The sequence below is a fragment of the Arthrobacter sp. 01T419 genome (assembly GCF_056398865.1).
In genome coordinates this window covers 1-228,738 of sequence record NZ_JBFTQF010000004.1, presented here as the reverse complement: position 1 = coordinate 228,738, position 228,738 = coordinate 1, and the positions used below count along the sequence as shown (strand labels likewise).

212 protein-coding genes, 3 tRNA genes, 1 pseudogene and 1 riboswitch (1 of these 217 only partly in view) are annotated in these 228,738 nt (G+C 64.1%); of the genes and pseudogenes, 159 read left to right on the top strand and 57 right to left on the bottom strand.

Translation table 11 applies throughout. The features are described from left to right. From AC1DLO_RS08850 to AC1DLO_RS08820, 7 genes are all read left to right on the top strand, one after another. Positions 1–108: the 3' portion of an FHA domain-containing protein gene (locus AC1DLO_RS08850; protein WP_476889250.1), read on the top strand. Its footprint begins 1,635 nt before the window's first position; 108 of the gene's 1,743 nt are visible here — the last part of the coding sequence; its start codon lies beyond the left edge, outside the window; it ends in the stop codon at positions 106–108. Then, positions 105–1,781 (top strand): serine/threonine-protein kinase, encoded by a 1,677-nt coding sequence (locus AC1DLO_RS08845; protein ID WP_184736152.1) that lies wholly within the window; start codon positions 105–107, stop codon positions 1,779–1,781. The genes AC1DLO_RS08850 and AC1DLO_RS08845 overlap by 4 nt, the downstream gene beginning before the upstream one ends. 42 nt (positions 1,782–1,823) lie before the next feature. Then, on the top strand, positions 1,824–2,528 hold the full coding sequence (locus tag AC1DLO_RS08840; protein ID WP_184736150.1) for an FHA domain-containing protein: 705 nt from the start codon (positions 1,824–1,826) through the stop codon (positions 2,526–2,528). Beyond that, positions 2,525–6,970, top strand: coding sequence for an FtsK/SpoIIIE domain-containing protein (locus AC1DLO_RS08835; protein WP_476889249.1), 4,446 nt, complete (start codon positions 2,525–2,527; stop codon positions 6,968–6,970). The genes AC1DLO_RS08840 and AC1DLO_RS08835 overlap by 4 nt, the downstream gene beginning before the upstream one ends. Before the next feature lie 140 nt (positions 6,971–7,110). Continuing rightward, on the top strand, positions 7,111–7,713 hold the full coding sequence (locus AC1DLO_RS08830) for a hypothetical protein (RefSeq protein WP_476889248.1): 603 nt from the start codon (positions 7,111–7,113) through the stop codon (positions 7,711–7,713). A gap of 57 nt (positions 7,714–7,770) precedes the next feature. Next, positions 7,771–10,011 carry an NAD-dependent DNA ligase LigA gene (gene ligA, locus AC1DLO_RS08825; RefSeq protein ID WP_476889247.1) on the top strand — a complete coding sequence of 747 codons (2,241 nt, stop codon included), beginning with the start codon at positions 7,771–7,773 and terminating at the stop codon, positions 10,009–10,011. After that, positions 10,008–10,835 carry an inositol monophosphatase family protein gene (locus AC1DLO_RS08820; RefSeq protein WP_476889246.1) on the top strand — a complete coding sequence of 276 codons (828 nt, stop codon included), beginning with the start codon at positions 10,008–10,010 and terminating at the stop codon, positions 10,833–10,835. The genes ligA and AC1DLO_RS08820 overlap by 4 nt, the downstream gene beginning before the upstream one ends. 226 nt (positions 10,836–11,061) lie before the next feature. On the opposite strand, the gene AC1DLO_RS08815 is transcribed toward AC1DLO_RS08820, so the two are convergent. After that, positions 11,062–12,417, bottom strand: a complete 1,356-nt coding sequence (locus AC1DLO_RS08815; RefSeq protein ID WP_476889245.1) for an LLM class flavin-dependent oxidoreductase — start codon at positions 12,415–12,417, stop codon at positions 11,062–11,064. Positions 12,418–12,805: 388 nt separating this feature from the next. Here AC1DLO_RS08815 and AC1DLO_RS08810 point away from each other — a divergent pair, with 388 nt between their 5' ends. Both AC1DLO_RS08810 and AC1DLO_RS08805 read left to right on the top strand, forming a co-directional pair. After that, entirely contained in the window at positions 12,806–13,318 is a 513-nt protein-coding gene (locus tag AC1DLO_RS08810) for a GNAT family N-acetyltransferase (protein ID WP_184736140.1), read from the top strand. A 59-nt stretch (positions 13,319–13,377) separates the two neighbouring features. Beyond that, positions 13,378–13,758 (top strand): RidA family protein, encoded by a 381-nt coding sequence (locus AC1DLO_RS08805; protein WP_184736138.1) that lies wholly within the window; start codon positions 13,378–13,380, stop codon positions 13,756–13,758. A gap of 58 nt (positions 13,759–13,816) precedes the next feature. Here AC1DLO_RS08805 and AC1DLO_RS08800 read toward each other — a convergent pair whose 3' ends face one another. After that, positions 13,817–14,491, bottom strand: a complete 675-nt coding sequence (locus AC1DLO_RS08800; protein ID WP_476889244.1) for a response regulator — start codon at positions 14,489–14,491, stop codon at positions 13,817–13,819. Further along, positions 14,488–16,290 (bottom strand): sensor histidine kinase, encoded by a 1,803-nt coding sequence (locus AC1DLO_RS08795; RefSeq protein ID WP_476889243.1) that lies wholly within the window; start codon positions 16,288–16,290, stop codon positions 14,488–14,490. The genes AC1DLO_RS08800 and AC1DLO_RS08795 overlap by 4 nt, the downstream gene beginning before the upstream one ends. 226 nt (positions 16,291–16,516) lie before the next feature. Between AC1DLO_RS08795 and AC1DLO_RS08790 the strand changes: the two genes are divergently transcribed. The 5 genes from AC1DLO_RS08790 (at position 16,517) to AC1DLO_RS08770 (ending at position 22,285) form a co-directional block, all read left to right on the top strand. Next, a complete protein-coding gene (locus AC1DLO_RS08790; protein WP_476889242.1) occupies positions 16,517–17,986 on the top strand; it encodes a CitMHS family transporter in 1,470 nt (489 codons plus the stop codon). A 146-nt stretch (positions 17,987–18,132) separates the two neighbouring features. Then, positions 18,133–18,429, top strand: a complete 297-nt coding sequence (gatC, locus tag AC1DLO_RS08785; RefSeq protein WP_184736130.1) for an Asp-tRNA(Asn)/Glu-tRNA(Gln) amidotransferase subunit GatC — start codon at positions 18,133–18,135, stop codon at positions 18,427–18,429. 4 nt (positions 18,430–18,433) lie between these two features. Then, on the top strand, positions 18,434–19,990 hold the full coding sequence (gene gatA / locus AC1DLO_RS08780; protein WP_476889241.1) for an Asp-tRNA(Asn)/Glu-tRNA(Gln) amidotransferase subunit GatA: 1,557 nt from the start codon (positions 18,434–18,436) through the stop codon (positions 19,988–19,990). Beyond that, positions 19,990–21,498 carry an Asp-tRNA(Asn)/Glu-tRNA(Gln) amidotransferase subunit GatB gene (gatB, locus tag AC1DLO_RS08775; protein ID WP_476889240.1) on the top strand — a complete coding sequence of 503 codons (1,509 nt, stop codon included), beginning with the start codon at positions 19,990–19,992 and terminating at the stop codon, positions 21,496–21,498. Before gatA ends, gatB begins: the two co-directional genes overlap by 1 nt. A gap of 190 nt (positions 21,499–21,688) precedes the next feature. Continuing rightward, the gene (locus AC1DLO_RS08770) at positions 21,689–22,285 is read left to right on the top strand and encodes a DUF5666 domain-containing protein (RefSeq protein WP_476889239.1); all 597 of its coding nucleotides are present in this window, start codon (positions 21,689–21,691) and stop codon (positions 22,283–22,285) included. On the opposite strand, the gene AC1DLO_RS08765 is transcribed toward AC1DLO_RS08770, so the two are convergent. Next, complete coding sequence (locus AC1DLO_RS08765) at positions 22,282–23,781, bottom strand: arylsulfatase (protein ID WP_476889288.1); 1,500 nt, start codon at positions 23,779–23,781, stop codon at positions 22,282–22,284. The genes AC1DLO_RS08770 and AC1DLO_RS08765 overlap by 4 nt on opposite strands. A gap of 354 nt (positions 23,782–24,135) precedes the next feature. Between AC1DLO_RS08765 and AC1DLO_RS08760 the strand changes: the two genes are divergently transcribed. The 5 genes from AC1DLO_RS08760 to AC1DLO_RS08740 all read left to right on the top strand — a co-directional run bounded on the left by AC1DLO_RS08760 (position 24,136) and on the right by AC1DLO_RS08740 (position 30,307). Further along, the gene (locus tag AC1DLO_RS08760) at positions 24,136–25,173 is read left to right on the top strand and encodes an ABC transporter permease (protein ID WP_476889238.1); all 1,038 of its coding nucleotides are present in this window, start codon (positions 24,136–24,138) and stop codon (positions 25,171–25,173) included. Between the two features lie 80 nt (positions 25,174–25,253). After that, on the top strand, positions 25,254–26,219 hold the full coding sequence (locus AC1DLO_RS08755; RefSeq protein WP_476889237.1) for a carbohydrate ABC transporter permease: 966 nt from the start codon (positions 25,254–25,256) through the stop codon (positions 26,217–26,219). A 78-nt stretch (positions 26,220–26,297) separates the two neighbouring features. Beyond that, positions 26,298–27,962 carry a type 2 periplasmic-binding domain-containing protein gene (locus tag AC1DLO_RS08750; protein ID WP_476889236.1) on the top strand — a complete coding sequence of 555 codons (1,665 nt, stop codon included), beginning with the start codon at positions 26,298–26,300 and terminating at the stop codon, positions 27,960–27,962. 72 nt (positions 27,963–28,034) lie between these two features. Continuing rightward, positions 28,035–29,093 carry a LacI family DNA-binding transcriptional regulator gene (locus AC1DLO_RS08745; RefSeq protein ID WP_476889235.1) on the top strand — a complete coding sequence of 353 codons (1,059 nt, stop codon included), beginning with the start codon at positions 28,035–28,037 and terminating at the stop codon, positions 29,091–29,093. A 26-nt stretch (positions 29,094–29,119) separates the two neighbouring features. Then, on the top strand, positions 29,120–30,307 hold the full coding sequence (locus AC1DLO_RS08740) for a Gfo/Idh/MocA family protein (protein WP_184736116.1): 1,188 nt from the start codon (positions 29,120–29,122) through the stop codon (positions 30,305–30,307). A gap of 28 nt (positions 30,308–30,335) precedes the next feature. Here the strand turns inward: AC1DLO_RS08740 and AC1DLO_RS08735 are convergent, their stop codons facing one another. After that, the gene (locus tag AC1DLO_RS08735) at positions 30,336–31,271 is read right to left on the bottom strand and encodes a LysR family transcriptional regulator (protein WP_476889234.1); all 936 of its coding nucleotides are present in this window, start codon (positions 31,269–31,271) and stop codon (positions 30,336–30,338) included. Between the two features lie 114 nt (positions 31,272–31,385). On the opposite strand from AC1DLO_RS08735, the gene tdh reads away from it, so the two are divergent. From tdh to AC1DLO_RS08680, 11 genes are all read left to right on the top strand, one after another. Continuing rightward, on the top strand, positions 31,386–32,432 hold the full coding sequence (tdh, locus tag AC1DLO_RS08730; protein ID WP_476889233.1) for an L-threonine 3-dehydrogenase: 1,047 nt from the start codon (positions 31,386–31,388) through the stop codon (positions 32,430–32,432). Positions 32,433–32,485: 53 nt separating this feature from the next. Next, positions 32,486–33,682 carry a glycine C-acetyltransferase gene (locus tag AC1DLO_RS08725; RefSeq protein ID WP_476889232.1) on the top strand — a complete coding sequence of 399 codons (1,197 nt, stop codon included), beginning with the start codon at positions 32,486–32,488 and terminating at the stop codon, positions 33,680–33,682. A gap of 6 nt (positions 33,683–33,688) precedes the next feature. Then, positions 33,689–35,089 (top strand): 6-phospho-beta-glucosidase, encoded by a 1,401-nt coding sequence (locus tag AC1DLO_RS08720; RefSeq protein ID WP_476889231.1) that lies wholly within the window; start codon positions 33,689–33,691, stop codon positions 35,087–35,089. 54 nt (positions 35,090–35,143) lie between these two features. After that, entirely contained in the window at positions 35,144–35,614 is a 471-nt protein-coding gene (locus AC1DLO_RS08715) for a pyridoxamine 5'-phosphate oxidase family protein (RefSeq protein WP_476889230.1), read from the top strand. Positions 35,615–35,707: 93 nt separating this feature from the next. Continuing rightward, entirely contained in the window at positions 35,708–36,805 is a 1,098-nt protein-coding gene (locus AC1DLO_RS08710) for an NAD(P)/FAD-dependent oxidoreductase (protein WP_476889229.1), read from the top strand. 11 nt (positions 36,806–36,816) lie between these two features. Continuing rightward, positions 36,817–38,040 carry an imidazolonepropionase gene (hutI, locus tag AC1DLO_RS08705; protein WP_476889228.1) on the top strand — a complete coding sequence of 408 codons (1,224 nt, stop codon included), beginning with the start codon at positions 36,817–36,819 and terminating at the stop codon, positions 38,038–38,040. A gap of 205 nt (positions 38,041–38,245) precedes the next feature. Next, entirely contained in the window at positions 38,246–39,163 is a 918-nt protein-coding gene (locus tag AC1DLO_RS08700) for an SIS domain-containing protein (RefSeq protein WP_476889227.1), read from the top strand. A gap of 8 nt (positions 39,164–39,171) precedes the next feature. Continuing rightward, complete coding sequence (locus AC1DLO_RS08695) at positions 39,172–40,122, top strand: ROK family protein (RefSeq protein WP_476889226.1); 951 nt, start codon at positions 39,172–39,174, stop codon at positions 40,120–40,122. Next, complete coding sequence (locus AC1DLO_RS08690) at positions 40,119–41,063, top strand: 1-phosphofructokinase family hexose kinase (RefSeq protein ID WP_476889225.1); 945 nt, start codon at positions 40,119–40,121, stop codon at positions 41,061–41,063. The genes AC1DLO_RS08695 and AC1DLO_RS08690 overlap by 4 nt, the downstream gene beginning before the upstream one ends. Next, a complete protein-coding gene (locus AC1DLO_RS08685; RefSeq protein ID WP_476889224.1) occupies positions 41,060–41,899 on the top strand; it encodes a class II fructose-bisphosphate aldolase in 840 nt (279 codons plus the stop codon). The genes AC1DLO_RS08690 and AC1DLO_RS08685 overlap by 4 nt, the downstream gene beginning before the upstream one ends. 23 nt (positions 41,900–41,922) lie before the next feature. Beyond that, complete coding sequence (locus tag AC1DLO_RS08680) at positions 41,923–42,714, top strand: DeoR/GlpR family DNA-binding transcription regulator (protein ID WP_184736068.1); 792 nt, start codon at positions 41,923–41,925, stop codon at positions 42,712–42,714. Between the two features lie 15 nt (positions 42,715–42,729). Here AC1DLO_RS08680 and AC1DLO_RS08675 read toward each other — a convergent pair whose 3' ends face one another. Continuing rightward, the gene (locus AC1DLO_RS08675) at positions 42,730–43,410 is read right to left on the bottom strand and encodes a histidine phosphatase family protein (RefSeq protein ID WP_476889223.1); all 681 of its coding nucleotides are present in this window, start codon (positions 43,408–43,410) and stop codon (positions 42,730–42,732) included. 100 nt (positions 43,411–43,510) lie between these two features. Between AC1DLO_RS08675 and AC1DLO_RS08670 the strand changes: the two genes are divergently transcribed. Beyond that, entirely contained in the window at positions 43,511–44,275 is a 765-nt protein-coding gene (locus tag AC1DLO_RS08670; protein ID WP_184736066.1) for a CPBP family intramembrane glutamic endopeptidase, read from the top strand. A 255-nt stretch (positions 44,276–44,530) separates the two neighbouring features. Here AC1DLO_RS08670 and AC1DLO_RS08665 read toward each other — a convergent pair whose 3' ends face one another. Further along, a complete protein-coding gene (locus AC1DLO_RS08665; RefSeq protein WP_476889222.1) occupies positions 44,531–45,169 on the bottom strand; it encodes a VOC family protein in 639 nt (212 codons plus the stop codon). A gap of 238 nt (positions 45,170–45,407) precedes the next feature. Between AC1DLO_RS08665 and AC1DLO_RS08660 the strand changes: the two genes are divergently transcribed. Next, complete coding sequence (locus AC1DLO_RS08660; RefSeq protein ID WP_476889221.1) at positions 45,408–46,724, top strand: bifunctional o-acetylhomoserine/o-acetylserine sulfhydrylase; 1,317 nt, start codon at positions 45,408–45,410, stop codon at positions 46,722–46,724. Between the two features lie 160 nt (positions 46,725–46,884). Next, positions 46,885–47,000: riboswitch (SAM riboswitch) on the top strand. 13 nt (positions 47,001–47,013) lie between these two features. Beyond that, positions 47,014–48,135 (top strand): homoserine O-acetyltransferase MetX, encoded by a 1,122-nt coding sequence (metX, locus tag AC1DLO_RS08655; RefSeq protein ID WP_476914458.1) that lies wholly within the window; start codon positions 47,014–47,016, stop codon positions 48,133–48,135. Between the two features lie 22 nt (positions 48,136–48,157). Here metX and AC1DLO_RS08650 read toward each other — a convergent pair whose 3' ends face one another. Then, positions 48,158–48,502, bottom strand: a complete 345-nt coding sequence (locus AC1DLO_RS08650; protein WP_476889219.1) for a hypothetical protein — start codon at positions 48,500–48,502, stop codon at positions 48,158–48,160. Between the two features lie 66 nt (positions 48,503–48,568). After that, the gene (locus AC1DLO_RS08645) at positions 48,569–49,411 is read right to left on the bottom strand and encodes an SGNH/GDSL hydrolase family protein (RefSeq protein WP_476889218.1); all 843 of its coding nucleotides are present in this window, start codon (positions 49,409–49,411) and stop codon (positions 48,569–48,571) included. Positions 49,412–49,480: 69 nt separating this feature from the next. On the opposite strand from AC1DLO_RS08645, the gene AC1DLO_RS08640 reads away from it, so the two are divergent. Then, positions 49,481–50,149 carry an alpha/beta hydrolase gene (locus AC1DLO_RS08640; RefSeq protein WP_476889217.1) on the top strand — a complete coding sequence of 223 codons (669 nt, stop codon included), beginning with the start codon at positions 49,481–49,483 and terminating at the stop codon, positions 50,147–50,149. 65 nt (positions 50,150–50,214) lie between these two features. Here AC1DLO_RS08640 and AC1DLO_RS08635 read toward each other — a convergent pair whose 3' ends face one another. After that, positions 50,215–50,445, bottom strand: coding sequence for an RNA-binding S4 domain-containing protein (locus AC1DLO_RS08635; RefSeq protein ID WP_184736051.1), 231 nt, complete (start codon positions 50,443–50,445; stop codon positions 50,215–50,217). 54 nt (positions 50,446–50,499) lie between these two features. Between AC1DLO_RS08635 and AC1DLO_RS08630 the strand changes: the two genes are divergently transcribed. The 13 genes from AC1DLO_RS08630 to AC1DLO_RS08570 all read left to right on the top strand — a co-directional run bounded on the left by AC1DLO_RS08630 (position 50,500) and on the right by AC1DLO_RS08570 (position 65,495). Next, positions 50,500–51,510 carry a DMT family transporter gene (locus AC1DLO_RS08630; RefSeq protein ID WP_476914457.1) on the top strand — a complete coding sequence of 337 codons (1,011 nt, stop codon included), beginning with the start codon at positions 50,500–50,502 and terminating at the stop codon, positions 51,508–51,510. A 121-nt stretch (positions 51,511–51,631) separates the two neighbouring features. Continuing rightward, complete coding sequence (locus AC1DLO_RS08625) at positions 51,632–53,017, top strand: glycine--tRNA ligase (RefSeq protein ID WP_476889215.1); 1,386 nt, start codon at positions 51,632–51,634, stop codon at positions 53,015–53,017. A gap of 2 nt (positions 53,018–53,019) precedes the next feature. After that, on the top strand, positions 53,020–53,994 hold the full coding sequence (locus AC1DLO_RS08620; RefSeq protein ID WP_476889214.1) for a GNAT family N-acetyltransferase: 975 nt from the start codon (positions 53,020–53,022) through the stop codon (positions 53,992–53,994). Between the two features lie 209 nt (positions 53,995–54,203). Continuing rightward, positions 54,204–55,577, top strand: a complete 1,374-nt coding sequence (locus tag AC1DLO_RS08615; protein WP_476889213.1) for an FAD-binding oxidoreductase — start codon at positions 54,204–54,206, stop codon at positions 55,575–55,577. Between the two features lie 108 nt (positions 55,578–55,685). Further along, entirely contained in the window at positions 55,686–57,107 is a 1,422-nt protein-coding gene (locus AC1DLO_RS08610) for a YibE/F family protein (RefSeq protein WP_476889212.1), read from the top strand. Positions 57,108–57,213: 106 nt separating this feature from the next. After that, a complete protein-coding gene (locus tag AC1DLO_RS08605) occupies positions 57,214–58,152 on the top strand; it encodes an ABC transporter ATP-binding protein (RefSeq protein ID WP_476889211.1) in 939 nt (312 codons plus the stop codon). Further along, positions 58,149–58,925: an ABC transporter permease gene (locus AC1DLO_RS08600; protein WP_476889210.1), complete on the top strand. Its 777-nt coding sequence runs from the start codon at positions 58,149–58,151 to the stop codon at positions 58,923–58,925. Before AC1DLO_RS08605 ends, AC1DLO_RS08600 begins: the two co-directional genes overlap by 4 nt. Before the next feature lie 22 nt (positions 58,926–58,947). Beyond that, positions 58,948–60,105 carry a sensor histidine kinase gene (locus AC1DLO_RS08595; protein ID WP_476889209.1) on the top strand — a complete coding sequence of 386 codons (1,158 nt, stop codon included), beginning with the start codon at positions 58,948–58,950 and terminating at the stop codon, positions 60,103–60,105. Beyond that, entirely contained in the window at positions 60,102–60,713 is a 612-nt protein-coding gene (locus tag AC1DLO_RS08590) for a response regulator transcription factor (protein ID WP_476889208.1), read from the top strand. Before AC1DLO_RS08595 ends, AC1DLO_RS08590 begins: the two co-directional genes overlap by 4 nt. Before the next feature lie 46 nt (positions 60,714–60,759). Then, on the top strand, positions 60,760–61,941 hold the full coding sequence (gene dusB / locus AC1DLO_RS08585) for a tRNA dihydrouridine synthase DusB (RefSeq protein ID WP_476914456.1): 1,182 nt from the start codon (positions 60,760–60,762) through the stop codon (positions 61,939–61,941). Positions 61,942–62,054: 113 nt separating this feature from the next. Continuing rightward, entirely contained in the window at positions 62,055–63,365 is a 1,311-nt protein-coding gene (locus AC1DLO_RS08580) for a deoxyguanosinetriphosphate triphosphohydrolase (RefSeq protein WP_184736028.1), read from the top strand. Positions 63,366–63,419: 54 nt separating this feature from the next. After that, entirely contained in the window at positions 63,420–65,360 is a 1,941-nt protein-coding gene (gene dnaG, locus AC1DLO_RS08575; RefSeq protein ID WP_476889206.1) for a DNA primase, read from the top strand. 62 nt (positions 65,361–65,422) lie between these two features. After that, positions 65,423–65,495 (top strand) — tRNA-Asn (locus AC1DLO_RS08570). Between the two features lie 47 nt (positions 65,496–65,542). Here AC1DLO_RS08570 and mhpA read toward each other — a convergent pair. From mhpA to AC1DLO_RS08550, 4 genes are read right to left on the bottom strand one after another with little or no spacing between them, the layout of a single operon-like run. Continuing rightward, positions 65,543–67,090: a bifunctional 3-(3-hydroxy-phenyl)propionate/3-hydroxycinnamic acid hydroxylase MhpA gene (gene mhpA, locus AC1DLO_RS08565; RefSeq protein ID WP_476889205.1), complete on the bottom strand. Its 1,548-nt coding sequence runs from the start codon at positions 67,088–67,090 to the stop codon at positions 65,543–65,545. Continuing rightward, positions 67,087–69,000, bottom strand: coding sequence for an acyl-CoA synthetase (locus AC1DLO_RS08560; RefSeq protein WP_476889204.1), 1,914 nt, complete (start codon positions 68,998–69,000; stop codon positions 67,087–67,089). Before AC1DLO_RS08560 ends, mhpA begins: the two co-directional genes overlap by 4 nt. Then, on the bottom strand, positions 68,997–69,935 hold the full coding sequence (locus tag AC1DLO_RS08555; protein ID WP_476889203.1) for a fumarylacetoacetate hydrolase family protein: 939 nt from the start codon (positions 69,933–69,935) through the stop codon (positions 68,997–68,999). The genes AC1DLO_RS08560 and AC1DLO_RS08555 overlap by 4 nt, the downstream gene beginning before the upstream one ends. Beyond that, on the bottom strand, positions 69,932–71,074 hold the full coding sequence (locus tag AC1DLO_RS08550; protein ID WP_476889202.1) for a VOC family protein: 1,143 nt from the start codon (positions 71,072–71,074) through the stop codon (positions 69,932–69,934). Before AC1DLO_RS08550 ends, AC1DLO_RS08555 begins: the two co-directional genes overlap by 4 nt. Positions 71,075–71,203: 129 nt before the next feature. Here AC1DLO_RS08550 and AC1DLO_RS08545 point away from each other — a divergent pair, with 129 nt between their 5' ends. From AC1DLO_RS08545 to AC1DLO_RS08525, 5 genes are all read left to right on the top strand, one after another. Next, positions 71,204–71,899 carry a TetR/AcrR family transcriptional regulator gene (locus AC1DLO_RS08545; RefSeq protein ID WP_476889201.1) on the top strand — a complete coding sequence of 232 codons (696 nt, stop codon included), beginning with the start codon at positions 71,204–71,206 and terminating at the stop codon, positions 71,897–71,899. Between the two features lie 54 nt (positions 71,900–71,953). Continuing rightward, on the top strand, positions 71,954–72,142 hold the full coding sequence (locus tag AC1DLO_RS08540) for a hypothetical protein (protein WP_476889200.1): 189 nt from the start codon (positions 71,954–71,956) through the stop codon (positions 72,140–72,142). Between the two features lie 463 nt (positions 72,143–72,605). Then, entirely contained in the window at positions 72,606–73,184 is a 579-nt protein-coding gene (locus tag AC1DLO_RS08535) for a WxL domain-containing protein (RefSeq protein ID WP_476889199.1), read from the top strand. 156 nt (positions 73,185–73,340) lie between these two features. Beyond that, a complete protein-coding gene (locus AC1DLO_RS08530) occupies positions 73,341–74,351 on the top strand; it encodes a DUF916 domain-containing protein (RefSeq protein ID WP_476914455.1) in 1,011 nt (336 codons plus the stop codon). Between the two features lie 88 nt (positions 74,352–74,439). Beyond that, positions 74,440–74,745, top strand: coding sequence for a PAS domain-containing protein (locus AC1DLO_RS08525; protein ID WP_476914463.1), 306 nt, complete (start codon positions 74,440–74,442; stop codon positions 74,743–74,745). On the opposite strand, the gene AC1DLO_RS08520 is transcribed toward AC1DLO_RS08525, so the two are convergent. From AC1DLO_RS08520 to AC1DLO_RS08505, 4 genes are all read right to left on the bottom strand, one after another. Next, positions 74,742–74,870 carry a hypothetical protein gene (locus AC1DLO_RS08520; RefSeq protein ID WP_476914454.1) on the bottom strand — a complete coding sequence of 43 codons (129 nt, stop codon included), beginning with the start codon at positions 74,868–74,870 and terminating at the stop codon, positions 74,742–74,744. The genes AC1DLO_RS08525 and AC1DLO_RS08520 overlap by 4 nt on opposite strands. 411 nt (positions 74,871–75,281) lie before the next feature. Next, a complete protein-coding gene (locus tag AC1DLO_RS08515) occupies positions 75,282–76,136 on the bottom strand; it encodes a lipase family alpha/beta hydrolase (RefSeq protein WP_476889195.1) in 855 nt (284 codons plus the stop codon). A gap of 255 nt (positions 76,137–76,391) precedes the next feature. Then, positions 76,392–79,682: a fibronectin type III domain-containing protein gene (locus AC1DLO_RS08510; protein ID WP_476889194.1), complete on the bottom strand. Its 3,291-nt coding sequence runs from the start codon at positions 79,680–79,682 to the stop codon at positions 76,392–76,394. Positions 79,683–79,838: 156 nt separating this feature from the next. After that, the gene (locus AC1DLO_RS08505; RefSeq protein WP_476889193.1) at positions 79,839–80,609 is read right to left on the bottom strand and encodes an MBL fold metallo-hydrolase; all 771 of its coding nucleotides are present in this window, start codon (positions 80,607–80,609) and stop codon (positions 79,839–79,841) included. Between the two features lie 161 nt (positions 80,610–80,770). On the opposite strand from AC1DLO_RS08505, the gene AC1DLO_RS08500 reads away from it, so the two are divergent. Beyond that, positions 80,771–80,843: transfer RNA gene (locus AC1DLO_RS08500), tRNA-Asn, on the top strand. Positions 80,844–80,918: 75 nt separating this feature from the next. On the opposite strand, the gene AC1DLO_RS08495 is transcribed toward AC1DLO_RS08500, so the two are convergent. The 3 genes from AC1DLO_RS08495 to AC1DLO_RS08485 form a co-directional block, all read right to left on the bottom strand. Further along, complete coding sequence (locus AC1DLO_RS08495) at positions 80,919–81,326, bottom strand: hypothetical protein (RefSeq protein WP_184736017.1); 408 nt, start codon at positions 81,324–81,326, stop codon at positions 80,919–80,921. Positions 81,327–81,386: 60 nt separating this feature from the next. Further along, complete coding sequence (locus AC1DLO_RS08490) at positions 81,387–81,566, bottom strand: YMGG-like glycine zipper-containing protein (RefSeq protein ID WP_476889192.1); 180 nt, start codon at positions 81,564–81,566, stop codon at positions 81,387–81,389. Positions 81,567–81,630: 64 nt separating this feature from the next. Continuing rightward, positions 81,631–82,884 (bottom strand): multidrug effflux MFS transporter, encoded by a 1,254-nt coding sequence (locus AC1DLO_RS08485; RefSeq protein ID WP_476889191.1) that lies wholly within the window; start codon positions 82,882–82,884, stop codon positions 81,631–81,633. A gap of 154 nt (positions 82,885–83,038) precedes the next feature. Here AC1DLO_RS08485 and AC1DLO_RS08480 point away from each other — a divergent pair, with 154 nt between their 5' ends. From AC1DLO_RS08480 to AC1DLO_RS08460, 5 genes are all read left to right on the top strand, one after another. Then, entirely contained in the window at positions 83,039–83,887 is an 849-nt protein-coding gene (locus tag AC1DLO_RS08480) for a phage holin family protein (RefSeq protein WP_476889190.1), read from the top strand. Positions 83,888–83,937: 50 nt separating this feature from the next. Then, positions 83,938–84,561, top strand: a complete 624-nt coding sequence (locus AC1DLO_RS08475; protein WP_184736011.1) for a CDP-alcohol phosphatidyltransferase family protein — start codon at positions 83,938–83,940, stop codon at positions 84,559–84,561. Then, positions 84,561–85,466, top strand: a complete 906-nt coding sequence (locus AC1DLO_RS08470) for a DMT family transporter (protein ID WP_476889189.1) — start codon at positions 84,561–84,563, stop codon at positions 85,464–85,466. Before AC1DLO_RS08475 ends, AC1DLO_RS08470 begins: the two co-directional genes overlap by 1 nt. Before the next feature lie 111 nt (positions 85,467–85,577). Then, complete coding sequence (locus AC1DLO_RS08465) at positions 85,578–86,774, top strand: glycosyltransferase (protein WP_476889188.1); 1,197 nt, start codon at positions 85,578–85,580, stop codon at positions 86,772–86,774. 262 nt (positions 86,775–87,036) lie between these two features. Next, positions 87,037–87,110 (top strand) — tRNA-Ile (locus tag AC1DLO_RS08460). Positions 87,111–87,231: 121 nt separating this feature from the next. Here AC1DLO_RS08460 and AC1DLO_RS08455 read toward each other — a convergent pair. After that, entirely contained in the window at positions 87,232–87,789 is a 558-nt protein-coding gene (locus AC1DLO_RS08455; RefSeq protein WP_476889187.1) for a TetR/AcrR family transcriptional regulator, read from the bottom strand. 109 nt (positions 87,790–87,898) lie between these two features. Here AC1DLO_RS08455 and AC1DLO_RS08450 point away from each other — a divergent pair, with 109 nt between their 5' ends. The 3 genes from AC1DLO_RS08450 (at position 87,899) to AC1DLO_RS08440 (ending at position 91,109) form a co-directional block, all read left to right on the top strand. After that, positions 87,899–88,921, top strand: coding sequence for an SLAC1 family transporter (locus tag AC1DLO_RS08450; RefSeq protein ID WP_476889186.1), 1,023 nt, complete (start codon positions 87,899–87,901; stop codon positions 88,919–88,921). A 421-nt stretch (positions 88,922–89,342) separates the two neighbouring features. Continuing rightward, entirely contained in the window at positions 89,343–89,771 is a 429-nt protein-coding gene (locus AC1DLO_RS08445) for a hypothetical protein (protein ID WP_476889185.1), read from the top strand. A 147-nt stretch (positions 89,772–89,918) separates the two neighbouring features. Further along, complete coding sequence (locus AC1DLO_RS08440; protein ID WP_476889184.1) at positions 89,919–91,109, top strand: acyl-CoA dehydrogenase family protein; 1,191 nt, start codon at positions 89,919–89,921, stop codon at positions 91,107–91,109. 150 nt (positions 91,110–91,259) lie between these two features. On the opposite strand, the pseudogene AC1DLO_RS08435 reads toward AC1DLO_RS08440, so the two are convergent. Then, a pseudogene (locus tag AC1DLO_RS08435) lies at positions 91,260–91,709 on the bottom strand (M23 family metallopeptidase); the annotation flags it as partial. 432 nt (positions 91,710–92,141) lie between these two features. Here AC1DLO_RS08435 and rpsB point away from each other — a divergent pair. From rpsB to AC1DLO_RS08405, 6 genes are all read left to right on the top strand, one after another. Then, entirely contained in the window at positions 92,142–92,996 is an 855-nt protein-coding gene (gene rpsB / locus AC1DLO_RS08430; RefSeq protein ID WP_184735954.1) for a 30S ribosomal protein S2, read from the top strand. Positions 92,997–93,117: 121 nt separating this feature from the next. Next, on the top strand, positions 93,118–93,954 hold the full coding sequence (tsf, locus tag AC1DLO_RS08425) for a translation elongation factor Ts (RefSeq protein WP_184735951.1): 837 nt from the start codon (positions 93,118–93,120) through the stop codon (positions 93,952–93,954). A 145-nt stretch (positions 93,955–94,099) separates the two neighbouring features. Further along, on the top strand, positions 94,100–94,837 hold the full coding sequence (gene pyrH / locus AC1DLO_RS08420; RefSeq protein WP_184735949.1) for a UMP kinase: 738 nt from the start codon (positions 94,100–94,102) through the stop codon (positions 94,835–94,837). A gap of 102 nt (positions 94,838–94,939) precedes the next feature. Beyond that, positions 94,940–95,497, top strand: a complete 558-nt coding sequence (gene frr / locus AC1DLO_RS08415; RefSeq protein ID WP_184735947.1) for a ribosome recycling factor — start codon at positions 94,940–94,942, stop codon at positions 95,495–95,497. Continuing rightward, positions 95,497–96,420 (top strand): phosphatidate cytidylyltransferase, encoded by a 924-nt coding sequence (locus AC1DLO_RS08410; protein WP_184735945.1) that lies wholly within the window; start codon positions 95,497–95,499, stop codon positions 96,418–96,420. The genes frr and AC1DLO_RS08410 overlap by 1 nt, the downstream gene beginning before the upstream one ends. A gap of 21 nt (positions 96,421–96,441) precedes the next feature. Then, on the top strand, positions 96,442–97,026 hold the full coding sequence (locus AC1DLO_RS08405; protein WP_476889183.1) for a DivIVA domain-containing protein: 585 nt from the start codon (positions 96,442–96,444) through the stop codon (positions 97,024–97,026). A gap of 89 nt (positions 97,027–97,115) precedes the next feature. Here AC1DLO_RS08405 and AC1DLO_RS08400 read toward each other — a convergent pair whose 3' ends face one another. The 4 genes from AC1DLO_RS08400 to AC1DLO_RS08385 are packed head-to-tail and all read right to left on the bottom strand — an operon-like array spanning position 97,116 to position 100,848. Continuing rightward, complete coding sequence (locus tag AC1DLO_RS08400) at positions 97,116–98,591, bottom strand: sodium/solute symporter (RefSeq protein ID WP_476889182.1); 1,476 nt, start codon at positions 98,589–98,591, stop codon at positions 97,116–97,118. Further along, positions 98,588–98,950: a DUF485 domain-containing protein gene (locus AC1DLO_RS08395; RefSeq protein WP_184735938.1), complete on the bottom strand. Its 363-nt coding sequence runs from the start codon at positions 98,948–98,950 to the stop codon at positions 98,588–98,590. Before AC1DLO_RS08395 ends, AC1DLO_RS08400 begins: the two co-directional genes overlap by 4 nt. Then, positions 98,947–99,666 (bottom strand): LytR/AlgR family response regulator transcription factor, encoded by a 720-nt coding sequence (locus tag AC1DLO_RS08390; protein ID WP_184735936.1) that lies wholly within the window; start codon positions 99,664–99,666, stop codon positions 98,947–98,949. Before AC1DLO_RS08390 ends, AC1DLO_RS08395 begins: the two co-directional genes overlap by 4 nt. Before the next feature lie 15 nt (positions 99,667–99,681). After that, positions 99,682–100,848, bottom strand: coding sequence for a sensor histidine kinase (locus AC1DLO_RS08385; protein ID WP_476889181.1), 1,167 nt, complete (start codon positions 100,846–100,848; stop codon positions 99,682–99,684). A gap of 235 nt (positions 100,849–101,083) precedes the next feature. Between AC1DLO_RS08385 and AC1DLO_RS08380 the strand changes: the two genes are divergently transcribed. Continuing rightward, entirely contained in the window at positions 101,084–101,461 is a 378-nt protein-coding gene (locus tag AC1DLO_RS08380) for a DUF485 domain-containing protein (protein WP_476889287.1), read from the top strand. Continuing rightward, the gene (locus tag AC1DLO_RS08375; RefSeq protein ID WP_184735929.1) at positions 101,458–103,074 is read left to right on the top strand and encodes a solute symporter family protein; all 1,617 of its coding nucleotides are present in this window, start codon (positions 101,458–101,460) and stop codon (positions 103,072–103,074) included. The genes AC1DLO_RS08380 and AC1DLO_RS08375 overlap by 4 nt, the downstream gene beginning before the upstream one ends. 162 nt (positions 103,075–103,236) lie before the next feature. Here the strand turns inward: AC1DLO_RS08375 and AC1DLO_RS08370 are convergent, their stop codons facing one another. The 4 genes from AC1DLO_RS08370 to AC1DLO_RS08355 all read right to left on the bottom strand — a co-directional run bounded on the left by AC1DLO_RS08370 (position 103,237) and on the right by AC1DLO_RS08355 (position 105,689). Further along, a complete protein-coding gene (locus tag AC1DLO_RS08370; RefSeq protein ID WP_476889180.1) occupies positions 103,237–103,800 on the bottom strand; it encodes a hypothetical protein in 564 nt (187 codons plus the stop codon). Positions 103,801–103,828: 28 nt separating this feature from the next. Next, a complete protein-coding gene (locus AC1DLO_RS08365) occupies positions 103,829–104,242 on the bottom strand; it encodes a DUF4383 domain-containing protein (protein WP_476889179.1) in 414 nt (137 codons plus the stop codon). Between the two features lie 127 nt (positions 104,243–104,369). Then, positions 104,370–105,056: a hypothetical protein gene (locus AC1DLO_RS08360; protein ID WP_476889178.1), complete on the bottom strand. Its 687-nt coding sequence runs from the start codon at positions 105,054–105,056 to the stop codon at positions 104,370–104,372. A gap of 147 nt (positions 105,057–105,203) precedes the next feature. Continuing rightward, positions 105,204–105,689, bottom strand: coding sequence for an Lrp/AsnC family transcriptional regulator (locus AC1DLO_RS08355; protein WP_476889177.1), 486 nt, complete (start codon positions 105,687–105,689; stop codon positions 105,204–105,206). A gap of 194 nt (positions 105,690–105,883) precedes the next feature. On the opposite strand from AC1DLO_RS08355, the gene pdhA reads away from it, so the two are divergent. The 3 genes from pdhA to AC1DLO_RS08340 are packed head-to-tail and all read left to right on the top strand — an operon-like array spanning position 105,884 to position 109,511. Beyond that, a complete protein-coding gene (gene pdhA, locus AC1DLO_RS08350; RefSeq protein WP_476889176.1) occupies positions 105,884–107,050 on the top strand; it encodes a pyruvate dehydrogenase (acetyl-transferring) E1 component subunit alpha in 1,167 nt (388 codons plus the stop codon). Then, entirely contained in the window at positions 107,050–108,060 is a 1,011-nt protein-coding gene (locus tag AC1DLO_RS08345) for an alpha-ketoacid dehydrogenase subunit beta (RefSeq protein WP_476889175.1), read from the top strand. The genes pdhA and AC1DLO_RS08345 overlap by 1 nt, the downstream gene beginning before the upstream one ends. After that, entirely contained in the window at positions 108,057–109,511 is a 1,455-nt protein-coding gene (locus tag AC1DLO_RS08340) for a dihydrolipoamide acetyltransferase family protein (protein ID WP_476889174.1), read from the top strand. The genes AC1DLO_RS08345 and AC1DLO_RS08340 overlap by 4 nt, the downstream gene beginning before the upstream one ends. A 219-nt stretch (positions 109,512–109,730) precedes the next feature. Here AC1DLO_RS08340 and AC1DLO_RS08335 read toward each other — a convergent pair whose 3' ends face one another. Next, on the bottom strand, positions 109,731–110,360 hold the full coding sequence (locus AC1DLO_RS08335; RefSeq protein WP_476889173.1) for an SACE_7040 family transcriptional regulator: 630 nt from the start codon (positions 110,358–110,360) through the stop codon (positions 109,731–109,733). Positions 110,361–110,512: 152 nt separating this feature from the next. On the opposite strand from AC1DLO_RS08335, the gene AC1DLO_RS08330 reads away from it, so the two are divergent. The 7 genes from AC1DLO_RS08330 to AC1DLO_RS08300 are packed head-to-tail and all read left to right on the top strand — an operon-like array spanning position 110,513 to position 118,355. Then, positions 110,513–112,120: a carboxyl transferase domain-containing protein gene (locus tag AC1DLO_RS08330; protein ID WP_476889172.1), complete on the top strand. Its 1,608-nt coding sequence runs from the start codon at positions 110,513–110,515 to the stop codon at positions 112,118–112,120. A 4-nt stretch (positions 112,121–112,124) separates the two neighbouring features. Beyond that, positions 112,125–114,242: an acetyl/propionyl/methylcrotonyl-CoA carboxylase subunit alpha gene (locus AC1DLO_RS08325; protein WP_476889171.1), complete on the top strand. Its 2,118-nt coding sequence runs from the start codon at positions 112,125–112,127 to the stop codon at positions 114,240–114,242. 2 nt (positions 114,243–114,244) lie between these two features. Then, positions 114,245–115,408 (top strand): acyl-CoA dehydrogenase family protein, encoded by a 1,164-nt coding sequence (locus AC1DLO_RS08320; protein ID WP_476889170.1) that lies wholly within the window; start codon positions 114,245–114,247, stop codon positions 115,406–115,408. Positions 115,409–115,427: 19 nt separating this feature from the next. Continuing rightward, positions 115,428–116,237 carry a CoA transferase subunit A gene (locus AC1DLO_RS08315; protein ID WP_476889169.1) on the top strand — a complete coding sequence of 270 codons (810 nt, stop codon included), beginning with the start codon at positions 115,428–115,430 and terminating at the stop codon, positions 116,235–116,237. A gap of 2 nt (positions 116,238–116,239) precedes the next feature. Then, positions 116,240–116,992 (top strand): CoA transferase subunit B, encoded by a 753-nt coding sequence (locus AC1DLO_RS08310; RefSeq protein WP_476889168.1) that lies wholly within the window; start codon positions 116,240–116,242, stop codon positions 116,990–116,992. Continuing rightward, entirely contained in the window at positions 116,989–117,522 is a 534-nt protein-coding gene (locus AC1DLO_RS08305; protein WP_476889167.1) for a MaoC family dehydratase, read from the top strand. Before AC1DLO_RS08310 ends, AC1DLO_RS08305 begins: the two co-directional genes overlap by 4 nt. After that, positions 117,519–118,355 (top strand): HpcH/HpaI aldolase/citrate lyase family protein, encoded by an 837-nt coding sequence (locus tag AC1DLO_RS08300; RefSeq protein WP_476889166.1) that lies wholly within the window; start codon positions 117,519–117,521, stop codon positions 118,353–118,355. The genes AC1DLO_RS08305 and AC1DLO_RS08300 overlap by 4 nt, the downstream gene beginning before the upstream one ends. 19 nt (positions 118,356–118,374) lie before the next feature. Here the strand turns inward: AC1DLO_RS08300 and AC1DLO_RS08295 are convergent, their stop codons facing one another. Beyond that, a complete protein-coding gene (locus AC1DLO_RS08295) occupies positions 118,375–119,841 on the bottom strand; it encodes a lipase maturation factor family protein (RefSeq protein ID WP_476889165.1) in 1,467 nt (488 codons plus the stop codon). A 38-nt stretch (positions 119,842–119,879) separates the two neighbouring features. Between AC1DLO_RS08295 and dxr the strand changes: the two genes are divergently transcribed. From dxr to AC1DLO_RS08270, 5 genes are all read left to right on the top strand, one after another. Next, positions 119,880–121,064 carry a 1-deoxy-D-xylulose-5-phosphate reductoisomerase gene (gene dxr, locus AC1DLO_RS08290; RefSeq protein WP_476889164.1) on the top strand — a complete coding sequence of 395 codons (1,185 nt, stop codon included), beginning with the start codon at positions 119,880–119,882 and terminating at the stop codon, positions 121,062–121,064. A 17-nt stretch (positions 121,065–121,081) separates the two neighbouring features. Then, the gene (locus AC1DLO_RS08285) at positions 121,082–122,413 is read left to right on the top strand and encodes a M50 family metallopeptidase (protein WP_476889163.1); all 1,332 of its coding nucleotides are present in this window, start codon (positions 121,082–121,084) and stop codon (positions 122,411–122,413) included. Between the two features lie 83 nt (positions 122,414–122,496). Beyond that, complete coding sequence (locus tag AC1DLO_RS08280) at positions 122,497–122,790, top strand: YciI family protein (RefSeq protein WP_268023172.1); 294 nt, start codon at positions 122,497–122,499, stop codon at positions 122,788–122,790. Between the two features lie 66 nt (positions 122,791–122,856). Then, on the top strand, positions 122,857–124,023 hold the full coding sequence (gene ispG, locus AC1DLO_RS08275; RefSeq protein WP_184735892.1) for a flavodoxin-dependent (E)-4-hydroxy-3-methylbut-2-enyl-diphosphate synthase: 1,167 nt from the start codon (positions 122,857–122,859) through the stop codon (positions 124,021–124,023). After that, positions 123,977–124,876, top strand: coding sequence for a GNAT family N-acetyltransferase (locus AC1DLO_RS08270; protein WP_476889162.1), 900 nt, complete (start codon positions 123,977–123,979; stop codon positions 124,874–124,876). The genes ispG and AC1DLO_RS08270 overlap by 47 nt, the downstream gene beginning before the upstream one ends. Before the next feature lie 76 nt (positions 124,877–124,952). On the opposite strand, the gene AC1DLO_RS08265 is transcribed toward AC1DLO_RS08270, so the two are convergent. The 3 genes from AC1DLO_RS08265 to AC1DLO_RS08255 are packed head-to-tail and all read right to left on the bottom strand — an operon-like array spanning position 124,953 to position 127,110. Then, a complete protein-coding gene (locus tag AC1DLO_RS08265) occupies positions 124,953–125,570 on the bottom strand; it encodes a TetR/AcrR family transcriptional regulator (protein ID WP_476889161.1) in 618 nt (205 codons plus the stop codon). Beyond that, the gene (locus tag AC1DLO_RS08260; RefSeq protein WP_476889286.1) at positions 125,567–126,310 is read right to left on the bottom strand and encodes an ABC transporter permease; all 744 of its coding nucleotides are present in this window, start codon (positions 126,308–126,310) and stop codon (positions 125,567–125,569) included. Before AC1DLO_RS08260 ends, AC1DLO_RS08265 begins: the two co-directional genes overlap by 4 nt. 8 nt (positions 126,311–126,318) lie before the next feature. Next, positions 126,319–127,110 (bottom strand): ABC transporter ATP-binding protein, encoded by a 792-nt coding sequence (locus AC1DLO_RS08255; RefSeq protein WP_476889285.1) that lies wholly within the window; start codon positions 127,108–127,110, stop codon positions 126,319–126,321. A 178-nt stretch (positions 127,111–127,288) separates the two neighbouring features. Between AC1DLO_RS08255 and AC1DLO_RS08250 the strand changes: the two genes are divergently transcribed. The 4 genes from AC1DLO_RS08250 to AC1DLO_RS08235 all read left to right on the top strand — a co-directional run bounded on the left by AC1DLO_RS08250 (position 127,289) and on the right by AC1DLO_RS08235 (position 131,811). Beyond that, positions 127,289–127,513, top strand: coding sequence for a hypothetical protein (locus AC1DLO_RS08250; protein WP_184735882.1), 225 nt, complete (start codon positions 127,289–127,291; stop codon positions 127,511–127,513). 243 nt (positions 127,514–127,756) lie between these two features. Beyond that, the gene (locus tag AC1DLO_RS08245) at positions 127,757–129,568 is read left to right on the top strand and encodes a proline--tRNA ligase (protein ID WP_476889160.1); all 1,812 of its coding nucleotides are present in this window, start codon (positions 127,757–127,759) and stop codon (positions 129,566–129,568) included. Continuing rightward, positions 129,565–130,362, top strand: coding sequence for a sulfite exporter TauE/SafE family protein (locus tag AC1DLO_RS08240; RefSeq protein WP_476914453.1), 798 nt, complete (start codon positions 129,565–129,567; stop codon positions 130,360–130,362). The genes AC1DLO_RS08245 and AC1DLO_RS08240 overlap by 4 nt, the downstream gene beginning before the upstream one ends. Before the next feature lie 57 nt (positions 130,363–130,419). Beyond that, positions 130,420–131,811 carry a pyridoxal phosphate-dependent decarboxylase family protein gene (locus tag AC1DLO_RS08235; protein WP_476889158.1) on the top strand — a complete coding sequence of 464 codons (1,392 nt, stop codon included), beginning with the start codon at positions 130,420–130,422 and terminating at the stop codon, positions 131,809–131,811. 24 nt (positions 131,812–131,835) lie between these two features. Here AC1DLO_RS08235 and AC1DLO_RS08230 read toward each other — a convergent pair whose 3' ends face one another. The 3 genes from AC1DLO_RS08230 to AC1DLO_RS08220 are packed head-to-tail and all read right to left on the bottom strand — an operon-like array spanning position 131,836 to position 134,900. Continuing rightward, on the bottom strand, positions 131,836–132,858 hold the full coding sequence (locus tag AC1DLO_RS08230) for an aminoglycoside phosphotransferase family protein (protein ID WP_476889157.1): 1,023 nt from the start codon (positions 132,856–132,858) through the stop codon (positions 131,836–131,838). Positions 132,859–132,893: 35 nt separating this feature from the next. Further along, complete coding sequence (locus tag AC1DLO_RS08225; RefSeq protein WP_476889156.1) at positions 132,894–133,622, bottom strand: VIT1/CCC1 transporter family protein; 729 nt, start codon at positions 133,620–133,622, stop codon at positions 132,894–132,896. 51 nt (positions 133,623–133,673) lie between these two features. Next, positions 133,674–134,900, bottom strand: coding sequence for a DUF4439 domain-containing protein (locus AC1DLO_RS08220; protein ID WP_476889155.1), 1,227 nt, complete (start codon positions 134,898–134,900; stop codon positions 133,674–133,676). A 73-nt stretch (positions 134,901–134,973) separates the two neighbouring features. Between AC1DLO_RS08220 and rimP the strand changes: the two genes are divergently transcribed. From rimP to AC1DLO_RS08190, 6 genes are all read left to right on the top strand, one after another. After that, positions 134,974–135,597, top strand: coding sequence for a ribosome maturation factor RimP (rimP, locus tag AC1DLO_RS08215; protein WP_476889154.1), 624 nt, complete (start codon positions 134,974–134,976; stop codon positions 135,595–135,597). After that, positions 135,597–136,577 carry a transcription termination factor NusA gene (gene nusA, locus AC1DLO_RS08210; RefSeq protein ID WP_476889153.1) on the top strand — a complete coding sequence of 327 codons (981 nt, stop codon included), beginning with the start codon at positions 135,597–135,599 and terminating at the stop codon, positions 136,575–136,577. Before rimP ends, nusA begins: the two co-directional genes overlap by 1 nt. A 218-nt stretch (positions 136,578–136,795) precedes the next feature. Continuing rightward, the gene (locus AC1DLO_RS08205) at positions 136,796–137,137 is read left to right on the top strand and encodes a YlxR family protein (protein WP_476889152.1); all 342 of its coding nucleotides are present in this window, start codon (positions 136,796–136,798) and stop codon (positions 137,135–137,137) included. A 152-nt stretch (positions 137,138–137,289) separates the two neighbouring features. Further along, positions 137,290–140,124 carry a translation initiation factor IF-2 gene (gene infB, locus AC1DLO_RS08200; RefSeq protein WP_476889151.1) on the top strand — a complete coding sequence of 945 codons (2,835 nt, stop codon included), beginning with the start codon at positions 137,290–137,292 and terminating at the stop codon, positions 140,122–140,124. A 277-nt stretch (positions 140,125–140,401) separates the two neighbouring features. Further along, positions 140,402–140,911: a 30S ribosome-binding factor RbfA gene (gene rbfA / locus AC1DLO_RS08195; protein ID WP_476889150.1), complete on the top strand. Its 510-nt coding sequence runs from the start codon at positions 140,402–140,404 to the stop codon at positions 140,909–140,911. A gap of 117 nt (positions 140,912–141,028) precedes the next feature. After that, on the top strand, positions 141,029–141,514 hold the full coding sequence (locus tag AC1DLO_RS08190; protein ID WP_476889149.1) for a nucleoside deaminase: 486 nt from the start codon (positions 141,029–141,031) through the stop codon (positions 141,512–141,514). Between the two features lie 32 nt (positions 141,515–141,546). Here the strand turns inward: AC1DLO_RS08190 and AC1DLO_RS08185 are convergent, their stop codons facing one another. After that, positions 141,547–142,701, bottom strand: coding sequence for a pyridoxal phosphate-dependent aminotransferase (locus tag AC1DLO_RS08185; protein WP_476889148.1), 1,155 nt, complete (start codon positions 142,699–142,701; stop codon positions 141,547–141,549). An 84-nt stretch (positions 142,702–142,785) separates the two neighbouring features. On the opposite strand from AC1DLO_RS08185, the gene truB reads away from it, so the two are divergent. The 9 genes from truB to AC1DLO_RS08140 all read left to right on the top strand — a co-directional run bounded on the left by truB (position 142,786) and on the right by AC1DLO_RS08140 (position 151,711). Further along, positions 142,786–143,721, top strand: a complete 936-nt coding sequence (gene truB, locus AC1DLO_RS08180) for a tRNA pseudouridine(55) synthase TruB (protein WP_476889147.1) — start codon at positions 142,786–142,788, stop codon at positions 143,719–143,721. Positions 143,722–143,723: 2 nt separating this feature from the next. Continuing rightward, on the top strand, positions 143,724–144,077 hold the full coding sequence (locus AC1DLO_RS08175) for a hypothetical protein (protein WP_476889146.1): 354 nt from the start codon (positions 143,724–143,726) through the stop codon (positions 144,075–144,077). Between the two features lie 2 nt (positions 144,078–144,079). Next, on the top strand, positions 144,080–144,529 hold the full coding sequence (locus tag AC1DLO_RS08170) for a hypothetical protein (RefSeq protein ID WP_476889145.1): 450 nt from the start codon (positions 144,080–144,082) through the stop codon (positions 144,527–144,529). 120 nt (positions 144,530–144,649) lie between these two features. Next, the gene (locus tag AC1DLO_RS08165) at positions 144,650–145,633 is read left to right on the top strand and encodes a bifunctional riboflavin kinase/FAD synthetase (RefSeq protein ID WP_476889144.1); all 984 of its coding nucleotides are present in this window, start codon (positions 144,650–144,652) and stop codon (positions 145,631–145,633) included. A gap of 9 nt (positions 145,634–145,642) precedes the next feature. Then, entirely contained in the window at positions 145,643–146,497 is an 855-nt protein-coding gene (gene kynA / locus AC1DLO_RS08160) for a tryptophan 2,3-dioxygenase (RefSeq protein WP_476889143.1), read from the top strand. Positions 146,498–146,697: 200 nt separating this feature from the next. Beyond that, positions 146,698–146,967 carry a 30S ribosomal protein S15 gene (gene rpsO / locus AC1DLO_RS08155; RefSeq protein WP_028266602.1) on the top strand — a complete coding sequence of 90 codons (270 nt, stop codon included), beginning with the start codon at positions 146,698–146,700 and terminating at the stop codon, positions 146,965–146,967. Between the two features lie 254 nt (positions 146,968–147,221). After that, complete coding sequence (locus tag AC1DLO_RS08150) at positions 147,222–149,474, top strand: polyribonucleotide nucleotidyltransferase (protein ID WP_476889142.1); 2,253 nt, start codon at positions 147,222–147,224, stop codon at positions 149,472–149,474. Between the two features lie 154 nt (positions 149,475–149,628). After that, positions 149,629–150,972 (top strand): M16 family metallopeptidase, encoded by a 1,344-nt coding sequence (locus AC1DLO_RS08145; protein ID WP_476889141.1) that lies wholly within the window; start codon positions 149,629–149,631, stop codon positions 150,970–150,972. Between the two features lie 277 nt (positions 150,973–151,249). Further along, positions 151,250–151,711, top strand: coding sequence for a DUF1579 family protein (locus AC1DLO_RS08140; RefSeq protein ID WP_476889140.1), 462 nt, complete (start codon positions 151,250–151,252; stop codon positions 151,709–151,711). A gap of 25 nt (positions 151,712–151,736) precedes the next feature. Here AC1DLO_RS08140 and AC1DLO_RS08135 read toward each other — a convergent pair whose 3' ends face one another. The 3 genes from AC1DLO_RS08135 to moaA form a co-directional block, all read right to left on the bottom strand. Continuing rightward, positions 151,737–152,030, bottom strand: coding sequence for a hypothetical protein (locus AC1DLO_RS08135; RefSeq protein WP_476889139.1), 294 nt, complete (start codon positions 152,028–152,030; stop codon positions 151,737–151,739). A gap of 80 nt (positions 152,031–152,110) precedes the next feature. After that, the gene (locus AC1DLO_RS08130; RefSeq protein WP_184735822.1) at positions 152,111–152,377 is read right to left on the bottom strand and encodes a MoaD/ThiS family protein; all 267 of its coding nucleotides are present in this window, start codon (positions 152,375–152,377) and stop codon (positions 152,111–152,113) included. Between the two features lie 4 nt (positions 152,378–152,381). After that, the gene (gene moaA / locus AC1DLO_RS08125) at positions 152,382–153,512 is read right to left on the bottom strand and encodes a GTP 3',8-cyclase MoaA (protein WP_476889138.1); all 1,131 of its coding nucleotides are present in this window, start codon (positions 153,510–153,512) and stop codon (positions 152,382–152,384) included. Positions 153,513–153,675: 163 nt separating this feature from the next. On the opposite strand from moaA, the gene AC1DLO_RS08120 reads away from it, so the two are divergent. From AC1DLO_RS08120 to AC1DLO_RS08040, 17 genes are all read left to right on the top strand, one after another. Next, positions 153,676–154,407 (top strand): response regulator transcription factor, encoded by a 732-nt coding sequence (locus AC1DLO_RS08120; RefSeq protein ID WP_476889284.1) that lies wholly within the window; start codon positions 153,676–153,678, stop codon positions 154,405–154,407. Further along, positions 154,394–155,653, top strand: a complete 1,260-nt coding sequence (locus AC1DLO_RS08115; RefSeq protein ID WP_476889137.1) for a sensor histidine kinase — start codon at positions 154,394–154,396, stop codon at positions 155,651–155,653. Before AC1DLO_RS08120 ends, AC1DLO_RS08115 begins: the two co-directional genes overlap by 14 nt. Further along, on the top strand, positions 155,650–157,215 hold the full coding sequence (locus AC1DLO_RS08110; RefSeq protein WP_476889136.1) for a molybdopterin-dependent oxidoreductase: 1,566 nt from the start codon (positions 155,650–155,652) through the stop codon (positions 157,213–157,215). The genes AC1DLO_RS08115 and AC1DLO_RS08110 overlap by 4 nt, the downstream gene beginning before the upstream one ends. A 44-nt stretch (positions 157,216–157,259) precedes the next feature. Then, the gene (locus AC1DLO_RS08105) at positions 157,260–158,480 is read left to right on the top strand and encodes a molybdopterin molybdotransferase MoeA (RefSeq protein WP_476889135.1); all 1,221 of its coding nucleotides are present in this window, start codon (positions 157,260–157,262) and stop codon (positions 158,478–158,480) included. Next, on the top strand, positions 158,468–159,046 hold the full coding sequence (gene moaC / locus AC1DLO_RS08100) for a cyclic pyranopterin monophosphate synthase MoaC (protein ID WP_476889134.1): 579 nt from the start codon (positions 158,468–158,470) through the stop codon (positions 159,044–159,046). Before AC1DLO_RS08105 ends, moaC begins: the two co-directional genes overlap by 13 nt. Next, on the top strand, positions 159,043–159,543 hold the full coding sequence (locus AC1DLO_RS08095) for a MogA/MoaB family molybdenum cofactor biosynthesis protein (RefSeq protein WP_184735810.1): 501 nt from the start codon (positions 159,043–159,045) through the stop codon (positions 159,541–159,543). Before moaC ends, AC1DLO_RS08095 begins: the two co-directional genes overlap by 4 nt. Beyond that, positions 159,533–159,988: a molybdenum cofactor biosynthesis protein MoaE gene (locus tag AC1DLO_RS08090; RefSeq protein WP_184735808.1), complete on the top strand. Its 456-nt coding sequence runs from the start codon at positions 159,533–159,535 to the stop codon at positions 159,986–159,988. The genes AC1DLO_RS08095 and AC1DLO_RS08090 overlap by 11 nt, the downstream gene beginning before the upstream one ends. Positions 159,989–160,103: 115 nt before the next feature. Then, positions 160,104–160,862, top strand: a complete 759-nt coding sequence (dapB, locus tag AC1DLO_RS08085) for a 4-hydroxy-tetrahydrodipicolinate reductase (protein WP_476889133.1) — start codon at positions 160,104–160,106, stop codon at positions 160,860–160,862. Between the two features lie 4 nt (positions 160,863–160,866). Continuing rightward, on the top strand, positions 160,867–161,358 hold the full coding sequence (locus tag AC1DLO_RS08080; protein WP_184735804.1) for a hypothetical protein: 492 nt from the start codon (positions 160,867–160,869) through the stop codon (positions 161,356–161,358). Positions 161,359–161,417: 59 nt separating this feature from the next. After that, positions 161,418–161,828, top strand: a complete 411-nt coding sequence (locus AC1DLO_RS08075) for a hypothetical protein (protein WP_476889132.1) — start codon at positions 161,418–161,420, stop codon at positions 161,826–161,828. Positions 161,829–161,851: 23 nt separating this feature from the next. Next, the gene (locus AC1DLO_RS08070; protein WP_476889131.1) at positions 161,852–162,598 is read left to right on the top strand and encodes a carbon-nitrogen hydrolase family protein; all 747 of its coding nucleotides are present in this window, start codon (positions 161,852–161,854) and stop codon (positions 162,596–162,598) included. Between the two features lie 64 nt (positions 162,599–162,662). Then, the gene (gene dapA, locus AC1DLO_RS08065) at positions 162,663–163,574 is read left to right on the top strand and encodes a 4-hydroxy-tetrahydrodipicolinate synthase (RefSeq protein ID WP_184735800.1); all 912 of its coding nucleotides are present in this window, start codon (positions 162,663–162,665) and stop codon (positions 163,572–163,574) included. A gap of 27 nt (positions 163,575–163,601) precedes the next feature. After that, positions 163,602–165,293, top strand: coding sequence for a ribonuclease J (locus AC1DLO_RS08060; RefSeq protein ID WP_476889130.1), 1,692 nt, complete (start codon positions 163,602–163,604; stop codon positions 165,291–165,293). A 196-nt stretch (positions 165,294–165,489) separates the two neighbouring features. Further along, positions 165,490–168,342 carry an FtsK/SpoIIIE family DNA translocase gene (locus tag AC1DLO_RS08055; protein WP_476889129.1) on the top strand — a complete coding sequence of 951 codons (2,853 nt, stop codon included), beginning with the start codon at positions 165,490–165,492 and terminating at the stop codon, positions 168,340–168,342. Positions 168,343–168,351: 9 nt separating this feature from the next. Then, positions 168,352–168,957 (top strand): CDP-diacylglycerol--glycerol-3-phosphate 3-phosphatidyltransferase, encoded by a 606-nt coding sequence (gene pgsA, locus AC1DLO_RS08050; protein ID WP_476889128.1) that lies wholly within the window; start codon positions 168,352–168,354, stop codon positions 168,955–168,957. Then, positions 168,954–169,457 carry a CinA family protein gene (locus AC1DLO_RS08045; protein WP_476889127.1) on the top strand — a complete coding sequence of 168 codons (504 nt, stop codon included), beginning with the start codon at positions 168,954–168,956 and terminating at the stop codon, positions 169,455–169,457. The genes pgsA and AC1DLO_RS08045 overlap by 4 nt, the downstream gene beginning before the upstream one ends. 131 nt (positions 169,458–169,588) lie before the next feature. Next, positions 169,589–170,041 (top strand): helix-turn-helix domain-containing protein, encoded by a 453-nt coding sequence (locus AC1DLO_RS08040; RefSeq protein WP_078105673.1) that lies wholly within the window; start codon positions 169,589–169,591, stop codon positions 170,039–170,041. Between the two features lie 177 nt (positions 170,042–170,218). Here AC1DLO_RS08040 and AC1DLO_RS08035 read toward each other — a convergent pair whose 3' ends face one another. Next, positions 170,219–170,716: a MarR family winged helix-turn-helix transcriptional regulator gene (locus tag AC1DLO_RS08035; protein WP_184735788.1), complete on the bottom strand. Its 498-nt coding sequence runs from the start codon at positions 170,714–170,716 to the stop codon at positions 170,219–170,221. Positions 170,717–170,757: 41 nt separating this feature from the next. Between AC1DLO_RS08035 and AC1DLO_RS08030 the strand changes: the two genes are divergently transcribed. The 7 genes from AC1DLO_RS08030 to dapF all read left to right on the top strand — a co-directional run bounded on the left by AC1DLO_RS08030 (position 170,758) and on the right by dapF (position 177,823). Continuing rightward, a complete protein-coding gene (locus AC1DLO_RS08030) occupies positions 170,758–170,997 on the top strand; it encodes a DUF3046 domain-containing protein (RefSeq protein WP_184735786.1) in 240 nt (79 codons plus the stop codon). Positions 170,998–171,236: 239 nt separating this feature from the next. Next, positions 171,237–172,286: a recombinase RecA gene (recA, locus tag AC1DLO_RS08025; RefSeq protein ID WP_184735784.1), complete on the top strand. Its 1,050-nt coding sequence runs from the start codon at positions 171,237–171,239 to the stop codon at positions 172,284–172,286. Positions 172,287–172,419: 133 nt separating this feature from the next. Further along, positions 172,420–172,947 (top strand): regulatory protein RecX, encoded by a 528-nt coding sequence (locus tag AC1DLO_RS08020; RefSeq protein WP_476889283.1) that lies wholly within the window; start codon positions 172,420–172,422, stop codon positions 172,945–172,947. A gap of 128 nt (positions 172,948–173,075) precedes the next feature. Then, positions 173,076–174,278, top strand: coding sequence for an aggregation-promoting factor C-terminal-like domain-containing protein (locus AC1DLO_RS08015; RefSeq protein WP_476889125.1), 1,203 nt, complete (start codon positions 173,076–173,078; stop codon positions 174,276–174,278). Between the two features lie 22 nt (positions 174,279–174,300). Beyond that, the gene (gene miaB, locus AC1DLO_RS08010) at positions 174,301–175,875 is read left to right on the top strand and encodes a tRNA (N6-isopentenyl adenosine(37)-C2)-methylthiotransferase MiaB (protein ID WP_476914452.1); all 1,575 of its coding nucleotides are present in this window, start codon (positions 174,301–174,303) and stop codon (positions 175,873–175,875) included. Positions 175,876–175,881: 6 nt separating this feature from the next. After that, positions 175,882–176,823: a tRNA (adenosine(37)-N6)-dimethylallyltransferase MiaA gene (gene miaA / locus AC1DLO_RS08005; protein ID WP_476914451.1), complete on the top strand. Its 942-nt coding sequence runs from the start codon at positions 175,882–175,884 to the stop codon at positions 176,821–176,823. Positions 176,824–176,854: 31 nt separating this feature from the next. Next, on the top strand, positions 176,855–177,823 hold the full coding sequence (gene dapF / locus AC1DLO_RS08000) for a diaminopimelate epimerase (RefSeq protein ID WP_476889122.1): 969 nt from the start codon (positions 176,855–176,857) through the stop codon (positions 177,821–177,823). Here the strand turns inward: dapF and AC1DLO_RS07995 are convergent. After that, on the bottom strand, positions 177,804–178,418 hold the full coding sequence (locus AC1DLO_RS07995) for a class I SAM-dependent methyltransferase (RefSeq protein WP_476889121.1): 615 nt from the start codon (positions 178,416–178,418) through the stop codon (positions 177,804–177,806). The two genes, dapF and AC1DLO_RS07995, sit on opposite strands and share 20 nt — an antisense overlap. Positions 178,419–178,806: 388 nt before the next feature. On the opposite strand from AC1DLO_RS07995, the gene hflX reads away from it, so the two are divergent. Together hflX and AC1DLO_RS07985 are read left to right on the top strand one after the other, a co-directional pair. Then, positions 178,807–180,369 (top strand): GTPase HflX, encoded by a 1,563-nt coding sequence (hflX, locus tag AC1DLO_RS07990; protein WP_476889120.1) that lies wholly within the window; start codon positions 178,807–178,809, stop codon positions 180,367–180,369. Then, complete coding sequence (locus AC1DLO_RS07985; protein WP_476889119.1) at positions 180,362–182,425, top strand: ATP-dependent DNA helicase; 2,064 nt, start codon at positions 180,362–180,364, stop codon at positions 182,423–182,425. The genes hflX and AC1DLO_RS07985 overlap by 8 nt, the downstream gene beginning before the upstream one ends. 86 nt (positions 182,426–182,511) lie before the next feature. Here AC1DLO_RS07985 and lexA read toward each other — a convergent pair whose 3' ends face one another. Further along, positions 182,512–183,261 (bottom strand): transcriptional repressor LexA, encoded by a 750-nt coding sequence (gene lexA / locus AC1DLO_RS07980; protein ID WP_476889118.1) that lies wholly within the window; start codon positions 183,259–183,261, stop codon positions 182,512–182,514. Between the two features lie 369 nt (positions 183,262–183,630). Between lexA and AC1DLO_RS07975 the strand changes: the two genes are divergently transcribed. The 8 genes from AC1DLO_RS07975 (at position 183,631) to AC1DLO_RS07940 (ending at position 189,883) form a co-directional block, all read left to right on the top strand. Continuing rightward, positions 183,631–183,990: a LysM peptidoglycan-binding domain-containing protein gene (locus AC1DLO_RS07975; RefSeq protein ID WP_476889117.1), complete on the top strand. Its 360-nt coding sequence runs from the start codon at positions 183,631–183,633 to the stop codon at positions 183,988–183,990. Between the two features lie 90 nt (positions 183,991–184,080). Continuing rightward, positions 184,081–185,199, top strand: coding sequence for a histidinol-phosphate transaminase (locus tag AC1DLO_RS07970; RefSeq protein ID WP_476889116.1), 1,119 nt, complete (start codon positions 184,081–184,083; stop codon positions 185,197–185,199). A 42-nt stretch (positions 185,200–185,241) separates the two neighbouring features. Then, positions 185,242–185,868 (top strand): imidazoleglycerol-phosphate dehydratase HisB, encoded by a 627-nt coding sequence (gene hisB, locus AC1DLO_RS07965; protein WP_234753135.1) that lies wholly within the window; start codon positions 185,242–185,244, stop codon positions 185,866–185,868. Beyond that, positions 185,865–186,620 carry an imidazole glycerol phosphate synthase subunit HisH gene (hisH, locus tag AC1DLO_RS07960; RefSeq protein ID WP_184735763.1) on the top strand — a complete coding sequence of 252 codons (756 nt, stop codon included), beginning with the start codon at positions 185,865–185,867 and terminating at the stop codon, positions 186,618–186,620. The genes hisB and hisH overlap by 4 nt, the downstream gene beginning before the upstream one ends. After that, positions 186,613–186,780, top strand: coding sequence for a hypothetical protein (locus AC1DLO_RS07955; protein WP_184736768.1), 168 nt, complete (start codon positions 186,613–186,615; stop codon positions 186,778–186,780). The genes hisH and AC1DLO_RS07955 overlap by 8 nt, the downstream gene beginning before the upstream one ends. 61 nt (positions 186,781–186,841) lie before the next feature. After that, positions 186,842–187,588, top strand: a complete 747-nt coding sequence (gene priA / locus AC1DLO_RS07950; RefSeq protein ID WP_476889115.1) for a bifunctional 1-(5-phosphoribosyl)-5-((5-phosphoribosylamino)methylideneamino)imidazole-4-carboxamide isomerase/phosphoribosylanthranilate isomerase PriA — start codon at positions 186,842–186,844, stop codon at positions 187,586–187,588. Then, the gene (locus tag AC1DLO_RS07945) at positions 187,588–188,490 is read left to right on the top strand and encodes an SseB family protein (RefSeq protein WP_476889114.1); all 903 of its coding nucleotides are present in this window, start codon (positions 187,588–187,590) and stop codon (positions 188,488–188,490) included. The genes priA and AC1DLO_RS07945 overlap by 1 nt, the downstream gene beginning before the upstream one ends. 58 nt (positions 188,491–188,548) lie before the next feature. Further along, positions 188,549–189,883: an MFS transporter gene (locus AC1DLO_RS07940; RefSeq protein WP_476889113.1), complete on the top strand. Its 1,335-nt coding sequence runs from the start codon at positions 188,549–188,551 to the stop codon at positions 189,881–189,883. A 73-nt stretch (positions 189,884–189,956) separates the two neighbouring features. Here the strand turns inward: AC1DLO_RS07940 and AC1DLO_RS07935 are convergent, their stop codons facing one another. Further along, positions 189,957–190,343: a DUF1844 domain-containing protein gene (locus AC1DLO_RS07935; protein ID WP_078105657.1), complete on the bottom strand. Its 387-nt coding sequence runs from the start codon at positions 190,341–190,343 to the stop codon at positions 189,957–189,959. Between the two features lie 380 nt (positions 190,344–190,723). On the opposite strand from AC1DLO_RS07935, the gene infC reads away from it, so the two are divergent. The 5 genes from infC to AC1DLO_RS07910 all read left to right on the top strand — a co-directional run bounded on the left by infC (position 190,724) and on the right by AC1DLO_RS07910 (position 194,692). After that, positions 190,724–191,761 carry a translation initiation factor IF-3 gene (gene infC, locus AC1DLO_RS07930; RefSeq protein ID WP_476889112.1) on the top strand — a complete coding sequence of 346 codons (1,038 nt, stop codon included), beginning with the start codon at positions 190,724–190,726 and terminating at the stop codon, positions 191,759–191,761. A 117-nt stretch (positions 191,762–191,878) separates the two neighbouring features. Beyond that, entirely contained in the window at positions 191,879–192,073 is a 195-nt protein-coding gene (rpmI, locus tag AC1DLO_RS07925) for a 50S ribosomal protein L35 (RefSeq protein WP_059387794.1), read from the top strand. Between the two features lie 117 nt (positions 192,074–192,190). Then, complete coding sequence (gene rplT / locus AC1DLO_RS07920; protein ID WP_476914450.1) at positions 192,191–192,721, top strand: 50S ribosomal protein L20; 531 nt, start codon at positions 192,191–192,193, stop codon at positions 192,719–192,721. A gap of 53 nt (positions 192,722–192,774) precedes the next feature. Further along, positions 192,775–193,671, top strand: coding sequence for a TrmH family RNA methyltransferase (locus AC1DLO_RS07915; protein WP_476889110.1), 897 nt, complete (start codon positions 192,775–192,777; stop codon positions 193,669–193,671). Positions 193,672–193,774: 103 nt separating this feature from the next. Next, the gene (locus AC1DLO_RS07910) at positions 193,775–194,692 is read left to right on the top strand and encodes a cation diffusion facilitator family transporter (RefSeq protein ID WP_476889109.1); all 918 of its coding nucleotides are present in this window, start codon (positions 193,775–193,777) and stop codon (positions 194,690–194,692) included. A gap of 110 nt (positions 194,693–194,802) precedes the next feature. Here the strand turns inward: AC1DLO_RS07910 and AC1DLO_RS07905 are convergent, their stop codons facing one another. Further along, complete coding sequence (locus AC1DLO_RS07905; protein WP_476889108.1) at positions 194,803–196,011, bottom strand: MFS transporter; 1,209 nt, start codon at positions 196,009–196,011, stop codon at positions 194,803–194,805. A gap of 147 nt (positions 196,012–196,158) precedes the next feature. Between AC1DLO_RS07905 and AC1DLO_RS07900 the strand changes: the two genes are divergently transcribed. Further along, positions 196,159–196,599 carry a (deoxy)nucleoside triphosphate pyrophosphohydrolase gene (locus AC1DLO_RS07900; RefSeq protein WP_476889107.1) on the top strand — a complete coding sequence of 147 codons (441 nt, stop codon included), beginning with the start codon at positions 196,159–196,161 and terminating at the stop codon, positions 196,597–196,599. Here AC1DLO_RS07900 and AC1DLO_RS07895 read toward each other — a convergent pair. Further along, complete coding sequence (locus tag AC1DLO_RS07895; RefSeq protein WP_476889106.1) at positions 196,596–197,690, bottom strand: Rv2578c family radical SAM protein; 1,095 nt, start codon at positions 197,688–197,690, stop codon at positions 196,596–196,598. The two genes, AC1DLO_RS07900 and AC1DLO_RS07895, sit on opposite strands and share 4 nt — an antisense overlap. A 98-nt stretch (positions 197,691–197,788) precedes the next feature. On the opposite strand from AC1DLO_RS07895, the gene pcp reads away from it, so the two are divergent. Beyond that, a complete protein-coding gene (gene pcp / locus AC1DLO_RS07890; protein WP_476889105.1) occupies positions 197,789–198,454 on the top strand; it encodes a pyroglutamyl-peptidase I in 666 nt (221 codons plus the stop codon). A 28-nt stretch (positions 198,455–198,482) separates the two neighbouring features. On the opposite strand, the gene AC1DLO_RS07885 is transcribed toward pcp, so the two are convergent. Further along, on the bottom strand, positions 198,483–199,133 hold the full coding sequence (locus AC1DLO_RS07885; RefSeq protein WP_476889104.1) for an SIMPL domain-containing protein: 651 nt from the start codon (positions 199,131–199,133) through the stop codon (positions 198,483–198,485). Next, complete coding sequence (locus AC1DLO_RS07880) at positions 199,130–199,576, bottom strand: hypothetical protein (RefSeq protein ID WP_476889103.1); 447 nt, start codon at positions 199,574–199,576, stop codon at positions 199,130–199,132. Before AC1DLO_RS07880 ends, AC1DLO_RS07885 begins: the two co-directional genes overlap by 4 nt. 184 nt (positions 199,577–199,760) lie before the next feature. Between AC1DLO_RS07880 and pheS the strand changes: the two genes are divergently transcribed. From pheS to AC1DLO_RS07865, 3 genes are all read left to right on the top strand, one after another. After that, positions 199,761–200,822, top strand: a complete 1,062-nt coding sequence (gene pheS, locus AC1DLO_RS07875) for a phenylalanine--tRNA ligase subunit alpha (RefSeq protein WP_184735736.1) — start codon at positions 199,761–199,763, stop codon at positions 200,820–200,822. A 2-nt stretch (positions 200,823–200,824) separates the two neighbouring features. Then, entirely contained in the window at positions 200,825–203,374 is a 2,550-nt protein-coding gene (pheT, locus tag AC1DLO_RS07870; protein ID WP_476889102.1) for a phenylalanine--tRNA ligase subunit beta, read from the top strand. An 80-nt stretch (positions 203,375–203,454) separates the two neighbouring features. Beyond that, complete coding sequence (locus tag AC1DLO_RS07865; RefSeq protein ID WP_476889101.1) at positions 203,455–204,066, top strand: 4'-phosphopantetheinyl transferase family protein; 612 nt, start codon at positions 203,455–203,457, stop codon at positions 204,064–204,066. Here the strand turns inward: AC1DLO_RS07865 and AC1DLO_RS07860 are convergent. The 4 genes from AC1DLO_RS07860 to AC1DLO_RS07845 form a co-directional block, all read right to left on the bottom strand. Further along, the gene (locus AC1DLO_RS07860) at positions 204,063–205,460 is read right to left on the bottom strand and encodes a M1 family metallopeptidase (protein WP_476889100.1); all 1,398 of its coding nucleotides are present in this window, start codon (positions 205,458–205,460) and stop codon (positions 204,063–204,065) included. The genes AC1DLO_RS07865 and AC1DLO_RS07860 overlap by 4 nt on opposite strands. Before the next feature lie 81 nt (positions 205,461–205,541). Beyond that, positions 205,542–209,474: a Pls/PosA family non-ribosomal peptide synthetase gene (locus AC1DLO_RS07855; RefSeq protein WP_476889099.1), complete on the bottom strand. Its 3,933-nt coding sequence runs from the start codon at positions 209,472–209,474 to the stop codon at positions 205,542–205,544. A 107-nt stretch (positions 209,475–209,581) separates the two neighbouring features. Beyond that, positions 209,582–210,547 (bottom strand): quinone oxidoreductase family protein, encoded by a 966-nt coding sequence (locus tag AC1DLO_RS07850; protein ID WP_476889098.1) that lies wholly within the window; start codon positions 210,545–210,547, stop codon positions 209,582–209,584. A gap of 137 nt (positions 210,548–210,684) precedes the next feature. Further along, positions 210,685–211,773 (bottom strand): fatty acid desaturase family protein, encoded by a 1,089-nt coding sequence (locus AC1DLO_RS07845; RefSeq protein WP_476889097.1) that lies wholly within the window; start codon positions 211,771–211,773, stop codon positions 210,685–210,687. Between the two features lie 174 nt (positions 211,774–211,947). Here AC1DLO_RS07845 and argC point away from each other — a divergent pair, with 174 nt between their 5' ends. The 9 genes from argC to AC1DLO_RS07800 all read left to right on the top strand — a co-directional run bounded on the left by argC (position 211,948) and on the right by AC1DLO_RS07800 (position 221,593). Then, the gene (argC, locus tag AC1DLO_RS07840) at positions 211,948–212,979 is read left to right on the top strand and encodes an N-acetyl-gamma-glutamyl-phosphate reductase (RefSeq protein ID WP_476889096.1); all 1,032 of its coding nucleotides are present in this window, start codon (positions 211,948–211,950) and stop codon (positions 212,977–212,979) included. Next, positions 212,976–214,142, top strand: coding sequence for a bifunctional glutamate N-acetyltransferase/amino-acid acetyltransferase ArgJ (argJ, locus tag AC1DLO_RS07835; protein ID WP_476889095.1), 1,167 nt, complete (start codon positions 212,976–212,978; stop codon positions 214,140–214,142). The genes argC and argJ overlap by 4 nt, the downstream gene beginning before the upstream one ends. 12 nt (positions 214,143–214,154) lie before the next feature. Next, positions 214,155–215,114, top strand: a complete 960-nt coding sequence (gene argB, locus AC1DLO_RS07830; protein ID WP_476889094.1) for an acetylglutamate kinase — start codon at positions 214,155–214,157, stop codon at positions 215,112–215,114. Continuing rightward, complete coding sequence (locus tag AC1DLO_RS07825; RefSeq protein WP_476889093.1) at positions 215,111–216,427, top strand: acetylornithine transaminase; 1,317 nt, start codon at positions 215,111–215,113, stop codon at positions 216,425–216,427. Before argB ends, AC1DLO_RS07825 begins: the two co-directional genes overlap by 4 nt. Next, positions 216,424–217,434 carry an ornithine carbamoyltransferase gene (argF, locus tag AC1DLO_RS07820; RefSeq protein ID WP_476889092.1) on the top strand — a complete coding sequence of 337 codons (1,011 nt, stop codon included), beginning with the start codon at positions 216,424–216,426 and terminating at the stop codon, positions 217,432–217,434. The genes AC1DLO_RS07825 and argF overlap by 4 nt, the downstream gene beginning before the upstream one ends. Further along, positions 217,434–217,970 (top strand): arginine repressor, encoded by a 537-nt coding sequence (locus AC1DLO_RS07815; RefSeq protein ID WP_476889091.1) that lies wholly within the window; start codon positions 217,434–217,436, stop codon positions 217,968–217,970. Before argF ends, AC1DLO_RS07815 begins: the two co-directional genes overlap by 1 nt. 119 nt (positions 217,971–218,089) lie before the next feature. Continuing rightward, entirely contained in the window at positions 218,090–219,295 is a 1,206-nt protein-coding gene (locus AC1DLO_RS07810) for an argininosuccinate synthase (protein ID WP_476914449.1), read from the top strand. Then, positions 219,292–220,707, top strand: a complete 1,416-nt coding sequence (gene argH / locus AC1DLO_RS07805) for an argininosuccinate lyase (protein ID WP_476889089.1) — start codon at positions 219,292–219,294, stop codon at positions 220,705–220,707. Before AC1DLO_RS07810 ends, argH begins: the two co-directional genes overlap by 4 nt. Before the next feature lie 148 nt (positions 220,708–220,855). Then, the gene (locus AC1DLO_RS07800; protein ID WP_476889088.1) at positions 220,856–221,593 is read left to right on the top strand and encodes a maleylpyruvate isomerase family mycothiol-dependent enzyme; all 738 of its coding nucleotides are present in this window, start codon (positions 220,856–220,858) and stop codon (positions 221,591–221,593) included. Here the strand turns inward: AC1DLO_RS07800 and AC1DLO_RS07795 are convergent. Beyond that, complete coding sequence (locus AC1DLO_RS07795; RefSeq protein ID WP_476889087.1) at positions 221,499–223,064, bottom strand: AlkA N-terminal domain-containing protein; 1,566 nt, start codon at positions 223,062–223,064, stop codon at positions 221,499–221,501. The genes AC1DLO_RS07800 and AC1DLO_RS07795 overlap by 95 nt on opposite strands. Before the next feature lie 95 nt (positions 223,065–223,159). On the opposite strand from AC1DLO_RS07795, the gene AC1DLO_RS07790 reads away from it, so the two are divergent. Continuing rightward, the gene (locus AC1DLO_RS07790) at positions 223,160–223,810 is read left to right on the top strand and encodes a DNA-3-methyladenine glycosylase (protein ID WP_476889086.1); all 651 of its coding nucleotides are present in this window, start codon (positions 223,160–223,162) and stop codon (positions 223,808–223,810) included. 31 nt (positions 223,811–223,841) lie between these two features. Here the strand turns inward: AC1DLO_RS07790 and AC1DLO_RS07785 are convergent, their stop codons facing one another. Further along, a complete protein-coding gene (locus AC1DLO_RS07785; RefSeq protein ID WP_476889085.1) occupies positions 223,842–224,477 on the bottom strand; it encodes a GNAT family N-acetyltransferase in 636 nt (211 codons plus the stop codon). Between the two features lie 158 nt (positions 224,478–224,635). Here AC1DLO_RS07785 and AC1DLO_RS07780 point away from each other — a divergent pair, with 158 nt between their 5' ends. After that, the gene (locus tag AC1DLO_RS07780; protein ID WP_476914448.1) at positions 224,636–226,864 is read left to right on the top strand and encodes a HelD family protein; all 2,229 of its coding nucleotides are present in this window, start codon (positions 224,636–224,638) and stop codon (positions 226,862–226,864) included. A 44-nt stretch (positions 226,865–226,908) separates the two neighbouring features. Then, positions 226,909–228,219 (top strand): tyrosine--tRNA ligase, encoded by a 1,311-nt coding sequence (gene tyrS, locus AC1DLO_RS07775; protein ID WP_476889083.1) that lies wholly within the window; start codon positions 226,909–226,911, stop codon positions 228,217–228,219. The last annotated feature ends 519 nt before the right edge of the window (positions 228,220–228,738 follow it).

The following is a 228,738-nucleotide window of genomic DNA, read 5'->3' as shown; positions in this document are numbered from 1 at the left end:
GGCCAGGCCCCGCGACGCCTGGCCCAGAACGAGATGGCCATCCTCCTGGACGGCGACATCGCTGAGCTGGGAGACAACATTTCATTGCGTTTCGAGGAGATCCTGTGAGTTCCAAGCGGCCTGCCGCACCGCCGCCGTCCCTTCCGGGGTACAAATACATCAGCCTGCTTGGTTCCGGCGGTTTCTCCGATGTCTACCTTTACGAGCAGGACCGGCCCCGCCGCAGAGTGGCCGTGAAGGTACTGTTGTCCGATCTCAAGACCGAGGGCGCCCGCCGACGCTTCGAGTCCGAGGCCAACCTTATGGCGCAGCTGTCCTCGCACCCGTACATCGTGACGATCTTCGAGGCGCAGAGCACCGAGACCGGTCATTCCTACCTGGCGATGGAGTACTGCTCCCGGCCCAGCCTCGACGTCCGTTACCGCCGCCAGCGATTCAGCGTTGACGAGGTCCTGGCGGTGGGAATCCAGGTGGCGTCCGCTGTCGAAACCGCACACCGCGCTGGAATCGTGCACCGGGACATCAAGCCAGCCAATATCCTGGTGACTGACTACAACCGTCCCGCGCTGACGGACTTCGGCATCTCCGGCACCATTGGCGCGGACGCGGATGATGACGCCGGCATGTCCATTCCGTGGTCCCCGCCCGAACAATTCCGCGGCGGTCCTGTCGCTGGCGTGCCCGTCGACGTGTGGGCGCTGGGTGCGACCCTGTACACGCTGCTTGCCGGACGCTCTCCCTACGTCATGCCGGGACAGGACAATTCCCAGCGGGAACTCATTGCCCGCATCACCAACACGCCCGTTCCACGGCTTGGCCGCGCCGATGTCCCGGAATCGCTGGAGCTCGTCCTCTCCACGGCCATGGCCAAGTCTCCGGGGTCACGCTATTCGTCGGCGCACGCTTTCGCCCTTGCGCTGCAACGCATCCAGGCTGAGCTGAACCTCTCGGTGACGCCGTTCGAGGTCCTCGAGGAACCGGGCCACGGCGAGGAAACGCACCCCGATGACACTGTTGAGGAGACTCGGGTCCGCAGCATCGCCTCGATCGACCCCGACGGCGGGGGGACCGCGTCGACGGCGACCGCGCCGACTTTTCCGGCACGAACTTTCCCCACCGTCGGGAAGGGAGCAGAGGGCGCCGCGCCGGCCCAGCCGGCCGCGGCTCCGCGGGTTCCGGAGGAGCAATCCGAGGCCACGGTTTTGCGTGGTTGGGCGCCCGCGGCACCGGGTTTTACCGACCCTGGGCAGCGTGCGGTGCCCCGCGAAACAGTTGACGACGGCGACGTCGCGGCCACCGTCAACCGGCCCGCCTACGCGGAGGACATCCCGGACGAAGAACCGCCCGCCGACCACCGAAAACGCAATCTCTGGCTTGCCGCCGCCGGTGCAGCGGTGCTGGTGGTCGCCGCCGTCGTCGGGATCGCGCTGGGCAGCACTGCGCAGCCAAAGGCCCTTGAGACGGGGCCGTCACACAAGCCAGCCGACGCCGTGGACACCGCGGAAGTCCCGGGTGTGACGGGGTTGAAAGGCCAGCGCACGGCGGCGGGCAAGGTTGCTTTCACGTGGACCAATCCACAGCCGAAGGCCGGCGACACCTACAAAGTCCAGCTTCTCACGGACAGCCCCAAGAGCGAGTTCCAGTCCGTGAAGGCTCCATCGGTGGAGATCACGCCCGATCCCGATCCTGCCAAGCCCACGTGCGTGCGTGTCGTCATAGTGCGCGCGGACGGTGCCACATCGTCGCAAGAGGATCCTCCCAAGTGCGTCTCTTCGCAGTAGTCCGGACACGCACAACATTTTGAAAGCAGGGAGGCAGGAACCATGGGAGATCTCGCAATAGATTTCTGCGGGGAGTGGCACGAGCCATCAGACGAGGACGTCTTCAGCATCGGGCGCGAAGGTGACCTTGAAGTCGACGACAACCCGTATTTGCACCGCCGATTCCTGCAGATAGCGCGCTACGACGGCATGTGGTGGCTGAGCAACGTGGGAAGCATGTTGTCAGCTACCGTCGCCGACGGCTCGGGCGGCATGCAGGCCTGGCTGGCGCCGGGGGCGCGCATTCCGCTGGTCTTCAGCCACACGAACGTGATCTTTACGGCAGGCCCGACGACGTACGAGTTCGCCGTGCATTTGAGGACGCCCTCCTTCCGCCAGGAAGTGCGCGACGACGACTCCGCCGGGGATACGACCATCGGGCCCGTGGTCTTCACGGATTCGCAAAAGGCACTCATTGTCGCTCTCGCAGAGCCGATGCTGCGCCGCGACGGTACCGGATTCAGCGCCATCCCGTCGTCCTCTGAGGCCGCCAAGAGGCTCGGCTGGGCGCTGACCCGCTTCAACCGCAAGCTGGACAACGTCTGCGACAAACTGGACCGCGTGGGCGTCGTGGGGTTACGCGGTGGCGGCGGAAAGCTGGCCACCAATCGCCGGGCCAGGCTCGTTGAACACGCCGTCACATCGCACCTGGTGACGGCAGAGGACTTGTACTTGCTCGAAAAAATGAGGGGAGACGACGAAGGGTGAAAATCCGACTGACACTGCGGCGTGATCCAGCCGAAGCCAAGGATCTCGCCGTCACCGTCGATGGCCGGGCCACCGTGGCCGACATCGCCAGCGAACTGTGGATCGCCGACCCTGAACGCAAGGGGACGGAACCGCCTCCGAACCTCTCCTTGAGGATCGACGAAGCTTTTGTTGGCGGCGGGATGAGCGGCAAGGTGCTCGACCCTACCGGGAACCTCCTGGAGTCCGGCCTCCGGCCCGGTTCCAAAGTCTCCCTGACGCAGGTGAGCGAGGAGTTTGCGACGCCGGGAGCCAGCCGCGGCCCCGCTGCGGCGACCTTGCGTGTGCTCTCAGGGCCCGACGTCGGGAGCGAGTTTTCGCTGCCGTTCGGCACCAGCTACATTGGCCGGGACCGCGACGTCGATATTCGTTTGTCGGACCCCATGACATCGAAGCGGCATGCCCGCGTCACGGTGGCGGAGACCGTGGAGATCGTGGATACCAACTCCGCCAACGGCCTCTTGATGGAGGGATTGCCGGTGGCGCGGGCCACCCTGAATTCTTCGGACACCATCACTTTGGGCGACACCACAGTGGGAGTCGTGGCGCTGTCCCGCAACCACGGCGGCGCCCCCACCTCGCCCTTGGTCGATTTCAATCGCTCGCCGCGCGTTGTGCCCCGTTTCGAGCCGTCCAAGCGGGTAGTGCCTGCTGGCCCCAAGCGCCCTGACCATCAACCGTTCCCGTATATTATGCTCGTCGCGCCCATGCTCATGGGCGGCATCATGTTCGCCCTCACCCAGAACATCCTGTCCGTGGTGTTCATGATGATGATGCCGTTGTTCATCGTCGGACACTATGTGGACCACAAGATGCAGTCCAAACGGCAGATGAAGGAAGGCCACAAGCATTTCCGCGCTTCCATGCTGGCCTTCCGCGAGGACATTGCCGAGCTGCAGAACATCGAGCGGTCCGTCCGGCTGCAGGAATCGCCGTCGGTGAGCGACACCGTGGATGCCATCTACAAGCTTGGCCCGCTCCTGTGGACCCACCGCCCGGAACACGCGGGCTTCCTGGGGGTCCGGTTCGGACTTGGCACGGCGCCGTCGCGTATTCCCTTCGAAGAGCCGGGCAGCAATGACACCGAGCCGGAATACATGAAGGAAATCCAGGAGTGCCTGCAGCAGGTGCGGGTGGTGGACGCGGTACCGATCGTGTCGCAACTGCGCACCTCCGGCTCGTTCGGCGTCGCGGGGGAGCGGGGCCTCGCGGACGATGTTGCACGCGGCATGATGCTCCAGCTCGTTGGCCTGCATTCGCCAGCCGAATTGGTGGTCACTGCAATGACGTCGGCCCGTTCCCGCGATCACTGGGACTGGTTGCAGTGGCTTCCACACGTTGGTTCCGGCCACAGCCCCTTGGGCGGCGATCACTTGGCCGCGGGACCTGCGGCTGGATCGTCCTTGCTTTCCCGGTTGGAAGACCTGGTGGAGCAACGCGAAGCAGCGGCACGGGAACGCCGTCCCGCACTGCGGCCTGCCTTGAAGGGCGATAACAATGAGGTACCGGGACCAATCCTCCCGGCCATTCTTTTGGTCGTGGAAGATGACGCCCCGGTGGATCGCGGGCGCCTAACCCGGCTCGTTGAGCGGGGCCCGGATTCCGGGATCCACATCATGTGGGTCGCCGCCAATGTGCAGTCCTTGCCCGCGGCGTGCCGCGATTTCATGGCGGTCGACGGCGACCACGGCACCACCACTGCCCAGGTCCGGCTCGGACGGCATAACTACCCTGTGAGTTGTGAAAGCCTCGACGCAGGACTCGCCGCCCAGCTGGCCCGAATGATGTCGCCACTGGTGGATGTGGGAAAGCCCGTCGACGACGATTCCGACCTCCCGCGCGCCGTCTCCTATGCGACGCTCATCGGCAAGGATTTCCTCGACAACCCCCTTGCCGTGGCCGATCGTTGGCGGGAGAACAACTCCGTGCACGCCTCGGCCGTGCCTAACCGCAAGGACAACGGCAGCCTGCGGGCGCTAGTGGGTTCCAAAGGCGTGGAACCGTTCTACCTGGACCTCAAGAACGAAGGTCCGCACGCCCTCGTTGGTGGCACTACCGGCGCCGGCAAGTCCGAATTCCTGCAGTCCTGGGTCATGGGCATGGCCGCCGCCTACAGCCCGGACAGGGTCAATTTCCTGTTTGTGGACTACAAAGGCGGAGCCGCTTTCGCCGATTGCCTCCAGTTGCCACACACCGTTGGCTTGGTGACTGACCTTTCGCAGCACCTGGTACGGCGGGCCCTGACGTCCTTGCGTGCCGAGCTCCACTACCGCGAGCACCTGCTGAACCGAAAGAAGGCAAAGGACCTCCTGGCCCTTCAGCGCGAGGCCGATCCCGAAGCCCCGCCCTACTTGATCATCATTGTGGACGAGTTCGCTGCCCTGGCCACCGAAGTCCCCGAGTTCGTGGACGGAGTGGTGGACGTTGCCGCGCGTGGCCGGTCCCTCGGCCTGCACCTGATCCTGGCCACGCAGCGGCCCGCGGGTGTCATCAAGGACAGCCTGCGCGCCAACACCAACCTTCGGGTGGCATTGCGAATGGCTGACGAGGACGACGCTACGGATATCCTCGGCGTCCCCACGGCCGCGTACTTCGACCCCTCCATTCCCGGCCGTGGCGCTGCGAAGACAGGTCCCGGCCGGATCCAGGGCTTCCAGACCGGTTACGCAGGCGGCTGGACCACCGAGAAGCCCCAACGTCCACGCATCGACATCGTCGAAATGGCCTTCGGTTCCGGCCCGAGCTGGGAGGCTCCTGCGCCGCTGGGCGGCACCAAAGAGGAACCGGCGGGGCCCAACGACATCTCGCGAATGACCACCAACATCATCCGCGCGGCCGATACCCTCGGCATCCGGCCCCCGCGCAAGCCGTGGCTCAACGAGCTGGCAACAACCTACGATTTCTCCAAGCTGCCCAACCCGCGTTCGGACGCCCGGCTGTTGCTCGGCGTCGCCGACGACCCCGCGCACCAAGACCAGCCCACCGTGTTCTACGAGCCGGACAAGGACGGCAACATGGCCGTTTACGGAACCGGCGGCTCCGGCAAGTCGGCCGCACTGCGCGGCATCGCGATTGCCGCCGCGGTGACACCGCGAGGTGGCCCCGTTCACGTCTACGGCATCGATTGCGGTTCCTCGGGACTGAAGATGCTCGACGGTTTGCCGCATGTCGGTGAGATCATCAACGGCGACGACGTCGAACGCGTCGGGCGGCTTCTGCGCTGGTTGCGGGACCTGGCCGAGGATCGGGCGGCCCGCTTCGCGGAGGTCCGTGCATCCACGATCGTGGAGTACCGCGAGCTGGCGAAGCGTCCGGAAGAGAAGCGCGTCTTCATCCTGGTCGATGGCATGTCGGCGTTCCGGGAAGCTTACGAATACAGCCGTTTGTCTGCGCTGTGGGATATCTTCCTGCAACTGGCCACCGACGGCCGTCCCCTCGGAATCCACTTGGTTGTCAGCGGTGACAGGCCCAACTCGGTACCGGCGTCCCTCCTCGCCTCCATTCAGCGGCGACTGGTCCTCCGCCTGACATCCGAAGACGACTACCTCTCGCTGGACGCTCCCAGGGACGTGCTGAATCCGGCGTCGCCCCCTGGCCGCGGAATTCTGGGAAACCTTGAAGTGCAGCTTGCCGTGCTCGGCGGAAACTCCAACCTCGCCCTGCAAGCCCGCGAAGTCAGCAAATTGGCCCAGGCAATGCAGCGTCAGGGAGTGGAACCCGCACCCCGGATCCAAACGCTGCCCGAGCTTGTGGATCTGGACATCCTCCCTTCCGGCACGGTGGATCTGCCCGTTGTCGGAATCGACGACGAAACCCTGGATCCGGCCACGATTTCAGCCAAGGGCCCGCTTCTCCTGGCCGGACCTCCCGGTTCCGGGCGCACAGTGGCGCTCGTCAGCATGGCCTACGCCTTGCGCCGCTCCAATCCCGGGACGGAACTCGTGTACATCGGCGCGCGGCGCTCCGCGGTGGCTTCGCTGAAGATCTGGAACCGCTCCTTGGTGGGGCTGGATGCCGTCGAGGAAGCCGCGATGGATTTGGTGGAGCATTCCACCAGGAACCCGGGGACCATGGCCATCTTCATCGAAGGCCTGACCGATTTCACGGATTCGCTAGCGGAGCCGTCCATCAACAATGTGGTGACCGCTTCCATCAAGGCCGATCAGTGGGTCGTCGGTGAGTCGGAGACCTCCACCTGGTCGCAGGCGTGGTCCCTTGCCCAGCCGTTCAAGTCCGGGCGCCGGGGCCTTCTGCTCAACCCGGGCGACGTCGAAGGCGATAGCCTGCTCAACACATCGCTAGGCAGGGTCAGTCCTGAATTCATCCCGGGACGGGGCTACGTTGTTGGCCGCGGAAAGGTCAGGAAAGTGCAGATTGCCATGCCTCCTGAGAACAGGGGGTAACCGCCCGGCAACCGTGAGCCGCGGGCGGGCCGGCAAGGGTTTTAGGGAACGGGATTTGCGACACGCCCGGACTTTGTAGGAAGATTCCGGTCAATACCACCCCAACTCCGGGCGGCCTGTGCCGTCCTGCAGAGGTAAACATGACCCAACGCTCCTCCGCGCGCTCTGGCGGCGCGACCCGCGCCGCCGTGCGACGCCCGTTCTCCGTGGCCCTCGCGGGCATTGCCATGGCCATGGTGATGTGCGCTTTCCCTTTGCTTTCGGCCCACGCCGAGACCGTTTGCCTGCCCACGCAGGAAACGTGCGGACAACAGCCCGTAGCCCCACCGAGCGCAACTCCTGCGCCCGCCAAGTCGACGCCAGCGCCTAGCAAGCCGGCCCCACCGGCACCCGTCGTCCCGGTTCAACCCGCCCCCGCGGCTCCCGCCCCGGCGCCGGTCCCCACGGTCGAGGTCACCGTGGCACCGGAACCCAGCGTGACGCCGTCGGACGCTCCTGCAGCCTCAAGCTCCGCAACCGCCTCGGCAAGCCCGACGGCGAGCAGCGCCTCGCCGTCGGCGTCGTCCAATTGGGATACTCCTATCCAGGACGGGCTCAAGGCCACCCAGGCGGCTGCGGTGAGCGGCGCCAAAGGGCCGGGGTCGGACATGTTCGGCGTGATTGCCATCATGGGCGGTGTGCTTTTGGTGGCGGCGGGCGGCATAGCCTTCGCTTTGTGGAGCCGGAACCGGTTCTCGCACTGACAGTTCCTTGTCTTGGAACGGCCCTAAATTGTCGGTGATTTACGGCAAGATAGGTACGTGAGCACAGCAGAGAGCGAAACCGCAGTTCCGGCCGAATCCGTGCGGGAAGAGTACGAAAACCTGGCAGACCTGGTCCGCAAGTACCGTTATGCGTACTACCAGGAAGATGCGCCAACGGTCTCGGATGCCGAGTTCGACTCCCTGTACCGCCGCCTTGAGGAACTCGAGGCCCTGCATCCCGAGCTCGTCTCCAACGATTCCCCCACGCAGGAAGTGGGCGGCGAAGTGTCGGCCGCGTTCGCGGCCGTCGAGCATCTTCAGCGGATGTACAGCTTGGAGGATGTGTTCTCGCTGGACGAGCTCGAAGCGTGGGTCCGCAAGGCCGAGGCTTCGGTCGAGAAGCTGGGCACGGCGGCTACCCGCATTGCATGGCTGACTGAGCTGAAGATCGACGGCTTGGCAGTGAACCTGCTCTACCGCGATGGCAAACTGGTTCGGGCCGCCACGCGCGGGGACGGCACCACGGGCGAGGACATCACCCACAACGTGCTCACCATCAAGGAGATCCCGCGCCAGCTCAGCGGAAGTGGCTTTCCGTCCGAGGTGGAAATCCGGGGCGAAGTCTTTATTCCGTCCAAAGCTTTTGCTGAATTCAACGAGGCCCTGATCGAGGCCGGCAAGGCGCCGCTGGCCAACCCCCGCAATGCCGCGGCCGGCTCCTTGCGGCAGAAGGACCCGGCGGAAACGGCCAAACGTCCGTTGCGGATGTTCGTTCACGGCATCGGCGCCCGCGAAGGCCTCGATTCCAGCAGCCAGTCCGAAACGTACAAGCTGCTGGAGGAATGGGGCCTGCCGGTCAGCCCGTACCTGAAGGTCTTGGACTCCTTCGAAGAAGTCTTGGACTTCATCAAGCACTTCGGCGAACACCGGCACGACCTCCTCCACGAGATCGACGGCATCGTGGTCAAGATTGACGACTTCGCCACCCAGCGTGCCCTCGGGTACACCTCGCGCGTGCCTCGTTGGGCCGTCGCCTATAAATACCCGCCGGAGGAAGTCCACACCAAGCTGCTGGACATCCAGGTCAACGTTGGCCGCACCGGCCGCGTGACGCCGTATGGGGTGATGGTACCGGTCAAGGTCGCCGGCTCCACCGTCGAAATGGCCACGCTGCACAACCAGGATGTGGTCAAGGCCAAGGGCGTCATGATCGGCGACATCGTGGTGCTGCGCAAGGCGGGCGATGTTATTCCTGAGATCGTCGGGCCGGTCCTTGCGCTGCGCGATCAGCAGGATCCTCCGGTGCGCGAGTTCGTGATGCCGACGGAATGCCCGTCCTGCCACACGCCGCTGGCTCCGGCGAAGGAAGGCGACGTCGATATCCGCTGTCCCAACGCGAAGTCCTGTCCATCCCAGTTGCGTGAGCGTGTCTTCCATGTCGCGAGCCGCGGCGCCTTCGACATCGAGGCTTTGGGCTGGGAAGCTGCCATCGCTCTCACCCAGCCCGCGGAGCCGGAAACACCGCCCCTGCGCAATGAGGCAGCTTTGTTCAGCCTCAAGCCTGAGGACCTCGCCGAGGTCCGGATCCGCCGCGAGAAGCGCTCCAAGGGGGTAGGCACGGGAACGTTCGATCTGGTGCCGTATTTCTATTCCAAGGCCACCGCGAAGACCCCTTCAAGACCTACGGCCACCACGGAGAAACTGTTCAAGGAACTCGAGAAAGCCAAGACACAACCCCTCTGGCGCGTTTTGGTTGCCTTGTCCATCCGGCACGTTGGCCCCACCGCGTCGCGGGCGCTGGCCACGGCCTTTGGGAGCATGGAAGCCATCCGGGCCGCCTCTGAAGAGGAGTTGGCCAACGTTGACGGAGTGGGGCCGACCATTGCGGTAGCACTCAAGGAATGGTTTGCCGTGGACTGGCACCAGGAAATCGTGGATAGCTGGGCGGCAGCCGGTGTCCGCATGGTTGACGACCGTGACGCCGGCATACAGCGAAACCTGGAAGGCCTCACCATTGTGGTGACGGGATCCTTGCCCACCCTGAGCCGCGACGAGGCCAAGGAAGCCATCATCATCAGGGGCGGTAAGGCCGCCGGTTCGGTTTCCAAGAACACCAGCTACGTGGTTGCGGGTGAAAACGCCGGGTCAAAGCTGGACAAAGCTGAACAGCTCGGCATCCGCGTGCTGGACGAGGATGGTTTCAGAGCGTTGCTCGATGGCGTGCTTGAACCGGCCGACGGTGCTGCACAAGATGAAGACGCAGCCGTCGCTGTGGCCGAATTGGAAGCTTCCGAATGACGGCTGATGTCTTGGATCTTCTCGCCGTTGCCCGCGCAGCCGCTGAGGCCGGAGCTGGGGTTCTTGCCCGCCGGCCGGCAAGCGGCAACGCGGCGGGAGATCTCGGCGTCGTGAACAAAGGCGACGCCGGCGACTGGGTGACTGCCTTCGACGTCGCCGCGGAGAACGCAGTGCGGGAAGCCATTACCGCGGCCCGCCCGCACGACACCATCACGGGCGAAGAGCATGGCACCACCCGGCCGGAGCAGCCCAGCGGCTATCGGTGGTCCATCGACCCGCTGGACGGCACCACGAACTTCATCCGGAACATTGTCTACTACGCCACGTCCGTGGCCGTTGCAGATGCCGACGGCGTGTGGCTGGCCGGGGTAGTCAATGCCCCCGCCTTGGGACGCGTCTACTCGGCCGCTCGTGGGCACGGGGCTTGGCTTGAAGAAAAAGGCCAGCGTACCCAGTTGAGCGGGCCGTTGTTGGGCCGGACCGGGCTGATCGTGGCCTCCGGGTTCAGTTACGATCCTGCCACGAGGGCCGAGCAGTTCGCCGGGCTCGGGACCCTCATGGAAGGCTTCGCTGATCTTCGTCGCTTGGGCTCTGCCGCGCTCGATCTCTGCCTCGTGGCCGATGGAACTCACGATGCCTTCGGAGAGCGCGGGCTCAACGAACACGACTACGCTGCGGGTGCCCTGATTGCCGAAGAAGCCGGTTGCTGGGTCCGCCGCCCGCGGTTGATCAGCCCGCTGGACGGCGGCCCCACTGACGCAGACCGCCTGGAAGCCTGGACCTGCGCAGGAACCCTGGAACTCTCAGGCAAGTTCCCGCTCTAACCCTGCGACGCTCGCCCACGTATGTTGGTCTTTGGCGGGACGCTCGCTCACTTGTGTTGGTCTTTGGCGGGACGCTCGCTCACGTATGTTGGCCTTTGGCGGGACGCTCGCTCACTTGTGTTGGTCTTTGGCGGGACGCTCGCTCACTTGTGTTGGCCTTTGGCGGGACGCTCGCTCACTTGTGTTGGCCTTTGACGGGACGCTCGCTCGGGAGGCCCGACCGCCATCAAGCGTCCGCTCGGACGAGGGACTCGTCGGCGGAGAGGCGATTCGCAGGGCGCTCCAAGCCGTAATGTTCCCTCAGCGTGTTGCCGGCGTACTCCCTGCGGAACAGACCCCGCTTGCGCAACACCGGCACCACTTGGTCAACGAAGGCTTCGAGCCCTGAGGGCAACACGGCGGGCATGATATTGAAGCCATCGGCTGCGCCGTTTTCGAACCACAGTTGGATCGCGTCGGCCACTTGCTCCGGGGTGCCCGCGAAAGTCAGATGTCCCCGGCCGCCTCCCAGCCGGCCGATCAGTTGGCGTACCGTGAGCTTCTCCCGTCGGGCAAGCTCCACAATGAGCGTGTAGCGGCTCTTGGCGCCTTCGATCGAGTCCTCGTCCGGAAGATCGGCTGGAAGCTGGCGATCCAGAGGCAGATCCTCGGGCTTCACCCGGAGGGTCTTGGCTAGCTCCGCCCTCGCGTATTCTGGCCGGATGAGCTCATCCAGTTCACGCTCAAGGCGCAGCGCTTCGTCCTGGGTTGAGCCGATCACGGGGACAATCCCTGGCAGGATCTTGATGCTCTCGGCCGTCCGGCCCAGCCCGATGGTGCGGGTCTTCAGATCGGTGTAGAACGCTTGGGCGCCCTCCAAGGTTTGCTGGGCAGTGAACACTGCCTCGGCGTAGCGGGCGGCTAGGCTTTTGCCGTTCTCGGAGGAGCCCGCTTGGACAATCAGGGGATGGCCTTGGGGAGAGCGTGGCACATTGAGTGGTCCGCGGACCCGGAAGTGCTTGCCGACGTGGTCGATGGGCCGGACCTTGGCTGAGTCTGCCCAGATGCCGCCTTCCTTGTCCGCAAGCACGGCGTCGTCCTCCCAACTGTCCCAGAGCTTGGCGGCCACCTCCAGGAACTCGGCTGCGCGTTCATAGCGGGTCGCATGGGCGGGCTGATCGTCGATGCCGAAGTTCCGTGCGGCTTCCGGTCCGGCTGTAGTCACCACGTTCCAACCTGCCCTCCCGCCACTGACGAAGTCCACCGAGGCGAAGCGCCTGGCCAAGTTGAAGGGATCGTTGTAGGTGGTCGACGCGGTGGCGATGAGGCCGATCTTTTCGGTGGCAGCCGCAATTGCGGTGAGCAGCACCGTCGGTTCGAGTTTGCCCGCGGGCCGGCGTCCGACATCGCCGAAGATCACGGGGGAGTCGGCGAAGAAGATAGAGTCAAACGTGCCGCGCTCGGCGATCCGCGCAAGGTTTTGGTAATGCCGGATGTCGGTGCTGGCGCGCGGGTTGCTTTCAGGCAAGCGCCAGGACGCCTCATGATGGCCGGTGCTCATGAGGAATGCGTTCAGGTGGAGTGTGCGTTGCTGGGGGCTCATGTGGGTTCCTTTCGTTGTGGCCTGGCCGCCAATCAACCACGTGACACCTGTCCCGCGCCAGCACTGCGAAACCTTCCCGCAACAGCAGGAAACCGGGCTTCACAGCCGGAAACCGGACTCAATCTGGCGCCACGGGAAGCAACGTTCGGGAGCAGACCGCGATGCTCGCTCACTTATATGGGCTATTCCCTCAACGCTCCTTCACATGTATCAGGGGGCGAGCACTTCTATCTGAGCGAGCGTTGGGGGATTGGGGTGTGTATCTGCAGGAGCGTTGCGGGCGGGCGGACGCGGCGCCGCCACCGAGACTGACGCCCCCGGTGATAGTTCGGTCACGGAAACGGCGCTTTGGTACGCCCGGCACTGCGGACGCGACTACCATGGATCAGTGCATTCGCAGATTTCCGTCCGTCCCGCCCTGCCCGAAGACTACGACGCCGTAGCCCGCATCACGATGGCCTCCTACGTGACCGCCGGCTACTACGGCAGCCCGGACCACCCGTATCTGCAGAAGCTCCGCGATGTGGCAGGCCGTGCTCGGCACGCCGACGTTTTCGTCGCCGAGCGCGACGGCCGAGTCATCGGATCTGTCACCTCGGCCAAGGCAGGCGGCGACTTTTCGGACATCGGATTCCCGGACGAGCTCGAAATGCGCACCCTGGTGGTTGACCCCGAAGTGCAGCGCTCCGGAGCGGGACGGGCACTCGTGCAGGCAGTAGTTGACCAGGCCCGGTCCATGGAGGGCATCAACGCTGTTTCCCTCACCACGGGCGCCACGTGGGAAAGCGCCAACGCGCTCTATGCCAAGACCGGGTTCGAGCGCGAGCCCGAACGCGATTGGTTCGTCCCGGGGACCGACATAAAGCTGTTCGTTTACCGGCAGGATGTCCGTCAGCCATAAAGTTTCCTCGTAAACTCCCGGCCATCGTGCCGGGTGCGGAAAACTGAGAAAGGCGCGGCATGCGCAAGACATTCGGCACGGGTTCGGTCTGGGAACAGACCCTTGGATACTCTCGTGCGGTCCAAGTGGACAACACACTCTTCATTTCGGCCACGGCGGCGTCCGGGCCTGATGGCATTGTGGGCGACGACTTCTACTCGCAGACCAAATACATTCTCGAAAAGCTCGAAGCGGTCCTGGCCGACGCCGGGTTCTCCTACGAGGACGTCGTGCAGTCCAAGCTGTACCTAACGGACATCAGCAAGTGGGAAGACGCCGGCCGCGCGCATGGCGAGGTCTTCGGCGAGATCCGCCCCACCCTCTCCCTGGTCCACGTCCTGCCGTTCCTCGACCCGGAAATGCTCGTCGAGATCGAGCTGGTAGCCCAGAAGAGCGCCTAAAAGCCATCAACGGTAAACACGAACTGGCGGCGGATGCCCTCAAAACCGGCTGGAACGGTCATCTGCTGCCAGTTCGCGCGGGGACGCCGTAGCGGTGTTCCGGGCGGCCCGTGGTGCCGTAACGCAATTGGATCTCGACGGCGCCGTCGTCGGCAAGCGAGGACAGGTACCGTTGCGCCGTGGCGCGTGAGACACCCACCCGTTCCGCCACTTCCGCCGCGGAGTATTGTTCCCCCGGTGCCAAGGAGTCAAGCACGGACGCTTCGGTTGCCGAACGAGGCTTGCCCGATGGCGCCACGTCACCGGCGATGAGTGCCCGTTTGGCCCGCTCGATGGTCTCCTGGTCCACAGCATGCTGTTGACCGAGGATCCGCCGGTAGCGGGCATAGGAACGCAGCTGCTGCGACAGTAATTCGGCGGTGAACGGTTTCAGGAGATAGGCCAAGGCTCCGCGGCGCAGGGCTGTCCTGATGGACACGGCATCGGAGGCCGCGGTCAGCATCATGGCATCCACATCGAGTTGCCCTAGGAGATCCAGGCCCGAGCCGTCCGGCAGATACACATCCAGCAACACGAGGTCCGGCCGGAGACTGTGCACGGTCTGCAGCGCCTGAGCCGTGGATCCCACCGGAGCCAAGGCCAGGAAGCCGGCCACGGAATCCACGTAGGCTGCATGGAGCTTGGCGACGTGGAAGTCGTCATCCACTATCAACACCCTGAAGTCTTCGCTCATTGGTGTCCTTCCTTCGGTTCAGTTGCTGTGGGATGTTCGGTCAGCGGGGCATCGCTCGGCGCGCCGGTGACCCCGGGCATGGTTGCCATGAAGACGGCGCCTGGACCGCCGGGGGAGCCGGGCTCCAGGACGCGCACATCGCCTCCGCGACGCCGCGCGAGCTGCCGCACCAACGCGAGCCCCAGTCCCTGCCCGCCTGACCTGGCGATTCCGCCTTCGGCTGGCTCCGCCGTCGTGAATCCTTCCACGAACACCCTCTCGGGCTCGACCTCGCCGAGACCGTCGCCGGAGTCCGCGACGACGATGTGCAGCGTGCCACCGTCGGGCCCCGGTTGGTCAAGCAGCTCAAGCTCCACCCAGCGTTGCGTCGAAGAGCCGGCGACGGCGGCGCTGACGGCGTTGTCGATCAGGTTGCCAAGGACCGTGGTGACGTCCTGCGGCTCGGTGACATGACCCCGCACCAGGGTTTCGGGACCGATACGCAAGGTCACGCCTCGCTCATCCGCCTCCACGCCTTTCGCGCCGACGAACGCCTGCAGATAGGGATCCTGCAGGAGCTCGGCCTGCTGCACAGGAAACTTCAGCGGGCCGGTGGCGGAGATCCTGGCGAGGTAGTCCTTGGCCTGGCCGTGTTGGCCGATGCTCATGAAGCCGGCAATCGTGTGGAGCTGGTTCGCGAACTCGTGGCGCTGGGCCCGCAGCGCGGCAGACATGGTGCCGACGGCGTCGAGCTGGCGCGTCAGCTGCTGCAGTTCGGTGCGGTCCCTGAGCATGACCACCCAGCCGAGATCCTCCTTGCGGTGCAGCGCCTTGCGGGCATTGGCTACGAGGACCCGCCCGGCGGCGACGATTTCCACAGCTTCGGCGTCGTGCGCCGACGGCTGAGTGAGTGCCTTCAGTTGGGCCGGGACGGCGGCCCTTTCCCAGCTGGTTCCCGTGAGGACATGTCCATCGGTGGCGCCAGCCATGGCGGGCGAACCGGGAGTTCCAGATTCTTCCGGCATGCCCAGCAGGCGCCTTGCCGCAGCGTTGAAGACCGTGATGCGCCCATCGGCGGAAACGCCGATCACGCCGTCGTCCACGCCTTGAAGCACGGCTATCTGGTCATGTACAAGGGTGCTGATTTCTTCGGGTTCGAGGCCCAGCGTCAGGCGTTGCAATCTGCGGCGCAGGAGGAATGACGCTAGGACGCCGGCAACCAGGGAGCCCGCGGCCGTGAGCGCAATGGGGACGATGTCCTCGGCAAGGCTTTGGCCGAGCGACTCCATGGAATAGCCCACACTGACTTCGCCCACCACGGTCGCCGCGGAACCGGGAGCCGCGGCGGAATCCGGCGCGAAGACCGGGACCTTGGCGCCCGCGGATGGTCCCAGGGTCCCGGTGTTCCGGGTGGTGATTTCCTTTCCGGACAGGGCATCCGAGGGGTCCGTGCTGACCCGTTCGCCAAGCCGGGCTTGGTCCGGGTGCGCCAGCCGCAGGCCGGTCTCGTCCGTGACCACCACGAACAAAGCGCCGGTGCGGCCCCTGGCAGCCTCGGCAGCGGCCTGGATGGGTCCGGCCGCGAGCACCGCAGGAGGCGGGGTTCCCGGCTCCTTGCTGATGGCTTGGACCTGGGATCGAATCACGGGGTCCGAGGCCACGGTGCGCGCCAAGGTCAGCGCCTGGTTTTCCGCCTCCGCGCCGATCCGCCCGTAGACGAGCCACGCATGGACGGTGCCGCTAAGCAGCACCACCAAGAGGACGACGCCGAGCTGCAGGAGCAGGGTCTGCGTTGAGAACCGCAGGGCAAGCCTGGGCATCTTGCCTCCTTCCGGCTGGGATTGGCCGGCTGGAGCGGGGCAGCAGCGGCGCTGTATTTCTACGTCTACCTCTCCATTGAAGCATTGAGCACAATGAGCAAAATGCTCTCAATCAGCAGTATGTCCATCAAATCCCACAAACGCCTTGCTGTGAGCGTCGCCACTATATGTTCTGTATCGCGCATCACATCGACGTGATGCCGTTCACTGTAGTAAGGAGCCGGCTGTGCTGGTATTGCTTGGATTCGCAATGATTGCGGTGTTCATGGTCCTGATCATGACAAAGAAGTTGACGCCCGTTCTGGCGCTAATCATCGTTCCCACCATTTTTGGCTTGTTTGCCGGTGCCGGCCTCGGCATCGGAAGCATGGTGATGGATTCGATGAAGTCCATGACGTCCACGGCCGCCCTTTTGATGTTCGCGATCGTGTATTTCGGACTCATGATCGACGTCGGGCTATTCGACCCGCTGGTAAAGTTCATTCTCCGCAAGCTGGGCAACGACCCCGCCAAAGTGGTCCTGGGTACCGCCATTCTGGCTGCCGCTGTTTCGCTCGACGGCGACGGCTCCACCACCTTCATCCTCACCACCGCGGCGATGCTGCCTATCTACCTCCGTTTGAAGATGAGCCCCGTGGTCCTGACCTGTGTGGCCGGCCTGGCCAACGGCACCATGAACATCCTGCCTTGGGGTGGCCCCACGGCCCGCGCGGCCACCGCCCTCAAGATCGACGTCAACGACGTGTTTGTTCCGATGGTCCCGTCCCTCATCGCGGGCCTGGTGGTCGTCTTTGTCTTCTCCTGGCTCTTGGGCCTGCAGGAACGTAACCGCCTCCGCGCCACCGCTCCCGAGATCTGGGGCGATGTCGCCGACGCCGGGGACGTGTTCGACGGCGGCACGCGCCGCGGCGGTACCGGCACCGGGTCATCGCGTGGTACCGGCTTCACCCCCACTGCAGCTAAGCCTGGCACCGGCGGAGGCGCCGGCGTCGGCGTCCTGGAACGCACCGAAACCTTGGTGGACCTTGCCGACACCGGTTTGGCCGACACCGCACTCGATCCCAACCGCAAGACCCTGCGCCCCAAGCTCTTCTGGTTCAACCTCGGCCTGACCGTCGCAGTGATGGTCATGCTGGTGGCCAACCTGGTGCCGCTGCCCTACGTCTTCATGGTGGGCTCCGCTATCGCCCTGTTGGTGAACTTCCCCAAGGTCAAGGAACAAGGCGCGCAGCTGGTGGCCCACGCGCCGTCCATCGTGGCCGTGGTCAGCATGGTCATGGCCGCAGCCGTCCTCACGGGCGTCCTCAACGGCACCGGCATGGTCAAGGAAATGTCCGCGTGGCTGGTCCACATCATCCCCGCCGAGATGGGTCCCTTCATGGGCGTGATTACCGGCCTGCTCAGCATCCCGATGACGTTCTTCATGAGCAACGACGCCTTCTACTTCGGTGTCCTCCCGGTCCTGAGCGAAACCGCCGCGCACTACGGCATCAGCGGCGCAGAAATGGCCCGGGCCTCGATCACCGGCCAGCCCTTCCACCTGCAGAGCCCCCTGGTCCCCGCGATCCTGCTCCTCGTCTCCCTGGCCAAGGTAGAACTCGGCGACCACCACAAAAAGGTCCTGTGGCGCACAGCGGTCATCTCCATCGTCATGCTGGCAGTAGGCATGCTGACAGGAGCCATCGGCATCGGGTAACAAACCAACCACCCGCACCAGGCAACGCGGGGTCACTTACAGCCCATTCCGGATCTCCGGATGGGCCGTAAGTGACCCCGCGTTGTTCGTTGTCCAACCAACGTAGACTAGTCCGGAAAACCATTTGAACTTTGCAGGGGAGATCCATGGCTGCGATCAACCGTGACGACGTCGCGCATCTTGCGCGTCTGGCTCACATTGAAATGAGTGCCGAAGAGCTGGACAGGATGGCCGGCGAGCTTGCCGTCATCGTGGACTCGGTGAAGTCCGTCAGCGAAGCCGCCGGGGACGATGTCCCGGCTACGTCCCACCCGATTCCGTTGAACAACGTGTTCCGCGAGGACGTCGTGGGCCACACGTTCACGGCCGAGCAGGCTTTGTCCGGGGCTCCTGATTCCTTCGAGGGCCGCTTCAAGGTTCCGGCAATCCTGGATGAGGACTAAGCGAATGACTGAATTGAACAACTCCGAACTCATCCGCTTGTCAGCAGCGCAGCTGGCCGCCAAGCTGGCCGCGCGCGAGGTCACGTCCGTCGAGGTTACCCAGGCGTACCTGGACCGCATTGCAGACGTCGACGGGCAAGTCAATGCGTTTTTGCATGTCAACGCTGAAGAGGCGCTCGCCGTCGCCGCCGAGGTGGACGCGATCCGCGCCGCTGGTGGTGCCGAAGCCGAGGCGTTGCACGAGCTCGCGGGCGTACCCATCGCCGTCAAGGACCTCATCGTGACGATCGGCCAGCCAACCACGGCCGGTTCCAAGATCCTCGAGGGCTGGCACAGCCCCTACGACGCGACCGTCATCAAGAAGCTGCGAGCGGCGAAGATGCCCATCCTGGGCAAGACCAACCTGGACGAATTCGCCATGGGTTCTTCCACGGAACACTCGGCGTACGGCCCCACCCGCAACCCGTGGGACCTGGACCGCATTCCCGGTGGCTCGGGCGGTGGCTCCGCGGCCGCCGTCGCCGCTTTCGAAGCTCCCCTGGCGCTCGGCACGGACACCGGTGGATCCATCCGCCAGCCCGGCGCCGTCACCGGCACAGTTGGCATGAAGCCCACCTACGGTGCTGTTTCCCGCTACGGCGCCATCGCCATGGCGTCTTCGCTGGACCAGATCGGCCCAGTATCGCGGACCGTGCTGGACTCGGCCCTCCTGCAGGAAGTCATCGGCGGGCACGATCCCTTCGACTCCACCTCGCTGACGGACCCCTTCGACACCCTTGTTGCCGCAGCCAAGACGGGCAATGTCACCGGCATGAAGATCGGCATCATCAAGGAACTCCACGGCGAGGGCTACCAGGCCGGCGTCGAGAACCGTTTCAACGAGTCCCTTGAGCTTCTCAAGGAGGCGGGCGCGGAAATCGTCGAGGTGTCCTGCCCCAACTTCAAGTACGCGCTGGGCGCCTACTACCTGATCATGCCGTCCGAGGTCTCCAGCAACCTAGCCAAGTTCGACGGCGTCCGCTACGGCTTGCGTGTCCTGCCCAAGGACGGCCCCATGACAATCGAACGAGTCATGGCCGCTACCCGCGCCGCAGGCTTCGGCGACGAGGTCAAGCGCCGCATCATCCTGGGCACGTACGCCCTGAGCGCCGGCTACTACGACGCCTACTACGGCTCGGCCCAGAAGGTCCGCACGCTCATCCAGCGTGACTTCGACGCCGCGTTCGCCCAGGCAGACGTCCTGATTTCGCCCACGGCTCCCACCACTGCCTTCAAGCTGGGGGAGAAGCTGGACGATCCGCTGGCAATGTACCTCAACGACGTCGCCACCATCCCGGCGAACATGGCGGGGATTCCCGGTTTGTCCCTCCCGGGCGGCCTGGCTGACGAAGACGGCCTGCCCGTAGGCATCCAGCTGCTGGCGCCTGCCCGCGAGGACGCCCGCCTATACCGCGTGGGTGCCGTCCTTGAATCCTTGCTCGAAGAGAAGTGGGGCGGCCCCTTGCTGGACCGTGCGCCCGTTCTCGGTTCCAGCTCCACCATCGCCGGAGGTTCCAACTGATGTCTACCGACGCCATCCTCAGCTTCGAAGAGGCCATGGAGAAGTACGATCCCGTCCTTGGCTTCGAGGTCCACGTGGAGCTCAACACCAAGACCAAGATGTTCTCCTCCGCCCCGAACGTCTTCGGGGACGAGCCGAACACCAACGTCAACGAGGTGGACCTTGGCATGCCCGGCGTCCTGCCCGTGGTGAACAAGACGGCAGTGGAATCCTCCATCAAGATCGGCCTTGCCCTGAACTGCAAGATCGCCGAGTCCTGCCGCTTCGCCCGGAAGAACTACTTCTACCCGGACACCCCGAAGAACTTCCAGACGTCCCAATATGACGAGCCCATCGCGTACGACGGCTACCTGGACATCGAGCTATCGGACGGTACGGTGTTCCGCGTCGAGATCGAGCGTGCACACATGGAGGAAGACGCCGGCAAGCTGACCCACATGGGTGGCGCCACGGGCCGCATCCAGGGTGCCGACTACTCGCTGGTGGACTACAACCGGTCCGGTGTTCCGCTCGTGGAAATCGTCACCAAGCCGATCGAAGGCGCCGGTAGCCGCGCCCCTGAACTCGCCAAGGCCTACGTTGCCGCTGTCCGCGAGATCGTCAAAAACCTCGGCGTTTCCGACGCCAAGATGGAACGCGGCAACGTCCGTTGCGATGCCAACGTCTCGCTGCGCCCGCACGGCCGCGAACGCTTCGGCATCCGTTCGGAGACGAAGAACGTGAACTCGCTGCGCGCCGTCGAGCACGCCGTCCGTTACGAAATCCAGCGCCACGCCGCCGTTCTGGACTCCGGTGAGCCGGTCATCCAGGAAACGCGCCACTGGCATGAGGACACGCGCACGACGACGTCGGGCCGGGCAAAGTCCGACGCGGACGACTACCGCTACTTCCCGGAGCCGGACCTCGTTCCGGTCCTCGCGTCCCGTGAGTGGGTTGAAGAACTCCGCGCCACGCTGCCCGAGCCGCCCGCAGCCCGCCGCAAGCGGCTCCAGGCCGACTGGGGCTATTCGGACCTTGAGTTCCGCGACGTCGTGAACGCCGGCGTCATGGACTCCATCGAGGAGACCATCGCCGCCGGTGCCAGCGCCTCTGTGGCACGTAAGTGGTGGATGGGCGAGATCGTCGGACGCGCCAAGACGGCCGACGTCGATCCCTCGGAACTCGGCGTCACGCCGGAAACCATCGTGGAGCTCAACAAGCTCGTCGAGGGCGGCAAGATCAACAACAAGATGGCTTCCCAGGTGCTCGACGGCGTCCTCGCCGGCGAGGGCACCCCGGCCGAGATCGTCGAGAAGCGCGGCCTCGCGGTCGTGTCCGACGACGGCCCGCTGCTGGAAGCGATCGACGCCGCACTGGCGGCCCAGCCCGACGTCGCGGAGAAGATCCGCAGCGGTAAGCTTCAGGCCATCGGTGCGATCGTCGGCGGAGTCATGAAGGCCACCCGGGGGCAGGCCGATGCCGGCCGCGTCAAGGAGCTGATCCTGGAGAAGCTCGGCGTCGAGGGCTGATTCCCCACCGCCTCCCAACCCAACTAGGTCGCAGTTAATGTCGTTATGAGCCGTCAAAACGACAACAACTGCGACCTAGTTGTGTCTGGATCCACAGCAGGAACACAGCTTCAGGGCTCATCATGGAGTCATCAGTTCTTTGCTGCCCGCCCCTTACCGGCTCGGGGAGGAGCGGAGAGAGGATTCGGCCATGTCCACCATGACTCCGGGGCTTCGCAAGGCCCTCATCGCCGGCGGTATCGCCGTCGTCCTGAGCGGCGGTGGTGTGGCCGCAGTCTGGGCTGCCGGCCAGATCATCCCTTCGTACGTGGGCGCGGCGCCTACGAGCACAGCGTCGCCCGGAACAACGGCGCCCGCCACCCCGTCACCCGGCAACGCCAAGCATTTTCCGGTACTTCCACGGGGCTTCGCAGGCCCGGGGATCCACGGTGAGTTCACTGTCAAGAACAAAGACGGCACGTTCACGACCATGGTGACGCAGCGCGGCACCGTGCAGTCGGTCAGCGCTTCGAACATTTCCGTGAAGAGCGATGACGGCTTCACGCAGAGTTACGCGATCACGTCGTCAACTACCATCGTTAAGTACCCTGCAGCCGGAACGGGCACGCAAGGGCGTCGTCCATCGCTTCAAACCATCAAGGCCACTGACCTGAAAGCAGGCGACACGGTGGCAATCTCCGGTACGAAGAGTGGCACTACAGTAACCGCCAACCGCATCATTTCAGGTACCCTGCCGGTTGCGCCCAATGGCGGCGGACGGCGGCTGGGCTATGGGGGCAGTGTCTAGGAGGGGGCCGCGGCGAGCCGGTCTCGCACGTGCCGGAGCATCGTGGTGACAGGCGCCCCGGGCACCAGTTCGCCGTCGCGCACGAAGCCTTCCTCGCGGCCCTTGAGGGTCTCCACCATACGTGCGCGCCAAAGCTGCAACACCTGATCCGACTCGGGCTGGCCGGCGAGGTTGAGGCACTCGTGCGGGTCGGCGTCGAGATCGAAGAGTTCCTCCACGCCCTTGCCCGAGCCCCAGATGTATTTCATCTTGCCGTCGGTGAGCCAGTGCAGGTTTTGCCCGAAGTAGACGTGCTCGCCGTGGAGGAATTCCCGCACGGGTCCGGCGGGTTCGCCGCTCAGGTGCGGGTCCCGCAGATATGGGGCGAGTGACGTGCCGTCCACTGAATCGGGAATATCCACCCCTGCGAGGTCCAAGAGGGTGGGCATGATGTCGCGCAGCTCCACCACATGGTCCACGACGACGGCGCGAGCCGAGTTCCGGGACGCCGCGTCCGCGATGATGAAGGGAACCCGCGCGGAACCTTCGTAGGGCACCGCCTTCCGGAACATATGGTGATCGCCCATCATCTCGCCGTGGTCGCTGGTGAAGGCAATGATCGTGTCGTCGTAGAGACCGAAGTCCACCAGCGATTCCTTGATGCGGTTGATTTGGAGATCGATTTGCGCCATGAGTCCGTAGTAGCCTGCCCTGGCGCGGTGGACGGTGCGGTTCGGGAGCTCGCCGAAGGCTGCCTGATAGTCTCCGTCCTTCCGGAATTCGTCCCAGTGGTGCTCCCAATTTCCCTCGACCGGCTGGTACTCCGGGATGTCCAGGTACTGTTCGAAGGCCCATCGCGGAGGATCGTAGGGCGGGTGCGGCCGGTGGAAGGACAGGTAGAGGAAGAAGGGTTTGGTGGGGTCCCTCCGGTACATCCATTCCACGGCTTGGGTGCCGATCCAATGGCTCGGGTGCAGTTGCTCGGGCTTGTCCCAGGGCCGGGCCACCACGGAATTGCAGTTGACGCCGTGGTCGAAATATTCCGCATCAGGGGTCTGACCAGGCTGGCGGCGAAGCCATGGAACATAGTCGTCAAAGAATCCGAAGTCCTGCTTGAAGTTCGTACGGGCGTGGTGCAGGTAGCCGTCGTGGAGGATGACGTCGTCGAAGCCAATCCTTGAGCGCTCGGGGTACACGTGCATCTTGCCGATGGCCTGCGTGTGGTAGCCGGCCTTCTTGAACTCGCCCTGGATGGTCACGGGGTGCGCAACCTCGAACGGGACGCCATCGTTGTATCCGACCCGTCCATGGCGTTCTTGGGATTGTCCGGTGAAGAGGGCAACTCGGGCAGGAACACAAGTGGGCGTGGCGGAATAGCCCTTCGAGAAACGAACTCCTTGGCGGGCCAGTTCGTCCAGGTGGGGTGTTTCCACGTAGGGGTGTCCGGCGGCGGAGAGACAGTCGCCCCGCCATTCGTCGACGCAAATCAGGATGACGTTCGGTTGGCCCGTGGCGATGGCTTGCTCCTGGTTCTCTAGCGCACGCTACTTGGTCGTATACGCAAGAATCTGATTTAAGTTAGCTGATTTCCGTCAACTATTGTCAGATTTGATCGCTTCGTCAAGGGCGCGCCGCGTAGACCCCAGGCTCTCGGGCGGCGCAGGTGTAGCGCGAGGGGCCGCAATGCCTCGCGCCCGGTGATGAAATCGGATCTTCCAATCAAGTTTCAATCATGATCTTGCAAAAGGAGACAGGCGTCACTTATGGTTTGTTAAACGGTTAACGAACGTGGCAGGCATCACATGGCCATCCGAAACGTTGCCCCGGTTCCAGTGAACCGACCACGCGCCACGAAAACACGAGGAGAACGCATGAACTCGACGACGGAAGAAGCCCCGGCGCTGCCGGAGGCAGACCGCGTCCCGGCCCATGCCGAAGGGAAGCGGCTGAGCCGAGGCAGGCTGAGGCGGAGCAAGGCTCCCGTTCCTACCGCGCAATCGTTTAAGTCCCGGCTGCGACGCGACAAGCAGATGCTCCTGATGATGCTCCCGGGCATCGCGTTCCTGCTGTTGTTCTTTTACGTTCCCATCCTGGGCAACGTGATCGCGTTCCAGGACTACCAGCCCTATCTCGGCATCGGCGACAGCCTGTGGGTAGGTTGGCAGAACTTCGTGGACCTGTTCGGCAACCCGGACTTCGTCCACGCGTTCTGGAACACCCTGTACCTGGCCGCCTGGCAACTGGTCTTCCTCTTCCCGGTGCCGCTGGTGTTGGCATTGATCGTGGATTCACTGGTGAGCGCCCGGGTACGGAAGGTGTTCCAGAGCATCGCCTACCTGCCGCACTTCCTGTCCTGGGTGCTGGTCATCGCTTTCTTCCAGCAAATGCTTGGCGGAGCGGGGTTTGTGAACAACACCTTGCGGCAGTTCGGTATGGAGGCCGTGCCGTTCATGACCAATCCTGAGTCCTTCCCTGTCCTCGTGGTTGCCCAGATGATCTGGAAGGACGCCGGTTGGGCCATGATCATCTTCCTCGCTGCACTCGCCAGCATCGATGCATCGCTGTACGAGGCAGCAGCGGCCGACGGGGCAGGCCGTTGGCGTCGCATGTGGCACATCACGCTCCCCGGGCTCCGTCCTGTCATCGTCCTCCTGCTCATCCTCCGTATCGGCGACATCCTCTCGGTGGGCTTCGAGCAGTTCATTCTCCAACGCGACGCAGTCGGGGCCGGAGCAGCGGAAGTCCTGGACACCTTCACGTACTACACCGGCGTCATCGGCGGCGGATGGAGTACCGGTGCCGCCGCCGGCCTCGCCAAGGGAGTGGTCAGCGCACTGCTGATCTATGCCGCCAACAAACTTGCCCATCGCTTCGGCGAAGACGGAATTTTTGCGAAGAAGGTCGGCTAGCCCGGGCCAGCCCGCCCGGCCCTGCCGGCATGCCCGCCGGGCCGCCTCACCCCGTCCGGAATTCGCACAAGGAGAACACCATGGCAACCACACTGCCCGCCAGAAAGACCCCTGCCTCCCGCAAGGCCACCCGCAAGGTCGTCCGCAAGGTCAAGGAACTGAGTTACAACCCCAAACGGCCCGTCTGGAAAGAGCGGCCGTCGCCTCTCTACCAAACCATCAAGGCGCTGGTCCTGATTGTCTTCAGCGTCTCCATCCTGACGCCCATCCTGTTGGTCGTGTCCACCTCCCTGGCGGACAACGATCAGCTCATGCGGGCAGGTGGATTTGTCCTCTGGCCCGAACGGCCAACGCTGGACGCCTACATCACCATCTTCAAAGGCCCCATGGTCATCCAGTCCCTCGGGGTGTCCTTGTTTGTCACCGCCATCGGCACGGTCTTGGCCCTCTTCGTCACCATCACCATGGCCTATGCCACCAGCCGTACGGTGCTGTTTGGCCGTCCGGTGATCCTCGGAGTGCTGTTCACCCTGCTCTTTGCCCCCGGTCTCATCCCGTCGTTCCTGATGATCCGCCAACTGAACCTCTTGGATTCCTTGTGGTCCCTGATCCTGCCCGGCATCTTCGGGGCTTTCAACTTCGTGGTCATGAGGTCCTTCTTCATGAACATCCCCGGTGAACTGATCGAGAGCGCACGGATCGACGGCGCCACCGACTGGCAAATCCTGTGGCGCATCGTGATGCCGCTCTCCAAGGCCGTGATCGCCGTCGTCGGGCTGTTCTACGCGGTGGGTTTCTGGAACTCATTCTTCAACGCCCTGCTCTACATCAACGATCACAGCAAATGGCCCATCCAGCTGCTTCTGCGGAACTTCGTCGTGCAGGGCAGCGGCGCCGCCGACCAGCTGGGAATCACCACCGCGCCGCCGCCGCAATCCATCCAGATGGCCGTAGTGGTAGTGGCCCTGGTCCCCATCCTCATGGTCTACCCATTCCTGCAGAAGCACTTCGCCAAGGGCGTCATTACCGGCGCAGTCAAGGGCTAACGCCGGCCTAAGCAAGAATCCCCGCACTTTTCACGCAACGAAACGCACCACCCACACCACCTCAGAAAGGGTTCTGCCATGACCAGTACCATCCCAGGCACTTCCGGCGTCAGCAGGCGCGGGTTCCTCGGCCTCGCCGGGTTGACCGTCGCTACCGTTGGGCTCGCCGCGTGTGGCGGAGGAACCGGCGGAGCCGGAAACGGGGGCGCCGCTGCCTCTGCTTCCGTCAAACTGCCGACCTACAAGGAATTCACCGGCCTGACCCCGGACCTCCCCGGCAACGCCAAGGGCTTGCAGTCCGCGTATTTCAAGCTCCCCACACCGGTGCAATCCGTCACCTCCGTCCCGCTCAAGGGCAAGGTCACCGGCCTCACGGAGACCTTCGACACGATGAGCCCGGGGATGAAGGACAACGCCTTCTGGCAACGCCTCAACGCCAAGCTCGGCGGAGACCTGGAGCTGCAGATCGCCGAGGACATCGGTGACGGATACCCTGCCAAGTTCGCCACCGTCCTGGCCAGCAACGACCTCCCGGACATGATGTGGGTTCCGCCGAACCAGGGCATCCCCAATGTCGGTCCCATGCTCGAAGCCAAGTTCCAGGACCTCACCAAGTACCTTTCAGGGGACGCGGTCCTTGAGTACCCCAACCTCGCGGCGCTCAAGCCGGACTCCTGGAAGACCGCCGTCGTGAACGGCAAGATCTGGGGCGCTCCGATTCCGAGCACTCCTTTCGGCCAGGTCTACCTTGGCAACCACGCAACGTGGGACAAAGTGGGCGGGTTCAGCGCCAGCAATGCCGAGGAGTTCCTCGCGAAAGCCAAGGAAATCACGCGTCCGGGCGAACAACGCTACGCCTTGGAACCGGCGTACATCAATGCCCTGCACATGGTCACTGAGTGGTTCGGCGCCCCGAACGGATGGGCGGTGGGCAAGGACCGGACCCTGAAGCACCTGTACGAAACGGATGCCTACGCGGCCGGCGTCGAATTCACGGCGAAGATGTTTGCCGCGGGCGTCTTCTACCCGGACACGAAGGCTACGGACATCCGCAACCGCGTAGTCAACGGCACCGTTGGCGCGCAGGTCATCGTTGGTCCGCACGGCATGCGCCAGTACCGGGCCTTGAGCGAAACGGCGCAGTTCGACATCCTGGTGCCGTTCAGCGCGGACGGAAAGGCCAAGCCTACGTATGACATGGGCTACGGCACGGTCGGATTCACGCCGTTCAAGAAGGCCGACGAAAGCAAGATCCGGGAACTGCTGTCCCTCATCAACTACTTGTCCGCACCGTTCGGCACGGTCGAGTACATGCAGAAGAACTACGGCGAGCTCGGCAAGGACTACACCCTGGACCAGAAGGGCAGCCCGCAGATGACCGAATCAGGAAATACCAACATCCCCGGACTCGCGTCGGCTTTGAACATCATGTCCAGCCCGGAAAACGTCGTCTTCAACCCAGGCTTCGATGAGGACACCAAATACATCATCCAGCAGGAACAGAAGCTCCTGGATCTGGCGTGGCGGAATCCGACCAACGGCACCTACTCGGACACCAACTCCAAGGTCGGGGCGAAAATCCAGGCGCCGTTCCGGGACAAGGTGGTGGACATCATCACCGGACGCGCCAAGATGGACGAATTGAAGGACGCGCTGAAGCGCTGGAAGTCCGACGGCGGAGACAAGATCCGTGACGAGTACCAGGCGGCATTGCCGTCCGACGTCCCGGTCTTCGGCGCCTGACGGGGCCAGACTTCTAGAAAATGATCGCCAGCGGTGGCGGCATCATTGCCGCCACCGCCGATAGGGGGAGACATGGTCAAGGCCACGGGCGCCGGAGTGCGCCCCACGATCCGCATGGTTGCGGCAGAAGCAGGGGTCTCCACGGCCACGGTGTCCTATGTGATGTCCGGACGCCGCGGGGAGGGCGGGCCGGGCGTGTCCGATTCGACGGCGGAGAAGGTGAAGTCCGCCGCCGAACGGCTCGGCTATCGCCCCAACCAAGCCGCCAGGGCTATCCGCACTGGACGGACCAACACGGTCATCCTGTCCCTGACCATGCTCTCCGATCCGTGGTCCTTGTCCGTGATCGAAGCCGTACAGCGTGCCGCCGCCCCCCTGGGCATCACCCCCATGATCCTCGGCGACGCGGACTGGGCCCGGGTCCTGCAAAGCCAGAATGCCGACGCGGTGTTCGTGGACGCCGTCCGCGAACCGGACCGGGGCGCCCTCGAGGAACTCGCCGGGCGTGGCACCACCTTGGTGGTATTCGACGAGATTCTCGAGCCTGCCGGTTTCGACGTCATTCGTTCCGTTGCCGGTCCGGGTTGCAAGCTTGCGGTGGAGCATCTTTTGAACGGCCACCGCGAGGTGGCGTGTTTGGTGCCCGCAGGCAGCGGGCGGCCCTTGGGCGGCCCGCGGTACCACGCCTACACCTCGGCGCTGGAAGAGGCCGGGATCCCTTTGAACGAGGACTTCGTGGGAACCTTCGACGGCACCACGCTCGGGGCCTATGCCGCTACCATGCGCCTGCTCAGCCTGAAGGACAGGCCCACGGCGATCTACGCGGTGACAGACTTTGCCGCCGTCAGTGCCGTCAACGCCGCACAGCGCCTCGGTCTGACGGTCGGCCGGGACGTGGACATCATCGGTGTCGGCAACACCATTGAGGGCGAGCGGATGTCGCCGTCGCTGAGCACCGTGGGTCCGGTGGACTTCTTCGACCGGATTGCCCACCTCCTCCTGAAGCGAGCCGTCGACGGCGGTGCTCCTCGCGGCGGCGCGGGTGCCGGTCCCGCGGTCATGGACTTCCCCTGGCACCTGTTCGTGCGGGAATCGGCACCGCATCGCACCGCCGCAACACGACTTTTTTGAGAACCAACAGAAGGATTCACAAGCAAATGGAAACGGTTGACATGAAGATTGGCTTGGTGGGTTTCGGCCTGCGCGCGGGGCTGTGGCGCCACGCGCACAAGCCCGGCCAAGGCTCGGAAGTCACCATCGTGTGCGACACGAGCGAACGTGGCCGCTCGGATGCATCCGAGCGCATCCCCACGGCCCGCGTGACGGCCGACCTTGAGGAGCTCCTGAACAGCGGTATCGACGCCGTTCTGGTCCTCACCCCGGACAACCAGCACGCCGCCGTCGCGGTCCGCACCCTCAAGGCAGGAATCCCGACGTTTTGCGAGAAGCCCCTTGACGTTACCATCGAGGCTGCAGACCTGATCCTGCGGACCGCCTACCAAACCGGCACCAGGCTCTATGTCGGCCACAACATGCGGCACATGCCCGTGGTAGTCCAGATGCGCCAGCTCATTGAAGAAGGCAGGATCGGCGAGGTCAAGGCCGTTTGGTGCCGGCATTTCGTGGGCCACGGGGGAGACTACTACTTCAAGGACTGGCACTCCGAGCGCGAGAACGTCACGTCGCTCTTGCTGCAGAAGGGGGCGCACGACATCGACGTCATCCACTGGCTCGCCAACGGGTACACCCGGCGCGTCTCCGCCGTCGGGGATTTGGCCGTCTACGGCTCGGTGACCAAGCGCAGCGACAACAGCGGCAAGCGCATGGGCGAGTGGTTTTCGATTGACAACTGGCCGCCCACCGAGCAGCAGGACCTCGCCGAGACCATCGACGTCGAGGACATCTCCATGATGAACATGGTCCTGGACAACGGTGTGCTGGCCTCCTATCAGCAGTGCCACTTCACGCCGGATTACTGGCGGAACTACACCGTCATCGGAACGAAGGGCAGGATCGAGAACTTCGGCGACGGTCCCGGGGAGCTGATCAAGGTCTGGACCACGCGGACCAGCGGTTTCGCTGAGCCGGATGACGTGATCGAGATCCAGGATGGCGAAGGCGGCCATGGGGGCGCCGATCCACGCCTGATCGCGGAGTTCCTCCGCTTCGCTGCCGAGGGCGGGCAGACCCAGACCAACCCGATCGCAGCCCGCCAGGCGGTTGCGGCCGGCGTTCTGGCCACGGAGTCCCTGCGCGGTGATGGTTCCGCCCGCGAAGTTCCGGCCCTGCCGCAAGACCTCGTGGAGTATTTCGAAGCCGGCCAGCCTGCCTTGGTCCCCAAGTAGCTTGCCAGTTGGATGCGGCGGTGCAGCGTCAGGCTGCGCCCGCTAGTTCGGTCATGACGGTCTGCAGTGCTTCGCAGACCGTCATGACCGATTTCCGTTTCAGGGTTTCCGGCCTGGCCAAGATGTCGATCTTGCGCACCGAATTCACCCCCGCCAGCGGACGCAGTACCACCCCAGCATCCAAAACGCGTTGGGCAGTGAACCGCGGGAGCAATCCGATTGCTCCACCTGCCGCCACGAGCGAGGCCACCGTGGAGTAGTCGTTGATGCGGTGGAGGACTTCCGCGGGACGTCCGCTGACGGCGACGACGGCGGCCAGCACGTCCGCGGGGGAGTAGCCGGCGCGGCTGGTCACCCAAGGCTGCCCGACGACGTCGGCCGGCCTGAGTTCGCGGCGTTCCGCGAGCGGGTGCCCGGCGGGCAGCGCGACGTCGAGCGGTTCGTCGGCGAGCGGGATCACGGCCACCTTGTCGGTGGGCCATCCGGGGCTGTGTTCCATTCGATGCGCGAGCACGAGGTCGTACCGCGCCGCGAGTCCGGGAAAATCTTCTTGCGCTACGTCCTCGTCGGCGAGCTTCAAGCGGGGGACGCCGCGTTCAAGACTCGCGCCGCCACGGGCTTTGGCCAGCAAGGCCACAAGCGGCGCGAACAGCGCTTGGCCCGCACTGTGGAAGGCGCTCACGGTCACGGTGGAACCTGGGGAGTCGTGGAACGCGCCAATGGCCGCGCGGGCGTCAGCCATGGCGCTCACGACGGCGGCTCCGGCGTCGGCGAGGACCCGGCCCGCATCCGTGAGCACCAAAGCACGGCCTTCCTTGCGCGTCAGTGGCACGTCGACGGATTTCTGCAGGAGCGCGAGTTGCTGGGAGACGGCAGACGGCGTGACCATGAGTGTCTCCGCTACGGCCTTGACACTGCCAAGATCTCCTAGTTCCCTGAGCATCTGGAGCTGGTGTACTTCCATTTAGTAAATGCTAAATCGTTGATTGAGAAAAACCTAGTTGTGCTAAACCGTTAGTGGCGCTTCAATGAAGTGAAACGGCACACAAACGGCCCATCCCCTGAGTTAGGAAGACCCATGAAGGCTCTCTACAAGTCCGGTCCACACGCGGGTTTTGAACTCGTCGAACGTCCCGAACCGGAGGCCGATCCCAGCGACGTGAAGATCCGGGTCATGACCACCGGTATTTGCGGGACGGACCTGCACATCCAGTCCTGGGACGCCTGGGCACAGGGCATCATCGAGGCTCCGTTGATTGCTGGCCACGAGTTCTATGGTGAAGTGGTGGCGGTGGGCGAGGACGTTCGCGACGTCAAAGTCGGTGACCGCGTCTCCGGTGAAGGCCACGTGGTGTGCGGCATTTGCCGCAATTGCCGCGCCGGCCGCCGTCAGATGTGCATCCACACGGTGTCCGTCGGCGTGCAGCGCGATGGCGCCTTCGCCGAGTACGTCGTCATCCCGGAGACCAACGTCTGGGTCCACCACGATCCCTCCGTCACTCCCGAGCTCGGTGCCATCTTCGACCCCTTCGGCAACGCCGTTCATACGGCCCTGAGCTTCCCCCTTGTCGGTGAGGATGTGCTCATTACAGGTGCGGGACCCATCGGGCTCATGGCAATCGCCGTCGCGCGCCACGCCGGTGCCCGCAAGATCGCCATTACGGACGTGTCGGCCCCCAGGCTCGAGCTGGCCCGGAAGATGGGCGTTGACCTCGCCGTCGATGTTTCGAAGATGCGCGTCAAGGACGCCCAGCGCGAGCTCGGCATGCTCGAAGGGTTCGACATCGGCTTGGAAATGTCCGGACATCCCACGGCGCTGCCTGAGATGATCGACAACATGAACCACGGCGGACGCATTGCCATGCTTGGCCTGCCTAGCCAGTCCATCGATATTGACTGGGGCAAAGTGGTTACCCATATGCTGACCCTCAAGGGCATCTACGGCCGCGAGATGTACGAGACCTGGTACGCCATGAGCGCCATGCTGTCCTCCAATCCCACACTCCACCGCAACATTTCCGCGGTCGTCACGGACAAACTGTCCGCTACCGACTGGGAAAAGGGCTTCGAGATCGCCCGCGCCGGCACCGGCGGCAAGGTAGTCCTCGACTGGACCGAAATCTAGTCGCCGTAAAGTCCGCCAAACCAGCACCCTACTCCCAGTACCAGGAGCCACCAATGTACTCAAGCATCAAAGACCAGCTGCAGGGCGAACTGGAAGAGATCCGAACCGCAGGACTCTTCAAGACCGAACGCCACATTGATTCGCCGCAGGCCAGCCACATCTCCGCCGGGCAGCTCGGCCAGCCCGCCAACACCGTCTTGAACTTCTGCGCCAACAACTACCTGGGCCTGGCAGACCACTCGGACATCATCGCCGCCGCCAAGGCCGCCATGGACGCGCGCGGCTTCGGCATGGCATCCGTCCGCTTCATCTGCGGCACCCAGGACCTGCACCTCGAACTCGAAGCCCGGGTCTCACAGTTCCTCGGAACTGAAGACACCATCCTGTTCTCGAGCTGCTTCGACGCCAACGGCGGAGTCTTCGAGTCCTTGTTCGGGCCCGAGGATGCCATCATCTCGGATTCCCTAAACCACGCCTCCATCATCGACGGCATCCGCCTCAGCAAGGCCAAGCGCTTCCGCTACGCCAACCAGGACATGGACGATCTCGAGACAAAGCTCGTAGAGGCCGCGGGTTCCCGCCGCAAGATCATCGTCACGGATGGCGTCTTCTCCATGGACGGCTACCTCGCTCCGCTCGAGGCCATCTGCGATCTCGCGGAAAAGCACGACGCGCTGGTCATGGTGGACGATTCCCACGCCGTCGGCTTCATGGGAGCCACGGGCGCAGGAACCCCGGAACACGCGGGTGTTTCCGAAAGGGTCGATATCTACACCGGCACGTTCGGCAAGGCCCTCGGAGGCGCCTCCGGTGGGTACGTCTCCGGGCGCGCCGAAATCATCGCCATGCTGCGCCAGAAGGCCCGCCCGTACCTGTTCTCCAACTCTTTGGCCCCGGCCATCGTTGCAGCCACCATCAAGGCCATCGAACTGGTCCAGGGTTCCGGCGAACTCCGCTCCAAGCTCTTCGAGAACGCTGCCCTGTTCCGCCGCCGCATGAGCGAAGAGGGCTTCGAACTGCTCGATGGCGAACACGCCATCATCCCGGTGATGTTCGGCGACGCGGTGGTTGCCGCGAAGGTCGCCGACGAGATGCTCCACCATGGAGTCTTCGTCACGGCATTCAGCTACCCCGTGGTGCCCAAGGGCGCCGCTCGGATCCGTGTGCAGCTCTCCGCAGCACACAGCGCCGAGGACGTCGAGGCGTGTGTCGAGGCGTTCGTGAAGAGCCGCGAAGCCGCGGGGCTCTGAGTTCCCATGATCCTCACCATCCTGGGCGGCGGGGGATTCCGGGTTCCCCTGGTCTATTCAGCGTTGCTGGCGGACCATGAACCCGGGCGCGTCACCGAGCTCAGGCTGTTCGATGCCGATTCCGCGAGGCTCGACGTCGTGGACAGAGTCCTCGCCGACATGGCCGAAGGGGTGCCCGATGCGCCTTCCGTGCGGCTTTTCACGGAGCTGTCTGAGGCGTTGCCGGGTACCGACTTCATCTTCTCCGCCATCCGGGTGGGCGGTTTGGAGGGGCGTGCAGCCGATGAACGGATTGCCCTTGATCACGGGGTCATAGGCCAGGAGACCGTGGGCGCAGGAGGGATTTCCTATGCGTTGCGGACCATCCCCGTGGTCCTGGACATTGCCGAGGCGGTCAAGAAGCACGCTCCGGGCGCTTGGTTCATCAACTTCACCAATCCGGCGGGTGTCATCACCGAGGTCATGACAGGAGTCCTTGGCCGGAAGGTGGTGGGGATCTGCGATTCGCCGGTCGGGCTGGCGAGACGCGCCCTGGCCGCGGCCGGAATCCACCGAGGCGCGGCGGCGTTTCGCGATGGGTCCGTGGAGATCGACTACATCGGACTGAACCACCTGGGTTGGTTGCGTGGGCTGGTGGTTGACGGCGAGGACGTTCTGCCGCGCGTCCTGGCCGACGCGAATGCCGTCGAGTCCTTTGAAGAAGGCCGGCTGTTCGGCGCTTCGTGGATCCAGGCACTGGGCGCGGTTCCCAATGAGTACCTGCATTACTACTACTTCACGCGGGAAGCGCTCGACGCCGATCGGCGCGCTGAAACCACGCGCGGCGCCTACTTGGCGAGGCAGCAATCGTCCTTCTACAGCGGGCTAGGAGAAGGATACGACGGCGGTGCGGAGTCCACCCTCGGGGATCCGTTCTCGAAGCCTGCCCTCCGGCTCTGGGAAAAGACCAAGCTCGATCGCGAAGAGACGTACATGCAAAGCAACAGGGACGCGGCCGGTACCTTCGAACGCGACGCCGAGGACCTGGTCTCGGGCGGCTACGAGACCGTTGCTTTGGCCATCATGCGGGCCATCAGCCAGGGGGAAACGGCCCGCCTGATCCTGAACGTCCCTAATAGGGGAACCCTGGCTGAGCTCGACGCCGACGCCGTCATCGAGGCACCCTGCCTTGTGGATGCGGGTGGAGTCCGCATGCTCCCGGCCAAGGCGTTGCCGGACTACGCGCGAGGACCGGTGATCAACGCCAAAGCCGTGGAACGCGCCACGATCGACGCCGCGCTCACGGGTTCCCGGCGTTCCGCTTACAAGGCGATGGCCATGCACCCCCTCGTGGACTCGGTCAGGGTGGCGGAAGCGCTCCTGGATGACTACATCCGTCATTTCGGGCAGCTCCGGTACCTTCGCTGAACCCCTTCGCTTAAGCCCTGTCCCGGGAAGGATCAGAGGCCTAGTATCTGCAGCATGGACAATGATGCAGCACAACCTGCAACCGAGGTTTTGGATTCCCAGCAATGCTGGGATCTCTTGAGGGGCGTGTCCGTCGGCAGGCTGGCAGTGTGGCTCGGGGACCACCCCGACATTTTCCCCATCAATTACGCCGTGGACCAGGGGACGGTTGTCTTCAGAACCCGTGCGGGCACAAAGCTCACGGCGGCCTTGGGCGAATTCCCGGTGGCCATGGAGGTGGACGGCGTCGACTCGAACACCGGAGTCGCGTGGAGCGTCGTACTCCATGGCAAAGCAGCGCCCGTCAAGCAAATCGACGACGTGGTCAACTCGTTCTCCTTGCCGCTCTTTCCCTGGGAGGCGGGTCGGAAGGACCACTTCGTGCGTATACCCGCCGATTCGATCTCCGGACGCCGCTTCACAGTCACGGCGCCACTGACTTGGTGGACTCCGTATAGCGGGATCAAGCCGTCCGCCATGGAATAGGCGCCGCTGGAGGCCGTAACCGGCCCCCTCGCACCAGGTCTCCTCGCGACCGGTCCCCTCGCATATAGGCCTCCGCGCTGACAGGATGGAGGGATGGCTGCAAATTATGATGTGGTAATTGTCGGCGGCGGCATCGCCGGATTGTCCCTGGCCTCGGCGCTCGCCGGCCAATGTTCGGTAGCCTTGGTCGAGGCCGAACAAACACTGGCCTACCACACGTCCTCCCGCTCAGCCCGGCAGTTGATCCCGAGTTACGGACCCGCCGTCGTGCAGGAACTCACTATCAGGACACTGGAACTGATGGCGGCCCGCGACGCCGAGTTGCCGGTACCGGTTCTGGAACCGCGGTCCTTCATGTTGGTGGGCGACGAAGCGACGGTCACGGCAGAGGCCAGCGGGCACATGCATCCCATCACACATGCAGAGGCCCTTGAACTGTGCCCGGCACTGAATCCCGGATCTTTCACCGCCGCTGGCCTCGATACGGGATCATTCGCCTGCAACGCGCCCGTGCTGTTGGAAGATCACCGACAACGCGCTGAGGCCGGGGGAGTGGACATCATCACCGGAGCACGGGTCCATTCGGCCCAACGCCTCGGCTCCGGCTGGCAACTGGGGGCCGGGCTGGAAGGCTTCCAGTCCGCCGTCGTCGTCAATGCGGCGGGTGCCTGGGCGGACGAACTCGCGGTGCTCAGCGGGGTGGAGAAGCTGGGCTTGCAGCCGTTCCGCCGCACGGCGGCGATCGTCGACGTCGAACGCCCCCTTCCGCCCGGTACCCCCATGGTGTGCGCCGCGGATGACTCCTACTACTTCCGGCGCGAGGGTGAACAAGTGCTCATTTCGCCGTCGGAGACGGTGCCGAGCGGCCCGGAAGACGCGCGGCCGCGGCCCGGAGATGTGGAAGCGCTCGTGGTCCGGCTGAACTCGCTGACGTCAATGGGCATCCACTCCGTGGCCAAGGCTTGGACGGGGTTGCGCACGGAAGCTGCCGACGGCGTCCCGGTGATGGGTTTCGACGCCGAGGCTCCCGGCTTCTTCTGGCTCGCGGGCCAAGGCGGCTATGGTTTCCAGACCTCCTCCGCGATTGCTGAGCTCGCGGCCGCCGAGATCCTAGGCTCCGTATCCGACGTCGGTCCGGTATCCCGGACACCTAGGGAGCTCGCCGCCACCCGTTGGTCCATCCGCCGTTGAACAATAGGTTCATGAGCGGACAGACGAGCACACTGATCAGCAACATCGGCGAATTGATGACCCAGGACGTGGACCATCGCGTCCTCAAGGACGCCGCCGTGGTGATCGAGGGTGAGCGTATCTCCTGGATCGGCCCTGCGTCCGAGGCTCCCGCGGCGGACGGGCGCGTGGATGCCGAGGGCCGCGCCGTGCTTCCGGGCTGGGTGGATTCGCATTCGCACCTGATTTTCGCGGGGGACCGCACCGCCGAGTTCGAGGCAAGGATGGCCGGCCAAAGTTACAGCGCCGGTGGCATCGCCGTCACCACCGGCGCCACGCGCGCTGCAAGCGATGAGGAACTGATCCGCCTCGCCGCCGGACGCGTAGCCGAAGCCGTCTCCCAGGGCACCACCTACCTGGAGAGCAAGACCGGCTACGGACTGGACCTCGAGAACGAGGCCCGGAGTGCCCGCATCGCCGCGGCTACCGTGGACGAAGTCACCTACTTGGGCGCGCACCTGGTCCCGGCCGGCGTCGATGCCGAGGAATACACGGACCTCGTCTGTGGCCCAATGCTCGACGCCGTCCGCCCTTACGTTCGCTGGGCCGATGTTTTCTGCGAGCGCGGTGCCTTCACCGAAGAGCAGTCTCGCCGCGTCCTGTCGGCCAGCCGCGACGCGGGCCTGGGGCTGCGTGTCCACGGAAACCAGCTTGGTGAAGGACCCGGTGTCCAGTTGGCCGTGGAGTTCGGTGCGGCCAGCGTTGATCACGTCAACTACCTTTCCGAGGCCGATATCCAGGCGCTCGCGGGGACATGGAGCGGCTGGGACGCCTCCTCAGGAACCGGCCAGCGCGGCACGGTGGCCACCTGCTTGCCTGCTTGCGATCTCTCTACCCGCCAGCCGCTCGCCCCGGGCCGCACGCTGATCGATGCCGGCGTCCAGATCGCCTTGGCCGCGAACTGCAATCCCGGCACCTCGTACACGAGTTCGATGGCCTTCTGTGTCACTACCGCGGTGTTGCAGATGCACCTGAGCGTCCACGAGGCCGTCCGGGCGGCAACGTACGGCGGCGCGCTCGCTTTGGGACGGGAGTCGGGGAACGACGTCGACGGCGAGCGGGCGGTGGGTTCGATCGCCGTCGGGCACCGTGCAGACCTTCACATGCTCAAGGCGCCGTCGGCCACGCACCTGGCGTACCGGCCCGGTATCCCGTTGACCTCGGGGGTGTGGCGGGCCGGAGTCCGCGCGGTCTAAAGCTATCTCTGCAACACCAAGCAGGGCCTTTCCATATGGAGGGGCCCTGCTTTCGTTTGTGTTCCTTTTGCCGGACGCGCCCAGACCCCCCACGATCCTTGTGCGATTGAAAATGATCGTTTAGTGTTTATATGGATCATAAAACGTCAAATCGTTGAGCGTTGAAGAGTGCGTCGAACAAGCGCGGACAGGAATGGTAAGTGCGATGAGTAACAACACCCTCGGGGCCTTCATGGAAGAAGAGCTTGTTTCGCAGCCCGAGGTCTGGCGGCGGGCCATCGAGCAATCCAAGGGGGAGCATCTGCTGCCTGCTGATGGCGAGCGGATCGCCGTCGTCGGTTGCGGTACCTCATGGTTCATGGCGCAAAGCTATGCCGCGGCCCGCGAAGCCGCGGGCAAGGGCGTCACCGACGCTTTCGCGGCGTCGGAAGCTTTCCTTAACCACAACAGCACCGGGCGCCAGTACGACGCCGTCATCGCCATCACCCGCTCCGGCACCACCACGGAGGTACTTGAGCTTCTGGAAGCCTTGCGCGGAAAGGTCCGCACTGTTGCGGTGATCGGCGACGTGAATTCACCTATCATTGCCTTGGCCGACGCCGTGATCGGACTCCCGTACGCCGACGAGAAGTCGGTGGTCCAGACCCGCTTCGCCACCACAGCACTGGTGTATCTCCTCACGAGCCTGGGCATCGAACTCGGCACCGCCATCGAGCACGCCCGCACCGCGGTGACGGAGCCTGTTTCCCAGGAGTTGCTCGACGCCGAACAGTTCACTTTCCTCGGCACCGGCTGGACTGTCGGCCTGGCCCACGAAGCCGGGCTCAAGATGCGCGAAGCAGTGCAGGGCTGGACTGAATCATATCCGGCGATGGAATACCGGCACGGCCCCATTTCCATTGCTGCCCCTGGCCGGGTCACGTGGCTCTTCGGCGCGCAGCCCGAGGGATTGGATGCCGATATGGCCCGGACCGGCGCCCTGTACGTCAACACCGGCAAGCACCCTCTCGCGGAGCTGGCACGCGTCCACAAAGTCACCTTGGAGCGGGCGCGCATGCGCGGCCTCAACCCGGATTTGCCGCGCAACCTCACGCGCTCTGTCGTCCTGAACGCCACGGCCTAGGTCTTCCCATGGTTCTCGGAGCCGCTGAGTCCGCAGTCCTGGCCTTCGACGTCGGCGGAACGGACCTGAAGGCAGGTCTTGTCGACGCGGCCGGGAATGTCCTGGGCTTGCGCCGCGTCGCAACGCCACGTGATCCCTTGCGGCCCGGCGACGCGATCCTGGACGCCATTGCCGCGCTGGCTGCTGAGTTCGCCGCTGAATTCCCCGGCCACCCGCCGAAAGCAGCCTGCATTGTTGTTCCCGGAATCGTGGACTCCGATACCGGAGTGGGTATCTACTCGGCGAACCTGGGGTGGCGCAACTTTCCCTTCGGGGAAAAGGCCACGCAGCGCCTCGGACTCCCCGTGTCGTTCGGCCATGATGTCAGCACGGCCGCCGAGGCCGAATTCCGCTTCGGAGCGGCCCGCGATTTTCGAAACGTCGTGGTGATGGTGGTCGGCACCGGGATCGCTGCCGCTGTCATTTCCGACGGGTACCCGGTGCGCGCAGGCGGCTTCGCGGGGGAACTGGGCCACGCCCTTGTTCCGGACCCCGACGGTCCCGGCCACACGATCCTCGAGGCCGTCGGTTCCGCCGGAGCGATCGCCCGGCGCTACAGCGACAAGGCCGGAACTCCGCGCGCCGGCGCCCGTGAAGTCCTGGAGAAGGCCGCGGCAGGCGACGCGCTCGCGGCGCGGATCTGGGCTGACGCCGTGGATGCCCTCGCCTTCAGCCTCAGTCAGTGCGTCAGCATCATCGGCACTGAAGCCGTGGTGGTGGGCGGCGGTCTTGCCGAAGCGGGGGAGGGACTCCTGGAGCCGCTGCGCTCACGCCTTGACGAGCTGCTCGACTTCCAACGCCGGCCGATCATCATGCGCGCCGAACTTGGCCAGGACGCCGGCTTGCTGGGCGCTGCGATGAGGGCACGGGCCTTGCTCCCTGCGGCGAACGCCGCCTCCGGCACGGGGACGAGGCCATGAAGCGGGTCATCACGGTCACGCCCAATCCGGCAATCGACCTCAGCTACCACGTTGCCGGGATTACGCCCGGCGCAAGCCATCGCGTGGCCGCACCCCTGAGCCGCGCAGGCGGAAAAGGCCTCAACGTTGCCCGGGTGGCTCACCAGCTGGGCCACCCCGTGCTGGCTCTCGCGCCCTCGGGCGGCACGGCCGGTGCGGAATTCGCCGCAGAACTCCGGAGTAGCGGAATACCGCATCGCCTGATTCCGGTTGCCGCGGAGACCCGGCGCAGCATCGCCCTCGTGGACACGGTGGGCGGCGAAACCTCAATCTTCAATGAACAGGGGAATCCCCTCCAGCCGGCCGAATGGCAGGCGCTGGCCGCCGCCGTCGTCGAGGCCCTCGACGGTCAAGGCGCGGGAGTGCTTGTCGGATCCGGCAGCCTGGCGCCGGGAGCGCCGGCGGACTTCTACCCTGCACTGGTGCGTCTCGCGCACGACGCCGGGATCCCCGCCGTCGTCGATACCTCCGGTCCCGGGATCATCGCCGCCGCTCGGGCCGGGGCGGATCTGCTCAAGCCCAACAACCACGAACTCCTCGAAGCAACCGGGGAGAGCAGCCTGGAGGCTGCCGCACGGCAATTGATCGCTTTGGGTGCCAAAACGGTACTGGTCAGTGCCGGCGCCGACGGCATGCTTGCGTTCCACCATGCGGCCCCGGGTGGCTATTGGAGCGCACGGCTCCCGGAGCCACTCAGCGGCAACCCCACCGGAGCCGGCGACGCCGGGGTGGCGGCGGCCGCCGTCGCGCTCGCGAGCGGAGTCTCCGACATTCCCACGATCCTGAGCAGGGCCACGGCATGGTCCGCCGCTGCGGTGCTCATGCCCGCCGCCGGCGAGATCTCGCCGCTCTACGCGGACCTCGAAAATCAACTCATTCTTAGCTGGAAGGAGACCCTGTGACCCTCGTCAGCACACGGGAACTCATGGACAATGCCGCGTCCAATGGCATTGGCCAAGGCGCCTTCAACGTCATCCACCTCGAAACCGCAGAGGGCCTGGTGGCCGGAGCGGAAGCGGCGGGAGTCCCGTTGATCCTGCAAATCTCGGAGAACTGCGCCCGCTTCCACGGTGGACTCGTACCGATTGCCCGGGGCGCAATGTCCATCGCCCGGGACGCTTCTGTTCCCGTGGCCCTGCACTTGGACCACGCCGAATCCGAGGAGCTTGCCCTGCAAGCCGTTGACCTTGGTTTCGGTTCCGTGATGTACGACGGCGCGCATTTGCCTTACGACTGGAATGTTGAAGTCACGCGCCGGGTCGCCCAGTACGCCAAGGAACACGGTGTCTACGTTGAGGCCGAGCTCGGAAAGGTCGGGGGCAAGGACGGCGCCCATGCTCCTGGAGTCCGAACGGATCCTGCCGAGGCCCGCTCCTTTGTGGACGCGACCGGGGTTGATGCCCTCGCCGTCGCGGTCGGTTCCTCGCACGCCATGACAGAACGGAGCGCCACCCTGGACTTGGCGCTGATCACCCGGCTGAAGCAGGCCGTCCAGCTACCGCTGGTCCTTCACGGTTCCTCGGGCGTAGCAGATGAGACGCTGGTGGCGGCAATCCGGGCCGGTATGACTAAGATCAACGTATCCACACACTTGAACGGGTTCTTCACCCGCGCCGTCCGTGAGTACCTGGATGCCAACCCCTCCGTGGTGGACTCCCGCAAGTACATCAAGGCCGGACGGGATGCGCTCGTGTTGGAAACCGCACGTTTGCTGACGCTGTTCGCGAAAGTGAATTAGCCTCAATTTCCGGAAGGTTCGTGATGACCCGCAACGATCGACTGACAGCCATCCTTGATCTCCTCGCCGAGTCAGGGCATGTTGAGGTCGAGGATATCGTGACCCGCCTGGGCGTCTCACCAGCCACGGCGCGCCGTGATCTCGACAGCCTCGCCAAGCAAAGGCTCCTGAGCCGTACCCGCGGCGGTGCAACCACGGGATCAGTTGCCTACGAGCTCCCAGGGCGTTACAACAGGGATGATCACGCGGAGGCGAAGCAGCAGATTGCCCTGGCCGCTTCCGAACTCATCGTGCCCGGGGCCGTGATCGGACTCAGCGGTGGGACCACCAATACGGCCCTGGCCCAGGTCCTGTCCACCCGCGAAGACCTCAACGCACCCTCCAACCGGCCCATGCTGACCGTGGTCACCAACGCCATCAATATCGCGGCCCAGCTTGCCGTGCGCCCCAACATCAAGATCATGGTCACCGGTGGCATCCTGAACCCGCGTTCGTATGAACTTGTAGGGCCCTATACGGATGTCATCATGCAGAAGGTTGCCCTGGATATCGCCTTCATAGGCGTCAACGGAGTTGATCCGAAGATCGGCCCCACCATCACGGACGAGGGCGAGGCCATGGTGAATACCGTCATGGCACGCCGTGCGACGGATTCCTATGTCCTGGCCGATTCCACGAAGATCGGCAAACGCGCGTTCGCGGCGATGGCCGGGTACGATTTCCGCCGGCTCATCACCGATTCCGGGATCACGGCAGAAGACAAGGCCGCGTTCGAAGCGAGCGGCACTGAAGTGATCGTGGCCAAGGACGCTTAGCTCGGAGCCTGCCCGTTAGAAGACCACCGGGGGAGCGTTCAACACGGTTTCGTCGGTGCTGCGCTGCACCCACTGGCTGAACGGCGTGTCGAGATCGTACTTGTCCTGATCGTTGCGGACAAGTGTCCGTAGCTCCGCGTTGCCCGGGTTGTTGAGGGACTCGAAATACTCCACCGACCAATGGAACCACCGCATGCAGAAAAGACGCATGGTGAGGCCGTGGGTCACCAGCAGGGTGTTGGGCGCGTAATCGGGTTTTTCCCAATGCCGGTACAAGGTTTCCATGAAGGACGAAATGCGGTCGTAAACATCGGAACCGGATTCTCCTTCGCGGAACCGGTAGAAGAAATGGCCGTAGAGGTTGCGAAGCTCCTTTTGGTCCCCGATATCTCCGGCGATCTGGAAGTTTGCCCAGTCCTGTTCACGCAGCCGGGGTTCCTCGATCACCCTCTCCGTGAGGTTGCCCAGATTGAGTGCCTCAAGGGTTTGGTATGCCCGAAGGTACGGCGAGACGTAGACGCACACGGGCTCGCCGTCGAGCTTCTTGCGCAGTTCCCCACCTGCGGCCTGCGCCTGCTCGATCCCGAGCTCCGTCAAGGGGATGCGGTAGTCGGGGACACGGTTGTAGATGGAAGTGTCGGCGTTGGCGGCGGACTGGCCGTGCCGGATCATGAAGATTCGTGCTGGCGCGCTCATCCCACCAAGCATAGGGTCCGCTGCCACCGGTGCCGCGCAGGCGACCCTCGGAGAATGAACTCCCGGGAAAACATCAGCCAAATGCAGGCAAGATAGGAGCATGCTCCTTGCCTCAACGCGCCGGCTGCGCGCCGAAGTGCTGATTGTCCTCGGCCTGTCCTTGGGCCAATCGGCCGTGTACTCCGTGGTGCAGTTGTTGGACAAGATGACTCGGGCGCCCCTGTCCCAGGCAACGTCTACCCTCAATCGTTCCCAGAACACCCGTGAGTACTTCGATCTCACATACCAGCTGCTCGATATTGCGTTCGCACTGGTCCCCGTGGTGCTGGTGTTCTACTTCCTGTCGATCCACCGCCAAACGGCGGAGAGTCCCTCAGGATTCACCCGGCTGGGCTTCAACTTCGCCCGGCCAGGCCGCGACGCGCTCCAGGGACTGGGTCTCGCTGCGCTGATCGGAATCCCGTCACTGGGCCTCTACGCGGCCGGTCGCGCCCTGGGAATCACGACGGCGATCATCCCCAGCGGCCTGGACTCCTACTGGTGGACGGTGCCTGTGCTTGTCCTGTCCGCTGTCCGGCACGCCGTCGTCGAAGAAGTCATCGTGGTTGGCTACCTTCTGGACCGTTTCGGGAAGTTCGGATGGAGCACTCCGCTGGCGATCGGGCTCAGTGCGCTCCTTCGCGGCAGCTACCATCTGTACCAAGGCTTCGGACCCTTCATCGGCAATGCGGTCATGGGTCTGGTGTTCGGCTGGATTTACACCCGGACCAAACGGGTCATGCCGCTCGTGGTGGCGCATGCACTCCTGGACATCGTGGCGTTCGTCGGCTTCAGCGTCTTCGGCAAGGCAATCGGACTGGGATAGGGGGTGCAGCGACGGGAGTGAGCCATCCTCTGCATGCTCGCTCGTTCCTCCCCGCAGGCCCCCTTCCCTCGCAAGCTCGGGCAGGGAACCCTGCCAGCGTGGGCCCAACTTAGACGCATGCTGCCGGATGCCACAAGCCCGCCGCGTTGTGCGTTAAGTTGAGTTTAAAAGGATTCGGCCGCCATCGCGGGGTGACGTCATTGGCACCCGCATATGGCGGCCGAAGTTTCCGGGCCGTCCTGGCCCGATGGGCCGTCAGATGGTGACGGCTCCGTTGGCGGTTTCGAACGTTACCGACATGATTCCCGGCGTTCCGTGCGGAGCCATCCATTGGACTGCGACGTCCTCAAGGGGCTTTTCTACGGGTTCTCCCAGCCACTCGGTGACGCGTTCCGCCGAGCCGGCAATGGTGAGGCTGGACATCTTGACGTCACTTGGGTAGACGAGGGACGGATGAAGCGAGGGGTCGCCCTCCCAACGGAGCAAGTACGGGACCTGGGGATCGGCGATGAGTCCCAGGATGCCGATTTGCGACCAGACGAGTTCGCGGCCGTCCGGAAACTTGCGGTTACCGGGGACAGCCGCGCGTCCGAGTCGTTGTTCGAATGGGCTCAGGTCGTCAACAGCGACGCACCAACCCATCCAGCCACCTCCTGCAGCGGAGCGTGCACGGACGGCTTGTCCAAAAGGTGCCTTGTCAGATGCCGGGTGGTCAAGGACCTCGACAACTTCCAGGTATTTGTGGTCAGCAAGGGGGATGATCATGTTCCGGGTACCGAAGCGCGGGTGCACTCCGCCCCGGACTGCGTCCACTCCCAATGCTGCGGAAATCCGCTCGGTGGTGGCCAGTAGGCCATCTCGTTCACAAGCGTAAGAGACGTGATCCATGCGCATGGCTTCATCTTGGCACTTTGTGATGGAGCTCTCAGCTAAGTCAAGCCTAACCAAGGTGGGATGTATCGAAAAGGCAGCTCAGGGTCACTTCGGGACGCGCCAGGACCGAAAACTACTGCGTTCGTCACAAAGCTTCCGGAGCCCGCAATGGCCTCCCTAGACTGGCGGCAACCAGGCCGGCAACAGCAGGCCCGCAGGCTGAATCACGGCCGAGAGCCCCGAGCAACCAGGAGTCCGCATGTCCCAAGGATGGTCATTCGAAACGCGCCAGATCCACGCCGGCCAGGAACCGGACGCCGCCACCGGGGCCAGGGCGCTCCCCATTTACCAGACCACCTCGTTCGTCTTTCCCAGCGCTGAAAGCGCGGCCAACCGCTTCGCGCTGGCCGAGTTGGCGCCCATCTACACGCGGATTGGCAACCCTACGCAGGATGCCGTGGAACAGCGCATAGCGAGCCTCGAGGGCGGTTTGGCGGCACTCCTGTTGAGTTCCGGCCAGGCCGCGGAGACGTTCGCCATCCTCAACGTCGCCGAGGCTGGCGACCACGTCGTCGCCAGCCCGAGCCTCTACGGCGGCACCTACAACCTAATGGCCCACACGCTGAAGAAATTCGGTATCTCGGTGACCTTCGTCGAGGATCCGGACAATCTTGACCAGTGGCGGGACGCGGTCCAGCCAAACACCAAGCTGTTCTTCGCTGAAGTGGTCTCCAACCCCCGTCAAGACGTGCTGGATATCGAGGGCGTCTCCCGAACCGCGCACCAGGCCGGAGTGCCGCTCATCGTGGACAACACCCTGGCCACGCCTTACCTCATCCGGCCTATCGAGTGGGGTGCGGACATCGTGGTGCATTCGGCCACCAAGTACCTGGGTGGGCACGGAGCCGCCATTGCCGGCGTCATCGTGGACTCCGGCAACTTCGATTTCGGCAAGGATCCTGAGCGCTTCCCCAACTTCAACACCCCGGACCCCAGCTACAACGGCCTGGTCTATGCCCGCGACCTCGGCAAGGACGGCGCCCTGGGCGCCAACCTCTCCTACATCCTCAAGGCCCGGGTCCAGCTCTTGCGCGACCTCGGCTCGGCTGTTTCCCCGTTCAACGCCTTCCTGATTGCCCAAGGAATCGAAACCCTCAGCCTGCGGGTGGAACGCCATGTGGAGAACGCCACCAAAGTGGCGCAATGGCTCGAAGAGCGCGACGACGTCGAATCCGTCGCCTACGCAGGCCTGCCTTCCAGCCCGTGGTTCGAACGCGGCCGGAAGTACGGGCCCAGGGGCACTGGAGCTGTTGTGTCCTTCAGCATCCGCGGAGGGATCGAATCCGGCAAGCGTTTCGTGGACGCCCTGGAGCTTCATTCCCACGTGGCAAACATCGGCGACGTCCGTTCCTTGGTGATCCATCCTGCGTCCACCACCCACAGCCAGCTGACGACTGAACAGCAGGCCGTGGCAGGAGTTACCCCGGGCCTGGTGCGGCTGTCCGTCGGGATCGAGCACGTTGACGACATCCTTGCGGACCTCGAGGCGGGCTTCCGGGCAGCCAAGGGCGCTTAGGCAGCCCCCAATGACCGACGGATGCCGGCTGGCGATGCAGAATGAATCTTCGCCGGCCGGCCCCATCAACGTCTTTTGCATGAACAAAACGCGGCGAAGTGTCACATAGATGTCATAATCTTCGTCAGAAGGGGTCCGGTTTTCCTAGACTCTTCGTATAGGTCATGAGTGCCAGCGACAGCCCCGGCTTGCTGGCCGGCAACCCTCCTTTCGCGGTGGGGTGCCCCGGGTGAAGACCTGGCCCTTCGCTTTGTTGGCGGCGGGCAAGCGCGATGTGAGGTGTCAACGAATGACAATTGCTGCAACAGCCATACCCCTTTCCGGGACCCAAGACGGAACGCTCAAGTATGTTTCCGTGGGCGGACTCGAACTGGAAGCCGGAGGTTTTCTCCCCGACGTCGTCCTCGCGTACGAGACTTGGGGGCGGCTCAACGCCGATGCTTCCAACGCCGTGCTGGTGGAACATRCCCTGACCGGCAGCACGCACGTTGCCCGCGGCGAGAGCGACGAAGAAGGCTGGTGGGAGCAACTCGTTGGACCCGGCGCAACCATTGATACGGACCGCTACTTCGTGGTCTCCGTCAACATCGTGGGAGGCTGCTACGGCAGCACCGGTCCGTCGTCGTGCTCGCCCGATGGCAAGCCGTGGGGTTCCCGTTTTCCGCTGGTGACGCTGCGGGACAGCACCACGGCGGAAGCCCGCTTGGCGGACGCCCTGGGAATCCATAGCTGGCACACCGTCGTAGGCGGATCCATGGGCGGTGCCCGCGCACTCGAATGGGCCGTTAGCTATCCGGACCGCGTCAAGCGATGTGCCGTGATTTCCATCGGGGCGTACAGCACAGCCGAACAGATCGCGTTCGCCCAGGCCCAGACGCTCGCCATCCGGCAGGACGCAGACTTCAACGGTGGTGACTACTATGGCCAGGCCGCGCCCGAGGCGGGGTTGGCCCTGGCCCGTCGGATCGCCCACATCACCTATCGTTCGGCGGATGAACTGGACTTCCGCTTCGGCCGGAACGCCCAAGGCGCCGAGGCACCACTTCAGGCTGCCGCGTTGGGGGACCGGGGCCGCTACCAGGTGGAGAGCTACCTCGACCACCAGGGAAGCAAGCTGGTCCAGCGCTTCGACGCCAACAGCTACATCGCCATTACCGAGGCGCTCATGAGCCACGACATCACCCGCGGCCGGGGTGCCTTGGCGGATGCGCTTTCCGTGGCCACCGCCAAGTTCTTTGTTGCCGCGGTGGACTCGGACCGGCTCTACTTCCCTGAGCAATCCCACGAACTGGCCAAGGCCTTGCCCGGCGAGGTCTCAGTACACGTGATCGAGGCACCCATCGGGCACGACGGGTTCCTCACTGAAATCGGCCAGCTCGGCCCGCAGCTGCGCGAGGCTTTCTTCGGCTGACGCTGGGCGTTCTTCGGCTGAATCAGCCGTTCATGATCTCCTGGCGGAGCTTCATATAGTCCTCCATGGCAATTTTCCCGTCGCTGTACTGCTGGTCAAGTTCGGCCAGTTTCCGGGCCCGGTAGCCGTGGGGCGCGGTGTTCGGCAGGGGAGTAGCCGACGACGGCGGAGCGGCCTGCGGCGCGGGCGTCGCCACCGGAGGCTGCGGCTCAGCCGGGATGATCACCGGAGGTTGTGCAGGGTATCCGTAAGGGTAGTTCTGCGGAGGGAAGTCCCGGAGCCTGCGCTGGCGGGAGCGGTTGTACATGCGGATCCCCATGGGAATCAGCCAAGAGCAGACGATGATCCAGAAGATCAAATTGTTCACGGTGGAGGCCTCCTAGGTCTTTCTCCAGCTTAGCCCCGCCCCTGTGACAAGCGTCGAGATCTTCCGTCAGCTCCGAGGCAAAACGGTGTCGGCCGGTCCGAAGACGGGCCCCGGCGTCGGGCGTTTTGGCAAGATTCCGTCGCCGGAGGACTGGTGCCGGATCCGGCGGACGACCCACGGCACAAAATACTCCCGCGCCCATACGAGGTCTCCGGAGCGTGCTTCGCGCCAACTGCGCTGGGGCAGTGGCTTGGGAAGGAGCGGCTCGAGACTGTGTGGAACATTGAGGGAATCAAGGACCATGGTGGCGATCGTGTGATGGCCGAGCGGCGAGAAATGCAGGCGGTCTTCATCCCACATCTGCGGGTTGGAAAGTTGCCGCAGCGACCACATATCCGCCACCACAGCATCGTGGCGGGCGGCTACAGTTCGCAGGTTTTCGTTGTAGATGGCAACCTTGCCGCGGATCCGCCCAAGGACTGACGAGACGGTGTCGGGTCCGTTGAAGAGAACCACGGTGGCGCCTCCGGAACTTAGGGTCTGTACGGTGGCATCGAGTTTCTCGGCCAGGGCATCTGGGTCGCCGCCGGGACGGATGAGGTCGTTGCCGCCTGCGGAGATGCTGACAAGGTCCGGCTTAAGGTCCATGCACGGGCCAAGTTGTTCGTCCACGATCTGCTGGAGCAGGCGCCCCCGGATCGCCAAGTTGGCGTAGGCGAAATCGCTGTGGCCCCGGCTCAGTTCCTCGGCCACCCGGTCGGCCCAGCCGCGATGTCCCCCGGGCCTGTTGGGCTCGGGGTCGCCGATGCCCTCGGTAAACGAATCACCCAAGGCCACGTAGCGGGTCCACGGATGAATCCGCTCATCCGCGCCTCGCTCCACCGTGGAATCAGTGTCACTCACGTCCATATCCTGCCTTTTGCTGCAACGCTACGCGCCCGTAGCTTGTTACTCATGGGTAACTGTAAGAATAGTCCCATGAGTCAAGCTTCCGCCTTTCCTGCCCCTGCTTTTCCTCCCCCGGTCGTTTTGTGGTCCCACGAAGAGGAGGAACGGGCTGGAAAGCCGTTGCTGGTCCTGTTGCACGGTTACGGATCCAACGAGCAAGACCTTTTTAGCCTCGCAAGCCTGCTGCCCCAGGAGTTCGTCGTCGCTTCGCTCCGAGCCCCGATCGCCACGGGTCCGGGCTTCACGTGGTTCCCGCTGACGGCGTCCATCGACTACTCGCTCGACGCCGTCAAGACCGCGGCCGAGTATGTGTTTTCCTGGCTGGATTCGCTCAAGTCCAACCACAGCTCGGTGACGCTCCTCGGGTTCTCGATGGGGATGGCCATGGCCACCTCGCTGCTCCGGCAGCGGCCGGCGGACTTTGCCGCCGTCGTCGGACTTTCAGGCTTCGCCGTCGACGCCGATGGCGACCCCGCGTTCCGCGACGCCGAACTGGACGGTTCCGTGCCGCTCTTCTGGGGACGGGACCAGCAGGATCCCGTCATTACCCCTGACAAGATCGAATACACCATGGGGTGGGTGCGAAAGCACACGGACCTCACCAAGGTGCTCTACACGGGCATGTGGCACGGCATCAACCAGCAGGAAATCGGCCACGTGGGTGAATTCCTGGAGCACAAGGTCCTCGCCTCCGTATAAAGCAACGCGGGGTCACTTACGGCCCATTCAGAGGCATGTAATGGGCCGTAAGTGACCCCGCGTTGCTAGGAATCCTTCGCGATCCGCACGGTTTGTCCGTTGACGGTCACGGTATCGCCGGCATGGAGCTGGCGGCCGCGTCGTTCGTCGATCTCGCCGTTGACTTTGACCAACCCGTTCTTGATGAGCTCGGTGGCCTCCACACCGTCCTCCACCAGGTTGGCGAGCTTCAGGAGCTGGCCAAGGCGGATCATGTCGTCACGGATGGGGATTTCTTGAATTTCCGGGTTGTTCATACAAGCAATGATGCCTGAAGTAGGGTGGTGAAAGTGCCGCAACAGTCCCGCCCCATGGCCAGTACAACCTCCCGGACTTCCCTTCCTTTGCTCACCGGCCTGCTGCTTGCCGTGGCAACCGGACTCGTGATTCCCCTCCAGGGCCGGATCAACGGCGCGCTAGGGGCAACGCTCGACGACGGCATCGCGGCCGCCGTCGTGAGCTTCACCACCGGGCTGGTAGTGATCGCCGCGATCGGACTGGCGCTCCCGAAAGGCCGCGCTGCCTTGCGAAGGATCCTGCCCGCCCTCAAGGAGCGTAGCTTTCCCCGGTTCTACGTCCTGGCCGGCGGGATCGGCGCGCTATTCGTCTTTGCCCAATCGTTCACCGTCGGCCTGCTTGGCGTGGCCTTGTTCACCGTGGCCGCGGTGACAGGCCAGACCCTCAGTGGGCTCCTCGTGGACCGGCTTGGCATCGGACCCGGCGGCAAGCGTTCGATCACGGGAGTCCGGGTCCTTGGCAGCGTCCTGACGATTGCCGCCGTCATCTGGGCCGTCTCGCCGCGCCTTGGGGCGGCCGCCGACGTCGGATCCTTGCTTCTCCCCATCCTGCTGCCGGTGGTGGCGGGCTGCCTCATGAGTTTCCAGCAAGCCATGAACGGCACCGCCACGGTGCACTACGGCAGCCCTGTCGCCGCGACGCTGGTGAATTTCGTGGCCGGCACGGTCATCCTATGGATCGTCTGGCTCATCAAACTGCTGTTGGCCGGTCCCGGCCACGCGCTGCCCGCCGAATGGTGGTACTACCTGGGCGGTCCGATGGGCTGCATCTTCATCGGCCYGGCCGCCCTGCTTGTCCGCAGCCTGGGCGTCCTGGTGACGGGACTGGGGATGATCGCCGGCCAGTTGCTCGGATCGCTCGCGCTGGACCTGGTCTTCCCGGCACTCGGAACGGTGGTGGCGTTGCCGACGATCCTTGGCACCTTGCTGACGCTGTCCGCCATCATCGTGGCGACCCTGCCTTGGCCGAAAGGCGCGCTCGCTTCCCGCCGTTATGGGGGCAGGACCGCGGCGAAAGGCCGGTAGGCTAGGACACGCAGCTTCCTGCGCAGCACTTCCCCAAAAACAGCGTTTCCCCTTAACGACTGTTCCCGTAGAGCATAACCACGGACCGCACCCAGCGGCCCTGTAGAACATTGGAGTACCCATGGCAGCAAAATCCGTCCTCGACCAGGTCATTTCCCTCTCCAAGCGGAGGGGCTTCGTGTTTCAGGCCGGTGAAATCTATGGTGGCTCCCGCTCTGCGTGGGACTATGGCCCCCTCGGTGCCGAACTCAAGGAAAACATCAAGCGCCAGTGGTGGCAGAGCGTTGTCCGCGGTCGCGAGGACGTGGTGGGCCTGGACTCCTCCGTGATCCTGCCGCGCCAGGTATGGGAAGCGTCAGGACACGTCGAGGTGTTCTCGGACCCCTTGGTCGAGTGCCTTTCCTGCCACAAGCGCTACCGTGCCGACCACCTCCTGGAAGAGTACGAGGAAAAGAAGGGCCGTCCCGCCGAAAACGGCCTCAAGGACATTGCCTGCGCCAACTGCGGCACCCGCGGCGAATGGACCGAACCGCAGGAATTCTCCGGCCTCCTCAAGACCTTCCTCGGCCCGGTGGCCAGTGAAGAAGGCCTGCACTACCTGCGCCCGGAAACCGCGCAGGGCATCTTCGTGAATTTCAGCAACGTGCTCACCACGTCCCGCAAGAAGCCACCGTTCGGCATCGGCCAGATCGGCAAGTCCTTCCGCAACGAGATCACACCGGGCAACTTCATCTTCCGCACCCGCGAGTTCGAGCAGATGGAAATGGAATTCTTCGTCGAGCCCGGCACGGACGAGGAATGGCACCAGTACTGGATGAAGGAACGCATGTCCTGGTACACCGGCCTCGGCATCCGGCCGGAAAACCTGCGTTTCTTCGAGCACCCGCTGGACAAGCTCAGCCACTACTCCAAAGGCACCACGGACATCGAGTACCGTTTCGGTTTCCAGGGCTCCGAGTGGGGCGAGCTCGAGGGCATCGCCAACCGCACCGACTTCGACCTGTCCACGCACGCGAAGGCCTCGGGCACGGACCTCAGCTACTTCAACCAGGCCACCAACGAGCGTTACACCCCGTACGTCATTGAGCCCGCGGCTGGCCTGACCCGTTCCTTCATGGCGTTCCTGATCGACGCCTACACCGAGGATGAGGCACCCAACGCCAAGGGCGGCGTCGACGTCCGCACTGTCCTGAAGCTTGACCCCCGCCTGGCACCGGTCAAGGCAGCCGTGCTTCCGCTGAGCCGCAACGAGGACCTGTCCCCGAAGGCGAAGGACTTGGGCGCCCAGCTGCGCAAGAACTGGAACATCGACTTCGACGACGCCGGCGCCATTGGCCGCCGCTACCGCCGCCAGGACGAGATCGGTACTCCGTTCTGCATCACCGTGGACTTCGACACCCTCGACGACCAAGCGGTCACGATCCGTGAGCGCGACACCATGAGCCAGGAACGCGTTTCCCTCGACAAGGTTGAGGCCTACCTGGCCGCGCGACTGATTGGCGCCTAGGCGTGTCCATCGAGTACCGCGAATGGCGTGATGGCGACGACCTCGCGCTGTTGGAAATGTGGGGTGGGCCCGAGACCCTGCCGGCCCAGCAGTTCCGGGCAGCACTGGCGCCATCGAGCAACAGCGGCCAAGGCCAGCCTTGGCGCCGGTGCATCGTGGCGGAAGACGTGGTTGACGGCATCGGCATCCCCGTGGCCGCCGGGGTGGTCCACGAGGCTTCCTTGCACCCGGAACGTCTCTGGGCATACATCGAGGTTGCCAAGGATCATCGCCGGAGCGGGATAGGTGCCACGCTCCTGACCATGCTGCGACGCGAAGCCGAACAGTCGCCGTCGGGGGTCACCAAACTGCGCAGCAAGGTAGAGCCCGGCACCTCCGGTGCCGCCTTCGCCGAGTGGGCGGGGCTCGCGCCGATCCAGCGCTCACAGCTTGTAGTGGTGGAACCCGAGCCGCTGCGGCTCCCGGTGTTTGGCGACGGTTCCGAGGAGGCCGCTTCCGAGCAGGTTGAAGACCTCGCCACAGGCTCCGTGGAACTCAGCGACGTCGTCGGACGGTACTACGCTGCCGTGCACCACTGGGACAGCCCGGGCGAACTGGGTATCCCCACGGTGCAGCGGCTGTTCCTTGACGAGCTAACGGGGGCGCACGGTGCACTCGTTCTGCGTGCTCCAAAGGCCAGTGCTTTTGGTTCGGGCGTTCCGGCCACCCGCAAGGGCAAGTTGCGGGCCTTCGCCATCAGCTATGCCCAGGGCAGCTCGGACGAAGCCTCGGAAGTATTCCTGGGACACGAACCCCGTTTGCAGGATGACGAGGCCCGCGAGGCAGTCCGTGACCTGCTGGCGCTCATTGCGTACCAGCACCCGGTGCTCCTTGAAGTGGATGATTCCATGACGGCTGTGCGCGCCGTCGTCGATCCGCTGCTGGAGTCGGGCAAGGCGAAGCTCCGTGGCGCGGACACCCTGGTGGTCAGCGAGTAGCCTTTCCTCGAGGCCCGGCCCAACTGACTCGCATTAGTTGTCGTTTTGAGCCCTCATAACGACAACTAATGCGAGCCAGTTGGGTGAACCCTTGACGACGTCGCGGTCTGGGTGTAGGCATAACGACGTAAGCTCCGGTCGTTTGGTCTGGCGGGAAAGCGGCGGGTGGAACGAATCCGGTCTCACGAAGAGAATCGGCGGCAACACCCATGAATGGAACAGCGCTCGACGGACTGCGGGAACAACTCCGCGGGCAACTCGTCACTCCAAATGATCCCGACTACGATTCTGCCCGCGCTGTCTTTAACGGAATGATCGACAAGCGCCCAGCCGGCATCGTCCGTGTGGCACAGGTGTCGGATGTCATCGCGAGCGTGAACTTCGCCCGGGGCAACTCCTTGCCTTTGGCGATCCGGGGAGGCGGCCACAGCGCCCCGGGCTTCGGGACCTGGGACGATGCCCTGGTCATAGATTTCGTCAACCGCACCGGTGTCCGCGTTGACCCCGAAGCGGGCACAGCCCGTGCCGAGGCAGGAACAACCTGGGCAGATTTCAACCACGCGACCCACGCTTTCGGACTGGCCACAACCGGCGGAATTGTCGGGTCCACCGGTATCGCCGGACTGACCTTGGGCGGCGGCATCGGCTATCTGGCCCGCAAACACGGCTTGAGCTGCGACAACTTGATCTCGGCTGACGTGGTGACGGCCGACGGTAAATTCCTCACTGCCAGTGAAACCCACAACGAGGACCTCTTCTGGGCGTTGCGGGGAGGCGGAGGCAACTTCGGCGTGGTGACGTCGCTGGAATACAAGCTGCATCCGGTGGACATGGTCCACGTGGGCATTGTCATCTACGGAGCAGAGCACACCGAGACTGTCGCCAAGTTCTACCGGGATTACATCGACTCTGCCCCTGAAGAATTCGGGGCGTTCCTCGGCTTCCATCAGGGTCCGCCGGTCCCGTTCCTTCCCGAGGAATGGCACGGCAAGCCTGTTTGCGTCGTGGTCGGGATGTGGACGGGGGACATGGCCGAAGGCGAGTCGCGGTGGCAACCGTTCCTCGACGTCGCACCCGTGGCCGGATCAGTCGTCACTCCGATGCCCTATCCGGCACTCAACGTAGCGTTTGACGGACTCAATCCGAAGGGCCTGCAAGGGTATTGGAAGGCCAACTTCATCAGTGAACTGAACGATGGCGTCATCGATGCGCATTCAGAGTTCGGTTCAACGGTCACGAGTGTCAACACCTCGGTCCACGTCTATCCGATCGACGGCGCGGTGGCCCGCGTCGGAGCTGAAGACACAGCTTTCGCGAACCGCGGCATGAAGTTCGCGCCCGTCATCGCGGCACAATGGCCGGACCCTGCGGACAACGAAGCCAACATTGCGTGGGCCCGCAACTACGCAGAGGCGCTCCGTCCGCATTCTGCTGCGAGCGGCTACATCAACTTCATGGATGCGGAAGACCAGAACCGTATTGCCGAGAACTACGGAGTCAACTACGAGCGACTTCAAGCCATCAAGAGCAAGTACGATCCCGGAAACCTCTTCCACGTGAACCAGAACATCAAACCCGCCTGAACACCCCGTCACGAAGCCGCCACCCGGCAGGCACCCCTCACGCCGCTCCGCGTATGGGCGATGCCACGCTGCCCCACGTAGGGTTGTAGGCATGAGGTTTTGCAGCTAATGGGTCACGGCCATTCACACGGACACACAGAGCATTTCGAGCCAAGCCCGCAGGCGCTCGCGGCGCGTAAGCGGGCCAACTGGCTCCTGGTGGCTGTCCTGGCTCCGCTTGCCGTGCTCACGATCGTTGCAATGCTCGTCATGTGGCCGTCAGGGAGCAAGGCGGGCATATCCCTCGCTAGCCCCTACCAGGCTGCACCGGGTGTGACGTTTGATACCGGCAAGATCCAAGCCGTCACGCAGGAGAGCTGCACCCAAGGGACCCAAGCCCAAGGTGCTCAAGCCCCGGGGACGGACCAAAGCAATGGTGCGCAACAGCAAGGTTCCCAGTGCACTTTCGCGTCCACCCAGCCGGACAAAGGCGGCAGTCCCGTCAAGGTGGTGATCAACCCGGACGTCGCGAAGTCGCACGGCGTCAAGGTGGGGGACAGCATCCGCTACTTGAACCTCTCCGGTGTTCAAGGCGCAGCGGCAGGCAACGGCTCGCCGTCGTACGTTTTCCTGGATTTCGTGCGGAACGTTCCCATGGCTCTTTTGGCCATCCTGTACGCGGTGGTGGTCATTGCGGTGGCCCGCTGGCGGGGCTTCAGGGCGCTGCTTGGCTTGGCGGGAGCCTACGTGGTGCTGGTCAGCTTCATGTTGCCGGGATTGGTGGAGGGCAAGCCGCCACTGCTCGTGGCGTTGGTTGGTTCCACCGCAATCATGATGGGGGTGCTCTACTTCGCCCACGGCTTTTCGGCCAGGACATCCACCGCGTTGTTGGGCACCATCTTCGGCCTCAGCATCACGGCGTTGTTGGCAGCATGGGCCACGGACGCCGCCAACCTGACCGGAGTCGGCAGCCACGACGCCGCCGCGCTGGTGAACATGTCGGACAAGATCTCCATTTCCGGGATCATCTTGTGCGGTCTCATCATCTCCGGACTGGGCGTCCTGAACGACGTCACCATCACCCAATCCTCGGCCGTGTGGGAGCTCTACGAACTCGCGCCGGAGACGAGCGCCCGCACGCTGTTCACGTCCGCCATGAGGATTGGCCGTGACCATATCGCCTCCACGGTCTACACCATCGCCTTTGCCTACGCTGGCGCCGCGCTTCCCATCTTGATCATCGTCATGCTCTATGACCGCCCGCTGGTTGATGCCCTCACCAGTGCAGAGTTGTCCGAGGAAGTCATTCGTACGCTGGTGGGCTCTATCGGCCTCGTGTTGGCCATTCCCGTGACCACGTTGATCGCGGTGCTGGTGGTCAAGGCGACCGGTCCCCGCCGGCTCGTGGCCGCCGGGGCTGGGGATTACGACCGCAACGTCCGTGAGCTTGAAACCGCAGAGGCCGCGGACGCGTTCGAATCCTTCGACACGGGCGAGCTTGCCGCCGTCGTGATGACGAGGCGCGCACGACGGGAAGCCGAGCGCCGCTAGCGCCGCATGACATTTGTCATCCCTCATTGGTGACACACGCCCCGGGCACAGTCCACGGCCCCAGGCTTGGATGGGTAACGGAGCAAACCATCATCCAAGGAGCGTCATGACAACAACGAGTGTGCCGGCCGTCCACGCCGTCGGACTGCACAAGAGCTTCGGGAAGGTCCGCGCCGTCCGCGGCCTGGATCTCACCGTGCAGCCGGGGGAAGTGGTGGCGTTCCTCGGTCCCAACGGGGCGGGCAAGACCACCACCATCGACATGATCCTCGGATTGAGCGCCCCGGATCAGGGACGCGTTTCCATCTTCGGCCACACTCCCAGGGGAGCCATCGCCCGCGGTCAGGTGGCAGCCGTGATGCAGACCGGCGGCCTATTGCGGGACATCAGCGTCCGCGAAACCGTGCAGCTCAACGCAGCCATGTTCGATTCCTCCCGCCCCGTGGACGAAGTCCTCGCCCGGGCGGGCATCCTGGAGATCGCCGACCGCAAGGTGGAGAAGTGCTCCGGCGGCCAGCAGCAGCGCCTGCGCTTCGCCATGGCTCTTGTCTCCGATCCCGGGTTGCTCATCCTGGACGAGCCCACCACTGGCATGGACGTCGCGGGACGACGCGACTTCTGGACCGCCATCAGGACCGACGCCCAGCGCGGACGGACCGTCATCTTCGCCACCCATTATCTCGAAGAAGCCGACGCCTATGCGGACAGGATTGTCCTGGTCCGGCAAGGCAGCATCGTTGCGGACGGCACCGCCGCCCAGATCAAGAACCTTGCCTCGGGCCGTACCGTCAAGGCTTCGCTTCCGGCAACAGAGCGCGGGCTGCTGGCCGGGATGCCGCCGGCGGAGAGCATTGAGTACGACGGCGGTCGCCTCACCGTCCGCACGGGCGACTCGGACGCCGTCGTGCGTTACCTGCTCAACAACACGGGCGCCCACGACGTCGAGGTGGCGGCCAACAACCTTGAGGAGGCCTTCGTCGCCCTCACCGGAGACGATGCCGTGCCGGAATCCGCAAACATCACTTTTGAAGGAGACCTCGTATGAGCACGGCAACCGCGATCCAGGACAGGAAGCCATCCGCAGGCGGGGTCAACCGTACGTTCTTGTGGATCGAGATCAAGCGGATGCTCCGGAACCGCCGGACCATCATCTTCACGGTGTTCATGCCAGCCGTTTTCTTCTTCATTTTCGGCCTGTCCAACAAGGACAAGCTCCTGCCCAACGGACACAGCTACGGCCAGTACATCCTCATCAGCCTGACGGTCTACGCGGCCATGACCGCTGCGACGGGCGCTGGCAGCCAAGTGGCAGTGGAACGTGCCCAGGGCTGGAGCCGCCAGCTTCGCCTCACGCCCCTCCTGCCCGGTGCGTACATCGCGGTGAAAGCCTTGGCCGCGCTGACGCTGTCCCTCGTGGCCGTGGTGGCACAGTTCGTCATCGGTGCCCTAGCCGGTGTCACCATGGATGCCCAGACCTGGCTGACAGCGGGGTTGGTGGCTTGGCTGGGTTCCCTGGTCTTCGCGGCCCTCGGCTTGTTCGTTGGATACCTCATGCCGAGCCAGAACGTCATGCAGATCCTCGGCCCGGCTCTGGCGATCCTTGCCATGCTCGGTGGGCTGTTCATGCCGATCGAAATCATGGGGGAGACCTTCGGGAACATCGCCAAGTTCACGCCCGCATACGGGATCGGGCAATTGGCCCGGAGTCCCATCACCGGCGAGTTCGATTGGGCGTGGATCGTCAACGTGCTCACCTGGCTCGCGATCTTCGTGGCCGGGGCCGCGATGGCGTTCCGCCGCGACACGAAACGTGTCTGAACCGGCCGCTAGGGTAAGCACCATGACGAGCAACGCAGGCGGAACCTCCTTCAGGGACGTGTTCACCGGAAACGTGTTCAGCGGCACCATGTTCCGCGGTCCCGGGCCACGAGGCTGGTTCATCGGTGCGGGACTCTCCATCCTCCTCTGGGCCTGGCCTACGTGGAACCTCGTGTGGTCCGTGGACGAACCGCTGGCCTGGAAAGCGGTGGCTTCGGCATCCCTGATCGCGTTCTTCGCTGCCTACGCCTTCCTGCCGCAGATCAGTTGGCGCCTGGGCGTCCGGGCGGGCCTCGTGTCCGTCTGCATCATGCTGGCGCTGAACGGGGCGATCGTCTTCCTCCTCGGAAGGGAAGCCTTGTGGACTTGGACGTTCCTCGCCTGCGCCATCGCCATGACGTCCCTTCCGGCCCGCGCGGACTTCTTCCTCATCGTCACGTTGTCCCTCGCCTCCTTCACTACGCAGCTGGTGACGGGCAACGGGGAGCAGGCCTTGCTCCAGGCCGGGATCATCTTGTCCCTCGGCCTCATGATGTCCGCCTTCGCGCGGCTGATCCGGCAGACCGCACGGCTCCGGGAAGCGCAGACTGAGCTCGCCGACGCAGCCGTGGCCGCTGAGCGCAGCCGCGTGGCCCGGGACATGCACGACATCCTGGGACACTCCCTGACGGTGATCGCCGTGAAGGCCGAGTTGGCCGGCCGGATGCTGGACACCGTCCCCGGCGACCACCCTGCCCGGGACCGGGCGGCTGCCGAGATTTCCGCGGTCCAGGACCTGGCCCGCGGTGCGCTCGCCGACGTCCGCGCCACAGTGGCCGGGTACCGGGGCGTCAACGTCCTCGCCGAACTCGCGGTCGCTCGGACCGCCCTGGAGTCGGCAGGGATCGACGCCGAATTGCCAGGCACCGTGGAACAAGTTCCGGCGAGGCACAGGGAACTCTTCGGTTGGGTACTGCGCGAAGGCATCACCAATGTGGTGCGGCACTCCGGCGCCGCACGCTGCCGAGTCCGGTTGACGGCGTCGAGCGTTTTGGTGGAGGACGACGGCGTCGGCCCGGCTCCCGGGGGCCGCTCCGGGAACGGACTGGCCGGGATCCACGAACGCGTAGGTGCCGCCGGGGGAACAGTCAGTATTGGGCCGAGTGACCTGGGAGGGTTCAGATTGGCGGTTGAAGTATGAGTATCCGATTGGTGATCGCAGACGACCAGGCACTGGTGCGCGGGGCGCTGGCGGCTTTGCTGGGGCTGGAGTCGGACATCGAGGTGGTCGCTGAATTGGGCGACGGGACAGGGGTGGCGGCCGCCGTCGTCGAGCACTCCGCCGATGTGGCAATGCTCGACGTCGAGATGCCCGGCCTGGACGGGATCAGCGCGGCAGCGGCTGTGCGGCGGGCGGCGCCGTCGTGCCGGGTCCTCATGGTGACCACCTTCGGACGGCCGGGCTACCTCAAGCGCGCCATGCAGGCCGGTGCCTCCGGATTCGTCGTCAAGGACACGCCGGCGCGGCAATTGGCCGAAGCGGTGCGCCGGGTCCACCAGGGCCTCAGGGTGGTGGACCCCGTGCTCGCCGCGGAATCATTGACCGCCGGGGACAGCCCACTGACCGAACGCGAGGCGGAGGTGCTCAAGGCGGCGTCCGACGGCGGAACGGTCGCCGATATCGCGAAGTCAGCGATGCTCTCTGAAGGGACCGTCCGGAACTACCTCTCCGCCACGATGGCCAAGACCGGCGGGCGGACCCGTGCCGAGGCCGTGCGGATCGCCGAGGACAACGGCTGGCTGCTCTGAGTTCTGTGCGCGACGTCGATTTGCCCCGCTTTGAGACAATGGACGGGTGACTGTAGTAGCAACGCCCCCTTCGCCCAAGCTCGAGCTGCCCCCGTTGCAGCTTGGCCGGATCACCGTGGACACCCCCGTGATCCTTGCGCCGATGGCCGGGATCACCAACTCGGCGTTCCGCAGGCTGTGCCGTGAATACGGCGGCGGCCTGTACGTCGCAGAGATGGTGACCTCCCGGGCCCTGGTGGAGCGCACCCCGGAATCGTTGCGCATCATTTCCCACGATGACGACGAAAAGGTCCGGTCCGTGCAGTTGTACGGAGTGGACCCTGTCACCGTGGGCCAGGCCGTTCGCATGCTCGTCGAAGAAGACCGGGYGGACCACATCGACCTCAACTTCGGCTGCCCCGTCCCCAAAGTCACACGGCGCGGCGGCGGATCCGCCCTTCCCTGGAAGATCGACCTCTTCACCTCCATCGTCCAGACCGCGGTCAAGGAAGCCTCCAAGGGCGATATCCCGCTGACCATCAAGATGCGCAAGGGCATTGACGAGGACCACCTCACGTACCTCGACGCCGGCCGCATCGCCCGCGATTCCGGCGTTGCCGCCGTCGCGCTCCACGGACGCACTGCCGCGCAGTTCTACTCCGGTCAGGCCGACTGGTCCGCCATCGCACGCCTGCGTGAGGCCCTTCCGGACATTCCCGTGCTGGGCAACGGCGATATCTGGTCCGCCGAAGACGCAGTGCGCATGGTGCGCGAAACAGGGATCGACGGCGTCGTGGTGGGCCGCGGCTGCCAAGGCCGCCCGTGGCTCTTCGGTGACCTCCAGGCCGCCTTTGAAGGCAGCGATCAGCGCCACCGCCCAGGCCTGCGGGAGGTTGCCGACGGCGTCTACCGTCACGCCGAGCTCATGATCGAAACCTTTGGCAATGACGAGTACAAGGCGCTGCGCGAGATCCGCAAGCACATGGCCTGGTACTTCAAGGGCTACGTGGTGGGCGGGGAACTGCGCGCCAAACTGGCCACCGTGCCAACCCTCGAGGTCCTGCGCGAGCTGCTGGACCAACTGGACATGGACTTGCCCTACCCGGGCATCGACTCCGAAGGCCCGCGCGGACGCGCAGGTTCGCCGAAGAGGCCAGCCTTGCCCAAGGACTGGCTGCTCAGCCGGCAGATGGACGCGGACCAGACCCGCGACATCGCGGCGGCCGAATTGGACGTTTCGGGCGGCTAAAGCGCGGCTTCGGTCGACGCGTGCACGCGCACGGCCGGAGTCGTGGAAAACTGGCTGCATAGGCACTGGTTGTATCGACACCGGCGCACGGCAAGCGGAGGAGGCGGATACCCATGGGAACTGAAGCGATGTCTGCGGCACGCACAGCCGAAAACGCAACGGGCATTCCAGGCTATGTGGAGGCCGACTCAGCACGCTGGGTGCAGGAGCCTCGGAAGAATACCTACCGTTCGGACTTCGAGAGGGACCGGGCAAGGGTGCTGCATTCTTCCGCCCTCCGCCGGCTCGGGGCGAAGACCCAAGTGGTTGCCCCGGATACCGATGATTTCGTGCGCACCCGCCTGACGCACAGCCTCGAAGTCGCCCAGGTGGGCCGCGAGTTGGGCCGTGCGCTCGGTTGCGATCCCGATGTTGTGGACACGGCGTGCTTGAGCCACGATTTGGGCCACCCGCCCTTCGGCCACAACGGGGAATCGGCCCTCAACGAGGTAGCCCACGGAATCGGTGGCTTCGAAGGCAACGCCCAGACCCTGCGCCTGCTCACGCGGCTTGAACCCAAGGTCCTCACCGCCGACGGCCAGCCCGCCGGGCTGAACCTGACCCGCGCCAGCCTTGACGCGGCCTCCAAATACCCGTGGTCCGCCGTCGACGCCCCCGTCATCCACGGACAGCGGAGCAGCAAGTTCGGAGCCTATGAAGACGACCTGCCCGTGTTTGCCTGGCTTCGTGACGGCGCGCCGGGCAACCGCTCCTGCATCGAGGCCCAGGTCATGGACCTGGCCGACGATATCTCGTACTCCGTACACGACGTTGAGGACGCCATCGTTGCCGGCCATTTCCAGCTGAAGTGGCTGGACAATCCGGACCACCGGGCACGGGTGGTGGGGTACACCAAGCAGTGGTACCTGCCCCACAACGATCCCGCTGAGATCGATGCCGCTTTGGCCCGACTCGAAGCCACCAGCGTCTGGGTCCGTGAGGCAGATGGCAGCCGCAAGGCGATGGCAGCGCTGAAGGACATGACCAGCCAGTTGATCGGCCGCTTTTGCCAAAGCGCCCTGGAGACGACGCGGGCGCACTTCGGCCCGGACCACCTGACCCGGTACGGCGCGGAACTCATGGTTCCGGAGGAAACCGTCACTGAGATCGCGGCCATGAAGGGCCTCGCCACGACATTTGTGATTTCCACCGACCATCGGCAACCCGTCTATGAGCGTCAGCGCGAAGTCCTGCACGCCCTGGTTGGCGTGCTCAATGCGAGCGGAGACCGGCATCTGGAACCGATGTTCGCCGCAGACTGGCGGGACGCCCCCGACGACGGCGCCCGGCTTCGCGTCGTCATCGACCAGGTGGCGTCGCTGACGGACGCTTCGGCGCTGGCGATGTACGAACGTCTGGTGGGCAGCCTGCCGTCGCTCTGGTAGGCGTGAGGCTGGACCGCCCGAATTTGTTGATCTGACATCAACTAATATTGATTCGTGGCTGGCCTAATAAAACGTGAAGATATCGACGAAGTACGCCAGCGCACCGATATCAAGGAAGTAGTGGACGGCTACGTCACCCTCAAAGGTGCGGGCCTTGGCACCTTCAAGGGCCTGTGTCCCTTCCACGACGAGCGCTCGCCGTCGTTCACCGTCCGCCCCCAAGTTGGCCGGTACCACTGCTTCGGCTGTGGTGAGGACGGCGATGCCATCTCGTTCGTCCAGAAAATGGACCACAGCTCCTTCCACGAAGCCGTGGAAAAGCTCGCAGCCAGGATCGGCTACGAGCTGCGCTACGAAGACGGCGGAACCGGTCCCAACCGCGAAGAGGTCGGCAAGCGCCAACGGCTGCTGGATGCCCACAAGGTCGCCGACGAGTTCTTCCGCGCCCAACTGCTCACGGCAGGTGCCGCCGAGGGCCGCAACTTCCTCCACGGCCGCGGTTTCGATCGGACCGCAGCCGAGCAGTTCGGCGTCGGGTACGCGCCGCAGGGTTGGGACTCGCTCCTGAAACACCTGCGCGGACGCGGGTTCACGGATGCCGAATTGAAGCTGACCGGGATGTTTTCCGAAGGCAACAGGGGCATCTACGACCGCTTCCGTGGCCGGCTCATCTGGCCCATCCGGGACATCGCCGGAGACACCATCGGCTTCGGCGCCCGCAAGCTCTACGAGGACGACCAAGGCCCGAAATACTTGAACACTCCGGAGACCGTGCTCTACAAGAAGTCCCAGGTCCTCTACGGCATCGACCTCGCCAAACGGAACATCGCCAAGGACCGGCAGCTGGTGGTGGTGGAGGGGTACACGGACGTCATGGCCTGCCACCTGGCTGGAGTCGGTACCGCCGTGGCCACGTGCGGTACCGCTTTCGGTACTGACCACATCAAGATCGCCCGCCGCTTGCTGTCCGACGACGGCACCGGGGGAGAGGTCATCTTCACTTTCGACGGCGACGCCGCTGGGCAGAAAGCGGCATTGCGCGCCTTTGAGGAGGATCAGCGGTTCGTCGCGCAGACATACGTGGCTGTGGAGCCCACCGGGGCCGACCCTTGCGATTTGCGCCAACTCAAGGGGGATGCGGCCGTCAGGGACTTGATCGGTACCCGCCGGCCCCTCTTCGAATTCGCCATCCGGGCCTCCCTCAAACGCCACAACCTGGACACAGTGGAAGGCCGCGTGGCGGCGCTGCGTGAGTCGGCCCCTGTGGTTGCGCAGATCCGTGATTCCGGCATCCGCCCGGCCTATGTCCGGGAGTTGGCAGGCTGGCTTGGCATGCCCATCGAGGAAGTCAGCCGGGCAGTAGGCCTGGCTGCCAAGCGCGTTGCTTCCGGTGAACCAGTGGCGGGGGCTGCGGGAGCACCGGCGACGGGACACGGAGCAACGGCGACCCACGCCGGCCAGCCGGCGGCAGCACCGCCGTCGGACGCTCCCATCGCCTTCATGCGCCCGGATCCCCGGGATCCCATCGCCGCCATGGAGCGGCAGGCCCTCGAGGTGGTCATCCAGAACCCTGCTGTCCTGGGAGGCGAAGCTGCGCTTAGCGGTGGAGCATGGGAACGTTTTGAGGCATGCCATTTCGTCACTCCGGCCTACTCCGCGGTACACACGGCTGTCCGGGCCGCCGGACTGGCCCACGCGGGGGACCCGGTGGCCTGGGTGGAAGGGATTCGCCAGGAGGTTCCGGAACCGCTCCAAGGTTTGGTTTCCGAACTTGCTGTGGTTCCGCTGCCGGCCAGCACTCCCGAAGCGCTTCAGCGGTATTGCCGCGACATCCTGGCCAGGCTGTTCGAACTGCAGATCACCAGGGTCAAGGCGGACAAGATGGGCCAATTGCAGCGACTGGATGCCTCGGCCCAGCCGGAGGAGTTCCAACGCCTCAACCGGGAACTCATGGAGCTGGAAATGCAGCGCCGCGCCCTCCGCATGGATAGCTAAGGGCTTCAACAGCGCCGATTTCGTTTCCCGCCGGGCCTTTGTTAGGCTAATACACGCTTCATTCCTCCGTAGCTCAATTGGCAGAGCATTCGACTGTTAATCGAAGGGTTACTGGTTCAAGTCCAGTCGGAGGAGCGCTACTCAAAAATCCCCGTCCTCAGTAGAGGGCGGGGATTTTTGGTTCATCGCTTTGTTCGTTCGGCGTGCGCGGTTGCCGAGAGGAACGACGGCAGGCGGGTGAGGCTCCCGGAGACGGAGTCCGAGGTGAACATCACGGTGCGATCCGGGCGGACAATCGCAGCAGCGGCTCGATGACGGACAAGCCACTGATGGAGCTCAGATCCGGGGTCGGGGACGACCGGTGCCGCGCCCCTGTGAAGGATGCGTTCGCGCTCCTCGGGCGTGATTATGAGAGCTAACAGCGCGAATCCGTCTCCGGCGACGTCGTCGAATCGCTTGGCGTCCGGGCTAACCGACGTCGGGGCGTTGGGGCAGAGACGTCCGACGGCGGAGGTGCGGGCGACTGCCGAGAGTCGAGTGCGAGAGCCAGCGGGTAGCGCCGTCCAGGATCGGGCGGCGAGTCCTGTCACGAAGTGTAGGCCCGGTCCGAGGAACCTCCGCAGGGCGGTGCCGAAGCGACCGCCCGCGGTCATGGTGAGGCCGAGCAGCTTTGCGCGGGTGATGGTTCTTCTCGCGTGCTGCTTGCGCTCGGTCTGGTAGCTGGCCAGCGCGCTCGCGGGGAGGTCACCGGCAAGAACACCGGCGAGCTTCCAGGCCAGGTTCATCGCATCCCGGAGTCCAGCCCCCATGCCTTGACCGATGAAGGGAGGACTGAGGTGAGCGGCGTCGCCGAGGAGGAAGACGCGGCGGTCGCGCCACTTGCTGGCTATCTGGGCGTGGAAGGTGTAGTCGGCCACCCGGAGCACGTGCAGATCGTCCGCCGGTACGTCCCCGGTCCACGGCCGGATCAGTGGATGGAGAGCATCCATCGTCGCGAAGTCGGCGGCAGTCTCGTCGGGCAGCAGTCGGAACTCCCAGCGGTAGCGGACCTCTCCGACGCGCATGTAGGTACCGGCGCGGTGGGAGTCGCACAGCTGGTGGACGCCTTCCCACTGATTCAGTGGCGCCGCGGTGTCGATGTCGATAACCAGCCATCGCTGTTCGAAGCCCAGGTCCCCCATCTCCGCGCCGATGGCCTCCCTCACCACGCTGTTGGCGCCGTCGCAGCCGAGGACGTGGCTGGCACGGACCGACTCGCGTGCCCCCGTGACACGATCCGTGAAGTCCACCCTGACTGCCGCGTTGCCCTGGGCCACACTGAGCACCTCGACATTGCCGCGCAGGGTCACCGAAGGTATCATCCCGAGATTGTCGCGCATGAGCTGCTCAAGGTCCGGCTGGTCGAACATGTTCTCCTGAGGGTAGCCGTGGGCGCCGCTATCGGTCGATCGCTGGAACTCCGCGATCACCTGGTGGCCGGGTGTGAGCAGACGTAGCCCGCGTGCAGGTCGGCTGAGCCCGGCGAATTGCGTCGCCACGCCTAGGCGGTTGAGGATGCGATAGACCTCGTCGTCAAGATGTACCGCTCGCGGTAGCGGATAGACGCCTTCCCAACGGTCTAGGACGAGGCACTCGATGCCATACAGGCCGAGTAGGGTGGCGACAGCCAACCCGGAAGGACCAGCGCCGATCACGACCACAGGAATTGCGCCATGGTTGTCGGTGATCATCGATCCGCCTTTGGTGCCGGCCAGTGCGTGACCCGCCAGCGGACGCCGTACTCGTCGAGGGCGCGCGTGACGTTCGTATGCGATGCCTCGTCAGCACTCACTGTGACGACTATCGCGCCGTCCTCGATATCGGCTTCCACGGCGTGGACAGCGGCCATCTCCCGCAAGGCCTCGCTCAGCGCTACCCTTGTGGCGTCCGCCCGGAGCGCGAGCTTGTATGGTTTGCCGACCGCAGTGACAGGAAGCTGGTCGACGATCGTGACGGACTTCGGCGTGGACGCCCGTTCCCCGGCCCGGTCCTCCGCCCATCGAATCAGGTCCTCGGTCCTGGTTGTCGCACCCACGGCCAATGTGACGTAGGCGACCGGTACCTCCCCTGCATGCCGGTCAGGTCTGCCGACCGCCGCCGCGCCGGTCACGTCCGGGTGGGTGAGGAGAACGCTCTCGATGATTGCGGGGTCGATGTTGTGGCCGCCTCGGATGATCAGGTCCTTGGCGCGACCGGTGAGCTGGACGAAGCCGTCCGCATCGACCTGTCCGAGATCGCCCGTGTCGAGCCAGCCGTCCCGCAGTTTGCCGAGGCCGTCGAGCAAGGGGCCGTCGGGGCCATTGCCGATGACGTAGCCGGGGAAGACCGCGGGGCCGTTGATCACCAGCAGGCCTCTTGTGCCTGGTCCGAGATCATGCCAGTGTCCGGCGTCGTCGACGTGCACCGCCTTGATCTCTTGGTAGGGAAGTCGAAAGCCGAGCGAGCCCTTGGCGGCGTCTGGGAAGCTCCGTACGCTCACGCACGTCGCTTCAGTCAGGCCGTACCCTTCGATGAGGGCGACGCCGGTGGCTGTCTCGAAGCCGGCACGCACGGCCGCGGGCAGGGGACTGGCTCCGACCATGGCGTGGCGCAGGCTGCTGATGTCGGCATTCACCGGAGACGCGGCGAGTGTGGCATAGACGGTAGGAACGGCGCTCATCGCGGTAAGCCGGTGGTGCTCGACGAGCTTCCAGAAGACCTTGTAGAGAGCAGGCTCGCGATAGCCCAGCGGTCCGGACCACACGACCGATTGGCCCTTGAAAAGGGGAGCGAGGACGGTCACCACGAGGGCGTTGACGTGGAACAGCGGCAGGGCGGCGAAGTACACGGCGTCCTCGTCGTCGAGCTCGTTGGCTGCGAGCATCCAAGCGTCGGCGATCTCGTTGGCCTGGGTGTGTGCCGCCAGCTTCGGGGTGCCGGTGGTGCCGCCGGTGTGGAAGATCGCCGCCAGATCGCCTGGTCCGGGCTGATCACCGTGGAACTGCTCGGGCGACGCGTCCGCCGCTAGCCGCATCAGATAGTCCACGGTTGCGTATCCCACGGTCCCGGCCGGGCCGGTTGATGCCTGTGCGGTTGGTGCCTGCCCGGTTGGTGACAAAAGGAGCACACGGTCCACCAGGCCCTTCTTCGCAAGACTGAACGCGGCCTCGGTGACCACCGGATCGAGATCGGGCCCCGCGGCCACCAGCACACGCGCACCCGAGCGCTGGAGCAATTCCGCAACGTGATCCTCGGACAAGCCGGGATTGATTGGGACAGCGATCCCGGCAGCCTGGGAGGCCAGGATCGCGGCGATGAGCTCTTGGCAGTTAGGCGAGAGCAAGGCAACGGTGTCTTGGCGGCCAACTCCGATTTCTGCCAGCAGGTTCGCTATCCTGTTCACGTCGCGGAGAAGCTCGGAGAACGTCAGCTTGACCGGTTCCTGCCAGCGCCCAGCGTCCCGAAGTATCGCCGCCGCCGTGCGATCCGGCCATAGCTGGGCGGCCCTGGACAGCAGCTCGTACGTCGACGCCGGAAGACCGCGTTCGAAGAGGGGCGTCTTCTCGATCTCGACGACGTCGTCCGGACTTGAGTACCGGGGCCAGAGAGGCGTGCCGTTCACCGGGCCTCCCTCACCATCGTGCCTTGGCGCCCCAGGTCGATCTTCCCGTCGTCGGTGCTGATGGCGATCTCTATGACGTCACCGCTCTTGAGGTACTTGGGATTGCGGCCCTGTGCCTTGAAGAACAGGCGCCACTTGGCGGCCGGAGGTAGCAAATTGGCGATCAGCTCCACTGGTTTGGGTGGTGCGCTCAGTGCGGTGCCGACAGGCGTGCCCGTCAGGACCAGGTCACCAGGGGAGAGGTGCTGGAAGCGGGTGAGTGCCCGCAGCGCCTCCACCGGGAGGTAGATCATGTCGGCCACCGTCATGTCCTGGCGGATCTCGCCGTTTACCCAAAGCCGCAACCGCAGCTCACCAAAGCGCTTCCAGTCCTCATCGTCGAAGAGTACGAGCGTCGGTCCGGTGGGGGTGAAGCTCGGGTAGGACTTGGACTCGTAGAACTGAGTCTTCGGGAGTTGCAGGTCGCGGGCCGAGACGTCGTTGGTGATCACGAGCCCTGCGACGTAGTGGGCGATCGTCTCATCATTGATCTCAGCGCCGACCGGGGTCTCACGGCCCATCACGAGGCCAATCTCGGCCTCGTAGTCGAGGAAATGCACGTGCCCGGGCCGGACGACGTCGTCATAGGGCCCGCTGACCGAGCCCGAGGACTTGCGGAAGAATGTCAATGGAATCTTTCTGGGATCCATGCCGGCGTCCCTCACGTGCGAGGCAAAGTTCGTCATCTGGGCCACCACACGGCACGGCACTGTGATCGGCGAGATGAGGTCGAGGTTTTCCACCGGCACGGTCTCGCTGCCGCCGATCGCGGCTTGGATGGCCGCACGATCGGCGAGCAGCTCGCCCGTGGTGGTTGCTGGGGTGGCGATACGGGCGGCTCCGGAGGGGGTGTGGACCCACCAGTCGTCAGCGGTTCGCAGGATGGAGATGGTCATGAGGTGGCTACCTTCATCAGGCCGCGCAGGCGCGTGAAATCGAACTCGTTGTCGTCGCGGAGCGCGGACACCATCGAGGCCAGCTCACGCAGCGACTCCCGGCCAGGGGTCATACCGAGGAAGTCTTTGGTGGCCGGAGGGCCCCACTGGGCGAGACCGGAGGCGGTCATTTGTGCCCAACCGGGTTCGAGGGTGCAGTCAAACATGTCCCCATCGGTGAAGTGCTCGACCAGGAAGCCGTTGGGGTCGCGCCAGTAGTCGAAGATTTGACTGCCTTGGATGTGGCGGCCGATTCCCCACGAGCGGTGGTACCCAAGGTCGCGCAAAAGCTCACCGCCCGCGGCCAGGGCATCGATGTCGGCGACCTGGTACGCCGAGTGCACGTAGCGATTCGTCGGGCCCAGCGTCATCGCGATCGTGTGATGGTCGGTCGGTGTCGAACCCCGGTCGCAGCGGATGAAGCTCATTGTCGGACCCCGCTCCCGCTGCCCCGGGTAGTAAAGGAAGTCACTGACAATCAGGCCAAGGCGCTGCAGGTACCAGTCGAGCGTTTCACGGTACTTTGTGCTCTGCAGCACGAGGTGACCGAGGCGCTGGACGATCGCTGGCTGACGCAGCGGCCGCTGGGTCTGGTTGGCCCGCGCCACCTCGTGGCCCGCGTTGAAGGTGAGGGGCGTCTGGGTCGGCAGGGGAGGGAGCTTGTGCGTGTCCGCGACGACGCGAATGGAAGCGCCACTCGGATCCACGAGATCGACTCCTATGCCGCCGATCGTCTCCGGTAGCTTCTTCGAGGTCGCGCCTGTCGCGTCAGCCAGGCGGAGGACGTCGGAGGCCTCGGTCGCAGTGAACGCGGCACCCAGGTATTGCGATCTCGGTCCGCGCCGTACGATCACGCACGGCGCTCCGGTGTCGGTGCCTCGGAGGTGCAGCTCGTCACGGGTGCGCAGGCTTGTGGCGAATCCGAAGGCGTGCGCGAAGGTCTCTGCAGCGGCCAGGTCTTGCTTCTGGAACTCGAGCCAGGCGATGTCGTGCACCTTGATGATCGGGTTCGTCGCCCGTCCGGGGTGCTCGCCTCGCAGCGCCCCCTGCTCACTGTGGAGGCCGCTGTGGGTGCCGTGGTGGTCGTGGTGGTCGTTCATGGATTGCCTCTCTTTCTGACTAAATCATCGGTTATGACGATATCGTCAGTCAAGGGCAGTTGAAGATTTCTTCATATCTGACGGAGCGCTGCTAAGCTTCTGTGACCGAATGACTTCAAGGAGGCAACGATGACCCCAGCCCCAGCCCCGGCCTCTGAACCCAGCCGGTCGCATCGACGGAAGGCGCAGACTCGTGCCGCGTTGATCCGCGCAGCACAGTCCTTCCTTGCTCAAGGACAGACCAACATGCCGGTGCTGGAGATCACCCAAGCTGCGGACGTCGGGCTCGGCTCCTTTTACAACCACTTTGAGTCGAAAGACCAGCTGTTCGAGGCAGCGGTCGAGCACGTCTTGGACCTCCTCGGCGCGGTCCTCGACGAACTCACCTCCGACGTCGACGACCCCGCCGTCGCTTTTGCGACAAGCTTCCGTTTGACCGGCCGCTTCCACCGCCGTGAACCTCAGCTCAGCAAGGTGATCCTGCACAGCGCATTCGACCTCCTCGGCGCGCAGACAGGGCTGGCACCGCGCGTCCGGCGCGACATCCAGGCCGGCATCGAGTCCGGTCGGTTCACCATGACAGACGTCGACGTCGCCGTGGTGTGCGCCGTCGGCGCGGCAACCTTCCTCGGACAGCTCTTGCATGCCGAACCGGACCGCGACGATGCCGAGACGACGGATCGGGCGGCCGAGGCGCTCCTGCGAATGCTGGGTGTGTCTGCCAACGAAGCGCGTGCGATATGTCTCAGCCCACTCCCCGAGCTCCATACGGCAGAGCTGCGCGGTGTCGCCGACGAGGCATTCACTGGAGACGCGGCCCGGTGAATTGCGCGACCTGGGGCCGCTTGTTGGCAGTTCGATCAGGCAGGCAGCTCCTCGATGCTGGACGGCTCGGCTGGCCTCCTCGAGGCGTTCCGAGGCGACGCGATTGGCCTCCGCATCGAGATGCTTGATGGCCTCGTCGAAGGGCACGATCGGCACCCAGGAATCGACGAGGTCAGGGTGCGCCTCGGTCCAACCAAGCATTTCGGCTGCATCGTCGAAAGTAGCCGCCCACGTCTTGCCTGATCACTTGGCTGCCAGCGTCACTACATAGCTCATGATCCAGTCCGTTCGTCAGCGGAGCTGGACGGAACACTGGCCGCGCCGCGTGCTGGCGGGGATTTTTCGTGTCCAGCATGGGGCATTTTCTTGGACAATAAGTGTCTGCTCATGACGGGATGCTGTGCGGTACGCGTCGTCGTATGGCATATCAACCTCCTGACGCGTACAGTCACGAATACACACCACATCGTTGGTGGCGTTCGTTCATGGCGGGGGCTACAGAACGGATTCCTTATTGCTCTCACGCAAGAATCCAGTGCCTATCGGCAGGCCGGATGCGGGAAGCTGCGGGTTGTACAACCCGCTCTCGGATCCACACCAATCAATTCGATCATTGGCCGGTCACGGTTTTGCGGTCTCAAATAATCCGTTGTGCCAATCTGTGGCACGCGTTCTTGGCGCGCCCACCAACATCTGGAGAAATCCCATGCGCAAAATCCGCAAGGCCGCAGGCATCCTTGCCGCCGCCGGAATCCTGCTCACCGCCGCACTCCCAGCAGCGACGGCAGACACCGTGAACTCGACCATTTCCGGTGGGGCCCTGGCCTCTACCACGTCAGGGGCCAACTTGACCGGCGTACTGCTGGACGGTACTGACCAGACCGCCACCGGCACCTCGTCTGCACCTTGGAGCATTTCCGACACCCGTGGCACCGGAGAGGCCTGGTCGCTTTCAGTCAGCGCCACTGTCCCCACCAGCGCTGCCGGGACCGTTGAAACAACAGCCCGGACCATTCCCGTCGGCAAACTGACCATCACCCCGGGGACGGTCACTGCCGGCACCGGCACCGACTCAGCTGCCACCATCAGCGCACCTGCCCTGGCAATGTCCGGGTCGGCCCAGGCCCTCGTATCGTCGTTAGGTACTAACAAAGGAACCTACGCGCTGACGCCCACGTACAGCCTTGCCGTCCCCGCCAATGCGTTCCGGTCAAATTATTTCGGCGCGGTCGGGTCCACTGCACTGCTGCCCTACGTCTCGACCCTCACCTACACCATTTCCTGACAGCCTGAACACCGTGCGGCCCGCCGATCGGTCTGCCCTGAAGTGTGGCGGTCGACGGGCTGCACGTCCATCCGGGATGGACCGTGGAACCTCCCGGCTCCGCCGGGTTCCCATCACGAAACCCGGCAATCCGATCGCCCTACCAAGGACTTCCCCGTGACTTACCCATTACAGCGTCCACGGCTGCGCGGGCCTCTGCGCACAGCCCTGATGACGGCGGCGCTGGCCCTTGGCCTGCTCGCCAGCACCGGACCGGCAGTGGCGGTCGACGACGGGGCCCTGGGAATCCGGCCCGCGAACGAATCAGATTTCTTCCACTTCTCCCTGTACCCGGGGGCAGCCCTGGACGCCACCGCGATAGTAACCAACCACACGCAGTCCCCGACGACACTGCTGAACTATCCGGTAGACGGCACCAGTACCCCACAGGGGGCGTTCGCCCTGGCCAACCAGGACGATCCGCGCCCCGGCGTCGGCGGCTGGATCCACTTGGACGAGGACCAGATCACAGTCGCGGGGAATGCGGAACTAAAAGTCAATTTCCGCATCAGCGTGCCGGCCGGGACTCCGCCGGGCGACTATGCCGGCGGGCTGATCATCCAAAGTCCTCCAGTCCAGGGCCAAACCACCAACGTCAACGGAGACACTGCCGTTCGCTTGGACGTCATCCAGCGCCAGGGCGTGCGCATCTATCTCAACGTCGCCGGCACCGCCGTCAGCTCCCTTCAGCACGGCGATATGAGTTGGCAGCAGAGCGGGGACGCGCTCACATTCACTTTGCCCCTGAAGAACACGGGCAACACCATCCTGCACCCGTCCGCCGCGCTCGAGGTCAGCAACTGGCTTGGGGCCAATGCCCAACTCACATTTGATACCCCGGAAAGCATGCTGCCGGGATCCACCCTTGACCTTCACGCCCGCACGGCAAAGGCACCACTTGTCCAGTCAGGTACTGCCCGGACCACCATCACCTCCGAAGCCGGCACCGGCCATGCCGAGACCAGCGTCAACTATGCCCCGTGGCCACTCATCGTCACCGGACTGCTCCTCGTCCTAGCGGCCCTCTATGGTTCGTGGCGCATGGTCCGCTTTGTCCGTAGAGCCCGCCGCGCTATCGCCCAAGTCTCGGCAAATGAACGCGAAGCTGCTCAGTCGGCTGTAAGTTGACGCTCACGACCTTCAGGTACTTCCTGGGGGCTCCGGATGTTGGCTGGAACGGGGGGCAATGCCTGTTGTAAAGCAGGATGATCTGGTGATGCAGTCGCGACTGCTGGAGGAAATCCAGCAGTCGGTTATCGGACTCGATGGCATCTGGCAAGTGAGCTATTGGAACCAAGCCTCCGAGCGGCTTTACGGGTTCCGGTCCACAGAGGTCCTCGGTCGGAAAATCACCGAGCTTGGGATCATCGCCGGCCCGGACGTACCGGGCCAGGCAGCGACCATCCAGGAGATCACGGACGGGATCGCCGCGGGCCAAGGCTGGGCAGGTGAGTTCTGGATGCAGGACCGAACGGGACGCGGGTTCATTGGGAGACACGAACCCGGTCCTCATTTGGTCTAGCTGGATCTACGTGACTGCAGGATGCTGATGGTGGAGGCCGCTGCCAGCATGGCGACCCCGATGAAGATATTCATGCCGTAACCAGCCAGAAGCCCGGCGAGCAGGTAAACGACCACCGGCCCCAAGCGCAACCTTGAGGAGCGTTGCGATAGATCGGATGGGGTGAGCGAAGATGTTCCAGATCACAACGAGGCCGACGTCAACGATGCCAGTGCATGGCCAAACATGTCTTGGGAACGGATCACAAGGCGCGACAGCTGAAATGAGGCGTAGGCCAGAGCGCAAGAACGGACCATTCCGGACCAATAATCGAAGAGTTACTGGTTCAAGCCCAGTCCGAGGAGCGCTACTCAAAAATCCCCGTCCTCAGTAGAGGGCGGGGATTTTTGGCGTCGAGAACGTCGGGGGACGGGTCGTTACGATCGCGAGTGGCGGCGAGAGGCCGTGTATTGGCCCCGTGGCCCCGCGGCTCCAACGATCCCGCGAGGCCTCGAACCATCTCGCCTAGAGGCCGCGACGCCTGAAGGCCGCGAGGCCTAAAGGCACACGGGCCGGAATGTCGGGTCCGCCGGTCTGTCCTGCTGGCTCAGGGTGTTCATCACCCATTGGTGCACCACCGGATCGTTGGGGGTCTGGTCGTGCTCGATCAGGTCCAACGGGCAGGTGTCTTGGATGATGATGTTGGTCAACTGGGCTGAGCTGCCCGCCAGGGACTGGCTTTGGTACGGTGTCACCACCTCGTCGTGTGTTGTGGAAATGACGGTGTAGAGCGGGCCGTGGACGGTGTCCCCGATGGAATTTAGTTTCGTGAGGAAGGCCGAACCCGCCTGTTGGTCCATACATGCCTGGCAGAACGGGCTGAAGAGCTGCATTTCCGAGGGTGTGGAGTCCGGCGGCGGGACGATCAGTCCCTGAGTCCCGTGGTTCGACGGGGAGATTCCGACCAAGTGGTGGACCTTCTTGGCGCCGCCAAGGAACCCCATGTAGTAGCGCGGCATCATCCCGCCCTGGCTGTGGCCCACAAGGTCCACCTGCCGCGCGCCCGTGGCCGCGAGAACGGCGTCAACGAACGGTGCCAGTTCGCGGGCCGAATCAGCAATAGGACCCGAGGCATAGACTCCATTGACCTCCCCGTAGTTGAGCGCGAACACGCAGTAGCCCTGCGACTTCAAGACGGGGGAGAGAGTGCTCCAGTTCTTGGCCATGTTTTCAAAAGTTCCCGGCACCAGCACCACGGGGTAGGGGTGCGCCGAGCTCGGCGTGCAGGCCCAGTCGTTGGCTCCCGGAGGTGAGACATCGGTGGTGTCGGCTGAGGCGGCTCCCGCTCCCGCGAAGAGTGAGAGTACAAGCACCACTGTCGCCAGCAGTGCGGACCGTTTTTGCGCTGTCATAGAGCAATTCCAATCATTGAGATGTTCCCTTGTGGTGATTCGCATCACATCCCCCGCTTCATGATGTTACTGACGGGTAATCATCAAATGCAATTTTGTGTACCCAAAATGAGAAAACGTGCAAAAGCCGACAGAGTCCAGGGCGCGCCTGAATCGCATCCGGGGGTAGGCGCTGGTTCAAGTCCCGGCGGAGGAGCGCTACGTCAAAAATCCCCGTCCTCTGATGAGGGCGGGGATTTTTGGCATCTGATTCAGTCACCCGTTGGTGAGGGTGACGTCGTCGAGGTACATCCAGGTGTCGTCCGCGGGGCTGGAGCCGTCGAGGTGGACGTTGAACCAGAGGGTGATGGTCTGGCCTTTGTAGGCGGAGAGGTCGGCGCTGAACTGGGTCCAGGTGCCGTTGTTGTTGCAGAGTTTGAGCAGGCTGCCCAGGACCGTGCCGCCGGTGGTGCGGACTTGTGCTTCCATCCAGTCGTACGGGCAGGCGTTGCCGGTGCAGGGGTCTTCGGCGCTGTGGGGCTGGTACCAGAAGGACAGGGTGGAGGTCCCGGTGGCGGGGACGGTGATGGTCTGGGCCAGGCTGCTGTCACCGAGGGGCTCCGTTCCGGAGGCCAGGCCCAGCAGCGCGGAGCCGGTGCCGGTGTGCGCGGTGGCGGAGGCCACGGGTGCCCTGACGCCGCCGGTGGTCCAGGAGCTCAGCCCGGACTCGAAGCCCCCGTTGGCGATGGTCGAGGTGGTGGCCGCGGTGGGGGTGACCGGCGCCGAGGCCGCCGACGCCGGGGAGGTGCCGATCGCGTTGGTGGCGGTGACGGTGAAGGTGTAGGCCGTGCCGTTGCTCAGCCCGGTGACGGTGGTGCTGGTGGCCGGGGGTGTCCCGGTGACGGTGACCGGGGCCAGGGTGGTGGTGCCGGCGTGCGGGGTCACGGCGTAGGAGGTGATCGGGGAGCCGCCGTTGGCCGGGGCGGTCCAGGACACGGTCGCGGAGGCGTTGCCCGCCGTCGCGGTGACCCCGGTGGGGGCCGCGGGCGCCGTCGCCGTCGCGGTCGGGGTGACCGGCGCCGAGGCCGCCGACGCCGGGGAGGTTCCCACAGCGTTGGTGGCGGTGACGGTGAAGGTGTAGGCGGTGCCGTTGCTCAACCCTGACACGGTGGTGCTGGTCGCGGGCGGGTTCCCGGTGACGGTGACCGGGGCCAGGGTGGTGGTGCCGGCGTGCGGGGTCACGGCGTAGGAGGTGATCGGGGAGCCGCCGTTGGCCGGGGCGGTCCAGGACACGGTCGCGGAGGCGTTGCCCGCGGCCGCGGTGACCCCGGTGGGGGCCGCGGGTGCCGTCGGCGTTGTCTGGCTGTTGGTCAGGGTGACGTCGTCGAGGTACATCCAGGTGTCGTCCGCCGGGCTGGACCCGTCGAGGTGGACGTTGAACCAAAGCACGATGCTCTGCCCGTCATAGGCGGTCAGGTTCGCGCTGAGCTGGGTCCAGGTCCCGGAGTTGCTGCTGAGCTTGAAGAGGCTCGCCAGCGTGGTGCCGGTGGTGGAGCGGACCTGTGCTTCCATCCAGTCGTAGCGGCACGTGGTGCCGGTGCAGGTGTCGTCCGCGGTGTGGGGCTGGTACCAGAAGGACAGGGTGGACGTCCCGGCCGCGGGCACGGTGATGGTCTGGGACAGGCTGCTGTCACCCAAAGGCTCCGTTCCGGAGGCCAGGCCCAGGAGTGCCGAGCCGGTGCCGGTGTGCGCGGTGGTGGAGGCCGCGGGTGCCCTGACGCCGCCGGCGGTCCAGGACGTGAGCCCGGACTCGAAGCCGCCGTTGGTGACGCCGGGAACCGGCGCGGCCGGGGTGACGGGCGCGGACGCGGCAGACGCCGGGGACGTCCCGACGGCGTTCGTCGCCGTTACCGTGAACGTGTAGGCCGTGCCGTTGCTCAACCCGGTGACGGTCGCCGTGGTCGAGGGCGGGTTCCCGGACACCGTCACCGGAGCCAAAGCCGTGCCGCCGGAAGAAGGCGTCACCGCATACGAACTAATCGGCGAACCGCCGTTGGCCGGCGCCGTCCACGACACCACGGCGGAAGCGTTGCCCGCCGTCGCGGTCACCCCACTCGGTGCCGCAGGCGCGGTCGGCGCCGCCGGGGTGACGGGCGCCGAGGCCGCAGACGCCGGGGACGTCCCGACGGCGTTCGTCGCCGTCACCGTGAACGTGTAGGCCGTGCCGTTGCTCAACCCGGTCACGGTCGCCGTCGTCGCGGGCGGGTTCCCTGAAACCGTCACCGGGGCCAAAGCCGTGGCGCCCGCATGCGGCGTCACCGCATACGAGGTAATCGGAGAACCACCATTAGCCGGAGCCGTCCACGACACCACAGCGGAAGCATTCCCCGCCGTCGCAGTCACCCCACCTGGTGCCGCAGGCGCCGTCGCCGCGGCCGCGACAGTTACCGAGTGCGTGACCGTCCCTGTCAGCCCGCCGCTATCCGTCACCGTCAGCTTCACCTGGTACGTTCCCGCCGCGGCGTAAGTGTGCGAAGGCTTCACGCCGGTTCCCGCGGGGGACCCGTCGCCGAAGTCCCAGCTGTAGGAGGCTACTGTGCCGTTCGGATCGGTCGAAGCTGAACCGTCAAACGTCGCCGTCAAACCTGACGTCGAAGATGTAAAGGCGGCCGTCGGTGGCTGGTTTGGCGTATTCCCCAGGGCCTGGGCAACCGTTTGTACGGACGTTGTCCCGTTGGCCGTTCTCGCCGCGAGCCATGTGATGAAGGTGCTGAAGAGCGAGGGGCTGATGGTCAGGGTGGGGTCTGTCCCGACGGCAATATGGTGGAAGGTGAATTGGACCCATCCGCCGCCCGGCTCGGCGTTGGTGACCAGGTCCTCAAGGTTCTGCAGCGTCCAAGTGCTGTCGACTTCATCCGGCGCCGCTGTGTTGTAAGGATTGGCCGGGGGAAGGGTCTCTGCGAAAGGGCAACCCGAGCAACTCGCGGGCGAGCGGATGTCACCCAGATTGCGCGCACTGGCAAAACCGCAATTCTTGACGATTTGCTCTACAGAGGAGTTTTCCGCCGCGAACGGATAGGCAAAGTCGGTGGCATTGAACCCCCAGCTGGCAAGGGTGGTCCGTCCGCCGCAAACCTCGTTAGTGGCTGCCGAAGTGGACAAGGTGGTGAGGTCCGGGTGGGTGATGGTGTGGCCACCGATCTCGTTCCCGTCCGCAGCGATGCTGTTCAGATTGGCTCGGGTGAGCCACGACGGATTATCGATCCAACTGGTCGTAATGAAGAATGTCCCGTGCAATCCATGGGACTTCAGTACCTGTTCTGCCGCGAGTTGATCGTCATTGCCGTCATCGAACGTCAGGCTGATGATTGTCTTCGGCAGTGCCGCCTGCGCAGGGGCTCCGATGTAGACCATCGAGTACCCGAACAACATCAGGACGGACGCAGCCGTGGCCCAGCGGAACCATGGGCTGCCAATGCCAAGCACCTTCTTGCGCCAAGCCGTAGTGCGCCCCTGCCGTCGGAGCGACACCGTTGACTGCCGGAACGATATGGTCAGGAGCCGCATCGGCTTCCCCTTTGGCTGAACAGACCGGGTCAGTAACCCCAGGTCCGGAGCCTATGGGCTAGGCACGGCACGGGTTAAGAGTGGGCGGTACCTGTTTTGGGCCGGCCCCGGCTCTCTTCACTCGGGCTCGAATACGGGTACTGGAAGGCCGACGCCTTAGCCGAAAGGGGAGTAGGTGCCGTCTGAGACGAGTTCGATAATCCCTTGGGGTGGAGTCACGATCGGGCCGTGGCCCGGCAGGATGGTCTCGGCGCCCAACTGCCTGAGGACCTCCAAGCTTGCCCAGGTCTCTGCGGGGCGGTGGTGGAAGACTGCGGGCAGCATCTGCGGCCCGGAGGCAGGGCTGATGGCATGGCCTGTGATCAGTGCATCCCCTGTAACGATGGCCCTCGCCGATGGAACCAAGAAGGATACGTGCCCGCTGGTGTGGCCGCCAGTGGCAATGATTTGGGGACGTCCGGGGAGCGCGTCCAAAGTACCCTGGGTCATTGCCGCGACCTTCGGGACCGCGACGTCGGTCAAGCCCCCGGATCGGACGGCATGTACCGCCCACGCGCCCACTCTGGGGCGGAGGACGCGGAAGCCGAGATCCTTGACGCTGATTTGTTCGAGGATCTCCCGGCGGACATTAGGCAATTCCGCTTGGTGTGCAAACACCGGGATGCCCATTGCGGAAATTCTCGCGGCATTGCCGATGTGATCGGAGTGGCCATGCGTCAGGAGAACCGCCGCGGCATTTTCCACAGACAGCCCCAGGAAATTGATGCTGGATTGGAGTAATGGCCAGTTCCCGGGATAGCCCGTGTCAATGAGGGTGAATTCCCTGTTCCGCCTGAGGATGGTCCAGTTGACTGCGGGGCCTTCGACGAAAAAGACGTCCTCGGCAACTTCCTTCACGTTGTCCCCAGGGGACCACTTCTTCGACATGTTTCCTTCCCTTCGTAGGAGCCGGACCATCCTACCTCTGGAGGGGCGTCAGCTTCGCGGCATTCGCTATACCCGGGAGGGGTATCACGCAGGCGTCCGCACGTGATCCTGGGTCGATTTCACTTGCGGCAAAACCTTTGCTAAAGTCATAACCGCCTCATTCCTCCGTAGCTCAATTGGCAGAGCATTCGACTGTTAATCGAAGGGTTACTGGTTCAAGTCCAGTCGGAGGAGCGCGAAGGCCCCGCACCGGTTTTACTGGTGCGGGGCCTACTTTTTTGCTTCGATTTGTCAGATTTTGCTCAACATTCAGACGAAATCCATCTCCACTTGCAGGAATCTCGCCGCCTCGGCCACGGCGTCCCGGAAAGCCTCGTCCTCGGTGGGGGGCGTCCTCGGTTCCCGCGGGTGCCATTCGTGGGCAGCGGAGTGAACACGCGTGAATCCGCCGCCAGGGGGTGCATAGAAGATTCCGAAGCGTTGGACGGGCCATTCGGGCGAGGTTTCCGGAGCCACGAGCAAGGCCGCGCCGTTTGTTGGATTGAACCATTGGGCAATCGGGCGGCGGCGGTCCTCGGTGAAAAGTCCGGCCGCATAGAGGGCCGCGGACTGGGGGCTCGTCACCGTGCACAGGCGATCCCACCACAGCGGCAGGATGCCGTCATCCCTGCGCTGCCATGGGGCTGGAATAGGTTGCAGTTCCTGCCAACGGGGCACATCTCAACTTTATCGCCGGGCCATGCCCTGCAACAGGCCTCGACCCATCGGACGGCCCGCTTAGTCCCGCTTCCAGGGCCCGGGATTGATCCGATAAAGAATCGCAGAGCCGACGACGGCGCCCACCAGGGCTCCGAACACGGCGTTTCCGGCCCCGCGGCCCAGCAAGAAGCCGACGACGGCGCCGAGCATCGCCCCGAGGAAAAGGCCGCGGCCGTTGCGGTGTGGTTTGCGAGTCATGGGTTGAGCCTACTTGCCCGCACGACACGTCCGGTCCCCGCTCATCGGTGGATGGATTTGCGTATTAGTGGATGGAGGGGACAGCGCGAGGCCGCACAACGAGCCAGAGGGCTGCCACGGCGCACGCGAGACACACCGCCTGTACGGCGCCCATGGGAATGGCGGAGCCGACGCCCAGCCAGCCAACCACCGGCGGAATGATGCCGGCCATCAGGAAGTTCGAGGCACCCAGCAAGGAGGCCGCTGTTCCGGCCTGCGCACCGTGGTTGGCGAGGGCAATGACCTGTACGCAGGGGAACATGAACCCGGTGGCCAGGATGTAGAACCACAGTGGGACCATGACGCCCCACAGGCCGAAGTGCAGGAGATCGAACACCACGATCAACGCGGCCATCAGGAGCATCCAGGCCGTGGCAAAGGCCATGATCCATTGGGGTGCAACCCGTTTGATGACCCTCGAGCTGATCTGGACGCCGGCGACGATGCCAAGGGAGTTGACGCCGAACAGCAGTCCGTATTCCTGCGGAGAGAAGTTGTACACCTGTTGGAACAGGAATGTCGATGCGGAGAGATACGCAAACAGTCCGCCGAAGTTGAATCCGCCAACGAGCAGCATCCCCACGAAAATCCGGTCCGCGAAAACGGCCTTGTAACGCTGACCCGCCGTCGATGTCGTCTGCCGGCGAAGCTCGGCAGGATAGGTTTCCCGGATGAGGAACACTGCGGCGATGATCACCAGGATTCCGTAGCTCGCCAGGAAATAGAAGATCCCGGGCCAGGGCATTACCAACAGCAGTTGTGAACCAATGATCGGAGCCAGGATCGGCGCGAGGCCATTGACCAGTGACATCCGGGAGAACATCCGCACCATGGCATAGCCTGCGAAAAGATCCCGGACCATGGCCATGGCCACCACGCCACCCCCTGCCGCGCCGACGCCCATGAGGACGCGGAACAAGGCGAGTGTACTGATGTCCGTGGACAATGCGGCGCCGAGGGAGGAACCGATGTGCAGGGCCGTCGCAAGGATCAAGGGCATGCGGCGTCCGAATTTGTCGCTGAACGGGCCCACCACCAATTGCCCGATGGCGAAGCCCACCGTTGTACCGGTCAACGTGAGTTGGATCGCGGCGGCCGAGACGTCGAAATGATGCTCCAATGCGGGGAACGCCGGCAGATAGAGGTCCACCGTAAACGGACCCAGGGCGGTCAAGGCGCCAAGTAGCAGGATGTAGAGGAGTTTTTCGCGTCGGCTGAGGGAATCGCCCGGTACAGGGGGAGTGTTCACGATTGTCAATCTTATGTGCGACAAGATCATATTTATCAGGGATGGCAAAGGCGCGCCGCAGGACTGTCCCGGAAGTTGAGGCTGAAGCTGAATGGTAGTTTTGTGGACAGGTGCGCGTGGGCGGTTGTTTCGCTTCCGCGCCAGTGCCGGGTAGGAGCAAGTAGGAAGCAGTGAGGCGGAACCAATGAGTGGACGTCACAGCGGCCGGGCTGGCCAACGCCCGGGCATTTCGGCATTGCCGAACACCCTCAAACTTGCGGCTCGGCTTGCGCCGCGGCAGCTCAATGACGAAATCAACATGGCTAAGCTTGAGCTCAAGGGCAAAGGCAAGCATCTGGGTGTTGCGGGGGCATTCGTTGGCGTCGCGCTGATCTTCCTCTCTTTGCTCGTCATCGCTCTGGTGGTGGCCGCGATCCTAGGCCTGGCCACTGTCATGCCAGCGTGGCTCGCCGCGCTCGTCGTCGCTGCAGCGTTCCTGCTGATCATTCTTGTGGGAGCCCTCATTGGATTCCTCTCGTTCAAGAGGGCTATGCCGCTTGTACCTGAGAAGACCATCCGCGGGATCAAGCACGATCTTGGCATCATCACGGAGGGGACGTCGTTCGACGCAAGCGTCCTGGACCCCTCGTCGGAGGCCTATAAGGCTGCGGAAGCAGCGAAAGCCGCTGCGGCCGAGCAGGCCAAGGCCGAAAAAGCCGCCAAGGCAGAGGCACACAAGGCCGAGCAACCGCCCGCCCCGAGCGAGGCCGAACTGCTCCGCCGTCTGGAGCAGCGCCGCGAACACCTCGCGGACGTTCGTGATCAGCTCGGCGTCGAGCTCGATGTCAAGACCCAAGGAAAGGCCCTCCTGGACGCTGCAGGGCAAAAGCTCGACGACGGACGCCAGTTTGCGGCCGACAAACTCGCAGATCTCGGTGAGAAAGTTCCGGCAGGGCTGCCGGAGCGGCTCGCCGCCCGCTGGAAGGAGCTGCTTCTCTTTGCCGCGTCCGCCACGGTGGCTGCAGTGGGACTACGGAAGCTGTTCAAGAAGTAATAGGGACGGTAAGCAACCACACCAGCCGCGGACTACGGAAAGGGGGACAGGTGAAGTTCATCGGTGCAGGCGCCCGCCCGGGCCAGCCGCAGATCGACCACGATCTCATCTTCACCGTCCCCAATTTCCTGACAGTCCTGCGTTTCATGGGCGTTCCGCTGTTTGTGTGGCTGGTGCTGTGGCGGAAGGAATACGGGTTCGCCGTCCTGGTTCTTGCCATCATGGGTGGCACGGACTGGGTAGATGGCTACGTCGCGCGACGCTTCAACCAAGCGTCCAAACTGGGCCGCATCCTGGATCCCGTGGCAGACCGCCTGGCACTCATCACCGTCGCTGTCACTTTGGTGATCGCCGGCGTCGTTGACTGGTGGTATCTCGCCGCACTGGTCGTGCCTGACGTCGTCCTCGGCACCGCCTCCTTGTTCTATTTCCACAGCCACCCCGACCTCCCGGTGAGCCGGATCGGCAAAGTCCGGACCGCGTTCCTGCTCCTTGGCACTCCGCTTCTGGTCCTTTCCAAGCTCGCGATTCCCTTCACAGGTGTCTACTTCGTCACTGCTTGGGTCTGCCTCGGTTTGGGCCTCGTGGGCCATTGGGTGGCTGCCTACAACTATTTCTGGGCGATCCTCCGCAAGGGCAAAGAGCTCAAAGCCAACGACGGCGGTCGTAGCTGATGGTCTGGTTTGCAGTTCTTCTTGCGGTGCTTGGCGCCTTCTGCCTTGCCATTGGTGCCCAGCGCCAGGGCAGCGCGGTCAAAGCCGATACCGGTGGACTCGCCTTGAGTTCCCAAGGATTTTTGAGACTTCTCAGGAATCCACGTTGGATGTTGGGCCTGCTGTTGCTTGCCTTGGGCATGGGCATGAACGCCATCGCCTTGGTGTCGGCTCCCCTGACCGTGGTTCAGCCCATCGGTGCCATCGCTTTGGTGATCACCACGGTGGTCAACGCCAAGGACCAAGGCCTCAGCATCAATCGCGGCACCGTGGTGGCAATCTCGGCTTGTGTGACGGGTTCTGCCCTGTTCGTCCTGTTGGCGGTCAACGCCACCCAGGAGAACCACCACGTTAGCGGCGAGGACGAAATAACCATCGTGCTCCTACTGGCTCTCGCCGTCGGGCTCTTTGGAACTTTGGCTATCATGTTCCGGCACCGCATGAGCGCTTTCGTGTACATCCTGGGCGCAGGTGTCTTGTTTGGATTCGTCGCCGTGCTGACGCGCATTATTGGCCGGCACCTTCTGGATCCCAACGGGCATTTTCTGCTGAATGTGCAGTGGTACACGGTGGTGGCCATCGCCGCGGCCGGCGGGCTCGGTTCCTGGTTCGTGCAGAGCGCCTACTCCGGCGGCCCGCCGGATCTGGTGATCGCAGGGCTCACTGTGATCGACCCCATTGTCGGGATCGCCATTGGGATCGCTATTTTGGGTGAGCTTCGTCCCGATGTCCACGCCGTGCTCGCAATCGCCATGGCTGTGGCCGCTTCCCTTGCTATCGTGGGGGTTATTGCCCTGAGCCGGCACCATCCCGAGGTCACCAAACGGAAACGTGACGCGAAGGCGGCAGCGAGCCGGAAGGCCTAGGGCAACGCTCAACAAACCGTGCCCCGCACACCCGCGGCAGGCAGCCGGCGAAGACGTCGTAGGGCCATACGCCTTGCGATGTTCGCACCGTGACCATCAGGAGTTCTCCACGTGACCATTCCCGAAACCAACAAACCTCTCACCATCCTGATTGCGGCAGACACATACCGGCCGCAAGTCAACGGTGCTGCTCAGTTCGGGTACCGGCTTGCCAAAGGCATGAAGGCGCGGGGGCACGACGTCCACGTGCTGGCCTGCCGGGCGGACAACGGCAAGAGCTTCACCGAATTCGCGGACGAAGCCACGGTGCACCGATTGAAGTCCCACGGTGTCTTCACGCACGAGTACTTTCGGATCTCCTACCCGTGGGAAATCAAGAAGGACATCGCGCTGCTCTTCGATAGGGTCAAGCCGGACGTCGTGCACATCCAAAGCCACTACATGATCGGCGAACACGTTCTCTACGAGGCCAAGAAGCGCGGGATCCGGATCGTGGCCACTAACCACTTCATGCCCGAAAACCTGAACCCGTTCTTGCCGTTCCCGCAGTGGTTCAAGGACATCATCGGGCGCGTCTCGTGGAAGGACATGGGTAAGGTCATGGGCATGGCCGACGTCGTCACCACGCCCACTCCGCTGGCGGCGAAGGCCATGCACCAGCACGCCTTCCTCCGCAAGGTCCTGCCTCTGTCCAACGGTATTGACGCCGCTGCTTATGAACTGCAGCCGGGCGAAGAGATTGAGCCGCATGCCAACCCCACCGTCCTCTTCGTCGGCCGCCTTGCCGAAGAAAAGCACGTGGACGTGCTGATCGACGCCGTCTCCAAGACGCCGGCCGATCTCAAGGTGCACCTTGAAATCGTCGGCGGCGGCGAGGTCCGGGTCGCATTGGAGGCACAAGCCAAGCGCCTGGGCCTGGGGGAGCGGGTCAGGTTCCTGGGCCTTGCGAGTGATGAGGACCTGAGGAAGGCGTACATTCGCGCCGACTTGTTCTGCATGCCCGGGACGGCCGAACTGCAGTCCCTCGTGACGCTCGAGGCGATGTCGGCGTCGACGCCGGTTCTTCTCGCCAACGCGATGGCGCTGCCGCATCTGGTGCGCGAAGGGGAGAACGGGCACCTGTTTACCCCGGGCGACAGCAACGAGCTGGCAGCCCGGATCACTGAACTGTTTCGTTTACCGGCCGGTGAACTCGAAGCCATGGGCAAGGCGAGCCGCGCCATGGTGGAGCCCCACAGCATCGAGGGCACGCTTCAGACCTTTGAAGACCTGTACCGCGGCGCGGCCTACGAGGACAAGGTCGTCTAGTTGCGCCGGGTGCCTGCTGTGGCTTAGCGGGACCGAAGGCTCAGGGGACCGAAGTGAATTCCCCACCTTTGGGAGACCGTACCGACCGCACTCACGGGTTCATGAGGTTTCCGACGTTCGATCAAGACCAAAGCCGGGGAACTTCAGCGCTACTCTGGGTGGTTTAGGGCCTGGTGTGCGCCTCGGCGTTGGAGATGACTATTATTGCTAGAGTGTTTTGGCCCGGAGGGCTTCCCCAGGAACCCTCCACCAGGCACTTTGCGGGGCTATAGCTCAGCTGGTTAGAGCGCGGGACTCATAATCCTAAGGTCCTCGGTTCAAGTCCGAGTAGCCCTACCCGAAAAGAGCCCCTGTGCTGCGGAAACGCAGCTCAGGGGCTCTTTCTTTTTTACGTTTTGAGGTAGCCGGCGGGTTCAACAACCGGCGCGCCCGCCGCATCTTGTGGATTCCTTTGACGTCATAATCCATCGACGATGCCGTCGATGACGGCTTGGAACCTCTCCGACGGCCCGCCTGCCTTGACGAGTACGCTAAGCCCGATCACGGAGGCAAGTAGTTGGCTAGCGGCGGTGTCGGCCGCCCGGTCCATACTGAATTCTCCAGACTCTTGTCCCTGCGCGATTGCTTGCCGAAACTCCGTTTCGATCCGTGTGAAGAGATCCTCCGCAATGCGGTTCACGTCGTCGTCGGCGGTGCCGAGCTCCGCGGCAGCGTTGACCATGACGCACCCCCGCCGGTGCTCGCCGACCCCGGCGAGGACAGTCATCGCCCGTTTGAGGCGTGGCCCGATCGGCCCGGGCGCGGAGAACATGTCGGCGAGGTACTCGATCCGTACCTCGCTGTAGCGCCGAAGGGCACGCATGAACAGCGCGTGCTTGCTCTCAAAGGTGTTGTAGAGACTGCCTTTGCCGATCCCCAGCTCGCTGGCCAACTCCTGCGGCGTCGTCCCGGCGTATCCCTGACGCCAGAACAGGTCCATCGCCCTGTCGACGGCCGTGTCTGTCTCAAACTGCATCGGTCTGCCCATGGGAAAAGCGTAACTTGCGTGATATTGTACTTCAAGGTCAAAAACTGCCGGTGACCAATCGTCGACATCCCGCTACCCCTGCCAGGAAGGCATTCCCTTGTCAGCTCAAGTACACGCGACGCACGTCGCCGCTCCAACGCCAGCACGCATGCGCGTCCCGTTGAACACGCTCGCCATCCCGTTGGGCCTGGCCGGCCTCGCCCAAGTCTGGTCCGTAGCGGTTTCCGCGCTCGGCGCACCGTTCTGGCTCGGGCAAGCGTTCTGGCTGGTCGCTGCGATCGCCTGGATCTGGACCCTTGCTGTGCACGTGCATCGCGGCACGCGCACCAGCCAACGGCTCTCTCATCAGCTCACGCACTACGCCCAGGGCCCCCTTGCAGCATTGCTTCCCATTGCCGCGATGCTGATCGGAGCGAGCCTCCACCGCACTATTCCACTTGCCGGAACCGTGGTGACGTTGACCTCCATGGCCGCCGCAGCCGCGTTCGCCGCATGGATTCTGGGCTTCTGGATGCGCGGGCAATTGCCACTCGAATCCGTTCATGGTGGCTACTTCCTGCCCATCAGTGCAGCCGGTCTAGTTGGTGCTTTCGCCGCGGCAGAGGCGGGGCTTGACTGGCTTGCTGTAGGAAGTTTCGCGGTCGGGATCTTCTTCTGGCTGGTGATCTCGGTGTTCTTCTTCCTCCGGCTCGCGCTCCGTCCAACCTTGCCTGCAGCACTCGTCCCGACACTTGCGATCATGATCGCTCCGCCGGCTGTCGCGTCGGCAGCGTGGCTGACGATCTCCGGAGGTCGACCCGATCACCTGTTCGAGGGGTTGACAGCGATGACGGTGTTGATGGTGCTGATCCAGGCGACGTTGTTGCGGCGCTACCGCGCACTGCCGTTCTCGCTCGGATTCTGGTCGTTTACCTTCCCCGTGGCGAGTGTCGCCGCGCTGGCCATCACATGGCTGCGCCTGCTCCAACCGCCTGCCTGGCAGGCCGTCACACTTGGAGTGCTCGCCGCCGTTACGCTCCTTGTCGTGTCGATCGCAGCGAAGTCGAGCCTCTTGCTCGTCGCCACGACCCGCGCGAGACGGCGACAGCGGTCAGCCGCCCAGAAGCAGGCGATTGGCTGACTACGCGTGGCAACAACCACGTCGCTCGTCTACAGAAGGTGGCTTCCGTCCCGACAACGACTTCACCGCGGCCGTCCGGGCCGGCGCCCCCCCCGCCAATCCAAAGCGCTGACTTCTTCCCGAGAGGAAGATCCCCAGCTGGCGACGTCCAGTTTGGGAAGTCTCAAGACCTCAGGCGGCGAAGGCCGTTTGGGAACCTCCTGCGGGATGGCGGATGTTTCAGGGTGGATCGGAAAAAATTTCGAGAAACGATCCCCGGCCCGTGACTTTTCCGGGTGGTGCGTCGATTACGAGTGTGTGGGCTGCGGGGGCGGCCTTGTTGTCTGGAACGTCGACAGGCCGAATCCATGGAGGGTCCAATGTCCTTTTTCACCGCGCCCACGGGCAGCAAAATAGCTGCCGGAGTTTTGGACACACAACCATGAATTCTGTCAGGATCGGGCCCGTCACCACCAAGGACACTGGTGAGGTAATCCCTGCCGCCGTGGTCCTGGGCGATTATCACCTGGACGACGGATATGGCTGGATGGATCTGATCAGGGAACACGGATGGGCCGCCATCCCAAACTGGGGGGCCGATGGGTGGAACCTGGGCCAGTGGCCCTTTGTCATCGTTGCAGCCACCCGCGCCGCGGTCGGCACCGGCAAGCTGTTCGGCGTCGCCAGCTACCGCGACGGCGAGGTGACCTGTGCGTACTACAGGACGGAGGCCAGGCAGTGGGACGAGATCACCAGGCACGCTCACTACTGGTGGAAGAACGGCCAGGCACACGCCCCCGCTGACCTCCCCGAGGACGCCGCCGAGCTCCCGAGCCGGTACCGCCAGCCCTGCACCGGCCTTTCCAGCTAACCCACCTCAATGCTCGTGCTGTATCACTCATTCGTCTTGGGCAACGCCCTGGTTGGCTGAGTTCGCCGAGCCATATATGCCGGCACCTTGATGCAGATGCGCAACTGCGATAAGTTACTCACCAGTAACTTATGCAAAAGGAGCGCCATGTCCAAGGCAGCAATCGACCTCGAGAACCTCCCGTACGCCGACGGCGACTTCTACGGCTTTGAGCAGTTACTCACGGCCAAGGAGCAGGACCGGCTGGCCGAGATTCGGGCTTTCCTTTCCCGTGAGGTCAAGCCGATTGCCGTCGATTGCTGGAACCGTGGGGAGTTCCCCATGGAGCTGATCCCGAAGCTGGCTGAGATCGACTTGGTCAGCCCGGTAAGGCGGCAAGGCTATTCCAATGTTTTCGCCGGCCTCGTCCACGCAGAGGCAACCCGCGCCGATGCGTCCATTGCGACGTTCATGGGCGTCCACGACGGCTTGTTCACTGGTTCGATCGAGGCTCTGGCGTCCCAAGAGCAACAAGATGCGTGGCTGCCGGACGTTTACTCCCTCAAGAAAATCGGAGCCTTTGGACTCACCGAGCCCTTGGGTGGTTCGGACGTCGCGGGCGGCACCAGGACCACCGCCCGCCGCGACGGCGACAACTGGATCCTCAACGGAGCCAAGCGCTGGATCGGCAACGCCACGTTCTCCGACTGGGTAGTGATTTTCGCCCGCGACCTCGCCGACAACCAGGTCAAAGGTTTCATGGTGGACACGCGTCTCCCGGGATTCAGCGCCACCAAGATCGAAAACAAGATCTCGCTGAGGACCGTCCAGAACGCCGATATCACCCTCGAGAACGTGGTAGTCCCCGACTTCTTCAAACTGGCCAATGCCAACAGCTTCCGGGGCACCAACAAGGTCCTCAAAGTGACACGGTTGTCGGTCGCCTGGCAAGCCGTGGGGCAGCAGCTTGCAGCATTCGACGTCGCCCGCCGCTACGCGGTGGAGCGTTTTCAGTTCGGGAGGCCCTTGGCCTCGTTCCAATTGGTGCAGCAACAACTGGTGCAGATCCTGGGCAATACGGTCAGCTCCATGGGCATGATGGTTCGGCTCGCGCAGCTCGAGGACGCCGGAGTGGCCAAGGATGAGCAATCCGCGTTGGCGAAAGCCTTCACCACGTCTCGCATGCGCGAAAGCGTTGCCCTGGGCCGCGGCATTCTGGGCGGCAACGGCATTGTCACGGACTTTGAGATGGCCAAGATCTTCGCCGACGCCGAGGCAATCTACTCCTACGAAGGCACCCACGAAATCAACACCCTCGTCACAGGGCGGGCCATCACCGGGATTTCCGCCATCGTTTAACCGCCCGCGAGCGGCGTCACGGTCCATGAGGGAAAGGTGATCCTCCGTCCGGTTCACGGTCTTGGACGCCGTGCGCCGGTCTAGCGGCAACTCCAGTGGCAGCAACACGGACGGGCGCATATCGGTAACGAAGGCAAGCGGGTTGACGTAGTCTTCCCCGCGCCGCACACCCCAGTGGAGGCAAGGCGAAGCGGAGCAATGACCGGCCTTGACCACGCCGATTGTCTGACCCCTTATGACAGCGGCGCCCTCCTTGAGTTCGCTGCTCACGGGTTCAAAGCTGCTGCGGAGCCCTCCGGCGTGGTCGATCACGATCACGGGCCTGTCCACCACAACACCTACGAAGCTCACGGTGCCGTTCGAGGGAGCGGCGACCGAGGCGCCGTCGGCCGCTTGCAAATCGACGCCGCGGTGTCCGCTCAGCCAGGGTTTGTCCGGAGGATCGAAAGTACGCAGGACGGCGGGCTTGGGGGAGAGCGGCCACGCCCAGTCCGCGCGGGGGCTGGCGGTGGCTGCACCGGCTCCCGGAGCGGCAGCGGCAGGCGTTGCACCCAAAGCGAGCACCAAGAGTAGGTAGGCCAGAAGATTTGCCGTTCTCATGGAATAAGCCTTCGTCAGCCTGGGGAGTCCGGAAAGCCGCAAGATCCACTATGTGGAAAACCTGCGAAAAAGCGCAGGCGCGCGGAGCCTGGAGTCAGCGCGATTGCGGTCAAGAGTCTGGGGGCGCTGTAGTACACTAGGTGGAGCAGTTTGCTGTGCCCTCAAGCTTGTTTAGAAGCGCGTCTCATTCAGTTGCGCGGGGGCTCCAGGCTGACTACGCGTATCCAACCCTCCAACTGCGAATCCGTACGGATTCAATGCTGCGGAGGATTGTGCTCTTGCGGTCCGGAGAGTCATTGGCCGGATGAGAAGTGCAATGGATGCCAGGAGCCAAGGCCCGTTCGGGCCCGGCTAAATAACCGTCAACTATTGGCAGGGTAAGAGCGGCCCGTGTGGCTCTCTCATGAATGACCTGCCGGAAGGAGCGTCGGCATGCCCGTCGTAACTATGCGCCAGCTGCTTGACAGCGGCGTCCACTTTGGACACCAGACCCGTCGTTGGAACCCGAAGATGAAGCGCTTCATCTTCACGGAGCGCAACGGCATCTACATCATTGACCTTCAGCAGTCGCTGTCCTACATCGACCGCGCTTTCGAGTTCGTCAAGGCTACTGTCGCCCACGGCGGCACGGTCCTGTTCGTCGGCACCAAGAAGCAGGCCCAGGAAGCAATTGCTGAGCAGGCTACCCGCGTTGGCCAGCCGTACGTCAACCAGCGTTGGTTGGGCGGTATGCTCACCAACTTCCAGACCGTTGCCAAGCGCATCCAGCGCATGAAGGAACTCGAAGAGATCAACTTCGAGGACGTTGCCGGCTCCGGTTACACCAAGAAGGAGCTCTTGCTCCTCAAGCGTGAGCTCACCAAGCTGGAAACCAACCTGGGTGGTATCCGCAACCTGACCAAGGCTCCTTCCGTTCTGTGGGTTGTTGACACGAAGAAGGAACACCTTGCTGTTGACGAAGCCAAGAAGCTGAACATCCCGGTTGTTGCCATCCTGGACACCAACTGTGACCCCGACGAAGTTGATTTCCCGATTCCGGGCAACGATGACGCCATCCGCTCCGTAAACCTGCTGACCCGCGTGGTTGCCGACGCTGTTGCTGAGGGCCTCATCGCCCGCAACCAGCGCGCCACCGGTGCAGCTGAGGCTCCGGAAGAGCCCCTGGCTGAGTGGGAGCGCGAGCTCCTCGAAGGCAGCAAGGCCGAAGCTCAGGCTGCGGAAGCTACGGAAGCCCCGGCCGCCGAAGCCACCGAAGCTGCTGCCGGCGAAGCCGAAGCAGACAAGTAAATCCGGACCTTTCCTGCACCGGAAATCAGTGCGGGGAGCTACTGACAGGATGGTGGCCCACCAGGTGGGCTGCCGTCCTGTCAGTCCGTAAACACATAAATTTCTAGACAGAGGGGTTCACATGGCGAACTACACTGCTGCTGACATCAAGGCCCTGCGCGAGCGCACGGGCGCCGGCATGATGGACGTCAAGAAGGCTCTTGACGAGGCCAACGGCGACGCCGAGAAGGCCATCGAGATCATCCGCATCAAGGGCCTCAAGGGCGCTACCAAGCGTGAAGGCCGTTCCACCGCGGAAGGCCTGGTTGCAGCCAAGGTCACCGACGGCGTTGGCGTGATGATCGAGGTCAACTGCGAGACCGACTTCGTCGCCAAGGCTGACAAGTTCATCCAGCTGGCCGACAAGGTCCTGGCCGTCGCTGTCGAGTCCGGCGCTGCCGACCTCGAGACCCTGCTGGCCATCGACGTCGACGGCAAGCCCCTTTCGGAGGTTGTCGTCGAAGAGGGCGCAGTCCTCGGCGAGAAGGTCGTCGTTCGCCGCATCGCCCGCATTGAAGGCGGCACCGTTGACGCTTACCTGCACAAGACCTCCAAGGACCTCCCGGCTCAGGTCGGCGTCCTGTTCGCCGTTGAGGGCGAGGGCGACGCCGCCGCTACCGCGGCTCACGACGTTGCCGTCCACGTTGCAGCCATGGCTCCGAACTACCTGAGCCGCGAAGACGTCCCGGCCGAACTGGTCGAGTCCGAGCGCCGCATCGCGGAAGAGACCGCCAAGGCTGAAGGCAAGCCGGAAGCTGCTCTCACCAAGATCGTGGAAGGCCGCGTGACGGGCTTCTACAAGGGTGAGGTTCTCCTGGACCAGGCATTCGCCAAGGACTCCAAGAAGACCGTTGCCCAGGTCCTCGAAGAGGCCGGCGTCAAGGCAACCGCAGTCGCTCGTTTCCGCGTAGGAAACTAGTAAGACTTCAAAAGGGGTGGTCACTGCGGTGGCCGCCCCTTTTGCATGCAATGGCGGGCCCGCACCGAGTGCATCTACATTCGGTAGCTTTCTGCCCGGCCCCCAGCAAGATAATCTAGCCAGAGTCCACAAACGGGAAGGCACCATGGAAACCGAGAACACTGCAATCCAGCCCGGAAAGACCCGCCGCCGAGTGTTGCTGAAGCTGTCCGGTGAGGTCATCGGCGGCGGAAAGCTCGGTGTAGACCCGGAAACCGTCCGCGCCATCGCCAAGCAGATTGCCGCAGCTGTTTCCGAAGTCGAGGTGGCAATTGTCGTGGGCGGCGGCAACTTCTTCCGCGGCGCCGAGCTGTCCCAGAGCGGCATGGACCGTTCCCGTGCCGATTACATGGGAATGCTAGGCACCGTGATGAACTGCCTGGCCCTTCAGGACTTCCTGGAGCAAGCGGGTGTCGAGACCCGCGTCCAGAGCGCCATCACCATGGGCCAGGTGGCCGAGGCCTACATTCCCCGCCGCGCCATCCGCCACATGGAGAAGGGCCGCGTGGTCATCTTCGGTGCGGGCGCCGGACTTCCGTATTTCTCTACTGACACTGTTGCCGCCCAGCGTGCGCTCGAAGTTCATGCCGACGTGGTCCTCATGGCGAAGAGCGGTGTGGATGGCGTTTACACCGCGGATCCCAAGAAGGATCCCACCGCTGAGAAGCTGGAAAAGCTCAGCTATGACGACGCCCTGCGGCGTGACATCCGCGTCATGGACCAGACCGCCATGACCATGTGCAAGGACAACGATTTGTCCATGGTGGTCTTCGGTATGGAAGGCGAAGGGAACGTCACCCGGGCCATCCTCGGCGAAAAACTGGGCACCCTGGTCACTCCCTAGCAAGGGCTAGGATATTTCTAGGACTCTTCCGCCCGCAGGGGCGGAAATTTACTGTGCATCGCGGCCCGTGGAACGGGGCGCGACTATTTCTGAGGAGAAACCATGATCGAGGAAACCTTGCTCGAAGCCGGCGAAAAGATGGACAAGGCGGTCGAGGTAGCCAAAGAGGATTTCGCGACGATCCGTACTGGTCGTGCCAACCCCGGGCTCTACAACAAGGTGATCGTGGAATACTACGGCACTCCCACGCCGCTGCAGCAGCTGGCTTCTTTCGCTATTCCGGACGCCAGGACCATCCTGATCACCCCCTACGACAAGACCGCGATGCGCGACATCGAACGGGCTTTGAGCGACTCCGAGGTAGGCGCGAACCCGTCCAACGACGGCAACGTCATCCGGATCACCATCCCTGAGCTCACCCAGGAACGCCGCAAGGAATACGTCAAGATCGTCAAGGGCAAGGGTGAGGACGCGAAGGTCACCATCCGAAGCATCCGACGCAAGGCCAAGGACTCCTTGGACAAGCTCGTCAAGGATGGCGAAGCCGGCGAAGACGAAGGCGCCCGGGGCGAAAAGGAACTCGACGCCATCACGAAGGCCCACGTCGACGGCATCGACGAGCTCCTCAAGCGCAAGGAAGCCGAGCTGCTCGAGGTCTGATGAGCGAGGCTGAGCCGGCGCCCGCGCAGGGAATTCCCACACGCGCCAGGCGCCAACGGGGCAACCCGACGCCCAAGGCGGGAAGGAATCTTCCGGCCGCCATCGGCGTCGGGCTTGCCATGCTCTTTGCCGTTCTCGGCGGCCTGCTGTTCCTGCCGCTGGGGTTCGTCCTCCTCACCACCGCATTCGCGGTTCTCGGTGTGTGGGAGATTTTCCGCGCGCTCGAAGGCCAGGGGACCCGGATGCCGATTATCCCCGTGATGACCGGCACCGTGGCAATGCCGTTGGCGGCCTATTTCGGCGGCTCTGAGAGCCTGCTCTTCGCCATGGCGCTCAGCGGCACGGCCGTCCTGCTCTGGCGTTCCCTCGAAAGCGCCGCTGGAGCTCCCCGTAGCGTCTTTGCCGGAATTTTCACCCTCGCTTGGGTGCCCTTTCTGATCAGCTTTGCCATCTTGCCGCTCCACGCCAGCGGGGGTGCGACGACGGCGGGTCCCTGGCCCGGTGGACAAGTACCGGCAGGTGCCTGGCAGATTGCGGTCATGCTGTTGCTGGTGGTGTCCAACGACACCTTTGGGTACCTCGTGGGCGCATTGTTCGGCAAGCACCCGATGGCTCCCAAGATCAGCCCCAAAAAGTCCTGGGAAGGCTTCGGAGGCTCGGTGGCAGGAGCCATGGTCATCGGGATACTCGCCAGCGTTTTCGTCCTCGGAAGGCCCTGGTGGGTCGGCGTGGTGCTAGCTGTCGGCATGGTGGCTGCGGCTACCGCTGGTGACCTCGCGGAATCCATGGTCAAACGGGAACTCGGCGTCAAGGACATGAGCAGCATCCTGCCCGGGCATGGCGGGGTCATGGACCGCCTCGACTCGATCGTCTTCGCGGCTCCGGCAGCATTTATTCTTTTCGCGCTGTTGAGCGGCGCCTGACAACCACCCAGAAGGAAAGCAGTGGCAGTGGACATTCGTCGCCAGATCCCCGCAGCATTTGAGCGAGTGGAGCGTAGCAAGTACGGCTACAACGCCAAGCAAGTAGACCAGTTCTTCCAGCGTGCCCGGCTGTCGTTTGAAAACCGGGCAGAAGGATCGGAGAAAATCGGCAGCAACGATGTCCGTGCTGTTTCTTTCGATCCCGTCAAAGGCGGCTACGACGCCGCTGCCGTGGATGCCGCCCTGGATCGCCTGGAAGATGCCTTCGCCCGTCGGGAACGTGACGAGCTGATAGCGGCCGAAGGCGAGGAAGCCTGGCTGCTCAAGATCGGAAAACTCTCCGGAGTGTTGCGGGGCCGCTTGCACCGGCCTGATGGCGAACGTTTCCGCCGGCCGGAGAAGAAGCGTGCGCGCAGCTACAACATTGCCGAGGTCGATGCCCTGTGCGTTTCCTTGATCGGCTACCTGGAGAATGACAAACCGCTGAGCGTCGACAACGTCCGCCGAGCAGCCTTCTCCGAGGCCAAAGGGCACGACGGCTACGAAGAAGCCCAAGTGGATGCGTTCCTGGACAGGGTGGTCGAACTCATGGCGGCCATCGACTAACTGGCCCCGACTAGCTGGACTCAGACTAGTTGGCCTCGACCAGCAGGCCCGGACAGGCTGTGGCGTCCTTCGATGAATGTCGGGATCCTTCAGCGGCGCTGGCGTTCCGTGGCCACGGGCCGTTCCGGGACGTGAAGCCGTGTCATCAGCCGGGTCACGGTCCCGGGAACCCGGTGTTTCGTAGCCCGCGAGACCAACACCATCACACCAAATGCGGCCGGCACGGTCCAAGCCGCAGGCTGCGCAAGCCATGCCGGCGCAACAGACGAACCCATGAACGTGCCCGCCGCCAGCGCACCCCCACAGAGGACCGCCCCGGTCAGCATGCCGGCAATCGCGCCGGCGTCGCTCAGGCCACGCCACCAAATGCCTAACAGCAGGACGGGACAGATGGTGGAGGCCGTAAAGGCGAAGACCAGCCCCACGCTGCCAGCGAGGGCCGTCGAATCCGCGGTGAACGCAAAAGCCAAGGGCACGACGGCGGCGAGGAGTGCCGCGACCCGGAATCCACGCACGCTTCCACCCAGAAGGTCCTGGCTGATGACGCCGGCCAGCGAGACCACCAGTCCTGACGTCGTCGAGAGGAACGCTGCAAACGCTCCGGCCACCACCAATGCCGAGAGCAGATCGCCGGCCACGCCGCCCAGCAGCTTTCCGGGCAGCAGCAGGACCAAGGCGTCCGGTTGTCCGTTGCGGGCAAGCTCCGGTGCGAAGACCCTGCCCAACAGGCCGCACGCCGTCGGGGACATATAGAAAACTGACAGCAGCCCCAAGACAATGAGGGTTGTGCGGCGGGCCGATTGGCCGTCCGGGTTCGTATAGAAGCGGACCAGGACGTGGGGGAGTCCAAGCGTTCCGAAGAGCAGCGCCACCAGAAGAGAAACGGTCTGGTACAGCCCTGCCGCAGGAAGGCCCGTGGGATTGCTGGAGGCCTCCGCCAGGGCCGGGGTGCCGACGTCGGACTGGTGCATCAACAGGAACACGACCGGGACGGCCAAAGCGGTCAATTTGAGCCAGTACTGAAAGGCTTGCACGAAAGTGATGGAGCGCATGCCGCCGGCCACCACGGTCAGGCACACCACCACGATGACGGCGATCGAGCCAACCCAGGACGGCAAACCCGTGCTGATCCGGATGGTGAGGCCGGCGCCGTGCAGTTGCGGCACAATGTAGAGCCATCCGACGGCCACCACCACGAGGCTCGTGACGCGGCGGACGGCTTTGGACTCGAGCCTGGCTTCCGTGAAATCCGGGATCGTGTAGGCGCCTGATCGGCGCAAAGGAGCGGCGACGAACAGCAGCAGCATGAGGTAGCCGGCGGTGTAGCCTACCGGGAACCAGAGGGCGTCTGTTCCGGTTAACAGGATCAACCCCGCGACGCCAAGGAAGCTCGCTGCGGACAGGTATTCACCGCCGATCGCCGAAGCGTTCCACCAAGGCCTGACAGTGCGCGATGCCACGTAAAAGTCGCCCGTGGTGCGCGAAATGCGCAGGCCGTAGAAGCCGATCGCCGCCGTCGCGAATGCCACGCCCACAAAGGCCGCGAGGCCGACGGCAGGATTCACTTCTCCTCCACAAGGTCGCGGTAGCGGGCTTCGTTCCTTGCCGCTGACCGGTTGTACAGCCACGCACTCAGCCCGATGACCGGGTAGAGCGCTACTCCGAGGATGATCCAACTGACGGGGATGTCGAGGATCCGCATTCGCGCGAGGTCCGGGACCAGCGCCACCATGAAACCGTAGGCCGCCAGCACCAGCAGGAAACCTGAAGCCACCACCACTGCGAGGCGCAACTGGGAACGGATCAGGGACCTGACGAAGACCTGCCCGACGTCGGAGTCCTCCGCAGCTTCGCGCGAGCGGTATGGACGCGTCGGCGCTACCCTGGCCGCTTGCCGCGGGGCCGTGACCCTGACCCGGGTCATGCTTGTGGCCGGATCCGAGTGGCTTCGAGTTTGTCCCGCACGGATGGAAGATGCCTGCGGCTGATCGGCAATTCGGCCCCGGCCACCGTGACGCTGGGGCGCGCCGCGGCCAGTTTCATGTGCCCCACGTGGTTGAGGGACATCAGGTAGGAGCGATGGATGCGAATGAATCCGGCTTCTGCCCATTGCTGTTCGAGGTCGCTCAACGGCACACGGATCAAGTAGCTCGCCTCTGCGGTGTGCAAGCGGGCGTAGTCTCCCTGGGCCTGGACATAGCTGACGTCGTCGCGCCGGATCATCCGGGTGGTCCCTCCCTGGTCAACCGTGATCATCTCCGGGACCTTGCTTCCGTCCTTGATGAGTTCGCTGATGCGGCTGATGGACCGGGCCAGGCGCTCCGCCCGCACCGGCTTCAGCAGATAGTCGACGGCGGCCAGTTCGAACGCCTCAAGAGCGCAGTCTTCGTCGGCAGTGACGAAGACGACGGCGGGTGGGTGCCCGCTGTGCGCGATGGCGCGGGCGATGTCCAGGCCGGAAAGCGCTGGCATATGGATGTCCAGGAAGACGGCGTCCACGGATTCGGTTTCGAGGGCGCGGAGGGCTTCGGCGCCCGAGGCTGCGCGGTGGATGGTACCGATGCGCTCGTCTTTCCTGAGCAGGAAAGCGAGTTCTTCAACGGCGGGGAGCTCGTCGTCGGCGACGAGTACGTTGATCATGGTTATAGATTAGCGTCAGGCATCATGGCTCGGCTGGGACTTGGGCACGCGCATGGTGATCAAGGTGCCTTCTCCCGGCGCGGTCTCGATGACCAAGCCGTGTTCGTCGCCATAAACCTGCCGGAGACGGGAATCGACGTTTCGTAATCCAACATGCTCGCCATCGGCGTGGCCGGCCAGCACGGTGCGCAGGTGTTCCGGATCGATCCCCACTCCGTCGTCTTCGATGGTGACTTCGGCGAAGGCCCCGGAATCATTGGCGCAGATGGTGATGTGCCCCGGTCCTTCCTTCGCTTCAAGCCCGTGGCGCACGGCGTTTTCCACAAGGGGCTGAAGGCTCAGGAACGGAATCACCGTGCTCAGCACTTCCGGTGCGATCCTGAGGCTCACCTGCACCCGATCCCCGAAACGCGCCTTCTCCAACAGCAGGTAGCGGTCGATGCTCCGAAGTTCCTCGGCCAAGGTGGTGAAATCGCCATGGCGCCGAAAGGAGTACCGGGTGAAGTCGGCGAACTCCACCACCAGCTCCCGGGCCCTGGCGGGATCGGTGTTGATGAACGATGCGATCGCGTTAAGTGAGTTGTAGATAAAGTGGGGGCTGATCTGCGCGCGCAAGGCCCGGACTTCGGCCTCCATGAGCAAGGTACGGGAAGCATCCAGCTCGGCCAGTTCCACTTGTACGGCCACCCAGTCCGCGAGTTCGCCGGTAGCCCGGACCAGCCCTGCACCGGTTTGCGGAGCGAAGGCGGCAACGGCTCCCACCACGCGGTTCCCGGCCCGGATCGGCGCAATCACGGCGTTCAGCTCGCGCGATGCGGATACGACCACCGTACGTCCATCGGAGAGCACTCCCGCGGCGAGCCCCATCAACGCGGCTTTCAGTTCTTCCGCTGCGCCGTCCCAGGCAAGGACTGATTCAGTGTCCGTGATGGCAAGGGCGTCGCAGCCGAGCAGGGAGCGCAATTGCTTGCTCGCCTTGGCGGCTCCGGCGGACTGGAGACCCGTGCGCAGGTGCTGCCCAGCGCGCGACGCCGCGTGGAGGGTTTGGTAGGTGGCCCTCTCGGCGTCCGTGCCCAGCTCACGGAAGGAACGGATGACTTTGAGGCCCACCCCGACGGCGACCGCCACGGCGAGCACGATGACGGCGATCGCGGCGGCGGTGACGAGCGGGGAATCCGGCATGGAGCAAGAGTAGCGAATCCGCCCGCGACGGCGCTGCCGCCCTGGCTTTCCCGCCGTCGAGCGCTGTGCCGATTCAGTCGCCGCCAGCGGCGCCGTTCGGCGCAGCAACGTGTCCGCTGGGCGATACCTGTGCCTATGGATCTGGAAGTGGTGCAGCCGCCCGGTGAATAGTGATTCCAGTCACATTGGCTAGGAGTGTGTGGTCGATGTAGACATTCACAACCAGGAGGAAGCCATGGGTAACGAGGCCCAGACACCGGACGCAGCGGCGTCCGTGGATTTCCAGGAAGTCCAGCAAACGGCGCAGTTTCAGGAGCTACGCAAGCGCCACCGCAGTTTTGTCTTTCCAATGGCCATCGCATTCCTGCTTTGGTACTTCGCTTACGTCCTGCTGGCTGACTACGCGGTGGGCTTCATGTCCACCAAGCTGTGGGGCAACATCAACGTCGGCCTGGTCTTGGGCCTGCTGCAGTTCGTCTCAACTTTCGGAATTACGGGCTGGTACGTTCACTACTCCAACCGGAGGCTGGACCCGGTCGCCGCAGAAATCCGGAACGAGATCGAGGGACATGAATTCGACAAGGGCAGCGCTGTGAGAGGGGCGGCACAATGAGCGCCATGGTCCCGATGGTCAATGTTGCCGCACTTAAGGACACCACACTCTTGAACATGGGCATTTTTGCCCTGTTTGTCCTGGTCACCATGGTGATCGTTTTCCGGGCCAGCCGGAACAACAAGACGGCTGCGGACTACTACGCCGCTGGACGCTCGTTCACCGGCTCCCAGAACGGGACCGCGATCGCCGGCGACTACCTCTCCGCGGCGTCGTTCCTGGGAATTACCGGAGCCATCGCCGTCAATGGCTATGACGGCTTCCTGTACTCCATCGGATTCCTGGTGGCCTGGCTCGTGGCGTTGCTGCTGGTGGCCGAGCTGCTGCGCAACACGGGCAAGTTCACCATGGCCGATGTGCTTTCCTTCCGGCTGCGCCAGCGCCCGGTGCGGATCGCCGCGGCCCTGTCCACCCTGGCTGTCTGCTTCTTCTACCTGCTGGCACAGATGGCTGGCGCAGGAAGCCTGATTTCCTTGCTCTTGGGCATCAGCGACTGGGGCGGACAAGCCCTGGTGATCGTCGTCGTCGGCGCCCTGATGATCGTGTACGTGCTGATCGGTGGTATGAAGGGCACCACCTGGGTGCAGATCATCAAAGCCGTCCTGCTCATTTGCGGGGCAGCCGTCATGACGCTCTGGGTGCTTTCCATCTACGGTTTCAACCTGTCGAACCTGTTGGGTGCTGCAGCAGATTCCGCCAAGAACCCCAACGTTCTGAACCCCGGCCTGCAGTACGGCAAGACTGAAACCTCCAAGCTGGACTTCATGTCCCTCGGCCTGGCATTGGTCTTGGGCACGGCCGCCCTGCCGCACGTCCTCATGCGCTTCTACACCGTGCCTACCGCCAAGGAAGCCCGCAAATCGGTGGTCTGGTCCATCTGGCTGATCGGTTTGTTCTACCTGTTCACCCTGGTCCTCGGCTACGGGGCCGCGGCACTCGTTGGCGCGGACACCATCAAGTCCGCTCCGGGCGGCGTCAATTCCGCTGCGCCGCTCCTCGCGTTCCACCTCGGCGGACCGTTGCTGCTGGGCTTCATTTCCGCCGTCGCGTTCGCCACGATCCTTGCGGTGGTGGCCGGCTTGACCATCACGGCAGCTGCGTCGTTCGCCCACGACATCTATGCGAACGTGATTTCCAAGGGCAAGGCCGATGCGGGGACCGAGGTCAAAGTGGCACGCCGGACGGTGGTGGTCATCGGGGTCCTTGCGATCCTCGGTGGCATCTTTGCCAATGGGCAGAATGTCGCCTTCCTCGTGGCGCTCGCCTTTGCGGTAGCGGCATCGGCCAATCTGCCGACCATCGTCTACTCCCTGTTCTGGAAGAAGTTCACCACGCAGGGAGCCACGTGGAGCATGTACGGTGGCCTCGCAGCGGCCATCATCCTGATCGCGTTGTCGCCCGTGGTTTCCGGTGCCAAGACATCCATGATCCCGGGCGCCAACTTCGCGATCTTCCCGTTGAGCAACCCCGGAATCGTGTCCATTCCGCTCGCCTTCCTGCTTGGCTGGCTCGGTACCGTGCTGGACAAGAGGCGCGAAGACACGGCGAAGCAGGCAGAGATGGAAGTCCGTTCCCTGACTGGCATAGGAGCCGAGAAAGCGGTGAATCACTAGGCGTTCCTGCCGAACCAACGCTCGCTCACAAATAAGGCCAAATGGGGGATCCCTCCTGCAGAAGAAGATCTGCAGGAGGGATCCGTATTTTTCACCCAAAGGTGAGCGAGCATCCGGGCATTCATTGGTGCAGGAAGGAATCCTGCTGGTGAATTGGGAGCGTCAGTGGTTGTGCCCGCTCGGCACGGAATGCCCTCCGTGCGGGACGGCATGCTGCCCGGCCACCGAGGCGGCCAGCCCCGGCGTCGTCACTGCTGCGACCACGACGGCGGCGGCAAAGGCTGCCGCCACAAGCGCACCGGTCCGTGGGGGAACCGCAGCCGTTCCGCCGCCGTCGTCGCGGTACCTGCGCGCGAGCCACGTAGATGATCCCAATGCCATGAGGACAAGGAAAAGTGCCGCCAGGTGACCGCCGTCGAGCAATCTTTGGGCCATTCCGGCCACTAGCACGGCTACGTGGACCAGCACGGCTGCGATAAGTCCGACGGTTGTCGCCCTGCGGAACCGGAGCCGTCCGCGCTGCAGGCTCGCAATCGAGCCCGCGAGCAGGGCCAGGCCCCAAGCCGCGAAGATACCGCCCGCCCACATGAGGGGTCCCCGGCTCGAAATGTAGCTTGATGCGATGGAAAGCTCCACGAGGCCGGCCCCCATTCCCGCGAAACACGAAAACAGGGTGATGGATGCGCCTGTCGTTGCTCCCACGGACGTCGCTGCTTGGGTTGACACCGACGGCTCCTTCCCGGTTTCGAGGTCTTTAGGCGTGGGCCTTGGCGGCGCTGGCCGGAACCTTGTCCTGGGAGAGGCCGACGCCGAGAAGCACCACCGCGCTGGCAAGGTGCAGGACGTTGTCCGCGCCGTTAAGGGCAATGATATTCAGCGCGGAACCCACGAGGAACAGGCCGAGGATGCCGACCAGCAAATAGACGCCGCCGACCGTGGTGTTGACGGTCTTGGACAGCACGGTGCTGTTCATGCCCGCGTAGAGCAGTGCTCCACCGATGGCAAGGTGAATGATGTTGTGCAAGGGATTTACCGCAAAGATGATCAGGTTGGCACCCTCGGTAGCGAAGAATCCAATCCCTGAGGTGACGAAGAAACCAACGACACCCACGAGCAGGTAGACGGCGCCAAAGATGGTGGCAATCAGGCGGTTGGGCGAAGTGCGCATGGTCCAAACCTTCCGGTATGGCCGGGTTTGCATCCGGCCTGTGTTCGAAACCCCGGACGGGGCTCTCAACCAGATATTCGGACCGCGTGGCTTCATGGATGGGTGGATGGTGGAGAATTTTTCCGCACTAGCCTTGGGGCTGGAGGCGGATGGCGTTCATCTTCAGGTCGTTGCCCACGAAGCTGTACCTGAATTCGAAGTTCTTACCCTGGCATTGCAGGGTTCCCGCGACGTTGGCCGTGCTGGAGCCATTGACTGAATTCACCATCACGGAGTCGTAATGGGGCTTGCAGCTGTTATCCAGTCGAAGGCCAGCTACGTCGGCAACGAATTCCGCCTTAGGCAAGCTTTTGGTGAGGGATGGGTGCATGTACTGGTCGTAGGCCTGCGCGCTTTGGCCACTCACGATCAGCCGCGTGAAATCGTCTGAGACAGCCGTGGCCTTGTTGGTGGCGCTTCCCACCACATTCACCAGCACAATAACCCCCACGACAATCAGCACTAGAACCGCGCCCACCACTCCGAGAATGATCCAAAGGAGCTTTCGGTTTTTGGCGGGCGGCGGATACGGCAGGCCGTATGGTCCAGGGCCTTGTCCAGCGCCGGGAAATTGTCCAGCGCCGGGATATTGTCCAGCGCCGGGATATTGTCCCGGGACGGCGTACTGCCCTGGCGGGGCGTACGGGGAGGGGGTGCCGTAGCCCGGTGGGGCGTAGGGAGACGGTGCGCCATATGGGGGAGCCTCGGTTCCCGGCGTCGGCGGGACGGCGTGGGGGTCATTGTTCGGCTGCGGCGGAACGTGCGGGGTGCTCATGGTGGTTCCCTTCCCGGCGACCAGGCCCAGCGCCGCCAACCGGACGGAAGCCGCCAGCCGGCCCCCAAGGCGTCCACCTGCATCAAATCGCACATTGCGGCGGGGAGCAAGGCAATCCGAGGGCTTCGTTCGCGCCCGCTGCCGGGCTCAGTTGGTGCGTAGCACCGTCTTGGTAGTCCGATTCAACAATGGCTGCACCCGGAAAGGAATCAATTCACCCATGGACATCGCGGTATCGGTTCTTTCCACGCCGTCGCACGCCAGGATCTTGCCGTTGATCCGGAACAGGTCCTCGGCGTCGAGCGCTACAACCCGCAGCAACAGGTCAGCCGATCCGGTGAGCCCATATCCCTCGAGGATTTCCGGGATTTCGGCGAGATCCAGGGCGAGCTGTCCGAGCTTCTGCTGTTGCACATGCACGGAGATGAACGCCATGAGGGGATAGCCGAGGGCGGCAGGGTTGATCCGCCGTTCGAAGGAAAGGAATGCATGCTTCTTCTCCAGCTGGGCCATCCGTGCCTGGACCGTATTCCGCGATAGTCCCAGCTTCTGCGCCAAAGCCACCACCGTCCCGCGTGGGTCCTTTGCCATGGCCGAAAGCAGTCGAGTGTCGGTGCCATCTAAAGCTTGCATAATGCGCAACGTTAGCACGGTGAGAGTGGGCCGGACAGGGCAGAATGCACAGAATTTTCGATGGTGGTTGTACCCAATGAGCATTGTGAGTAGGGTCACAATTAATCCAGGCGACGACGCCCGGATGCTGGCCAGCGGCTGGATCACAAGTCCTTCCCCGGCCCGCGAGCACGAGCTGAAAGGTGCGATCAACTGTGTTGACGGACGAAGCCAGCCAGGATGCCAACAAGGCTCCGAATCCCGGAATCAGTGCAGAAAATCCTCGTCGGACCGGCGGGAACCTGGTCCAACTTATTTCCCCCCAGGGGGAACGCATCAGCCACCCGGAGTTCGATCTCTGGGTCAGCGATGTCACGGACGAGCAGCTGTGCTCGCTGTATGAGGACATGACCGTTATCCGCCGTATCGACGCCGAGGCCACCGCTTTGCAGCGTCAGGGGGAGTTGGCCTTGTGGCCGCCACTGCTGGGCCAGGAAGCATCGCAGATCGGTTCAGGCAGGGCGCTCAGGGACGATGACTTCGTCTTCCCCAGCTACCGGGACAACGGCGTGGCCTATTGCCGCGGTGTGGAGCCAACCGACATGGTCCGTGCCTGGCGCGGCAATGCATCCTTCGGCTGGGACCCGTACCGCTACAACATTGCCACCCAGCAGATCATGATCGGTTCCCAATCGCTGCACGCAACCGGTTACGCCATGGGCATCCAGGACGACGGCGCCGACTCGGTTGCGGTTGCGTTCTTCGGTGATGGCGCCACCAGCGAGGGCGACGTCAACGAGGCAATGGTCTTTGCCGCGAGCTTCCAGGCGCCTGTGGTCTTTATTTGCCAGAACAACCATTGGGCCATCTCCGAGCCCGTGCGGATTCAGTCCCACATCCAGATCGCCGACCGCGCCTCGGGATTTGGCATCCCCAGCATGCGCGTCGACGGGAACGACGTCCTGGCGGTTTTGGCGGTCACCCGCATTGCGCTGGACAGGGCACGCAAGGGCGGGGGACCCACGTTCATCGAGGCGGTGACCTATCGCATGGGCCCGCACACGACGGCGGATGATCCCACCCGCTACCGCGACGCCAATGAGCTTGAGGACTGGGCGGCCAAGGACCCGATTGCACGCCTCAAGGCGCTGCTTCGCACCAAGGGCCTGCTGACGGACGAAGTGGAAGCCAAGACCCAGGCTAAAGCGGACGAGGTGGCCGGGAACCTGAGGGCAGGCGTGATCAACATGCCCGACCCCGCGCCGTTGGACCTTTTCAACCACGTGTACAGCACGCCCAACTCCTGGATTGAACGCCAGAAGGACCACTACTCCCGCTATCTGGAAAGCTTCAGCGGATCCACCCAGGAAGGTGCACTCTGATGAGCAAGCTGACATTCGCCCGCGCCATCAACGCCGGCCTGCGCAAGTCCCTCGAAAGCGATCCCAAAGTCATCCTGATGGGTGAAGACATCGGGGCGCTCGGCGGCGTCTTCCGGGTGACCGACGGCCTCCAGAAAGACTTCGGCAAGCACCGGGTGGTCGACACCCCTTTGGCGGAATCTGCCATCATCGGCACCGCCGTCGGCCTGGCCTACCGCGGCTACCGTCCCGTGTGCGAAATCCAATTCGACGGCTTCATCTACCCGGCGTTCGACCAGATTGTCAGCCAGGTAGCCAAGATGCACTACCGGACGCAAGGCCGCGTCAAGATGCCCATCACCATCCGCGTTCCGTTTGGCGGCGGGATCGGTTCACCGGAACACCACTCCGAATCCCCGGAGGCCTACTTCACCCACACCTCCGGACTGCGCGTTATTAGCGTCTCCAACCCGCAAGATGCCTACACCATGATCCAGCAGGCCATCGCCTCGGACGATCCGGTGCTGTATTTCGAGCCCAAGCGCCGCTACCACGACAAGGGCGACGTGGATGAGACCGCAGACCTTTCCACGGCGCTGTCCATGGAAAAGGCCAAGGTGGTCTCCTCCGGCAGCGACGTCACCTTGGTGACGTACGGCCCGCTCGTGAAGACCGCCAGTGACGCGGCCATGGCTGCCTCCGATGAAGGAATCTCTGTGGAGGTCATCGACCTGCGCTCGCTGGCCCCGATCGACTTCCCGGCAGTGGAGGCATCCGTCCGCAAGACCGGCCGGCTGGTCATCACGCATGAGGCTGCGCAGTCCGGCGGGCTCGGCGCGGAAATCGCCGCGAGCATCACCGAGCGCTGCTTCAACTATCTTGAATCGGCACCAGTCCGGATCACGGGCTTCGACATCCCATACCCGTACTCAAAGCTTGAAATGCACCATTTGCCGGATCTGGACAGGATCCTTGACGGTGTGGACCGGGCACTCGGCCGCGGCAACTCCCTGAGCGGCCTGGAAGGATGAGCGCCACGATGATCAAGGAATTCAGGCTTCCGGACCTCGGCGAAGGACTCACCGAGTCGGAAATTCTCAGCTGGAAGGTTGCGGTGGGGGACACCGTGACCCTGAACCAAGTCATTGCCGAGGTGGAAACGGCCAAGGCCGTGGTTGAGCTTCCCTCGCCCTTCGCAGGAACCGTGGCTGCCTTGCATGAACAAGCCGGTTCCGTTGTGGAGGTCGGCAAGCCGATCGTTTCCTTCGAAGTCGACGACGTCGCAGCCCCGCCGCCGAACGGAACCGCCCCCAGCGCAGCCACTGCCGGAGTCGCCGGCTCCGATGCGCGCACGTCAAGTGAGCCCGTCGGCACAGGGAGCCCGGTTGGCTCCCCGGCGAAACGCGAGCCGAACCTTGTGGGCTACGGAGCCGTCGTCGAAAAGTCGGGACGGCCTGCCCGTCGCCAGCGAGCTATTGGCGGGGGCATCACCGAAGGCGGGCCCGCCCCGGCAGGCGGACAGTCGGCTCCTGTCCCCGCACCGACCGCGCCGACCGCTGCTCCAAACGAGCCGACGGCGGAACAAGAGCGTCCGCGATCCACCCCTCCGGTCCGCAAGTTGGCGAGGGACCTGGGAATTGACCTTGAACTGATCAAGGGAACTGGGCCGGCGGGGCTCATCACCCGTTCGGATGTCCAGGACTTCGCGGCCGGGTCACAGGTTCAGGTCTCCGCTCCTGAGGTCGCCCCGGCCTCAGGGCCCGCCGCCGGGGTTTCCGCTGAACGCGAGACCCGCACCCCTATCAAGGGCGTCCGCAAGTTCACGGCCGCTGCCATGGTGCAAAGTGCTTTTACGGCGCCGCACGTGACGGAGTTCCTGACCATTGACGTCACGCCTACCATGGAACTGCTGGCGCGGCTCAAGGCCAGTCGCGAGTTTGCCGGGTACAAGCTCACGCCCTTGACCATCGCGGCCAAGGCGGTGCTGATTGCCCTGCGCAGGAACCCGACGCTGAACTCCCGTTGGGACGAAGGTGCACAGGAGATCGTGCAGTTCAACTACGTGAACCTGGGCATCGCGGCAGCCACGCCGCGGGGGCTAACAGTTCCCAACATCAAAGACGCGGACAAGATGACGCTGCTGGAACTGTCCGCGGCCTTGTCGGAGCTCACGGACACGGCGCGTTCCGGCAAGACCTCCCCGTCAGACTTGTCGGGTGGAACTATCTCGATCACGAACATCGGAGTCTTCGGGATCGACGCCGGAACCCCCATCTTGAACCCGGGCGAGGCTGCTATAGTCGCGCTGGGATCGGTGCGCAAAGCCCCTTGGGTGCACAATGACGAACTCGCGGTGCGCCAAGTGATGTCTCTGAGCTTGTCCTTCGACCACCGGCTGGTGGACGGTGAACAAGGCTCGAGATTCCTGGCCGACCTAGGCACGATCCTGTCCGACCCTGCAACAGTCATGACCATGATCTAGTCGAGCTTTTCGACGACGCCCGCTCACGTATGTCGTGTTTCGGAGCGACGCTCGCTCACGTATGTCGTGTTTCGGAGCGACGCTCGCTCACGCACAACGGCGCGGCCCGGGCGTTCAGGGGGTTTGTGGAGCGCCCCAAAAGTGAGCGGGCGTTGGCCGGGAGGGCGCAGACATCTGCTGCGCAGGGAACCGTCGAACTGGCGAGCTGGCTTGTCGCACTTAGCGCACGGTCAGAGCGGCGAGTGCCATGCGTTCGAGGATGGGCCGGGCGCTTTTGACCGCCATGCGTCGGCCGTGGTGCCGGACCGAGTGGGGGGTCGAGTTGATCAGGCCAAAGGCTGCGTGGGCTCGGACCCGTAGCTCCGTAGGATCGGTGTCCGGATGCAGTTCGCCGAGGACGCTCACCCACAGTTCCACGTAGTTGCGCTGGAGGGCGCGCACTTCGGCTTGGTCGGCGTCGTTGAGGTTGCTGAAGTCGCGGTCCTGGACGCGGATGACATCGGGATTGCTGAGGGCGAAGTCCACATGGAATTCCACCAGTCCACGCAACGCGGCTTCGGCATCGGGGGCTTCGGACGCCACGGTGCGGCCGCCGTCGAGCAGGTTGCGGCTCACGCTCAGCAACAGTTCGGCAAGGACGGCCTGTTTTCCGGGGAAATGCCGGTACACGGCAGGTCCGCTGACGCCTGCTGCGGCTCCCAAGTCCTCGAGGGACACGCGGTTGAAACCGTCGGCGGCGAACAGCCCGGCTGCGGCGGCCAGGAGAGCCTTGCGCCGCGTTTCCTTGGCCTGGCTTCTCTGGGTCAGTGCCTGGCCGTCCTGCTCGGAGCTCCGCTGGAAGGTGACCACAATTCCTCCTTTTGCAAGCGTCCAATGCGCGGTCGGTGCCGGGGGTGAGCCCAGTTCCGAGGTGATGGACAGCACAGTTAATAGAGACTAACCTAAATTCCAGTTATGCGGTACTAACTGAAATGGCCATTGGCCGGGATGGGACACAGTCGATGGAGACACTCGTCAGCCAGCTGGACACCAGCAGCGATCAGTTCGCGGCCAACGCGGAAGCGCAGCTGTCCCTGGTGCACGAGCTGAAGAAGCGCCTTGCCGTGGCTGCCCTCGGCGGACCGGAGAAGTCGCGTGAGCGGCACATCTCCCGGGGGAAGCTGTTGCCGCGGGAGCGCATCAACTACTTGCTGGACGAGGGCAGCCCGTTCCTGGAGATCGCTCCGTTGGCGGCCAACGGGATGTATAACGACGATTCGCCCGGCGCCGGGGTGATTGCGGGGATCGGTTTGGTCCACGGCCGCCAGGTGATGGTGGTGTCCAACGACGCCACGGTCAAGGGCGGGACGTACTACCCGATGACGGTGAAGAAACACCTCCGAGCCCAGGAAATAGCCCTGGAGAACAAACTGCCCTGCGTCTACCTGGTGGATTCCGGGGGAGCGTTCCTGCCCAAGCAGGACGAGGTGTTCCCGGACAAGGAGCACTTCGGCCGGATCTTCTTCAACCAAGCGCGCATGTCCGCGGCCAAGATCCCGCAGATTGCCTCGGTGATGGGGTCCTGCACGGCCGGGGGCGCCTACGTTCCCGCGATGAGCGACGAAACGGTCATCGTCCGCAACCAGGGCACCATCTTCCTCGGCGGTCCGCCCCTTGTGAAGGCCGCCATCGGTGAAATTGTCACGGCCGAGGAACTCGGCGGCGGGGACGTCCACTCAAGGATTTCGGGTGTGACGGACCACCTGGCCGAAAACGATGAGCATGCGCTGCAAATCGTCCGCGACATCGTCTCCACCCTCCCCAAGCCGGCGGCCCCCGCATGGGACGTGGACACCGCCGTCGAGCCGGTGGTGGACCCAGGCGAGATTTATGGCGCCGTTCCCACAGACGTCAATGCGCAGTACGACGTTCGCGAAGTCATCGCCCGTCTGGTGGACGGCTCCAGGTTTCATGAGTTCAAGAAGAACTACGGCGCCACCCTGGTGACGGGGTTCGCGAAGCTGCATGGCCACCCCGTGGGAATCGTGACCAACAACGGGGTGCTGTTCAGCGAGTCGGCGCTCAAGGGGGCGCACTTCATCGAACTGTGCGACCAGCGCGGCATCCCTCTGGTCTTCCTGCAGAACCTCTCGGGCTTCATGGTTGGCAAGGACTACGAGCACGGCGGTATCGCCAAGAACGGCGCCAAGATGGTCACCGCGGTCGCCACGGCCCGGGTGCCCAAGTTGACCGTGGTGATCGGTGGATCCTTCGGCGCCGGCAACTATTCGATGTGCGGCCGGGCCTACTCGCCGCGGTTCCTGTGGATGTGGCCGGCATCCCGGATCTCGGTCATGGGCGGGAACCAGGCCTCCAGCGTGCTGGCCACCGTCAAACGGGACCAGTACGAGGCCCGCGGCGAGGAATGGTCGGCTGAAGACGAGGAAGCTTTCAAGGCCCCCATCAAGCGGCAGTACGAGGACCAAGGCAGCCCCTACTACTCCACCGCCCGGCTCTGGGACGACGGCATCATCGACCCCGCCGACACCCGGCGCGTCCTGGGCATGGCCCTGGACACCGTCTCCCGCCAACCCTTGCCGGAAACCTCCTTCGGCCTCTTCAGGATGTGACCCCATGACGATCACACCTTTCGACACCGTCCTTGTCGCCAACCGGGGCGAGATCGCCTGCCGCGTCATCCGCACCCTCAAAGCCACGGGCATCCGCTCGGTGGCGGTCTATTCAGACGCCGACGCCGGGGCCCGGCACGTGCGCGAAGCAGACGCTGCCGTCCGGATCGGCACAGCCGCTGCGGCGGACAGTTACCTGCGGATAGACGCGATCATCGAGGCTTGCCTGCAAAGCGGCGCCCAGGCCGTCCATCCTGGCTACGGCTTCCTGGCCGAAAATGTGGAATTTGCCAAGGCCTTGGACGCGGCTGGCATCGCGTTCATCGGCCCCGGCATTGACGCCATCGAGATCATGGGCGACAAGATCCGTTCCAAGAACCACGTGATGTCCTACGGCGTCCCGTGCGTACCAGGCATCGCCGAACCCGGCCTGAGCGACGAGGCACTGATCGAAGCGGCGCCCGGCGTCGGCTTCCCCTTGCTCATCAAGCCTTCTGCCGGGGGCGGCGGCAAAGGCATGCACATCGTGGAGCGGCTCGAGGATATGGCGGCCACCTTGCTGACGGCTCGCCGCGTTGCGGCGAGCGCCTTCGGCGATGACACCTTGTTCCTGGAACGGCTCATCCAGTCGCCCCGGCACATCGAGGTCCAGGTCCTCGCCGACAACCACGGCAACGTGATTCATCTCGGCGAGCGCGAATGTTCGCTGCAGCGTCGCCACCAGAAAGTCATCGAGGAAGCACCGTCCCCCTTGCTGGAGTCCCTCGCGAATGGGGCAGAGGTCAGGGCTCGGATCGGTGAGGCCGCTTGCCAGGCTGCCCGGAGCGTCAAGTACAGCGGTGCGGGCACGGTCGAGTTCCTCGTCTCGGACCAGGACCCGGAACACTTCTTCTTCATGGAGATGAACACGCGTCTCCAGGTGGAGCACCCTGTCACGGAAATGGTCACCGGTGTCGACCTCGTCGAATGGCAAGTGCGCATCGCGGCAGGTGAGGTTCTCACGGTGGCGCAGTCCGACGTCGTGCTTGACGGCCACGCGGTAGAGGCGCGCGTCTACGCAGAGGTGCCCGAACGCGGTTTCATGCCATCCATCGGCGAGATTCTGACGCTCCGGGAACGGGCAAGCAACGATCCGCATGTCCGCATCGACTCCGCCATGCTTCCGGGGCTGTCCGTCACCGGCGACTACGATCCCATGCTCGCAAAGGTCATTGCCTGGGGCCCTGACCGCAAAGCGGCGCTGGACACCCTTGACCACGCTCTGGGGGACTATACGCTGCTGGGTGTGCACACGAACGTTGAGTACCTGCGGCTCCTGATCAACGACGACGACGTCCGCGCGGGCCGCCTCGACACCGGCCTGATCGAGCGCAAGTTGCCCGGGCTGACGTTCCGTCAAGTGACCGACGTCGAGTTGATCGCCACAGCGATGCTGAACCACTCAGAACTGGTTCCGGTAGGGGCGGCAGTCCCTTGGAACACCGCCGATGGCTGGCGCGTTGGCGCGCCCGCGCCGTGGAAGACCACCATCGGACGTCCCGACGGCGGCCTGGCCACCGTGGGGCTGACCGTGAACGGGACTGGCTTCACGGCGCGTGTCGATAACGGCGTCGTGCACGCTGCCGAAATGCGGCCCGGATCCGCAGGGCATGCGGCGCTGGTGGTCGACGGCGTTGAGCACCATTTCGCGCACGGCTCGCCATCTCCGGGGCGTGGGACACACGAACTTTGGCTCGGCGGCGACGGCTGGTCCTGCCGGCTGGACATTCTGGACCGCGAATCCCGGCTCCAACGCATCCTCGCGGGCATTCAGCGCGAAGAAGGCGCCGCGGATCCCGAAGTCCGTTCTCCCATGCCGGGAACAGTCGTCTCCGTTTCGGTGCACAACGGCGACCATGTGGAAGCGGGCGACGTTCTCCTTGCCGTGGAGGCAATGAAGATGGAACACCAGCTGGCCGCCTCGGTGTCCGGCACAGTGCACCTCGCCAGTAAGACCGGGGACCTCGTCAAAGCTGACCAAGTCCTCGCCACCATCCATGTGGCGGCAGAACCCACCCAAGAATCCACCCCTGAAGCCACAACGGGCGGAACGACACAAGACCAGAAAGACGAGGAAGTCTAGCCATGGCAAGTTTTGAACTCACTGAGGAATACCAGGACCTCAGCGACTCCGTCCGGGAATTCGCCGACGAGGTAGTTGCCCCTGTGTCCACCAAGCACGACGAGGAACACAGCTTCCCCTACGAGGTAGTCAAGCAGATGGGCGAGATGGGCCTTTTCGGCCTTCCCTTCCCTGAAGAGTTCGGCGGCATGGGCGGGGACTACTTCGCGCTCGCCCTCGCGCTGGAACAATTGGGCAGGGTGGACCAGTCCGTCGCGATCACCCTCGAAGCGGGCGTCTCGCTGGGCGCCATGCCGGTGTACCGCTTCGGCACCCAGGCGCAAAAGGAACATTGGCTGCCCCAGCTGACCTCAGCCGAAGCGCTCGCAGGTTTCGGCCTGACCGAGCCGGAAGCCGGCTCGGACGCCGGCGGCACCAAAACGAACGCGCACCTCGAGGACGGCCGCTGGGTCATCAACGGCAACAAGGAATTCATCACCAACTCCGGGACCGACATCACCCGGCTCGTCACTGTCACCGCCGTCACCGGACAGCACGAACGCAAGGACCGGAGCATCAAGAAGGAAATCTCCACCATCCTGGTTCCCACCGACACGCCAGGTTTCACTGCGGAAAAGGCGTACAACAAGGTGGGCTGGAACGCCTCCGATACCCACCCGCTCACACTGAACAACGTCCGGGTACCCGAAGAGAACCTGCTCGGTGTCCGGGGACGGGGCTACGCCAACTTCCTGTCCATCCTGGACGAAGGCCGCATCGCCATCGCCGCGCTCGCCACCGGCGCAGCCCAGGGTTGCGTCGACTTGTCCGTTAAATACGCCAAGGAACGCGTGGCCTTCGGACAGAACATCGGCAAGTACCAGGCCATCCAGTTCAAGATCGCCCGCATGCATGCACGGGCCCACACAGCGCGCCTGGCCTACTACGATGCTGCCGCGAGGATGCTGGCCGGCAAGCCGTTCAAGACCGAAGCGGCCATCGCTAAGATGGTCGCAGGCGAGGCAGCCATGGACAACGCACGGGACGCCACCCAGGTGTTCGGTGGCTATGGCTTCATCAACGAATTCACGGTGGCACGCCACTACCGCGACTCCAAGATCCTGGAAGTCGGGGAAGGTACCACTGAGGTCCAGTTGATGCTCATCGCCCGCGAGCTGGGCCTTTAACCGTCAGGGAAGGTAAACGATGATTGACAAAGTTGTTGCCAGCGCCGCGGAAGCGGTGAAGGACATCCACGATGGTGCCTCGCTCGCCGTCGGAGGGTTCGGCTTGTGCGGAATCCCCGTGGCGCTGATCGACGCGCTCCACGATCAAGGCACCAAGGACCTTGAAACTGTCAGCAACAACTGCGGAGTGGACGACTGGGGTCTGGGCATCCTGCTCAGGGACGGACGCATCCGCCGGACCATCAGTTCCTATGTTGGCGAGAACAAGGAGTTCGCGCGGCAGTACCTGGCCGGCGAGCTTGAGGTCGTTCTCACCCCGCAAGGCACCCTGGCCGAGAAACTGCGCGCCGGCGGCGCCGGCATCCCCGCGTTCTTCACCGCGGCCGGCGTCGGGACCCAGGTCTCGGAGGGCGGGCTTCCGCAAAAGTACGACGCCGACGGCAACGTTGCGATCGCATCCTCACCGAAGGAAGTGCGTACCTTCAACGGCGCAGACTATGTCCTGGAGGAATCCCTGACACCCGATTTTGGACTGGTCCATGCTTGGAAGGGCGACCGTCATGGGAACCTCGTTTTCCACGCGACTGCCATGAATTTCAACCCGTTGTGTGCCATGGCGGCCAGGATCACCATCGCCGAGGTGGAAGAGCTCGTAGAGCCAGGCGAGCTCGATCCGCAAAACATCCACACTCCGGGCATCTTCGTCCAGCGCGTCGTGCTTGCACCGGACACAGAGAAGCGCATCGAAAAGCGGACCGTCGCGTTGACCCCGGCTTCCACTACCCGTCCCACCGAAGCTGCGGGCACTACCGAGCAGGCAGGAGCGTAGCCATGGAATCGAACATCACCCAGGATGTGCCGCCGCGTCCCGAGGCGGTCAGGCACGAGTACCGCCGCGCCGACGCCGACCATCACGAGGGCAAAGGCTGGACGCGGAACGAGCTGGCCGCCCGCGTGGCCCGTGAGCTCAGCAACGGGCAATACGTCAACCTGGGGATCGGCATGCCCACCCTGATTCCCAACTACATCCCGGTCGGCGTCGAAGTGATCCTGCATTCCGAAAACGGCATCCTGGGCGTTGGCCCCTATCCGGCCGAGGACGCTGTTGACCCCGATCTCATCAACGCCGGCAAGGAAACGGTCACCGTCAACGCGGGCGCCGCGTTCTTCGACTCGGCAACATCGTTCGGCATGATCCGCGGCGGCCACGTGGATGTGGCGGTGCTGGGAGCCATGGAGGTCGCGGCCAACGGGGACCTTGCCAATTGGATGATCCCGGGAAAGATGGTCAAGGGCATGGGCGGCGCCATGGATCTGGTCTTCGGCGCCAAACGGGTGATCGTGATGATGGAGCACGTGGACCGCAACGGCAAGCCGAAGATCGTCAAGGAATGCTCGTTGCCCGTCACGGGGAAAGGCTGCGTGGACAGAATCATCACGGACCTCGCCGTGATCGACGTCGTCTCCGACGGAGGGGAATCGAGGCTGGTCCTGCGTGAGTTGGCACCGAATGTCTCCGCAGAGGACGTTGCGGCGGCGACCGGCGTCGAACTTTTCGAAGAGGACCAGGAACTGACCGTATGACCACAGATCCCGAACAGCGCGTCACTGAACCCCGAATTATCCAGCAGCGCGGGCTCTACTTCGATGAGCTCGAGGAAGACGTCGTCTACGCGCACCGGCCGGGCCGGACCGTCACGGAAACGGACAACGTCCTATTCACCACACTGACCATGAACACCCAGGCACTTCACCTGGACGCGGCCTGGAGCGCCACGCAACCCTTCGGGCAAAGGCTCATGAACTCGATGTTCACCGTGTCCACCATGGTGGGACAGTCCGTAACTCAGCTGACCCAGGGCACCATCATCGCCCAGCTAGGCCTCACGGACGTCTCTTTCCCGCACCCGCTCTACCACGGCGACACCCTCTACACGGAGACCGTCGTCACCGGGAAACGGGAGTCGTCGTCGCGTCCCGGGCAGGGCGTGGTGACCATGCTGCACACGGGTAGGAACCAGGACGGCGCGGTTGTGGCCCTGGCCACGAGGGCTTGCCTCATGTGGACCCGGACCGCGCATCTGGAGGCGCAACAGGGGACAATCAATACATGACCTTCACCATGGGCCCCGCTTTGCTTTTCTGCCCCGCCGACCGCCCGGAACGGTTCCAAAAGGCCGCCGAGCGTTCCGACGCGGTCATCGTAGACCTCGAGGACGCCGTCGCGCCCGCAGACAAGAAGCGGGCCCGGGGCGCCATCCTCGCCCAGCTTGGCTCGGGTGGCGAGACCGCCGAACTCGACCCGAGCCGCACGATTGTGCGGGTCAATCCGGCGGGCACCCCGGACTTCGAGAAGGACTTGCACTGCCTCGCGCACACGCCGTACCGCACGGTGATGTTGGCCAAGGCCGAGACCGCCGAACAGTTGAAAGCACTCGAGGGCTATCACGTCATCGCCTTGTGCGAGACGGCCAAAGGGATCATCAACGCGGCCGAGATCGCCCAGACCCCCAACGTCGTCGCGCTCATGTGGGGTGCCGAGGACCTGATCGCCTCCATGGGCGGCACCTCCAGCCGCAGGGACGACGGCGGCTACAGGGCCGTCGCGACGCACTCGCGCTCTACGGTGCTGCTGGCTGCCAAAGCTGCCGGCAAGGAAGCCATCGACTCGGTCTACGTCGACATTCCCGATCTTCCCGGACTGGCCGTGGAGTCCGCCGACGCAGTGGCCAGCGGATTCGGTGCCAAGGCCTGCATCCACCCGAGCCAGGTCGCAGTTGTCCGCGAAGCCTATGCACCCTCGCCGGAGGCCGTCGCAGGGGCCCGGGAACTGCTTGATGCCGCCGCTGCGGCTGGAACCGGTGTGTTCCAGCACAAGGGCAAAATGGTGGACGGGCCCATCCTGAAACACGCCGAATCCACGCTGCGCAGGGCCCGGCTCTCCTGAAGGTTCAGTCCGGCCGGATCTAGCGTCCGCGCCTCCGGGAAGGCGGATGGCCCAAAGGGGCAATGACCTCGTAGAGCTCCATCCGGATCCAGCGCTGGCCCGTCTCACGGAACTCGGACCTCGTGGCGAAACGGTAGAGGAAACTGCGGGCACGCACCCAACTCGGCCGTGCGCCGTCGAACGGGTCCTGGCGCAACAAGCGCAAGGTGGGCTGGTCGGCGTCGAGCAACTTGCCCAAGAACGCGTAGAACCATTCCTCGTGCACCGTGCGCAAGGGAAGGAACCACATCAACCAGTCGAGGCGCAGGTGGTACGGCGCCCACTGGCGGGGGAGGCGGCGGACGTCGCCCGGCTTGCCCTTGAAGCCATATTCGCGCCAGTCGGCTTCATCGACTGGAACGTCCGCTTGCGTGCCTTCCACCACGATTTCCACCCGGTGCCGCGTCACCGTACCGAACGCCCCGTAGGTGTTGACCAACTGCCATCGGTTGAAGCTCGCGTTCATGAGCTGCTCCCGCGAGAGCAGGTTGCGGATGGGCCAATAGCTGAGCACCACGAGGAGCACCGTCACCGCGAGTACGACGGCGCGCCACCACGCCGGGGTCTGCGGAACCGCCGTGGCCGGGTACCGCTGTTGCGGTATGAAGGGCAGCACAGCATGGGCCACCGGGTCACTCACCGCGGCGAAGGCAAGCACGATCGCGGACCAGTTAAGCCACGCGAAGTTACCGCTCCCCACAAGCCAGAGTTGCGTGAAAACGACAATTCCGGCGGCAATGGTGGCCAGTGGCTGCGGGGCGAACAGGAAGAACGGCACCACCAGCTGGGCGAAGTGGTTGCCGAGCACTTCCATGCGGTGAAGTGGCTTAGGCAGGAGATGCGCCTGGCGGCTCAGGGGCCCGGGCATGGGCTGCGTCTCGTGGTGGTAGTACAGGGCGGTTAAATCACGCCATTCGCTTCCGCCATGGATCTTGATCATGCCCGCGCCGAACTCGAGCCTGAACAACAGCCACACGAGTAGCACGAGGATGGTCTTAGGCGGAGGCGTCTGGTCCGAACCAAGGAAGCCAACAGTGAAACCCATTTCCAACAGCAGCATCTCCCAGCCGAAGCCGTAGAAGGTCTGGCCGACGTTGACGATCGACATGTAGAGCAGCCACAAAGCCAGGAACGCGGACAGGGGAAGCCACGGCGGTCCCAGCTGCGGCAGCCCGCCCACGAGCGCCAGGGAAACGGCGAGCCCCGCGGCGCACACTGCGCGGAGCAAGGAGTCCGAATATTTCCACCGGAAAAGGCTAGGCCTGCGCAAGATCCTGTGACCGTCCACGTACCTCGGGACAGGGAGAAGCCCGTGTTCACCGAGGAGTGCTGGGAACTGGTTGAGGCTGGACAGGAACGCGATGAAGTAGAGCGCGGCCGTGCCACGCTGGAGCACCTGCCGGGCGAATTCATAGTCCGGCGCCTCGAACCACGAGACCCAGTCCACACACCAACGCTACGCCTGGGGTGCGGGATACTTAAGCAATGCAGCCGCGCAAGATCATCCTCCTCGGGTCCACTGGTTCCATCGGCACACAGGCGATTGACGTCGTCGACGCCGCTCCCCACCTGTTCGAGGTCGTGGCACTGAGCGCCGGTGGCGGCAACCTGGAACTCATCGCGCAGCAGGCGGTCCACACCAAGGCCAAGGCCGTCGGCATCGCCTACGGCGACGCACGCGAACTCCAGGGACTCATCGGCGCTGCAGCTTCCGCCGCCGGACTCAGGAACTATGATCCGGCGATCATCACGGGGCCGGACGCCTCCACCAAGATTGCCGCGATAGAAGCGGATGTCGTGCTTAACGGCATTACGGGATCCATCGGGCTGGCGCCCACGCTGGCCGCGCTCAAGTCCGGCGCAACCTTGGCCTTGGCAAACAAAGAATCCCTGATCGTGGGCGGTGCGTTGGTGAAGGCCGCGGCAGCCGTTGACCAGATCGTGCCAGTGGATTCCGAGCACTCGGCCATCGCCCAATGTCTCCGAGCAGGGGCCGAGAACGAGGTCGAAAAACTCATCCTGACCGCTTCCGGCGGTCCGTTCCGGGGCCGCAGCCGCGAGCAACTCCGCGACGTCACCCCTGCGGAGGCGCTTGCCCACCCCACCTGGGATATGGGACTGATGGTCACCACCAACTCAGCCAGCCTGGTCAACAAAGGCCTGGAGGTCATCGAAGCGCACTTGCTCTTCGACGTCCCTCTGGACAGGATCGACGTCGTGGTGCACCCGCAATCCGTGGTGCATTCCATGGTGGAGTTCGTGGACGGCTCCATCATCGCCCAAGCCTCCCCGCCGGACATGCGGCTCCCCATTGCCCTCGGACTGGGGTGGCCGGATCGCGTGCCCCGCGCCGCCAAGGCCTGCGACTGGACCCAGGCCACCAGCTGGACGTTCGAGCCCCTTGACTCCGTAGCCTTCCCTGCGGTGGAGCTGGCCAAGGACGCAGCGAGGCAGGGAAGTACCTTTCCAGCCGTCTTCAACGCGGCGAACGAGGAAGCGGTGGAGGCCTTCCACGCCGGCAGGATCCGGTTCACCGACATTGTGGACACCGTGGAGTCCGTCCTCAGCGAACATTCAGGATCCTTGGAGCTGACGGTGGACTCGGTGTTGGATGCTGAGAGGTGGGCACGCACGCGCACCCACGATCGTTTAGCCAACAGCACCCTTTAGGAAGCAGTACTTAAGGCATGAATCCCGTCATCCTGTTCATTCTCGGCGTCGTCTTCGTCGCAATCGGCGTGGCCGTCTCCATCGCGCTGCACGAGGTGGGGCATCTTGTGCCCGCCAAGCTGTTCAAAGTGCGCGTCACGAAGTACATGATCGGGTTCGGCCCTACTATATGGTCCACACGGAAGGGCGAGACCGAATACGGTTTCAAGGCCATTCCGCTTGGCGGGTACGTTGCCATGATCGGCATGTACCCGCCCAATAAAGAAGACGGCAGTGTGCGGCCGTCCAGCACCGGTATGTTCCAGACCCTCGCCACCGAGGCTCGGTCCGCGGCCCATGAAGACGTGGGTCCGGGTGACGAGAACAGGGTCTTCTACAAGCTGCCGGTCTGGAAAAAGATCATCATCATGCTGGGCGGCCCCGCGATGAACCTGCTGATCGGCCTAGTGCTCACCGCGGTGTTGCTCATGGGCTTCGGCGTGTCCACCGCCACCACCACCATTGCCAATGTCTCCAAGTGCCAAGTGAAAGCGGGTGAAACCGTCGACCCCAATTCGCCGGACTGCCAGCTGACCCCGGCCGCAATCGCCAAGCTCCAGCCCAACGACGTCGTCACAAGCTTCGATGGCAAGCCGGTGACCAGCTGGGCTGAAATGAGTAGTTGGATCCGGGCATCGGCAGGCAAAGCTGTCCAAATCACCGTGGACCGCGGCGGCAAGAGCGTCACCACGGAAGTAACTCCGGTGCTTTCCGCGCGCCCCGTCATTGGAGACAACGGCCAGCAGGCCAAAGGCGCGGACGGCAAACCGCTGTACGAGGAAGTCGGGTTCCTCGGGATTGGTGCCCAGACCGCCATGGTGCCCCAACCGGCGTCGACCGTTCTTCCGATGGCCGGCGAGAACATCAAGCAAATCGCCGGAGTCATCCTCAACCTGCCCGCCAGGGTAGTCGGCGTGGCGCAGGCAGCTTTCAGCTCCGAGCCGCGCGATCCCAACGGGCCGATCAGCGTGGTGGGCGTCGGCCGGGTGGCCGGTGAAGTCGCCGCCATGGAGGAGGTTCCGCTGCAATCGCGCATCGGCGCGCTCGTGGGGCTCCTCGCGGGACTGAACTTCGCCCTCGCCATCTTCAACTTGATTCCGCTTTTGCCGCTCGACGGCGGACATGTGGCTGGCGCTCTCTACGAAGGGGTCCGGCGTCGAATCGCCAAGCTACGCGGCAAGCCGGATCCCGGCGCTTTCGACATCGCCAAGCTCCTGCCGCTGACGTACGTCGTGGCCAGCCTGCTCATGGCCATGGGGGCGCTGCTGATCTACGCGGACATCGTCAAGCCCGTCAATATCTTTGGCTGATCTGTCTGATCCGGCAGATGCATGAGGCTGCGGAGGACGTCCGGAATGGGCTGGCCCCTGTGCTGGGGGGATAGGCTATCCATATGACTGTTTTCGCTGTTGAGTACGTGTACGACGCCGAGTCCGCCGAGGTTCGCGACGCGAACCGCCCCGCCCACCGCGCCTGGCTCGCCGGTCTCGCCGAGCAGGGGACCCTGCTGGCGAGTGGCCCCTACACGGACGGTGCGGGTGCGCTGCTCCTGCTCAAAGCCGCCGACGAGTCCGAGCTGAACGCTACGTTGAAGGAGGACCCGTTCGCCGCCGTACAAGGGATTGCAGGCATCCGGACGTCGGAGTGGAACCCCATTATCGGAGTGCTCTCAGCCCACGCTTCCTAGCAGCATGACCGGCCGGGGCCCGGAACCCAGCCCTGCGATCCACCCATTTCAACCCAAGGAGTCCACGTGACCTCGGTCAGCCTGGGAATGCCATCAGCCCCGCCCCCCGTTCTCGCGCCCCGCCGCAAGACCCGCCAGATCAAGGTAGGTTCGGTGGGCGTCGGCTCGGATTCGCCCATCAGCGTGCAATCGATGACCACCACACCCACCACGGACATCAACGCGACGCTGCAGCAGATCGCGGAGCTGACCGCGTCCGGCTGCGACATCGTGCGTGTCGCCTGCCCTTCCGCGGACGACGCCGAGGCGCTTCCGATCATCGCCCGGAAGTCGCAGATCCCGGTGATCGCGGACATCCACTTCCAGCCGAAGTACGTCTTCGCCGCGATCGAGGCAGGCTGCGCCGCGGTCCGCGTCAATCCGGGCAACATCCGCAAGTTCGATGACCAAGTGAAGGAAATCGCGAAGGCCGCCAAGGACCACGGCACGTCCATCCGGATCGGCGTCAACGCGGGATCCCTGGAGCCCGGCATCCTGAAGAAGTACGGCAAGGCCACGCCGGAAGCCCTCGTGGAATCGGCCGTGTGGGAAGCCTCGTTGTTCGAAGAACACGGCTTCCACGATTTCAAGATTTCGGTCAAGCACAACGACCCCGTGATCATGGTGGCGGCCTACGAGATGCTTGCCGAAAAAGGCGACTGGCCCCTGCACCTTGGCGTGACCGAGGCCGGCCCCGCGTTCCAAGGCACCATCAAGTCCGCAACGGCCTTCGGAGCACTTCTGTCCCGGGGTATCGGTGACACCATCCGCGTGTCTCTCTCCGCGCCGCCGGTTGAGGAAATCAAGGTAGGCAATCAGATCCTGCAGTCCCTCAACCTGCGCCCGCGCAAGTTGGAAATCGTCTCCTGCCCTTCGTGCGGACGCGCCCAGGTGGACGTCTACACGCTCGCCGAGCAAGTGACCGCCGGACTTGAAGGAATGGAGATTCCCTTGCGCGTCGCCGTCATGGGTTGCGTAGTGAACGGCCCGGGTGAGGCTCGCGAGGCCGATCTGGGCGTTGCTTCCGGAAACGGCAAGGGGCAGATCTTCGTGAAGGGTGAAGTCATCAAGACTGTTCCCGAGAGCCAGATTGTTGAGACACTGATCGAAGAGGCCATGCGTATCGCTGAAGAGATGGGGGAGGCCGATGGCGAAGGTGCTGTCAAGGGTAGCCCCGTGGTTAGCGTCTCGTAGTAAAGACGGAACCGGACTGGACGGTATCACCGTCCGGGTGCTCGGCGCGGCCGACACCCAGTCCCTTCGCGCGCTCGCGATGGAAGACGCTGTAGCAAACGTCTTCATTTTGGCGCACCTTGACTCGTCGGGGAGCGCCGCCCCCACCTCCGGCGGCGCGAGCGTCTTTGGAGTGTTCGACGGCGATACGCTGGTGGGTGCCTGCTGGGCCGGTGCCAATTTGGTTCCGGTGCAGCTGGACCCGGAATTGGCTGCCCGGGTGGCCTCGGCTGCACACCGGGCGGGCCGTCGCTATGCCTCGATCTTCGGGCCCGCGGAGTCCGTGCTGGCACTTCACTCCCGGCTGGAGCAACTGGGTCATTTCCCCCACGAGGTTCGCGCCGACCAGCCGCTTCTGGCAATATCGGGGCCACCTGCTGTCGAAGCCAATCCGCAGCTCGGCTTCGGAGACATCGCGGACTTTGACCGGATCCTGCCCGCATGTGCCGCCATGTTCGAAGAGGAAGTGGGCTATTCGCCTTTCTTGGGGAGCGAAGACTTCTACAGCCGCCGTGTTGCCGGGCTGATCCGGCAAGGCCACTCCTTGGTGCACATCGACGCAGGAACCGTGAAGTTCAAGGCCGAACTCGGTGCCGTCACGGAGCAGGCAACCCAGGTCCAGGGCGTCTGGATGAACCCCGAGTTCCGTGGCCAAGGACTCAGCGCCGGGTACATGGCGGGAGTGGTTGTCCTCGCCCAGCAGTTCGCGCCGATCACCAGCCTGTACGTCAACGAATACAACACCAGGGCGCGCGCCACGTACGAGCGGGTCGGTTTCCAACGCCTCGGAACCTTCGCCACGGTCCTGTACTGACCGGTTCTGTAGTGCCCGACCCAACTGACCCGCAGTAGTTGTCGTTTTGACGCCTCATAACGACAACAAATGCGAGCTACTTGGGGAGGGCGAGTTCGCCCGTGAGGTAGTGCTGGACGTTCGGGGCCACGAGCCGGACCACCTCGTCCTGGGAAGCCGACGCGAGTGGTTCGAGCCGGACCACGTAGCGCATCAGCATGAGCCCCACCATTTGCGTGGCAACAAGGTTTCCGCGCATCCTCGCTTCCTCGGGTGAGCCGGGAAGTCCGGAGGTGATCCTGGAGAGAATGGTCCTGGCCACCATCTCCCGCAGCAACGCGGTCTTGGCCTTGGACCCGATGGTTCCCCTGACGAAGGCCACGAGTCCGTGTTGCGCAGGGCTTTCCCACAAGCGCAACACAGCACGGACGATCGCTTCCGAGCGCTTCGCCGGATCCATCGATTCGACGCCGGCAAGCACCTCCGCAGGATCCGCCGGTAGCTCGACGCTCTGGGCGAAGAGCTCGTCCTTGCCCTTGAAAAAGTGGTGGACCATGGCCGGATCCACCTCGGCTTCGCGGGCCACTTGTCGCAGGCTGGTGCCGTCGAATCCATGCTCGGCGAAGAGCCGGCGCGCAGTCGCCAGGATCAGTTCGCGCGAGTCACTGCCGCCGCTCCGGCGTCCCCGCCGCAGGGGAGGCAAGGCGCTGCTCATGCGGTCCGCCGTCGGAGGGTGAACGAGGCCAGGACCAAAACTCCCACCACGATCGCCGCCATGACGCCGGCGTCTTGCCACATTGCCTGCGTGGCTTCGGCGTTGCCGGCGATCTGTTGGAGGGCGTCTACCGAAAACGTCAGTGGCAGAACGTTGGAGATGCTCTCGAGGACTTCGTTCATGTGTTCCCGTGCGACGAAGAGCCCGCACAGCAGGATCTGAGGCACCACCACTACCGGCATGAATTGCACCGCTTGGAATTCGGTCCGGGCGAAGGCCGAGCACAGCAGGCCCAGCGCGACTCCCAGCACCGCGTTGATGACGGCAATCAACACCACGTAACCCGGACCGCCCTTGATATCCAGATTGAAGATCCAATAGGCCACAGCCGTGGCTACCAAGGACTGCAGTGCGGCCATGATCGAGAACGCCAACGCGTAGCCGAACAGCAGATCGGCTTTGTGGATGGGCGTCGTCAGCAGCCTCTCCAAAGTCCCCGAGGTCCTTTCCCGCAACATCGTGATCGACGTGACCAGGAACATCACGACAAACGGGAAGATGGCCAGCATCATGAGACCCACGCGGTCAAAGGTCCGGGGGAATCCGGGTGGCAAGGTCTCGTTCTCGTAAAGGAAGTACACGGCCGTGAGCAACAGCGCGGGAACAACCATGATCAGCGCGACGCTTCGGTGGTCGTGCCGCAGCTGCTCCAAGACCCTTCTGGTGGTGGCAAACATCATCCGTGGGTTCATGACGCCACCTGGCTTTCATTGGCGCTCCGACGGTGCGCAGCAGTGTCCGTTTCGCGGATGATGTGCAGGAAGGCCTGTTCCAGGTCGTTGCTGTGTCCCCGCTTGCTGAGTTCGGCCGGACTGAGCTGCGCGAGCAGAAGTCCGTCGCGGAGCAGGAGCAGCGAGGAACAGTGGGAGGCCTCTTCCATGACATGACTGGAGACCAGGAGGGTGGTTCCCGATTCCGCCATGACAGCGAACCGTTCCCATAATTCGGCACGAAGTACTGGATCCAGGCCCACTGTCGGTTCGTCGAGGATCAGCAGCTGCGGATGTGAGACGAGCGCGCATGCCAGCGAGACCCGGCTGAATTCACCGCCGGACAAATCTGCCGTCTTTTGCCTCGCCAATGTTTCGAGCCCGACGGCGGCAATCGCCTCCGCGGTGTCCGCCGCCGTGGCGCCGTGCATGGCTCCGAGATATCTGACGTTCGCTTCGACGCTGAGGTCCGTGTAGACGCTCGGCGCCTGGGTGACGTATCCGACGTCGTGCCGCAACGATGGTGTGCCGGCTGGTCGGCCCAGCACCTCTATGGTGCCGGCGGTGAGTCGTTGTACCCCGACGATGCCGCGCATGAGGGTTGTCTTGCCGCTCCCGGAGGGGCCGAGGAGGCCCGTGATACGGCCTGGCTCGATGGCGAAGTCCAGGCCACGCAGGATCCTCTTGTGGTTGCGGGTGACATGTAGGCCCTCCGCTTTGACCGCAGGGCGCATGCCCGGGGTGTTGCTTCCTGATGCGCTGTGGGACATCGTCGCCTCCGGGAATAATTTATTCATCAGGTGATGAATAAAAGGTAGACCCGGCACCGGTCGGGGTCAACAAATATTGATTAGTCCAAAGCCTTGAAAATTGCGGCCGGTATCACATAGGTTCGGAACCAGCCGTGTCGTTGGGGCGCGGATGGTTTCAGAGAGGAAACACAAACAAATGGCTGTAAGCGTGGATCTTTCGAAGGCACTCGACAAGGCATTTGAAGACAAGTCGCTTAAGGAGATTCTGGACGCATCTCCGGCGGCGCTTGCGGGTGTCACCGATGCAACCGCTGAGAAATTGCAGGAAGCCCTGGGAATCAAGACCATTCGTGAACTCGGTAGCAACAAGTTCTTCGCAGTCGCGGGCGTTCTGGTTGCCCTGGAAGGCAAGGCTGACTAAGCCTCCAGGACAGCGCCCGCGGCCGACCGGCCGCTGAGCCACGCCATGGCAGGATGACCAGCCGCCCAGCGGCCAGGGGCTTCCGCCGACCATGGCGTGGCTCATCTGCGTTTGGGGTTGTGCAATGAGGGAAGGGCCGGGTCTGCACTCACGAAGGGGCCCGGCGAGTGGTCCGGCTGTAAGCCGGTAGATTAGTACGCAGTAGTTTTTGCCAGCTCTTGCCATAGAAACGGATTCTGACCCGTGGTCCTTCGCCTCTCCCAGCTGTTCCTGCGCACCCTGCGTGAAGATCCCGTCGACGCCGAAGTCGCCAGCCATAAACTCCTGGTCCGTGCCGGCTACATTCGCCGCGCAGCACCGGGCATCTACACGTGGCTGCCTTTGGGATTGAGCGTTCTGCGCAAGGTCGAACAGATCATCCGCGAGGAAATGGCCGCCATCGGCGCCCAGGAAGTCCATTTCCCGGCTCTGCTGCCCCGCGAACCCTACGAGGCCACCAACCGCTGGACCGAATACGGCGAGGGGCTGTTCCGCCTCCACGACCGCAAGGGTGCCGATTACCTTCTTGCCCCCACCCACGAGGAAATGTTCACCCTCCTCGTCAAGGACCTGTACTCCTCGTACAAGGACCTGCCGTTGAGCCTGTACCAGATCCAGAACAAGTACCGCGACGAAGCACGCCCCCGGGCCGGCCTCCTCCGGGGCCGTGAATTCATCATGAAGGACTCCTACTCCTTCGACGTCGACGACGCCGGCCTGGATGCGAGCTACGCAGCCCACCGCGCCGCGTACCTGAAAATCTTCGAGCGCCTTGGGCTCGAGGTCATCCCCGTTGCCGCCACTGCGGGCGCCATGGGCGGATCCAAGAGCGAGGAATTCCTGCACCCCACCGAGATCGGCGAGGACACTTTCGTGCGTTCGGCAGGCGGCTATGCGGCCAACGTCGAAGCGGTGACTACGGTGGTTCCGGCCGAGATCGACTTCAGCAACGCTCCTGCCGCACGCGTCCTGGACACTCCGGACACGCCCACCATCGAAACCCTCGTGGCAGCAGCCAACCAGCTCGCGCCCCGCAGCGATTCCGACGGCGGCGCCTGGACGGCCGAGGACACCCTCAAGAACGTGGTCCTCGCCGTCACGCTGCCCACGGGCGAGCGCCAGATTGTGGTCATCGGCGTTCCCGGCGACCGGGCCGTGGACCTCAAGCGCGTCGAAGCCAACATCGGTTCCTTCCTGCCCATCGCGGGGGAGATCGGACTGGAAGCGGCCAACGAGGAAGACCTCAAGAAGATCCCGGAGCTCGTCAAGGGCTACATCGGCCCCGGGCTGGCCCTCGGAGAAGCCGTACTGGGACTCGAAGGCACGTCCAAGCTGCTCTTCCTGGTTGATCCGCGGGTTGTTTCCGGCACCAGCTGGGTCACCGGAGCGAACGAAGACGGCAAGCACGTCTTCGGCCTCGTGGCCGGCCGCGACTTCGCTTGGGACGGGGTTATTGAATGCACTGAAGTCCGCGCCGGTGACGAAGCCCCGGATGGCTCCGGCCCCCTGGAGACTGCGCGCGGCATCGAAATGGGGCACATTTTCCAGCTCGGCCGTAAGTATGCCGAAGCCCTGGACCTGAAGGTCCTGGACCAGAACGGCAAACAGGTTGTGGTCACCATGGGCTCGTACGGTGTCGGCGTGACCCGCGCCGTGGCCGCCTTGGCGGAGGCCAACAATGATGACCGTGGCTTGATCTGGCCGCGCTCCGTCGCCCCCGCGGACGTCCACGTGGTCGCCGTCGGGCGCGGTGAGGAAATTTTCGCGGCGGCTGAAAAGCTCTCCGCCGAACTCGAGGCTGCAGGCCTCGACGTGATTTACGACGACCGCCCCAAAGTTTCCCCGGGCGTGAAGTTCGGTGACGCCGAGCTCGTGGGCGTCCCCACCATCGTGGCGGTCGGCCGTGGCTTGGTGGACGGTGTTGTCGAGATCAAGGACCGTCGCACTGGTGAGGCCGAAAACGTGGCAGTCGAAAAGGCTGCCGACTACGTGGTCAACACCGTACGCCAGAAGTGATCTCCGGCTTCGAGTCGGTCCAGCTCACCACACTCATCATGATCGTGGTGGCTGGATTCGCAGCCGGCTGGGTAGACGCAGTGGTGGGCGGCGGGGGACTGATCCAGCTTCCCGTCTTGCTCCTGGTTCCGGGGATTACTCCGGTCCAGGCGCTGGCCACCAACAAAATGGGCTCCATTTTCGGGACAACAACCAGTGCCGTCACCTATTACCGCCGGGTTGGCCCTGACCTCAAGACGGCCATACCCATGGCGGTGATTGCCCTCGCGGGCAGCTTCGGCGGCGCCGTCTTGGCGGCCAATCTTCCCGCCAGTGTCTTCAAACCCATCATCGTGGTGGCCCTCATCGCCGTCGCGCTCTTCACGGCCCTGCGACCCAACGCCGGAGAACTGACGGCGCTGCGCCATGACGGACACCGGCACTATGTTGTTGCCTGCGCCATCGGTGCCGTGATCGGGTTTTACGACGGTCTGATAGGTCCCGGAACAGGCTCGTTCCTGGTGATTGCCCTCGTCACCGCCATGGGCTATGCCTTCCTCGAGGCCAGCGCCAAGGCGAAGATCGTCAACATGGCCACCAACGCCGGGGCGCTCTTGTTCTTCCTGCCGCACGGATCCCTGCTGTGGGGCGTCGGCGCGGTTCTTGGGCTGTCCAATATGGCTGGCGGGTATCTCGGCGCCCGGACGGCCGTGAAGCAGGGCAGTGGCTTTGTGCGCGTGGTGTTCCTGATCGTGGTTGGCGCGTTGATCATCAAGCTCGGCATCGACGTCTGGCACGACTACTTCGCCCAGTAGCCGTGCTGGTTCCCGCCGGCGATGGCCCGCGGGAAGCCGCGGGCGTAGCATGCACTCATGTGGGTCGATTCCAGCGACTATGAGCGGGCTCTCGAACGTGCATGGGAGCATACCCGGGAGTGGCTGAGAGCCTTGCCTGGGCGGCATGTAGGGCCAAGCACCACAGCGGATGACGTCACGGCGGTCTTCGGGGGCCCGCTTCCAGCCAGCGGACTGGACCCCGCGGCGGTGATCGATTTCCTCGCCGAGCACGCCGAGCCCGGGCTGATGGCCATGCAATCGGGGCGCTTCTTCGGTTGGGTTATCGGCGGTACAGTGCCGGCTGGCATGGCCGCGGACTGGATGGTTTCAGCCTGGGACCAGAACACCGGCCTGCGTTTCGCCACACCCGCCACCGCAGGGATCGAAGAGGCCGCAGGGCAATGGCTGCTCGAGCTGCTCGGCCTCCCTGAAGGGTCCGACGTCGGATTCGCCACTGGCGCCAGCATGGCGAATTTCACGGCACTTGCGGCGGCCCGGTGGCGCCAGTTGTCCAACGCCGGCTGGGACGTCAACATAGGGGGACTCCAAGGGGCGCCGAAACTGCGCGTCCTCGTCGGAGCCGAGCGGCACGAGAGCCTGGACATGGCTTTGCGATTCTTGGGGCTGGGGACTCCTGAAGTTGTCCGGGCGGACCACCAGGGACGGATCGACCCCGCCGATCTGCGGAACGCGCTGGAGGCCGACCCCGGACGAGGACCGACCATTGTGTGCCTCCAAGCCGGGAACCTCCACTCGGGAGCCTTCGATTCTTTCCCTGAGACGATTTCGGCAGCCAAGAATCACGGCGCGTGGGTCCACGTTGACGGCGCCTTCGGCCTGTGGGCAGCAGCTGTACCGGGACTACGGCAACTGGTCGAGGGGGTTGAGTCGGCTGATTCGTGGGGAACCGATGCCCATAAGACCCTCAACGTGCCTTACGACGCCGGAATCGTTGTGGTGCGCGACGTTGAAGCCCTTCGATCGGCCATCGGCATGCACGCCGAATACCTCATGCAAGATGATCATGGTCCCGGCGACCCCATGGAAAAAGTCCCCGAGCTGTCCCGCCGGGCCAGGGGAGTGCCTGTGTGGGCGGCCCTGCGGTCCTTGGGTGGCGACGGCGTGCGGCAGCTTGTCGCGGGACGTGCGGAGTGTGCTGCGGAATTGGCCCGGCGGCTTGCGGAAGTGCCGGGCGTGGAAGTGCTCAACGACGTGGTGTTCACCCAGTTGTCCCTGGCCTTCGGTTCCGACGAGCGGACGCGGGCCGTCACGGACTACATCATGGCCGACGGGAGGGTCTGGATGTCGGGTTCACGATGGCAAGGCAGGGATATCCTGCGTGTTTCGGTGACGAACTGGTCCACGGATTCGGCCGACCTCGATATTGCCGTGCAAGCGATCAGGGATGCGCTGGAGGCCACGGCCTGAGCCAAGTGGCCTTGCCGCCGGACCCTACTCGGATGCAGCCTGCCCCGGTTCGGGCAGATCGTGCGCCGCCGGGAGGCCGTCCAGGGGCCGACCCGCGAGCGTGCTGGCCACCCACAAGGAGCGTGCTAGATCGCCTTCATGCTTTGGCTTGCCTGCGTACCAGAGGGCGTTCTCGACCTCGCGGACCACGCTCCATTCCCGTGCTGCCTCGCCGTCCAAGCCAGCCGCGCTGCTGAAATCTGCGCAACGTTCAAGGAGCGCGAGTTCGGGAGCCGTTCTGGAGAGATCGCGGATACGGTTCCACAGGATCGGGGCGACGGCGAATTCTGCCTCCCCGATCATCGGCTGCGGATCGATGGCCACGTATCCGCGGCTCCCCATGGGCTGCTGGCCGTTAAGATGCGGGAGGATGTTCATGAAGTGCAGATCGCAATGCACTAGGACGTCCCTGCCCCCGCGGCGTCCAACGGCGCCCCGGGTCTGGCACACCTCCAACGCGGCTTCAAGGAGCCAGCGGGGAAAAGGCTGGCCAAGTTGCTCCCAGTCGGCAGGCAACTCATCGCTCCAGCGCTCGGCGCGGGCCGCTATGTGCTCAAACTCTTTCCATTCGGGCCGCTCGTCCGGTTCGATGCTGAGTTCCTTCACGAGCGATCCCCAGACGTCGCGGGCCTCCTCCATCGGAGCGCTCTGTAGCCAGCTGACAGCGTCGAGCCGCTCCAGGAGCATCGCGCAAGAGGCGGCATCGGCGTCGAGCAGCCTCACGGCTCCGGTGCCTCCCCACAGGGCCAGCGCATGCCGTTCAACAAGGGCCTCCTCGTGCGGAAACGCAATCTTGAGCACCGAACGGGCGCCGTTGTAGAAGACCGGAATGACGATGCCGCCGTGGCCATTCCACGGTTCCACGCCGGGTTCCAGGTCAACGGACAGCTGCCAGCGTTCCAAGCTGGCATTGATCAGTCCGGGCAGCCCTGAGAGCCACGCCCGCCCCTCCGCTGTGCGGGAGTAGCGTGCCTGGAGGTCGCCAGGGATCGAAACGAAGGTAGTCATCACTGTCAGCCTACCCAAGCCGGTCCGGGTGTGGTTCAGACCACTCCGGTGGAGCCCAGGAGGCTTCCGATGAAGAACGTCGCGGCAAGCGCAAGGGCTCCGCCGATGACGACGCGCACGGCGGCGCGGGTCTTCGAGCTGCCGCCGATCCACGCTCCTATGGCTCCGGTGATCGCCAGCGCGAGCAGCACGGAAATGAAGGTCAGCGGGACACGCAGCCCCGGGGGCGGGAGCAAGATTGCGAGCATGGGCAGTACCGCGCCTAGGGTGAAGGCAACCGCGGAGGCGAAGGCCGCATGCCATGGACTGACGATGTCGTCTTCGTCGATGTTCAATTCGGCGGATAGGTGAGCGGCAAGGGCATCGTGCTCCGTCAATTCCAAGGCCACTTTCCGAGCGGTTTCAGGCCGCAGGCCCTTGGCCTGGTAGATCGCAGTGAGTTCGGCAAGCTCTTCCTCAGGCTGCTCGGCCAACTCCCGGCGTTCCTTCTCGATGAGGGCCTTTTGGCTGTCGCTTTGGCTGCTGACGGACACGTACTCGCCCAGCGCCATGGAAACTGCGCCACCGACGAGTCCCGCCGCGCCGGCCGCGAGGATGGCACCGGTGCTGGTTGTTGCTCCAGCGACGCCCACCACGATGGCGGCAACGGAGACAATTCCATCGTTGGCGCCAAGGACGCCTGCCCGGAGCCAGTTGAGGCGGTGGGCAAGATCATTGGCATGTGGTTCGTTTTCGTGCAGGGCTGCAGTTTCAGTGGAAGCCATGGAACAAGCCAAGCACTTGGAGGCCTCAGCCGCCAGCAAAGAAAGGCTTTCCTATGGAGCCGGGGTGCTCGACGGGAGCGGAGGCAGGGCGGCGCTATCAATCGAAAGTCCGGCGAAAGGTCCAACGGGAGTTCCCCAAGCTTGACTGCGCTTGGCCGCGTCGACCAGCCCGTCGATGGCCCATTGCCGCGTCTCAGCCTCTGACAACGCCACAAGGTCGGCATAGGCGGTCAGTGTGCTGGCCTCCATGCTTCCCAGCGCTACCCCGGGTTTGGCGGCGAAGCTAGCCGGCAGGCGGTAGCCAGCTTCCCTCGGTGGGGTAGCGGCGCAGTGCAGCCTGCCTTGGGCTTCCGCTCCGCGGAGCAGTTCCTGATGACGGTCCAGCCACGTGGCCGCAGTCGTGGATGCCTTCGCGTCCAGCTTGGTCAGGGCCACTTGGTACGCATAGATCGCCTCCTGTTCGGAGCTCACGACGGCGGCGATGGCTGCGGGAAGATCAGCCCGGGCGGATGCAGTCCCGGGGGTCGGTGCGGCTGTTGCTGACGTTCCGGGCAGGGCCGGGCAGCTCGGGGGCGGGATAGGGGCGGTGGTCGCCTCGGCCTGGGTTGCCGGTACCGGCAGACCCCAGATTGTGGCCAGCCTCGATGACTCGAGCAGTTGGGAGGTCCCGACGGCGGCAAGCAGCCGTGCCATGCCGCCGTCGGCCTTCGCGGCGTCCGCTAAGCGACGGGAAGCGCTCGCGGAGAGTGCGGAGACGAAAGCGGTCCGGTTTGGGCGGTCCTGCGTAGGACTGGGGCTTGAGGAGCCAGGGGCTGGGGACGGGGTGCCTGGAGACGCTGCCGGTCCGGAGGGCGGCAGAAGCGCCTGCGCCTGACGTGTCAGCAACGTCACGGAATCCGCCAGTCCACTGCCACGGGACGCTTCGCTCGCCGCGGCGCCACCCGGCGTCGTGCCCTCCAACAGGGATGCGCTGCCCAGAAGCGACTCGGTCGCGGAGAAGGCTTCGGAACGGGCGGTTTCGGAAAACGGCACCGCTTGCGGCTTTCCGGCGTCGCGGGGGACCAGCACGGCTCCGACTCCGACAATAAGGACTGCCAGCAAAGCCAGAAGAACGGCTCTCGTCCAACCGTGGATTCGTGGTTTTTCAGCAGTCTCGTGGTTCACAACAGACCATGGTGTCACGCCCACGGGCAACTTGCGTCCCGCGCCGTTGGTGCCGGGACGTTTGCGGGCTGGGAAGACGACGCTCGACGCCGCAAATTCCAGCGCCCACACCACACCGTGCACCAAGGCGCCGCAAATGTCGTTAAGCTAGTAGTCACAACATCATCTATCGGGAGGCGGCTGGCCAGTGAGTCATTCGGAAGCCACGACTTCAACAGACCAGGCTGGAATGGATCCGACGCATCCACCACAACACGAGGTCCGCAACCCGGAGGAGAGCAGGCTGAGGGCCCTTTTGGAGCCCGCCGTCCTGGCAAGCCGGCTCTATCTTGAGGATGTTGCCATCCAGGTTGCCGGTTCGCACCGGGTAGTCCATGTGGTCATCGACCTACCCCAGGAAGAGACCGGTGGCGTCAGCCTGGACGTCATCGCGGACGTCTCCAGAGCACTTTCGGACATTCTGGACAACGATCCCAAAACGGACGCCCGCCCCTACGACCTCGAGGTCTCCTCGCCCGGCGTCGGACGGCCGCTCACGGAGCCCCGCCACTGGCATCGCGCCCGCGGGCGCATGGCTAAGGTCAATGTGATCCAGGGCGACAACGTGACGGGCCGGATCCAGTCCGTTGACGACGACGGCGTCACGCTGGTTCCAGAGCAAGAGGTCAAGAAGGGGATGAAACCCAAACAGGGTGACCCCGTGAAGATTCCTTTCGACAGGATCCGCCAAGGAAAAGTCGAGATAGAGTTCAGCCACCTCCACGAGGCCGGGCTGGAAGACGAGTACAACGGACCTTCCGAGGAGGCCTAATGGATATTGACATGAGTGCGCTGAGACTCCTGGAGCGTGAGCGTGAAATCCCGCTGGACCTCCTGATCCCCACCATCGAGCAGGCGCTCTTGGTGGCCTATCACAAGACGCCGGGCGCTTTCGAGAAGGCCCGCGCAGAGCTGGACCGCAAGAGTGGCCACGTGACCATTTGGGCTACGGAAATCGACGACGACGGCGAAGCCGTCGGCGAGTTCGAGGACACCCCCGCGGGGTTCGGGCGCATCGCAGCGAGCACTGCGCGGCAAATCATCCTGCAGCGGTTGCGCGACGTTGAGGACGACAATGTCCTGGGCGAATTCAAGGGCCGTGAGGGCGAGCTCGTCGCCGGCCTGATCCAGCAGGGCAACAACCCGCACATGATCCAGGTGAACCTCGGTTCCGTGGAAGCCTTGCTGCCGCCGCCCGAACAGGTGCCGGGGGAGAAGTACACCCACGGCAACCGCCTGCGTGCTTTTGTGGTGGATGTCCACCGCGGCGCCAAGGGACCTTCCATCACGCTGTCACGTTCACACCCGGGCCTCGTCCGCAAACTTTTCGAACTGGAAGTTCCGGAAATCGCTGACCGCTCGGTCGAGATCGTGGCGCTGGCACGCGAGGCCGGGCACCGGACCAAGATGGCTGTCAAAGCGAACACCCCCGGCATCAACGCCAAGGGCGCTTGCATTGGTGAAATGGGTTCGCGCGTGCGCGCCGTCATGACCGAACTCAACGACGAAAAGATCGACATCGTCGACTTCAGCGAAGATCCGGCGACGTTCATCGCCAACTCGCTTTCGCCGTCGCGCGTGAATTCGGTCACTATCACCGATGAGGCCACACGATCCGCGCGGGTGGTGGTTCCTGACTATCAACTGTCCCTCGCCATTGGCAAAGAAGGCCAGAACGCCCGGCTTGCAGCCAAGCTGACCGGCTGGCGCATCGACATCATCTCCGACGCCGCTCCGGCCAAGGGCAACTAAAGCTAGCCGGGGATGCCTGGCCCCGGATCCTCGCACCATGTGGATTCGGTGGCCGGGCCTCCGGGGGCTTAGACTGGATGGAACCGGGCCTACGTCCGGTGTCCGTGCGCTTTGGCGTGCTCGTGACTTGTGAGGCAACAATCTCAACAAGGCGGGGCAAGCCAGGGAAAGCAGAACCGCAAAGGCAGGAAAGACACTGAGGCAGGTTGATACACCCAGTGGCTGAACTGCTTCACACCAGGCGCCAGCCTGTGCGTACCTGCATCGGATGCCGGAAACAAGGCAGCCGGAGTGAGTTGATCCGGCTCGTCGCCGAAGGCGGCGGGTCACCCGTCGTCCTGGTGGATGAACGACGCCGGATGGCTGGCCGGGGTGCGTGGCTGCACCCCAGCAACACATGCCTGACGCTGGCAACCAAACGGCGTGCTTTCGCAAGGGCCCTCGCGGGCGCAAGCGAAGCCACCGCCGTCGAACGCTACTTGGCGGCAGTCATGCCCCCTGCGGACACCCGCGTGAAAGCAGGAAAACCGTCCAAACCTGAAAGCGGGTCAGAAAACTGATGGAAACCCGATGAGTTCCCAGCGATGAGTGCGCAACGATGACAACTTTGTTGCGCTCTGCACAGGGCCTTTCCGCCGCATTCGTGGCAGGGGCCCGCAGTAAGAAGTAGACGGTTCGTGCCTGGCTCGGTGCGGACCGAGACAGGAGAAATGTGGCCAAGGTCCGCGTACATGAGCTCGCCAAAGAGCTCGGTATTACTTCCAAAGATGCAGTGACAAAACTGCAGGAATTGGGCGAATTCGTTCGCTCCGCCTCTTCAACAATTGAGGCTCCCGTCGTGAAGAAGCTTCGCGACGCCTACCCGGGCGCCGGCGCTGCAAAGGCCGCTGCCCCGGCAGCAGCCCCCGTTGCGGCCCCTGCTGCACCCGCACCATCCCGCCCGGCTCCGGGCCCCGCAGCGCCCAAGGCTCCGGTTCCTGCCCCCAAGGCTGAAACCCCCGCCCCGGCAGCGCCAGCGGCTCCGGCAGCTACCGCAAGTCCGTTTTCCGCCAAGCCGGGTGCCCGCCCGGCACCTAAGGCCGAAGCCCCTGCCCCGGCACGTCCGGGCAGCCAGGCTCCGCGTCCAGGCGGCCCCCGTCCGGGCAACAACCCGTTCGCGACCTCGCAGGGCATGCCCCGCGGACGTGGCGACGGCGAGCGTCCTCCCCGTCCGGGCAACAACCCGTTTGCAACCTCGCAGGGCATGCCCCGTTCCGGTGGCGGCCGCTCTGAAGGCGAACGTCCCGGTGGTCCGCGTCCCGCGGCCGGCGCAGGCGGTCCCCGTCCCGCAGCCGGTTCCGGCGGCCCGCGTCCGGGCGCCCCGCGTCCCGGTGCTCCCCGTCCGGGCGCTCCGCGTCCCGCCGGTGGCCCCGCAGGAAACCGTCCTACTCCGGGCATGATGCCCAACCGCACCGAGCGTCCCGCTCCCGGTGGCGCAGGCCGTCCGGGTGGCGCAGGCCGCCCCGGTGGTGGCGGCCCCGGCCGTCCGGGTGGCGCTCCTGGCGCAGGCACCGGTGGCGGAGCTCCCGCCGGCGGTGGCTTCGGCAAGGGCGGCCGCGGACGCGGCGGCACCCAAGGTGCCTTCGGCAAGGGTGGCGCAGGACGCGGCAAGCAGCGCAAGTCGAAGCGTGCGAAGCGTCAGGAACTGGAGCAGATGAGTGCTCCGTCGCTGGGTGGCGTATCCGTACCCCGCGGCGACGGCAACACCGTGGTCCGGCTCCGTCGTGGCTCGTCCATCACGGACTTCGCCGACAAGATCGAGGCGAACCCCGCAGCACTGGTGACCGTGCTCTTCCACCTTGGTGAAATGGCAACGGCTACACAGTCGCTGGACGAAGACACCTTCGGCCTGCTCGGCGCTGAACTCGGCTACAAGGTCCAGGTTGTCTCTCCGGAAGACGAAGAGCGCGAGCTCCTCGACTCCTTCGACATCGATCTCGATGCCGAGCTGGAAGCCGAAGGCGACGACGTCCTCGAACCGCGTCCCCCGGTTGTCACCGTCATGGGTCACGTTGACCACGGTAAGACCCGGCTACTCGATGCCATCCGGAAGACCAACGTGGTTGCCGGCGAACACGGCGGCATCACGCAGCACATCGGTGCCTACCAGATCAGCCACATGCACGAAGGCACTCCGCGGGACATCACCTTCATCGACACCCCCGGCCACGAGGCGTTCACCGCCATGCGTGCTCGTGGTGCCAAGGTCACCGACATCGCCATCCTGGTTGTCGCAGCCGACGACGGCGTCATGCCGCAGACGGTGGAAGCACTCAACCACGCCCAGGCGGCCAACGTGCCGATCGTCGTCGCGGTCAACAAGATCGACAAGGACGGTGCGAACCCGGACAAGGTCAAGGGCCAGCTCACCGAGTACGGCCTGGTTCCCGAAGAATACGGTGGCGACACCATGTTCGTTGAAGTTTCTGCCCGCCAGAACATCAACATCGATGAACTGATCGACGCGGTCCTGTTGACCGCAGACGCCGCCCTGGACCTGCGCGCCAACCCGGACAAGGACGCTCGAGGCATTGCCATCGAAGCGAACCTGGACAAGGGCCGCGGTTCCGTGGCCACCGTCCTGGTCCAGTCCGGTACCCTGGCCGTCGGCGACACGATCGTGGCCGGTACGGCCCACGGCCGCGTCCGTGCCATGTTCGATGAAGATGGCAACGCCCTCGACATCGCGCTCCCGTCCCGTCCGGTCCAGGTCCTGGGTCTGTCCAACGTACCGCGTGCAGGTGACACCTTCCTGGTGACCTCCGACGAGCGTACGGCCCGCCAGATCGCCGAAAAGCGTGAAGCAGCCGACCGCAACGCGGCACTGGCCAAGCGCCGCAAGCGCATCAGCCTGGAGGACTTCGACAAGGCTGTTGCCGAAGGCAAGATCGACACCCTCAACCTCATCCTCAAGGGTGACGTTTCCGGTGCCGTCGAAGCCCTCGAAGACGCCTTGCTCAAGATCGACGTCGGCGACGACGACGTTCAGCTGCGCGTCATCCACCGCGGTGTGGGTGCCATCACGCAGAACGACGTCAACCTCGCAACGGTGGACAACGCCATCATCATCGGCTTCAACGTCAAGCCCGCCGAGCGCGTGGCTGACCTTGCCGATCGTGAAGGCGTGGACATGCGCTTCTACTCCGTCATCTACTCGGCAATCGATGACATCGAGCTGGCCCTCAAGGGCATGCTCAAGCCGGAGTACGAAGAAGTCCAGCTCGGTACCGCCGAGGTCCGCGAAGTCTTCCGTTCTTCCAAGTTCGGAAACATCGCCGGTTCCATCGTCCGCTCGGGCATCATCCGCCGTAACACGAAGGCACGCGTCAGCCGCGATGGCAAGGTCATCGGCGACAACCTCACCGTTGAGACGCTCAAGCGCTTCAAGGACGATGCCACTGAGGTCCGCACGGACTTCGAGTGTGGTATCGGTCTTGGCTCGTACAACGACATCAACGAAGGTGACATCATCGAGACCTTCGAGATGCGCGAAAAGCCGCGCGCCTAAGGTGTCCGTTTTGGGCGGGGTCGTCGGGTTTCCTGGCGGCCCCGGCCCGTTCCGCCGACATGGGGGCCCCGCCCCTTCGCTGGGTGGCTGACGTCTTGCGACGTCAGCCACCCAGCTCCGGCAGGCCCGATGCCACTCCCGGGCCCCCATATCGGCTCTACGGGCCTCAGCGGGAAGCTCGCGGTCTGCTTCGAAGCTTTCTCGGCGAGTCGCACCATACCGAACTTAAGTACGCAAGTTGCCAAGGCGCCGTCGTACGCAAATTTTAGGAGTAGAAATGGCTGATCCGGCACGCGCTGCCAAGTTGGCGCAGCGGATTAAGGTTGTTGTTGCTGAGGCACTGGGCCGGCGGATCAAGGATCCTCGGGTTGAGGGCATCACCATTACCGACGCCCGCGTCACCAATGATCTTCAGCACGCCACCGTGTATTACACCGTCTTCGGTGACGACAACGCCCATGCTGATGCGGCCAGGGCGTTGGAGAAGGCCAAGGGTGTCCTGCGCCAGGAAGTAGGCCGCAACATTACCGTACGCCTGACTCCTACCTTGGAGTTCGTCGCCGACCTCATCCCGGTCAACGCCTCGAACCTTGAGGAGCTGCTGCGCACCGCCAAGGAACGCGACGCCGAGGTGGCCGCGCTGGCGGCCGGCGCCAAGCACGCGGGCGATCCAGATCCGTACAAGAGCGACGCCCCGCAGGATGCGGACATCGACGAAGACGATTTTGACGAAGAAGACATCGACCTTCGCGCCGATGAAGAGATCGACGAAGACGGCGGCAAGTAGTCCACCGGCTTACTCAGCAGGGCCGGATCCGGCAGTCCCAGCGACTAGTGATCCGGTCCTGTTTGTTTAACCGTGAAAAGTCGCGTCAAAGCGGCGGGCGGTGGCTAAGATCGGAGCATGGCGGCGCACGATGCAGTTCAGAGTCCCGAGAACTACCTTGAACACGCCCTGCGGCTCGCGGTCCAAAACGTGGCCGACGGCGGCGGTCCTTTCGGCGCCGTCGTGGTCACCCCGGACGGACGGCTCCATGACGGCGTCAACCGCGTCACCCGTGACAACGACCCCACAGCACATGCCGAAGTGGTTGCGATCCGGAGGGCGGCGTCGGAACTGGGGAGCTTCGATCTCAGCGGCTCCGTGCTTTACTCAAGCTGCGAACCGTGCCCTTTGTGCCTCTCGGCCGCCCTATGGGGCAGGGTAAGCCGGGTCTACTTTGCCGCCGACCGGCATGGGGCCGCCGCGGCAGGCTTTGACGACGCAGTGTTCTACGAGTATTTCAACGGCATCCGCCCGGAACTGCTGCCCGTTCAACACACGGAAGTTCCGGCGTCGGAGGCTCCTTTCGATGCGTGGCGCGGCCACAAGAAGCGGACCAAATACTGAGCCAAACTTCACCAACAGGAGGCTGCCGGGTCTCAAGACCGCGCTGGGAGCCGCCCGACGCCGTCGAGCAGCTGCTGGTGATCGCCGCACAGCGCGATCCTGATCCAGCCCTCGCCGATGGAACCGAACGCGGTACCCGGCGCCACGGCCACCCCGGAATCGGCGAGGAACCGGCGCACCCAGGCACGCACGTCGCCGCCGCTCACATGAGAGACGTCCGCCCATAAATAGAACGCTCCTTGGGCGCCCAAGTAGGGGATGCTCTTCTCCGCGAGCACTGCCGAAGCGGCGTCCCGGTTGGAGCGGTAGTGCTCCCGCGCGGCATCCACGTAGTCCTGCGGTCCTGTCAAAGCCGCGACAGCGGCGTACTGCGAAGGCGAGGCCACGCAGGAAACGATCGCCTCCATCACGTTGTTCATCGTCCGCTCCAGGCCCGGCGGACAGATGAGCGCACCGATCCGCAGTCCCGTCAGTCCGTAGGTTTTGGACAAGGTCAGGGAGGTGAAGACCCGCGCTTCGCCGGGAACAGGGCTGTCGAAGCGGGCAGGGCTTGTGTGCGGAACCTCGAAAGTGAAGGCCTCGTAGCATTCATCTGAAATGATCCACAGATCCTGCTTGACCGCTAGTTCCACGAGTTGGCGGGTGACTTCATCGCCGATCACCGCCCCCAAGGGATTCGACGGCGAATTCAGGACCAAAACTTTGGTGCGGGGCGTGATCAGCGCCTCAATGTCCTCGATGCGGGGTTGGAACTCATGCTCTGGGTAGAGCGGATACCGCACCGGGACGGCGTGCAGCAAGTGGCTGGTCATGGCAAAGGTGGGATAGCCAGGATTCGGAATCAAAATCTCGTCGCCGGGGGAGAGGAGCAGGCTCATGGCGAAATGCAGTCCCTGCTGGGCACCGTCCACGACGTACACACGTTCTGCCCCGACGTCCACTTTGTTGTGGGCACGGAAGCGTTCGGCAAAGGCTTCCCGCAGGGCCGGGATTCCAGCATTGGGGGTGTAGTTGGTCTCGTCCCTGTCCAAGCACGCAATGCCGGCATCCAAGATGTGCCGAGGCAGCGCAAAGCCGGGCTCGCCGATGCTGAGAATGATCGCCCCAGGGGTTCCCCACGCGGCCTCGGTGATCTCGCGGATCTGGTTCACGGGCACTTCGCGGATGTGTGTGGCGAGCTGTGGCATGGGAGCCATCTTAGCCGCGGAGCCGTACCGCACCGGGACACTGCTCAGCAGGATGCATGTTCTGGCGCGGATATACTGGGAGGCGTGCTTTCTGGACTGGTAATCGTTGACAAGCCGCAGGGATGGACCAGCCACGATGTGGTTGGGCGGATGCGGCGACTGGCCGGTACCCGGAAAGTGGGCCATGCAGGGACCCTGGACCCCATGGCCACCGGTGTTCTGGTGCTGGGGATCAACAAGGCCACCCGGCTATTGACGTACATCGTGGGCACCTCCAAGACGTACTCCGCCACCATCCGGCTTGGCGAATCCACCATCACGGACGATGCCGAAGGCGACATCACCGAAAGCCGCACTGCCGCCGGAGTCACAGAGGAAGCCATCCGTTCCGGCGTCGCCCAGCTGACCGGGGATATCCAGCAGGTTCCCAGCAGCGTCAGCGCCATCAAGGTCAACGGCGAGCGCTCCTACGCTCGTGTCCGTTCAGGCGAAGAGGTCAAGCTCGCCGCCCGGCCCGTGACCATCCACCGTTTCGAGATCCATGCCATCCGCAGGATCGACGACGGCAGGGTAGTGGACGTCGATGTCACCGTTGAGTGCTCTTCCGGCACATACATCCGCGCGCTGGCGCGTGACCTTGGCCAGGCCCTCGGCGTCGGCGGCCACCTCACCGCGCTCCGCCGCACCCAAGTGGGACCGTACTCCCTGGAGCAGGCACGCACGCTCGAACAGCTTGCCGAGGACCTGGAAGTGCTCGAAATGTCTGCCGCTGCCCGCGCGCTCATGCCCAACCGCGAGCTGAGCGACGACGAAACCACCGAAATTTCCTTTGGACGGAGGATCGCCGCCGGGCTAACTGCGGGCACGGCGGAGGCTGCCACCGCTGAGAACCCCGCTGCCGCGTTCTCCCCGTCGGGAGAACTGGTGGCATTGCTGGCCGACGCCGGGAGTTTCGCCAAGCCTGTGCTGGTGTTCGCACCGGACAACGAAAAGCAGAACAACGAAAAGCAGGCCCAGTAACCATGGACGGATACTTCTACGCGGTGTTGGTAGTCGGCCTGCTGTCCACGATCATCTGCGTCGTGGCGGGCCTGGCGAAAAAGGCACCGAACGACGTCACGATTCTGTCCGTCGCCGCCGTCGAACTCGTCCTGCTGGTCTATCTCGTGGGATCGATCATCCGGGTGGCGATGGGTGAAAAGATCGCGGGGGAACCCTGGGAGTTCTGGGGTTACATCATCACCGCGCTCATGCTTCCGGTCGTGGCCGTGTATTGGTCCATCCTGGAACGGACCCGTTGGAGCAATTTCGTCATGGGCGCCGTGGGCGTCACCGCATTGGTCATGGCGGCCCGCATGAACCAGATCTGGTACTGACATTGGAAGAAGCACACGAAGTGACTGTCGAGACCCCTCACAAGAAGAACCGGGACACCCGCAACACCGGTCCCGGGAGGCTGCTGATCGCTGTCTACGCGGTTTTCGCGATCTCGGCCACGGCCCGCGCCGGTTACCAGATCCTGACCAAGTTCCCGGATGCCCCCTTGGCCCACATCCTCTCGGCCTTCGCGGCCGTGGTGTACGTCGTAGCCACGGTTTCCCTCGCCAAGCCGGGCCGCACCTGGTTCAAGGTGTCCTTGGCGGCCGTCCTCGTGGAAATGCTCGGCGTGATCGTAGTCGGTGCCATGAGCCTCTTCGATCCGATTGCTTTCCCGCACGACACCGTGTGGTCCTTGTTCGGACGCGGATACGGCTTTGTGCCGTTGATCCTCCCGGTCCTGGGCTTGCTCTGGCTTTACCGCAGACGCCCGGCACGGCTCCCGCAGTAGCAACGGCGAGCCCCCTGTTCCCGGGCAGCCGTGCCCTGGACAGCAGGTAACCTTAGAGAATTCCGGCGCCGGACCAGGCCGCCGGCACAGTGAATACCAGCAGCAAAAAAGGCGAGGTTGATGGTCCACATCTGGAACGATCCCACCGAAGTCCCCGAGGATTTCGGTCCAAGCGTCGTTACCATCGGGAACTTTGACGGCGTCCATCGCGGACACCAGCAGGTGCTGACGCAGCTTCTGCGCACTGCAGAGCAGCACGGTGCGCGGTCCGTCGTCGTGACTTTCGATCCGCACCCGGCCCTGGTCCACCGGCCCGACTCCGCGCCGGAGCTCATCATGGGACTGCAGGACAAGCTCGATGCCCTCGCCGACGCGGGCGTGGACGCTGTCCTCGTCATGAAATACAACCTCGCACTGGCGGGAATGACGCCCGAGGAATTCGTTGGCACCGTTCTGCTGGACGGGCTTCACGCAGCGCATGTCGTGGTGGGCCATGATCTCCGGTTCGGGGCAGGCAACTCCGGTGACGTCGGCACCATGCAGGCCCTCGGAAAGGAGCTCGGATTCGGCGTTAACGTCGTCAACGAGTTCGGCGCGGAGGGCTTTCCAGTTCACGACGACGGCGGCACGGACCGCCGCTGCTCCTCCACCTGGGTGCGCGAGGCACTCGCAGAGGGCGACGTCGAGACCGCTGCTGCCGTCCTCGGCCGCCCGCACCGGATGCGGGGCGAAGTGGTTCACGGCGCTGCGCGCGGACGCGCGCTCGGCTTTCCCACGGCCAACCTTGACCACGGTGCCACCGGCTACGTGCCCGCGGATGGAATCTACGCCGGTTGGCTGGTGGACCAGGCCGGAACCCGCTGGCCCGCAGCGATTTCCGTGGGTTCCAACCCCACCTTCGACGGCGTGAGCTGCCAGGTGGAAGCCCACGTCATCGACCGCCCGGAAGAGGCCGTGGAGGACTTCGACCTCTATGGCCAGACCGTCGTGGTGGAATTCACGGCGCGGCTGCGGGGGATGGTGGCCTACCGCGGACCAGAGGCACTTGTTGATCAGATGCGGCTCGACGTCATCCAGGCCCACGATCTTTTGCTGGATAAATAGGGCCGTATCGTGAGCGTTGAGAAGAACACCCGGCCACTCGACGAAGGCATCGTCAAGGATTTCAGCTCACGCATGAGCTACGGCTCCTACCTGCAGCTTCCCTTGCTGCTCAGCGCCCAGCAACCTGTCAGCCAGCCAGAGCACCATGACGAACTCTTGTTCATCATCCAGCACCAGACCACCGAGCTGTGGCTGAAGCTGGTCCTCCACGAGCTCCGCAGTGCGGCTACGTGGCTGCGCCAGGATGATCTTGGCTCAGCGCTCAAGGGCATCGCAAGGGTCAAGCACATCCAGAAGACCCTCACTGAACAATGGTCGGTGCTCGCCACCCTCACCCCTACCGAGTACTCCCAGTTCCGCGGTTTCCTGGGCAATGCCTCCGGCTTCCAATCGAGCCAGTACCGTGCGGTCGAATTCATTCTGGGCAACAAGAACGCCAAGATGTTGCCGGTGTTCGAATCGGACCCAGAATCCAAGGCCATGCTGGAGGAAATCCTGCACGCGCCGAGCATTTACGACGAGTTCCTGGCCTACCTTCACCGCCACGGCTACGACGTTCCGGCGTCCGTCCTGGATAGGGATGTCACCCAGGCCCACGAGTTCGCCCCTGAGCTTTTGCCCCTCTTCAAACACATCTATGAACATGCCGCAGACAACTGGGCGGCCTACGAGGCCTGCGAGGAACTGGTGGACCTTGAGGACAACTTCCAGCTGTGGCGTTTCAGGCATTTGCGCACTGTTCAGCGGACCATTGGCATGAAGACGGGAACCGGAGGTTCGAGCGGTGCCTCCTTCCTGAAGAAGGCACTTGACCTGACGTTCTTCCCGGAGCTGTTCGCCGTCCGGACCGAGATCGGGCAGTAACCGCAAACCCGTCTTTGAGGAGTCTTTGAGGAGGGTCACACGGCAGCTTTCGACAAGTTTGCCGGGCTGCCGGTAAACTGGGGGATGGATCCGGCTGCAGTCCGTGGCGGCTGGACCTGTTTTGTGTGCGGTCATCGGCACATCACAACCCGGCAGCGAGGCGCTGAATCGGGACGCACGGCACAACTCTAGGAGTTCACGTGGCACTTGAAGCCGCTGTTAAGCAGTCCATCATCGAGGCATACGCAACGTCCAAGGGCGACACTGGCTCGCCGGAGGTCCAGATTGCTGTCCTGACTCAGCGGATCAAAGATCTGACTGAGCACATGAAGGAGCACAAGCACGACTTCCACACCCAGCGCGGTCTGCTGGCCATGGTTGGTCGTCGCAAGCGCATGCTGGGCTACCTCAAGAAGACTGACATTGCCCGCTACCGTGCGCTCATCGAGCGCCTCGGCCTGCGCCGCTAGTTTGACTTCGGGCGGCCCGATCCTCCGCGGACCGGGCCGCCTTTTCTCCATAACTAAATCCAACACTTATCAGGAGTTCAACCGCATCGCGCATTCGCGGTCCTCGGTAGTGATCCCCGGGAGCAACCTTCTGTGATGAAGGCACAGCCCGTGGGTCTCGATCGATGACCGGGTGTCGTACAGGCCAGGAAAAGACGCTGGCCTGGGTCGATGCGGGAGGACTTCCGCTAAACAAGAAACGGAGGTGACTCTCAATGGAGGGTCCCGAAATCCAGTTCTCAGAAGCCATCATCGACAACGGCCGCTTCGGCAAGCGTGTTATCCGCTTCGAAACCGGCCGCCTTGCCAAGCAGGCAGCCGGCGCTGCGATGGTCTACATCGACGAAGACACCGCCCTACTGTCCGCAACCACCGCAGGCAAGTCCCCGCGTGAAGGCTTCGACTTCTTCCCGCTGACCGTGGACGTCGAAGAGCGCATGTACGCTGCCGGCCGCATCCCGGGCTCGTTCTTCCGCCGTGAAGGCCGCCCGTCCACCGAAGCCATCCTGGCTTGCCGCCTCATGGACCGCCCCCTGCGCCCCGCTTTCGTCAAGGGCTTGCGCAACGAGGTCCAGATCGTCGTCACCGTCCTGGCGATCAACCCGGACGAGCTCTACGACGTCGTGGCCATCAACGCCTCGTCCATGTCCACCCAGCTCTCGGGGCTCCCGTTCTCCGGCCCGATCGGTGGCGTCCGCGTTGCCCTCATCGCCGACGAACAGGGCACCGAATGGGTTGCTTTCCCGAAGCACTCCCAGCTTGAGAACGCCGTCTTCAACATGGTTGTTGCCGGCCGGATCGCCGGCGACGACGTCGCCATCATGATGGTTGAAGCCGAAGCCACGGACAACTCCTGGAACCTCATCAAGGAACAGGGCGCCACCGCTCCCACGGAAGAAGTTGTTTCCGAGGGTCTCGAAGCCGCCAAGCCGTTCATCAAGGCGCTGTGCGAGGCCCAGGCAGACCTGGCCGCCCGCGCCGCGAAGCCCACGGTTGAGTTCCCGGTCTTCCTGGACTACCAGGACGATGTCTATGCGGCTGTTGAAGCTGAAGCCGCCGAGAAGCTTGCCGCGGTCTTCCAGATCGCCGACAAGCAGGACCGCGACAACGCCTCCGACGAACTCAAGGACGAAGTCCTTGGCTCGCTCGCGGGCCAGTTCGAGGGCCGCGAGAAGGAGCTTTCTGCAGCCTTCCGCTCCCTGACCAAGCAGGTTGTGCGCCAGCGCATCCTCAAGGACCAGATCCGCATCGATGGCCGTGGCTTGACGGACATCCGCCAGCTGACCGCCGAGGTAGAGGTCCTGCCGCGCGTTCACGGTTCCGCCATCTTCGAGCGCGGCGAAACCCAGATCATGGGTGTCACCACGCTGAACATGCTCAAGATGGAGCAGCAGATTGACTCGCTGTCTCCCGTCACGCGCAAGCGCTACATGCACAACTACAACTTCCCGCCGTACTCCACCGGCGAGACCGGCCGCGTGGGCTCCCCGAAGCGCCGCGAAATCGGCCACGGTGCACTCGCGGAGCGCGCCCTGGTTCCGGTTCTGCCGTCCCGCGAGGAATTCCCGTACGCCATCCGCCAGGTTTCCGAGGCCCTCGGATCCAACGGTTCGACGTCGATGGGTTCCGTCTGCGCCTCCACGCTGTCCCTGCTCAACGCTGGTGTGCCGCTGAAGGCCGCTGTTGCCGGTATCGCCATGGGCCTGGTTTCCGACCAGGTTGACGGCCAGACCCGCTACGCAGCCCTGACCGACATCCTCGGCGCCGAAGACGCTTTCGGTGACATGGACTTCAAGGTTGCCGGTACCTCCGAGTTCGTCACGGCCATCCAGCTGGACACCAAGCTCGACGGCATCCCGGCATCGGTCCTGGCGGCAGCCCTGAAGCAGGCGCGCGAAGCACGCCTGCACATCCTTGATGTCATCAACGCCGCCATTGACACGCCGGACGAGCTTTCCGAGTTTGCCCCGCGCGTGATCGCCGTCAACATCCCCGTTGACAAGATCGGTGAGGTCATTGGCCCCAAGGGCAAGATGATCAACCAGATCCAGGAAGACACCGGCGCCGACATCTCCATCGAGGACGACGGCACGGTCTACATCGGCGCCACCAACGGTCCGTCTGCCGAAGCAGCCCGCGCCGCGATCAACGCCATCGCCAACCCGCAGATCCCGGAAATCGGTGAGCGTTACCTGGGCACGGTCGTCAAGACCACCACCTTTGGCGCGTTCGTTTCCTTGACCCCGGGCAAGGACGGTCTGCTGCACATCTCCGAGCTGCGCAAGCTGGCCAGCGGCAAGCGCGTGGACAACGTCGACGACGTCGTCTCCGTAGGCCAGAAGATCCAGGTTGAGATCACCAAGATCGACGACCGCGGCAAGCTCTCCCTCTCCCCGGTTGTGGCCGAGGAAGAAGGCGTCGCCTCTGAGGAAGCTCCGGCCGAAGAGGCTGAAGTCTCCGCAGAGTAGCCTGAACCGGCACGGCACGCGGCAGGACCGGTGGACATGTCCACCGGTCCTGCCCGCTTTAACGACGAATTCCCGCCCCAAGGGCGATGTACCCGCTGGTACGATTGCAGCCAGATTTGGCACCCGTGATTTCCCGTAGAACTGAAAGGTCTTGATGACTGTCGTACCCCTTCCTCTGGCGCAGACCGTGCCCGGTGGCGAACTGATCCATGGTGCCGAAGGTGGCTCTGTTGTCCGGCGTTCGGTGCTTCCAGGGGGTGTTCGCGTGCTCACCGAGGCCATGCCTGGGCAACGCTCGGCAACCATCGGATTCTGGGTGGGGGTCGGTTCGCGGGACGAGGCAGAGGGCCAACACGGCTCCACTCACTTCCTGGAGCATCTCTTGTTCAAGGGGACCAGGCGGCGTACAGCCCTTGAGATCGCCTCCACTTTCGACGAGGTGGGTGGTGAATCGAACGCGGCCACGGCCAAGGAAAGCACATGCTACTTTGCGCGGGTCCTGGATACCGACCTTCCCATGGCCATCGATGTCATCGCCGACATGATTACCGGTGCCGTGCTGGATCCGGCGGAGCTCGAACAGGAACGCGATGTGATCCTCGAGGAAATCGCCATGGACAGCGATGATCCCACCGATGTGGCTCACGAAAAATTCGTTGCTGCCGTACTCGGCATTCACCCGCTGGGACGCCCGATCGGCGGCACCCCGGCTGCCATCAAGGCTGTGTCCCGCGATTCGGTGTGGGAGCACTACCGGCGCTACTACCGGCCTGATGAAATCGTCATCACCGCCGCCGGTGGGTTGGATCACGACGTCGTTTGCCGCCTGGTGCTCGACGCCTTGCGGACAGCCGGTTGGGAATTGAAAGACGGCGCGGCCCCGGTTGACCGCCGTTCCACCGCGCGTGCCGATATCACCGGAACGGCTGGACTCCACGTGGTCAAGCGCCCGGTGGAGCAGGCCAACATCATCATGGGCTGCCCTTCGATCGTTGCCACCGATGACCGCCGCTTTGTCATGAGCGTCCTGAACGCGGTCCTAGGTGGCGGGATGTCGTCGCGGCTCTTCCAGGAGATCCGTGAAAAACGCGGACTCGTGTACTCTACCTATTCCTTTGCCTCCGCGTACGCGGACGCAGGCTACTTCGGCATGTATGCCGGCTGCACTCCGTCGAAGGTCAAGCAGGTTTTGGAACTCCTCGGGGCTGAACTGGACAAGCTCGCTTCAGACGGGATCACGGATGAGGAACTGCGCAAGGCTGTAGGCCAATTGTGCGGCGGAATCGTCCTGGCCCTTGAAGACACGGGTTCCCGGATGTCGCGGCTTGGCCGTGCCGAACTCGTCTCAGGCGAATTCCAGGACATCGACGAGACGCTTCGCCGCATCAAGGCCGTCACCGCCGAGCAAGTGCAGGAGCTCGCCGTCGTACTCGCCGCAGCCCCACGCACCGTGACCGTCGTCGGGCCCTTCGACGAGACGGAGACGTTCGGCCTCTAAGCACCACCCCTCCCAATGGACATGCCCAGCTCCCGGGCCAAGGGGTGGACATAACCCTGATATGTCCATTCCTTGCTTGGAAGAGGGGGCATGCTCGGTGGTGCGCGCTGGACGCTCCCAATGGACATGCCCAGCTCCTGGGCCAAGGGGTGGACATAACCCTGATATGTCCATTCCTTGCTTGGAAGAGGGGGCATGCTCGGTGGGGGAGGGTGGACGTGCCTGCTCGATCGGGAACATGATGGTGACGTATCCATCGTCTTGCGCAGGAGTCGCCATGAACGAGCCATTGAAGAGTCATGCAAACACTGCGCTGGAGGCCTTCCTGGGGCATTGGCGGGGGAGCACTGAGCTTGCCGCGTCGCCGTGGGGACCGGCCCGGACGGCCGACGCCGAGGTGACCTTCTCACGCGCGGCCGGAGGCTACGCGTTGGTGCAGAGCTACCGCCACATCGAGCCTGACGGTACGCACTTCGAGGGGCACGGGGTCTTTACCGTTGACCCGGACCACGGGGACACCTTGTGGTATTACGTGGACAGCATGGGCCGGCCACCGGAAGCTCCGGCCCGGGGTCACTGGCAGGACGGCACGCTGAGGCTTGAACGGCGTAGCCCCCGTGGGACCGCGAGACACACTTTCAAGGTAGATGGCGGAGTGCTGACGGACATGGCGGAACTGAGGCTCGGGGATGCCACGACATTTAGCCCGTTCATGATCTCCGTCTGCCGGCGCGTCTAAGGTCCGCCCCCAAAGGGCGCAACAGTCAGAGCGTCCTGGCCTCCACGGATTCCACGATCCGGGCGTCCGGCATGCCGTCGAGCGAGGCCGGCCGTCCGGGTCCACTCCATACCCTCGTCCGCAAGGTGTTCAGCATTGATTCAGCTTGGTCCCGCTCGGCGAAATCAAGCTCGATCAAGACTCGCTGCGAATCGTTCACAGGCCGGCAGACCCGGTAAGAAACAACGCCGGAGCCAGCACGATCGGCAGGATCCGAGTCGAATGACCGCTTCCATGCGGCGAAATCGTTCACAGCGTGTTCGATCTGGAGGGTGTACATGGCTATTCCTTTGCCGTTGCGCGGATAGGCACAGCGTAGGCTCCTTCAACCCGGGGAACCACCCTTTGGCCGTGGCCGGCTCAGCCGCCGGCAAACGGCGGAAGGACGTCGACGACGTCGTCCGCACCAAGAGCGGCCGAACGGTCGCGGACGGCTACTTCGTTGCGCAGGAAGCTGCTGCGCGAAATGATCCGGGCCAAGGTGGGCGTGCCCGCTGGAGGTTCCGGACGTTCGACAGCGAGCAGGGCGGCGATGAGCCCTTCCAAGCTGGTTCCTTCCGGAAGGCTGTGGTTCTCCTCTTCGACGCCTGCCGCGGCGCGTGCGGCAGCGAAGTAACGTACAAGCACAGTTTCAGCCTCCAATTGCGCTCATGCTCCGCTCCGGCTGGACGAAGTCCGGTGCGCCCAGACCGGTGTGGTCCATGCCGTGCGCCTTGGGCTTGATCCACATGGCATCCTGCCAGCGTTGGGCGAGTTCCTCGTCGTCCGCTCCGGAACGAAGTAGTCCCAACAGATCGAATTCCTCGCGGGAGAACAGGCAACTCATGATCTTGCCCTCGGCGGTGATCCTTGTGCGCCGGCAATCGGAACAGAACGGCTCGGTGACCGATGCGATAATACCGACGGTGCCCAGAACGGGTCCGTTGGCTTCCGCAGATGCCGGGTCCCGGCGTCGTACTTCGAATCGTTCGGCCGGTGCGCCGTCGCGCTCGCGCGGGTCCGGGCTCAGCACGAAGTCGCGGGAAAGCAGTTCGCGGATCTCCGCTGCCGTGATCATGTTCCGCCGTGTCCAACCATGATCGGCGTCCAGCGGCATTTGCTCGATGAAGCGCAGCTCATAGCTGCGGTCCAAAGCCCAGGCCAGGAGATCGGGGGACTCGGCGTCGTTGATTCCCCGCATGAGGACGGCATTGATTTTGACCGGTCCCAAGCCGGCGGCCCAGGCGGCATCGACGCCGGCCAGCACCTTGTCGAGGAAGGGCCGCCGGGTCAGCTTGGCGAACGTCTCTTCGTGCAGGGAATCGAGGGAGACATTGATGCGTGTGAGCCCGGCTTCCTTGAGCGAGGCCGCCTTCTTATCCAGGCCGACGCCGTTGGTGGTCATCGAGATCGGCAGATGAGGGTGCCCCTTGCGGAGGGCCGAGATGATGTCCACGAGGTCGGCACGCACCAAGGGCTCGCCGCCGGTGAGGCGCAGCTCGCGGACCCCGAGTTGATCGACGCCGATTCGCACTAGGCGGACAATCTCGGCGGCGGTCATGACGGCCTGTTTGGACAACCATTCGAGACCTTCGGCGGGCATGCAGTACGTGCACCTGAGGTTGCACTTGTCAGTCAGCGACAAGCGCATATCGGTGGCCCGGCGTCCGTAGCGGTCGAACAGGCCCACAGGGGTTCCAGCAGGGCGCGGCGGGGGCGCAGACACGCTGCTTCCAGTCCTATCGCCCGTAGCGGGCAGCGGCATGCCTAGCTGAACACTCATGGATTCAGGCTACGCCAGGCAGGGCCCAAGCGTGATATCGCCCACTGGTCACGTCCGGCCGCTTGCCATAGGAAGGAGTTCTTACGGAATACGTACAGTTGGCCCGCGGACGGCCGGAACACGCACCACGGGGCCCCTGCGAATCTATGCTGAAGGTGTGAACATGCAGCCCGCGCCGCACGCTGCCGAACCTGGCAATCGCCGCATCCTCCTGGTCGAAGACGAACAGACCATCGCCGACGTCGTCCGGGACTATCTGGTCCAGGCAGGCTTCCAGGTCGATCTCGCGGGCGACGGCTTTACAGCCTTGAGCGTCGCGGCCGCCAGGCGGCCCGATCTCGTCATCCTGGACCGGATGCTGCCCGGACTCGACGGGGTGGAGGTGTGCCGCAGGTTGCGCCTGGCCATGAGCGTTCCCATCATTATGGTCACCGCCCTCGGCACGGAAGACGACCGCATCCTGGGGCTGGAAACCGGAGCGGACGACTACGTCACGAAGCCTTTTTCACCGCGCGAACTGGTTCTCCGGGTGAAATCCGTGTTGCGCCGGAGCATCCGGGAATTCAGCCCGGAGCCGCCCGTGGAACTCGCCGGCTTCGCATTGGATCCGGCCTCGCGGACAGTCCTGCACGACGGCAAGCCGCTGACGTTGACGGTGCGCGAATTCGATTTGCTGGCTTTCCTGCTCCGCCGGCCCAACCAGGTGTTCAGCCGTGAGGAACTCATTAAGGCAGTGTGGGGCTGGGAGTTCGGTGATTTGTCCACGGTGACGGTGCATGTCCGCCGCTTGCGCGAAAAGATCGAAGACAACCCCACAACTCCGGTGCTGCTCAAGACTGTCTGGGGAGTCGGTTACCGCTTTGACGCGAAGGAAAGTGGACATGCAGGCAACTGAAATGTTCACGATCCTGGCTTGGATGCTCCTGTGGGCGGTTCTCATCGGCGCCTTGACCCTTGCGTTGCTGAGGTTCCTGCGCGGTGCGTCGATCCTGGTGCAGATTTGCCTCGTGGTGGTGGCTACCGTTGCTGTTCTCGTGGCGGGGATGGTGAGCGCCTTCAATGCGATGTTCATTTCCGCCCTGGACCTCGAAGTCATGTGGTACATCCTCGCGGTGGCCTCAGCCGTTGCCATTGCCATTTCGCTGGTCCTCGGCGCCGGGGTATCCCGCAACGCCATCCGGCTCGTGGCCGCGACGCGGCGCCTCGGCAGTGGCGAAGCCCTCGACGGTTCCGTTCTGCCTCAAACGGCGTCGCGGCGAACCGCACCGGCCATGAACTCCGAACTGGCACAGCTCGCCCAGGAACTGGAAACGAGCAGCCTCAAACTGGAAGAATCCCGGCGGCGGGAAGCCGCGGTCGAAACCGCTCGTCGCGAACTGGTCTCCTGGATCTCGCACGACCTCCGGACTCCCTTGGCCAGCATGCGGGCCATGGCCGAGGCTCTTGAAGACGGCATGGCGTCCGACGTCCCCGCGTACTATCGCAAGATTATCGGCCAGACGGACCAGATGGCGGTGATGGTCAACGACCTCTTGGAACTGTCCAAAATCCAGGCGGGAACGTTACGCCTGAGCGCGGAAGCTTTGGACCTCTACGACCTGGTGAGCGACGCCATTGCCGATCTTGCCCCCCTTGCCGCGCAGCGCGGCATCCGGCTCGACGGCGGTGGCGACCGCGAGTGCATGGCCGTCGCAGACGGTCCCAGCCTGGGCAGGGCAGTCCGCAACGTGGTCCTCAACGCGATCATCTACAGCAGGCCCGACGGCGGCGTCCGGGTAAGCGTCGGACGCGAAGGCAGCGACGCCGTCGTCGATGTCGTGGACAATTGCGGGGGCATCGATGACGAAGACCTGGCCCACGTCTTCGAGACCGGCTGGCAAAAGGACCGCTCCAGGAGCGCAGGAATGCGGTTCGAAGAAGGGCAACCGCGCTACAGCGGAGCCGGTGTGGGGCTCAGCATGGTGGCGGGCATCGTCAAGGCCCATGGCGGCAGCGTCACGGTGGTGAACGCGGGAGAGGGTTGCCGTTTCACCCTCCGCCTCCCCTCGGGCGCACAGGCAAAGGCAAGCGCGCTTCCGATACAGACAGCTCCGGCGGACATCATTCCGGCAAAGAGCACCAAACAGGCAGGCACGACATGAGCAGGACCACTCCGAAGGCAGAGAAACCCAGTACCAGGACGGCGGCCCGTTGGTCTGCAGTTTGCGGCGTGGCGGCCATCGGACTCGGGGTGGCCGCCGGAGAGTTGTTGGCTGGTTTCCTGAGCCCGTCCGTCTCACCTGTCACCGCGCTTGGCGGTGTGGTGATCGATGCCGTACCGGGTTGGGCCAAGGAACTGGCCGTCAGCCTTTTCGGCACCGCGGATAAAATCGCACTGATCACCAGCATCGCCCTCGTGACGCTGGTTCTTGCTGCGCTCGCCGGGCTCCTGGAATACCGGCGAAAGGGAGCGGGGCTGGTGCTCGCCTTGCTCGCCGGAGCGGCTGGTTTGGCTGCCGTTTTGACGCGCGCCCAAGCGGCACCCACAGCTGCAATCGCCCCCGTCGTGGCCACCGTGGTCACCATGCTTTTCCTCCGGCTCCTGATCCAGCGGCTCGAAACCTGGCGACCAGTGCGCGAAGCGGTCGATATGCCCCTGGCCCGCCGAAGCTTCGTGCAATTGCTCGGCGGAACGGCGATCGCAGCCGTGGTCGCAGGAATCGTGACGACGGTGGTGCGAAGGGCAGGAACGGTCGTTTCCGATTTCCGCCAGGCGGTGGCCCTGCCAGCACCGGTGACTCCGGCCCAGAAGGTCCCCGACGGCGCCGCGCTCACCTTGGCGGGACTGCGGCCGCTCGTCACCCCGAACGCTGACTTCTACCGGATTGACACCGCACTGATCCCACCAGCAGTGAATCCGCCTGAGTGGGTCCTCAAGGTGACAGGCTTGGTGGAACGCGAAGTCCAGTTGGATTTCGCCACACTGCTGAGCAAACCGATGATCGAGCGCCACGTGACCATCGCCTGTGTATCCAACGAGGTCGGTGGAGACCTGATCGGTAACGCCCTTTGGCTGGGCTGGCCGGTCCGCGAACTCCTGGCCATGGCCGGGCCCAAGCCGGGCGCGGACATGGTGCTGTCCCGCAGTACCGACGGCTGGACCGCCGGAACCCCCCTCGAAGCGCTTACCGACAATCGCGACGCCATCCTCGCCGTCGGTATGAACGGCGAACCCTTGCCGCTGGAACATGGCTTCCCCGTCCGGATGATCGTCCCGGGCCTCTATGGATATGTTTCTGCCACCAAATGGCTGACGGAGCTGAAAGTCACCCGCTTCGCTGACGACCAAGGCTATTGGACGCCGCGCGGCTGGAGCGACCATGGACCCATCAAGACGCAGTCCCGCATCGATGTGCCCCGGGACGGCCGCTCGGTCAAAGCAGGAACGGTCCAGTTCGGCGGGGTCGCCTGGGCTCAACACCGCGGCGTCTCCAAGGTGGAGCTACGAGTCGATCGGGGCAACTGGCAGGAAGCCAAGCTCGCTCCAGGAATCTCCACGGACACGTGGTACCAGTGGCAACTGGGCCTTCAATTGAGTGTTGGAGACCATGAGGTCCAGGTCCGTGCCACCGATGCTACCGGCACGCCCCAGCCTGAACCCCGTACTCCCGTGGCTCCGGACGGCGCCACGGGATTCCACACCATCCGGGTCACCGCCAACTGACACTAGGCTGTGTAGGTCTGAGCGAAACAATCGGGAGGAACACCGTGGCCAGATCCGTCGCAGCCCACCGCGAAGCCGTCAAGGAGCTGCTGTCCGGCCTTGCGCGCCAAGGAAGCACCGAAGGGCTGCCCTTGATGGGCGCGCTCGGACGCGTGCTCGCCGTCGACGTCCTGGCTCCGCTCAGCCTGCCGCCGTTCGCCAACTCCCAAATGGACGGTTTTGCCGTCCGCTCAGCGGACCTCGCGGCGGAAGCAGGGAACGACGCCGGTGCGGAGCTGACGGTGGTGGATCCCGTCCCGGCCGGCGCGGCACCGGCGCGACTCGTGCCCGGCACCACGGCCCCCATCATGACCGGCGCCATGATGCCGGAGGGTGCGGACGCCGTCGTGCCTATCGAACGGGCAGTGCCCGATGTCTTCCCCGCGACCGGGGTAGCAGCAACCGTCCGTCTTCCGGCAACCGAGCCGGGAACGTTCGTCCGCGACGCCGGAAGCGACATCGCCGAGGGGACCGTTGCCTTGCGGGCCGGAACTGTCCTTGGCCCTGGGCAATTGGGTTTGCTCGCCGCCTTGGGGATGACCGCCGTCGAGGTCCGCAAGCCGGTACACGTGCTGCTGGTGACTACGGGCGATGAAGTCGTGGAACCCGGCACGCCCCTCCCGGAAGGCAAGATTTACGATTCCAACGGAACCCTGCTGGAAGCCGCCATGGTGCAATCAGGCCTCCGGGTCACGCGGACGGGAATCAGCGGAGACGATCCTGCTGCCCTCCAAGGCCTACTGCATCGTCACCTCGGGGCGGTCGATCTCATCGTGACCACCGGGGGAGTCAGCAAGGGCGCCTATGAAGTGGTGAGGCAGGCCATGGATGGCCAAACGGTCGAGTTCGTGTCCGTGGCCATGCAACCCGGCGGACCCCAAGGGATCGGAATGTTCGACGGCGTGCCCTTCCTGGGATTCCCCGGCAACCCGGTGAGCTGCCTTGTGTCCTTCGAGATGTTCCTTCGCCCGGCGCTCGCCGTCGTCGTGGGAAACCCGGCGTTGCGGCCAAGCCTGCAAGCGCGCCTCACGGAGTCATTGACATCGCCAGCGGGTAAGCACCAGGTCCGCCGCGGAACCCTGCTTCCGGGTGGAAAGGTCCGCCTCGAGGGCGGCGCCGGTTCCCACCTCATCCATGCGCTCGCCAACTCGAACGCGCTGGTCCAGGTTCCTGCGGACGTCACGGAACTCGACGCCGGCGCGGAAGTGGAAGTATGGATGTTGTGAATGACACTTCAGACTCCGCCGGCATCGTCGGCGGCCCCACCGACCTACGCCAGGATGGCGTTGGCGCCCTGACGCATTTGCGCCAGGATGGAACGGCCCAGATGGTCGATGTCTCCGGGAAGGCCGTGACCACGCGCGAGGCTACCGCTACCGCCACCGTCCACACCACCTCCGAAGTACTCGCCCTGCTCGGCGCCGGTGAGCTTCCCAAAGGGGACGCCCTGGCAGTGGCGCGCGTTGCCGGCATCATGGCGGCAAAGAAGACGCCCGAACTGATCCCGCTATGCCACCCGCTGCCGATTTCCAAGGTCACAGTGGACTTCGAACTCGGTCCGCACACGGTAATGGTGTTGGCGACGGTCAAGACCAAAGGTGTCACCGGCGTGGAGATGGAGGCGTTGACCGCGGCATCCGTTGCCGCGCTCAGCGTCTACGACATGATCAAGGCCGTTGACAAGCACGCCGTCATTAGCGGCATCCAGGTGCTCGCCAAGAGCGGCGGGAAGAGCGGGGACTGGGACCTTGGCCCCGTATCGAATGCACGCGTCGAAGGCGGGAAGGCATGAGCGGCTGCGAACCCCACCGCGGTGCGAGGAGAGCCGGCGTCGTTATTGCGTCCACCCGTGCCGCGGCCGGAATGTACCAAGACGAAACCGGTCCCGTGATCCTGGACTGGCTGGCCGAACACGGCTACGAGACCTTCCCCGTCATGGTTGTGCCGGATGGCGAGCCCGTCGGTGCCGCCATCCGTGCGCTCCTGACGCAGGAACCCGCCGTCGTGATTACCAGCGGTGGGACGGGGCTGAGCCCCGATGACCGCACGCCGGAGGTCACGCTGCCTTTGTTGGATCGCGAAATACCGGGCCTCATGGAAGGCATCCGCCGCGCCGGAGCTGCCAAAACCCCCATGGCCATGCTGAGCCGGGGCCACGCCGGCACTGCAGGCAAGACGTTCATTGTGAATCTTCCGGGTTCGCCGAAAGGCGTGATGGACGGGCTCGCCGTCCTGGACCCTGTCATCGCCCACCTATGCGATCAACTGGAGGGAAGTCATGGCCACTGAAACCGACTTCGAAGTCATTAGCGCAGTCCTCAGCGCCGAGCCGATTTCCGTGGACCAAGCCATCGCTGCGGTCGAATCGGACACGGCAGGGGCAGTGGTGAGCTTCAGTGGCGTGGTCCGCAACCACGACGGCGGCAAGCCCGTGGACCGACTCAGCTACAGTGCCCACCCCACGGCGCATCAGGTCATGTCCGACGTCGTGGCGCAGCTCGTAGCAGAGCACTCGGGAGAGGCTGCCCAACCTGTCCGTATTTGGGCGGCCCATCGGATCGGCATGCTGGAGATCGGCGATCCCGCACTCGTCTGTGCCGTGGCCGCTGCACACCGCGGACAAGCCTTCGCGGTGTGCTCGGAACTGGTGGACAGGATCAAGGCGCAAGTGCCCATCTGGAAGGAACAGTTCTTCAGCGACGGCACGGTGGAGTGGGTCGGCGCGGGGGAGTAGCTCGCTTGCCGTCGAAATCGCCGGAACGGTGCCGGTTCGCCGGAGCGTTCGGGCGAACCAGCACGGTTCCGGCGACCCCACGTTGGGGCAGCCACCAACCGGTAGGGTTAAGGTCATGACCGAACAACTTGCTGTTGCCGTGCTGGGCGCCCACGGGCGCATGGGTATAGAAGCCGTCAGGGCGGTGGAGGCAGCCGCCGACATGAAGCTCGTCGCGGCGCTCGGCCGCGGCGACTCCCTCGATGCCCTGCTCGACGCCGGCGCCAAGTATATTGTGGACCTCACGGTTCCGGACAGCACCGAAGCGAACGTCCGTTTCGCCGTCGAACACGGTATGCACGCCGTGGTCGGCACCACTGGCTGGGACGCCGCTCGGCTTGCAGCCTTGCGCGAGTTGCTGGCCGCGAACCCTGGCTCGGGCGTCCTGATCGCACCCAACTTCGCGCTCGGCTCAGTCCTGGCCTCGGCGTTCGCCGCCAAAGCCTCCAAGTATTTCGAATCAGTCGAAATCGTCGAACTTCACCATCCCAACAAGGTGGACGCGCCCTCGGGCACTGCCGTCCGCACGGCCCAGCTCATTGCGGCGGCCCGCGAAGAAGCCGGAGTCCCGGCCAGCCCGGACGCCACAGACACCGCCCTTGACGGCGCGCGCGGTTGCGACGTTGACGGTATCCGCGTCCACAGCGTCCGCCTGCGCGGGCTGGTGGCGCACCAGGAAGTGCTCCTCGGCGGTCCGGGGGAGCAACTGACCATCCGCCACGATTCCTTTGACCGGGCGTCCTTCATGCCCGGTGTGCTGCTGGGACTTCGAAATGTCGCAGCCTACCCCGGGCTGACAGTCGGCCTGGACGGATACCTGGACTTGGGGCTGTAGGCGCATGGGCTCGCTTTGGAACACGTTCAAGAAGAACCGCACCAAGATCTGGGTGGGTGCCGTCACGCTGCTGCTGGTGCTCTACTTGGTGGTCACCTTCCAGCGTTCGATCCTGCTGCTCAGCGACCAGAACCTGGTAGCCAAGGGAATCGGCGCGGCCTATTTGGTGCTTCCCATCATCGGGGCGTGGGCTTTGATCCGGGAACTGGTGTTTGGCGCCCGCACCGAGAAGATGGCCAAGGTGCTCGAAGCCGAGGGCGGGCTGCCGGTGGACAACCTGCCGCGTACGCCGGGAGGACGCATTGTCCGTGCGGCTGCGGACGCAGAGTTCGAGAAGTACCGCGTGGAGGCCGAGGCAGCGCCCGAGGACTGGCGCTCTTGGTTCCGGCTCAGCTGCGCGTACGATGCCGCCGGTGACCGCAAGCGTGCCAGGGAATCCATGCGCGACGCCGTACGCCTGTTCCGCGCCCAGCCCACCGCGGAAGGGGCCAAGTAGCCGCGGTTCGCTTAATGGATTGTCTTGTATTCGAATATATGTTCGAATACCATGGCTGCATGAACGATCCTTCGAAGCGGCCGAACTCGTACCCCCACGGCCTGGATGGGCCCATGAAGGCGATGAGTCCGGGCGTCGTCGACTTCCTCTTCCGCCAACTCGTCGCGGGGGAGTCGCCGGAAGACGTGCAGTGGCGGCGCGAGGGAACCGTCCTGGGCGAACAACAGCCGGGAGCCGAGCTGGCCAGGCGGCTTGCGGAGACTGACCTCGAATCGTTGACCCCTGTTGAATTGTTCGACTACGTGCGGGCGGCCCAACGGCTGGGTGCGTGGGCGGACCGCTTGCGCGAATCGGCCGTTGCCCAGTATTGCTCGCCGGAGGCGTCGCGGCTGCCGAACGCTCCCACGGGCCGGAATCAAGGCAGCCCGGCGAGGACCACGGGTGGCGGTCGCCAAAGCGGTCCTGCCTAAGCGGGCCAGTCTAGGATGGCTAGGTGACTGCTGCCCTGACTGTTGCCGCCATTCAGTACGAAGCCCACGACGGCGGCGTGCCCGCCAATGTGCCGGAACACGTCCGTCTTATCGAGGACGCCCATTCGCACGGCGTCCGCCTTGTCGTCTTTCCCGAATTGTCCCTGACGGGTTATGACCTGAAACTGTTCGCCGATGAGGACGCCTGGGTGACTCCGGGGGATCCACGGCTTGAGGACATCCATGACATCGCCACGCGGACCGGCATTACGGTGGTTGTCGGTGCCGCATTCCGGGAAGGCGACGGAACGCCGCGCCTGGCTTCCCTGGTCATCCGGCCCGCCGGAGACGCGGCGCCCGCGTTCAAGACCCACCTGCACGGAGTCGAGCGGGAGCTGTTCGTGCCAGGAAGTGGTCCGGCCCTCCTCGAACTCGACGGGTGGAGGATTGCCCTGGCCATTTGTTTCGACGCCGCAGTTCCGTCCCATGCATCCGCAGCGGCTGAGGCGGGAGCGGACGTCTATGCTGTTTCGGCCGTCTATGTCCAAGGCGAAGAGCACCGGTTGGGTCTCCATCTCGGCGCGAGGTCCATGGATCATCGGATGTTCGGCATCCTCGCCAACATGGGCGGTTCCACGTCCATCGGAGATTCGTGCGGACTCAGCGGCGCCTGGGGGCCGGACGGCCGCGCCCTCACCCAGCTCAACGTCAGTGGTTCGGCAATAGGCATCGCGACGCTTCAGCCTGAGGCCTTGCTCCCATTTCGCTGAATTTGACGACAATCACGACGCCGTCATTCTCCTATCCTGTAGATGACAGGGTAACGTTTTTCATATGTCTGACTCTCGTGTGAACGTTCCTGCTCTCGGTACCCTTCTGACCGCCATGGTCACCCCGTTCACCAAGGACGGCGAAGTCGATTACAAGCAGGCAGCGGAATTGGCAGTCAAACTCGTCGACGACGGCTGCGATGGCCTGGTTGTCACCGGGACAACCGGAGAGACGTCCACCCTCACGGATGCGGAAAACCTCGGCATGTTCCGCGCCGTGAAGGAAGCTGTAGGCGGTCGCGCCGCAATCATCGCGGGAACCGGAACCAATGACACCGCGCACTCGGTGCACCTCTCCCAGGAAGCCGCGAAGCTCGGCGTCGACGGTCTCTTGATCGTCACGCCGTACTACAACAAGCCGAGCCAGGCCGGCGTCCGGGCCCATTTCGAGACCATTGCGTCGGCCACCGAGTTGCCGGTCATGCTGTACGACATTCCCGGGCGTTCTTCCATTCAGATCGCGCCGGAGACCATGATCGGTCTTGCCGCCCACCCCAACATTGTTGCGGTCAAGGATGCCAAAGCCGATTTCGCGGCTGCAACGCGTGTCATGGCTGAAACCGACCTCCTTTTCTATTCAGGGGACGATGGCCTGACCCTCCAGTGGATGGCCCTGGGCGCAGTGGGCCTTGTAGGCGTCACTACGCACGTCGTCACCCGGCGCTTCCGTGAGCTCGTCGACGCGATCAACGCGAACGACCTCGGCACGGCCCGTAAGATCAACTTCGAACTGGAGCCCGTGGTGCGTGCAACCATGACCCGGGTCCAAGGCGCTGTCGCCGCCAAACAAATTCTTAAATGGCAGGGAGTCCTGCCCAACTCGGTTGTCCGTTTGCCCCTCGTGGAGCCGGACGCCGCCGAGATCGCAACCATCCGCGAGGACTTGGCGGAAGCTGGAATGGACTTCACTGTCTAGAAGGATTCCGCCGGAAAGTAGCGCATTATGACCCAAACCGCCCTTCCCGGACTTGTCACCCCGCCCAAACTTCCGCAGGGAACACTCCGGATTGTGCCCCTTGGCGGGCTGGGGGAGATCGGCCGCAACATGGCCGTTTTTGAAATCAACGGCAAGCTGCTGGTGGTCGACTGCGGTGTGCTCTTCCCCGAAGAGACACAGCCGGGTGTTGACTTGATCCTGCCCGATTTCTCGTACGTCGAGGACAGGCTCGACGACGTCGTTGCCATCGTCCTGACGCACGGCCACGAAGACCACATCGGCGCTGTGCCGTACCTCCTGCGCCTGCGCCCGGACCTGCCGCTGGTCGGTTCCCAGCTGACGCTTGCCCTCGTTGAGGCCAAGCTCCAGGAACACCGGATCAAGCCCTACACGCTCACTGTCACCGAAGGACAGGTGGAGCAGTTCGGTCCCTTCGAATGTGAATTTGTTGCGGTCAATCACTCGATTCCGGACGCCTTGGCTGTCTTCATCCGAACCGCCGGCGGCAACGTGCTGCACACGGGCGACTTCAAGATGGACCAGCTGCCCTTGGATGGCCGCATTACGGACCTGCGCCACTTCGGCCGTTTGGGCGAAGAAGGAGTGGACCTGTTCATGGCCGACTCCACCAACGCGGATGTGCCCGGCTTCACCACGGCCGAGAAGGAAATCGGTCCTACCCTGGACCGATTGTTCGGCCAGGCGAAGAAGCGCATCATCGTTGCGTCCTTCTCCTCGCACGTGCACCGTGTCCAGCAGGTTCTCGACGCCGCCGCCAAGCACGGCCGCAACGTCGCCTTTGTGGGCCGATCGATGGTGCGCAACATGGCCATCGCGGCGAAGCTCGGCTACCTTGACGTCCCGCCGGGAATCCTCGTGGACATCAAGAACATCGACAACCTGCCGGACCACCGCGTCGTCCTGATGTCCACGGGCTCCCAAGGCGAACCCATGGCAGCGCTGTCCCGCATGGCCAATGGCGACCACCGTGTTGTGGTCGGCCAGGGCGATACCGTTATTCTGGCCTCGAGCCTCATCCCGGGTAACGAGAATGCCGTTTACCGGATCATCAACGGGCTGCTCAAACTCGGCGCCGACGTCGTCCACAAGGGCAACGCCAAGGTGCACGTCTCAGGCCACGCGGCCGCGGGCGAACTGCTCTACTGCTACAACATCCTCAAACCGCTGAACGCAATGCCCGTGCACGGCGAAACCCGGCACCTCATCGCCAACGGCAAACTTGCGGAGGAGTCCGGCGTCCCCGCGGACCGCGTGATCCTCAGCGACAACGGCACGGTGATCGACCTCAGGGACCACAAGGCCAATGTGGTGGGCCAAGTGGAAGTGGGCTTCGTCTACGTGGACGGCTCCAGCGTTGGCGAGATTACCGACGCCGACCTCAAGGACCGCAGGATCCTCGGCGACGAGGGCTTCATCTCCGTCATCACCGTGATCAACCGCACCACCGGCAAGATCGTCTCGGGACCGGAGATCCACGCCCGGGGCGTAGCCGAGGACGATTCCGTGTTCGACGAGATCATTCCCAAGATCAACGCGGCCCTCGAAGACGCAGTGCTCCACCACGCAGATCACACCAACCACCAGCTCCAGCAAGTGGTCCGTCGTGTGATCGGCACGTGGGTCAACCGCAAGCTTCGCAGGCGGCCCATGATCATCCCCCTGGTTTTGGAGGCGTAGCTTCTGGAGGCATAGCCAGCACGGACGCCTCGGAGCCAGTCTCCGAGCGGCCCGGTTCTCGCGAACCGGGCCGCCGGTGTTTTCGGCCCAGGTCTCGGTGACATCGGGCCCGCTGATTGTTCAACAGGGGCAACATGGTTCCTCCGCGCCCCTGAAATCCGCGGGATTCCGCACGGACTGGGGTAGCGTGGCCGATATGGCGACTCGTACTACCTCCGCGCCTAGAGGCAGCTCCAATAGCAAATCCGGCGGCTCGGGCAGCGGCCGGACCCCGGCTAAGTCCGGCAGGAGCAGCACAGCGGCGGCCCGCGGCAAGCAGGCGGCCGTCGTCGAACCCCAACAGCCCTGGATCCTGCGTGCGCTTGCCGGTGCCTGGTTGGGAATCGGCCACGTGGTGGGCGCAGGCATCCGCCGGATCGGCCACGACGTCAGTGACCTAGATCCTGCGGACCGCCGGGACGGCGCGGCGCTTTTCAACCTGGCGCTCGGTGTCTTCATCGCAACCTTCGCCTGGTGGGGCCTCAAAGGCTGGTTCCCGGACGTCGTCTATGGCATCGTGAACGGGACCTTCGGCTGGGTGTCCCTGCTTCTGCCGCTCATGCTTTTCGTCTGCGCATTCCGGCTCTTCCGGCAGCCGTGGGACAGCCGTGGCAACAACCGGGTGGGCATCGGTTTCCTGATCATGACATTCGCCGGCACTGGTTTGGCCCACATCGTCGGGGGCCAGCCGACTGTCGCCGATGGCTTCGACGGTCTCCGGCGAGCCGGGGGAATGCTCGGCTTCCTCGCGGCGTCGCCCCTTGCCGCCATCCACGCCGCAGTACCCGTCATCGTCTACGGCGCCTTGGCGTTCGTCTCCCTCCTGATTGTCACAGCCACCCCTTTTGGCGCTATTCCTCGACGTATCCGCGGCGCCTACGAGCACCTCATGGGCGTCGACTTGGTGGATGCCGATCGGCAACACGGCGATTCGCACGACCGCAGCTACCTCTACGAAAACGCGGCGGCCGTTGAGCCGAAGAAGAAACGCCGCAAACGCTTCTTCGGCAAGGATCGTGACGACGACACCGGGCTTGAAGGCTATGTCGGCGATGAGGCGTTCGAGCACGCAATCGTCGACGACGACGCCACTCCCGCTCAGGGCGCGCCTTCCGTGCCGCCCGGGGTCCGCCGTCCGACGCAGGCCGAAATCGCCGTCGAGAAGATCAAGGCCGCACAGGGACTTGGAAGCCCGAAGGCAGGTGCGGAAAACGCCACCGAAGCGATCCCCATGGTCGCGCCAGCCGCCGTCGTTCCCCCTGTCATTGTGCCTTCGGCACCCGTCGGCCCGCCGCCGCCCCCGACGCCGATTCCGCAACGCACCGAACAACTTTCGCTCGCGGGCGACGTCACCTACACGCTGCCTTCGTCGGACAACCTGACTCCCGGTTCCATCCCGAAGGAACGCACGGAAGCGAACGACGCCGTCGTGGCCGCCCTGACGGACACCATGCAGCAGTTCAACGTGGACGCCACCGTTACCGGTTTCAGCCGTGGCCCTACCGTGACCCGCTATGAGATCGAACTTGCTCCTGGCACCAAGGTGGAGCGCGTCACGGCCTTGTCCAAGAACATCTCCTACGCTGTGGCATCGAGCGATGTCCGCATCCTCAGCCCTATCCCCGGCAAGTCGGCCATCGGCATCGAAATCCCCAATACGGACCGCGAGACTGTGTCCCTCGGCGATGTCCTGCGCAGCCAAAACGCCCGGCGGACAGACCACCCCATGGTGATGGGGGTCGGCAAGGACGTCGAGGGCGGTTACGTCGTCGCGAACCTCGCGAAGATGCCGCACTTGCTCGTAGCAGGCGCCACGGGTGCCGGTAAATCGTCCTTCGTGAACTCCATGATTACGTCCATCCTGATGCGCGCTACACCGGACGAGGTCCGCATGGTCATGGTGGACCCGAAGCGTGTGGAACTCACCGCCTACGAGGGCGTTCCGCACTTGATCACGCCGATCATCACCAACCCCAAGAAGGCTGCCGAGGCGCTTCAATGGGTGGTCCGCGAAATGGACGCCCGCTACGACGACCTTGCCAACTACGGCTTCAAGCACATCGATGACTTCAACAAAGCCGTCCGGGCAGGGAAGGTGGTTCCGCCGGTTGACTCCAAGCGCGTCATCAAGCCCTACCCTTACTTGCTCGTGATCGTGGACGAGCTCGCCGACCTGATGATGGTGGCCCCGCGCGACGTCGAAGACTCGATTGTCCGTATCACCCAGCTTGCCCGCGCCGCCGGCATCCACTTGGTTCTGGCCACTCAGCGTCCTTCGGTGGACGTTGTGACGGGCTTGATCAAGGCCAACGTTCCTTCCCGTATGGCATTCGCCACGTCCTCTGTCACCGACTCCCGCGTGGTCCTGGACCAGCCCGGCGCCGAGAAGCTCATTGGCCAAGGTGACGCGCTCTTCCTTCCCATGGGCGCGTCCAAAGCCATGCGTGTGCAGGGCGCCTGGGTCACCGAATCCGAAATCCACCGGGTAGTGGAGCACGTCAAGGGCCAACTCAAGGCGGTCTATCGGGACGACGTCGCGCCTGAGGCGCAGAAGAAGCAGATCGACGACGACATCGGAGACGATCTCGAGGTCCTGCTGCAGGCCACGGAACTCGTGGTCACCACGCAGTTCGGCTCCACGTCGATGCTGCAGCGCAAGCTCCGCGTCGGCTTCGCCAAGGCGGGCCGCCTCATGGACCTGCTGGAATCGCGAGGGGTCGTAGGCCCGTCCGAAGGTTCCAAGGCCCGCGACGTCCTGGTCAAGCCGGACGACCTTGCTCCCGTGCTGGCCGCCATGAAGGGCCAGGAGGCTCCCGCCAGCCCCGATGCGCACACGGCCGCCCTGAGCGACAACGCGAACGCGAACATCGCCGTCGGAGGCTATGCGGAGGATCTGGTCGCCGCCGATCTCGAAAACCGCAAGCAGGCCACGGATTACTACGACGGGGCGGAAAACTCCGATGACGAGGACGACGGCGGCGAAGACGCCTGGTCACTGACCGGACGGTAGCCTAGAGGGGTGACTACATCCGAGGGCAGCAAAGCCGGTTCCAACAGCTCCGACATCTGGAACCTGCCTAACATCCTGACGATGCTTCGAATTGTCCTGGTCCCGTTCTTCGTATGGTTTCTCCTCGCGGACAACAGCCAGCACGGCATCTGGCGCTGGGCCGCCGTGGTCGCCTTCGCCGTGGCCATCTATACGGACAAGCTCGACGGCGACATCGCCCGGAGCCGCAACCTTGTCACCAACTTCGGCAAGATCGCCGACCCCATCGCGGACAAGCTTCTCATTGGATCGGCGCTGGTCCTTCTGTCGGCGCTGGGCGAGTTGCCTTGGTGGATCACCATCCTCATCCTCGTGCGCGAATGGGGGATCACTGCCCTGCGGTTCTTTGTGATCCGCTATGGCGTCATGCCGGCTTCGCGTGGCGGCAAGCTTAAGACCGTCATCCAGACCGTCGCCATCTTCCTTTACATCCTGCCGTTGAACTCCTTTGCGCCATGGCTCGTCAGCGTCGCCTTCTGGGTCATGATCGTCGCCCTCGCCATCACGGTATGGACCGGCGTCGAATACGTCATCGAGGCCGTCAAGCTCCGCGCCGCAGGCAGGCGGGCGGCATGAGCCGGACCGCTGGCGAGGTGGCCGCGACCGCCGTCGCGCTCGCCATCGAGCGGGGCATCACCGTGGCTACCGCGGAATCCCTGACGGCCGGCCTCGTCGCTGCGACCCTCGCTGATACTCCAGGGGCGTCAGGCATGCTCCAAGGAGGGGTGGTCGCCTATCAGAATTCGGTCAAGGCCGGAGTTCTGGGGGTGTCGGCGGAACTGCTTTCGGCGGTCGGATCTGTCGACGCCGACGTGGCGGCGGCGATGGCCGACGGCGCCAGGCGCGCGTGCGGGGCCGACGTCGGGGTGTCCACTACGGGGGTTGCGGGCCCTTTGACGCACGACGGGAAGCCAGTGGGTACCGTTTTCATCGGAATCGCCACGTCGAGCGGATCTACGGCGCATGCATACTCCTTTCACGGGGACCGGCCAGCCATCCGGGCGCAGGCGCAGGTGGCCGCACTCGAACGCTTGCTCGAGTGCCTTGTCGCTACCGACCTACCACACGTAAAGTAGCCGGGAACAAAAACAGCGGCCCAATAGTTGTTACATTGTGTCGCCTCGGAATGGCCGGGGCGCCTAGGATGTAGAAACAACCGGTGCACCTGCGCGGTGAACCGGACTCACGAGGGAGCAAGGCGATACAGATGGTAAAGCAGCCCGTATCCGTAAACGGCGTTGTCCGCTGGAAGGATGTGGGCTTGGCCGAGAAGGCACCGAGCGAACAGAAGGAGCGCAAAATGGTTGTACTGCGTCACGAAATCGGTGATGTTCTGCGCGATGTCCGCCAGCGTCAGGGCCGTACGCTCCGCGAAGTCTCGCACAGCGCCCGCGTCTCCCTTGGCTACCTGAGCGAAGTTGAGCGTGGTCAGAAGGAAGCATCCTCAGAGCTGCTTTCCTCGATCTGCTCAGCCTTGGACGTTCCGTTGTCAGGCATGCTCCGTGAGGTCAGTGACCGGGTCGCCGTCGCCGAAGGCGTTGCCGTTCCGGACACCGTCCCGCAGGAATTCGCCCAGCGCTATGGCCGCGATCTCGACCGTGAGCTCAGCGCCGAACTGAATGACGACTTCACCCAGGGCATGCTCTCCGGAGCCCGCTAGACGAACCGTGTGCCCCGGTAGGCTGCTACCGGAGCGTGCGACGTGCTGCGCGTCCGCGCAAGGGTCGCGCAGGCCGGAACGTGATGTCCCGTGTGTCTGTGACCTAGCCGGATACGTGAAGCAAAGAAGGAGGCCTCCAACTGGAGGCCTCCTTCTTTTGTCTTCGTTGCTCGGTGGTCAGTCCTTGCCGATTCCTTCGCCGTAGGCCGCGTTGAGTCGCTCGATGTAGTCCGCGAGCGTCTGGATTTCCTCCAGTGGCCACTCACCCAGGCGTTCCCGGAAGACCTGCCGGCGTGCGTCCTGGACCTGGTGCATCTTTTCCTCGCCCTTAGGAGTAAGTCGAATCGACTGCGCACGCCCGTCCTGGGGATCGGCTTCCTTGTAGACCATGCCGATGCTCTCAAGGAACGCGATCTGGCGGCTCACGGACGGCTTCCCGACGCCGATGCACGAGGCGAGTTCCGTCAGGCGAATGGGGCCTTCCTTCCGGATGATCGAGAGCAGCCCGTAAGCGGCCGGTTCCATGTCGGGGTGGACCTGGCGGGATAGCTGGTGTGACAGCGATCGTGCGCGTCGCCAGAACATGCTCAGCTGGTGTTCCACCTGCTGGAGGGCGGCGTCGACGTTGTCGCCTGCCTCTACCATTTCTGGTGCGTCGTCGGGAGTGTTGCTCATGACAACCATTCTAGAGTCCGGTCCCGTGAGAGACTCTATTGGTGCGGATCAGTGACTTCTGGCGGCTGATGGACGATGAATTCGGGGCTGGCTACTCCCGGGTCCTCAGCGGCTCCCTTGTATTGGCCGGCGTTGGCGGCCGTACGGCAAACGACGCTTTGGCTGCGGGCTACAGCCCCCGCGACGTCTGGCTTGCCTTGTGCGACGTCCAGGACGTTCCGCCGGAGCGACGGCTCGGCAGGGACGTCAAGCCTGCCGACAGGGGTTCCGCGACGTTTTAGGATCCGGTTGCTCTGGGGACACGCCTACCAATTGTTCGAATATCTGTTCGGATGAGGCTATGCTCCTTTCAGAGGAAAATTGACCCTAACGGACCGGTTTCCGCATCATTCGAACCTGTGGTTTTCCACATAGACGAAGTCGCACGCAATATTGTCGGCGGCCCGTACTAGCGTCGGATGAGACAGGAAAGCGGCCGTTCAGGCCAGTCCACAGCGAGAAAGCATCAGAGGTGTGAACCATGGCGGCAAATCAGGATCGTGAGAAGGCGCTCGAGGCAGCGCTTGCCCAGATTGACAAGCAGTTCGGCAAGGGCTCGGTCATGCGTCTGGGTGACGAAGTCCGGGCGCCTATCGAGGTCATTCCGACCGGCTCCATAGCCTTGGACGTCGCTCTTGGCATTGGCGGACTGCCTCGTGGCCGTGTCGTCGAAATTTACGGTCCGGAATCTTCGGGTAAGACTACCGTCGCGCTGCATGCCGTGGCCAACGCCCAGCGTCAGGGCGGCATTGCCGCCTTCATCGACGCAGAGCACGCCCTTGATCCCGAATACGCGGCGAAACTAGGCGTCGACACCGACGCCCTTCTGGTTTCACAGCCGGACACCGGTGAGCAGGCGCTTGAGATCATGGACATGCTGATCGGCTCCGGCTCCTTGGACGTCATCGTGATCGACTCCGTCGCCGCGCTGGTTCCCCGTGCTGAAATCGAAGGCGAAATGGGCGATTCCCACGTCGGCCTCCAGGCCCGTCTCATGAGCCAGGCCCTGCGTAAGATCACTGGCCGGCTGAGCCAGACCAAGACGACCGCCATCTTCATCAACCAGCTCCGTGAAAAGATCGGCGTCTTCTTCGGTTCCCCGGAAACCACTACCGGTGGTAAGGCGCTGAAGTTCTATGCCTCCATCCGCATCGACGTCCGCCGCATCCAGACGCTGAAGGAAGGTGCGGATTCGGTAGGCAACCGTACCAAGGCCAAGATCGTCAAGAACAAGATGGCTCCGCCCTTCAAAATTGCCGAATTCGACATCATCTACGGCCAGGGCATTTCCCGTGAGGGTGGCATTATCGACATGGGCGTCGAGCACGGCATCATCAAGAAGTCCGGTTCGTGGTTCACCTATGACGGCGACCAGCTGGGGCAAGGTATGGAGAACTCCCGCCGCTTCCTGCGGGACAACCCGGAGTTGGCCGCGGACCTCGAGCGGCTCATCAAGGAAAAGCTTGGTGTCGGAGTAATCAAGCCTGCCGAAGCCGAGAAATCTCCGAAGCTGAAGGCCGTTGACGGCTAAGCGCCGAGGGCATTCACTGTCCTCAGGTTCGACACTGTCCTCTGGGCCGACGCAGTCCTCAGGTTCGAGACGGTCGTGGGGTCCATCCGCGGATTCGGCTGTGGCAGTGGATGCCGACGCCAATCCGGAGGCGGTGGCCAGAGCCATTGTCCTCCGCCAACTGACTAACTCGCCGAAGAGCAGGCTTCAGCTGGCGCGCAAACTGGCTGAGCGGAACGTGCCAGAAACCGTGGCCGAAGCCGTGTTGGACCGTTTCGAGGAAGTCCGGCTCATTGATGATGCCGAGTTTGCCGAGATGTGGGTCCGCAGCCGCGCCCAGTCGAGGAAACTTGCCAGGGGTGCGTTGCGCCGCGAATTGGCGGACAAGGGGATCGACGCCGAAACGGCTGAGGGTGCCTTGGCGCAACTGAGCGATGAGGATGAGCGGAACGCGGCCAGGGATCTGGTTGCGCGCCGGTTGAGGGCCGGCGTCGACCTTTCGGACAGGGCCGAACGCGACAAGCAGACGCGTCGGCTTGCGTCGATGCTCGCCCGCAAGGGCTACCAACCATCGGCTGCATTCCGGATCGTTGGCGAGGTCCTGGACGAAGCCTTGGCGGGGGAGCCGGGGTCCCGGAATGCTCGGGAAAACAGCACGCCGGAGACGGAGCACATCGCTTAGGCAGGGAGTTTCGCAAACTGAGAGCTGCCTGTGAGTATCGTCCCCGGCGGTGACGTCGGGTATGAGCATTGATCGCCTTCGGCTAAGGTTCTGGACTAGTGTTCCGATTCGGAAGCAGGTCAGATCCAATGAAAGCGTTCTCGTGGCGGCTTTCGGCAGTCGTTGTGCCTTTGCTTGTCGCGTCGTTGCTCCAAGCAGTCCCGGCCTCGGCCGACGACGCTCCGCCGTCGGGTTATCCCAGTTGGGCGGAGGTACAACAAGCCCAGGGAAATGAAGCGGCCGCGAGTGCCGAAGTGGCCCGCATCAACCAATTGCTCGTGGGACTGCAGCAGAAGTCAGGTGAACTGGGTGCGGCTGCCATCAAAGCGGGAGCTGAGTACGCCAAAGCGCACGACGCTTTGGTGCATCAGCAAGGCGTGACCCAGAAACTGGCCGAGGCGTCCCAGCAGGCCAGGGCGAAGGCGGATTCCCTAAAGAAGGCCACGTCCTCACTAGTGGTCAGGGCGTACGAGTCCGGCGGTTTCGATCCGGGCCCATGGACCCTCGCGAATGCCGCCATTCAACCTGATAATCTCCAGAGTTACGCCTTGCTGAACCGGGTGCTGGATCGTACGGCGAAACTGCACGCTGATGCGCTCAGTGCGGCCCAGGCATCTGCGGCCGCAACTGCCCAGGAGCAAGCTGCCCGCGATGTCTTGGCCCAGTTGGACAGTGACGCCGCGGCGAAGGCGCAGGCCGCAGAGTCTGCCAGACGCGCCGTCGAAGATAGCGTCGCCGCCACGGAGGGTCAGCGAAAGACCATGGTCGCCCAGCTTGCGTCATTGACTTCCACTTCTGCCGCTGTTGCTCAGAAATATCAAGAGGGCCAGGTGGCGCTTGCCGCCTACCAGGCTGCCCAAGAGGCCAAGCGTGAGGCGGCCCAGCGCGCCGCGGAAGCCGCAGCGGCGGCCAACCAGCAGGCCCAGCAGCCCGTGAGCAGCGGAGGCGGTGGCGGATTTGCGGGCGGCGGGGGAAGCGTCGTCAACGATCCGGCAGGGGCGCGGCAATATGCTTCTTCGCGACTTGGTGCCTATGGCTGGGGCCAGGATCAGATGCAGTGCCTGTCCCTGCTGTGGACGCAGGAATCGAGCTGGATGACAGACGCCACCAATCCGAGCAGTGGGGCCTACGGTATCGCGCAGGCACTGCCGCCGGACAAGTACTATTCCGCGGGCAGCGACTGGCTCAGCAACTACCGGACCCAGATCGATTGGGGCCTCGGCTATATCCGCGACCGTTACGGTTCCCCCTGCAACGCGTGGCAGCACGAGATGGGCTTCAACTGGTACTAGTCCGAGGGGCTACCCTAGATTGGTGAGTTCCCCTTCCGCAGCACCAGCACCAGCCCCCGTTCAGCAGCCCTCTCCGGCCCCGGTCAGCGACCCCGCACCCGCCCCTGGGGCGCAGCGCACCTACCAAGTCCGTACCTTCGGTTGCCAGATGAATGTCCATGACTCTGAGCGCATGGCAGGACTCCTGGAGGATGCAGGATACGTGCCCTTCGACGGAGGCGTCGCCGACGTCGTGGTTTTCAATACCTGCGCAGTCCGCGAGAACGCTGACAACAAGCTCTACGGCAACCTCGGGGAACTCAAGCAGGTCAAGGCGGCCCATCCGGGCATGCAGATCGCGGTGGGCGGATGCTTGGCGCAGAAGGACCGCGAAACCATTGTGCGCAAGGCTCCCTGGGTGGATGCCGTGTTCGGTACGCACAACGTGGGCGCGCTCCCGGCATTGTTGGACCGTGCCCGCCACAACAACGAGGCCCAGCTGGAGATCTTGGAATCGCTGGACGTCTTCCCGTCTACCCTTCCCACCAAGCGCGACTCTGTGTACTCGGGTTGGGTTTCCATCTCCGTGGGCTGCAACAACACCTGCACGTTTTGCATCGTGCCGTCCCTGCGCGGCAAGGAGAAGGACCGCCGCCCCGGCGAGATCCTGGCCGAAATTCAGGCGTTGGTGGACGACGGTGCCGTCGAGGTCACCCTGCTGGGCCAGAATGTGAACTCCTACGGTGTGGAATTCGGCGATCGTCTGGCCTTTTCCAAGTTGCTCCGCGCGTGCGGTGACATCGAGGGCCTCGAGCGCGTGCGCTTTACGAGCCCGCACCCGGCTGCCTTCACCGACGACGTCATCGACGCGATGGCTGAGACCCCCAATGTCATGCCGCAGCTGCACATGCCTCTCCAATCCGGCTCGGACAAAGTGCTCAAGGAGATGCGCCGCTCCTACCGGTCTACCAAGTTCCTGGGCATCCTGGACAAGGTACGTGACAAGATTCCTCACGCAGCAATCACCACCGACATCATCGTGGGCTTCCCCGGCGAGACGGAAGAGGACTTCCAGGCCACGCTCGACGTCGTCGAGAAGTCACGCTTCGCCTCAGCCTTCACCTTCCAGTACTCCAAGCGCCCAGGCACCCCGGCTGCGGACCTTCCTGACCAGCTACCCAAGGCCGTTGTCCAAGAGCGCTACGAGCGCCTGACGGCCCTTCAGGACCGCATCGCGGCCGAGGAGAATGCGAAACAGCTCGGACGCCGGGTTGAACTCCTCGTCACCGCCCAGTCAGGACGCAAGGCCGAGGAAACGCATCGCTTGTCCGGTCGCTCCCAGGACCAGCGGCTGGTCCACTTCTCCGTGCCCGAAGGCGCAGAGACCCCACGGCCTGGCGACTTCGTCACCGTGACCATCACGGAGGCAGCGGCCTTCCACCTCGTTTCGGACCCGGCCACGACGGCGGACTACAGCTTGAGGCGCTCCCGTGCCGGCGACGCCTGGGACCGCTCCCTTGCTGACTCCTGTGGCGCTCCGTCCCTGAGTGCCGCCGGTGCCACAGGCCAGAAGGGTGTCTCTCTCGGCATGCCGTCGCTCCCCGTGCGACGCGGCTAGCCCGGCATGACAGGAGTACCGGCTGGCTCAACTGATCCGAATCCGCCCGTGATCGCGGTCGTCGGACCAACCGGGTCCGGCAAGTCCGATCTTGGCGTCGCTCTCGCCCTAGAGCTTGACGGCGAGGTGATCAACGCCGATGCCATGCAGTTTTACCGGGGCATGGACATCGGCACGACCAAGATCAGCATCGCTGAACGCAGGGGAGTGCCCCACCATCTCCTGGACACCATGGACGTCACCCAAGAAGCCAGCGTCTCCGATTTCCAGGCCGAATGCCGGTCCGCTATCCGCGATATTCATCGCCGAGGCAAGCGGGCCATCCTGGTGGGCGGCTCCGGACTCTACGTTCGGGCGGCGCTGGATGTCCTGGAATTCCCGGGCACGGATCCTGACGTCAGGCAACGGCTGGAGCTAGAGCACGAAACATCCGGCCTCCTCGTGCTGCAGGAACGATTGCAGCGTGTCGACCCCATTTCGGCGGGCAGGCTCGGCGACGCGCGCCGCGTCATCCGGGCGCTGGAAGTCTTCGAGCTGACCGGACGTCCGTTCAGTTCCTTCATGCCGCAGCGCGAGTACTTTCAGCCGGCCGTACAGATAGGGCTCGACGTCGATCGCGACGTACTGCGCGATCGGCTCGCCGAGCGCGTCCATAGGATGGTCGACGCGGGACTTCTCGATGAGGTCGCGCGGCTGGACGCCGCCGGGCTGCGGCGAGGCAAGACGGCCTCGCGTGCCCTTGGCTACGCGCAATTCCTCAAGGTTCTCGACGGCGAATCGGACACGGCCACGGCGGCCGAGGAAACCATCGTGGCCACTCGCCAATTCGCTCGCCGCCAGCTTACCTGGTTCCGCGCCGACCCCCGGATCCGCTGGCTTGACTGGCACGACCCCGAATTGGTGGCCACGGCCGCAGAAATCTGCGCAAGTCAGGCGTCGGCGATTTAGGCGCAACCCGCGGTACAGGTAGCCTTGATCCATGGACGAAACCCTTGCATTTGCCGCCCCGCAGCCTGCCGCTGCCGTCGGTGCCGTACCCGCTTCCGGTCTCCACGGCCTGGCCTTCTCCAAGGGGCACGGTACGGGCAACGATTTCGTCCTCATCGCGGACCCCGAGGACGCGCACCAAATCTCTTCGGATCAAGTTGCAGCGCTTTGTGACCGCCACTTGGGCATAGGTGGGGACGGGCTCATCCGCGCCGTCCCCTCGCGGTTCCTCCCCGAAGGCCGCCAGCTCCTCGAAGCGGACTCCGACGCCGAGTGGTTCATGGACTACCGGAACGGTGACGGTTCGCTGTCCGAAATGTGCGGCAACGGCGTCCGTGTGTTTGTCCATTTCCTCATCGAGCAGGGATTTGTCTCCCTCGACGCAGGAGAGTCCTTGACCATCGGAACCCGCGGCGGCATCAAGAAGATTGTCCGCACCTCAGACGGATATGCGGTGGACATGGGCCCATGGGAGTTCATTTTCCCCAAGGACGCCACCAGCAAGGCCATGGACTCCCTCGTCAGTGCCGACGGATTGGAGGTTGCCCGGCCGGCACTGTCGGTCAGCATGGGCAATCCGCACACGGTGGTGGCATTGGCCGAGCTTTCGGAGCTCACGTCCACGCAGCTCTTCAAGGCGCCCGTTGTAGATCCCAAACCAGTCAACGGCACCAACGTGGAATTCGTGGTTCCCGCGGAGCCTCTTGTGCACGACGGGACGGGCAACATCACCATGCGCGTTCATGAACGCGGCGTCGGGGAAACCCAGTCGTGCGGCACGGGTGCTTGCGCAGCGGCCGTCGCGATCCGCCACTGGGCCGGGGATGGCGCTCCGGACACGTGGCGCGTCAACGTTCCCGGCGGCGTCGTGGGTGTGCGGTTCTTCCCGGGCGCGGGCGGCCGGGAACATGTGGAGCTCAGCGGCCCTGCGGTGATTGTCGCTAGCGGGACGCTTTCCTGATTCGCAGGACGCGGAACGATTTCGACGTGCTTTCCCGGGAGACCGAGAAGGAACCGTCGAGAACGTCGGCAAGCCATCGCTGAAGCGAATCTGCGCCGAGGTTTTTCTGAACCACCAGCCACGCGTTTCCACCCGGGGCAAGCCGTGGCAGCCAGGTGAGCAGCAGTTCGTGGAGTCCATCTTTGCCGATGCGGATGGGCGGGTTGGACCAGATGGTGTCGAACATCACGTCGGGGTCGACGTCGTCGGGCAGGCTCGCGGTAACGTTCCCGAGGTCCAGCAGGGCGGCGTTTTCGTTGGTCAGGGTGATGCAACGCTCGTTGACGTCAACCGCGTGGACCCGCGCGTGCGGAGCCATGAGCCCCATGGTCAAGGCAATGGGTCCCCAACCACAGCCGATGTCCAGCAGGTTTCCCTGCGGGGCCGGTGGTGGAACTTCGGAGAGCAGGATTGCTGTTCCCTTGTCGATCCCGTCCGGGCTGAAGATGCCGCTCGACGTTTGAAGCCGGCGGGTCGCGCCGGCCAGTTCCACCGTGAGGGTTTTGCGGGTGAACGGCCCCGCGGGCTGTGCGCTGAAATAGTGAGCAGACTCCATAGCTTGCCAGATTAGTGGCCAGCAGCGGGCAAGGGAAACCGCGGACTGCTCCACACGAGCCCGACCCGCACTTGACAGCGTCTGATAGCGTGGTGCGCATGTTCTTGATCTTTGAGTAGTCGGCACCGCCCGCGACGCAGGCCTGCATCATTCGCAGCGCCATTCCGCCTTGGCATGTCCGTCCCAGACGTTGTTTATTGACGCCCGGACACTCAGCAGATCGTCTCCCTCTCGTCCTGTGTCTTGTGCACGCAATCCGCGTGCGCAGCCCCGGATGGGGATCTCCGACCGTCGGCAGAGCCTTGCCAGGCATCAGCCCTGCGCGAATTCCGCGCCACAAGACCCCAATCGGCACTATTCTGGATATGCCGAACCCCTAAAGGAGACCATGACCACGCAGAAGAACACCGGACCCGATTCCGCCGCCCAGGACCTGAGTCCTGAAGAAATCCAGGCTGTCATCGACCGGATTCTCTCCAAGGACGCACCTGCCGCAATGCAGGAAAGCGAAGAACCCAGGGGCGTGTTTGGCAAGGCCCAGGCGATTTCCCGTCTGGACGACGAACACAGCATCTACGACGGCGATCAAGAGGATCTGGCCGAGCGCCGGGCCCTGCGCCGTACCGCGGGCCTGTCCACGGAACTTGAAGATGTCACCGAAGTCGAATACCGGCAGCTGCGCCTTGAGCGCGTCGTGCTGGCCGGTCTTTGGACCGAGGGCACCCTGGCTGACGCTGAGAACTCCTTGAGGGAACTCGCCGCGCTGGCCGAGACAGCTGGCTCGGAAGTCCTGGATGGGATCGTCCAGCGACGCATGAAGCCGGACCCAGGCACCTTCCTCGGCTCTGGCAAAGCCCTGGAACTCAAGGACATTGTGCAGTCCACCGGCGCTGACACCGTGGTGGTCGACGCCGAATTGGCGCCGTCCCAGCGACGCGGCCTGGAGGACATCGTCAAGGTCAAGGTGGTGGACCGCACCACGTTGATCCTCGATATTTTCGCGCAGCATGCGAAGAGCCGTGAGGGCAAGGCCCAAGTTGAGCTGGCACAGCTGGAATACCTGTTGCCGCGCCTGCGCGGCTGGGGCGATTCCATGTCCCGCCAGGCCGGTGGCCAGGTGGGCGGCGCCGGAGCAGGTATGGGTTCCCGAGGTCCCGGCGAAACCAAGATCGAACTGGACCGTCGTCGGATCCGCACGCGGATGGCCAAGCTGCGGCGTGAAATCGCCGCAATGAAGCCAGCCCGCGAGACCAAGCGGGCCAACCGTCGTCGTCATGCCGTTCCTTCGGTCGCCATCGCCGGATACACGAACGCGGGGAAGTCCTCCCTGCTCAATCGCCTCACGGATGCCGGCGTCCTCGTGGAAAACGCGTTGTTCGCCACCCTGGATCCCACAGTCCGTAAGGCACAGACCCCGGACGGGATCGGCTACACGCTTTCGGACACCGTGGGCTTCGTGCGTTCGCTGCCCACCCAGCTCGTGGAGGCTTTCCGCTCCACGCTGGAAGAGGTAGCCGACGCCGATCTGATCCTCCATGTGGTGGACGTTTCGCACCCGGACCCGGAAGGCCAGATCGCGGCCGTCCGCACGGTCTTCAGCGAAGTGGATGCCCGGAAGATCCCGGAAATCATTGTGCTGAACAAGGCGGACGCCGCGGATCCGTTCGTCGTCGAGCGGCTCAAGCAGAAAGAGCCACGTCATGTGGTCGTGTCGACCCGCACGGGACAGGGCATTGCCGAGCTCCTTGGGGCCATCAGCACGGCCATTCCGCGCCCCGGCGTGCGCCTTGAGGTTCTGATTCCATACAACCGTGGGGAGCTCATCAACAAGCTGCACAACACCGATGCCGAAATCCTGAGCCTTGAGCATGAGGAAGAAGGCACCCGCGTGGTGGCCATGGTCCATGAGAACCTGGCCGCCGAGTTGGAGTCGTTCGTCAGCAATGGTTGAACCGGAGGCGGGGGAGCGCGGCGAAACCGTGGGGGAAAGGACCGCCCTCGAACTCCTGGACAAGGCCGTGGCAGGCATGGGCGGCCAAAATCGCGTTGGCCAGCACCAGATGGCCAAACACGTGGCGCGGGCGATCGAGACTGGTGAGCACCTTTTGGTGCAGGCAGGCACGGGCACCGGCAAGTCCCTCGCGTACTTGATTCCGTTGATCGCGCACGCGATGGAGAGCAACAAGCCGGCGCTCGTGTCCACGGCTACCCTCGCGCTCCAGACGCAGATCGTGGGCCGGGACCTGCCACGGCTCCTGGAAACCATCAATCCAGAGCTGGAGCGCCCGGTCAGCATCGCTTTGGTCAAGGGCCGGGCCAACTATGTGTGCCTGCAAAAGCTGGAAGGCGGTTTTCCCAGTGAGGAGCCTGCCGAGGGGCAGTTGTTCTCCCTCGGCGAGGACACCAGCGTGCCGCATCTCGCCGCGGCCATCGGCGGACCGGCCTCGCAGCTCGGAAAGGAAGTACTGAGGCTGCGGGAGTGGGCCGGGAAGACCGTGACGGGGGACCGCGACGAACTCATGCCGGGCGTGACGGACCGGGCCTGGCGCCAGGTATCCGTCACGTCCATGGAGTGCCTCGGCGCACAAAAGTGCCCGATGGCGGAAGCGTGCTTCAGCGAGCTCGCCCGCCACCGCGCCGCGGAATCCGACGTCGTAGTCACCAACCATGCGATGCTCGCCGTCAGCGCCTTCGAAGGCTTGGCGGTGCTGCCGGAGTACGACGTCGTGGTGGTGGACGAAGCCCACGAGCTCCAGGATCGCGTCACGGGCGCAGTGTCGGGGCAGCTGTCCGTGGCAATGATCCATGCTGCCGCCTCCAGCGCCCGCAAACACGCGGCTATCACCGTTGACGCATTGAACGCCGCAGCGGACCGGCTGGAGCTGGCAATTAACGGCGCGCCGTCCGGCCTCCTGCCCAATGGGCTCAACGACGAACAGCTTGATTGCGTGGACCAGCTCCGGGAAGCCTGCCGGGCAGCGCTTTCCGATTCGAAGGGGGATTCGTCCAACGCGGTGGACGGAGGGCGCCAACTTGCGCGCTCCCGGCTGACGTTGATCCTGGAACTGTGCGAACGGTTGCTCGCGGCCAGGGAAAACCAGGAAGTCGTATGGTTCTCCCGGAACAGCACTTTCGATCCCCAACAGGGCTACACAGCGCCGGACGAGGATTCGCCTGCGCTCATCAACATCGCTCCGCTCAGCGTGGCAGGACGTCTCCGGGACGGGCTCTTCGCCGGCCATACAGTGGTGCTGACCTCTGCCACTTTGGCTATTGGCTCCGCATTCGAGGCCACGGCCGGAGGGCTGGGACTGACTGGCCAAGGCGCTCCCAGCTGGACTGGCGTCGATGTCGGCTCGCCGTTCGACTACCCCAAGCAGGGCATGCTCTACGTCGCCCGGCACCTGCCCAAGCCCGGGCGTGGCACTTCGCCTGAGGCACTTGACGAGCTTGAAGAGCTCATCAAGGCATCTCATGGCGGGGCTTTGTGCCTCTTTTCTTCACGACGGGCAGCGGAGGACGCCGCGGACGCGATGCGGTCACGCTTGGACGTCGAGATCCTGTGCCAGGGTGAATCGACCATGGCCGCATTGGTCAGGCAGTTCGCCGAGGAGGAAGACACGTGCCTGTTCGGCACCATGTCCCTCTGGCAGGGCGTTGATGTTCCCGGCGGTTCGTGCCGCCTGGTGGTGATTGATCGGATCCCGTTCCCGCGACCGGACGATCCCCTCATGACAGCACGGTCCCGCGCCGTGGCGCAGGCCGGCGGCAACGGTTTCATGGCAGTTTCCGCGACACATGCGGCCATCCGGCTCGCCCAGGGAGCCGGACGCCTCATCCGTTCAACCGGTGACAAAGGCGTCGTGGCAGTACTGGATTCAAGGCTTTCGACGGAGCGCTACGGCAACTTCCTGCGGGCCGCGCTGCCGCCCTTTTGGGCCACCACCGACCGTTCAGTGGTCCGCGGTGCCCTCGAACGGCTCTACGCAGATTCAGCAAAGGCTTAGAGCGAGCGCAGGGGACTTTCGCCTCAAGCGAGCCCGTCCTAAAACGGCCGCGTTCTGAAGTGAGCCCGTCCTGAAGTGAGCCCGTCCTAAAGTGAGCGCAGGACCGAGACGACCTTGCCCATGATGGTGGCATGGTCGCCCAGAATGGGTTCGTACTGCGTGTTCTGGGGGAGCAACCATGTATGGCCGTCGCGCTGACGGAAGGTCTTGACGGTGGCCTCGTCGTCGAGGAGAGCTGCCACGATGTCGCCGTTGAGTGCGTCGTTTTGGCGCCGCACTACCACCCAGTCGCCGTCGCAAATGGCGGCGTCAATCATGGAATCACCGGTGACCTTCAGCATGAAGAGCTCGCCGTGGCCTACCAACTGACGGGGCAGTGGCAAGACGTCCTCGACCGTCTGGTCCGCCAAGATGGGTCCACCAGCGGCGATGCGTCCAACGAGGGGCACCATGGCCGTGTCGCTGGCACTGGCAAGCTCGGTGACGGCCATGCCGCCGGCGCTACGGAGCTTCGCCGGCGCTTCAACCCCTGGTATGACGGTGCCGCCGTCCAAGGTCAATGGCATGAGGACTTCCATCGCCCGCGGGCGCTTGGGATCGCGACGGAGATAGCCGAGCTTTTCGAGCTGCGACAACTGGTGCGTGACGCTGGACAAGCTGGCCAGGCCAACGGTGTCCCCGATTTCGCGCATCGACGGCGGATAGCCGTGATCGTTGACGGAACGTTGGATGGTTTCCAGGATCTTCTTCTGGCGGACGGTCAGGCTCTTGGGAGCCTTCTGCGGCTGCTGGCTCCGCGGTGAGGCCGACCCGCTGCCAGTGGCTTTCGCTGCCATGTTCGCCAACGCCCTTCCGTTCCGCCCGGTCCACGCTGGAGGCGCTTGCCGGGACTGCTGGCCTGAAATGTCAGACCCTCCTGTTGCACTGATTCAGTGCTCGTTCCGTCACTCAAACGTAGGGCAGGCACAGGCGTTTATCAAACATTTGTTCTAGCGAGTCTCGACACCGTTCGTTGATAAGTGCTAAAAATGTCATAGCAAGGTTCGAATATGTGTTCTATAAAAGTGTTGCAGGGTCCGGGTGTTCGTTCGAATCGTTCGAAGACAACGACGAACAGCCGATCCGCAGACACTGACTGAAGGCAAGAATTGGCAGCCGCACTCCAGGGTTCCGGAACGCGGCAATTGTTCAGAAGGGCTCGGCTCATGTCCGCAATCACCACCATCAACGCCCCCGGCCGCAATGTGGCACCAGGCCGGCTTCGGCTGACTCGCCGGGGCCGCATTGTCTTTTTCGGCGTCCCCGCAATGCTCTTGGTTGCAGCGCTTCTCAGCCTGGCCGGGTTCCTGAACTCGCCCGCCAAGGCCGCGGATTCCGCGGCCCAACTGCAGCCCACCTCCACCACCAGCGTCACGGTGCAAACAGGCCAATCGCTGTGGGGGATTGCCGGGGTGGCTGCACCTTCCCGGGATCCGCGCGATGTCGTTGCCGAGATCATCCAGTTGAACAACCTCCAGGACGGCCGCATCGTACCGGGCCAGCAGTTGTTCGTTCCGGCCGTTTGAACACAGTTCCGTCCGTTTGATCACAATCTTGAGCGGACGCTTGGCCGTCACAGTTTCAGGGCATCAGCTGCCGCACCTTAAACTGTCATGGTGAGTGACCAGCTTGAGCGACTTGACCGACTTCCCCTCCGGACCAACCTCCGTGGCTTGAGCCCCTATGGCGCGCCGCAGCTTGATGTTCCGATTTTGCTCAACGTCAATGAAAACACCCATGGCGTACCGGCGGATGTCCAAGCGGCTATCACGGAAGCCGTTGCGGCGGCCGCCACGGGACTGAACCGCTACCCGGACCGAGAGTTCACCGAATTGCGTGAGGCCCTCGCCGAGTATCTAGGCCATGGAATGGCGGCCGAGAACATCTGGGCGGCCAACGGCTCCAACGAGGTTCTGCAGCAGATCCTCCAGGCTTTCGGTGGCCCGGGGCGCACCGCGCTTGGCTTCCCGCCCACGTACTCCATGTACCCCCTGCTTGCCAGCGGGACCGACACCGCATACATCGCCGGGGTCCGGGCCGAGGATTATGGCCTTGACGCGGCCTCGGCAGCCGCGCAGGTTCGTGAGCTCCAGCCGAACGTCGTGTTCTTGTGCTCTCCGAACAACCCCACCGGCACGGGACTTGGCCTTGACGTTGTCGAGGCTGTCTACGAGGCCGGAGAAGCAACCCAGGCGATTGTGATCGTGGACGAGGCCTACCACGAGTTCGCCCACGACAACACTCCAAGTGCGTTGACCCTGCTCCCTGGCCGTGAGCGTCTCATCGTTTCCCGCACCATGAGCAAAGCCTTCGCCCTCGCTGGTGCGCGCATCGGCTACATGGCGGCGGCCCCCGAGGTCGCCGACGCGATCCGTTTGGTCCGCCTCCCGTATCACCTCTCGGCCATCACCCAAGCGACCGCGCTGGCCGCACTGCGGCACCGCGAAGCCCTGATGGCGGATGTCGAGGACATCAAGATCCAACGGGACCGAATTGTCAACGAGCTGACCCGTATGGGGCTCAAGCCTGCCGCCTCGGATTCCAACTACGTGTTCTTCGGCGGACTCAAGAACCCGCATGCCCTGTGGCAAGGCCTGCTGGAACGCGGAGTCCTCATCCGTGATGTCGGCATACCGGGCCACCTCCGGGTCACGGCCGGTACCGAGCCGGAGACCACGGCCTTCCTTGAGGCGCTCGAAGCCTTGCTGGACGGCCAGGTCTCCGCACCGGCCTAGACTTGAACAAGTCCCACCACTCCTTCCTCCTAAGGATCATCAATGAGCGAAAACGGCGCCAGCACGGCGGCCGCCCGGACAGCACGCATGGAACGCACCACCAGCGAGTCCTCCGTCCTGGTTGAAATCAACCTCGACGGCACGGGAGTCTCGGATATCAGTACCTCGGTGCCGTTCTATGACCACATGCTGACGGCGCTCTGCAAGCATTCGCTCATCGACATGACCGTCAAGGCGACCGGAGACACCCACATCGACGCCCATCACACCGTCGAGGATGTTGCCATCACCTTCGGCGAGGTCCTGCGTACCGCCTTGGGTAACAAAGCAGGCATCCGTCGCTTCGGCGAGGCCACGGTCCCGTTGGATGAGGCTCTTGCCCACGCCGTGGTCGACGTTTCCGGACGGCCATACCTGGTCCACGGCGGGGAGCCCGCCGGTCAGGAATACCACCTGATCGGTGGACATTTCACCGGTTCACTGACGCGCCACGTCTTTGAAGCCATCACGCTCCACGCCGGTATCTGCCTCCACATGAACGTTTTGGCTGGTCGGGATCCGCACCACATTGTGGAGGCCCAGTTCAAGGCCTTCGCGCGTGCACTCCGTTCCGCCGTCGAGTCCGACCCCCGTGTCGAAGGCATTCCGTCCACCAAGGGTGCCCTGTGAGTACGCACATCCTCAAGGATGGTGCCATCGTGGATCCCAAGGCTGCCAGCCGCATTGTCTCGCCTGAAGGAAAGCCGACCGTCACGGTCCTAGACTACGGCTCGGGCAATGTCCGCTCGGCGGTTCGGGCGCTTGAACGTGCCGGAGCGGATGTCACGCTGAGCGCCAAGCCTGAAGACGTCCTGAACGCTGATGGACTCCTGGTCCCCGGCGTCGGTGCCTTCGAAACGGTCATGCGCGAGCTCAAAGCGGTGGACGCGATCCGGATGATCGGTCGTCGCGTTGCCGGTGGCCGCCCCGTTTTGGGCATCTGTGTGGGCCTCCAAGTCTTGTTTGAGGCCGGAGTGGAGCACGGAACGGAAGCTGAAGGCATGGGCGAGTGGCCCGGCAAGGTGGAACTTCTCCCTGCCCCCGTCGTCCCGCACATGGGCTGGAACACCGTGGACGTGCCGGAAGGATCAAAGCTGTTCGCCGGCGTCGAACACGAACGCTTCTACTTTGTGCACTCATATGGCGTGCAGAAGTGGGAATTCGACGTCGTCCAGCCTCGCATGGCGCCGCCTAAGGTGACCTGGTCCGAACATGGTGCCCCATTCATCGCCGCCGTCGAAAATGGTCCGTTGTGCGCCACGCAGTTCCACCCCGAGAAGTCCGGCGACGCTGGCGCCCGGCTCTTGCGCAACTGGGTTGAGAGCCTGCGTCCGCAGGCCAAGCCCCAGCCGCAGGCGCCAGAGGCCGGAGTTGTTGCCTAATATGTGGTCGGTGATCTTCATGGGTGCAGCCGGGCTGCTGGTTGGCGGAGGCATCTCCTTCCATCAGCAGAAACGTCCTGCCTGGGTTTCCATCTGTTTTTACGTACTCGCCGGCATGGCACTGCTGGCCGCCTACCTCTTCACTCTGCCCGCCAAATGATCCTGCCTGCCAAATGATTTTCCGGGCAACTAGCGCCCGTCCCACAACACCGAGGACTTCAATGACCACCGCCTCCGAACTGCCTGTTCTGGAACTCCTGCCCGCCGTCGACATCGTGGACGGCCAGGCCGTCCGTCTCCTTCAGGGAGAGGCCGGCTCGGAGACCAGTTACGGCACCCCGCTGGAAGCAGCCCTGAACTGGCAGAATGCGGGCGCCGAATGGGTGCATATGGTGGATCTCGACGCGGCTTTCGGCCGCGGAAACAACGCCGACCTCATCAGCGAGGTCGTTTCACAGCTGAACGTCAAGGTGGAGCTCTCCGGCGGTCTGCGCGATGACGAGTCCCTCGAGCGGGCACTGGAGCTCGGAGTGGCCCGCGTGAACCTCGGTACTGCAGCCTTGGAGAACCCGGAATGGACCCGACGGGCCATCGACCGCTTCGGTGACAAGATCGCCGTCGGGCTCGACGTCCGCGGCACAACGCTCGCAGGCCGCGGCTGGACGAAGGAGGGCGGGGATCTCTGGGAGGTGCTTTCCCGCCTTGAGGACGCCGGTTGCGCCCGCTACGTCGTCACCGACGTCACGAAGGACGGAACTTTGCAGGGTCCCAACGTCGAGCTGTTGCGCCAGATGGTGGAAAAGACCGGCAAGCCCGTGGTCGCTTCCGGCGGTATCTCTAGCCTGGAAGACCTTCGTGTCTTGCGCGAGCTCGTGCCGCTCGGTGTCGAAGGAGCGATCGTCGGCAAGGCGCTGTACGCCGGTGCCTTCACGCTCCCGGAAGCCCTGGACGTCGCCGGCCGCCGCTGATGTCGCACGATCCGCAGTCCCCGGCTTCTGACAAGACTGCAACTCCGGCCGCCCGGCAGTTGCCTGGGCACATCGCCGCGGCCCTGGCAGGTGCCGGGGGCGCAGGCGATTCTGCCGGCCGGCCTTGGGCGGGCCGGAGCCTGAGCGGCGATGCCGCCAAGATCCATAATTTCGAGGACGACGACGGAACGGCCGACGCCGGCTATGTCGCCGCGGTCGCTGCGCTCCTCGCCGGTACGGGAAGCGAAGCTGCGGTGGTGGCTTCCTTGGCCACGGCCAGGGTCTTTGTCCCGGTGGTCGCCCAGCTCGCGGAGGAATCCGAAGGTGTGGACGGCCTTCACGCCGACAAACAGGCCGACATGGCTCTCGTGACACTGAAGGCGCCGGATGGCCGCACGGCCATGCCGGTTTTCACCTCGGCTGCTGCCCTGGAAGCTTGGCACCCGCAGGCTCGTCCCGTCGCCGTTTATGCGGCACGGGCGGCGCTTTCTGCCGTGTCCGAGGGAGCCCAGCTGCTCGTCCTGGATCCCGGATCGGATGTCACCTTTGTGGTGCGCCGTCCTGCCATGTGGTCACTGGCACAGCAGCGCGACTGGACGCCGTCGTACCTTGATGATGAACTGGAAGCTGCTCTCAATTCCTTGGCGGGGATGTACCCGGCCGTGCGGCGCCTTGAGGTCCAGCCGGGATCGGGTATGGCCTCGCGCATGGCTGACGGATCGACCATAGCCGGCGGGGGACCCGGGCCCGAATTGCGCGTGGTGCTGTACCTCGAAGACGGCCTGGACGCCGTCGCGGTGCAGGATCTGGTCTCCGGGCTGAACGGGCGTTGGGCGCAGAACGAATTGTTCGCCGAGCGGGTTGACTCGATCGAAGTCAGCCTGCAGCGGGCGGCACAGTAGCCGAAGGCACCGGGGGAACGTCCTTGTCCTGCCGTCGGCAGAACAGAGGATGTAGCTCGTGAATTTCTCTCTCTACCGGGAGATGCTGTCTATCACGTCGGTGCGGCGTCTTTTGCTGGTGGGCATGGTGGCCCGCATACCGCACTCGGCCGCGGGAGTTCTGCTCACCTTGCACATCGTGCTGACCTTGGGCAAGGGATACGCCGCCGCCGGTGCTGCCGCCGCGGTATTCACCATCGGCATCGCGATTGGCGCTCCGTGGCGAGGGCGGCGCGTGGACACTGTCGGCCTGCGGAAGGCGCTTATTCCTTCCGTGGTTTCGGAACTGGTCATTTGGTCCGTCGTGCCCCATGTGAGCTATGAGTGGATCTTGCCACTCGTGTTTGTCGGAGGCCTGCTGACGCTCCCGATCTTCAGTGTGATCCGCCAGTCGCTCGGTGTCCTGGTAGATGGTGAGCAGCGGCGTTCCGCGTACGCCCTGGACTCGATTGCCACCGAAGTGGTTTTCATGATCGGTCCCGCGGTGGGCGCAGTGGTGGCTACCAGCGGGTTCACTGTCCTTGGCCTGACCATCGTGGGCGTTTGCACCTCGGCCGCCGGGCTCTTCCTTCTATGGTTCAACCCGCCCACCCGAAGCGATGATGTCCTGGATGCCAGCCAAACGGCCGACCGGGATGCCGATGAACTCCATGCAGCCGAAGCTGCCGTTCTCGCATCGGCTCCGGCCCATCTCCAAGAAGCCGCTTCGGAGATGGCACAGGCAGTTTCCCAAGCTTCCGGGCTGCGGGGAAAAATGGCCAGGAACTTCACCTGGTTCAGCGCGGCGGTGGCGGCGGTGTTTGCCGTTGCCGCAGGATCCGGCATGGTTCTGAGCGGTACCGACGTCGGTATCGTGGCGGTTTTGCAGCGCGGCGGGCACCAGAACGAGATTGGCATTGTTTTCTTCTTCTGGTGCGCCTCCTCGGTGGTTGGCGGACTCATTTACGGAGCGATGCACCGGCCCGTTTCACCGATCCTGCTCCTGCTGGGCATGGCGGCCCTGACCATTCCGATGGGCTTCGCCGGGGACACGTGGACTCTTGCCTGGTTGTCCTTGTTGCCCGGGGTGCTCTGCGCGCCGGTATTGTCCGCAGCCTCTGAAAAGGTCGCCGACATCGTGGAGGAGGACCGCCGCGGCGAGGCAATGGGCTGGTATGGCTCGGCTCTGACGGCTGGAGTGGCTTTCGGTTCGCCGTTCGCCGGGCTCTTCATTGACGGGGTAGGGCCTTGGGCCGGATTCGTGGCCATCGGAGCGGCTGGAGTGGTGCTGTGCCTTGCCGGACTGGTTCTTCAACTACGTCGGCGCCGGATCATGACCAACGCCCAGGCCATCGTGGTGGATCCAGCCGACTGAGCCGCCCGGATACGACGACGGCGGGCCGGCCAAAAGGCCAGCCCGCCGTCGCGGTCTAACAGGTGAGTCCGGGTCAGTTGACCGGGCCGGTGAACTTTTCGCCCGGGCCCTTGCCCGGCTCGTCCGGGATCAGGGATGCTTCGCGGAACGCAAGCTGGAGGGAACGGAGGCCATCGCGCAAGGGGCCCGCATGTTGTGAACCGATCTCCGGTGCAGCGGCCGTGACTAGCCCGGCCAAGGCGGTGATCAGTTTGCGGGCTTCGTCCAGGTCCTTGAGCTCCTCGGCCTCGGGGTCGTCGGCCAAGCCCACCTTGACAGCCGCTGCGCTCATGAGGTGAACGGCGCCGGTGGTGATGACCTCAACAGCCGGAACTTCCGAAATGTCGCGGATCTGCTGGCCTACTCCGGCGTCAGTACCGGTGGGCTCGTGGTCGAGGGAATTGCTGTCTGAAGTGCTCATGCTGGTAAGCTTGTCACAGACCGACTGGAAGTCGCCATTTTTCAATGGCACACGCAGTATTCGGCCACCCATCGTAAATGTGCGGTTGGCGGACGATTTCTGTAGAATTGGTTTTCAGTTTGCAAGCGGAGTTCTCTCCCACCCGCGTCAGCCGTTTCCCTTCGGGGATGTAAGTTGCCGGGTACCTGGTCGGACACCGTTCAAGGTAAGCCTTGGATGGTGCGAACGCCTCCATGGAGGGGCCGTATCCGATCTTTCGAGGCCTTCGATTGCGCCAGCAATTGGGGGCCTTCTCTATTTGCCGGTGGAATACTCATCACAACAACAGGAGCTTTGACATTAGCGAGCCAAGAATCAATGAGCGTATCCGCGTCCCCGAGGTGCGTTTGGTCGGCCCTGCCGGCGAACAGGTTGGAATCGTCCGTATCGAGGACGCCCTGCGTCTTGCTGCCGAGGCTGATCTGGATCTCGTTGAAGTTGCACCGCAGGCCAAGCCTCCGGTGTGCAAGCTGATGGACTTCGGTAAGTACAAGTACGAAGCCGCTGTTAAAGCCCGTGAGGCCCGCAAGAACCAGACCAACACGGTTCTGAAGGAAATCCGCTTCCGCCTGAAGATCGATACCCACGACTACGAGACCAAGCGCGGCCACGCGCTTCGCTTCCTGGGTGCCGGTGACAAGGTAAAGGCCATGATCCAGTTCCGCGGACGTGAGCAGCAGCGCCCCGAAATGGGCATCCGCCTGTTGCAGCGATTCGCCGAGGACGTTGCCGAAGTTGGCGTGATTGAGTCCAGCCCGCGCATCGATGGCCGCAACATGGTCATGGTGATCGGCCCGCTGAAGAACAAGGCAGAGGCCAAGGCCGAGGCCCGCCGTGCGGCGCAGCGCGCAGAAGCCAAAGCCCAGAACGAAGCGAAGGCTGCTGGCCGGATCGACGTTTCAGGCGAGGATGCTCCCTTGACGCAGTCCCTTGCGGACCTGCTTCCGGCGGAACTCTTGACCCAGGCTGAGGAAGCCCAGGCCGAGGAAACGGCACCAGAAGTAACCGTGCCGGAATCTGTTGAGGCCGAGGTTGCCGAAGCTGAAGAGGCAGCTCCTGCTGTTGAGGAAGCCGTTGAAGAGACGCCGGTTGTCGAAGAGGCTCCCGTAGTTGAAGAGACGCCGGTTGCCGAGGCCCACGTAGTTGAAGAGACGCCGGTTGTCGAAGAGGCTCCCGTAGTTGAGGCAGCGCCGGTTGCCGCACCGGCGCCGGCAAAGGCTCCGGAGCAGGCAGCTCCGAAGCCTGTTGTACCGGCTGCTCCCAAGCCTGCTGCTACACCAATGCCGAAGCCGATGGCGAAGCCCGCGGTTCCGAAGCCTGCAGCTCGACCGGCAGCCCCCAAAGCTGCCCCGAAGCCTGCGGCACGCAAGACCAACTAGTCATGCCGCAGGAGGTGCCCCCTCCGCCCGGCAAGAAAGCAGCGGCCACCCCCTATGGGGTGGTTGCACGAAAGAACTGCAGACCCAATCTGCGGACACGTAAGGAGATCGGTTCCCATGCCGAAGATGAAGACCCACAGTGGTGCTAAGAAGCGCTTCAAGCTGACCGGTACGGGCAAGCTGAAGCGTCAGCAGGCCAACCGCCGCCACTACCTGGAGCACAAGTCCTCCACCCTGACCCGTCGCCTTGCCGGCGACAAGATCGTCTTCAAGGGCGATGCCAAGGTCATCAAGAAGATGCTCGGCGTCTAAGTTCCAAGTTTTCTGGTTGCTGCCATCCGGTAGCCGCCGACTACACCAAAGCCTTCTCAGGCCGGCCGGGTTCCCGGCAGTAGCAGCTTGGGATAAGAATTTTGAAGGAGTACGCACGTGGCACGTGTGAAGCGGGCGGTAAACGCCCACAAGAAGCGTCGGGTTGTCCTTGAACGGGCCAAGGGTTACCGCGGTCAGCGGTCTCGCCTGTACCGCAAGGCAAAAGAGCAGCTGCTGCACTCGTTTGTGTACAGCTACGGCGACCGCCGCAAGAAGAAGGGTGACTTCCGTCGCCTCTGGATCCAGCGCATCAACGCTGCATCCCGCGCCAACGGCCTGACCTACAACCGTCTGATCCAGGGCCTGAAGGCCGCTGAGGTCGAGGTTGACCGCCGCATGCTGGCAGAGCTGGCCGTTTCCGACGCCAACGCTTTCGCTGCGCTTGTCAAGGTTGCCAAGGATTCCCTGCCTGCAGACACCTCCGCTCCGGCTGCCAAGGCCRAGGCCGCTCCGAAGGCTACCGCCAAGACTTCCGCGGCTACCAAGGCTGCTCCGGCAGTCAAGGCCTCCGTGTCCGAGGAAGAGCCCGCTGCTAAGGCTCCCAAGGCCAAGGCTGCGAAGAAGCCGGCCGCTGAAGCTGCTGAGTAGCACGCGTAGCCTCAGTTCATGGGACAGTGGCAACTGCCACTAAAGTTCTGTATATGAACGAAACCGGGCGCCCGCAAGAATTTCCGATGTCCAACCCCCGAGCCGATCGGGTGAGGGATGTCGCAAAGCTTGCAGGGCGCCCGGCCCGTTTAAAGCGGGGCAGGTTCCTCGCGGAGGGCCCCCAGGCTGTTCGCGAGGCACTGGTCCTGCATCGGGAGCGGACAGCGGCGGGGCAGACCGGCGTCGTACACGAAGTCTACGCAAGTGAAAGCTGCCTGGACCGGTTGCCGGAACTTGCCGAGCTCGCCGATGGCGTTGCCTTGCGCCTGGCGAATGACGATGTGCTGGCCGCCATGGCGGACACGGTCAACCCCCAGGGCATTGTGGCCGTCTGCAGTTTTGTGGATGTGAGCCTTGAATCAGTGCTCGACGCCGGTCCTCGGCTGATCGCCGTCATGTGCCAGGTACGGGACCCCGGCAACGCGGGAACAGTGCTTCGGGCTGCCGATGCTGCAGGGGCGGATGCAGTGGTGCTGACGGCCTCGAGCGTGGATATTTACAATCCGAAGGCTGTGCGCTCCACCGCGGGCTCGCTCTTCCATTTGCCGGTTGTCCTGGGAGCGGACGTCGAGGAGCTCGTGGCCCTCTGCAAGGAGCGTGGCATCGGGATCCTGGCCGCGGACGGCTACGGCACCCTCAATCTGGATAAACTTCAGGATGAGAACGCGGCACGCCGCCTGGGCGCGTCGGCAACTCCTTCTGACTACGCACTTGAGGCCCCGACGGCCTGGTTGTTCGGCAACGAAGCGCAAGGACTATCAGACTCCGAGCTGGCACTCGCAGACCATCGTGTTGCGGTGCCCGTCTACGGCTCGGCTGAAAGTTTGAACCTCGGCACTGCCGCTACTGTTTGCCTTTACGCCAGCGCGCGCTCTCAACAAGGTTCCTGACAATTTCGCTACAGGTACCGTAATGCTTGCGGGGATGCGATCCCGTGGTCCGTTCCTGTCGATTCACTCACATCCCCTGAACCGAAGAAGAGGTGGAGCTTTCGTGGCTGCAAATGGCGGTACCAAGGCAATCGTGGCGGCATTGAGTGCCAACCTGGCGATTGCAGTGCTCAAGTTCGTCGCTTTCGTCCTAACGATGTCGTCGTCCATGTTGGCCGAGGCAATCCACTCCGTAGCCGACTCCGGCAACCAGTTGCTCCTGCTGCTTGGCGGGAAGCGGGCGCAGCGTGCCGCAAGTCCAGAACACCCGTTTGGCTATGGCCGTGAGCGCTATATTTACGCCTTCATCGTCTCGATCGTGCTATTCAGCGTGGGCGGTCTTTTTGCCCTCTACGAATCCTGGGAGAAATTCCAGCACCCGCATGCCATTGAAGGCGATTTCTGGTGGGTGCCGCTCGCCGTGCTGCTGGGTGCCATTGTGGCGGAATCCTTCTCGTTCCGCACTGCAATCCACGAATCCAATCCCTTGCGCGGCAAGCAGAGTTGGATCAAGTTCATCCGCAACGCCAAGCAACCGGAATTGCCCGTGATCCTCCTCGAGGACTTCGGAGCTCTCCTGGGCCTCGTTTTCGCGCTGTTCGGCGTGAGCCTGACCCTCATCACGGGCAACGGCCTGTGGGACGCCGCGGGCACAGGAATGATCGGGCTGCTTCTTGTGGGAATCGCCGTGGTGCTTGCCGTGGAGACCAAGTCTTTGCTGCTCGGCGAATCGGCCACCAGAGAGGACAACGCGCGCATCACGGAAGCCATTGAGTCCGATGGCACCCGCATTATCCACCTCAAGACCATGCACTTGGGCCCGGAGGAGTTGCTGGTCGCTGCGAAGATCAGCGTGGCCGCGGCTGATACCGGCCAGGCGATTGCCAAAGCGATCGACGACGCCGAGCTCAGGATCCGCACTGCGGTGCCGATCGCCCGCGTCATCTACCTTGAACCGGACGTGGAGCGCGTCCAGGTCTGAGCAGCACAGCGGCGGGCGCGCTATCCGGCGGCATGCGTCTAAGCAACGAAGGAGCGAGCATGCAGAGGATGATGCGCTTTCGTCGCGTAGCCAAGCACGCGAAGGCAGCACTATGCCGCCAGTGGCCTTTTTCGTTCCAACCAGCCGCTGATGCCTGCGACGCCGAGGCCCAGGACTGCGAGGACAGCACCAACGAGGGCCGGAGCCACGTAGCCCCAGCCCCAAGCGATGACCACGCCGCCAAGGAAAGCGCCAAGGGCGTTGGCGATGTTGAGTGCGGAATGGTTGAGCGAAGAAGCCAGCGACGGTGCGTCCGGCGAAGCGTCGAGGAGCCGTGTCTGCAGGGGCGGAATGAGCATGGAGCCGATGCCGCCCACGATGAACACCATGACGAATGCAGACCACGCCCAGTGGGCCGCGATGGCGTAGACCACCAGGGCCAGTGCGATGGCCGGAAGAACCCGATAGATGGTCCCCATGACGGACTTGTCGGCGATCCGGCCGCCCAGAATGTTTCCTGCCACCATACCGAGTCCGTAGAGGGCCACCACTAGGGGTATCAGCGACTGCGGGATACCGGCCACGGAGGTCATGGTGTGGGCGATGTACGTATAGGTGGCGAAGAACCCGCCAAAACCGATGATTCCGATCAGCAATGCCAGCCACACTTGGATGCGCTTGAGGGCGCCAAGTTCCCGGCGAATGCTCGCCTCGGGGTGGGCAGGCTCAAAGGGGACGAACTTCCACAGCAGCACAGTAGTGGCCAGGCCGATGACGCCGACCATCACAAAGAGCAGTCGCCAGCCGAAGGTCTGACCAAGCCAGGTGGCCGCGGGAACGCCGATGACGTTGGCAATGGTGAGCCCGCCCATGACCATCGAAATCGCCCACCCACGCTTGGTGGGCGCAACCAGGCTCGCAGCGATGACTGCAGCGATCCCGAAGAAGGCGCCGTGGGGCAGGCCCGAGGCAAACCTCGTGATCACCATGGTTCCGTAGTCCGGGGCAAGGAAGGACGTCAGGTTGGCTATGGACAGGAACAGCATGAGTCCCAAGGCAAGTTGCTTGCGGGGGAGGCGGGCGCCAAGTGCCGCGAAGATCGGTGCGCCCACCACGACGCCCAAGGCATAAGCGGAAATCAGATTGCCGGCCTCGGGAGTGCTGATGTTGAGTCCCTGCTCGATCTCCTTGAGCAAGCCCATCATGGTGAACTCCGTGGTCCCGATAGCGAATCCACCCATGGCGAGGGCAAAGATGGCCAGTGCCACGTGGCGGCTTCCGGCCTTTTGGGAGGTCTTGCTGACTGCTGTGGTGGTCATTGTCCTGTTTCTTGGGGATGAGCTGGGCGCCGCACGAACGGGATTAAATCCGACTTTCAAGCTTAGTGCGAGACCCATGCGAATGTCCCTGTATGTGACCACTTCCATAGGCAAGATGCTTGGCCTGACGGCCAATAGACTGTTGCGGTGACTGGACTGATAAGTGTGGCGGGCGCCGCCGTCGTCGATTCCCTTGAAAACCCGAGCCGGCTGCTGGTCGCCAGGCGCAGCGCTCCGCCGCAATTCGCTGGAATGTGGGAGTTCCCCGGCGGCAAGCTCGAAGCCGGGGAGTCCTTCGAGGACGCGCTGCACCGGGAACTGATCGAAGAACTTGGGGTCACTGTCCGGCTCGGTGCCGAAGTGGTCGCGGACGACGGTGCTGGGTGGCCGCTGAATGAGCGGGCCGTTATGAGGGTATGGTTCGCTGAACTGCTCGACGGCGAACCGCGTCCGCTCCAGGACCACGATGAACTCCGCTGGGTCCCCCTCGGCAACGGCGACGAGGCGTTCGCGTTGCCCTGGATTCCCGCTGACCTGCCGATTGTCCAGGCCCTGCTGGAACGGGTGGATTCAGGACTGCTCGGCTAGAAAAGCGTCGACTGGCCCGTTGTTGGAAAAGGAGAGGGCGGAAGGGGCGCTGGCTTTTCCCTGCTGGTAGCTGCGTTCCGGTGGCTGAAACCGCTGCTCCCTGAAAAGCCGTGACGGGCCTTAAAGTAATTGATGCGGCCGCTCAGCCAGGTCCTGTATTCCTTCGAGGCATACGATCCCTGGCCGTAGAGACGCCGGTACTTACCGACGAGGCCGGCGTGGTTGGCAGCCAGCCACTGCATGAACCATTCGCGGGTGCCCGGCTTCAGGTACAACGCTCCGGCGGTCACTCCGGTGGCACCGGCCTCGGACAGGGCCGTGAACAGTGACTCCAAGGCGTCGTCGCTGTCGGTTAGCCACGGCAAGATGGGCATGGCCATGACTCCGCAGGGCAAACCCGCCTCGCGCAGCCGGCGGATGAGTTTGAGCCTGGCGCGTGGTGCGGGCGTGCCCGGTTCGACGGCCGAGGCGAGGGTTTCGTCGGTCATGGCCAAGGAGATGCCCAAATCCACGGGTACCTGGCTGGAAGCGTGCTTAAGCAGGGGGATGTCGCGGCCCAGGAGGGTTCCCTTGGTGAGGATGGAGAACGGCGTCCCGGAATCGGCCAGTGCCCGGATGATTCCGGGCATGAGTTGGTAACGGCCCTCGGCGCGCTGGTATGGATCCGTGTTGGTGCCCAGAGCGACATGATGGTGCCCCCATGACGGCTTGGACAGTTCCTTGCGCAAGACCTCCGCCGCGTTGATCTTCACTATCACTTGCGAATCGAAATCGTGACCGGCGTCGAAGTCCAGATACGTGTGGCTTTTGCGCGCGAAGCAGTACACGCAGGCGTGGCTGCATCCACGGTAAGGGTTGACGGTCCACTCGAAAGGCATCTGGGAACCGGACGCCACCTTGTTGAGCACCGATTTGGCGGTGACCTCATGAAAGGTGACTCCGGAGAACTCGGGGGTTGAGATGGAACGCACAAGCCCGGCCAGCGGCAGCAGGGCATCCGAGGCTGGGGCGGCTCCGGACGGAACGCTGTTGCTGTTGTCTCCGGGTGCCGGACCACGTTGTGGTGAAAGTGCCTGTGCGTCCCATCTCATGGCCTCCATTCGAATATATGTTCGAACGGTTGTCAAGGCCTGCTGAAAGATCGGAGCCGGGGCCTCGAGGCGGGGATGGCTGTTGCTAGGGTGGATCCATGATTCTGCTGACGGGATTCGAGCCTTTTGGCGGCGACTCGAGCAACCCCTCGTGGGCCGCAGTCCTGGTAGCGCAGGAAGTCCTGCGCGCTGAAGGACATGAGGTGGAGGCGCTTGAGCTACCGTGCGTTTTCGGTGAGTCCGCTGCGGTCCTCCGCGAGGCCGTGGGGCGGCTGCGTCCTGAACTGGTCATCTGTGCGGGTCTCGCCGCTGGACGGGACCGGCTCTCCCTGGAGCGCGTGGCCATCAACGTCGATGACGCCAGGATTCCGGACAATGCAGGAAACCAGCCCATCGACGAACCTGTCATTCCGGTAGGTCCCGCAGCGTACTTCAGTACCCTGCCGGTGAAGTCCGCGCTTCGAGCGTTGCAGATCGCCGGAATCCGCGCGGAAGTCTCGCAGACAGCCGGGACGTATGTCTGCAACCACGTGTTCTATGCCCTGATGCACGAACTCTCAAATGCCGAAGGTGCGGCCGGTGCGCGGGGCGGCTTCATCCACGTTCCCTACGACGAAGCCCACCTCCCGCAGGGGAGTGCCGCGCCGGCCGTGGCGGCGCGGGCGATGTCGGTCCGGGACATGGGCGAGGGGATCGCCGTCGTCGTGCGCACTGCCCTCGCGACTTCTGTGGACGCGAAGCTGTCCGCGGGAGCCGTTCACTAGGCTGGCGCCGCCAGCAAAGAATGCTCGATCAGCCGGCGCCGAACTCCGCAGACTCCAGCTCCCATTGCACCACCACGTTCGCCGAAACTGCCACGGATCCTGCCTCGATGGCCACACCCTGGGTGGCAAAGGCGCGCTTCACGTCGCCCATCATCGGCACGGGCGATCCGTGTTCCGGCCGCTGATCGATAGACAGTACTTGTCCCAGCCGCGCGCTGGCGAGTGCGGCAAACCGAGCGGCTTTCGCCTCGGCCTCCCGCCACGCGGCCTCCTGTGCCAGCGCTGCAACGGCGGAGGAATCCGTGAATCCTTGTTCGATCCCATTGATGCGGAGGCTGTCGCCACCCGCGGCGACTGCCGCGGATATGGCTGCGGGGGCCGCTGAAGGCGGGCTGACCCGGGCAACCAAGGTGGTTGATGCAACATACCCAGTGACCTTTTGCCCTTGGTTTTCGGCCCAGACGAGCTCTGCCCGCAGATTGAGGCCGCTGGTCCGCAGGTCACGCTCCGCCACCCCGTTCCCGCGCAGCGCGCCCGTCACCGCGGAGGCGACCTCTCCGGCGTCGTCATAGGCCGCTCCGGCGGCATCGCGCCTGACCTCGACGGCGAGCGTCAGGGTGAGAAGGTCGGGAACCGCTTCAGCTGTTCCCTCCCCGGTGACAGTGATGGTGCGGGTCATTGTTGTGCCTCGTTTCGCTGGTGCGTTGGGCGGACTGGAATCTGTTTGCCGGGGTAGCCACCCGCAGCCAATCCGGCCTGCCTCTCGAAGAAGTTCCGGGTGCCGGGGTTGCCCGTCCGGAGGAAGGACCAGATTGCGCAGAGCAGATACAACGGCAGGAATGGCAACCCCAGGCAATAGGCGTACTGCGTGCTGTGCCGCTCTTCGTGACCCAGCAGAACAGGGTCCGTTCCCGCGCTCGCCGACCCCGCGTGGAACAAGACCACATTGCCCACGGTGAATGCCGCTGCCTTGGGCAGGGTCCAGCCGTAGCCGCTGGCGATGATGAGCCCCCTCGGTCCGCGGGTCCGCGGCGCGTTGGCGGCGCGGGCAATCATCACGCCCAGAAGGGTGGAGAGGTTCAAGGCGTTGGCGATCTGGCGAAGCCGCTCACCGGGTGTCATGAGGCCATGCTAGCCCCGCGCGGCGATGAAACGACGAGACGGGGTCACGGGTTAAATCCCAGCCGAAGCCTTCAACTAGACTGGGGGTTAGTGCCCGCCGGACGCGTCTGGCGAGCACTGCTCCTGCCTTTGCCATGGCCCCGCCTGGTGAAGACCATTTCCGACTCGTAGCTAAGAACAGTAGATGACTGACACTTTGCCGGGCGCTGCCATCCCGAACCCTCTGGATGAAGCTGCCATCACCGCTGCCGTTGAGGAAGCAGTCTCCGCGATTGCCGCTGCATCCTCCCTCGAAGAACTCAAAGCCGTCCGCCTGGCGCACACCGGCGAGAAGTCACCTTTGAGCCTTGCCAACCGTGAAATCGGGGGCCTGGCCAAGGAACAGAAGGCCGCTGCAGGCAAGCTCATGGGTTCCTCCCGTGGCCGCGTCAACCAGGCGCTCGCAGCACGGACCACCGTGCTCGAAGCCGAAAACGACGCCCGTATCCTCGTGGAGGAAACAGTGGACGTCACGGCAGCGCCGCGGCGACGCCGCGCCGGTGCGCGCCACCCGTTGTCTACGCTGCAGGACCGAGTGGCGGACATTTTCGTCGGCATGGGCTGGGAAATCGCCGAGGGCCCGGAGGTCGAATCCGAGTGGTTCAACTTTGACGCCCTCAACTTCAAGCCGGACCACCCGGCCCGCGAAATGCAGGACACCTTCTTCGTTGAACCTCCCGAGGCGCACCTGCTCATGCGCACGCACACCTCCCCGGTGCAGGTCCGGTCCATGCTGGAACGCGAAGTGCCAATTTACGTGCTGTGCCCCGGCAAGGTGTTCCGCACCGATGAACTCGATGCCACCCACACGCCCGTGTTCCACCAGTTCGAAGGCCTGGCCATCGACAAGAAATTGAGCATGGCGGACCTCCGCGGCACCTTGGAGCACTTCGCCCGGCAGATGTTCGGCGACGAGGCACAGATCCGCCTGCGTCCCAACTACTTCCCGTTCACCGAGCCGTCAGCGGAGCTGGACATTTGGCACCCCGGTGCCAAGGGCGGCCCCCGCTGGATCGAATGGGGCGGCTGCGGCATGGTCAATCCCAACGTCCTGCGCGCTGCCGGCATCGACCCGGACGAGTATTCAGGTTTCGCCTTCGGCATGGGCATCGAGCGCACGCTCATGTTCCGCAACGAGGTCGGCGATATGCGCGACATGATCGAAGGCGATGTACGTTTCAGCGAGCACTTCGGGATGGAGATCTAACAGTGCGTATCCCACTTTCATGGCTGCGTGAATTCGCGCAGGTTCCGGCCGACGCCACGGCCGAAGACGTCATGGCGGAGCTCGTCAAGGTCGGTTTTGAAGAAGAAGCCGTCCACCGCCCCACGGACGAACTCAAGGGTCCCATCGTGGTGGGCCAGGTCCTGAGCCTGGTCAAGGAACCGCAGAGCAACGGCAAGACCATTAACTGGTGCCAGGTCCGCGTGGTCCCCGAAGGGCAGGAGCAGACCCTCACCGGCAAGGGCATCGACCCCTCCGGCGTGCAGGGCATCATTTGCGGTGCCCACAACTTTGTCGAGGGAGACAAGGTAGTTGTGACCCTCCCGGGTGCCGTGCTCCCGGGTGACTTCCACATTTCCGCACGCAAGACCTACGGGCATCTGTCCGCAGGCATGATCGCCTCGGTACGCGAACTCGGCATCGGCGAGGACCACGACGGCATCTTGGTGCTCTCCCGCATCGGCCTGGATCCCGAAATCGGCACTGACGCGATGACGCTGCTGGGTCTCTACGACGAAGCCGCGGAAATCAACGTCACTCCGGACCGCGGCTATGCGTTCTCGATCCGTGGCGTCGCTCGCGAATATGCCCATGCCACCGGGACCGTCTTCACGGACCCGGCCGCCAAGGTCGCCGCTCCGGCTTCCCTGCAGGGCGGCTACGGCGTCAAGCTCAACGACGATGCTCCCATCTACGGCAATCCTGGTTGCGACCGCTTCGTGGCCCGCACGGTCCGCGGAGTGGACGCCACCCGCCCCACCCCGCCGTGGATGGTGTCCCGGCTGCGTTTGGCTGGGATCCGCTCCATTTCGCTGCCGGTGGACATCTCCAACTACGTGATGCTCGAACTCGGCCAGCCGAACCACTGCTACGACCTCGACAAGCTCTCGGGCGACATCGTGGTCCGCCGCGCCGTGGCAGGGGAGAAGATCACCACCCTTGACGATAAGGTGCGTGCGCTCGATGTCGAGGACCTCCTGATCACCGACGACTCCGGGGCAATCGGCATCGCCGGCGTCATGGGCGGGGCCAACACCGAGGTCTCCGATTCGACCACCAACATCCTGGTCGAGGCTGCGCACTTCGACGAGGTTTCGATTGCACGGTCCCGTCGCCGGCACAAGCTGCCGTCAGAGGCGTCCAAGCGCTTCGAACGCGGCGTCGATTGGCAGGTTGCCAATATCGCCGCCCAGCGCGTCGTTGACCTGCTGGTTGAATTGGCGGGCGGGACGGCTGACGAAGCCGGTACCGACGTCGGGACTGCTCCGGACGCCGTGACGATCGATCTGCCGGCGGGCTACGCGGCCTCCCGGATCGGAATCGACTTCACGGAAGAACAGATCACCGGTTCCCTGAAGGACCTGGGCGCCATTGTTCTCAAGGACGAGGCGAACGGCTCCTACTCCGTCACGGCTCCGAGCTGGCGCAATGACCTGGAAACCAAGGAAGACCTCTCCGAGGAAATCGCGAGGCTGGTTGGTTATGACAACATACCGGCCACCTTGCCTGTGGCCCCTCCCGGCCGCGGCTTGACCCGGACCCAGCAGCAGAAACGCCGCGTGGTCCAGGCCTTGGCGGACGCTGGGCTGACAGAGGTCCTCTCGTACCCGTTCGTCTCCAAGTCTGCCAATGACACCTTTGGCGTGGCCGAGGAAGGCGGGGCGCGCACCGGCCTGAAACTGGCCAACCCGATCAGCGAAGAACACGGCTACCTGCGTACCTCCGTGCTCCCAGGCTTGATCGAGGTGGCCCGCCGCAACCACTCCCGCGGGTTCCGCGATCTTGCCCTCTTCGAGGCCGGCTCGGTGTTCCTTCCCGACGGGCAGCTGGGCACGGCGTCCATTCCGCCGTTGGGCGTCAAGCCTTCCGACGAGGTGCTTGATGGACTGTACGACGGCGTCCCGGACCAGCCGCTGCACATCGCCGCTGTTTTGACCGGCCATGATTCCCCCGCTGCCGCGGCCCACACCCCGCGTGCCTGGGACTGGGCAGACGCCCTCGATGTGGCCCGGCTCATCGGCGACGTCCTTGGCGTGGAGCTCGTGGTCAGCCAAGGCACCCACCAGGCGTTCCATCCGGGCCGTGCCGCCCGATTGGCGCTCCGCTCGGGCGACATCGTGGGCTACGCCGGCGAACTGCACCCGAAGCTCCTTGCCGCCCACGACATGCCAGCCCGCTCCGTCGCGCTCGAGCTGAACGCGGACGCGATCTTCGAGGCCGCCCCCGATGTGATTGTTGCCAAGCACATTTCCGGCTTCCCCGTGGCCACGCAGGACGTCGCCCTTGTCGTGCCGCGGGACGTTCCAGCGGACGCCGTCTTGGCTGCCCTCCGGGAAGGCGCAGGCGAACTGCTTGAGGACGTCGCCCTGTTCGATGTCTACGCTGGCCAAGGCATCGAAGACGGCAAGAAGTCGCTTGCTTTCGGGTTGCGATTCCGCGCCACGGACCGCACACTGACGGCCGATGAGGCATCGGAGGCCCGTGAGGCCGCCGTCGCCGTCGCTGCAGAACGGTTCGGAGCAGTCCAGCGCTGACCCGCATCAACACCGGGATCGAGGGGCTGGATGTCCGCATCCAACCCTTCGATACTGTCGATTCCGCCGCTATCGAGCAGATGGCGGCGGAATTGTTGTCTCCGGCCGAGATCCTTCGCGGAAACGCCATGGCCCCGGTCCTGCGCTCGGAGTTCTTGGCATCCAGGGTGGCTCAGCAGAACATTGCCGCCGCTCTCCTGGGTGTTCCGGCCTCGAAGCTCCAAGCGGCCTATGAGTGCCCGGAATGCGGTGCCGGGCCGGACATTGCGCATGGCCGGCCCGGATACCTGTTCGACGGCGGTCCCGCGCCGCTGGTGCTGAGCGCCTCGCGAGCGTCGGGCTGGGTGCTGTTTGCCGCCGTCGTGCACCCGGAACCCGGGCTTCGGCTGGGAGTCGATCTGGAAAATGCGGTTGGTACGGAATTCGCAGGCTTCGACGACGTCGCCCTGACCGCAGGTGAGCACCGCCATCTCAACGCGATGGAACCCGGGCACCAAGCGCAAGAGCGCGCACGATTGTGGGCGCGAAAGGAAGCCTGGTTGAAGATGACAGGCGAAGGACTCAGGGTGGACCCGAACTCCCTCGACGTGTTGGAAAGGCCAGGGCTATGGGATCTCAAGCTCCCGGACAATGCTGATGGCCAGGAGCTTCCGGCCGGACTGGTTGCCGCAGTCGCGATAACACCGTCTTAGCTGAACCCCTTGGATGAGCCGAAAGCGGGGAGTCTTGCCTGGTAGAGCCAGGGCTCCAGCACACTGGCGGCGTCGAGCCCCGGAACGTAGGCGTCGGCCGTGGCGATGAATTCCGCCGTGGACACCGAGCCGTGGCGCATGGTCTCCGTCCAGTGCCGCAGCAAACCGAAGAACGCTGTGTCACCGCACGCAACACGGATGGCGTGGAGAGCCAGCGCCCCACGCTTATAGACGCGGTCATCGAACATTCGCTCCGGCCCGGGGTCGCCGATCACCAGATCCTGGGCGCCGGCGTCGAGCTTGCGCCACGCGGCCCTCGTTCGGTTGGCGAGGGACATGACGCCGGCCTCCTCGGACCAGATCCATTCCGCATAACAGGCGAAGCCCTCGTGCAGCCAGATATCCCGCCAACTGGCCGCAGTGAGCGAGTTGCCGAACCATTGGTGTGACAGCTCGTGGGCGATCAGGCGCTGCGCCTCCCACGATTGCTCCATGTGGTTCCGGCCGAAGATGGAAAGCGTCTGTGCTTCAAGGGGGATTTCGAGTTCATCGTCGGTGACCACGGCCGTGTATTCCGCAAAAGGGTACGGACCGAAACAGTCCACAAAGGTTCGCATCATGTCGGTTTGCCGTGCCAGGCCTTCCCGGGCCTCTGCCAACAAGCTGGGGGAGACGGCAACAAACTGGGGCACTGGAGTGTGCCGCGGGCCTTCGGCATGGTGGGCCGTCCCGGTGTCCGACCCGCTGGGGGAAGGGTTCAGCTGATGGAGCCGATAACGGCCGATCTGAACCGTGGCGAGGTAGCTCGCCATCGGCTCRCTTTGTTCATATACCCAGGTCTCACGGCTTGATTTCCGGCTGTGTGAGACGAGGCGGCCGTTGCATATGGCGCGGTAGTTGTCGTCGGTCGTGATGCTGATCAAGTAGCTGGACTTGTGCCGCGGGTGGTCGTTGCACGGGAACCAGGAAGCGGCGCCGTTCGGCTGGCCCGCAACCAGCACGCCGTCGTCGAGCTCCTCCCAACCGACTTCGCCCCATAGGCCGCGGCGCGGCTTCGGATTGCCGTCGTAGCGGAGCTCGACAGTGAACGACTGGCCAGCCCGCAGCCGGTCCTTGACGGAGATCACGAGGTGCTCGCCGCGGGGGCTGAACTTCGGTACCTTCTTGCCGTCGACCAGGATCTTGGAAGCCTTTAATCCCACCAGATCCAGGACCACGGAATCTGTGTCTTCGAGCGCCATGCAACGAAGCATCGCGCGGCCGTTGAGCCTATTGCTGCCCAGGCTGTAGTCCAAGTCCAGTTCATACCGCAACACCTCGAATGCCGTACTCCCGTGGTGCAGGGTGTAGGGATCGGCGGCAGTTCTGATCGTTCCCGGTTCGCTGCGGCTCATGTGCGCTGGCTGCCTCCGTGTAGCTTGCTGTGCTGCTGTCGTCATCGGCCGGTTTCCCACCGGTCCTCTTGCCAATCTACGCTACGGCCCGGACCAGGGGCTGACGGGGTTGCCCATCCAGTATGTGCCCGCAGGAACAGTTTCACCCCGCATGACGAGCGACGCCGGCCCCACCGTTCCGCCCGCCCCGATGCTGGCGCGAGGCAGGATGACGCCGTGCGGGCCCATCGTGGCGCCGTCCCCGAGAACCACCGTGTCGATGCTCATGATGCGGTCGTGGAAGAGGTGGGTCTGGACCACGCAGCCACGGTTGACGGTGGAGCTTTCGCCGAGCGTGACAAGGTCGGCTTCGGGCAACCAGTAGCTTTCGCACCAAGTACCCCGGCCGATCTTCGCACCGAGCGCCCTGAGCCACCACACCAGAGCCGGCGTGCCGGATGCTGAACGCGCGAACCATGGAGCGCTCACCATCTCGATGAAGGTGTCCACCACTTCATTCCGCCAAATGAACGAGCTCCACAACGGATGCTCGCCCTCCCTGATGCGGCCCACCAAAATCCATTTCGCGGCGACCGAACTTGCCGCGGCCACGGCACCCGCGGCAAGGACCACGACGCCTCCCAGGACGGCCGCCAGCCAGTAGGAGGATTCCGAGGCGATCCAGTCGAGGACCAGCATGATCCCGACGGCGATCGCCACCGTCAGGATGACCGGCACCATACGGCACAGTTCCCACAGGGTGCGCTTGGCCTTGAGGGCCAACGGCGGGTTGAAGGTGAGGCTCTGGTCGGCATTCATGGCGGTGCGGCGCAGCCTGACGGGCGGACTGCCCAGCCAAGAGGTGCCCGATTTTGCCTTGGCCGGCGTGGCAGACAGCACCGCGACCAGTGAATTCTTGGGTACGCTGCGGCCCGCGGCCGTCATGCCCGAATTGCCCAGGAAGGAGCGTTTGCCGATCTTGGCCGGCCCAATCTTCATCCAGCCCCTGCCAAGCTCGTAAGAGGCCACCATGGTGTCGTCCGCCAGGAACGCGCCTTCGCCGATGGTCGTCATGCGCGGCAGCAGAAGAACCGTGGAAGCCTCCACGTTGCGGCCTACTTTGGCACCCAGCAGGCGCAGCCACACGGGGGTGAAAAGGCTCGCGTAGATGGGGAAAAGCAGGTCCCGCGCCATGTCCAATACACGTTCAGTGGCCCAAACTTGCCAGCCAACGCGGCTGCGAACTCGGTAGTACCCCTCCTTGAGACCGATGCCCAGCATCCGGGTGGTCGCCAGGATCAGCAGGAGATTGCACAGGAACCATGCAAGCGCAGCCAAAGGGATGGCAAGCAAGAGTTCCGGGAAGGCATCCTGCAGGGAACTCCTGCCTTGGATGAAGGCCAGGACCACGCAGGCGCCGGCGAATGCAGAGACGTAGGGTATCAAGGCCAGCAGCGCCGAAGCCGTTGCGAACGCCGCGAACCAGAGCCGGCCGATCAGATGGTGGGACGACGGGGTCTCCGGCCATTCATTCTTGGCTTTGCCACGCCGTTCGGCAGGGGAGCCAGCAACAAGGTGCCCGGCCTTGACCTTGCCCAAAACTGCTGAACCGGGTTCTACACGCGCGCCCGCGCCGATGCTGGTTCCCGGCATGAGTGTGCTGCGGGATCCCACGGTGGCGCCGGCACCCACATGGATGGCGCCGATGTGGACGTAGTCGCCGTCAATCCACCAAGCGGAGAGATCTACTTCGGGTTCGATGTTGCATCCACTGCCCAGGGAAAGCAGTCCGGTGACCGGAGGCAAGGAATGCAAATGGACGTTGTTCCCGATCTTCGCACCCAGCGCCCTCGCATAGTAGGGAACCCACGGCGCGCTGGCGAGGCTGATGGCGCCCGAGAGGTCCTGGATCTGTTCAGCAAGCCACAGCTTCAAATGAACCTTGCCCGAGCGGGGGTAGGTTCCGGCCTGGACCCCACGCAAGAGGGTTCGCGCAGCCAGAATCGAAATCGTCATGCGGCCCAGCGGACTGACGAACACCAGCCAGGAAGCCAAAATCCACCACCAGGACACCACGGGTGCTGCAGTGAATCCGGCGAAGTCCGCCAGCAAGTGGTTGGCAGCCATGAGATAGGTGAGCCAACGCATGCCCACCAGGATGTTGAGGAAAATGCCCATCAACGTCTGGAAGATCTGCGATTTCCGGGAGGTCGGGCGAACCGTGCGCTCGGCTGCAGGCCCCTGGATGCCGCCTTCCGGCAGGGACTGCCGCGCGGCGTCGATCAGTGCGCCCACCCGGGGGGTCGCGTAGATCTCTGCGACCGTGATGGTGGGGTAGTGCACGCGCAGGGCCGAGACGAGCTGGGCCGCGGCGAGGGAGCCGCCACCGTAGGCGAAGAAGTCCGCGTCGAGCGATGTGACGCGGGAACCCAAGATGCTTTCCCATTGCTCAACCACCCACTGGGCGTCCTCGGGAAGGTTGAGCGGTGCCTTGTCCGCATCGGCTGCTCCGGCGCCCGCCAACGGCCAGGGCAGCGAATGCCGGTCCACTTTGCCGCTCGTCTTCGTCGGAAGGGAATCCACCACCGTCAGCAGTGGGATCAGCGCAGCGGGAAGGCTCTCGGCGAGCAACTCCCGGGAAGCCGCGAGGTCAATGTCCTCAGGTGCAGCAGGCGCCAGGTAGCCGACCAGTATCTGGTTCCCGGCCGCCGTCGTACGGACGGCCGCGGCGGCCCCGGCAACGCCCGGCAGGGCCTGCAGAGCGGCGTCGATCTCACCGAGTTCGATCCGCCGGCCACCCAGCTTGACTTGTTCGTCTGCTCGGCCCTGGAAGATGAGGCCGGCGTCCTCGTAGCGCACGAGGTCGCCGGAACGGTACGCCCGTTCCCATCCCAAGGACGGCATGGGTGCATATTTTTCAGAGTCTTTAGCAGGATCGAGGTAGCGGGCAAGCCCCACGCCGCCAATGATCAATTCGCCCGTCTCACCTTCGGCGACGGGAACTCCGGCGGGGTCGACGACAGCAAGGTCCCAGCCGTCCAGCGGCAAGCCGATCCGGACGGGACCGCTGCCATCGAGGGGAGCAGCGCAGGCCACGACGGTTGCTTCGGTGGGGCCATACGTGTTCCACACTTCACGGCCGTCCACCGCGAGGCGCTCGGCGAGTTCGGGAGGGCAGGCTTCGCCGCCGAAAATGAGTAGTCGCACGTTCTCGAGGGCTTCCGCCGGCCACAGGGCCGCGAGCGTGGGAACGGTAGACACTACTGTGATGCCATGGTTGATAAGCCACGGGCCAAGGTCCATGCCTGAACGCACCAGGGCACGCGGAGCCGGGACCAGGCAGGCGCCGTGGCGCCACGCCAGCCACATCTCTTCGCATGAAGCGTCGAACGCCACGGAAAGACCGGCGAGGACGCGGTCCTGCGGCCCGAGGGGATCCTCCTGGAGGAAGAGCCGGGCCTCGGCGTCAACAAACGCTGCGGACGATCGGTGCCGCACTGCTACACCCTTGGGCGTTCCGGTGGAGCCAGACGTGAAGATGACCCAGGAATCGTCATCCAGCCCTGGTCCACGCGGGGCTGGGTGCGGTGTTGGCCGCTCCCCGGTGACTTCGATCTTTCGGCCCTTTGCGATGACGGCAGACACTTTGGCCTCTGCGAAAACCAGCCGTGCCCGTTCCCCGGGATCATCAGCGTCAACTGGCACGTAGGCGGCAGAAATCGAGAGAATCGCCAGGATGGCAATGTAGAGATCATTGGTGCCGGAGGGAATCCGGACGCCGATCTTGTCTCCGGGGCCAAGTCCCGCTGCGTTGAGCGTGGCAGCAAAACTGCGCACCTGCGCCATGAGTTCGGAGTAGCTCAGCGACTTGCGCCCGTCATCGAGGGCAGAGGCTTCGGGAAACGAGCGTGCCGTGTCATCGATGATTTCGATGAGCGTGCGGGCTGGCGGCGCGGCTGACGCACCTGGCAGCTGGGGCAGATGCACGGCTTGGAGTTCCAAGCGGTCCGCCGGAATTTCATGTTCCTGGGTCACGTTCGAAGTTTCGCGGATAGAGGTGAACAGAAAGTGTCAGCGGTCGTCTGGCCGTTGCTGTGGCTTAGCCCAATATTAACTGAAAAGTCATTTTGCGGTTGTCGCAATCATGGAACCAGGAGCAACTTGCCCGTGGTCTTGCGGGCTTCCAAGTCACGATGGGCCTGGGCTGCTTGAACGAGGGGGTAAGTCCCGCCAATCCTGACTTTGAGCGCTCCGCTCGCGGCGGCGCCGAAGATTTCGGCCGAACGCCAGCGCCGCTCCTGCGGGTTCTGCAGGAAATGGCTGATTGTGGGACGTGTCAGGGATAGTGATCCGCCCGCGTTCAGCCGCTGGGGATCAAAGGGAGGCACGGGTCCGGAGGCTGCCCCGAACAGGACCAGTGAGCCGCGGATACGCAGGCTCGCAAGGGAATCGTCGAAAGTATCCTTGCCAACGCCGTCGTACACGACATTGACTCCTTCGCCGCCCGTCAGCTCGCGGACTTTGGCGGCGAACCCGGCATAACGCAGGACCACGTCTGCGCCCGCCTCCCTGGCCAGGACTTCCTTCTCATCCGAGGAGACGGTGGTGATCACGCGCGCGCCGCGTGCCTTGAGCAATTGCGTCAGGATGAGTCCCACACCGCCAGCGCCGGCGTGGGTCAAGACCGTGTGGCCAGGTTCCACCCGGAAGGAGGAATTGATCAGGTAATGCGCTGTCATGCCTTGCAGCGGAAGGGCTGCGGCCGTGTGGTCGTCGACGCTGTCAGGCACGGGAAGCGCTTTGTCGGCGTCTACAAGGGTGTACCCGGCGTAGCTGCGGGAACCTTCGGCGGTAGCCACCCGGTCTCCGACAGCGAAGTCATCGACGTCCGCACCGATGGCCTCCACGGTGCCGGCCGATTCGGAGCCGGGGGTGAAAGGGTATTCAACCTTGTAGATGCCACTGCGCTGATAGGTGTCGATGAAGTTCACTCCGGCGGCTGCAACCCTGACGAGCAGCTGGCGCGGGCCCGGGGTTGGAACCTCTGCCTCGGTGAGTTCGAGGACTTCCGGTCCTCCGGCGTGCCGGGCAATGATCGCGTGCGTCATGAGTCTCCTTCTCCGTCGGGGCACTTTCGTGCCCGCATTCACACAACCATCCTAGGGAGCGGAATCCGTCGGGTGTCCAGTCAGGGCCCCGCCCGGTGATTTGCCCGTAACGTGCGCAGTTGACCTTCTGGGAGTGTTCAGCCTCGTCCGTGAGCGGAAGCCACGGGGCAGTCAAAGCCGCGGCCGGCGGCGAGTCCTACCTCGTTGAGGTAACGCACGACGATTGCGTAGGACTGCATCAAAGTGGTTTCGGTGTAGGGAATGGAGTGCTTTTCGCAGTAGTCCCGAACGATCTCCGAGGCGCGGCGCAAGTGGGGGCGTGCCATGTCGGGGAACAAGTGGTGTTCGGCTTGGTGGTTGAGGCCGCCGAGGAGGATGTTCATGAAGGGTCCGCCGGAGATGTTCCTGGCAGTCAGAATCTGGCGACGCAGGAAATCGACGCGTGAATCGGCTGGCAGGACCGGCATGCCCTTGTGGTTCGGGGCGAAGGAAGCACCCATGTAAAAGCCGAACACCATGATCTGGACGCCAAGGAAAGCGAAAGCCAGGCCAATCGGCAGGAAAGTGAAGGCGAGGACCGGCAGCGCGAGGAGCCGTGCCAGGAGAATGGGGGTCTCCACCCAGCGGTGCTTGATCGCCCCTGGACGGAGGATGTACATCAAGGATTCGAATTGCAGACTGATGCCCAGCAGCATCAGGAGGGGGAAGAAGAACCAGCCTTGCCTGCGGGTGAGGAACGCGAAGCGTCCCTTCCTGCCTGCAGCGGCTTCAACGTGGAAAGCCAAGGCTCCGGTCTTGATGTCGGGGTCCTTGGAAATCACGTTCGGGTTGTTGTGGTGCGCGCCGTGTTTCTGTTCCCACCAGGAGTAGCTGATGCCGGCAACCGAGGTAGCCAGGATGCGGGCAGACCAGTCATTTGCCCTCCGCGAGGCAAAAATCTGGCGGTGGCCGGCCTCGTGTGCAAGGAAGCTCAGCTGGGTGCAGAGGATGCCAAGGGCGGCGGCGATGAGGAGCTGGTACCAGCTATGGCCGATGAGCGCAAAGCCAAACCAGGTGCCTGTCAGCAAGAGGACCAATGCCGCGAAAACGCTGATATAGAAGCCGACGCGGCGCTTCAAGAGCCCTTCCGCGCGGACTGTCTTGAGGAGGTCGGAATAGCTGAGCACGACCGCGTTAGGTGGCCGGACGCTCTTCAAGGGACGTTCCGTGGTGGAGGTCGGTGACATATGCAGTTGCCCCGTAACAATAACGGGCAACGCTGCAACCGACGATCGGCTGCACGGTCTAGATCACCCTCTATTCAGCATACGCCCCCTCGGCCCGCTCCTAGACGATCGGCTGGAAAAGAGGACATGCATAAATATCGGCAACTATGAATATTTTTGCTGTATAGTCTTGCCATGACTATTTCTGTTGCCGTCTCCGGTGCCAGCGGCTACGCCGGGGGAGAGGTGCTGCGCCTCTTGGCGGGCCATCCGGACGTCACCATCGGTGCGATCACCGCACACAGCAATGCCGGTTCCAGACTAGGGGAGTTGCAGCCGCATCTCCATGGTTTGGCCAGTCGGATTCTCGAAGACACCAGCGTGGAAAACCTCTCCGGCCACGACGTCGTGTTCCTGGCGCTCCCGCACGGAGCCTCGGCTGAGATCGCTGCACAGTTGCCGGAGGGCACGCTGGTGATCGACGCTGGAGCTGACCACCGTCTTGAAGACCCCGCGGCGTGGGAAAAGTTCTACGGCTCCGCCCATGCCGGGACCTGGCCCTACGGGCTGCCGGAACTTCCCGGCCAGCGCGACGCGCTCAAGGGTGCGAAACGGATTGCGGTGCCCGGTTGCTACCCGACGTCGGCCCTCCTCGCCCTGACGCCGGGCTTCGCCAACAAGCTTCTCCAGCCGGACGACGTCGTGATTGTCTCGGCCTCAGGCACCTCGGGCGCCGGCAAAGCGGCGAAGGTCAATCTCATCGGCTCGGAGGTCATGGGATCCATGAGTCCGTATGGCGTGGGTGGCGGCCACCGCCACACCCCCGAGATCGAGCAGGGACTTTCCAACGCCGCCGGTGAACAGGTCACAGTGTCCTTCACCCCTACCCTCGCGCCCATGAGCCGCGGCATCCTGAGCACGGCCACGGCCAAGGCCAAGCCAGGCGTCACCGCTGCCGAACTCCGTAGCGCCTGGGCCGAAGCGTACGACGACGAACCGTTCGTCCACCTGCTGCCCGAAGGGCAATGGCCAACTACCAAGTCGGTGCAGGGTTCCAATCACGCCGTCATGCAATTGGCATTGGATGAACACTCCGGCCGCGTGATTGTCACGTGCGCCATCGATAATCTGACCAAGGGGACAGCCGGCGGTGCCGTGCAGTCCATGAATATCGCCCTCGGCCTGGACGAATCCGCCGGCCTCAACGTCCAAGGAGTTGCTCCGTGACCATCACTGCCCCCCAAGGATTCCGGGCCGCCGGCGTCAAAGCCGGCATCAAGGCATCGGGTAATCCCGACCTGGCCCTAGTTGTCAACGATGGCCCGCTCAAAGCCGCAGCAGCCGTTTTCACGTCCAACCGCGTGGCCGCGGCTCCCGTGCACTGGTCCCGTCAGGTTGTCTCCGACGGGCGCGTGGATGCAGTCGTGCTGAATTCCGGCGGGGCCAACGCCTGCACCGGGCCCCAGGGATTCCAAAATACGCACGCAACTGCCGAGAAAGTGGCGGCTGTCCTCGGGATCTCCGCCTCCGACGTCGTGGTTTGCTCTACCGGGCTCATCGGTGAGCAACTGCCTATGGATAAGATCATTCCGGGCATCGACGCGGCTTTCGCGGAGCTTTCCGAAGACGGCGGCCTCGCAGCCGCTACGGCGATCATGACCACGGATAGCGTTGCGAAGGAAGCAGTCTTCAGCGGCACCGATGCCGAAGGCAACACCTTCACGGTCGGGGGCATCGCGAAGGGCGCCGGCATGCTGGCACCCGGCCTCGCCACCATGCTGGTGGTGCTCACCACGGATGCCCAGGTCCCGGCCGAAGAGCTCGACGTCGTCCTCCGCGACGCCACCCGCGTCACCTTTGACCGGGCGGACTCGGACGGTTGCATGTCCACCAACGACACGGTCGTCCTGCTGGCCTCCGGTGCGTCCGAGGCCATCCCATCCGCCGAACAGCTGGGTGCCGGAATCACCCAGGTGTGCGCCGAACTTGCCCGCAAGCTGATCGGCGACGCCGAAGGCGCCAGCCACGACATCGCCATCCGGACGTTCAACGCGGCGAGCGAGCGCGACGCAGAAATCGTCAGCCGTTCCGTGGCCCGCTCCAACCTCTTCAAGACCGCCATCTTCGGCAAAGATCCCAATTGGGGCCGTGTCCTGTCCTCGGTGGGCACCACGGACGCCGTCTTCGAACCGGACCAGCTCAACGTTTCCATGAACGGCATCCAGATCTGCCGCAACGGCAGCATCGGCGACGACCGCAACCTTGTGGACCTTGAACCCCGCGAGGTGCTTGTGGAGATCGACTTGCAGGCAGGCGAAGCAGAGGCCACCATCTGGACCAACGACCTCACGCACGAGTACGTGCATGAGAACAGCGCCTACTCGAGCTAGACGGGGATGACCATGACTGCGCACACCCGCGAAAATACGTCGATCGGCGCCGATTCGGCAAAAACAGCCCAGGACAAGGCTGCGACCCTGATCGAAGCGTTGCCCTGGATCCAGCGTTTCGCTGGCACCACCATGGTGATCAAGTACGGCGGGAACGCCATGGTCAACGAGGAACTCCGCCGGGCCTTCGCCGAGGACGTCGTGTTCCTGCACCACGTGGGCATCCACCCGGTGGTGGTGCATGGAGGCGGCCCGCAGATCAACTCGATGCTCAGCAGGCTCGGCATCGAATCCGAATTCAAGGGAGGCTTGCGCGTCACCACCCCGGAGGCCATGGACGTGGTCCGCATGGTGCTCACCGGACAGGTGGGGCGCGAACTCGTGGGCCTCATCAACTCCCACGGGCCTTATGCCGTGGGCATGTCCGGTGAAGACGGCGGCCTCCTCCGCGCGGTGCGCACCGGCACTGTGGTGGATGGCGAGGAGGTGGACCTCGGCCTCGTAGGCGAAGTAGTGGGAGTTGATCCCACGGGTATCGAGGACATCCTCGACGCCGGCCGCATCCCGGTGATTTCCACGGTTGCCCCCGAGATCATTGACGAGGGGGACGGCACGGGCTCCACAACGGGGCAGGTCCTTAACGTCAACGCAGACACGGCCGCCGCGGCGGTCGCCTCTGCACTGGGCGCATCCAAGCTTGTCATCCTGACCGATGTCGAAGGACTCTATGCCAACTGGCCGGACAAGTCCTCGCTCATCTCCTCGCTGACGGCTTCGGAACTGCGGGAGATGCTGCCGCGGCTGGAGTCCGGCATGATCCCGAAAATGACGGCTTGCCTGAAGGCCATTGACGACGGCGTGGAACAAGCCCACATCGTGGATGGTCGCTTGCCGCACTCCATGCTCCTGGAAACTTTCACCACCGCGGGTATTGGAACCCAGGTTGTCCCCGACGAGGAAGTGAACTCATGACCGCCAACGAAGCAGAACTGGTCGAAACGCCCGCAGACGCCATAACTGGGCAGAGCACGGGGAGTGACTGGCTCGCCCGCTACTCTTCTTCGCTCATGGGCGTCTTCGGTACCCCGCAGCGGGTCTTGGTCCGCGGCGCAGGTTCCCTTGTCTGGGATGCCGACGGCAAGGAATACCTCGATCTCCTGGGCGGTATCGCCGTTAACGCCTTGGGCCACGCACACCCCTTCGTCACGTCGGTGATCGCCAGCCAGCTGGCCACCCTGGGTCACGTCTCGAACTTCTTTACGAGCCCCACGCAGATCGCGTTGGCCGAGAAGCTCCTCGCTATCACCAAGGCTCCTGCGGGCTCCAAAGTGTTCTTCGCCAACTCCGGCACCGAAGCCAACGAGGCCGCCTTCAAGCTGGCGCGGCGCAACAGTGAAGCGCCGGCCGGTGCAAAGTCAGCTAAGCGCACCAAGATCATCGCCCTCGAAGGCGCCTTCCACGGCCGCACGATGGGCGCCCTCGCGCTGACCGCCAAGGAAGCTTACCGGGCGCCCTTCGAACCCTTGCCGGGCGGCGTGGTCCACATCCCGTTCGGCGACATCGAGGCCCTCCTCGCCGCCGTCGACGAAACCACGGCGGCCGTCTTCCTGGAGCCCATCCAAGGCGAGGCGGGCGTCCGCCCGCTCAGTGTCGAGTACCTGCAGGCGGCCCGTGAGGCCACGAGCAAGGCCGGCGCGCTGCTGATCCTTGATGAGGTCCAGACCGGCGTCGGCCGAACCGGCAAGTGGTTGGCCAGCGAAGACGCCGGAATCGTCCCCGACGCCGTGACCCTCGCGAAGGGCTTGGGTGGCGGCTTCCCGGTCGGCGCGCTCATCACCTTCGGAGAGCCGACGTCGTCGCTCCTGACAGCAGGCCAGCACGGCACCACCTTCGGAGGGAATCCGGTAGCCACGGCTGCTGCCCTCGCCACCCTGCATGCCATCGAAAGCCAAGGCGTGCTGGCGAATGTGCTCACCGTCGGCGCGCGGCTGCGGGCCGGTCTGTCCGACGTCGGCGGCGTCACGGAAGTCCGTGGCGAAGGACTCCTGATCGGTTTCGACCTCGACGCTGAGATTGCGCCCGCCATGGTGACCGCCGCCCTCGACGCAGGCTTCATCATCAACAGCCCCGGCCCGCGCACCATCCGTCTGGCCCCGCCGCTCATCCTGACCGCCGAGCAAGCCGACCGTTTCCTCGACGCGCTGCCTGGCATCATCCAGGCGGCAGCAGGCCAGTCCGCTGAACCCCTGACCGCTGAACCCCTGACCGCTAAGGACGCACAGTGAACACCACCACCCGTCACTTCCTCAAGGACACGGACCTCACTCCGGCAGAGCAAGCAGAGGTACTGGAGCTCGCGGTTCGGATGAAGGCGGCACCCTACAGCGTCCAACCGTTCGCAGCGGACGGCAATGGACGCAAGACTGTCGCCGTCATCTTCGACAAGACCTCCACCCGCACCCGTGTCTCTTTCGCCACCGGTATTGCGGATATGGGCGGCAACGCCCTCATCATCAACCCCGGTGAGGCGCAGATCGGCCACAAGGAATCCGTCGAGGACACCGCCAAGGTGCTCGAGCGCATGGTCTCGACCATTGTGTGGCGTACCGGCGCGCACTCCGGCCTCGTGGCGATGGCCGAAAACTCCAAGGTTCCCGTCATCAACGCTCTCTGCGACGATTACCATCCCTGTCAGCTCCTGGCCGACCTGCTGGCGGTCAAAGAGCACAAGGGCGAACTCAAGGGCCTCACCATGGCCTACCTGGGCGACGCCGCGAACAACATGGCCAACTCCTACCTTCTGGCCGGCGTCACGGCGGGCATGCACGTCAGGATCTCGGGCCCGGAAGGCTACCTGCCGGCAGCCGACATCGTTGCGGCAGCGAACGAGCGCGCCGCCGAAACCGGCGGTTCCGTGCTCATCACCACCGACGCCACGCAAGCCCTCCACGGGGCCGACGTCGTCGCCACCGACACGTGGGTCTCCATGGGCCAGGAGGCCGAAAAGGAAGCCCGGATGCAGCTCTTCCGCGAGTACTCCGTGGACGAGGCCGCGATGGCGCAGGCGGCGCCGGACGCCGTCGTGCTCCACTGCCTGCCCGCCTACCGCGGCTACGAAATCTCCGCAGGCGTTATCGATGGGCCGCAGTCCATCGTCTGGGATGAGGCCGAGAACCGCCTGCATGCCCAGAAGGCACTCATGGCCTGGCTCATGCACCAGTCCGGGCTGGCCCTTGTGGAAGGCCTCGCACCATTGGTGGCGTCCGCGGTGCCCGCGGAGGGCAGCAACTAGTGTCCACCCATCCGGCGTCGCAAGGCGCCAGCCCCGCCACCAAGACGGCCCGGCAGGCGCGGATCACCGCGATCCTGACGGGACAGTCCGTGCGCTCGCAAGCGGAACTCGCGGCCTTGCTGGCGGACGACGGCGTCCAGGTCACCCAGGCGACCCTCTCCCGGGACCTTGTGGAACTGGGGGCTGTGCGCGTGCGCGGCAGGGAAGGCGCACTGGTCTACGCGGTGCCCGGTGAAGGCGGTGAGCGCAATGCCAAAAGCGGCATCACCCAGGAAATCCTTGATGCCCGCCTGTCGCGGCTTTGCGGTGAGCTGCTGGTCACCGCGGAGGCTTCGGGCAATATCGTGGTGCTGCGGACGCCGCCGGGCGCCGCCAACTTCCTCGCCCTGGCCATCGACCACTCGGTGATGCCGTCTGTATTGGGTACGATCGCAGGCGACGACACCTTGCTTTTGGTTGCCAGGGATCCCGATGGCGGCGCCGAACTGGCGGCTCGATTCCTCCAACTGGCCCAGGAAGCCGGACCAAGCAACTAAGCGATTCGGGAAACTGATCCAGCCCGGCAACTGAACCATTCCGGCACTGTCATACCCGGGCCTTCGGCCCGACCCAAGCATTGACCCAAAGAACCAAGCAACAACAAAGGAGCACTCTCGTGACTGAGCGCATTGTTCTGGCCTACTCCGGTGGCCTTGATACTTCCGTAGCCATCGGCTGGATCGGTGAAGCCACCGGCGCCGAGGTCATCGCCGTGGCGGTCGACGTCGGACAGGGCGGCGAGTCGCTGGAGACCATCCGCCAGCGCGCCCTCGGCTGCGGCGCCGTCGAGGCCTACGTGGCCGACGCCCGCGACGAATTCGCCAATGAATACGCCATGCCCACGCTGAAGGCCAACGCCCTCTACCAGGGCCACTACCCGCTGGTTTCGGCGATCTCCCGTCCGGTGATCGTCAAGCACCTCGTCAAGGCCGCCCGCGAATTCGGCGCCACCACCGTTGCGCACGGCTGCACGGGCAAGGGCAACGACCAGGTCCGCTTCGAGGTCGGCATCCAGACCCTGGGCCCGGACCTGAAGTGCATCGCACCTGTCCGCGACCTCGCCCTGACCCGCGACAAGGCCATTGCCTTCGCCGAGGAAAAGGGACTCCCGATCGAAACCACCAAGAAGAACCCATACTCGATCGACCAGAACGTCTGGGGACGCGCCGTCGAGACCGGTTACCTCGAGGACATCTGGAATGCTCCCACCAAGGACATCTACGACTACACGGCCACCCCGGAATTCCCGCCGGCACCGGACGAGGTCACCATCACCTTCGAAGCCGGCGTACCGGTGGCGATCGACGGCGTCAAGCGCACCCCGCTGCAGGTCATCCAGGAACTGAACCGCCGCGCCGGGGCCCAGGGCGTTGGCCGCATCGATGTCGTCGAGGACCGCCTTGTCGGCATCAAGTCCCGCGAAATCTACGAAGCTCCGGGTGCGATGGCCCTCATCACGGCGCACAAGCACCTTGAAGATGTGACCATCGAGCGTGAGCAGGCCCGCTTCAAGGCCACCGTCGGCCAGCGTTGGTCCGAGCTGGTCTACGACGGCCAGTGGTTCTCCCCGCTCAAGCGCTCGCTGGACGCTTTCATCGAGGACACCCAGAAGTACGTCTCGGGCGACATCCGTATGGTCCTGCACGGTGGCCAGGCCATCGTCAACGGCCGCCGCTCCGACACCTCGCTCTACGACTTCGACCTCGCCACGTACGACACCGGCGACACCTTCGACCAATCGCAGGCCAAGGGCTTCATCGAGCTGTGGGGCATGTCCTCCAAGGTCGCCGCAGGCCGCGACCTGCGGGTTGCGGGCAAATGACGTCGGCAACAAATGAAGGCGCACTGTGGGGTGGCCGGTTCGCCGGCGGCCCTGCAGATGCGCTTGCCGCACTGAGCAAGTCCACGCATTTTGACTGGCGGCTGGCCCGCTACGACATCGCCGGCTCCAAGGCGCATGCCCGCGTGCTGCACAAGGCGGGGCTGCTCGACGACGGCGAACTCGAAGGCATGCTCGCGGCGCTGACCCAGTTGGATGACGACGTCGCGAGCGGCGCCTACCAGCCTGCCGAGAGCGATGAGGACGTCCACGGTTCCCTCGAACGCGGACTCATTGAGCGGGCTGGAACCCATCTGGGCGGCAAGCTCCGGGCAGGGCGTTCGCGCAACGATCAGGTGGCCACGTTGGGCCGGATGTTCCTGCGCGACCACGCCCGTATCATCGCCCGCGGCGTGCTCGCCACGATCGACGCCCTCGTGGAGCAGGCCAAAGCCCACCAGGGCGTTGCCATGCCCGGCCGGACCCACTTGCAGCATGCGCAGCCGGTCCTGTTGAGCCACCACCTGCTGGCCCACGCCTGGGCACTGTTGCGCGATGTGCAGCGGTTCCAGGATTGGGACAAGCGTGCCGGCATCTCGCCGTACGGTTCCGGTGCCTTGGCGGGTTCCTCGCTCGGCCTGGATCCTGAGGCCGTCGCCGCGGACCTCGGCTTCTTCTCGGCGGTTCACAACTCGATCGACGGCACCGCTTCGCGCGATGTCTTCGCCGAGTTCGCGTGGATCTGCTCGATGATCGGCGTGGACTTGTCGCGGGTTTCCGAGGAAGTCATCCTGTGGGCCACCAAGGAGTTCTCCTTTGTGACGCTCCATGATTCATACTCCACGGGGTCTTCGATCATGCCGCAGAAGAAGAACCCGGATGTCGCCGAGCTCGCCCGCGGCAAGGCAGGGCGCCTCATCGGCAACCTGGCCGGCCTGTTGGCGACGCTCAAGGGGCTGCCGCTCGCGTACAACCGCGATCTGCAGGAAGACAAGGAGCCGGTCTTCGACGCCGCAGATACCTTGGAAGTGCTGCTCCCGGCGGTCTCCGGCATGATCGCCACGCTCACCTTCAACACCGAGCGCATGGCTTCCTTGGCGCCGCAGGGCTTCGCGCTTGCGACGGACATCGCCGAATGGCTTGTCCGCCAGGGCGTGCCGTTCCGGGAGGCCCACGAGCTCTCCGGTGCCGCTGTGAAGCTCGCTGAAGGACGAAGCGTCGAACTATGGGACCTGACCGACGAGGAGTACGCGAGCATTTCGGAGCACCTGACCCCCAAGGTCCGCTCCGTGCTCAGCACCGAAGGTTCGCTCAACAGCCGCAACTCGCAGGGCGGCACGGCTCCGGCCGCCGTCGAGCGCCAGCTGACGGCGCTTGAGGCTGAACTCGGCCTGGTACGCGGGTACGCGGGCTAGCGTCCCAGACGCTCCCTCAGCTTTGGTCCCGTTTCTACCGACGCTCCTTCAGCAACTGCTGGAGTGTCGGTGGTTTCAGGGCAAGCTGAGGGGGCGTTGTCCGTATTGTCCGTTAAGAGTCGTTAACTCTGTCGGATACTATGGCGCTATGACCGAGATCACTACCTCAGCGCTTCTTGCCGAGCTCCACAAAGCAGCCGGCACTGTCACCGAAGTCGTCTCCAAGCTCGACGACGCCGATGTCAAAGCTCCCTCCCAACTGCCCGGGTGGACCCGCGGCCACGTGCTGGCGCACATTGCCGGCATCTCCAACGCCATGGCGCGCCAGCTGGAATACGCCGCCCGGGGCGAGACCATCGACATCTACGACGGTGGCTACGAGGGCCGCACGAAGGCCATTGAGCTGGCGGCCAGCCACAGCCTTGCCGAACACCGAGACGAGACGGAAGCCGCCCTCGCCCGGGCCTTGAGGGCCTTCGACGGTCTCGTGGAGTCCGGCTGGAACACTCGGATCAGCTTCCGGAATGGAACAGTGTTCGACGGCGGTCTGGCGCTCTGGCGCGAACTGGTCATCCACATCACGGACCTGGGAACGGGCCGCGGCCCGGAGACCTGGAGCAAGCAGTTCTGCGAGCACCTCTTCGATTTCCTCTCCGCCCGAGTTCCGGCAGACCACAAGTTCGTGCTTCAGCCCTTGGGCTTGCCGCAGCTCGTCATCGGCTCGGGCCGGCAGTCGGTCGCCATCAACGGCATGATCACAGATATCGCGGCCTGGCTCGCCGGCCGGACGCCTACCCTGGGGAGCTTGCGGGCTTCTGCCGACGCGGACGGTGTTGACTTGCCGGAGCTGCTGCCCTGGCCGTCGAGCGTTCCAGCGGTGAAGTAGCGCTCCTGCGTTTGCTTGCGGCTGCCCTCCAGAGGTGCATTGTGGCATAGGAACGCCACGGGCTCACATTGCGGAAGTCAGCGGGCAACCCCTCCGCGGCCTCGAGATTCTTGAGTCCGTTCCGGACCGCTGCATCGTTGGCCAGGAAAACATCCGGATCGCCGATGACCCGCATCGCAACATAGCCAACCGTCCAGGGCCCGACGCCCGGCAGCGGCAGCAGTTTGTCGGCCAGTGTTTGGGGGTCGTCGCCGTAGTCGAAGTCGAGTTCCCCGTTGGCGATGGCCCCCGCAGCGGCCAGCACGGAATCAATGCGGCGCTGCGGCCCCTTCAGCAATCCCGCGCCGGAGCCGGCGATTTCCTCCACGGTGGGGAACAAGCGGTCCAGGCCCAGTGCATGTCCGGCGTGCCCTTCCGGCAGGCGGGTTCCGGCGTCGGACAGTTGGGTCAGCGCCGTGCGGGCGGCCGCCACCGTGATTTGCTGGCCGATCATCGCCCGGATCAGCAGCTCCTGGGGGTCCACGGCGCCCGGGACCCTGATCCCCGGGGTCTCGCGCACGGATAGGCCGAGCCGGGCATCGGCGGCCAGTGCCTCGTCCACGGCTACGGGATCGGCGTCGAGATCGAACAACCGGCGCACGCGGCTCAACAGGACCGGAAGATCGTGGAGATCCAGGGCGCTGACGGCGAGCGTCAGCGCACCGCCGCGCGCCCCGGCGTCGTACTCCACCGTGAACGCGGCATTGCCGCGCGGCAAGCGGAGGGTTCGCGCATAGCTGTCCGCGCCCGTCAGCTCGATTCCGGGAACCGCGCGGGCGGCGAGGAAATCGAAAATCCCCGTATCGAAAGGCTCCCGGTATGGGAGGTTGAGGGTCAGGGAGGTGGCCCCGCCCTGTTTGCCCTGATGGCCAACGGGCTTCGCGGTGGCCCGGAGCGCTGTCGGGGTCAGGGCGAAGACTTCGTTGATGGTGTCATTGAACTGGCGGACGCTGTTGAACCCGGCGGCGAACGCCACGTCTGCGAGCTTCATTGAGGTGGATACCAGGAGTGTCCGGGCCGTCTGGGCCCGGCTGGCCCGTGCCAGGGACAGCGGTCCGGCACCGAGTTCATGGCTGAGGATCCGGTTCAGCTGGCGGGAAGAGTAGCCCAGCCTGGTGGCGAGGCCTTCGACGCCCACCCGGGAGATTGCGCCATCGTTGATAAGCCGCATGGCCCGGCCGGCGACGTCCGAACGCAGGTTCCACGCCGGCGTGCCCGGAACGGCTTCAGGGAGGCACCGCTTGCACGCCCGGTAGCCGGCCTCGTGCGCCGCGGCCGAGGTCTCGTAGAACGTCAGGTTTTCGGCCTTTGGCGTCCGGGCCGGACACGACGGCCGGCAGTAGATGCCCGTCGAGCGGACGGCGGTGAAGAACTGGCCGTCGAACCGAGGATCCCGCGCATCGATGGCACGGTAGCGTTGCCAAAAGTCCATGACTTCATCCTCGCAGCCTCCGCATGCTGTTCCTAGCGGAAATCGGACATGGTTACCGGAGGATTTCGCCAGCGGATTTTTGCTAGGGTCTGGGCATGACCACGCAGGGTGCAGCTCCAGAAGCCATCCGCGCCATCCTTTCCGGGGATCCGCGGGATGTGGCACCCTTGCTCCTTGGCGCCGTGCTGAGCCACCGGTCACCTGAAGGAACCGTGTCCGTGCGGTTGAGCGAGGTTGAGGCCTATCTGGGGCCGCGGGACTCCGCCCAACCCGATCCCGGCTCACACACGTTCGGCGGACCCACTGCCCGCAATGCACCGATGTTCGGTCCGGCAGGGCACCTCTACGTCTACTTCACGTATGGCATGCACTATTGCGCCAATATTGTTTGCGGTCCCGAGGGCGTCGCGTCCGCTTTGCTGCTGCGGGCAGGCGAGGTGGTGGCCGGGCAAGCCCTGGCACAATCCCGCCGTCCGGCGTCGAGATCGCTGACGGATCTTGCCAGCGGACCGGCCCGGCTTGCCTCCGCCCTGGGGCTGACCACGGCGGATAGCGGCCGCGATGCCCTGGCGGAGCCGTTCGGACTCGAACTTCCGGTGACACCGGCGGCGCAATCGGCAGTCGCGAGCGGCCTCCGGGTAGGAGTATCCGGCGACGGCGGTTCCGCAGACTACCCGTGGCGGTTCTGGCTCTCCGGGGACCCCACGGTGTCGCGTTACAAGCCGGGCCGGAGTCGCGCCGTCTAGAAGCCTTTGTAGAACCCCGGGGAGGAATCCTTCAAGCGGCGTGTTCGGTCCGGGTTGGCTCGGCGACGTAGGCGCAGTGGTTGTCGGGGAGCTCGAAGGGCGCCAAGCGGCCCAGCAATGACTTGCGCACTTGGGGCCATTCCTCCTGCAGGATCGAGAACACCGCGGTGTCGCAGCGGCTACCGTCGGGAGCGAAGCGGTGCCCGCGCAGTGTGCCCTCGTAGCTCGCCCCTAACCGCTGAATGGCCGATGCGCTGCGCGTATTGCGCGCATCGCAGCGGAAGCCAACCCGGTGGACGTCCAACACGTCGAAGGAATAGGCCAGAAGCAGCTGTTTCGCGGCCGGATTGACGTGGCTGCCCCAAAACGGGCGCCCGTAGAAGGTCCCACCGATCTCCAAGCGCTGCTGGCGGGGACTGTACTCGCAGAGGGATGTGGTTCCGAGCAGCGCCCCCGTCCGCTGCTCGACGACGGCGAACGGCATGGTTGCCGGATCTTCGAGGCGGGCCGCGAAGAGTTCGGCCAGTTCCGCGGCGCTCAAAGGCTGCTCGGCGGCCATGCCGGACCACATCCCGGAGTCCACAAAATCGAAGAGCGGACCGGCATGCGCGGGGGAGAGCGGGACCAGGCTGATGCCGTGTCGGGTCAGGGCAACGTCGTGCTGCATTGCAGCATTGAAGCACCACCGGGTGCGGAGTGAAAAGCTCTGGAGGTTAGCGCCGGGTGAACATTGCGTGACGCACCGGCGTGCGGGCAGTTTCACGCACGTCAAGCAAAACCGCTGTAGAATGGACGGTCCGTCTTTTTCGATAGGGGAACGTTTCGATGCATGACGCTGATTTGCTCCACGAGCGGGAGTATGTGGCCGGTCTCTACTCGCGCCTGGATGAGTTGCGGGAGGAAAAGCGCCAGCAGCTGGCACAGGTCCGGCGCGCCGGAGCGGTGGGCACCATGCAGAACGTTTCCGAGCGTGACGCCTTCGCGGCTCTCTACGAGGACCGCCTCGCCCAGCTCGACGCCGTCGACGACCGTCTCGTGTTCGGACGCCTTGACCTGGACACCGGAGAGGCGCAGTACATCGGACGCATCGGTCTCTCCACGGCGGATCTTCAGCGGCTCATGGTCGACTGGCGCGCCCCCGAAGCCGGCCATTTCTACCAGGCCACCGCCTTCGATCGGCAAGGCGTCCGCCGTCGTCGTCACCTGATCCTGCAAGGTCGCGAGGTCAAGGCAATCGAAGACGATGTCCTTGATGCCAGCATGCTGGCGGACAATGACTCCCTTCAAGGCGAGGGCGCACTCCTGGCGGCCCTGAATTCCAAGCGCACGGGCCGTATGTCGGACATCGTGGGCACCATCCAGTCCGAGCAGGACCGGATCATCCGTTCGTCCATCTCGGGAGCCTTGGTTGTCCAAGGCGGCCCCGGTACCGGCAAGACCGCCGTCGCGCTTCACCGTGCCGCCTACCTGCTGTACACCCACCGTGACCGCCTGAAGTCCGCGGGCGTCCTTCTCGTTGGCCCGTCGTCGTCGTTCATGCACTACATCGAACGGGTCTTGCCTTCGCTCGGTGAGACCGGCGTCGTCATGGCAAGCCTTGGTCGCCTCATGCCCGGGATCCATGCCGTGCCGGAAGTAGATCCAGATGTCGCAGCGCTCAAGGGCAAGCTGGACATGGCGGACGTCATCGCCAATGCCGTGGCCAACCGGCAGCGGACACCCGCCGAGGACCGCATCCTCGAGGTTGACTCCCGGAAGCTCACCTTGTCCGTCCGGCAGGTGCGCCGTGCCCGCGACAGGGCGCGCGCCACGGGCAAGCCCCACAACGAAGCACGCGTGACGTTCGTGAAGATCCTGCTGCGCGAGCTAACAGAGCAGCTGACGGAGATCGTCGAGGAGTCGAACATCGGCAACAACGCCGATCGTTCCTACCTCGCCGAAGACGTCCGCTCGGCGCGCGACGTCAGGATTGTCCTGAACCTGTGCTGGATGCCGCTGACGCCCGAGAAGCTCGTGTCCGAGCTCTTCAGCAAGCCTGCCATCCTGGAAGCCTGCACGCCGCACCTCACGCCGGCGCAGCGTGCCCTGCTGCTCCGTCCCGCGGATGCCCCGTGGACGGAAGCCGATGTTCCGCTCCTCGACGAGGCCGCTGAGCTCCTGGGCGAGCTGGATCCTGCCGCTGGCAGGGGACTGGCGCAACAGGAACATGACCGTGCCCGCGACCTCGCCAACGCAAAGCAGACCCTGGTCAACATGGAGGCCATGGGCGTCGACGTGCTGATGACGGCCGAGGAGCTTGCGGATCAGAACCAGGAGCGCGAAACGCGCCTGACGGCGGCTGAACGTGCCACGAGCGATCGTTCGTGGGCGTTCGGGCACATCGTGGTGGACGAGGCCCAGGAACTCTCACCCATGCAGTGGCGGCTTTTGGTCCGCCGCTGCCCGCTGAAGTCCTTCACGATCGTCGGCGACATCGCCCAGACGAGTTCCTCAGCAGGCGCGAACTCCTGGCACAGCGCCCTCGCGCCGTCGTTCGGGGACCGCTGGCAGCTCGAAGAACTCACGGTCAATTACCGGACCCCCTCGCAGATCGCCGAAGCGGCGGTTCGCATGGCGAACCGCGCCGGCCTGGTTGTCTCGGCTCCCAAGGCCGTCCGTGAAGGCAAATGGTCGCCCATCGTGGACCGCGTGGATGAGTCGGGGATGGTGGATCGTCTCGTTGAGATCCTTCCGGAGGAACTGGACGCGATCGACGGCGGCCTGCTCGCCGTGATTGCCGACGGAGCCCTCCTGCCTCGGGCTGCAGCCGCGCTCCGTGGGGTGTATGGCCACCGCGTGGGCACCGGAGCAGGCAGCTACTCCCAGGACATCGTGGTCATCAGCCCGAAGGAAGCCAAGGGCCTCGAGTTCGACGGCGTGGTGGTTCTGGAGCCTGCGGCCATGCTTAACCACGAGCACGGCAAGGTGGGCGATCTCTACGTTGCCATGACCCGTCCGACGCAGCGGCTGCGCCTCATTGCCGCCGCGCCGCTGCCGGCCGGTATCGAGCGCTGAGCGCAGCAAGCAAGCTGAGCGGCAATCCTGCTAACTTAGAACTCGTGTCACACGTAAACAACCTCGAGTCCCAACACAACGACCCGGGCTTTGCCAATATCTGGCAAGAGCTCAAATGGCGCGGCCTGATCCACGTTTCCACTGATGAAACGGAGTTGGAAAAGCTGCTCGCCGGGGACCCGATCACGTATTACTGTGGCTTCGACCCCACGGCACCGTCCCTGCACCTTGGCAACTTGGTCCAGCTTTTGCTCATGCGTCGCCTTCAGCTCGCGGGCCACAAGCCACTCGGCCTCGTGGGCGGCTCCACCGGACTGATCGGCGATCCGCGCCCGACGGCGGAACGCACCTTGAACACCAAGGACACCGTTTCGGAGTGGGTTGGCTACCTTCAGGCGCAAGTCCGCCGCTTCCTGAGCTTCGAGGGGGACAATGCTGCGCGCATGGTGAACAACCTTGACTGGACCGCGCCGCTGAGCGCCATCGATTTCCTGCGCGAAATCGGCAAGCACTTCCGCGTGGGCACCATGCTCCGCAAGGATGCCGTTGCCTCCCGTCTCAGCTCCGATGAAGGCATCAGCTACACCGAGTTCAGCTACCAAATCCTGCAGGGTATGGACTACCTCCAGCTCAACCGCGACTACGGTTGCGTGCTGCAAACCGGCGGCTCGGACCAGTGGGGCAACCTGACCAGCGGCACGGAGCTGATCCGTAAGGTCGATGGCAAGGTTGTCCACGCCTTGGGCACGCCCCTCATTACCAATTCGGACGGTACCAAGTTCGGCAAGAGCGAGGGCAACGCCATTTGGCTGGACGCTCACATGTGCAGCCCGTACGCCTTCTACCAGTTCTGGCTCAACACTGCAGACGCCGACGTCGTTGACCGACTCAAGGTCTTTACTTTCCTGAGCCGAGCGGAGATTGAGGAACTCGGGGCAGCCGTTGCCGAGCGTCCGTTCGCTCGCGAGGGCCAGCGGAGGCTCGCCTACGAAGTCACGTCGCTGGTGCATGGGGTGGACGCGACGGAGAAAGTGATTGCTGCTTCGGCCGCGCTGTTCGGCAATGGCGATCTTTCTGTTCTGGACGAAGTGACCTTGGCGTCGGCGACGGCGGAGCTGCCGTCTGCCTTGATTGGTGCGGATGGCCTGGGCATAGTCGACCTCTTGGTTGCTTCAGGGTTGTCGGAGAGCAAGTCCGCTGCCCGGCGCACGGTGGGGGAGGGCGGCGCTTACGTGAACAACAGTAAGGTGACCGACCCCGATGCCGTGATCGACCAGGCGGAGCTGCTTCACGGACGGTACCTGTTGTTGCGCCGGGGGAAGAAGAATCTGGCGACCGTCGAGGTGACCGTCTGACGGTTCCTTGACTCCAGGGCGGGGCGGGTTTGTTCCGCTGCGTGGGTACGCCAAGACTGACTATCGCACGCTCCCCCGAGGCCGACTTGCGCGGCTCCGGGGGAGCGTGTATCGTTTTCTGAGTTGCTGCCGCTGATGCGGACAAATTGCGACAAAATCCCATCGAATTGTGAATGATCCGGTTTGGACGAAAGTCTGGAAACCGGACGATTTATCGACTCTTTGGGGAAATTTGATTCACTTGGGTGAATTTCGGGAGAAATCCTGGATTTGCAAAGTTGAAATGAATGAAATAAAGTAGAAACATCGCAGCGAAGAAATACGGAATGCAGAATTCGATTGAATTTATTCCGGGAAGTATTCGGATTGTGTCTGTTGTTTGAGAACTCAATAGTGTGCCAAGTTTGTTGATACCGATTTGTTTTTATGAATTGGTTGTTTTGGCTGGTCCTGTGTCACCTCCGTGGTGCGGGGCTGGTTTTGCAGCTGGTTTCAAATTTTGTGCAGCTCTTCCGTCGT

What these genes read in the sequence shown, in the direction of transcription:
- AC1DLO_RS08840 (WP_184736150.1), top strand. Translation starts at nt 1,824, where the DNA reads ATGGGAGATCTCGCAATAGATTTCTGCGGGGAGTGGCACGAGCCATCA.
- AC1DLO_RS08830 (WP_476889248.1), top strand. Translation starts at nt 7,111, where the DNA reads ATGACCCAACGCTCCTCCGCGCGCTCTGGCGGCGCGACCCGCGCCGCC.
- AC1DLO_RS08820 (WP_476889246.1), top strand. Translation starts at nt 10,008, where the DNA reads ATGACGGCTGATGTCTTGGATCTTCTCGCCGTTGCCCGCGCAGCCGCT.
- AC1DLO_RS08815 (WP_476889245.1), bottom strand. Translation starts at nt 12,417, where the DNA reads ATGAGCCCCCAGCAACGCACACTCCACCTGAACGCATTCCTCATGAGC.
- AC1DLO_RS08805 (WP_184736138.1), top strand. Translation starts at nt 13,378, where the DNA reads ATGCGCAAGACATTCGGCACGGGTTCGGTCTGGGAACAGACCCTTGGA.
- AC1DLO_RS08800 (WP_476889244.1), bottom strand. Translation starts at nt 14,491, where the DNA reads ATGAGCGAAGACTTCAGGGTGTTGATAGTGGATGACGACTTCCACGTC.
- AC1DLO_RS08795 (WP_476889243.1), bottom strand. Translation starts at nt 16,290, where the DNA reads ATGCCCAGGCTTGCCCTGCGGTTCTCAACGCAGACCCTGCTCCTGCAG.
- gatC (WP_184736130.1), top strand. Translation starts at nt 18,133, where the DNA reads ATGGCTGCGATCAACCGTGACGACGTCGCGCATCTTGCGCGTCTGGCT.
- gatA (WP_476889241.1), top strand. Translation starts at nt 18,434, where the DNA reads ATGACTGAATTGAACAACTCCGAACTCATCCGCTTGTCAGCAGCGCAG.
- gatB (WP_476889240.1), top strand. Translation starts at nt 19,990, where the DNA reads ATGTCTACCGACGCCATCCTCAGCTTCGAAGAGGCCATGGAGAAGTAC.
- AC1DLO_RS08770 (WP_476889239.1), top strand. Translation starts at nt 21,689, where the DNA reads ATGTCCACCATGACTCCGGGGCTTCGCAAGGCCCTCATCGCCGGCGGT.
- AC1DLO_RS08760 (WP_476889238.1), top strand. Translation starts at nt 24,136, where the DNA reads ATGAACTCGACGACGGAAGAAGCCCCGGCGCTGCCGGAGGCAGACCGC.
- AC1DLO_RS08755 (WP_476889237.1), top strand. Translation starts at nt 25,254, where the DNA reads ATGGCAACCACACTGCCCGCCAGAAAGACCCCTGCCTCCCGCAAGGCC.
- AC1DLO_RS08750 (WP_476889236.1), top strand. Translation starts at nt 26,298, where the DNA reads ATGACCAGTACCATCCCAGGCACTTCCGGCGTCAGCAGGCGCGGGTTC.
- AC1DLO_RS08745 (WP_476889235.1), top strand. Translation starts at nt 28,035, where the DNA reads ATGGTCAAGGCCACGGGCGCCGGAGTGCGCCCCACGATCCGCATGGTT.
- AC1DLO_RS08740 (WP_184736116.1), top strand. Translation starts at nt 29,120, where the DNA reads ATGGAAACGGTTGACATGAAGATTGGCTTGGTGGGTTTCGGCCTGCGC.
- AC1DLO_RS08735 (WP_476889234.1), bottom strand. Translation starts at nt 31,271, where the DNA reads ATGGAAGTACACCAGCTCCAGATGCTCAGGGAACTAGGAGATCTTGGC.
- tdh (WP_476889233.1), top strand. Translation starts at nt 31,386, where the DNA reads ATGAAGGCTCTCTACAAGTCCGGTCCACACGCGGGTTTTGAACTCGTC.
- AC1DLO_RS08725 (WP_476889232.1), top strand. Translation starts at nt 32,486, where the DNA reads ATGTACTCAAGCATCAAAGACCAGCTGCAGGGCGAACTGGAAGAGATC.
- AC1DLO_RS08720 (WP_476889231.1), top strand. Translation starts at nt 33,689, where the DNA reads ATGATCCTCACCATCCTGGGCGGCGGGGGATTCCGGGTTCCCCTGGTC.
- AC1DLO_RS08715 (WP_476889230.1), top strand. Translation starts at nt 35,144, where the DNA reads ATGGACAATGATGCAGCACAACCTGCAACCGAGGTTTTGGATTCCCAG.
- AC1DLO_RS08710 (WP_476889229.1), top strand. Translation starts at nt 35,708, where the DNA reads ATGGCTGCAAATTATGATGTGGTAATTGTCGGCGGCGGCATCGCCGGA.
- hutI (WP_476889228.1), top strand. Translation starts at nt 36,817, where the DNA reads ATGAGCGGACAGACGAGCACACTGATCAGCAACATCGGCGAATTGATG.
- AC1DLO_RS08700 (WP_476889227.1), top strand. Translation starts at nt 38,246, where the DNA reads ATGAGTAACAACACCCTCGGGGCCTTCATGGAAGAAGAGCTTGTTTCG.
- AC1DLO_RS08695 (WP_476889226.1), top strand. Translation starts at nt 39,172, where the DNA reads ATGGTTCTCGGAGCCGCTGAGTCCGCAGTCCTGGCCTTCGACGTCGGC.
- AC1DLO_RS08690 (WP_476889225.1), top strand. Translation starts at nt 40,119, where the DNA reads ATGAAGCGGGTCATCACGGTCACGCCCAATCCGGCAATCGACCTCAGC.
- AC1DLO_RS08680 (WP_184736068.1), top strand. Translation starts at nt 41,923, where the DNA reads ATGACCCGCAACGATCGACTGACAGCCATCCTTGATCTCCTCGCCGAG.
- AC1DLO_RS08675 (WP_476889223.1), bottom strand. Translation starts at nt 43,410, where the DNA reads ATGAGCGCGCCAGCACGAATCTTCATGATCCGGCACGGCCAGTCCGCC.
- AC1DLO_RS08670 (WP_184736066.1), top strand. Translation starts at nt 43,511, where the DNA reads ATGCTCCTTGCCTCAACGCGCCGGCTGCGCGCCGAAGTGCTGATTGTC.
- AC1DLO_RS08665 (WP_476889222.1), bottom strand. Translation starts at nt 45,169, where the DNA reads ATGCGCATGGATCACGTCTCTTACGCTTGTGAACGAGATGGCCTACTG.
- AC1DLO_RS08660 (WP_476889221.1), top strand. Translation starts at nt 45,408, where the DNA reads ATGTCCCAAGGATGGTCATTCGAAACGCGCCAGATCCACGCCGGCCAG.
- AC1DLO_RS08645 (WP_476889218.1), bottom strand. Translation starts at nt 49,411, where the DNA reads ATGGACGTGAGTGACACTGATTCCACGGTGGAGCGAGGCGCGGATGAG.
- AC1DLO_RS08640 (WP_476889217.1), top strand. Translation starts at nt 49,481, where the DNA reads ATGAGTCAAGCTTCCGCCTTTCCTGCCCCTGCTTTTCCTCCCCCGGTC.
- AC1DLO_RS08635 (WP_184736051.1), bottom strand. Translation starts at nt 50,445, where the DNA reads ATGAACAACCCGGAAATTCAAGAAATCCCCATCCGTGACGACATGATC.
- AC1DLO_RS08625 (WP_476889215.1), top strand. Translation starts at nt 51,632, where the DNA reads ATGGCAGCAAAATCCGTCCTCGACCAGGTCATTTCCCTCTCCAAGCGG.
- AC1DLO_RS08615 (WP_476889213.1), top strand. Translation starts at nt 54,204, where the DNA reads ATGAATGGAACAGCGCTCGACGGACTGCGGGAACAACTCCGCGGGCAA.
- AC1DLO_RS08610 (WP_476889212.1), top strand. Translation starts at nt 55,686, where the DNA reads ATGGGTCACGGCCATTCACACGGACACACAGAGCATTTCGAGCCAAGC.
- AC1DLO_RS08605 (WP_476889211.1), top strand. Translation starts at nt 57,214, where the DNA reads ATGACAACAACGAGTGTGCCGGCCGTCCACGCCGTCGGACTGCACAAG.
- AC1DLO_RS08600 (WP_476889210.1), top strand. Translation starts at nt 58,149, where the DNA reads ATGAGCACGGCAACCGCGATCCAGGACAGGAAGCCATCCGCAGGCGGG.
- AC1DLO_RS08595 (WP_476889209.1), top strand. Translation starts at nt 58,948, where the DNA reads ATGACGAGCAACGCAGGCGGAACCTCCTTCAGGGACGTGTTCACCGGA.
- AC1DLO_RS08590 (WP_476889208.1), top strand. Translation starts at nt 60,102, where the DNA reads ATGAGTATCCGATTGGTGATCGCAGACGACCAGGCACTGGTGCGCGGG.
- AC1DLO_RS08580 (WP_184736028.1), top strand. Translation starts at nt 62,055, where the DNA reads ATGGGAACTGAAGCGATGTCTGCGGCACGCACAGCCGAAAACGCAACG.
- mhpA (WP_476889205.1), bottom strand. Translation starts at nt 67,090, where the DNA reads ATGATCACCGACAACCATGGCGCAATTCCTGTGGTCGTGATCGGCGCT.
- AC1DLO_RS08555 (WP_476889203.1), bottom strand. Translation starts at nt 69,935, where the DNA reads ATGACCATCTCCATCCTGCGAACCGCTGACGACTGGTGGGTCCACACC.
- AC1DLO_RS08550 (WP_476889202.1), bottom strand. Translation starts at nt 71,074, where the DNA reads ATGAACGACCACCACGACCACCACGGCACCCACAGCGGCCTCCACAGT.
- AC1DLO_RS08545 (WP_476889201.1), top strand. Translation starts at nt 71,204, where the DNA reads ATGACCCCAGCCCCAGCCCCGGCCTCTGAACCCAGCCGGTCGCATCGA.
- AC1DLO_RS08540 (WP_476889200.1), top strand. Translation starts at nt 71,954, where the DNA reads ATGCTGGACGGCTCGGCTGGCCTCCTCGAGGCGTTCCGAGGCGACGCG.
- AC1DLO_RS08535 (WP_476889199.1), top strand. Translation starts at nt 72,606, where the DNA reads ATGCGCAAAATCCGCAAGGCCGCAGGCATCCTTGCCGCCGCCGGAATC.
- AC1DLO_RS08525 (WP_476914463.1), top strand. Translation starts at nt 74,440, where the DNA reads ATGCAGTCGCGACTGCTGGAGGAAATCCAGCAGTCGGTTATCGGACTC.
- AC1DLO_RS08515 (WP_476889195.1), bottom strand. Translation starts at nt 76,136, where the DNA reads ATGACAGCGCAAAAACGGTCCGCACTGCTGGCGACAGTGGTGCTTGTA.
- AC1DLO_RS08510 (WP_476889194.1), bottom strand. Translation starts at nt 79,682, where the DNA reads ATGCGGCTCCTGACCATATCGTTCCGGCAGTCAACGGTGTCGCTCCGA.
- AC1DLO_RS08505 (WP_476889193.1), bottom strand. Translation starts at nt 80,609, where the DNA reads ATGTCGAAGAAGTGGTCCCCTGGGGACAACGTGAAGGAAGTTGCCGAG.
- AC1DLO_RS08490 (WP_476889192.1), bottom strand. Translation starts at nt 81,566, where the DNA reads ATGACTCGCAAACCACACCGCAACGGCCGCGGCCTTTTCCTCGGGGCG.
- AC1DLO_RS08485 (WP_476889191.1), bottom strand. Translation starts at nt 82,884, where the DNA reads ATGATCTTGTCGCACATAAGATTGACAATCGTGAACACTCCCCCTGTA.
- AC1DLO_RS08480 (WP_476889190.1), top strand. Translation starts at nt 83,039, where the DNA reads ATGAGTGGACGTCACAGCGGCCGGGCTGGCCAACGCCCGGGCATTTCG.
- AC1DLO_RS08470 (WP_476889189.1), top strand. Translation starts at nt 84,561, where the DNA reads ATGGTCTGGTTTGCAGTTCTTCTTGCGGTGCTTGGCGCCTTCTGCCTT.
- AC1DLO_RS08455 (WP_476889187.1), bottom strand. Translation starts at nt 87,789, where the DNA reads ATGCAGTTTGAGACAGACACGGCCGTCGACAGGGCGATGGACCTGTTC.
- AC1DLO_RS08445 (WP_476889185.1), top strand. Translation starts at nt 89,343, where the DNA reads ATGAATTCTGTCAGGATCGGGCCCGTCACCACCAAGGACACTGGTGAG.
- AC1DLO_RS08440 (WP_476889184.1), top strand. Translation starts at nt 89,919, where the DNA reads ATGTCCAAGGCAGCAATCGACCTCGAGAACCTCCCGTACGCCGACGGC.
- rpsB (WP_184735954.1), top strand. Translation starts at nt 92,142, where the DNA reads ATGCCCGTCGTAACTATGCGCCAGCTGCTTGACAGCGGCGTCCACTTT.
- tsf (WP_184735951.1), top strand. Translation starts at nt 93,118, where the DNA reads ATGGCGAACTACACTGCTGCTGACATCAAGGCCCTGCGCGAGCGCACG.
- pyrH (WP_184735949.1), top strand. Translation starts at nt 94,100, where the DNA reads ATGGAAACCGAGAACACTGCAATCCAGCCCGGAAAGACCCGCCGCCGA.
- frr (WP_184735947.1), top strand. Translation starts at nt 94,940, where the DNA reads ATGATCGAGGAAACCTTGCTCGAAGCCGGCGAAAAGATGGACAAGGCG.
- AC1DLO_RS08410 (WP_184735945.1), top strand. Translation starts at nt 95,497, where the DNA reads ATGAGCGAGGCTGAGCCGGCGCCCGCGCAGGGAATTCCCACACGCGCC.
- AC1DLO_RS08395 (WP_184735938.1), bottom strand. Translation starts at nt 98,950, where the DNA reads ATGACCCGGGTCAGGGTCACGGCCCCGCGGCAAGCGGCCAGGGTAGCG.
- AC1DLO_RS08390 (WP_184735936.1), bottom strand. Translation starts at nt 99,666, where the DNA reads ATGATCAACGTACTCGTCGCCGACGACGAGCTCCCCGCCGTTGAAGAA.
- AC1DLO_RS08385 (WP_476889181.1), bottom strand. Translation starts at nt 100,848, where the DNA reads ATGCCGGATTCCCCGCTCGTCACCGCCGCCGCGATCGCCGTCATCGTG.
- AC1DLO_RS08380 (WP_476889287.1), top strand. Translation starts at nt 101,084, where the DNA reads ATGGGTAACGAGGCCCAGACACCGGACGCAGCGGCGTCCGTGGATTTC.
- AC1DLO_RS08375 (WP_184735929.1), top strand. Translation starts at nt 101,458, where the DNA reads ATGAGCGCCATGGTCCCGATGGTCAATGTTGCCGCACTTAAGGACACC.
- AC1DLO_RS08365 (WP_476889179.1), bottom strand. Translation starts at nt 104,242, where the DNA reads ATGCGCACTTCGCCCAACCGCCTGATTGCCACCATCTTTGGCGCCGTC.
- AC1DLO_RS08360 (WP_476889178.1), bottom strand. Translation starts at nt 105,056, where the DNA reads ATGAGCACCCCGCACGTTCCGCCGCAGCCGAACAATGACCCCCACGCC.
- AC1DLO_RS08355 (WP_476889177.1), bottom strand. Translation starts at nt 105,689, where the DNA reads ATGCAAGCTTTAGATGGCACCGACACTCGACTGCTTTCGGCCATGGCA.
- AC1DLO_RS08345 (WP_476889175.1), top strand. Translation starts at nt 107,050, where the DNA reads ATGAGCAAGCTGACATTCGCCCGCGCCATCAACGCCGGCCTGCGCAAG.
- AC1DLO_RS08340 (WP_476889174.1), top strand. Translation starts at nt 108,057, where the DNA reads ATGAGCGCCACGATGATCAAGGAATTCAGGCTTCCGGACCTCGGCGAA.
- AC1DLO_RS08330 (WP_476889172.1), top strand. Translation starts at nt 110,513, where the DNA reads ATGGAGACACTCGTCAGCCAGCTGGACACCAGCAGCGATCAGTTCGCG.
- AC1DLO_RS08325 (WP_476889171.1), top strand. Translation starts at nt 112,125, where the DNA reads ATGACGATCACACCTTTCGACACCGTCCTTGTCGCCAACCGGGGCGAG.
- AC1DLO_RS08320 (WP_476889170.1), top strand. Translation starts at nt 114,245, where the DNA reads ATGGCAAGTTTTGAACTCACTGAGGAATACCAGGACCTCAGCGACTCC.
- AC1DLO_RS08315 (WP_476889169.1), top strand. Translation starts at nt 115,428, where the DNA reads ATGATTGACAAAGTTGTTGCCAGCGCCGCGGAAGCGGTGAAGGACATC.
- AC1DLO_RS08310 (WP_476889168.1), top strand. Translation starts at nt 116,240, where the DNA reads ATGGAATCGAACATCACCCAGGATGTGCCGCCGCGTCCCGAGGCGGTC.
- AC1DLO_RS08305 (WP_476889167.1), top strand. Translation starts at nt 116,989, where the DNA reads ATGACCACAGATCCCGAACAGCGCGTCACTGAACCCCGAATTATCCAG.
- AC1DLO_RS08300 (WP_476889166.1), top strand. Translation starts at nt 117,519, where the DNA reads ATGACCTTCACCATGGGCCCCGCTTTGCTTTTCTGCCCCGCCGACCGC.
- dxr (WP_476889164.1), top strand. Translation starts at nt 119,880, where the DNA reads ATGCAGCCGCGCAAGATCATCCTCCTCGGGTCCACTGGTTCCATCGGC.
- AC1DLO_RS08285 (WP_476889163.1), top strand. Translation starts at nt 121,082, where the DNA reads ATGAATCCCGTCATCCTGTTCATTCTCGGCGTCGTCTTCGTCGCAATC.
- AC1DLO_RS08280 (WP_268023172.1), top strand. Translation starts at nt 122,497, where the DNA reads ATGACTGTTTTCGCTGTTGAGTACGTGTACGACGCCGAGTCCGCCGAG.
- AC1DLO_RS08270 (WP_476889162.1), top strand. Translation starts at nt 123,977, where the DNA reads ATGGCGAAGGTGCTGTCAAGGGTAGCCCCGTGGTTAGCGTCTCGTAGT.
- AC1DLO_RS08265 (WP_476889161.1), bottom strand. Translation starts at nt 125,570, where the DNA reads ATGAGCAGCGCCTTGCCTCCCCTGCGGCGGGGACGCCGGAGCGGCGGC.
- AC1DLO_RS08260 (WP_476889286.1), bottom strand. Translation starts at nt 126,310, where the DNA reads ATGATGTTTGCCACCACCAGAAGGGTCTTGGAGCAGCTGCGGCACGAC.
- AC1DLO_RS08255 (WP_476889285.1), bottom strand. Translation starts at nt 127,110, where the DNA reads ATGTCCCACAGCGCATCAGGAAGCAACACCCCGGGCATGCGCCCTGCG.
- AC1DLO_RS08250 (WP_184735882.1), top strand. Translation starts at nt 127,289, where the DNA reads ATGGCTGTAAGCGTGGATCTTTCGAAGGCACTCGACAAGGCATTTGAA.
- AC1DLO_RS08235 (WP_476889158.1), top strand. Translation starts at nt 130,420, where the DNA reads ATGTGGGTCGATTCCAGCGACTATGAGCGGGCTCTCGAACGTGCATGG.
- AC1DLO_RS08230 (WP_476889157.1), bottom strand. Translation starts at nt 132,858, where the DNA reads ATGACTACCTTCGTTTCGATCCCTGGCGACCTCCAGGCACGCTACTCC.
- AC1DLO_RS08225 (WP_476889156.1), bottom strand. Translation starts at nt 133,622, where the DNA reads ATGGCTTCCACTGAAACTGCAGCCCTGCACGAAAACGAACCACATGCC.
- nusA (WP_476889153.1), top strand. Translation starts at nt 135,597, where the DNA reads ATGGATATTGACATGAGTGCGCTGAGACTCCTGGAGCGTGAGCGTGAA.
- rbfA (WP_476889150.1), top strand. Translation starts at nt 140,402, where the DNA reads ATGGCTGATCCGGCACGCGCTGCCAAGTTGGCGCAGCGGATTAAGGTT.
- AC1DLO_RS08190 (WP_476889149.1), top strand. Translation starts at nt 141,029, where the DNA reads ATGGCGGCGCACGATGCAGTTCAGAGTCCCGAGAACTACCTTGAACAC.
- AC1DLO_RS08185 (WP_476889148.1), bottom strand. Translation starts at nt 142,701, where the DNA reads ATGCCACAGCTCGCCACACACATCCGCGAAGTGCCCGTGAACCAGATC.
- AC1DLO_RS08175 (WP_476889146.1), top strand. Translation starts at nt 143,724, where the DNA reads ATGGACGGATACTTCTACGCGGTGTTGGTAGTCGGCCTGCTGTCCACG.
- AC1DLO_RS08165 (WP_476889144.1), top strand. Translation starts at nt 144,650, where the DNA reads ATGGTCCACATCTGGAACGATCCCACCGAAGTCCCCGAGGATTTCGGT.
- AC1DLO_RS08150 (WP_476889142.1), top strand. Translation starts at nt 147,222, where the DNA reads ATGGAGGGTCCCGAAATCCAGTTCTCAGAAGCCATCATCGACAACGGC.
- AC1DLO_RS08145 (WP_476889141.1), top strand. Translation starts at nt 149,629, where the DNA reads ATGACTGTCGTACCCCTTCCTCTGGCGCAGACCGTGCCCGGTGGCGAA.
- AC1DLO_RS08140 (WP_476889140.1), top strand. Translation starts at nt 151,250, where the DNA reads ATGAACGAGCCATTGAAGAGTCATGCAAACACTGCGCTGGAGGCCTTC.
- AC1DLO_RS08135 (WP_476889139.1), bottom strand. Translation starts at nt 152,030, where the DNA reads ATGTACACCCTCCAGATCGAACACGCTGTGAACGATTTCGCCGCATGG.
- moaA (WP_476889138.1), bottom strand. Translation starts at nt 153,512, where the DNA reads ATGAGTGTTCAGCTAGGCATGCCGCTGCCCGCTACGGGCGATAGGACT.
- AC1DLO_RS08120 (WP_476889284.1), top strand. Translation starts at nt 153,676, where the DNA reads ATGCAGCCCGCGCCGCACGCTGCCGAACCTGGCAATCGCCGCATCCTC.
- AC1DLO_RS08115 (WP_476889137.1), top strand. Translation starts at nt 154,394, where the DNA reads ATGCAGGCAACTGAAATGTTCACGATCCTGGCTTGGATGCTCCTGTGG.
- AC1DLO_RS08110 (WP_476889136.1), top strand. Translation starts at nt 155,650, where the DNA reads ATGAGCAGGACCACTCCGAAGGCAGAGAAACCCAGTACCAGGACGGCG.
- moaC (WP_476889134.1), top strand. Translation starts at nt 158,468, where the DNA reads ATGGATGTTGTGAATGACACTTCAGACTCCGCCGGCATCGTCGGCGGC.
- AC1DLO_RS08095 (WP_184735810.1), top strand. Translation starts at nt 159,043, where the DNA reads ATGAGCGGCTGCGAACCCCACCGCGGTGCGAGGAGAGCCGGCGTCGTT.
- AC1DLO_RS08090 (WP_184735808.1), top strand. Translation starts at nt 159,533, where the DNA reads ATGGCCACTGAAACCGACTTCGAAGTCATTAGCGCAGTCCTCAGCGCC.
- dapB (WP_476889133.1), top strand. Translation starts at nt 160,104, where the DNA reads ATGACCGAACAACTTGCTGTTGCCGTGCTGGGCGCCCACGGGCGCATG.
- AC1DLO_RS08080 (WP_184735804.1), top strand. Translation starts at nt 160,867, where the DNA reads ATGGGCTCGCTTTGGAACACGTTCAAGAAGAACCGCACCAAGATCTGG.
- AC1DLO_RS08075 (WP_476889132.1), top strand. Translation starts at nt 161,418, where the DNA reads ATGAACGATCCTTCGAAGCGGCCGAACTCGTACCCCCACGGCCTGGAT.
- dapA (WP_184735800.1), top strand. Translation starts at nt 162,663, where the DNA reads ATGTCTGACTCTCGTGTGAACGTTCCTGCTCTCGGTACCCTTCTGACC.
- AC1DLO_RS08060 (WP_476889130.1), top strand. Translation starts at nt 163,602, where the DNA reads ATGACCCAAACCGCCCTTCCCGGACTTGTCACCCCGCCCAAACTTCCG.
- AC1DLO_RS08055 (WP_476889129.1), top strand. Translation starts at nt 165,490, where the DNA reads ATGGCGACTCGTACTACCTCCGCGCCTAGAGGCAGCTCCAATAGCAAA.
- AC1DLO_RS08045 (WP_476889127.1), top strand. Translation starts at nt 168,954, where the DNA reads ATGAGCCGGACCGCTGGCGAGGTGGCCGCGACCGCCGTCGCGCTCGCC.
- AC1DLO_RS08040 (WP_078105673.1), top strand. Translation starts at nt 169,589, where the DNA reads ATGGTAAAGCAGCCCGTATCCGTAAACGGCGTTGTCCGCTGGAAGGAT.
- AC1DLO_RS08035 (WP_184735788.1), bottom strand. Translation starts at nt 170,716, where the DNA reads ATGAGCAACACTCCCGACGACGCACCAGAAATGGTAGAGGCAGGCGAC.
- recA (WP_184735784.1), top strand. Translation starts at nt 171,237, where the DNA reads ATGGCGGCAAATCAGGATCGTGAGAAGGCGCTCGAGGCAGCGCTTGCC.
- AC1DLO_RS08015 (WP_476889125.1), top strand. Translation starts at nt 173,076, where the DNA reads ATGAAAGCGTTCTCGTGGCGGCTTTCGGCAGTCGTTGTGCCTTTGCTT.
- miaA (WP_476914451.1), top strand. Translation starts at nt 175,882, where the DNA reads ATGACAGGAGTACCGGCTGGCTCAACTGATCCGAATCCGCCCGTGATC.
- dapF (WP_476889122.1), top strand. Translation starts at nt 176,855, where the DNA reads ATGGACGAAACCCTTGCATTTGCCGCCCCGCAGCCTGCCGCTGCCGTC.
- AC1DLO_RS07995 (WP_476889121.1), bottom strand. Translation starts at nt 178,418, where the DNA reads ATGGAGTCTGCTCACTATTTCAGCGCACAGCCCGCGGGGCCGTTCACC.
- hflX (WP_476889120.1), top strand. Translation starts at nt 178,807, where the DNA reads ATGACCACGCAGAAGAACACCGGACCCGATTCCGCCGCCCAGGACCTG.
- AC1DLO_RS07985 (WP_476889119.1), top strand. Translation starts at nt 180,362, where the DNA reads ATGGTTGAACCGGAGGCGGGGGAGCGCGGCGAAACCGTGGGGGAAAGG.
- lexA (WP_476889118.1), bottom strand. Translation starts at nt 183,261, where the DNA reads ATGGCAGCGAAAGCCACTGGCAGCGGGTCGGCCTCACCGCGGAGCCAG.
- AC1DLO_RS07975 (WP_476889117.1), top strand. Translation starts at nt 183,631, where the DNA reads ATGTCCGCAATCACCACCATCAACGCCCCCGGCCGCAATGTGGCACCA.
- hisB (WP_234753135.1), top strand. Translation starts at nt 185,242, where the DNA reads ATGAGCGAAAACGGCGCCAGCACGGCGGCCGCCCGGACAGCACGCATG.
- priA (WP_476889115.1), top strand. Translation starts at nt 186,842, where the DNA reads ATGACCACCGCCTCCGAACTGCCTGTTCTGGAACTCCTGCCCGCCGTC.
- AC1DLO_RS07945 (WP_476889114.1), top strand. Translation starts at nt 187,588, where the DNA reads ATGTCGCACGATCCGCAGTCCCCGGCTTCTGACAAGACTGCAACTCCG.
- AC1DLO_RS07935 (WP_078105657.1), bottom strand. Translation starts at nt 190,343, where the DNA reads ATGAGCACTTCAGACAGCAATTCCCTCGACCACGAGCCCACCGGTACT.
- rpmI (WP_059387794.1), top strand. Translation starts at nt 191,879, where the DNA reads ATGCCGAAGATGAAGACCCACAGTGGTGCTAAGAAGCGCTTCAAGCTG.
- AC1DLO_RS07915 (WP_476889110.1), top strand. Translation starts at nt 192,775, where the DNA reads ATGAACGAAACCGGGCGCCCGCAAGAATTTCCGATGTCCAACCCCCGA.
- AC1DLO_RS07905 (WP_476889108.1), bottom strand. Translation starts at nt 196,011, where the DNA reads ATGACCACCACAGCAGTCAGCAAGACCTCCCAAAAGGCCGGAAGCCGC.
- AC1DLO_RS07895 (WP_476889106.1), bottom strand. Translation starts at nt 197,690, where the DNA reads ATGAGATGGGACGCACAGGCACTTTCACCACAACGTGGTCCGGCACCC.
- pcp (WP_476889105.1), top strand. Translation starts at nt 197,789, where the DNA reads ATGATTCTGCTGACGGGATTCGAGCCTTTTGGCGGCGACTCGAGCAAC.
- AC1DLO_RS07885 (WP_476889104.1), bottom strand. Translation starts at nt 199,133, where the DNA reads ATGACCCGCACCATCACTGTCACCGGGGAGGGAACAGCTGAAGCGGTT.
- AC1DLO_RS07880 (WP_476889103.1), bottom strand. Translation starts at nt 199,576, where the DNA reads ATGACACCCGGTGAGCGGCTTCGCCAGATCGCCAACGCCTTGAACCTC.
- pheS (WP_184735736.1), top strand. Translation starts at nt 199,761, where the DNA reads ATGACTGACACTTTGCCGGGCGCTGCCATCCCGAACCCTCTGGATGAA.
- AC1DLO_RS07865 (WP_476889101.1), top strand. Translation starts at nt 203,455, where the DNA reads ATGGCGGCGGAATTGTTGTCTCCGGCCGAGATCCTTCGCGGAAACGCC.
- AC1DLO_RS07850 (WP_476889098.1), bottom strand. Translation starts at nt 210,547, where the DNA reads ATGACGCACGCGATCATTGCCCGGCACGCCGGAGGACCGGAAGTCCTC.
- AC1DLO_RS07845 (WP_476889097.1), bottom strand. Translation starts at nt 211,773, where the DNA reads ATGTCACCGACCTCCACCACGGAACGTCCCTTGAAGAGCGTCCGGCCA.
- argC (WP_476889096.1), top strand. Translation starts at nt 211,948, where the DNA reads ATGACTATTTCTGTTGCCGTCTCCGGTGCCAGCGGCTACGCCGGGGGA.
- argB (WP_476889094.1), top strand. Translation starts at nt 214,155, where the DNA reads ATGACTGCGCACACCCGCGAAAATACGTCGATCGGCGCCGATTCGGCA.
- AC1DLO_RS07825 (WP_476889093.1), top strand. Translation starts at nt 215,111, where the DNA reads ATGACCGCCAACGAAGCAGAACTGGTCGAAACGCCCGCAGACGCCATA.
- argH (WP_476889089.1), top strand. Translation starts at nt 219,292, where the DNA reads ATGACGTCGGCAACAAATGAAGGCGCACTGTGGGGTGGCCGGTTCGCC.
- AC1DLO_RS07800 (WP_476889088.1), top strand. Translation starts at nt 220,856, where the DNA reads ATGACCGAGATCACTACCTCAGCGCTTCTTGCCGAGCTCCACAAAGCA.
- AC1DLO_RS07795 (WP_476889087.1), bottom strand. Translation starts at nt 223,064, where the DNA reads ATGGACTTTTGGCAACGCTACCGTGCCATCGATGCGCGGGATCCTCGG.
- AC1DLO_RS07790 (WP_476889086.1), top strand. Translation starts at nt 223,160, where the DNA reads ATGACCACGCAGGGTGCAGCTCCAGAAGCCATCCGCGCCATCCTTTCC.
- AC1DLO_RS07785 (WP_476889085.1), bottom strand. Translation starts at nt 224,477, where the DNA reads ATGCAGCACGACGTTGCCCTGACCCGACACGGCATCAGCCTGGTCCCG.
- AC1DLO_RS07780 (WP_476914448.1), top strand. Translation starts at nt 224,636, where the DNA reads ATGCATGACGCTGATTTGCTCCACGAGCGGGAGTATGTGGCCGGTCTC.